This window comes from Streptomyces sp. NPDC051018 (assembly GCF_044456085.1).
In the GTDB taxonomy this organism is placed as follows: Bacteria; Actinomycetota; Actinomycetes; order Streptomycetales; family Streptomycetaceae; genus Streptomyces.
Genome location: NZ_JBITFN010000006.1, coordinates 1 through 230,686, shown reverse-complemented (window position 1 = coordinate 230,686; position 230,686 = coordinate 1). Strand labels below are relative to the sequence as shown.

Sequence of the window (230,686 nt, the reverse complement as noted above, 5' to 3'; positions counted from 1 at the left end):
CGTGGGAGAGGGCGACCTCGTCGTTCCGGACGACCTCGCACTCCGCGCCCAGCTGGTACAGATACTGGACGAGGTTGAAGACGAAGCTGTCGTAGTTGTCGACCACCAGGACGCGGGTGCGCGCACCACTGCGCCCGGGCGTCCCGAAGGCGCCCTCGGTCCCGGTCGTGCCGGTGGATCCGGTCGTGTGCGTGGATCCGGTCGTGCTGCTCGCGCCGCTCATCGGGACGCACCCTCCTCGCCCGTGCCGGCGCCCGCGCCACCGGCGCTCTCGCCGTCGACCGTCACATCGTTGAACGGAAGCAGCGGCTCCGCCCACGGGAAGACGTACTGGAACAGCACATAGACAACCGCGAGGACCAGCACGAGCGAGATGAGCGCCCGCACCCACGCGTTGCCCGGCAGATGCCGCCAGATCCAGCCGTACATGCCGTCCCTTTCCGTTCGGTACCGCTCCAGACTAAGGGGCGGCAGGGGCCCGCGGGTCAGCTGCGCAAAGCTTCCGGTTTGCCCTGCGTCACAGGCTGGGTGGCGTCCAGATGTGCCCAGGCGATCAGCCGGTGGCTGCTGCCCCACTCCGGATCACATGTCGTCAGGGTCAGATATCGGCCCGGTTCTCTGAAAGGTGACTTCTTCGGGACGGGATCGATCACTCCGATGTCGGTCGGGACCGTTCTGTAGGGCTTTTTGTCGATCCGGTAGGTGAACCAGGTCGTGCCGTCCGTCAGCACGACGGCGTCCCCCGGCCGCAGCCGGGGGAAGTCCCTGAACGGATCCCCGTAGGTCCGGCGGTGCCCCGCGACCGAGAAGTTCCCCCGGCCGCCGAGCACGGCCGTGCCCGCGTAGTGGCCGAGGCCCTTCTTGAGGGTGCCGACCCCGGTGCCTTCGAGCACCGGCCAGTCCCAGGTCCGGCCGAAGCGCGGGATGTACATCACGGCGAAGGGCTTGCCGTCGCGGTAGGCGGCGGGCGGTGGCGGGACGCCGTCCGAGCGCCCCGGGCCCGCTTCGCTGCCGGAGCCGGGGCCGGGGCTGTTGCCGGGGCCGGGTCCGTTTCCGGGAGCGGACGCCGGCGGGCCGCCGGGGACCTGGTCCGCTCCGCGGCCGGGAGCGGTGGCGGGCGGTGCGACCGCGCCCCGCGACCACTCGTCCTGGAGGCGGTCGATCTGCCCGTCGGTGGCGCCGGCCGCCTTGACCCCGGTCCAGAAGAGCACGTACACGACGAACAGCACGATGACGGCACCGGCCGTGATGCACAGTTCGCTGAGGCTCCTGACGACCAGCCGAACCGACACCGGACCCCCAGCGCTACTCCACGGGCTTCGCGTAATGGAGATCCACTGTGCCCGAGTACCCCGGAAGAGTCACCGCCTCGCGCTCGTCGACTTTCCAGCCGAGGCCGTACGCCTGCACATACAGCTGGTAGTTCTGGATCGCCGGGGACGCGTCGAGCGCCTTCTGGAGCCGCCCCCGGTCCCCGACCGCGGTGATCTTGTACGGGGGTGAGTACACCCGCCCCTGGAGAATCAGGGTGTTGCCGACGCACCGCACGGCGCTGGTGGAGATCAGACGCTGGTCCATGACCTGGATGCCCTCGGCCCCGCCCTGCCACAGGGCGTTGACGACCGCCTGGAGATCCTGCTGATGGATGACCAGGTCATTGGCGGTCGGCTCGGGGTAGCCCGCGGCGGCCCGGGCGTTCGGCGGAGCGTCGTTGAGCGTGACGGTCAGCGCGTCGCCGGTCACCTTCTCGGTGCCCGCGGCCCGCTTCAGGGCGCCGAACTTCTCGTCCTGCGCCTTGGTCGAGCCGTCGTCGCGCTGGGCGAGGGCGTCGACGTCGTCACGGAGGGCGGCCGTGGACTCGTCGAGTTCGCCGTTCTTGTCGCTGCGCTGCTGGATCAGGTCGGAGAGCTTCAGCAGGGAGTCGTCCGTACGGAGGTTGGTGCCCTTGGCCGTGTTGAAGGAGGTGACGAAGATCAGCCCGGCGAGGGCGAAGACGCCGGCGGTCAGCACCCTGCCCGTCACCCGTCGTCCACCCATCGTCGAAACCGTACCTCTTGCCTCGTGTGCCACTCGGATGCCCTTCGTACCGCTTCCGGCACGCTCACCTCGGACCTGGCCGGAAGTCGGCAGAATTGCTCAGCGTACCCTTATCTCATCAGGCGCCGCGGAAGGACTACGCTAACGGACGCCCGGGGGAGGCAGTGGTCCCCGTCGCTCCGGCCCCCGGCGCCAGCCACAGTTTCCCTGCGCGGTCACGCAGCGCATCGACAGGAGAGTCCCTCGTGCCGAAGTCACGTATCCGCAAGAAGGCCGACTTCACGCCGCCTCCGGCTACGAAGCAGGCGACGAACATCAAACTCACCAGCCGCAGCTGGGTCGCGCCGGTGATGCTCGGGCTGTTCCTGATCGGGCTCGCATGGATCGTCCTCTTCTATGTGACCGAGGGCGAGCTGCCGATCAAGTCCATCACCAACTGGAACATCGTCGCGGGCTTCGGCTTCATCGCGGCGGGCTTCGGCGTCTCCACTCAGTGGAAGTAGGGGAAACCGCGCAGGCGGGGAAGGGTGCGGAGGCGGCAGCCCGAGCACCTGGACGTCAAGCTCTGCCCCCAGGTTATCCACAGCGTTGTCCACAGTGGGGAAAAGGTCAGACGATCTGTGGATAACCTTCAGAACGTTGACGCCGGTGTGACTGCGTCGGCCATCTTGATGATGTGCTCCGCCCCTTGTCCCTGCTGGGTAAACCCGGATCGGCGACAAGGGGCACACATGTCCCCCACAGCATGCACAAGATCCGCCACCCACTGTGGACAACTGTTGGGATGAGTCCCGCTCAGGTGAGCGGTGACCGGTCCCGGACCCATGGTGCCGCGCTCCCGGCCCTCGGTTGCCGGGCCGGTCGGGGCCGCACCGGCTTCAGGCCCCGGCCCCTTCCCGGCTCTCCGCGGCCGGGGCTCTCGGGTCGGCGCCGGGCGGGCTCACCAAGGGCTGTGGACCGGCTCTGACCCGGCTCCGGACCGGCTCCGGGGCCATGGGTTCCGGTGTCCGCCCGGGCCGCTCATCCGGTGAGATCCATGGTTCTGAGGACCATGGTCACGACGATCACCAGCAGAACGGCGGCGAACGTGGCCGCCTGGACGGTTCTCCGGTGCTCACGCGGCCCGTACACCAGCCCCAGAGCCAGCAGCACACCGGTCACCAGACCGCCGACATGCGCCTCCCAGGAGATCGAGTCGGGCCGGGAGAAGGTGATGAGCAGATTCAGCGCGATGATCGCGATGACCGGCCGCATATCGAGGTTCGAGCGCCGGGCCAGTACGGCGAAGGCTCCGACCAGGCCGAAGATGGCTCCCGAGGCACCGATCGTCCCCCGCCCCGGGTACTCCAGCAGATAGACGACGGCGTCACCGCCGAGCCCCGAGACCAGATAGAGGGCGAGAAAGCGGCTGCGGCCGAGCGCGGGCTCGACCATCCTGCCCAGGAACCACAGGGCGAGCATGTTGAACGCGAGGTGCGCCACTTCCTGGTGCACGAACATCGAGGTGAACAGGCGGTACCACTCGCCGTCCGCCAGTCCGACGACCTCGCCCAGCCGCCGGTCGTAGGCGTAGCCGACCAGCTCGGTCTCATTGACGAACCGGGTGCCGAGCGCGCTCACCAGCACGAAGACGGCGAGGTTGATCCCGATGAGGATCTTGGTGACCAGGAAGGAGTCGGCGGCGATCGTGCCGCCCGCGATGGTGCGCGGCTGGTTGGCCGTGGGGCCGTGGCCCGTACCCGAACCGGTACGGACGCATTCCGGGCACTGGAACCCGACGGAGGCGCTGATCATGCACTCCGGACAGATCGGGCGCTCACAGCGGGTACAGGTGATACCCGTCTCGCGATCCGGGTGCCGATAGCAGCTGGGCACGCTCTGCGCGCCCTGCGATTCAGGTGGACTGCCTGGCGCCTGGTCCATGAAATCCCTCAATCAGTATTCCCGACTCAACACACCGCCCCGTCCATCCAGACGGATGGACGGGGCGAATTTGTTCCCCGATCGCATGGCGGGTGTGCGTAAGGGGTGCGTGGAGGTGCGTGAGGGCGTACCCGTCGGTGCGTGCGCGGGCAGCAAAACCCCTCAGGCCCCGAACCGGCCTCGAACGGGCCCGGGCGGGAGCCGACGCCGCGGCGCGGCCGCACACGGGTGCCCCGGGCGGGCGCCGGCCCGGTGGATCCGGCCCTCGCGCCCGGTGGGCTCAGTCCTCGCGCGTCTCGATGACGACGGACTCGATCACGACGTCACTGAGCGGACGGTCGGTGCCCGGGTTGGTCGGCGTGCCCCCGATCTCGTCCACGACCTTCTTGCCGGCGTCGGTGCTGACCTCGCCGAAAATGGTGTGCTTGCGGGTCAGCCACGCGGTGGGGGCCACGGTGATGAAGAACTGCGAGCCGTTGGTGCCCGGCCCCGCGTTGGCCATGGCCAGCAGGTAGGGACGGTCGAAGGCCAGGTCGGGGTGGAACTCGTCGGCGAACTTGTAGCCGGGACCACCGGTGCCGTTGCCGAGGGGGTCGCCGCCCTGGATCATGAAGCCGCTGATCACCCGGTGGAACACCGTGCCGTCGTACAGCCTGTCGCTGGACTTCTCGCCGGTGGCCGGGTGGGTCCACTCCCGCCCGCCCTGCGCGAGCTCGACGAAGTTCTTGACCGTTTTGGGCGCGTGGTTCGGCAGCAGCCGGATCTCGATGTCGCCGTGGTTGGTCTTCAGGGTGGCGTAAAGCTGCTCGGCCACGGTCCTGCCTTCCGTAAGTCGTCTCACTGAACGTCCCCGATCCTCGCACGGAAGGGCGGCCCGGGCGGAAATCCGGCCGGAGTGGGCGCAGTGAAGGCGCGCCCCGGCCGGAATCGTGGCATCGTCGTGCCCAGGTTCCCCGTATGACCCGGATGCCCGCGCCGCTGACCCGGATGCTCGCACCGCATGCCGAGGCGGCGGTGGGCAGGCATGATTTCCCAGCAGACGGATAGGCGAAATGTGCCGAGCTGGGGCGCACCCCAGGACCCCAGAACGCCACCGAGGAGGAGGATCCCCGTGACCCGCATGGACAGCGTGCGCGCCGCAACCGATACGGCGAAGGACAGCGTGCTGCACGCCGCGGAAGTGGTGGCGCCATACGCCGGTACGGCCCGGGACCAGGCCGTGCACTACGCACACGAAGCCCGCGTAAGGCTCGCGCCGAAGGTCTCGAAGGCCGCTCAGCAGGCCCGCGTCCAGTACGACGCCCATGTGGCGCCGCATGTGCCACCGCAGGTGGACGACGCCGCGCACCGGGCGGCGGTTCACGCCCGGAAGGCCGCGCGTCAGGCGGCGGACTACACCAAACCGCGTATCGAGTACGCGGTCGCCGCGGCCGGTCCCGTACGGGACGAGGCCGCTACTCGCTCCGCCGCCGCACTGGCCGCGCTACGCGGTCAGGTGACGCCGAAGGAGATTCAGAAGCTTGTGAGGAAGCACGAGCGGCGGGCGAAGGCCGCGCGGTTCGGCAAGGGTCTCGCGATCGTCGGTGTCGTTGCTGTCGGGGCCTTTGCCGTGTGGAAGTGGTGGGACAAGCAGGCGAACCCCGACTGGCTGGTGGAGCCGCCCGCGGCGACCGAGGTCTCCGGGCGTGATCCGCTGTCGTCCGTCGACGGCAGTCCGGAGGCGCTGGATCCCGAGGTACAGGCCAAGCAGGCCGATGCGGAGGGTTCGGATCGCGACGACCGCCGCTGATCGGACACCGCGTGTGAGGCGGGCAGGCCGGTGGGTGGCGCCGGGAATCGCGGACGCGGATCCCGGCGCTTCACGCCGCGGCGAGGTCCCCGGTACGGGTGTGCGCGGCGGCGCCGGGGTTCCGTACGGGGCGCTGGGCCAGGTGGGTCACAGGGCGCTGGACCTCGGAGCCGTGCGCCCGGTCGTGGTCATGGTCGTGCTCCGGTGTGAGCGTCCGGTCCGGGGCGTCGGGGCCGGTGTCCGACGAGGACACGGCGGCCGCCAGGGGCACCGCGCGCAGGGGAGCGAAGGCGGGCGGCGCGGCGGACGGGCCGCCAGTGCCGGCCGGCTCGTCCGCGCTTGTCCCCGGGCGAGCGGAGCCGGCGGAAGCCGCGAGGGAGACGGGCGCGTCCTGGGCGGGCACGACGAGGCCGGGAGCCTGGACAGGGACACCGTCAGGGACGCTGACGGGGGCACTGCCAGGGACGCTGTGGGCGGGGATCCGGCTCACGGCCGTACAGGGCCCGCCGGGCGTGCTCGTGTCCTCGGGGCCGCGGCCTTCAGGTGCGCCGCTGTTCTCGGAGGTGTCGCGGGAGAGCATCCCGTCCATGGTGGTCCCTGCGTCCCCCGCCGTACGGGAGTCCGGGATGAATGTCCCGGCCGGAACGAGAGCCCGGTCCACGGCCCGTGAACGGTCCCCGCCCAGCGCCCGGTCCGCGACCGCTTCCACGGCCCGGACGGTCAGCGGACCGTCGAGATCGAAGGCGGGCAGCTTACGGACCGAGGGCGACGCCCCGTGGGCCTCGGCACGGATGCGCTGTTTGATGGTGGGCGGCAGCGACCTGACGCGTGCTCCCGCGTTCCAGCGGGTGCTCTGCGCGGGCACCAGTGCCGACAGCGGGGTACGGGCGGCTCGCTCGCGCTCCTGTACCCGCTCGCGCTCCCGGTGCGAAAGCCCCGGCCCGCCGGATCGCGCCGGCTCCCGCGGCGTCACCGACTTCTGCGCCTTCACGGCTTCCTTGGGCTGTGCCGGCTCGTCCGGCGTCCGCACAGCGGCCCGGCGCGCGGCGATGGAGCCGGTCAGCCCCAGCGACGCCAGCAGCGCGACGAGCGCGCCGAGAAACGCGGTCCACAGATTTCTGACCTTGGCACAGGTCATGATCCCTCGCTTTCGGTTTGGGCGATCTACATACCTTTCTCATGATGTGTATGCATCTTGAGTTGCGCGGGACCGACGCTGCCGCTAAGCGGTTCTTCTGATGAACACCACCCGTACGGCCCACACCGGCCCGGTTGCGGCACCTGGAAACTGGTGCTGAGGCGGGGGCGGGGCAGGGTGACACCGGAAGCAAGGGGTTGTCGTGGCGCCGTTACCCGGCCTTTGAGTGGCCTCTGGGCAGCAGCGGACTCAACGCCCTCGTCCGGTGCGCCTGCCTCACCCTGATCGGCTGCTTGTGGGCGCGAGGGCGTTGGGCGGGGCGTTCACCGCGTCAGGGCCGTAAGAGAGCGACCGGGACACTGTGACGTTTCACGTGAAACACCAGGCCCGAACGGGGGCGCCGGAGCTCGGCGCCCCCGGAGGGACTACGAGCGCTTACCCACAGGACGCTGCCCCTTGGCGTCGACCACGGCACGCTCCAGAATGGCGGTGCGGCCGGTGACGGTGCCCGGCTTGACACCGTCGACGCCCTTGAGCTGGACAACACGCTCACCGAGATAGGCGTAGGTCGCCCGGTCGAAGACCCACTCCGAGCGGGAACCGTCCGACTGGTCCTTATGCGCGACGGCGATACCGTCCCGGCCGAATCCGTCCTCCGCCTTGTTCAGGACGACCACCCCCGGGATCTTCGCGGCGGCCTGATAGAGGGCGGCGGACACCTTGGGCGGAGCGAGCTCTTCACGCAGCAGGTCGCCGATCGCGGTGAATGCCCGGGCATGGCGCCCCCGGCTCTTGCCCTGCCCCTCCGAGTCCTTGTAGATCTTCTTGAGCAGAACATCAGGATCGGTCGGCAGCGTCTTGAGGTAGTTGTAACCGCTCATGGGCGGTCCTGTGTAGTCGTCGTCGAGGGATATGCCGTTCTTGAACCTTCCCTCATCGATGAGCCAGCCCTTCTTGTCATCGGGGGATTTCCAGACCTCCCGCAGATACGGCTTGTCTATCTGCACCTTCGCCTTGCCCGAATCGGCGCTGATCTCCTGGGAGAGGAAGGACACCCGGCTCTTGATGTAGATGTACTGGCCCGGCTTCGGCTCGGGAATCGTCTGCTTGGCGGCCGCCTGGGAGATCAGGTTCAGGGTGGTCGCCACATTCCCCGTACTGTCCGTGTCCAGCCTTACGGTCGGCGCCTTGGCCTTGTCGGATCCGATCCCGTCATCGGTGATCACACCCACCACGAGTGCGGTGGTCACGGCGAGCGCGGTGACGGGAACGCCGATGAACAGCGCGCGCCGCACCGGTCGTACCGGCTTGGGTTCCGGGGTCTGCTGGATCTCACGCATCAGATACTCCTCAAGGAGTCGGCGACGGTCGCGTGAAAGATCCGGATCACCGGGCGCGGGCAGCAGCCGGGCCAGTTCCGCATGGTCGAGCGGCTCCTGCTTCCGCCGCCAGGGGGTGCGGGTCATCGGTTCTTCTCCTCATTCGACCGGACCGCATCCGTGCGGCCACCCCGTACTTGTCCGTAGCCGGGGGTGGGTTCCAAAGAACGCCGCGATGTCCTTGGTTCCGGGCCTCCTCGCCCTTCCCGCACGGGGGAATCGCGCAGTTCCTGTTCGGTGAGCGCGCGCAGGCGCGTCCGGGCGCGCGAGAGGCGGGAGCGGACCGTGCCCACCGGTACACCGAGTGCCTCGGCGGCCTCCGAGTACCCCAGTCCGGACCAGACGCAGAGCGTGAAGACCTCTCTGTCACCCCGTCGCAGCTTCTTCAGCGCACGCTGCGCGGCGGCCAACTGGGCGGCGTCGCTGAGCCGTCCGACGAGTTCGTCCGCGAAGTCGGGCACGGTGTCGCGGACCTCCAGCCGGCCCAGTGCCGCACGGTGCCGACGGGCGGTACGCGTGGTGTTGCGCAGGACGTTGACGGTGATGCCCATCAACCACGGCCGGGGGCTCTCCCCCTCGTCTCTCAGCTTGTGCCGCAGCCGCCACGCCTCCAGGAACGTGAGGGAGACAACGTCCTCGGCGAGCGCCCAGTCACCGGTCGTCCTTACGGCATGGCGGTACACCAGGGAGGCATGGGCGTCGAACAGTTCCCTGAACGCCTCCGGGTCACCATCGCGTATCCGACCGTGCATCGCGTAGTCCACGTCATCAGTTGTCCGCTCGGCACCCGGAGTTCCGGTGATCCAGCTCACACAAGCGCTGTCCCGGCATCCGCCGCCATGAGCCCGGCCCTGACCGGGGCAGTCCGCTCACGATGCCATACGGGCTCTCAGCCGCCCCGGGCCGTTCAGTCACCCCGGCCCGTTCAATTCCCCGGGCCGTTCAGTGGACGATGCTGTAACTCCGCCAGGGGGGCGAGTTCGGAGCGATCACATCGGATGTCCCGGTCGCCACATAGACCGAGCTGGAGCCGGAGCAGTCGGTGGTGGGGTACATGATGATGTCGACCAGCGTGCCGTTGGCGACCGAGACGGCGCCTGCCTGCTTGAGCCGATGGCACCCCGTGACCACGGGGCTCTGCACCACGACATGGCCGGCGCCCCGGGTTCCGTACTCGACGGGGCCCACCGCCGTACGCCCCAGACCGGAGCACCCGGCGAGTGAGGCGGTCAGGAACACTGCCCCTGCGGCGCCGGAGAGCCGCCGGTATCGGGTCACGGCCATGGCCAGTCCTTGTCTGCGCGGAAGACCGGGGGAGAGCCCCGTGGGGGAACGTGGAGGGAAGGTGTCCGGGTGGGAGGGTCCTGCTCAAGGCCACCCTGCCGCCTCCCCCGGGGAACGGCATCCCGCGCTGGGCTGCCCGGGGGACGTCGCTCGGAGCTACTGAAGGCATCCGCGGCCGTCCGAAGACCCTGCCCGGCGGCCTCCGAGGACCGGCGGCTTTCGGGGACCGGCGGCTTTGGGACGGAGTCGCGCCGGTCCTCGCCGGTGGTCCTCAGCAGAGCGAGATGAACGCCGGCGCGGCTGTCGCGCATGCCGGCCCGGTCGTTTGCGTTCGGGTGATGCCGCATGCACGACGGACGGAACAACGGCACATGGGAGGGGTGCCGGAAGACTTCACGGCTTTCCGGCGCCCCTCTCATCGTTTGTGCGGAGCCGTCACCCGGCCGGGCAGGGTTCGAAGGCGGTGGTGCGAAGACCTGCCAGGGCGTGCTGTTCGGCCCGGTGGAAGTGGAGACGGCGTGCGATGCGCAGGGCCTCGCGATGGTGCTCCGCGGCCCGGTGGGGCCAGCCGAGCGCCGACATCGCGCGTCCTGCCGCGTTGCGGCACTCCGCCTGGGCCCAGAGGTCGCCGAGCTCCTCCGCCACCTTGATGCCGGCCAGGCACAGGGAGCGTGCGGCCTCGCGGTCGCCCGTCTTCGCCTTCAGGGCACCCAGATAGGACAGGGAGAGTGCTTCGGGGCGCTGGAGCCCTCGGTTGTCCCTGCTGAGCGCGAGGCCGGCTTCGAGGGAGAGCGCGGCGGTGTCCGGGTGGCCGAGGGCCTCGTGGACCAGGCCCAGCTCGACGAGGGTCATCGCCTCGACACCGCGGTGGGACTGTGAGCGGCTCAACCGCAAGCAACGGAAGTAGAGGCGGTAGGCGGCGTCGGGAGCCCCGGAGTCCAGCTCGACCCGGGCGAGTGCGCCGTATGCGAGGGCGGTCCGCAGGTGATCGGGTCCCGCCGAGTAGAGCCGGATGGACTCCGTCAGGTGCCGGCGCGCCTCGTCCAGTGCGCCGGTGTTCCAGCGGGCACGCCCCAGCTGCTCACGGGAGGCGGCCAGCAGATCCGGCCAGTCGTGGAGCTCGCTGAGCCGGAGGGCGCGCTGGACGTACTCCTCAGCGGCCTCGATGAGACCGGCGGTGAGGGAGGCGTCGACGAGGCTGAGGGAGAGCTCGGTCTCTGCGCGTGGATTCGCGCCCCGTTGCGCGGCCCGCAGCCCAGCCCGTGCGACGGCCAGCCACTCGGGAACCCGCGACCGGCGCTTGCAGGTCTCACGCAGCATGCCCGCGAGCGTCCAGGCGGCGACGTACGGGCCGTGCTCGGCGGTGTGCTCCACCGCAGCGGTGAGGTTGCGCAGTTCGGCCTCCGCGTCCTCCGCGGAGATCGGCGCGTGCTCGGTGGCGCGGGACTCCTGTCCCACCACGTGGATCCGGCCGACACGCCCGTCGAGGACGGTCGCGACCTGGGTGTACCAGCCCATGAGGCGGTTCAGCGCGTCCTGCCGGGCCGTGGCCGGCTCCTCGTCCCCGGCCCGGTCCCAGGCGTACTCACGGAGCAGGTCGTGCGGGAAGCGGAAGCGGCCGGGGGCGTGCTGGACCAGGAGGTTCGCGGCGGTGAGAGCGTTGAGGGCGGGGCGGACGGCGGCCTCGTCCGTGCCGATCAGGGCGGCTGTGGCCGCGTAGGTCAGATCGTGGCCCGGGAGAAGGCCGATCAGGCGCAGGGACCGTCGGCCCCGGTCGTCGAGCCGCTGGTAGGACAGGTCGAGCGAAGCACCCACGGACGCCCGCTCGTCGTCCGCCACGGAGGTTCCGGCCAGTGGTCCGGCCGCGGCGAGTTCCCTGGCCACGGACCTGAGGACGAAGTGCGGTGTGACCGCGGATCCGGCCGCCACCACCCGCAGAGCCAGCGGGAGATGGCCGCAGAGCCGGGAGATTTCGGCGACTGCGGGATCCGGCTTCCTCCCCGTGGGCCGGGGGCCGCCCAGCACCCTGTGACCGGGCCGGACCGAGCCCGCCGTGGAGACCGGCCGCTGGTACCGCAACACCCTGAAGGTCATGCGCAGGCCGCTCCTCTACGGCCTTCCCGTACTGATCGCCCTGCTCGCCATGGGCGCGCCCTTCCTCGGCGCACAGTTCGGCCTGCCCGACGAGCGCGTGCTTCCCGCGAGCGCCTCCAGCCGCATCGTGCAGGAGGAGATCCGTACCAGATCATCACCAGCGGCGAGGCGGCGGCGAACGCACCCGGCCCGGACTACGCGGAGCGGCTGTCACAGCTTCCCGGCGTCTTCCAGGTGGACACCGGGAGCGGCACGTACCGCGACGGCGACCGAGTGGGCGCGACGTCCGGCCCCGGCCGCTTCGAGGCCGGTGAGCACACCCGTCTGACGGTCGTCCCCGACCAGGAGGCACTGGCCGGCGACATGGCGCAGTTCGTCGAGCGGGTACGCGCGGTGGACGCCCCCTACACCGAGGTGCGGGTGGGCGGCTTCCCCGCCGCGATGACGGACTTCCGCGGGGAGCTCCTCGACCGCCTGCCGTTCGTCGTCGCCCTGATCCTGCTGGTCACCTTCCTCATCCTCTTCCTGATGACGGGCAGCCTGCTCATTCCGCTGAAGGCCACGATCGCCAACATCCTCAGCCTCAGCGTGATGTTCGGCGTGCTCGTCTGGGGCTTCCAGGACGGCAACCTCTCCGGTCTCCTCGGCTTCACCGCGAGCGGCCGCATGGAGCCGAGCATCCCGATCCTGATGTTCTGCATCGCCTACGGGCTGTCCATGGACTACGAGGTGTTCATCATGGCCAGGATCAAGGAGGCGTACGACCGGACCGGGGACAACACGAGCGCGGTCGCCGAAGGAATCCAGCGCAGCGCCCCGCTCGTCACGTCGGCCGCCGCGATCCTCGCCCTCACCTTCGCGACCTACAGCACCGGCGGCGTGGTCTTCCTGAAGGAGCTGGGCATCGGCATGGCGCTGGCCGTCATGGTGGACGCCCTGCTGATACGTACCCTCCTCGTCCCTGCCTTCATGGGGCTGGCGGGCAAGGCCAACTGGTGGGCACCGGCCCCGCTGCGCCGTCTGCACGCCCGGTACGGAATCAGTGAAGCGCCCGCCGCCGAGGCGCCCCGCCAGGACCCGGTCGAGGCGAAGTAGATGCTGCCACCCCTGGTGAACCTGCTCATCGTCATGGCCTCCGTGCTGATCCACCGCTGGCTGTGGGTCAGGATGGTGCGCGACACCACCCGCCGGGCGGTACCGCCCGGCGGGTGGGCACCGTCGCGATCGTCGCCTCGGCGGCGCTCGCGGCCGCCCCGCGCATCCTCGTCCCGGCGCTCGGCCCGGACACGGGACGGCCGCTGGCCTGGGCGGGGTACGTCTGGCTGGGTGTGCTGCTGTACCTGATGCTGGCTCTGCTGGTGCTGGAGATCCCGCGTGCGGTCCTCGCGATCCGGGCGATCGCACGGCGACGGAACGGCACGGCGCCCACGTCGGCGGTTCCGGAGCTCGCGAGGGTTCCGACGGCAACCGTCCCCCGCGACGCGGAAGAAGCCCTTCCGGGCGCCGGTTCGGCACCCGGAGGGGCGGGCGGCTCCCAGGACACCGGTCCGGCGCGGCCGGACCGGCGTCTCTTCCTGAGCCGCGCGGCCGCACTCACCGCGGGCGGCATCGCCGTCACCACCACCGGGTTCGGCATGCGGACGGCGCTCGGCGACCCGGTGATCAAGCGGGTGCCCATCCGTATCGCCGGGCTGGCCCAGCCGCTCTCCGGGCTGCGGATCGCGGTCGTCAGCGATCTGCACCTGGGTCCGCTGCTGGGACGCGCCCACACCGAGCGCATCGTACGGATGATCAACGGGCTGGAGGCCGACGTCGTGACGGTCGTCGGCGACCTGGCGGACGGAACACCCTCCGAACTGGCTCCTGCCGCCCGCCCGTTGCGTCATCTGGAATCGACACACGGCGCGTTCTTCGTGACGGGCAACCACGAGTACATGTTCGACGGCGCCGAGGCATGGGTCGATGAACTGCACGACCTCGGAGTCACCACGCTCCTCAATGAGCGGAGGGCGATCCGCCACCACGGCGCCGTGCTCGACCTGGCCGGGGTCGAGGACCTGTCCGCCGCCGACCACGGGCGCGGGCCGGACTACGAACGGGCGCTCGGCGGTCGGGACACCAGCCGCCCGGTCATCCTCATGGCACACCAGCCGGTGATGATCGAGGAGGCCGCCCGATACGGGGTCGACCTCCAGCTGTCGGGTCACACCCACGGCGGGCAGATGTTCCCGCTCACGGAACTGACCGAACTCGCCAACCCCGTCGTCTCCGGCCTCGGGAAGATGGACAACACCCAGCTGTACGTCACCAACGGCGCCGGATTCTTCGGCCCGCCGGTACGGGTCGGTGCCGAGCCGGAGATCACGGTGATCGAACTGCGTGCCTGACGGGAGATACGGGGGAGGAGAACCCAGGATCTTCACCTTCCTGACCTGTGAAAACGCCCCAGAACTCGGGCATACACCCCGTTCGGTCCTTCTGGATCCCGCTTGATCCCCTCGATCCGGAACCCGTGTGGAGGACGTGTCCACACGGGTTCCGGAGTCGTTCGCAACCGCCAACGCCATGGCCCAGGGAGGCTTGGGCACGGCCGGATGACGGCTTCCGGAGGTCACCGCGAGGTGCAAAGCAGCAAACCGCCGACCTGTATCAGTCGGGCAGACCCACAAGACGGATCCTCGACTCCGCCGAGCTTCTCGGATGTGACCGAGGTGATCGTCTGGAGCGCCTTCAGCGACAAGCCGACTGCGGCAGTGGTCGCGGTGCCTACGGCGGCTCCGGCGCTGATCTTGAACAGGTCAACGAGAAGAGCGATGGCCTCACCCCAGCGGAAACCGGTCTCCGCCATCACTCCCAGATCCTGGGCCTCGGCGTCCACATCCCCGAGGCACGGCGGCTCCCGGCGGCCGGGATGACCCACGCCCACTCCTCCCGCTCCAGCGGGCAGATCCCGTCTTCGACATCGTCAGTGTCCAGCCGGGGGAGTCTTTTCCTGGCACCCGGTTTGGCGGGTTGGCGGTCCGAAGGGAGGGCACGGCATCGACGGCGGCATGCCTTGTGGTCGTTGAGCCGGTCCCGAACCATCCCCCGGACGATGGAGCCCTCGCCGCCCTCTACGGTGTACGGCTCAAGCCAGGGAGACATGCTGCCGAGGACGAGCTTCCGGTACTTGACCCTGGTGTCACTCCGGACGCCGGTAAGCCGGTCGATATGAGCCAGGACGTACGGCTCGAACATGGTCTCAGGGCGCCGCTGATCGGTGACAAAGCCGCGGCCACGGATCCAGCCCCGCGGCCAGTTTTGACCGTGGACATTCACAAGATCACGGAATCTCCCCCGGCCGACCGCTCATCGCGGAAGTTCTCGGCGCCCTCCTTCGCCCCCCTGCCTCCGCCGGCGCACCATGCAGGGGATCGTTCCATCGCGATTCTCATGATTCTTGATGGATGCCACGAAGAGCACGCCATGCCGGAGGCGTGCGGACGCGATAGGGACGTCATCAACACGGAGAGGTGCTCTGACCTGCATTTCCGCAGGTCAGAGCACCTCTCGGGATGTGGAGCCTAGGGGAGTCGAACCCCTGACATCTGCCATGCAAAGACAGCGCTCTACCAACTGAGCTAAGGCCCCGAGTGGATGGGTGCGGTCCGGTGCACGCGCTTGTCGCCCACCGTCCGCAGCCAGAATACCGGGTGCGTGCGGTGATCCTGCAAAAGGATAGGACTCCCGATAAACAACCACTCTCCGTAAGATGCACGACGTGGTTCGCAGCAGCGAAGCCCGCCTTGGGGAAGCGATGGGGAGACGCACATGGACGCCGCTCAGCAGGAGACGACCGCCAGAGCCAGGGAGCTGCAGCGCAGTTGGTACGGGGAACCGCTGGGGGCGCTCTTCCGCAGGCTCATAGATGACCTCGGGCTGAACCAGGCCCGGCTCGCGGCCGTGCTCGGTCTGTCGGCTCCGATGCTGTCGCAGCTGATGAGCGGTCAGCGCGCCAAGATCGGGAACCCTGCGGTGGTCCAGCGCGTGCAGGCACTCCAGGAGTTGGCGAGCCAGGTGGCGGACGGCAGCGTCAGCGCGGTCGAGGCCACCGGGCGCATGGAGGAGATCAAGAAGTCCCAGGGGGGATCCGTTCTGACCGGAACCAGCCAGACCACCAGCAGCTCTGGCGCCCCGACGGTGCGCCGCGTCGTACGCGAGATCCAGTCACTGCTGCGGTCCGTGGCCGCGGCCGGGGACATCATCGACGCGGCGGACTCCCTCGCCTCCACCCACCCGGAGCTGGCAGAGTTCCTCCGGGTGTACGGAGCGGGGCGGACCGCGGACGCCGTCGCGCACTACGAGTCGCACCAGAGCTGAAACCGCGACAGCAGGGCCGGACAGGGCCGACCGCCGGGCAGCGAGGCGGAACCACCGCCTCACGAGGGAACGGGGAGCGGACGCAGCGCCATGGGTGAGGTCTTCGCGGCTCGGTACGAGCTGATCGACCCGATCGGGCGCGGCGGTGCCGGCGCCGTCTGGCGTGCCTGGGACCACCGCCGCCGCCGCTATGTCGCGGCCAAGGTGCTCCAGCAGAGCGACGCCCACACGCTGCTGCGCTTCGTCCGCGAACAGGCCCTGCGTATCGATCACCCGCATGTCCTCGCCCCGGCCAGTTGGGCCGCGGACGACGACAAGGTGCTGTTCACCATGGATCTGGTGGGCGGCGGGTCGCTGGCGCATGTCATCGGCGACTACGGCCCGCTGCCGCCTCGCTATGTGTGCACCCTGCTCGATCAGTTGCTGTCCGGACTCGCCGCCGTGCACGCGGAGGGCGTGGTGCACCGCGACATCAAACCGGCGAACATCCTGCTGGAGGCCACCGGGACCGGGCGGCCGCATCTGCGGCTGTCCGACTTCGGTATCGCCATGCGCAAGGGCGAACCCCGGCTGACCGAGACCAACTATGTGGTGGGCACGCCCGGTTACTTCGCGCCCGAGCAGATGACCGGCTCGGAGCCGGACTTCCCGGCCGACCTCTTCGCCGTCGGCCTGGTCGGGCTCTATCTGCTCCAGGGCCAGAAGCCGGACGCGGTGGCCCTGGTCGAGCACTTCACCGGCCATGGCACCCCGGGGGCCCCTCTGGGCATCCCTGAGCCCTTGTGGCAGGTCCTCGCCGGGCTGCTCCAGCCCGACCCCGAAGACCGCTTCCGCAGCGCCGCAGGGGCCCGCAAGGCCCTGATGACCGCCGTCGAGGCGCTCCCCGAGAACGCCACCGACGACGAGCCGGTCGAGATCTTCGATCAACTGGAGCCGCTTCCGGCCGGCTTCGGCCCGTCGGGGCCCGAGGGGCCTCCCGCGCCCGGCACCCAGGCCGCACGGGCGGCGGCGGCATCCGGCACCGGACAGACGGCCGCGAAGCCACCCGGGCACCCCGCGCCCCCCGCCGCCCCTCCCGTGCCGGGCACGGGGACCGGTGGCGTCCTGGTGCCACCACCGCCCCAGCAGCCGCCCACACCGCCACCGCACCCGGTCCAGCCGGCCACTCCTCCCCCCACGCCCGCTCCCCTGCCCGCGGCGCCCGGGCAGACACCGCCACCGGCTGCCGCGCCCGCCCCCGATCCCGTACCCGCGCACAGCACCCACCCCCTCCACGCCCGGACACCCGAGCCGCACCTCCTGCGGCCCCGAGCGGCTCCCACGGCACCGGCGCCGTACGAAACCCCTCCTACTCGTACCTACACCGCCCGAGCCCCTCAGGTTCCGCTCTCCCGGGCGGAAATCCGCCGGGCCGCCCGCAGAAACCGGCGCAGGACCCCCACGCCGAAGATCGTGATCCCGGTGCTGGTCCTCGCGCTGATCTGCTTCGGCGTCGGCTTCTGGGCCCTGTCCCAGTCCTGAGCCGCACCCCCGTCACACGAACCACGCGAACCACATCGATCAGGCCGACCAAGCGGACCGGGTCAGCCTCACCCACCACGCAACCCACCCGAAGCACCCCACCCCCACCCAGAAGTTTTGCTTGAGCAAGCAAAGTATTCACTGAAGCAAATCACCGTGGGGGCAGACAGCACTAAGCCCCGGCCGCATTGCGCGACCAGGGCTTCAGTCCAAAAATCTGTGGCGTCTCACACACCCGAACCTGCGGGCACGGAGTCGGTCGCCTCCGTCCACAGATCCTGCTCGGCGCGATCCGCCTGGATCTGGCGGTACACGAGGAGCCCGCCGATGGCGGCCAGTGCGACCAGGAGAAGCTTCTTCACCGCGCGACCTCGTCTTTCCTTGACGTATGAGGACTTCTGGCGCCCGACTATACACACCGACCGATACCGATCGGTGACCTACGTACCTCTTGCCCTTGCGCCAACTACTGTTCCGGACAGCGCGTCGGTCTCGCATAAAGAACCGCCGTACGGGATGGACAGAGCCACACCGGACCGCCGCCAGGAAAGCCTGCGGCGCCACTCCCAGGCCCCACCCGCCGGGGCCGCGGCCGGGACTGACCCCGTCGGCCGTGCGAGAGCCCGTACCAGCGGCATCGGGCGGACTGCGGGCTCATTTCGCCTACCGGGCAAAGGAGTTCAACCCGGTGCTCACCGGGCCGGGCCGCGGCTATGGTCGTGTCATGAGCGACGGCGACGCCATAGTCCTCCGCAGAGGCCGGTACCGCGCCGTGATGCAGTGGGCGCTCCGCGACTACGGCCCCATGGACTGCTCGGCGCAGATCCAGGTGGGCGAACTCACCGGCGGGACGGCCGGCTGGTTCGTGGACCACGCCGGTTTCGGTACCCGCCGCTTCGGCGACAAGCACGCCGCCTGGACCGCGATACAGCGCCTGATGGGCCTCCACAAAGGACGCTGGGAGCAGGTGCCCATCGACCGGCGGCCGTTCTTCGTCGTGCGCCGCAGCGACGGCTCCCGGGTGCTGTACTGCCAGGCGGACGGGGACAGCCTCTTCGGCCACTGGGGCAGGCTGCGGGACCGTTACTGGGACCTGTACGGGAAGGCCCACGAGGCCGGCACCGTACTGCGCAGTACGGAGAGTCATTCAGGCGGGTTCAGCGTCACCGAGTACACGGATCCCCTCGACGGGAGCGTGCGGTACTGGCTCGACATGGTCCGCGGGGACGCCGACTGGCGGGTGGTCGACTATACGGGCCGGGCGCTGGCCGAGAAGCGGTACGAGCAGTGCGTGGAGAACTCCGCGGGCCAGCAGCATCCGTACCTGGGCAGCGACGTCGACGGCGTGCCCGTGAACCGGAAGGCCCCGGAGCACCCCGGCATGCGGCGTCTGCCGGGCGGTGCCTACGTGGCGGAGGCCGACCTCACGGAGTACCGGAAGCTGTACGGCCCCATCCCGCGCGGCCGCCGCGACAGATGAGGCGACGGCCGGACACACGCCCGGGCACCTTCCTGATTCAACGACGCCCGGCCCCAAAAGCACGGCGGCGGGCGCGGGATTTCCGAGTCCTGGGATCGTTTCGGGGTATCAAGATCACAAAGGCGGAAGCCCTGTAGATCCTGGGGACCTACAACCTGAACGACACGACGCGCTCGCTGAAGATCAACAATAACGACTGCGGCTGAACACGGCCGAGGCCCCGGCGACGGGCAGGTCCGGGGGCTTCGGAACGCCCCGAAGACGTGATGACCTGCTAGCTTCCCGGCACCGGGAAGCAGTACGCCCCCTGTCCGGCCCTTCCTTGAATTCCAGCGGTCGTTGCAACACGGGGTCAGTGAGGGGCGGGTGCGAGCAGTTTAGACAGGCGCTCGGCTGGGTTTTCCCAGCCGAGCGTCTTGCGTGGGCGGCTGTTCAGTTCCGCAGCCACAGTGTCGAGCTGCTCGCGGGTGTAGGTGGAGAGGTTGGTGCCTTTGGGGAAGTACTGCCGTAGCAGGCCGTTCGTGTTCTCGTTCGAGCCGCGCTGCCAGGGGCTCCCCGGCTCGCAGAAGTAGACCGGCATGTCGGCCGCGGTGGAGAACACGTGGTGGCGTGCCATCTCGTTGCCCTGGTCCCAGGTCAGGGACCTCTTGAGGTGAGGCGGGAGCGTCTTGACCGTGTCGGCCAGGGCAACGTGGAAGTGCTCGGCCCGCGATCCATTGGGCAGGTGGACCAGCATCACAAAGCGGGTGGAGCGTTCGACAAGTGTGCCGATCGCGGAGCGGTGGCCGGAGCCCACGATGCAGTCGCCCTCCCAGTGGCCCGGGATGGCCCGGTCGGCGGCTTCGGCCGGCCGTTCGCTGATCATCACCATCGGCGCGGAGAAGCGGGGCTGCCGCTTGTTGGACTGACGATGGGGCTTGCGGCGGGCCCGTCCCGAGCGCAGGGCGCGGGCGAGTTCTCTGCGGAGTTCGCCGCGGGACTGGATGTAGAGGGCCTGGTAGATCGTCTCGTGGACCACGTGCATCTCCGGACGGTCGGGGAAGTCCCGGCGGAGCTGGTGAACGATCTGCTCCGGACTCCAGCGCTTTTCCAGGCCGTCCTGGATGTAGTCCCGCAGCTCGGTGTTCTGGGCTATCTTCGCGGGCTTCGGGCGGGGCAGCCGGGACTCGGCGCGGGCCTGTGCGGCGTGGGGCCTGTACTGGCCGTTGGTCGGGTGCTGGTTGCGGCGTATCTCGCGGCTGACGGTCGACGGGCTCCGCTTCAGCTCCGAGGCGATCTTCCGGACCGATGCCCTCTCCCTGACCATGTCGGCGATGTACAGCCTCTCGTCCTGCGTCGGGTAACGAGACGACGAATCGACCCGGCTTGCCCGCGCTCTGTGCGCGGGCAAGCCGGGTCTCTTCTTCGTTGGAGCTGTGCCGTTGCGCCAGCGCTTGCCCGTCCGCCGGTTGATCCCGACGATCTTGCATGCCTGTGCGCTACTGACTCCCTGCCGCATGAGCTGGAAGTATGCCTCCCGCTCGCGGGCCAGGCCTTTGCGTCCCGGCGCCAAGCGGCGGTCGCGGATCTCGAAGTCCATCGCGTTCCCGAAAGTCAGGTGTTGCGACGACCGTTAGAACTCAAGGAGGGGCGGGGGGCGGTGTCTTGCTGCATGCATCTGACCACCGGGACGGGCCGGCGGTGCGAGGTCAGCCCCAGGTGGAGGAGCAGACGACGTCGGTGCCGTTGGGGTAGCCGATACAGGCTCGGACCTGGACGTGACGGGTGGGGTACAGGGAGTAGTACCAGGGGCCCGTTTCTCCTGAGACACCGTCGGTGCAATCCACAGCGGGCTGACGGTAGTGCCAGTGCCCGGAGTTGTTGATCTCGTATCGGATCTGGGTGATGGCGCAGTAGTCGCGACCAGGCCCCGCAGCCGGATCTCGTGGAGGGCGAAGGGGTTGAAGAGGCTGGTGTGCGGCACCGTCTCCAGGAGCTCGACGCATTCCTGCGTCACCCGGTCGAAGAGTTCAGCATGACCGAGCGCGCCTGCCGCCCGTCCGAGGAGCGGCAGGACCGCAGCCCGTGCGTCCGCGGTCGGCGCGATGGCGGCGGCGTGGAGCAGGCGCTCCACGGCAGCTCCGCGCAGACCTGCCTTGCGTAGTTCATTGCCGTGCATGCGCAGGATGTACGACGTGAATCCGGGATCGCCGAAGTAGTCTGCGATCTTGATGCTTCTGGCCGTCCACCGTGCGGCGGTACCGAGTCGTTCCTCTGGAAGGACGTTCCCCAACGCGACGCCGAGGCCGACGCTAGCCTGCGCGAGAAGGCGGAGAACGTCCCGTTCGGTGTGTCCGTCATCGACGCGCGCTTCGAGCCGGGCGGCTAACGGCCACAGTTCCTCCACGGCCTCGGACGCGTGGCCGGACTGGCGGGCGATCTCGGCAAGGCGGATGGTGGACTCACCGAACTGGAGCATCGCCCGGTGGTCGGTGTCGGCGGGGTCGGTGATGCCGAGTACGTGCGGGGGAAGACGGAGCTGTTCGCAGACGCGCCGACGGGATCCGACGTCGTCGAGGCTGCGTTTCCCGGTCTCGACGGCGGAGATGTAGGTCTTGTCGTAGCCGAGCAGCGAGCCGAGCTGCGTCTGGTTCAGCCGGTGAACGGATCGGTAGAAGCGGAGGATCCCGCCCAGGTCGCCGGCCGCCAGGACTGGCTGGGCCTGCGGGGTGGCCCAGTGCCACTGGGCATGTTCCGAGAGCCGGGGAGCATCAGCGAACTGCCGGAACGGCGTTCCGTCTCCGGCCATGGCTACCGCCCGCTGGTCCAGGCCGCGATCGACTGCTTGTACCCGCTGGGCATATTCAGGTGCGGTACCTCGGTGGTGGTGAAGAGCCCGATCTCCTTGTGCTCGTGGCTCAGTACGGGGGGCCGGTCGGGTGTCAGGACGTGACAGCCGTAGGTCACGATCAGTACACGGCGCCCCGGGATCGGCTCGTAGATCCAGACGCCTTCGTCGATGAGGGGGCCGGCCTTGACCTCCCAGCCTGTCTCCTCACGCAGTTCACGTTCCACGGCGCGGGCCGGGCTCTCGTCGGTCGGGACGCCTTCGGACGGATCGCCGATCTCAAGGCGGCCCCCGGGCAGCTCCCATTCCTGCCGCTCGTTCTTCAGCAGGAGTACCCGGTTCTGGGCGTCGAGAGCGACGGCCTTGACGGAGACGGGCCACAAGGGGGGTGTGTATGGCATGAGGTACCTCGTCCTGCGCGGCGGACCCGGACGGTCGGAACGTAGCAGTTCCCCTTCGGCAAGGTGCCCGCACGGCCCGGATTTTCGAGTCGACAATCTGTCGCTTTACGGCTGCTGTCTCCCGCTTCCACTGTGACAACACCGCCCGCCGAACCTGGAGCAGAAGATGCCCGAAGTGATAGAGCAGCACGCGGTCCTGTTCACAGCTCACCGTGTCGACGTCCACGCCCCGGAGGCTGAGCACGAGATCGCCAGGCGGCTGTGCGATCACGGGCTGGTGACCGTGGAAGGGCTGTTCACCCGGCGCAATGTCCTCACCTTCGCCAAGCGCCTCATGGACCTGTCACCTCACCCGAACAGCGATCCCGACGGTCTGACCACCATCCAGCACACACGGCGGCACGCTGACCGCCCGGGGCACGCCGGGCTCGGGCAGGGGGAGCTCGCCGCGCACACCGACCGCTCCCAGGTACCCCGTCCACCCCGGCTGATTCTCCTGGTCTGCGAACAGAAAGCAGAGGCCGGTGGCCACTCCTTGCTGGTCGACGGACAAGAGGTACTCAGCGAACTCCTTGCACGTTGCCCCGAGGCCGTCGAGACGCTGTCGAGGCCGCGGTCCGTGTACTTCGGGACAGGTACCGGACATCCTTCACAGGTCTTCACGCTCCACGCCGGAGGCTGTGCGAGCATCCGGCTCAGGCAGGACGAACTTGCCCGGTGGAGCCCGTTCGCCGAGCCCTACCTGCCTCACCTGAAAGCCGCCTTGCTGGCCCGGCAGCACCGCCTCGACCTCGCCCCCGGGCAGGCGTACCTCCTGGACAACCACCGCTGGCTCCATGCCCGCACCGAGTTCTCCGGCCAACGGAAGTTCCTGCGAGCGCTCGGAGAACCGCGTTTCACCATGCCCACAGGATTCGCCACGGCACCCGGCGGGACTAGCAGCACGGAGGCCGCCTAGTGGAACCCTCTGGAGCAGACGCAGCCGCCACCCGGCCGGCGATGACCCTCCATGTCTACCGAGTCAGCCCCAACAGTGCCCGCCGCCCCGTCTCGTCGCGGATCGTCGTCAGCAGCCAGAACGGACCGGCTCCTCCAGTACAACCAATCCGATCGATGGCCTATCCGCCCTGCACCTGCCCTCGGTGCCGAATCACGGGAAGTCCGGTCCCGTCGGCTGCTCGCTCGTCACCCCGGCCGTTCGAGCCCCCGCGGTCACCGACCCGGCCGGCCCACCGTGCGGGGAGGCGCCCGTGCCACCGGTAGCCGACCTTACGTGGGCGCAGTACCAGTGCCGCTCGTGCTACGCCTGCGGCCGTCTGCTCACCACCGGGGCCGTGCACCAGGGCTGGGCCCGGGGACGGGACGGCGAGCACGTCCTCGACACCGAGGTATGGGCCTGCCCCTGACTTCTGAGGCCGCCCCGGCCTGTCGTTGCCCCCTCTTTTGCGGGCAGGCCGGGGCCTCAGTCCCGGACGAGTTGGGAGAGGGGTACGCCGATGGCGTCGGCGATCAGGATGAGGGAGTCGAGTAGGGCGCTGGCGTGTCCTAGCTCGATGCGTCCGTATGTTGCGCGGTCGATGCCGGTGCGCTCGCTGATGTCCTGCTGGGTGAGGTTCGCGTGGATGCGGGCCGCCCGGATTTGGACACCGATCTGGCGCCGCCGGGTGATGACTCGGGCGGGGGGCGGCGTGGAGCGGGGCATCCCTCATACCGTGGCAACGCCATGATCGTTTGTATGCAGGGCAGACCCATCAATGCGTGATCATGAAGGCTCGGGGGTATCGACTCCGAATCGTGACCTGCGCATTTGGCCGGAACGTGGCAATCCGCACGAAGTCGGCTCCTGCTTGAGCATCCACCGACTCCGCGTCTCTTCGGGGGCGCGGGGGCGCGCGGCCTGCGGCGTGATGGGCGTCCGCTGCGGGCCGCGATACGCCCACGGGATCCGGCCGACCCTGACCGCCCCACCCCTCCCTGGGGGTGGGGCGGTCTACTGTTGCAGCAAGACGCCCCCCTGCGATCGTGGCAGGGGGGCGTCTCTGTCCGGCGGGAAAGCCTCCCGACAATTCACCACCGGGTCTGTCAGGGGTTAGGCGTCAGACGGACGGCTGGGAGCTTCAGTCCGTCTCCCCACCCGTCACTCTACCCAGGGCCACGGGCCGTCTACAGGCAGTAGATGAGATTCCATGAGACGGGCACGCGATTTTCGAGTTACGGGGTAGTAGCGGGGTATCAAGATCGAACAGTGTAGAAGCCCTGTAGATCCCGGGGATCTACAGGGCTTCCGACCTGCTGTTCTCTGCTGTGGGGCTAACAGGATTTGAACCTGTGGCCTCATCCTTATCAGGGATGCGCTCTAACCAACTGAGCTATAGCCCCGCCGCGCTGCGCGCTGACCACTGAAGATTAGCGCACGTCCGGCGCAGCTCCCAAATCCGTTAACGAGAGGCCCCAGCCGGTCGGCCCCGGCCCCCGTGACCAGGGCCGACCGGGTCCGGACGTACGGCTACTCGTCCTCGGCCAGCGTCAGCTCCACGCCGCCCACGAACCCGGCGGAGAGGTTGTAGATAAACGCTCCCAGCGTCGCCAGCGCCGTCGCCAGCACCACGTCGATCACCGCGATCACCGAAGTGAAGATCAGCACGCGCGGAAGGGAGAGAAACGCCTGGAGATCAAAGCCATTGCTCTCGTTCGAGCCGGTGGCCTCGCTGATCGTCCCGCCGACGGTGGAGAAGACGCCCATCGCGTCCATGACCATCCACAGCACCGCCGAGGCGACGACGGTGCAGATGCCCAGGGCGATCGAGAGCAGAAAGCTGACCTTCATCACGGACCACGGATCCGCCTTGGCCACCCGCAGCCGCGCCTTGCGCGTACGAGGTGTCGTACGCGCTCCGGTGCGCGGGAGGCGCACGCCCCCGCCCTGTGTCCCTCCGCCGCCCTGGGGTGACGGATACGCCTGCGGCGGGTGGTACGGCCCCGCCGCCTGCTGCGGCGCGGGCTGCTCGCCGCCGAACATCTCGAAGGGGGGCTGGCCCCCGCGGGTCTCTGTCACGGTAACCCCCTGGGAGTCCGCGGCGGAGCCACGGGCACCGTTCCCTCCACCAGCAGATCCGGCAGCGGCCGGCCCGGCGCCCGTGGCTCCACTCACGCTTTACTCCTCGTGCTCCCCGGCCGAGGGCGCGGTGCCCTCGACTGCCGCCTCGGCCGTACCACCGCCGGCCTCGGTCATCTCTACGCCCTCTTCAGAGGTCTCGGCGACCTCTTCGGTTCCGTCACCGTCGGCGCCGGTCCCGTCGACTTCCTCGGCCTCCCGACCGGCCTCGGCGTTACGAGCGATACCGACCACGGCATCGCGCTTGCCCAGGTTGATCAGTTGGACACCCATGGTGTCACGGCCCGTCTCCCTGACTTCATTGACTCGCGTGCGAATCACACCACCGCCGAGGGTGATGGCGAGAATCTCGTCGGACTCCTCGACCACCAGGGCGCCCACGAGCGAGCCGCGGTCCTCCACGATCTTGGCGGCCTTGATTCCGAGGCCGCCGCGACCCTGGACGCGGTACTCGTCGACGGCGGTCCGCTTCGCGTATCCGCCGTCGGTAGCGGTGAAGACGAACGTACCGGGCCGGACCACATTCATCGACAGAAGTTCGTCTCCTTCGCGGAAACTCATCCCCTTGACACCCGAAGTGGCACGTCCCATCGGGCGAAGCGCCTCGTCCGTCGCGGTGAACCGGATCGACTGGGCCTTCTTGCTGATGAGCAGCAGATCGTCCTCGGCCGACACCAGTTCGGCGCCGATCAGCTCGTCGGCGACGCCGTCGCTGCCGCCGTCCGTCTCCCGGAGGTTGATCGCGATGACACCACCCGATCGGGGCGAGTCGTAGTCCTTCAGCGGTGTCTTCTTGACCAGGCCGCCCTTGGTGGCGAGAACGAGATACGGCGCGGCCTCGTAGTCGCGGATCGCGAGAATCTCGGCGATCTGCTCGTCCGGCTGGAAGGCGAGGAGATTGGCCACATGCTGCCCCCGGGCGTCCCGGCCCGCGTCCGGCAGCTCGTACGCCTTGGCACGGTAGACCCGGCCCTTGTTGGTGAAGAACAGCAGCCAGTGGTGGGTCGTGGAGACGAAGAAGTGGTCGACGATGTCGTCTTCCTTGAGCTTTGTGCCCCGTACGCCCTTGCCGCCGCGCTTCTGCGACCGGTAGTCGTCCGTCTTCGTCCGCTTCACATAGCCGCCACGCGTGATGGTGACGACGATGTCCTCCTCGGCGATCAGGTCCTCCATGGACATGTCGCCGTCGAAGGGCACCAGCATGGAGCGCCGGTCGTCGCCGAACTTCTCGACGATCACGGCCAGCTCTTCGCTGACGATCTGGCGCTGCTTCTCGGGGGAGGCGAGGATCGCGTTGTACTCGTTGATCTTCGCCTGGAGCTCATCGTGCTCCGCGACGATCTTCTGGCGCTCCAGAGCGGCCAGCCGGCGCAGCTGCATCTCCAGGATGGCGTTCGCCTGGATCTCGTCGATCACCAGCAGGTCCATCAGGCCCGCGCGCGCGATCTCGACGGTGTCGCTGCGCCGGATCAGCGCGATGACCTCGTCGATGGCGTCCAGCGCCTTGAGCAGACCGCGCAGGATGTGGGCCCGCTCCTCCGCCTTGCGGAGCCGGAACTTCGTCCGCCGGACGATGACCTCGATCTGGTGGTGCACCCAGTGGCGGATAAAGGCGTCCAGCGACAGCGTGCGCGGCACCCCGTCGACCAGGGCCAGCATGTTCGCGCCGAAGTTCGTCTGGAGGTCGGTGTGCTTGTACAGATTGTTCAGCACGACCTTGGCGACGGCGTCGCGCTTGAGCACGATGACCAGCCGCTGGCCGGTCCGGGACGACGTCTCGTCGCGTACGTCGGCGATCCCGCCGATCTTGCCGTCCTTCACCAGGTCGGCGATCTTCTGCGCGAGGTTGTCCGGGTTGACCTGGTACGGAAGCTCCGTGACCACCAGGCACTGACGGTTCTGGATCTCCTCGACCTCGACGACCGCGCGCATCGTGATGGAGCCGCGGCCGGTGCGGTACGCCTCCTCGATGCCCTTGCGTCCCACGACCAGGGCACCTGTCGGGAAGTCGGGGCCCTTGATCCGCTCGATCAGCGCGTCGAGCAGTTCCTCGTGGGTGGCCTCCGGGTGCTCCAGGGCCCACTGGGCGCCGGCCGCGACCTCGCGCAGATTGTGCGGCGGAATATTGGTCGCCATGCCGACCGCGATGCCCGCCGAGCCGTTGACCAGCAGATTCGGGAAGCGCGCCGGGAGGACCGTCGGCTCCTGGTTACGGCCGTCGTAGTTGTCCTGGAAGTCGACGGTCTCCTCGTCGATGTCCCGGAGCATCTCCATGGACAGCGGCGCCATCTTGCACTCGGTGTAGCGCATGGCGGCGGCCGGGTCATTGCCCGGGGAACCGAAGTTCCCGTTGGAGTCGACCAGCGGCATCCGCATCGACCAGGGCTGGGCGAGGCGCACCAGGGCGTCGTAGATCGAGGTGTCGCCGTGTGGGTGGTAGGTACCCATGACGTCGCCGACGACACGGGCGCACTTGTAGAAGCCCTTCTCGGGGCGGTAGCCGCCGTCGTACATCGCGTAGAGCACGCGCCGGTGGACGGGCTTGAGACCGTCCCGTACATCGGGCAGCGCGCGCGACACGATGACGGACATCGCGTAGTCGAGATAGGAGCGCTGCATCTCCGTTTCGAGCCCCACGGGCTCGATCCGCAGCACGGGCGCTTCTTCGGTCGTGGCAGGGGTGGGTGTCTCGTCGGCCATTGCTGGTCTTCGTTCCTTTCGTACGGTCAGCTGAGACCGACTCAGATGTCGAGGAAGCGGACGTCCTTGGCGTTGCGCTGGATGAACGAGCGCCTGGCTTCGACGTCCTCACCCATCAGCACCGAGAACAGGTCGTCCGCCTGCGCGGCGTCGTCCAGCGTGACCTGGCCGAGCACACGGTGCTCCTGGTCCATGGTGGTGACCCGCAGCTCCTCGGCGTTCATCTCGCCCAGCCCCTTGAAGCGCTGGATCGAGTCCTCCCGGATCCGCTTGCCCTGCTGCTTGCCCAGCTCGACGAGCGCGTCACGCTCACGGTCCGAGTACGCGTACTCGAAGTCGTCCCGGCCCCACTTGATCTTGTACAGCGGCGGGCGCGACAGGAACACATGACCGGCCTCGACCAGCGGCCGCATGAAGCGGAAGAGGAAGGTCAGCAGCAGGGTGTTGATGTGCTGGCCGTCGACATCGGCGTCCGCCATCAGAATGATCTTGTGATAGCGGAGCTTCTCGATGTCGAAGTCCTCGTGGACTCCGGTACCGAAGGCCGAGATCAGTGCCTGGACCTCGGTGTTCTGCAGGATCTTGTCGATCCGTGCCTTCTCGACGTTCAGGATCTTGCCGCGGATCGGCAGGATGGCCTGGTACATCGGGTTACGGCCGGACTTCGCCGAGCCGCCGGCGGAGTCACCCTCGACGATGAAGATCTCGCACTTGGTGGGGTCGTTCGACTGGCAGTCGCTCAGCTTGCCCGGCAGCGACGCTGACTCCAGCAGTCCCTTGCGGCGGGTCAGATCACGGGCCTTGCGGGCGGCGACACGGGCCGTCTGCGCCTGGATCGACTTGCGGACGATGTCCGCGGCCTCATTGGGATTGCGGTCGAACCAGTCGGTCAGGTGCTCGTGCGCGACCTTCTGGACGAAGGTCTTCGCCTCGGTGTTGCCCAGCTTGGTCTTGGTCTGTCCCTCGAACTGCGGCTCGCCCAGCTTGATCGAGATGATCGCCGTCAGACCCTCGCGGATATCCTCGCCCGAGAGATTGTCGTCCTTCTCGCGCAGCAGCTTCTTGTCGCGCGCGTACCGGTTGACGAGGCCCGTGAGCGCGGCGCGGAAGCCCTCCTCATGCGTACCCCCCTCATGCGTGTGGATGGTGTTCGCAAAGGAGTAAACGCCCTCGCTGTACTGAGAGTTCCACTGCATCGCGATCTCGACCGAGAGCATCCGCTCCTTGTCCTCGGCCTCGACGTCGATCACGGTCGGGTGGATCAGCTCACCCTTGCGGGAGTTCAGGTACTTGACGAAGTCGACGATGCCGCCCTCGTAGTAGTACGTGACCGTGCGGACCTGGTCCTCGGCCGGCTCCTCGGCGGTGTCGGCGCCCGCCGTGGCCTTCGCGGACTCCCGCTCGTCGGTCAGCGTCAGGGTCAGGCCCTTGTTGAGAAAGGCCATCTCCTGGAAGCGGCGCGAGAGCGTCTCGAACGAGTACTCGGTCGTCTCGAAGATGTCGCCGTCCGCCCAGAACGTCACCGACGTGCCGCTGTGCTCCGTCGCCTCGTGCTGCGCCAGGGGGGCGGTGGGGACGCCGAGCTTGTAGTCCTGCGTCCAGCGGTGTCCGTCCGTCTTGACCTCGACGGCGACCTTGGTCGAGAGCGCGTTCACGACGGAGACGCCGACCCCGTGCAGACCGCCGGAGACGGCGTAGCCTCCGCCGCCGAACTTGCCGCCGGCGTGCAGCACGGTGAGCACGACCTCGACGGCGGGCTTGTTCTCGGACGGAATGATGCCCACGGGGATGCCACGGCCGTTGTCGACGACCCGGACGCCGCCGTCGGCGAGGATCGTGACGTCGATGGTGTCCGCGTACCCGGCGAGCGCCTCGTCGACGGAGTTGTCGACGACCTCGTACACCAGGTGATGAAGCCCACGCTCACCGGTCGATCCGATGTACATGCCGGGCCGCTTGCGGACCGCGTCCAGCCCCTCGAGGACGGTGATGGCGCTGGCGTCGTACGAGGCGGCGGCCTCGCCGCTGTCGGCGGAGGTGGACGGGTTGTTCTCGTTGGGGTTGCCGGAATCGGCCACGAAGCGCCCTTTCTGGCACAGCACAAGCCGTTCTCCGGGCAAGCGGGAGCGGCTGCGTCGTTCGACATGTTCCGCAAGGTGGCGGGATTGTCCACCAGTCTACCGGTACCGCCGACATGAATGGGGGTTTGGCGGTAGCTGAGTCCGCATGTGCCGCCCTGAACACCGCCTGTCCGACTCCCCATATCCGGGAAGGGGCTCCAGGAGCCCCACACGGGCGTTGAGCGCTTCCGGCCTGTCAACCGTCGGCTACGGTGAGGAAGGCCCCGGGCGAGGGCCGCGCGGGGGTGCCCGCGCCGATGGCGGACGGCTCCGGGCACCCTGCGGCGGCCGGTTCCATCCCTTGCCGCGGCTGGAACCCGCCCCTGACGGACGCCCGGGGCGGCGTGCGTCCCGGCGGTGGTGGGGTGGACCCGTATGCCTCCCGGGCCCGGCCCCGGCGGAACTGGACGGGCGTGTGCCTCAGGGGCCACGAGGCACACGCCGGACCCGGTTCTGTCCGCGTTACGAGGGGCTCCCGACGACCGCGTAGGGGCCGGCGGCGTACGGGACAGCCGGTACCGGGTTCGGCGCGACCGTCCGGCAGCGGCCGGGCAGCCGCCCCAGCGCTCAGGGACGTTCCCGCGGTGGCCCGGTCCGCTACGGCCCGTGCCCGGCCCGCCCGCACACCGGGACCCGGCCCGGCACCGCAACGGGACCTGCCACCGGGCGCCGGGCGGTATTCGTCGTACATACGTCCTGGGGATCCGATGGACGGCGGTGTGTCCCGGCTCCGGGTCACCGGTGGCCGAGGGCCCGTGGCCCGGCGGCCACCCCTCACCGCCCGGCCGCCCCCTCACCACCAGGCCGGAACGCCGCCCGGCCGGGAGTCCGGCCGGCTGCCGGAAGCGGAGCCGCCGCTACCCGTAGGTGTCCCCGGGCCCCGTGCTGCCCGGTGCCCGCAGGGGACCGAAGCCCTTGCGGGGTGCGCTCGGTCCCTGGACCTTGAGGAGGCGGACCGTGCCCTGGCCCAGGTCCTCATTGAGGCGTGCCACCAGCCGGGGGGCCAGCAGCCTCAGCTGGGTGGCCCAGGCCGTGGAGTCGCACTGGACCGTCAGGACCCGCTCGTCCTCGTCGTACCTCTCCGGTACACAGTGATTCGCCAGGCCCTCGCCCACGATCTGCGGCCAGCGGCCCATGACCCCGCCGACCGCGGCCGGCGTCTCCCAGCCGCGCTCGGTGATCAGCCGGTTGATCGCCGCACCCAGCGGGAGCGGATCACGGCCGTCGGCACGGGCTCCGGAACGCAGCCCGCCGCCTCGGCGCGCCTGCCGCTTCTCCTGCGCGGCCGCGCCCCGCGCCCGCGCCTGCTCCTTGGCCGCGCGCAGCGCCACCCGCGCCAGATCGACCCCGGAAGCCTCGGGCACCGCGGGAGGCACAGCTGCCGCCGGAGGAAGGGACGCAGCCGGAGGAAGGGATGGATTCCGGTTCTCGGGCATCGGGAAAGCCTCGCTCATACCCGTGCCACCTCGCCGCCGGCCACGGTGAACCTCGCCCCCACCAGTGCCCCCGGCACATCGTCGTCGACGGCCGCCGTCACCAGGACCTGCTCGCCCGGAGCCACCATGTCCGCCAGCCGTTCCCGGCGCCGGGCGTCCAGCTCGGCGAATACGTCGTCCAGAACGAGGACGGGTTCATTTCCCTCCGCCCTCAGCAGATCGTACGAAGCCAAACGCAGCGCCAGCGCGTACGACCAGGACTCGCCATGGCTGGCGTAGCCCTTCGCGGGCAGCTGCCCCAGCTTGAGCACCAGCTCGTCCCGGTGCGGCCCGACCAGGGTCACGCCCCGCTCGATCTCCTGCTTGCGGGCCTCGCCCAGCGCGGTGAGCAGCCGTTCGTACAGCTCGTCCCGGCCGGGCGGCAGCCCGTGCTCCTCGCCCGCCGCACCGGCGGAGGAACGGTACTCCAGAGCGATCGGCCCGCCGCCCGGCGCCAGTGCCTCGTACGCCTTGTCGGTCAGCGGCTGCAGCACCCCGATCAGCTCGATGCGCTGAGCCAGCAGTTCCGCCCCGGCCCGCGCCAGATGCTGGTCCCACACATCCAGTGTGGAGAGATCCGCGCCCGAGGTCGCCGACGACTTTCCGTGCCGCCGTGCCAGCGCCGCCGACTTCAGCAGCGTGTTGCGCTGCTTGAGGACACGCTCGTAGTCCGAGCGCACGCCCGCCATACGCGGCGCACGCGCCGTGACCAGCTCGTCGAGAAAGCGCCGCCGGTCGCCCGGGTCACCCTTCACCAGCGCCAGGTCCTCGGGCGCGAACAGGACGGTACGGAGGATCCCCAGCACATCCCTCGGCCTGACCTGCGACGATCTGTTGATACGGGCCCGGTTCGCCTTCCCCGGGTTCAGCTCCAGCTCGATGAGCTGGGAGCGCTCGCCCTGGGTGACGGCCGCCCGGATCACCGCCCGGTCGGCTCCGGCCCGTACGAGCGGCGCGTCCGACGAGACCCGGTGGCTGGCGAGCGTCGCCAGATAGCCGACGGCCTCGACCAGATTGGTCTTGCCCTGACCGTTCGGCCCCACGAACGACGTGACGCCCGGATCGAGAGGGACCTCGACCCGGGCGTACGAGCGGAAGTCGGCCAACGACAGATGCGTGACGTGCATGGATCTGGGCCGACCTCCCCCGGCTCGGAGCCGTTACTTCTTGTTCTCCACCGCGTGCCCGCCGAACTGGTTGCGGAGCGCGGCGATCATCTTCATCTGCGGGGAGTCGTCCTGCCGGGAGGCGAACCGGGCGAACAGCGACGCGGTGATCGCGGGCAGCGGTACGGCGTTGTCGATGGCGGCTTCCACAGTCCACCGGCCCTCGCCGCTGTCCTGTGCGTAACCCCGCAGCTTCTCCAGGTGCTCGTCCTCGTCCAGGGCGTTGACCGCCAGGTCGAGCAGCCAGGAACGGATGACCGTGCCTTCCTGCCAGGAGCGGAAGACCTCGCGTACGTCGGTGACGGAGTTGACCTTCTCCAGCAGCTCCCAGCCCTCGGCGTACGCCTGCATCATCGCGTACTCGATGCCGTTGTGGACCATCTTGGCGAAGTGGCCGGCGCCGACCTTGCCCGCGTGCACGGAACCGAAGTCGCCCTCGGGCTTGAGCGCGTCGAAGACCGGCTGCACCTTGGCGACGTTCTCCGCCTCGCCGCCGTACATCAGCGCATAGCCGTTCTCCAGGCCCCAGACACCGCCGGAGACACCGCAGTCGACGAAGCCGATGCCCTTGATGCCCAGCTCGACGGCGTGCTTCTCGTCGTCCGTCCAGCGCGAGTTGCCGCCGTCCACGACGACATCGCCGGGGGAGAGCAGTTCGGCCAGTTCGTCGATGGTGGACTGGGTCGCGGCACCGGCGGGGACCATCACCCACACGACCCGCGGTCCGTGGAGACTGTCCACAAGCTCCTTGAGGCTGTGGACATCGGCCAGGTCAGGGTTGCGGTCGTAGCCGATGACGGTGTGGCCCGCGCGGCGGATGCGCTCGCGCATGTTGCCGCCCATTTTGCCGAGGCCGACGAGGCCGAGCTGCATCTCAGTGTCCTTAAGCTTGTCTGCCGATTCGTACCCGCGTCCGAGCCTACGCCGCGGGACCCGTTACGGCCCGGCGGCCCGCTCCCGCCGAGCGGCCCGCCGGGATCGTGACCACCGGGTCCGGGCGGGCTCAGCCGGAGAGCCGCACGGGCATGATCAGGTACTTGTACGCCTCGTCCGCCTCGGCGTCCACGGCCGGCTTACCGCTCAGCAGGGCCGGCTTGGTGGAGGTGGTGAACGACAGCTGGGCGACCGGGGAGTCGATCGCGCTCAGACCGTCGAGCAGGAACGTGGGGTTGAAGGCGATCGAGATGTCGTCGCCCTCCAGCTGTGCGTCGACGCGCTCCACAGCCTGTGCGTCGTCGCTGGAGCCGGCCTCCAGGATCAGTACGCCCTGCTCGAAGCTGAGCCGGACCGGAGTGTTCCGCTCGGCGACGAGGGCCACGCGCTTGACGGCCTCGACGAACGGCGCGGTCTCGATGACCGCCACCGAGTTGAACTCGGTCGGGAACAGCGTCCGGTACTTCGGCAGATCGCCTTCGAGAAGCCGGGTCGTGGTCCGCCGTCCGGCGCCCTCGAAACCGATGAGCCCCTCCCCGGCGCCTGAGCCGGAGAGCGCCAGTGTGACCGTGTCTCCGCTGGTCAGAGCCTTGGCGGTGTCCAGCAGGGTCTTGGCGGGCACCAGGGCCACGGCGGACGCGTCCGGGTTCTCCGGCTTCCACAGGAACTCACGGACCGCGAAGCGGTACCGGTCGGTGGAGGCCAGGGTGACGGTGTCGCCCTCGATCTCGATGCGCACGCCGGTCAGGACGGGAAGGGTGTCGTCGCGGCCCGCCGCGATGGCGACCTGGGCGGCGGCGGAGGCGAAGATCTCACCGGGCACGGTGCCGGTCGCGGTCGGCATCTGCGGCAGCGCCGGGTACTCCTCCACAGGCAGGGTGTGGAGGGTGAACCGCGAGGAGCCGCAGACCACGGTCGCCCGTACACCGTCTGTGGAAATCTCCACCGGCCGGTTGGGCAGAGCGCGGCAGATGTCGGCGAGCAGACGGCCGGAGACGAGCACGGTGCCGTCCTCGTCGACGTCCGCCTCCACCGAGACCTTCGCGGAGACCTCGTAGTCGAAGCTGGAGAAGCTGAGGGCGCCGTCCTCGGCCTTCAGCAGCAGACCGGCGAGCACGGGCGCCGGGGGACGTGCTGGAAGGCTCCTGGCCACCCAGGCCACCGCCTCCGCGAGTACATCGCGCTCCACCCGGATCTTCACCGGAACCGCCTCCTGCTGTCGCTGGCTCGCCCTGCTGGCCTGTGTCGTCGGCTGTGTCGCCGGGGACCAGTCTGACGTACGGCACCGACAGTAGGTGCGGCTCGGGGTCAAGTCGTGACAACCGGCGTGGCGGGCTCCGGGAGCGAGTTGTGCACAGGGCCCCCTTCGAAACCAATTCCCCGGTAACTCTGAGTGGGAGTAGTAGTAGGGCCTGTGGAAACCGTGGATAACGTCGTCCACGCAGGTCAGACCCACTTTTTTGTCCACCGTGCCTGTGGGCGGAACCGGTGGACAACCGGGTGCTTCTGTGGACACCGGAAAGTTCTGCACAACCGATGCACAGCCGAGGGGCAGTTCTCCCCAGGCCTGTCCCCAGCTTTACCCAGGTTCCCCACAGGCCAATCCGCCTCGTTGGTGTGACCGCTTTCACTCGACCCGGTGAGAGCCGGTGTTTTGTTGCCGAACAGTGGACAGCGGTGTGGAGAAGCTGTGGGAAACCGGGCTCTGCCTGTGGGGCACCGGTGGACAACGCAGGTCAGGGCCTGTGGACGAGTTCTGTGTCCACAGCCTGTGGATGACGGTTGGCCACAAATCCCCAACCGGTTGACCTGCTGTGATCATGTACGGGCGGCCCGGCCTGTGGATGGGATCTGGACAACTTTGCAGTCCCCAGGCTGTGGACGGAAGATTCTCCCCGGATCTGTGGAGAACCACCTCACCCGGGCCCGTAATCGAACACCGCCTCCCGGGCCGGGCTCCGGGCCGGGCGTCCACAGGACGTGGAAACGCCCCGGGGCACGGGGCTTCCGGGGCGTTCGGAGGGGTGCGCGGGACCCATGGAGGGCCGGGGGCAGAGCGGAGGACGGCGCGGTCGGAGCCCGGCGGATGGGACGGGACGGGACGGGCCGGGGCGCGGGCGTGGTGGGGAGAGGACGCGGGTCGGGGTGCGGCGGATCCCGGCGAGGGGCGGGCGGGATACGGCGGATCCCGGAGAGAACGGGTACAGAGAGATACGACAGATCCCCGGGTGCGCGGGCGTAAGGCCCCGCTAGCCGTTCTTGATGCGGTTGGTGAGCTCGGTGACCTGGTTGTAGATCGAGCGCCGCTCGGCCATCAGCGCACGGATCTTCCGGTCGGCGTGCATCACGGTCGTGTGGTCGCGCCCGCCGAACTGCGCACCGATCTTCGGCAGTGAGAGATCCGTCAGCTCCCGGCACAGATACATGGCGATCTGCCGGGCCGTGACGAGCACCCGGCTGCGCGAGGAGCCGCACAGGTCCTCGACCGTCAGCCCGAAGTAGTCCGCGGTCGCCGCCATGATCGCGCCCGCGGTGATCTCGGGGGCCGAGTCCTCGCCGCCGGGGATCAGGTCCTTCAGCACGATCTCGGTGAGCCCGAGATCCACCGGCTGCCGGTTGAGCGAGGCGAACGCCGTCACCCGGATCAGCGCGCCCTCCAGCTCACGGATGTTGCGCGAGATCCGCGAGGCGATGAACTCCAGCACCTCCGGCGGAGCGTTCAGCTGCTCCTGGACCGCCTTCTTGCGGAGGATCGCGATCCGGGTCTCCAGCTCGGGCGGCTGGACATCCGTGGTCAGCCCCCACTCGAACCGGTTGCGCAGCCGGTCCTCCAGCGTCATCAGCTGCTTGGGCGGCCGGTCGGAGGAGAGCACGATCTGCTTGTTGGCGTTGTGCAGCGTATTGAAGGTGTGGAAGAACTCCTCCTGCGTCGACTCCTTGCTCGCCAGGAACTGGATGTCGTCGACCAGCAGGATGTCCACATCGCGGTAGCGCTTGCGGAAGGTGTCGCCCTTGCCGTCCCGGATCGAGTTGATGAACTCGTTGGTGAACTCCTCGGAGCTGACGTACCGCACCCGGGTCCCCGGATACAGGCTGCGCGCGTAGTGCCCGATCGCGTGCAGCAGATGCGTCTTCCCGAGCCCGGACTCCCCGTAGATGAAGAGCGGGTTGTACGCCTTGGCCGGCGCCTCGGCGACCGCCACCGCGGCCGCGTGCGCGAAGCGGTTGGAGGCGCCGATGACGAAGGTGTCGAAGAGGTACTTGGGGTTGAGCCGGGCATGCGGCTCCCCGGGGCCCGGCGCGGGCGAGGGCTGGGCGCCCAGCGGCCCCGGCGCACCCGTGGGGCCACCGCGGTGCGGCGGCTGGGAGTCGGGTCGCTCGTGCCGCTCCGGCCGCTGGGGCTCATAGCCCTGGTGGTCGGGCGGCTGCGGCGAGCGGTAGTCGCGCTGGGGCTGGTGCGGCCGGGTGGTCGCGTACGGATCACGGTCCTGGAAGCCGCCGAGCCTCGGCTGCTGCCAGGACAGGTCCTCCTGGGTGCGCGGCCAGGCGCCCGGCTCGGGCCGCTGCTGCTGATACTCCGGGTACGCGGGACGGATCTCCGGCAGCCCGTCGTCGGCCGGCCGGTGCCCGTATCCGCTGTAGGGGGCGCTCTGCTGGTAGTGGTCCGCCCCCGGCTCGTCGTGTCCTCCGTGCCCCTGATGTCCTTGGTGGCCCTGATAGCGGGGAGGCCCCGGCTGCGGGGACGGCGGCTGCTGAGGGGCCGGGGGCTCTCCGGCCGAGTCGTCGACCGTGATCGCGATGCGGATCAGCCGTCCGCATTCCCGGCTGAGGGTTTCGCTGATCAGCGGGGCGAGCCGGCCTTCGAGGACGCGCTTTCCGTATTCATTGGGGACGGCCAGCAGCGCGGTGTCCGACACCAGCGCGAGCGGCTGGCAGCGCTCGACCCACTGTTTGTCCTTGGACTCGATTCCTTGCTGGCCGTCGGCGAGGAGCTGTTTCAGCACTCGTGGCCACACTGCGGCAAGATCGGCAGGTACGTCAGCCACAAGGCACGCTCTCTCGCAGGTCCCACGAATGTGTGGTTCTCGGGACGGTATGGGAAGGACAGTCAAGGACAGAAAGGAAAAGATTCGGAGTTCAGCCACGGTAGTCAGGGCGACCCGCACGGTTCAAGTTGTTGTCCACAGCCTGTGCACAGTGGCCGGTGCGAGGGGCTTGGTTTGACCGGATGGCGTAGCCGCGCGTACCGTAACCAGGTCGAGTTGTCGATGGCTGCTGCCGCCTGCCTCCGATGGGCAAAGATCACGATCCGTGATCGTGAAGCGGTGCACTCGGGCGAAACGCGAGCTACTCGTGGGCGCACGGTGACAGCCAGGCGATGTCCCGCCACCTACGAATCACTTTCTGGAGCCCCCGAGTGAGCAAGCGCACCTTCCAGCCGAACAACCGTCGTCGTGCGAAGACCCACGGTTTCCGTCTGCGCATGCGTACCCGCGCCGGCCGCGCGATTCTCGCGACGCGCCGGAGCAAGGGTCGCGCTCGCCTGTCCGCCTGATCGCGTACAGGTCATGACGTGCTGCCTACCGAGAATCGGCTGAGGCGGCGCGAGGACTTCGCGACCGCGGTACGACGAGGGCGCCGGGCAGGCCGTCCGACCCTCGTCGTCCATCTGCACAGCGGTTCACCGGACCCGCACGCGCCTGGGGAGAGCGCTCCCCCGACGTGTGCGGGTTTCGTCGTGAGCAAAGCCGTGGGTGGTGCGGTCGTACGCAACCAGGTCAAGCGCAGACTGCGGCACCTCATACGCGATCGGCTCCCCGAGCTGCCCCCCGGTAGCCTGGTTGTCGTACGGGCGCTGCCCGGCGCGGGCGACGCCGACCAAGCACAGCTGGCCCGAGACCTGGACGCCGCCCTCCAGCGGCTTCTGGGAGGGGGCGCGCGATGAAGTACCCGCTGCTGGCTCTGATCAAGCTGTATCAGTGGACGATCAGCCCTCTGCTGGGGCCCGTCTGCCGGTACTACCCGTCGTGTTCCCACTACGGATACACGGCCATCGACCGGCACGGTGCGGTGAAAGGCACAGTGCTCACCGCCTGGCGGATTCTGCGGTGCAACCCGTGGTCCCCGGGCGGAGTGGACCATGTGCCGCCCCGCAAGCGTCCGCGGTGGCACGAGATGCTGCGTGACGCCGTGCGTGGCAAGAAGGGCGGGCACTGCGCAGATGTGCCTTCCCGGGGGCCGGCCTCCGAGCCCCCGAGTCCGGCCGCAGAGACCTCGCCCAATGCTCAAGGAGCCTGATTAGTGGACACGATTGCCAGTCTCTTCAGTTTTATCACCACGCCTGTTTCATGGATCATCGTCCAGTTCCACAAGCTCTACGGGGCGATGTTCGGCCCTGACACGGGCTGGGCCTGGGGACTGTCCATCGTGTCGCTGGTGGTTCTCATCCGTATCTGTCTGATTCCGCTTTTTGTGAAGCAGATCAAGTCGATGCGGAACATGCAGGCGCTCCAGCCGAAGATGAAGGCGATCCAGGAGCGCTACAAGAGCGACAAGCAGCGTCAGTCCGAAGAGATGATGAAGCTGTACAAGGAGACGGGCACCAATCCGCTCTCCTCGTGCCTTCCGATTCTGGCGCAGTCGCCGTTCTTCTTCGCGCTGTACTACGTGCTCTCCAACATCGCCTCGGGCAACACGGTCGGTGTGATCAACGAGCAGCTGCTCGCCAGCGCCCGGCAGGCCCATATCTTCGGTGCGCCGCTCGCGTCGAAGTTCACGGACAGCGCGAGCAAGGTCTCCGCCCTCGACGCCTCGCTGACCGATGTGCGCATCGTCACCGCCATCATGATCATTCTGATGTCGGCGTCGCAGTTCTACACCCAGCGCCAGCTGATGCAGAAGAACGTCGACCTGACGGTGAAGACGCCGTACATGCAGCAGCAGAAGATGCTGATGTACATCTTCCCGGTCATCTTCGCCGTGATGGGCATCAACTTCCCCGTCGGTGTCCTCGTCTACTGGCTGACCACCAACCTGTGGACCATGGGCCAGCAGATGTATGTGATCAACCAGAACCCGACCCCCGGCAGCAAGGCCCAGGACCAGTACCTGAACCGGCTGCTGAAGAGCGCCACCGCCCACGGTGAGGTCCGCTCGCGGCGGAAGCGCAAGATCGTCCAGACCATCGTCGCCAAGGGCCCGGACCGCAACGACAACGAGCGCCGTTTCATCACCGGACTGTCGAAGGCCGGATACGCCGCCCAGGCGGACGGCACCGTGGCCAAGGCCGACACGGCGGTCCTGGAGGCCGAGGGCGGCGCCCCGCAGCGGCGCCAGCAGCCCAAGCGGCAGACCAAGGCGAAGCGGCAGTCCGGCACCACCCACCAGGGCGGGACCAAGGCGGGCGGCTCGGAGGGGTCCGAGACCAAGCCGTCCCTTGAGAAGAACGCCCCTGAGGACGCCAAGCCCAAGCAGGCCGGGAGGGCGTCCTCGGGATCCGCGCGACAGCAGCCCAAGTCCGGACAGCGCAAGGGCCAGCAGCGCCCCAAGCACCCGTCGTCCAAGAAGTAAGCAAGAAGGAGTCCATCCGTGACGGAAGGCACCATCCCCGCTGCCGCCGAGGGAAGCGACACCCTGACCCGCCTTGAGCAGGAGGGGGAGATCGCCGCCGACTACCTTGAGGGTCTGCTCGACATCGCCGATCTCGACGGCGACATCGACATGGACGTCGAGGCCGACCGGGCCGCGGTTTCGATCATCAGCGACGCGAACAGCCGGGATCTCCAGAAGCTCGTCGGGCGTGATGGTGAGGTCCTGGAGGCTCTGCAGGAGCTGACCCGGCTGGCCGTCCACCGGGAGACCGGTGACCGCAGCCGGCTGATGCTGGATATCGCGGGATTCCGGGCCCGCAAGCGCACCGAGCTCGCCGAACTGGGAGCCAAGGCCGCCGACGAGGTGAAGAACAGCGGCGAGCCCGTGAAGCTCAAGCCGATGACGCCCTTCGAGCGCAAGGTCGTGCACGACGCGGTCGCCGCGGCCGGGCTGCGCAGTGAGTCCGAGGGCGAGGAGCCGCAGCGCTTCGTCGTCGTGCTCCCCGCCTGACCCTCATCGTTTTCTCGGCCCCGTCTGTTTCGCAGGCGGGGCCGATCTTTGTCAGCCTGATAGTCAGCCACCACAGTCCGCAGTGCGACAGCGGTACGGAAGGACGGTCCCCGTGACGGAGGCAGCGGAGCTTCCCCAGGCTCCCGAAGCGGCGCAGAGGGTTTTCGGAGAGTTCTTTCCCGAGGCCGTGCGGTATGGGGAGCTGCTCGCCGATGCGGGAGTCAAGCGCGGGCTGATCGGTCCTCGCGAGGTGCCGCGCCTGTGGGAACGCCATCTGCTGAACTGCGCCGTGCTCTCGGAAGTGGTGCCCGAGGGGGTCACGGTCTGCGATGTGGGCTCGGGCGCCGGTCTCCCTGGTATCCCGCTGGCGCTCGTACGCCCGGATCTGAGAATCACGCTTCTGGAACCTCTGCTGCGGCGGACGAACTTTCTCCAGGAGGTCGTCGAGCTTCTCGGCCTGGACCATGTGACCGTCGTCCGGGGCCGCGCCGAGGAGGTCCTCGGCACCCTGCCTCCCGTCCATGTGGTGACGGCGCGTGCCGTGGCTCCGCTGGACCGGCTGGCGGGCTGGGGTGTGCCGCTGCTGCGGCCGTACGGGGAGATGCTGGCGCTCAAAGGCGATACCGCCGAGGAGGAGCTCCGGGGTGCCCGGGCGGCCCTGAGCAAGCTCGGTGTGGTGGGGACCTCGGTCCTGCATGTCGGTGAGGGGCTGGTCGATCCGCTCTCCACAGTGGTACGGGTCGAGGTGGGGGAGAGTCCTGGCGGCGTGCGCTTCGCGGCGAAGCGCGCCAAAGCCGCCCGCACGAGCCGCACCCGCCGGCGTCGCTGACCCGGGGCTGTCGCTCAGGTGCCCGCGGTTGTGCTTGAGCCGGTTTGTGGCTGACGGGTGTGCGCTGACAACGGGGCGCGTTCCCGAGGGCGGTAGCGCAGGACGGGTAACACAGAGTCAGTCGGTCCCGAGTTCCATGGAGATGGCCCGGAACCTCGGGAAGTGGTCTTGGGAAGAAGCTCCCCGCGAGATTCGATACGTACGCATTTCGGAGTGTCGTCCGGATCTCGTTCTGGTGCCCAGGCATCGTGTTTCACGTGAAACGTCGCTCACTGCTGCAAGGGATCATCAGCCGCGGGCGTGCTGCCGCCCCGATTCGGACCCGGAAGCCCCTCCCAGGGGTGACGAAGTTGTTCAGGGAGATGGATTCGTCCACAGAAGCACGGGCCTCGCTGGTTCATGACCCCGAAAGCATGGCAGGCTCTGTTCATCGCGAGCCTGAAGTCGAGGAGAGTGAATCCTTGCGGTCCGACGCCAACATCGCGGGACCGATGACCGATCCGGTCCCCGGTCCCCGTACCGAATCGGCGGGAGAGGATGTTTCACGTGAAACACCGCCCCCGATGGACGACACCCCCATTGGTCGAGCTGCCCAGCTCGCCGTGGAGGCGCTGGGGCGTGCCGGTGAGGGTCTTCCCCGACCTGAACAGACACGCGTCATGGTCATCGCCAACCAGAAGGGCGGTGTAGGGAAGACCACCACCACGGTCAACCTTGCTGCTTCCCTCGCGCTGCATGGCGCGCGGGTACTGGTTGTGGATCTGGATCCACAGGGCAATGCTTCCACGGCACTGGGAATCGACCACCACGCCGAAGTCCCCTCGATCTATGACGTCCTGGTGGAGAGCAAGCCGCTCTCCGAAGTGGTCCAGCCGGTCCCGGACGTCGAAGGACTCTTCTGCGCCCCCGCCACCATCGATCTCGCCGGTGCGGAGATCGAGTTGGTGTCGCTGGTGGCGCGGGAGAGCAGACTTCAGCGGGCGATCCAGGCATATGAGCAGCCCCTGGACTACATCCTGATCGACTGTCCGCCCTCGCTCGGTCTGCTGACCGTCAACGCGCTTGTCGCCGGCGCGGAGGTGCTCATCCCCATTCAGTGTGAGTACTACGCGCTGGAGGGCCTGGGCCAGTTGCTGAGGAATGTGGACCTGGTGAGGGGGCATCTCAACCCGACGCTGCATGTGTCCACGATCCTTCTCACCATGTACGACGGCCGTACCCGGCTTGCTTCCCAGGTCGCCGACGAGGTCCGCAGCCACTTCGGGGAAGAGGTCCTGCGGACGAGTATTCCCCGGTCGGTACGCATCTCGGAGGCTCCGAGCTATGGGCAGACGGTATTGACCTACGACCCCGGTTCCAGTGGGTCCCTGTCGTACCTTGAGGCGGCTCGCGAGATCGCGATGCGCGGGGTCGGCGTCCGCTATGACCCGCAGCACGCCCATCTGGGCGCCCAGAACAACCAGCAGAACATCTCGGAGGGGATCCAGTGAGTGAGCGACGTAGAGGGTTGGGGCGGGGACTCGGTGCCCTGATCCCTGCCGCTCCCCAGGAGAAGCAGGCACCGCCCAGCGGCGCCCCCGGCTCTTCGGGGGTGTTCCCGGTACTGACGGCGGAGCGGGGTGTTGCGGCCGCCAAGGTGGCCACCTTGCCCTCGGCGGCCACGGCCCCCGATATGGCGATGTCCTCGCCGGAGCCGGGGGGCGCACCGCAGCTGGTGGAGCCCTCCGGAGCACATTTCGCCGAAGTGCCGGTGGATGCGATCAAGCCGAACCCACGGCAGCCTCGTGAGGTCTTCGACGAGGACGCGCTGGCCGAGCTGGTCACCTCCATCAAGGAGGTCGGGCTCCTCCAGCCGGTCGTCGTCCGGCAGTCGGGGCCCGAGGGGTATGAGCTCATCATGGGTGAGCGCCGCTGGAGGGCCTGCCGTGAAGCAGGGCTGGAGCGGATTCCCGCGATCGTCCGGCACACGGAGGACGAGAAGCTCCTGCTGGACGCGCTGCTGGAGAACCTCCACCGCGCTCAGCTGAACCCGCTGGAAGAGGCCGCCGCCTACGACCAGTTGCTCCGGGACTTCAACTGCACACATGACCAGCTGGCCGACCGTATCGGACGCTCACGCCCCCAGGTCTCCAATACGCTGCGGTTGCTCCGGCTGTCTCCTTCCGTTCAGCGGAGGGTGGCGGCCGGTGTGCTCTCCGCGGGCCATGCCCGGGCACTGCTCTCGGTGGAGGACCCCGAGGAACAGAACCGCCTTGCGCACAGGATCGTCGCCGAGGGGCTCTCGGTGCGTGCGGTCGAGGAGATCGTCACACTGCTCAACTCCAGCCAGACGAGCACAGCCAAGCCGAAGGGTCCCCGGGCCGGTGCCCGGCTCTCGCCCGCACTCTCCGACCTGGCCACCCGTCTTTCGGACCGCTTTGAGACACGGGTGAAGGTCGACCTCGGGCAGAAGAAGGGCAAGATCGTCGTCGAGTTCGCCTCGATAGAGGATCTGGAGCGCATCCTCGGCACACTCGCGCCGGGCGAGGGCCGAGTCCTGGAGCATGGGCTCACCGACGATGCCCAGCAGGACGACGAAGGCTGAAGACCCTTTCGCCAGTCCACAGGGCGGGCCGTGTCTTGGTGACTCACCGGGACACGGCCCGCCCTGTGTGCTGTGGCGGTACCCGCGTCAACAGCGGGTCGATACGATGCGATCTGGTATGGGCGCATCCACCGTGATCACCTCGGAGGAAGGCGAGAGCCATGCGAACGGTCAGCCGCAGTCGGCTGGTGACAGCGGGACTGGGCCTGGGGGCACTGTCCGGCTTCATCAGCAGTCTGCTCCATGAGCGGAGCGTCCTGGCAGCCGCTCGTAGTGCGGCCGGGAAAGGAAGCGAGGAACAGCCTTCATGGGGCGTCGGCTTGCACCCCTCACGCTGGACAACCTTTCGGACCTTCCCCAGCGCTGCCGTGCGTGTGTCTTCTGGGAACTTGATCCGGTCAGCGGGGAAGCGGCGGTAAAGGCCGCAAGGCCGGAGCTGGAGAAGGAGGCATGGATCTCCGCGGTACTGCTGGAGTGGGGTTCATGCGGCCGGATCGTCTATGTCGATGATGTACCGGTCGGCTTCGTCCTCTACGCGCCTCCGGCGTATGTGCCACGCTCGCTGGCGTTCCCGACCAGCCCTGTCTCGGCGGATGCGGTGCAGCTGATGACCGCCTGGATCGACCCGGAGTATCAGGGGCAAGGGCTCGGCAGAGTCATGGTGCAGACCGTGGCGAAGGATGTACTGCGTCGAGGCTTCCGCGCCATCGAGGCCTTTGGCGACGCACGCTGGAAGGCGCCCGCCTGTGTGTTGCCAGCCGAACATCTGACGGCCGTCGGCTTCAAAACCGTGCGTCCGCACCCGACCCATCCACGGCTGCGACTGGAACTGCGGACCACGCTCTCCTGGAAGGAAGATGTGGAGCTGGCCCTGGACCGGCTTCTGGGGGCTGTGCAGAAGGAGCCGGTTCTCCGTCCGCTCTGACCCTCTCGACAAGGAAGTGGGCTCATCCCCCGGGGAATGAGCCCACATCCATGTTTCACGTGAAACAGCGCTGTTCTACTCGCCGATGAAGTTCTCCAGGTCGCGCACGATGGCGGCCTTGGGCTTGGCTCCGACGATGGTCTTGGCGACCTCGCCGTTCTGGTAGACGTTCAGCGTGGGGATCGACATGACGCCGTACTTGGCTGCGGTGGCGGGGTTCTCGTCGATGTTGAGCTTGACGACCTCGATCTTGTCACCGTGCTCGGCCGCGATGGCTTCCAGGGACGGCGCGATCTGACGGCACGGTCCGCACCAGGCGGCCCAGAAGTCCACCAGTACGGGCTTGTCGCTCTTGAGGACCGCCTCCTCGAAGGTGTCGTCGGTAACGTTCTTCAGCGCGCCGGCCACGGCGGCCTCCTTTTCATCGTGGGTGAAGGGTCGGTGCGGAATCAGACCGCAGGGGCCGGCTCCGCCGGCTGGACCGCGTTCTCGCCGTCCTGGAGGGCGGCGAGGTGGCGCTCGGCATCGAGAGCAGCCGAGCAGCCGGTGCCGGCGGCCGTGATGGCCTGGCGGTAGGTATGATCGACGACATCACCTGCGGCAAAGACCCCGACGAGGTTCGTACGGGTGGAGGGAGCCGCCACCTGGAGGTAGCCCTCGTCGTCCAGATCGAGTTGGCCCTTGAACAACTCGGTCCGGGGGTCGTGACCAACGGCGATGAACAGACCCGTGACCGCGAGGTGAGAGGTCTCACCGGTCTTGGTGTTGCGCAGGGTCAGTCCGGAGAGCTTCTGCTCACCGTGGATCTCGGCGACCTCGCTGTCCCAGGCGAAGGAGATCTTCGGATCGGCGAAGGCGCGATCCTGCATGGCCTTGGAGGCACGCAGGGTGTCACGACGGTGGATGATCGTCACCGAGCGCGCGAACCGGGAGAGGAAGGTCGCTTCCTCCATCGCCGTATCGCCGCCACCGACCACGGCGATGTCCTGGTCCTTGAAGAAGAAGCCGTCACAGGTCGCGCACCAGGACACCCCGCGCCCGGACAGGGCGTCCTCGTTCGGCAGGCCCAGCTTGCGATGCTGGGAGCCGGTGGTCACGATCACGGTCTTGGCCCGGTGCACCGTGCCCGCTGTGTCCGTGACGGTCTTGATGTCACCGCTCAGATCGACGGCCACGACATCGTCCGGGACCAGCTCCGCGCCGAAGCGCTCCGCCTGCGCCCGCATATTGTCCATCAGGTCCGGGCCCATGATCCCGTCCCGGAAGCCGGGGAAGTTCTCCACATCGGTGGTGTTCATGAGCGCGCCACCTGCGGTCACAGCACCCTCGAACACCAGCGGCTTCAGGGCAGCACGTGCCGTGTACAGCGCCGCCGTGTAGCCGGCCGGCCCGGAACCGATGATGATCACGTTACGGACGTCGCTCACGGGTTTCTTCCTCGTCTCTGCAGACTGTCTGCTGACTGCCGGGCCGGTCAATGACTCTCACCCCACCCAACGGATCCTAAGGGGCTCGCATTCCCGAGCCCGCCGCGCAGCGCGGTCGGATATGTCAGCCGAGAGGGAAGGAGTCGGTCAGCAGGACCTTCCCGGGGGACGAGGGCGTTTCGCTTACGCAGGCGGCATCGATGACAAAGGCATGGACGCGCTGGAGATCCGTGAGGTCGGGGAGGACGAGGAGATAGGCGTCGATGCCCTGGTACACGCCCTGCTCCACCGCGATCGGTGCGTCGGTTCGTTCCGTGCCCAGTTGTACACAGGCAGGTACTGAAGGCGACCTTGCGACTCTTGGCTCCGCAGACGCGATGGAGGGTGTCCTCTCCTGGGGGGTCCTTCCCCTGTTGCTCTTGGTCTCCCCCTGGGGTGGCGTGGTGGAGACGAGCGCCTTGACCCGGCTCCTGAGGGTGGACGCGGAGTAGTGGCCCTCGTCCCCTGCTGAGGACGTCGTGGCGACGTCCTGGGCAGACGTCCGGTTGTCTCCGCCGGACTGGGACTGAACCACCAGCACGCTCAATCCGACCGCCGCCACCCCGAAGATCGCCCCCAGCACAGTGGTGCGACGGCGGCGTCCGCGGTGACCGCGACCCGGTCCCGTCGTACCACGGGCATGTCCAGCGGGGCGGTCGCCAGGCTTGGTCTCGCTCTGCTGAGCAGTGGGCGATGTTTCACGTGAAACATGAGCGCTGGGGTCGGGCGCGGCGGAGTCCAGGGGAGCCTCGGTGGCCAAGGCCGCATCGATACGGCTCACGACATCCTCGGGCATCTCCGGGACACCTGGGAGGGCGCCGAGAAGTCCACGGATCTCTTCGAGGGAGGCACGGACATCGGCGCACGGCTCACAGCCGTCCAGATGCTGCCCCACCTCGGCACTCTGGGCGGGGGAGAGAAGCCCTTCCGTGAGGTCGGAGATCTCCGAGACGTCCGGGTGCCGAGTCATGTCGGCCGTGGGTGTCACGTGCGTCCACCTCCGCCCTTCGCAGCAGCAGGATCATGCGGCCCTGCGTCCTCGTGCCTCGACCCCGGTGGGACGGATGTCCCCGGCGTCCGGTTCCTTCCTGTGCCAAGTCCGCCGTCTTCCCCGGCGTCACCGCGCAGATGGGTGAGCAGGGGCAGCAGCCGGGCTCTCCCCCGGGCACAACGGCTCTTGACCGTCCCGGTCGGCACATCGAGCACACTGGCGGCCTCGGCGACCGAGTAGCCCTGCATATCCACCAGGACCAGAGCCGCCCGCTGATCGACGGGGAGCTTGGCCAGTGCTGCCAGTAGTTCCCGGTGCAGATCCCGGCGCTCGGCCGGGGCCTCGGCGGACTCATGGGGTTCGAGGAGCTGCTCCAGACGCTCGGTGTCGTCCACGGGTGATGTCTTGCGCGATGCGGCCTTGCGGGCGCGATCAAGGCAGGCGTTCACCGTGATGCGGTGGAGCCAGGTGGTCACGGCGGACTGGCCACGGAAGGTGTGGGCGGCCCGGAAAGCGGATACCAGAGCATCCTGGACCGCATCGGCGGCCTCTTCGCGGTCCCCCAGGGTGCGCAGTGCGACGGCCCAGAGCCGGTCACGGTGCCGGCGTACGAGTTCTCCGAAGGCATCGGGTTCGCCCGCCACATGGCGGGCCAGAAGTTCCGCGTCACTGGGTGTGTTGGACGCCCCCGTCGTCACGGCCTCCACCCTCTGTTCTGTCCCACCCCGCCCGTGCCCTGCGTTGCCTGCCGCCGGATCCGTCCCGCCGACGGCTCAGTGCGGGGCTTCCGAGCGAATCCTGTCGTCGGTCGATTCGGCTGCGGCTCGGTCTGTCTATCACGATTCATGCCGGCGGGGGCATAGGGATGAAGAATCCCGTGACCGGGGGGCCGTTGACGGGGGGATCGCCGTCCAGGGGCCGCGGAAGGCCGGTGGGGAGCGCCCCACCGGCGCCTTCTCAGCGGCCGAGGAGCTGAATCTCCGAGATACCGCCCCGATAGGTTTTCGAAGAGGATCCCTCCGGCGGCAGTTCGGCGATCCGGATCAGTACGTACCTGGTCCGGGTGGGTTCGTCGAGGGTGGTCTCCAACGTCTCCCCCACGGTCTTGAGGCCGGTGAGGCGCTGGGAGAAGTCCGAGAGCGACGTCGGTTCGGTGGCGTCCTCGCCGGCGGCGAGGACCTCGGCCTTCTGACCGCCGCGGTACATGTCGATCTTCAAGCCGGAAATATCGCGCACTTTGCCGAGATCCACGATGATCCCGCTGCCCTGCTTGCGGTTGTCCAGGTTGCCGAAGTTCGGGTAGCCCCGGTACTGCGGGGTGACCCAGGACGTGTGCGATGCGCCGTCGACGGCGTTCGGCACCTCGTCCTCCTGTATCCCCGAGCCGCTGGGGGCGAACTCCGTCGCGTGCTTGATCGACAGCGGCTTGTCCGGCGCCTTCACCTTCTCGTCGTCGTCACGCTCCTTGGGCGTGGTCTGCGTCGGTGTCGAGTCGTTGTCCCTGGACAGCAGTTTGTCGGCGATCTGCCAGCTGCCCAGGCCCAGCGCGGCGATCAGCAGGGCCGCGACTCCCCATTTGAGGACCTTGCCCGTGCGGCTTTCGAGAGGCGCCAGGGGGACGGCCATCGTCTGGCCGGCGACGGGTCCGGTCCGGGTGGCGGGTCGGCCGTAGGTCCCCTGCTGATAGGTGGTCCGCTGGTACTCCGGCGGGTTGGTGAAGGTGGGCTCCGGACGGCGGATGCGGGGCATCGCCCCGACGGCCTTGGCCAGCTCGTCCGGGGTGGTGCAGGGAGGCTCCTGCCGGGAGGCGGTGGCGCCGTCGTTGACCAGCGCGCGCATGGCCAGCTCGGAGAGTCCTCGGTGGACCCCCGCCCGCACCTGGTCGGGAGGGAGGAGCCCGACGCCCTTCGGCAGCCCGGAGAGACCGTATGCGTCGTTCTCGTACGGCCAGCGCTGAGTGAGGGCGGCGTACAGCAGGGCGCCGATCGCCTCGGTGTCGGTGCGCTGCGGCCGGTCGGCGGTGATCCCGCGCAGTGCGGCGTTCACGGCGAGTCCGCGGATGCGGTACTGCCCGCTGGAGGTCCGCAGCACGGCGCTCGGGGTGAGCTTCAGATGCGCGAGCCCCTCGCGGTGGGCAGCGGTCATGGCCTGGGAGAGCTGGTCCACGAGCTGGTAGGCCTCATGGGGTTCCATGGGGGCCACGGCGAGCAGCGCGGTCAGCTCGGTGGCGTCCGGGAGCCACTCGTGGACCACATAGACGAGGTCGTTCTCCTCGACGGCGTCCAGGACCATGACGAAGCGGGGGTCGCCGAGGAGCGCCGCGGAGCGGGCCGCCGCCAGCACCGAACGGGCCCGGGGGTGGTCGGCCGGCAGCAGATGCACCCCGACGGCGCGGCGCAGCTTCTCGTCGACGGCCCGCCAACTGCTGAAACCGTCCAGACGGGTGATGCACTCTTCGAGGCGGTAGCGTTTGGCGAGCTTATGGCCGCTGTGCAGTTCGGGTGCGGCGGGGGCGGGCTCGTCGCCCTTCGGCTCGCTGTTCGTGTCCGGCGAGGTCTTCTCCGCCGTGTCCTGGGATTCAGCCGCCCCGTCGGTCGTGGCCTTGCCCGCCTGCGCGGTCAGCGGGTCGTCTCCGCTGTTGTCGGCCACGTCGACGGCAGCCGTGCTACGTTCCGCCACCGTCGTTCCTGCCTCCCCATTCCGTTGCGCATAACCAACAGCCATGCCAATTGTGCCCACAGTCCGACGCTATGCACGACACACGGAAGTCGGCGATGGTTGTGCGGGACCGTGCCGTCCCAGGATCTCAGCCGTCGGCCGGAGCGCGAGCCCAGGGCCCGTGATCCGGATCTTGCCGGACCGAGGTGCCGGGGCACCTGCGCATTCTCCGGGCTTTCCGGCCGCGGGCCCGGACGACCGCGGCCGAGGAGGCCGACCGTACTAGCGTCCGAGGCGGCCGCGGACCATACCGACCATGGAGTTCAGCTCCTCGATCCGCATCCGCTTCGCGGCGAGGAAGAAGACGCCCAGGAGTACGATCCCACCGCCGACAAGGGCGGCGAGTGAACCGGCGGCACCGCTGCCGAGGGCCTTGGTGATACCGAAGGCGGCCAGGCCGCCGATGATCGCCGCAGGCAGGGAGGCCATACAGAGACGGGCATAGGTGCGCATGACGTGCGAGCCGTCCAGATCGCCGCCGAGCCGCTTCTTCAGCCTGCGCCAGGCGACGCCCACACCGATCATGTAGGCGAGGCCGTAGGACGCGGCCATCCCGACGACCGCCCAGCGGGCCGGCAACACCACAAAGCTGATCGCGGCGGCCGTCGCGTTGACGAGGGCGACGATCACCGTGTTGTAGAAGGGGGTCCGGGTGTCCTCGTACGCGTAGAAGCCCCGGAGGACGACGTACTGAACGGAGTACGGAATCAGTCCCAGTCCGAAGGCCATAAGAGTGAATCCGATGTTGCGGGCACCCTCGGCGCCCGACCCGGCGTACAGCAGACCCGCCATCGGTACGCCCAGGGCGAGGAACGCGAAGGCCGAGGGCACGATCGCCACGGCGGAGGTGCGCAGCCCGTACGAGATGTCGTCACGCACGGCCGCGGGGTCGCCGTCATGGGCGGAACGGGAGATCCTCGGGAGTACGGCCGTCATCACGGAGACGGTGATGATGGCCTGCGGCAGCTGCCACAGCAGCAGTGCGAAGTTGTACGCGGTGATGCCGGTGCCGGTGAAACCGTGCTTCTCGGCTGCCGCACCCGCCGACGTGGCGAGCTGGGTGACGACGATCATGCCCAGCTGGTTGGCCAGGACGAAGAAGAACGTCCATTTGGCGAGGCCCGCGGCCTTGCCCAGACCATGGCCCCGCCAGTCGAAGCGCAGCTTCATCCTGAAGCCCGCCTCCCGCAGATACGGGAGCATCGCCAGCGCCTGGACGGTCAGTCCCAGCAGGGTGCCGATGCCGAGGAGCCGGACGCCTTCGGGGGTGATGGTCGCGGTGCTGACACCGGACTCGGTGAAGCTCCCGAACGCCCAGATGAAGGCACCGAACGTCGCGATGATCACGATGTTGTTCAGGACGGGGGTCCACATCATCGCGCCGAAGCGCCCGCGTGCGTTGAGGATCTGGCCGAGCACCACGTGGACGCCCATAAAGAACAGGGTGGGCAGACAGAAGCGGGCAAACGCGACGGCCACGTCCATCTTCTGCGGGTCGGCGGCGATGGTCGGCGACATCATGCGGATGAGCAGCGGTGCCGCCAGCACACACACCGTGGTGACGCCCGCGAGCAGGACGACCACCAGGGTCAGCAGCCGGTTGGCGTATGCCTCGCCTCCGTCCTCGTCGTTCTTCATGGCCCGGACGAGCTGGGGGATGAAGACCGCGTTCAGGGCGCCGCCGCCGACCAGGACGTAGATCATCGTCGGCAGGACATTGGCGACCTGGTAGGTGTCGCTGAGGACGCCGACACCGATGGCCGCGGCCATGACGAGGTTCCGCAGGAAGCCGGTGAGGCGGGAGACGATCGTGCCCGCCGCCATGACGGCGCTGGACTTGGCAAGGCTCGCGACCCGCCCGCCCGAGCTCTTGGGGGCGGGCGGGGGCGGAAGAGGTTCCTGCGCGGGTGCCGGGACGGTTTTGGCGGTGCCCTGCTGATCACGGAAGAGATGGGCGAAGGCGTCCGTCTCCGGTTCCTGCTCCCCCGCCCGTGTCACGAGATCGTCGACGCCCGTGTACTGGGTGGTCCGCGCGTCGTCGCCGTAGGGCAGATGGCGGGACGGCCCCGAGGGCTCGGGGGGCGGGGTCTGCGCCCAGACCCGGGGGTCGGGCGCGTACTGGGGAGACGGCGGCTGCTGGTACAGCGGCGGGGGCTCCTCATAGGTGCCCGGGGGCGGCGGGGGATGGGCGGCGCGGTCGTAGAGCGCCTCGGTCACCGGGTCCTGGGCGGACAGATCCTGCGCCCGATAGGGATCCTGGTCGTAGGCGTGCTGGAGATACGGATCCTGCGCGGGGTCGGCGGCGGGCTGCTGCGGTACCTGGCCCGCCGGGTCCACGCCAGCGCCCTGACCGCGGTCACCGTCGTACGGCGCGTTCATTGCTACCCCACCTCATCGTCCCCGGCCGGCCGGCCACGACATCGCTCAACGGTCCACTTTCTCACCCGTGCCCGACGGGTTGCCGCTTTCCGGACGGGTGTCCGGCGTCGGGTCACTCGGCTGCCCGGGATCCGGGCCGGCGATGTCTTCTCCGGGACCGTCCGGATCCTCCGGCGGGCCGTTCTCGGCCACGGGGGGCGGGACGTCCCCGGCGGCGCCGGAGGCCGGTTCTCCGGTGGTCTCCCCGGTGTCGCCGTCGGGGCCTTGCACTGCCTGGTCCTCTTCGGCAGTCCCTTCCTGCTCCGCTGTGTCGTCCTGTTCCGCTGTCCCGTCGTGGACGGAGGCGCGCTTGCGCTGGGTGTACATCCGCACACCGGCGAGAACGAGCAGCAGGACACCGCCCGCGATGACCAGCATCACGGTGGGCGTGAACTCGGAGACCTTCACCGTGAACTGCATCTTCTGGCCGTACGGCTTGCCGTCCTCGGTGTACAGCTGGGCCGTCATCTGTACCTGGCCGTTGACGTTCGACTGGGCGTTGAACTTCACGGACTGGCTGTGACCGCCCTTGACCTTGATCGGCCGCTCGTCGACCCCCTTGTCCCCGTCGAGGCTCAGGCGCGCCGCATTGTCCGAGCTGAGCCGCAGAACGAGATTGTCGACCCCCTGCACCAGCCTGTTCTGCACGGTGACGGGGATGGTCGCGCTCCTCCCCGACAGGGTGATCTGCGACTTCTCGATCAGCTGTACTTCCTCGGAGAGGCCCCGGAGATTGGTGCGGACCTCGACGCGGTACTGCCGGGCGGCCTCGGTCTGACCCCGCCACGCCGTGGACATCTCCCGGTCGATGGCCCGGCTGAAGGGCGTCTCCACCCGGTCCATCGCCGTCAGGATGACCTTGAAGTCGTTGAGTGCGATCTGGGTGGCCCGGATGTCCTGGAACGCCTGGGTCGGCAGCTCCCGCTTACGCAGATGGGCGGGGTAGCGCGAGGCCGGGGGCACCTTGGTCGCGGCGTTGTCCTCGGGCTTGGCCTCCGACGCCGCGACGAGGTCGATCGGCTGGGTCCAGCGCTGGTCGAGGGCCTCCAGAGCCCGGGCCATGGACTGCGCCTGCGCCACGGTCGGCGTCCGCTGGGGCGCGACGACGATGCTCCGCTGGTGGTCCACATCCTGCAGGCTCACCGCGAGGGTCTGGGCGAGGAACCGCTGGACGGCCAGGGTCGAGGTGCCGCTGTTCAGCATGTCGCCCTCGAACGCCTTGGACAGCCTCGTGTCGGCGACCATGGCCGTTGTCCCACCGCCGATCGGGCGGGCCGCGGTGGGCGTGTACGGGAGGTCGTCACGCAGGCTGTCGCCGCGTGCGATGACATTGTGCGCACCGGCCGAGGTCGCGACATCCACGATGGAGGAATCGATCGCCCCTTCGACGGGCCAGGCGAAATCCACGGAGGGCTTCTCGTGGATGATCGTCTCCACGGTCCGCTCCGCGACCTCCGTGGCCTGCTGGAGATGGCTCAGCGCCCCGGAGACGTTCTTTCCACGGTGTGCCAGGGAGGCCAGATCGGGGTCGGCGAACGGCAGCGCGATCACCTTGTCGCCCTGAACCGCACGCTCCACCGAACTGAGCCACTGCTTGGCGACGGCCTGGTTCCTGCCCGGGACGGTGTCGTTTCCGTTCTTGACCTCGTAGTTCCTCGTCATGGCCTCGGCGGTGGCGAGAAGATCGGGATCGATGACCCAGGTGACGGGCAACTCGCTTCCCAGAGCGACGAGTTGTCCGAGCCGGCCGTCGGGTGCGATCTCCCTGGCAAGGGACTCGTCCTCGAAGACCGGCGTCTGCTGGGCGTCCGATCCCGTCTCGGAGGTGAGATGGGTCGACGAGATCAGCGGCCAGAGGTAGGTGAGCTGGGTCTTCTTCTCCAGTGCCTCCGGCTGCCAGGGCAGGAAGGTCCGCTCGATACCCAGCACTTGCTCGAAGGGCTCGTCGGGGGTCTGTCCCGACAGGGTGACGCCGAGCTGGTAGACGCCTTCGTCACCGAGATCGAGCTCCTCGACCGGCACCGACAGCGCGAACTCCCGGCTGACCCCGGACAGCAGCTCGGGCAGCTTCACCGTGTACTTGTCACCGACGGCACCCCCGTCGACGCTCCGGTCGAATCCCGTCCGCTGAGCGGCTCGGTCGATGGCCGTTCTCCCGGTCAGCTTCGCACCCAGCCGCAGATCCACTTCGGCACCGGTGATGGTCTGCTTGCCCTCATTGAGGACCGTGCCCGAGATGGTGAGAGTGTCGTCCTTCCCCGGAGCGCTGGGTGTCAGTGTGTTGATGGACACATCCACCGTGCGCGAACCCGAGGCGGCGTCGGAGGCATGGGCGGTCGGGGTGACGGGCCCTCCGAGCAGCCCTCCGAGAAGGGGGGCGCAGAGCATTACGGTGGCTGCGCGGCGCAGCCACCGGCGGGCAGGAGAGGGATTCATCCTCTGGAAGTCTGCCGCCTCGGCCACGCGCCCGTCCGTCCCTCGTCGTCTGATGCCGTTGGTCGTTGTCGCTCATTGCGTCCACGCATGGTAACGAGATGCGCTGTGCCGAAGTGCCGCGGACCGCCCCACAAGATCGCAAGGGCCTTTCGGGCACACCTCATCCGCGGGTGACACGAGCTGATCCCCGCGATCGGGCGGCGGAGGGGTCCGCCCGGGGAGGGCGCGGGAGAGGCGGCCGTAAATGACGGGACCCCGGGGCCGCCGGGGCACGTACCCTCTTCTGTTGTGCCGAACGCCAATGATGACAACCCCACCGAACTGAGTCAGGTGCAACGCCGCGCAGTGACCGAACTACTGCGTGTAGCACCCGTCGCCGATGACCTCGCCCGCCGTTTCCAGGATGCCGGGTTCAGTCTCGCTCTGGTCGGCGGTTCGGTCCGGGACGCGCTGCTCGGCCGGCTCGGCAATGATCTGGACTTCACGACGGACGCCCGCCCTGATGATGTACTGAAGATCATCCGTCCCTGGGCGGACTCGGTGTGGGATGTGGGGATCGCCTTCGGCACCGTCGGAGCGCAGAAGAGCGGCTATCAGATCGAGGTGACGACCTACCGCTCCGAGGCGTACGACAGGACCTCCCGCAAGCCCGAGGTGTCCTACGGCGACACGATCGGCGAGGATCTCGTCCGCCGCGACTTCACGGTGAACGCGATGGCCGTCGCGCTGCCACAGAAGGAGTTCATCGATCCGCACCATGGGCTGGAGGACCTCGCCGCCCGAGTGCTGCGGACCCCCGGCACACCCGAGGCGTCCTTCTCCGACGACCCGCTCCGGATGCTGAGGGCCGCTCGATTCGCGGCCCAGCTGGACTTCGAGGTGGCACCCGAGGTGGTCGGGGCCATGGAGGAGATGGCCGCGCGTATCGACATCGTCTCCGCCGAGCGGGTGCGCGAGGAGCTGAACAAGCTGATCCTCTCCGCGCACCCTGGCAAGGGGCTCGCCCTCCTCGTGGATTCCGGCCTGGCCGACCATGTGCTCCCGGAGCTGCCCGCACTGCGGCTGGAGAGCGATGAACACCATCGGCACAAGGACGTGTACGAGCACTCCCTGACCGTCCTCCAGCAGGCCATCGATCTGGAGGAGGAGGGCCCCGACCTCGTGCTGCGGCTGGCCGCGCTGCTCCATGACATCGGTAAGCCGCGGACCCGTCGCTTTGAGAAGGACGGCAGAGTCTCCTTCCATCACCACGAGGTGGTGGGGGCAAAGTTGACCAAGAAGCGGATGACCGCCCTCAAATACTCCAATGACCTGGTCAAGGATGTCTCACGCCTGGTGGAGCTGCATCTGCGGTTCCATGGCTACGGTGAGGGCGAGTGGACCGACTCTGCTGTGCGGCGCTATGTGCGTGACGCCGGGCCCTTGCTCACGCGCCTCCACAAGCTCACACGCTCCGACTGCACCACCCGCAACAAGCGCAAAGCGGCTGCCCTCTCCCGTACCTATGACGGGCTTGAGGAGCGGATCGCCCAGTTGAAGGAGCAGGAGGAGCTGGATGCCATCAGGCCCGACCTGAATGGAAACCAGATCCAGGAGATCCTTGGCGTGGGTCCTGGTCCGGTGATCGGCAAGGCGTACGCCTTCCTGCTGGAGCTGAGACTGGAGAACGGCCCCATGGGCCACGATGCTGCGGTCTCGGCGCTCAAGGAGTGGTGGGCGGCCCAGGATCGAGCGTGAAACGGTGCCATGTTTCACGTGAAACATGAGGGTCGGACCGGCCTGGCGCGCATGACGAAGGGGCGATGTTTCACGTGAAACATCGCCCCTTCGCTCTGGTCGGCTATCGCATTACTAGGTGATCTGGTCGAGGCAGAGCACAAAGTCCTTGCTGGAGCTGCTGCGTCCGGAGTTCTGCTCCCAGTAGCCGAGGTCGGATTTGGACTCGCAGACCGAAGCATCCGAGGTGTCCTTGATGACATCAACGACCTTGTACTCGGCTGTTGTGCGATTGCAGTCCACAATCTTCAGTTCCGGCTTGCTCTGGGTCCCCTCATTGAGCATGCAGTCCCCGACCTTCGCGCGATCGGGCTCGTCCTTGCTCGCCGCGAAGCCCACGATGCCGATCACAATCAGCCCGACGACAAGGCCGCCGATCAGAAGGATCTTCTTGAGGGGCGACTTGCGGGGCGCCGGAGGAAGAGGCGCACCCCACTGCGGCTGGGGCTGCTGCGGGTACCCTCCGAACCCGGGCTGGGGCTGCTGCGGATATCCGCCGGCCGGGGGCATGGGCTGCGTGGGCGGCTGCTGGCCGTACGGGCCCGGGTTTCCATAGGGATTCCCGCCCTGTGGCGGCGGATTCTGGCCCTGGGGTGGCGGAAAGGTCATGCGAGGGTCCCCCATAGTAAGTGAATGCTGTATAAGCGCGCATGCTAGCCGGAGCGACTGACACGGCTCCACCGGCTTATGCCCGCAGTGATCGCCGCGTAGATCAGAGCGACGAGGACGACCAACTCGACCGACCGTCCGTCAGGGGGCAGTATCAGCGCGGCGACAGCCGCGGCTCCCACGAACGAGACATTGAACAGGACGTCATAGAGAGAGAAGACCCTGCCACGGTAGATGTCGTCAACCGATGTCTGCACCACGGTATCGGTGGTGATCTTCGTGCCCTGGGTCACGAGCCCCAAGATGAAGGCGGCGACCAGTATCGGCCCCGGCTCGAACGGCAGCCCCAAAGCCGGTTCGAGGACTGCCGCCGTTCCCGAGCAGGCGATCATCCAGCCGTAGCGGCCGAGCCGCTCGATGGCCCAGGGAGTCACCACGGCTGCGACAAAGAAGCCGGCCCCGGAAACCGCCACCGCCACCCCGAGCAGAGCCAGGCCTTCCTGCTCGTTCTCATACCAGGCATAGCGGCACAGCATCAGGACCATCACCAGCAGCGCTCCGTAGCAGAAGCGCATCAGCGTCATCGCGATCAGCACGCGGGTGGCCGACGGGCGCTCGGACAGATGACGGAGCCCTTCGACCAGACCGCGGGCCGTGGAGAAGATCACCGCGGCCAGCCGCGGCTGCTCCTGTCCCTGCTCAGGGCCGAGCAGTTCACGGCTGATCCGCAGGGAGGCGAGAGCCGAACAGAGATAGAGGCCCGCGCCGAGGAGGACGACCGCGGCATCGGAGTCGTCGGCCACCAGGCGGACGGCAAAGGCGAGTCCGCCACCCGCGGTCGCGGCCAGTGTGCCGGCCGTCGGTGAGAGGGCGTTGGCCATGACGAGCCGCTCCTGGTCGACCACCCGGGGCAGGGCGGCCGAGAGCCCGGCGAGGATGAAGCGGTTGACTGCCGTCACGGAGAGGGCGGAGGCATAGAAGAGCCAGTCGGGCACGGAGGCGAGGATGAGGACCGCGGTTCCGCACGCCAGAAGGGCCCGCAGTAGATTCCCGTACAGAAAGACCTGCCGTCGCTGCCATCGGTCCAGCAGCACACCGGCGAAGGGGCCGATCAGGGAGTACGGCAGTAGCAGTACGGCCATGGCGGAGGCGATGGCCGCCGGTGAGGTCTGCTTCTCCGGCGAGAACACCACATAGGTGGCGAGTGCGACCTGATAGACGCCGTCGGCGGACTGGGAGAGCAGCCGCACGGCGAGCAGCCGGCGGAAGTTGGTCAGGCGCAGGAGTACGCGCAGATCACGTACGGCAGACATGTGATCAAGCGTCACACACCCGGGTTCCACAGACGCGGAGGGTCCCCGGGCTGATTGCCCGGGGACCCTCCGCGGTCGTTCGGCTCAGCACGGACGACCGGCCGGCCGTCCCGGATGAGCTGTCTTCGCGGGCGTGTCCGCCCCGAAGGTCTACAGCACTAGCGCTCGACCTCGCCCTTGATGAACTTCTCGACGCTCTCACGGGCCTCGTCGTCGAAGTACTGCACGGGCGGGCTCTTCATGAAGTACGAGGACGCGGAGAGGATCGGGCCTCCGATGCCCCGGTCCTTGGCGATCTTCGCGGCGCGCACGGCGTCGATGATGACACCCGCGGAGTTCGGGGAGTCCCAGACCTCGAGCTTGTACTCCAGGTTCAGCGGAACGTCACCGAAGGCGCGGCCCTCAAGGCGGACGTACGCCCACTTGCGGTCGTCCAGCCAGGCCACATAGTCGGAGGGGCCGATGTGGACGTTCTTCTCGCCCAGCTCCCGGTCGGGGATCTGGGAGGTGACGGCCTGGGTCTTGGAGATCTTCTTGGACTCCAGACGGTCACGCTCCAGCATGTTCTTGAAGTCCATGTTGCCGCCGACGTTCAGCTGCATCGTACGGTCCAGGATGACGCCCCGGTCCTCGAAGAGCTTCGCCATGACACGGTGCGTGATGGTGGCGCCGACCTGCGACTTGATGTCGTCACCGACGATCGGGACGCCCGCCTCGGTGAACTTGTCCGCCCACTCCTTGGTCCCGGCGATGAAGACCGGCAGAGCGTTGACGAAGGCGACCTTGGCGTCGATGGCGCACTGCGCGTAGTACTTCGCGGCGTCCTCGGAGCCCACGGGCAGGTAGCAGACCAGAACGTCGACCTGCTTGTCCTTGAGGACCTGGACGATGTCCGCCGGTGCCTCGGGCGACTCCTCGATCGTCTCGCGGTAGTACTTGCCGAGCCCGTCGAGGGTGTGGCCGCGCTGCACCGTGACACCGGCGCTGGGCACATCGCAGATCTTGATGGTGTTGTTCTCACTGGCGCCGATGGCGTCCGAGAGGTCGAGGCCGACCTTCTTGGCGTCCACGTCGAAGGCGGCCACGAACTCGATGTCACGGACGTGGTAGTCGCCGAACTGGACGTGCATCAGACCCGGCACCTTGCCGGCCGGGTCGGCGTCCTTGTAGTACTCGACGCCCTGCACCAGCGAGGCGGCGCAGTTGCCCACGCCGACGATGGCTACGCGAACCGAACCCATTCCGGTTGCTCCCTGTTGTTCTCGTTGTTCCGGATGAAACCCTGCGAACCGCGGGGTCTCAGTTGACGGTGTCGTCGGACGGATCCGGCGAGGTGGAGGGCCCGGGGGAGGTATCTCCCGGAGGCTCGGTACCCCGTCGGGGCAGGCCGCCCGTCGACCCAGATGTGTGGTGCTGCTGAGCCGCGCCGTCGGGGGAGGAACTTCGCTGATCCCGCCCCGCCCGCTCGCTCTCGATGAGCTCGTTCAGCCAGCGCACTTCGCGCTCCACGGACTCCATGCCGTGCCGCTGAAGCTCAAGGGTGTAGTCGTCGAGTCGCTCGCGGGTACGGGCCAGGGAGGCGCGCATCTTCTCCAGACGCTCCTCCAGCCGGCTCCGGCGGCCCTCCAGCACCCGCATCCGCACCTCGCGCTCCGTCTGTCCGAAGAAGGCGAAGCGAGCCGCGAAGTGCTCGTCCTCCCAGCTGTCGGGACCGGTGTGCGAGAGCAGCTCCTCGAAGTGTTCTTTTCCTTCCGCCGTCAACCGGTAGACGATCTTGGCGCGGCGCCCCGCGAGTGAAGCGGCGAGGGCGTCCTCGGGAGCGCTGCCCGGTTCCTCGATCAACCAGCCGTTGGCGACCAGCGTCTTGAGGCAGGGGTAGAGGGTCCCGTAACTGAAGGCCCGGAAGATTCCCAGCGAGGTATTGAGCCGCTTCCGCAGCTCGTACCCGTGCATCGGGGCCTCACGGAGCAGACCGAGCACGGCGAACTCGAGGATCCCGGAGCGTCTGCTCACCCTCGCCTCCCTCGCCGTCCTCGGTGCTTATCTCGTGCTGATGTATCGAACCGATACATCAGCACGATATGACGGCCTGCTCCCTGCGACAAGAGGGGGCAAGGTGAACGGCGTCACATCGTCAATTCATCACCAGCAACTTGCCTGATTTGGGGTGAACTTCAGGGTCGGGAGGGTTTTGGTCGTGCGTAGTCTGTGCGGATGCAGACCACCGGGAACCATATGGCGCCCGCGGACGTCGTCGCCGTGGATGCACAGCGGATGAGCCCTTTGCGCGGCTGGTCCGTATCCATTTCGGGGGGACCGGAACTCCACTGCCGCTTCCAGGCGACTCGCCTGCCCGAGGAGTAATCGTTCGATGAGCGAGCACCGTCGCAAACCGCCGCAGCCGCAAGGTGGCGGGCGTGCGGCTGCCAGGCGCGCCGCCCAGCAGCCTTCCGGCCGCCGCGCAGCCCCGCCCCGGGGCACCAGTACCGCTTCCGCCTCCGTGTCACACGGCGAGGAGCGCCCCCGCGGCGGACGGGCGGAGGCCCGCCGCGCCGCCCAGCGCGGCGGTGGCCGCCGCCGTATGGACGGCGATACCGGCGCCGGCCGTGGCGGCCGGGGCGGTGGCCGCAGAGGCGGCGGCGCCGGCGGGGCCTCCCAGGACCCGGGCCACGGCGGACGGCGGCCCGGCAAGAAGCGGCTGATCGACTACCCGCGCCGCAACAAGGACGGCTGGCGCCGCTGGGTGCCCTCGTGGAAGCTCGTCACCGGGCTGTCACTCGCCTTCCTCGGAAGTCTGATGGGCGCCGCGACGATCGCGTACGCGATGGTGGAGGTCCCCGACCCCAACAAGACGGCCGAGGCGCAGAACAACGTCTACTACTGGGACGACGGCACCCAGATGGCCGCCACCGGCGGTGAGATCAACCGGCAGAACATCGGGATCGAGAAGATCCCGAAGCATATGCAGAACGCCGTCAAGTCGGCGGAGAACAAGAGCTTCGAGACCGACTCCGGCATCGACCCCATGGGTATCAGCCGCGCCCTGCTGAACATGGCCAAGGGCGGTCAGACCCAGGGCGGCTCCACGATCACCCAGCAGTATGTGAAGAACGCGGTCCTCGGCGACCAGTCGCAGACCCCGAGCCGCAAGCTCAAAGAGCTGTTCATCTCGATAAAGGTCGGCACCGAGGTCGACAAGTCGCAGATCATGGCCGGCTATCTGAACACCTCGTACTACGGACGCGGCGCGTACGGGATCCAGGCAGCGGCCCGGACGTACTTCGGCAAGGACGCCAAGGACCTCGACGTCAGCGAGAGCGCGTTCCTCACCACGCTGCTCAAGGGAGCGACGTACTACGACCCGGCCGGCTCGGTCGCCATCGACCCGGCGGCGACGCCGGAGGCCAATCTGGAGCGGGTGACCAAGCGCTGGTCCTGGGTGCTCGACGAGATGGTCAACGACGGTCACCTGGACAAGGCGGAGCGGGACCGCTTCACAGCGCCCCCCAGGACCGAGCCGGTCGTCAAGGGCGCAAAGCTCGGCGGACAGATCGGGTATCTGGTCGACCTCGCGAAGTCCAGCGTCCTCAGCACCGGGCGGATCACCGCGGACGCTCTGGCACTCGGCGGCTATGAGATCCACACGACCTTCAACAAGAAGAAGGTCGACAAGCTCGAAGCGTCCATCGAGAAGATCTACAAGAAGCACATCGACCCCAAGAAGCGCCCGAAGACGGACACACACGTCCAGTTCGGCGGTGCCTCGGTCGAGCCGGGGACGGGGAAGATCGTCGCCGTCTACGGCGGTACGGACGCCACCAAGCACTTCACCAACAACGCCAACAACACGGGTGCCCAGGTCGGATCGACCTTCAAGCCCTTCGTGCTCGCCGCCGCGATGACCCATGGGGTGCGGGACCCCAAGGGCGGCCCGCAGCAGTCGGACGGTGAGCGCACCAAGGTCGACCCGGACAAGAGCGTCTACAACGGCAAGAACCGTCTCAAGATCAAGAACTATGACGGCTCGGTGTGGCGGGACGAGAACGACCGGGAGTGGCTGCAGGTCAACGACGACGACCAGTCGTACGACAATATGACCCTGCGCGAGGCCATGATCCGCTCGGCGAACTCCCCCTTCGTGCAGCTGGGCATGGACATCGGCATCCCCGAGGTGCGGACCACGGCCATCGAGACGGGTCTGCTGAAGGAGTCGCTCGACAAGTCGGACGTGCCGTCGTTCTCGATCGGTATCTCCACCCCCAGCGCCATCCGGATGGCCGGTTCGTACGGGACCTTCGCGGCCGAGGGCCAGCAGAACGATCCGTACTCGGTCGAGTCGGTCGACAAGGAAGGCCGCCGGATCTACCAGCACAAGCCCGATCCCGTGGCGGTCTTCACTCCGGCCGTGGCGAACAATGTGACCGATGTGCTGAAGGACGTCGTGGAGCACCCCGACGGCACCGGTAACAACGCCCAGATCAAGGGCCGGGATGTCGCGGGCAAGACCGGTACGACCGACGGAAACAAGTCGGCGTGGTTCGTGGGCTACACACCGCAGCTGTCGACCGCGATCGACATGTACCGGCTCGACGACAACGAGAAGAACACCAACCGCACCTTCCTCGAGATGTTCGGAACGGGTGATCAGCCGAAGATCCACGGCTCCTCGTTCCCGTCCGAGATCTGGCAGACGTATATGTCCGACGTGCTCAAGGGCATGCCGGTGAAGAGGTTCCCGAAGCCGCAGCCGATCGGTGAGGCCGTCTGGGGTGGTGGCGCCTCCAGCCCGCCCCCGCCCGCGCCGGAGACGCCGAGGGAGGAGACGCCGGAGGCGCCTCCGGAGGAGGAAGAGGAGTCCACGCCTCCGCCGGTCAGCAACTCGCCCGACCCGGGTGAGTCCTGCGATCCCTGGTTCGACCCGGACTGCGGCAGCAACGGCGGTCAGGGTGGGGCGAACGGCGGCAATGGCGGTCAGGGCGGGGCCAACGGCGGTCCGGGCGGCCCTGGCGGTGGTCCGGGAGGTCCGGGCGGCAGTCCGGGAAATCAGGGCGGTGCCAATGGCAGCCCGGGTAGTTCGGGCGGCAGCGGAGGTGGTTCCGACAACGGAGGCATCCTCGGTGGGCGAGGGGGCTGACGCCCCCGCTCAGGACCCGCACCACACGGGGGCCGGCGCATCCGGCGCGTACAGCCTGTGCACGAAGCACAGCGGCGTACGCGGATGCGCCGGCCCCCGCGGCGTACCCGTCCGGTACGGCAGGATGAGCACCATGCCCAGCGCAGAAGAGATGAGCGTGTACCGGGACGACCGGCCTGATGTACGGCCCACCCGGCGGGACTCCGTCGCCGCGTCCGGCAGCGAGCTGATCGGTGGCCCGGCCGGACGCTGGGCCCTGCGTACGGGCGGCGGCTATCTCACGCCCGTACGCGTTGTCGCACTGGTGGCGATCGGAATGTTTGCGCTGGGCATGGTGCAGAAGATGCCCTGTTACAACTGGGCCTGGTTCCGCGGAGCCACATCGCAGTACACCCACGCCTGCTACTCGGACATTCCGCATCTCTTTCTGGGGCGGGGCTTCTCGGAAGGGAAGATTCCGTACTTCGACCGGCTGTCCGGTGACATGGAGTATCTGGAGTATCCGGTGCTGACAGGCCTGTTCATGCAGGTCGCCTCATGGCTCAATGTGGCCGACGGCTCCATCCAGAACCGGGAGCAGGTCTACTGGATGATCAACGCGGGCATGCTGATGATCTGCGCCGTGATCATCGCGGTCTGTGTGGCACGCACCCACCGCCGCCGCCCCTGGGACGCCCTGCTGGTGGCGCTGGCACCCGCCTTCGTGCTGACGGCCACGATCAACTGGGATCTGCTGGCCGTGGCGCTCACCGCCGCCGCGATGCTGATGTGGTCACGTGGCCGGGCGCTCGCCTTCGGTGTCCTCATCGGACTGGCGACGGCCGCCAAGCTCTATCCCGTCCTGCTGCTCGGGCCGCTCCTCCTGCTGTGCTGGCGGGCGGGGAGGTGGCGGGAGTTCGGGACCGCCGCGACGGCGGCCGCGGGAGCCTGGCTCGTGGTGAATCTCCCGGTGATGCTGTTGGCGCCCGAGGGGTGGAAGAAGTTCTACACCTTCAGCCGGGAGCGGCAGATCGACTTCGGTTCCTTCTGGCTGATCATCACCCAGCGCACCGGCGAACAGATCGACGTCAGCCGGGTGAACACCTACGCCACCCTGCTGATGCTCCTGGCCTGCGCGGGGATCGCGGCCCTGGCACTGGGGGCGCCCCGCCGCCCCCGCTTCGCCCAGCTCGCCTTCCTGGTGGTCGCCGCGTTCATCCTCACCAACAAGGTCTACTCGCCGCAGTACGTACTGTGGCTCGTTCCGCTGGCCGCACTGGCCCGGCCGCGGTGGCGCGACTTCCTGATCTGGCAGGCGTGCGAGGTCGTGTACTTCCTCGGGATCTGGATGTACCTCGCGTACACCACGGGCGCCAAGCACCAGGGGCTGCCGCCCGAGGGTTACCAGGTGGCGATCGCCGCGCATCTGCTGGGGACGCTGTATCTGTGCGCCGTGGTGGTACGCGACATCCTGCTGCCCGAGCGGGACGGCGTACGGCAGGACGGCTCGGACGACCCCTCGGGAGGGGTGCTCGACCGGGCCGCGGACGTCTTCGCCGTGGGGCCGGCCGCCCGCTCGCGGAGGTACGCGGCGCCCGGGCCGGAGGGGCCGAGGGTGGACTGGGGGCGAACGCTCTGAGCCGGGCGCTCCGCGGGGGACGCCCCGGGTCCGGAAGCGCTGAGCCCGGCCGGCGGTCTTCCACCGGGTGGACGCCAGGCCCGCCCCGGGCGGTCCCCGTGCCCGCTCCCGCCGCCTGAGGTGTTCTAGCGGTCCACCAGCCGGTCGAACTGGGTCGTCGTGTGGCGCAGGTGCGCCACCAGTTCGTCGCCGACCCTGGGCTCCTGGGCGTCCGAGGGCACGAACAGGATCGAGACCTGCATATGCGGGGGCTCGGCGAACCAGCGCTGCTTGCCCGCCCAGACGAACGGCGAGAGATTGCGGTTGACCGTCGCCAGCCCGGCGCGGGCGACACCCTTGGCGCGCGGCATCACTCCGTGAAGCGCCTTGGGGGCCTCCAGCCCGACGCCGTGGGAGGTCCCGCCGGCGACGACGACCAGCCAGCCGTCGGACGCGGCCTTCTGCTGGCGGTAGCCGAAGCGGTCGCCCTTGGAGACCCGGGTGACGTCGAGGACGGAGCCGCGGTACTCGGTCGAGTCGTGGTCGCCGAGCCAGAGCCGGGTGCCGATCCGGGCACGGAAGCGGGTCTGCGGGAACTGCTGGCGCAGTCGGCCCAGGTCCTGGGCGCGCAGATGGCTGACGAACATGGTGTGCAGCGGCAGCCGGGCGGCCCGCAGCCGGTCCATCCAGCCGATGACCTCCTCGACGGCGTCGGAGCCGTCGGTACGGTCCAGGGGCAGATGGAGGGCGAAGCCTTCCAGCCGTACATCCTCTATGGCCGAGGTGAGCTGTCCCAGATCCTGCTCGGACACCCCGTGGCGCTTCATGGAGCTCATGCACTCGATGACGACACGGGCGCCCACCAGGGCGTGGACACCGTCGACCGAGGAGACCGAACGGATGACCCGGTCGGGCAGCGGAACCGGCTCCTCCCCCCGGCGGAAGGGCGTGAGGACGAGCAGATCACCGCTGAACCAGTCCTTGATCCGGGCCGCTTCGTAGGTGGTGCCGACGGCCAGGGTGTCGGAGCCGAAGCGGGACGCCTCCTCCGCGAGCCGCTCATGACCGAAGCCGTAGCCGTTTCCCTTGCAGACCGGCACCAGGCCGGGGAACTGGTCGATGACGGACTTCTGGTGCGCGCGCCAGCGAGTGGTGTCGACGTACAGGGAGAGCGCCATGGCCGGCCCGGAACCTTTCTGGTGGCTGCGGTGTATCAGAGGTATGAACGGGATCTACGAGGTTACGGCGTGGGCGTCGGGAGCGTCAGCGGCGCGTCGGCCATCGGCGGCACGGCTGGTGTCAGCGGCGCGACATATAGATGTCGAGGGCCTTGTGCAGCAGTTTGTTGAGCGGGAAGTCCCATTCGCCGACGTACTCGACGGCCTCGCCGCCCGTCCCCACCTTGAACTGGATGAGGCCGAAGAGATGGTCGGTCTCGTCGAGGGAGTCGCTGATTCCCCGCAGGTCGTAGACGGTCGCGCCCATGGCGTACGCATCGCGGAGCATCCGCCACTGCATCGCGTTCGAGGGCCGGACCTCGCGTCCGATGTTGTCGGAGGCTCCGTAGGAGTACCAGACGTGACCGCCGACGACGAGCATCGTCGCGGCGGAGAGGTTCACTCCGTTGTGCCGGGCGAAATACAGCCTCATCCGGTTGCTGTCCTCGGCGTTCAGCACCTGCCACATCCGCTCGAAGTACGAGAGCGGGCGTGGCCGGAAATGGTCGCGCACGGCCGTGATCTCGTAGAGCCGCTGCCATTCCTGGAGGTCCTGGAAGCCGCCCTGGACGACGTCGACGCCCGCCTTCTCTGCCTTCTTGATGTTGCGGCGCCACAGCTGGTTGAAGCCCTTGAGGACATCGTCGAGCGAGCGGTTGGCCAGCGGCACCTGATACACGTACCGCGGCTGGACGTCACCGAAGCCGGCCCCGCCGTCCTCGCCCTGCTGCCACCCCATCTTCCGCAGCCGGTCCGCCACTTCGAAGGCGCGCGGTTCGATGTGCGTGGCCTCGACGTCCCGCAGCCGCTTGACGTCCGGGTCCTGGATACCGGCCTTGATGGCGGGCGCGTCCCAGCGCCGGATGACCACCGGCGGGCCCATCTTCACGGAGAAGGCGCCCTGCTGCTTGAGGTGGTTCAGCATGGGCTGGAGCCAGTCGTCCAGGTTCGGCGCGTACCAGTTGATGACCGGGCCCTCGGGCAGATACGCGAGATACCGCTTGATCTTGGGCAGCTGGCGGTACAGCACCAGACCCACGCCGACGAGTTCGCCGTGCTTGTCGAACCAGCCCAGATTCTCCGAGCGCCATTCGGTCTTCACATCAGCCCACGCCGGGACCTGGCAGTGACTTGCCGACGGCAGAGACCGGATGTATGCCAGATGCTGCTCTCGGCTGATGGTCCTCAGGGTCAGGCTCATGCGGGGCGCTCCTCGGCAGGTGTGTCCCCATGGTCAGGGGCTCCGGCTCTCGCGCCGAAGCCTACTGCGCTGGGGGAGCGCCCCGAATGGTCGCCTTCGAGCCGCCTTGACGGCCGCGTTCGCAACCGGGTCGGAAAGCGGGTCAGCCGATGAGCCCGCCGAACAGACCCCCGAAGGCCATGCCGAGGAAGAATCCGGCGGCGGACAGGCCGAGGCCCAGGACCAGGAGGAACCGCTCACGGGTGGTGGCGGAGATGAACTGCCCGTAGGCCCCGGTGAGGATTCCGACGAGTCCGGTCCACGAGCTGAGCAGATGCAGGTTGTGGAACATCGCCGATACGAAGGAGAGGACACCGAGCACCAGGGTCACCGCGACCAGGGTGTCCTGGAGGGGGTGGGGCTTGCCGTCCGTGGCGAAGAGGGAAACCTGACGTCGCACTGCCTGTGCCATGCGGCACCTCCTGGCGTAGCCGGAGCGCGGCGCATAGTAGTGCCGCGCCCACCCGATGTGTACAGATTGTGCCCGTCCCCCGCCGGATTTCAACCGGACGCACGTCTGCGGGTACTCTGTACGGTCTGCACCGGTGTCTGCCCAGGCCAGAAGCCGATCCCCCGCGATTGTCAGTGGGGCCTGATTTACTCGGACACAGTTGCAGCAACGCATCACGACCCTCCTGCCACGGAACGACCGTGGCCGCTGAGTCCAAAGGAGGTGGGTTCCACATGCGTCACTACGAGGTGATGGTCATCCTCGACCCCGATCTCGAGGAGCGCGCTGTCTCCCCGCTGATCGAGAACTTCCTCTCCGTCGTCCGTGAGGGCAACGGAAAGGTGGAGAAGGTCGACACCTGGGGCCGTCGTCGTCTCGCTTACGAGATCAAGAAGAAGCCCGAGGGCATCTACTCGGTCATCGACCTGCAGGCCGAGCCTGCGGTCGTCAAGGAGCTCGACCGGCAGATGAACCTGAACGAGTCGGTCCTCCGGACCAAGGTCCTCCGTCCCGAGACCCACTGAGCTTCCGGCTCAGCGGTCATCGGGTCCGAGTAGCAATAAGCAGCCAGAAGCAATCCCGCCGAGAGGTTCACCCATGGCAGGCGAGACCGTCATCACGGTCGTCGGCAATCTCGTCGACGACCCCGAGCTGCGCTTCACCCCGTCCGGTGCGGCGGTCGCGAAGTTCCGCGTCGCGTCCACTCCCCGCACCTTCGACCGCCAGACCAATGAGTGGAAGGACGGCGAGAGCCTCTTTCTGACCTGCTCGGTCTGGCGTCAGGCGGCGGAGAATGTCGCCGAGTCCCTTCAGCGCGGCATGCGTGTCGTTGTCCAGGGGCGTCTGAAGCAGCGGTCCTACGAGGACCGCGAGGGCGTCAAGCGCACGGTCTACGAGCTGGATGTCGAGGAAGTCGGCCCCAGTCTCAAGAACGCCACGGCCAAGGTCACCAAGACCACCGGCCGCGGTGGCCAGGGCGGCTACGGCGGCGGTCAGCAGCAGGGCGGCGGCGGAGGCGGCTGGGGCGGCGGTCCCGGCGGTGGCCAGCAGCAGGGCGGCGGCGGTGCACCCGCCGACGACCCCTGGGCCACCAGCGCGCCTTCCGGCGGTCAGCAGCAGGGCGGCGGCGGAGGCGGCTGGGGTGGAAACTCCGGCGGTTCCGGCGGTTCCGGCGGCGGCTACTCGGACGAGCCCCCCTTCTAGGGATCCCTGACAGGGGTCTCCCCGGGGCGTTCGTACCCCCACTTCTTGATCACACAGGAGAATCACATGGCGAAGCCGCCTGTGCGCAAGCCGAAGAAGAAGGTCTGCGCATTCTGCAAGGACAAGACCGTCTACGTGGACTACAAGGACACGAACATGCTGCGGAAGTTCATTTCCGACCGCGGCAAGATCCGTGCCCGCCGCGTGACCGGCAACTGCACGCAGCACCAGCGTGACGTCGCCACGGCCGTGAAGAACAGCCGTGAGATGGCGCTGCTGCCCTACACGTCCACCGCGCGCTAAGGGAAGGGTGACCGAATCATGAAGATCATCCTTACCCAGGAGGTCACTGGCCTCGGTGCCGCCGGCGACGTCGTCGACGTCAAGGACGGATACGCTCGCAACTACCTGGTCCCGCGCGGTTTCGCGATCCGCTGGACCAAGGGTGGCGAGAAGGACGTGGCGCAGATCCGCCGCGCCCGCAAGATCCACGAGATCGCGACCATCGAGCAGGCCAATGAGGTCAAGGCCAAGCTTGAGGCCGTGAAGGTGCGTCTGGCCGTCCGCTCCGGCGACGCTGGCCGCCTCTTCGGCTCCGTCACCCCGGCCGACATCGCCTCGGCGATCAAGACCGCGGGTGGCCCGGAGGTCGACAAGCGTCGTGTCGAGCTCGGTTCGCCGATCAAGACCCTGGGCTCGCACCAGGTGTCCGTGCGTCTGCACCCCGAGGTTGCCGCGAAGCTCGGCGTCGAGGTCATCGCCGCCTGAGTGCTGCGTACAAGAGTGCTGCATCGGGCAGTGCTGTGTACGTCGGAACGGGAGAAGGGCCGCATCCTGAGGGGTGCGGCCCTTCTGTTCTGTGCGGGTGGCTTCCCGTATGCCGATGTTTCACGTGAAACATCGGCATACAGATGTCGGCTCTCCGGTCAGCGTGTCGCCCCGGTGACGATCCAGCGACCGGAGCCGGTCCGTAGCCAGAGGGTCGCCAGGCGGCTGGTCATCATCAGCGCCATGGCCCACCACAGGGCGGTCAGACCGCCGCCGAGCTCAGGGACGAGTAGGGCGACGGGCGCGAAGACCGCCAGGGTCACCAGCATCGCCCTGGCGAGATAGGGGCCGTCCCCCGCCCCCATGAGGACACCGTCGAGCACAAAGACCACTCCGGCGACGGGCTGGATCAGTGCGACCACCAGAAGTGCGGGGAGCAGGGTGTCATGCACCGTCGGGTCACTGCTGAACAGGGGCACAAAGAGCGGGCGGGAGATCACCAGGAGCAGGCCGAGAACGACTCCCGAGGCCATACCCCACTGCACCATGCGCCGACAGGCCACCCGTGCTCCCTCGCCGTCCCCGGCGCCCAGATAGCGGCCGATGATCGCCTGGCCCGCGATGGCTATCGCGTCGAGCGCGAAGGCCATCAGGTTCCAGAGGGAGAGAACGATCTGATGCGCGGCGATCTCGGCGTCGCCGAGGCGAGCGGCAACGGCAGTCGCGATCATCAGCACGGCCCGCAGGGAGAGCGTACGGATCAGCAGGGGAACGCCGGCCTGGGCGCTGGCGCGTATCCCGGCGGCCTCGGGCCGCAGCGATGCCTTGTGGCGACGGGCTCCTCGTACCACCACGACGAGGTAGGCGGCGGCCATGCCGTACTGAGCGATGACGGTGCCCCAGGCGGATCCGGCGATGCCGAACCCGGCGCCGTAGACGAGGCCCGCATTGAGGGCGGCGTTGGCCGTGAAACCGCCGAGGGCGACATACAGCGGGGTGCGGGTGTCGTGGAGACCGCGCAGGACACCGGTGGCGGCGAACACGATCAGCATCGCGGGTATGCCGAGGCTGGAGATCCGGAGATAGGTGATGGCGTATGGGGAGGCTGTGTCAGAGGCCCCGAAGACATCGATGATCCATGGTGCGCCCGGGAGAGTGACGGCGACGACGGCAGTGCCCAGGATCAGGGCCAGCCAGATGCCGTCCAAGCCCTGGCGGATGGCTCCCGCGAGATCGCCCGCGCCGACGCGGCGTGCCGCGGCCGCCGTGGTGGCGTAGGCGAGGAAGACGAAGACACTGACGGCGGTCATCAGCAGCGACGCGGCCACGCCGAGCCCGGCGAGCTGCGGGGTGCCGAGATGGCCGACGATCGCGCTGTCGACGATCACAAAGAGAGGCTCGGCGACGAGGGCGCCGAAGGCGGGGACGGCGAGGGCGACGATCTCTCGGTCATGGCGTCGCCGCAGTGCCTTCGGTGACGCGGGGGCCTGGGTCATTGCCTCAAGGTAATCTTCCACAGGTAAGAGATGCAACTGTCATTGAGTCCTTACTGCGCTCCGGTTCGGCGGCTTCACGGTGGGCCGTTTGTTCTGATCTTGGTCCGGTTGGGAAACTTTTTCTCCCCCACAGCCAGTGGATGGAAAAGTGCCAGGTCAGATGGCATGAAGTGCGGAGATCACGTCGTTGTCCACAGCCCTGTCCCCCGGTCCGTACACAGGTTCCGAGGGGTTCTCCACAGCATCTGATCACTCATCCACATGGCCTGTGGATAACCAGATTGGCTGACGGTGGAGAGCGGCCTACCGTGGACCGTTGTCCGACGCGCCGTAAGCGGAGCGGGGCCGCTCGATTTGTCAGTCCTGTGCCGTAGAAAGAGGGGGCACGGCGAGGTCCGCTGCGCGGACGGGAGGAGGTGGCCCGGGTGAGCATTTCCGAGCCCTTGGACGACCCGTGGGCGGCCGACAGCGGCCCCGGCGACCGTCTGCCCGTCTCCCGCCCGCGCCGCAACGACACCCGCGGCGGCCGTGAGGACCAGCATGAGCGCGGCAGGGACACCGGCGGCTGGGACGGCGGCTCCCCGGGGTTCGAGCGCGTACCACCCCAGGATCTGGACGCCGAGCAGTCGGTCCTCGGCGGCATGCTGCTCTCCAAGGACGCGATCGCAGATGTCGTGGAGATCATCAAGGGCCATGACTTCTACCGGCCCGCGCACGAGACCGTGTACACCGCGATCCTCGACCTCTATGCCAAGGGGGAGCCCGCCGACCCCATCACGGTCGCTGCGGAACTGGTCAAGCGCGGCGAGATCACCCGGGTCGGCGGCGCGCCGTATCTCCACACCCTGGTCCAGTCGGTGCCGACCGCGGCCAACGCCTCGTACTACGCGGAGATCGTCCACGAGCGGGCTGTGCTCCGCCGGCTGGTGGAGGCCGGCACCAAGATCACACAGATGGGATACGCGGCCGACGGCGATGTCGACGAGATCGTCAACTCCGCCCAGGCCGAGATCTACGCCGTCACCGAGCAGCGCACCAGCGAGGACTACCTCCCGCTCGGCGAGATCATGGAGGGCGCGCTCGACGAGATCGAGGCGATCGGCTCGCGCAGCGGCGAGATGACGGGCGTTCCCACCGGCTTCACGGACTTCGACTCCCTGACGAACGGCCTGCATCCCGGCCAGATGATCGTCATCGCCGCCCGTCCCGCGATGGGCAAGTCCACCCTGGCGCTGGACTTCGCCCGCGCGTGCTCGATCAAGAACAATCTGCCGAGCGTGATCTTCTCCCTCGAAATGGGGCGCAACGAGATCGCGATGCGTCTGCTGTCGGCGGAGGCCCGGGTGGCGCTGCACCATATGCGCTCCGGCACGATGACGGACGACGACTGGACCCGGCTGGCGCGCAGGATGCCCGACGTCTCCCAGGCCCCTCTCTACATCGACGATTCCCCGAATCTCTCGATGATGGAGATCCGCGCGAAGTGCCGGCGGTTGAAGCAGCGCAACAATCTGAAGCTCGTCGTCATCGACTACCTCCAGCTGATGCAGTCCGGCGGCTCCAAGCGCGCCGAGAGCCGCCAGCAGGAGGTCTCGGACATGTCCAGGAACCTCAAGCTGCTGGCGAAGGAGCTGGAGGTCCCGGTGATCGCGCTCTCCCAGCTGAACCGTGGCCCCGAGCAGCGTACGGACAAGAAGCCCATGGTCTCCGACCTGCGTGAATCGGGCTCCATCGAGCAGGACGCGGACATGGTGATCCTTCTGCACCGGGAGGACGCGTACGAGAAGGAGTCCCCACGCGCGGGCGAGGCGGACCTGATCGTCGCCAAGCACCGTAACGGCCCGACGGCGACGATCACGGTGGCGTTCCAGGGCCACTACTCCCGTTTTGTGGACATGGCCCAGACCTGATCCGGCTCCTGGTTCTCCGGCTCTCGTGGCACCGGGGCAGTCGTGAGGGCACAGCGGTGTACGTGTGCCGCCGTTGCCGGACTCCGGGCCTCCGGGCTCCGGCGGAGCCTCATGCGATGCCGCCCTCCTGGCGGTCGGCCGGGCCGGTACAGGCAATGGCCCTACCCCGTGATGCCCCGACCTGACTGGAAACTGAGGAATAGTCAGGCGATCCGTGAGCCCGGGGGCGCCCTTGCTGAATTCGTGCCCCCTTGCACCCTAGGGGTCCTAGGATAGAACTAGAGAGCCTAAGTTTCTGGGGAGGGTGCATGGTTCGGGCCGGGCTGACGACGGAGCGGGTGACGATCGCGGGCGCTGAGCTGGCTGACGATGTCGGGCTCGATCGGGTGACCATGTCACAGGTGGCACGGCGGCTGGGCGTGAAGGATGCGAGCCTCTATACGCACGTCCGCAGCCTGGAGGATCTGCGTGGTCGGATCGCGCTGCTGGCGGCGGACGAGAAGACCATCCGTATCGCGGAGGCGACCACCGGGCGAGCCGGCAAGGACGCGCTGGTCGCGTTCGCCAACGCCTGGCGAGAGTACGCCCACCGGCATCCGGGCCGCTATACGGCGACGCAGACCCCGATCCGGATCGACCCCGAACTGGCGGCGAAGGCGCCCGGACCACGGCGTGCGGTCGAACTGACCTACGGCATGCTGCACGGCTACGGATTGGCCGAGCCCGATCTGACCGACGCGGTCCGATTGCTGCGCAGTACGTTCCACGGGTTCGTCGCCCTGGAAGCGGCGGGCGCCTTCGCGCACGAGCGCTCTCCGCAGCAGTCCTGGGTCCGCGCGCTCGACGCCCTGCACGCCCTCCTGGAGCACTGGCCACCTTCCCGAGAAGGAGATTCCGCATGACCGCTCCCACCATCGGCAGCCTGCGTGTCGACGGCGCGACCCTGCACTACGAAGTGCGCGGTCAGGGCCCGCTCCTGCTGTTGATCCCCGGAGGGACGGGTGGCGCGGCCTCCTTCGACGGCATCGCCGACGACCTGGCCGCCGAGTACACGGTCGCGACCTATGACCCGCGCGGTATGTCCCGCAGCACGCTGGACGACCCCGACGCCGAGCAGTACGTGACCGAGCACGCCGATGACGCGTTCCGGATGCTGGAACTGCTGTCGCCCGGTGAGCCCGCCCGAGTTTTCGGCGCCAGTTCGGGCGCGATCGCCGCCCTGCATCTGCTCACCGTCCACCCCGAACGCATCGCTCGCGTGGTGGCGCACGAGCCGCCGGTCGTGGAGGTCCTGCCGGACGCGGCTGAACACCGCGCGCTCATCGCACGCGTGGAGAACACGTTCCGCACCCGGGGGCTCATGCCGGCGACGGCCGTGTTCGCCGCGGGCCTCAAGAAGGGCGGTGACACCACCGGGCCGGAGGCCGAGCTCAGGCTTCCGCCGCAAGCAGCGGCGCGGACCGAGCAGACGATGGCGAACCTGCCGTACTTCGTCGGCCGGATCGTGCCCCGCTTCATGTCCTACGCCCCGGACATCCGTCGGCTGGAGGAGCTGTCGGACCGACTCGTGCTCGTCGGCGGCCAGGGCTCACGCGGTGAGCTGCCCTACCGCTCGGCGGCGTTCCTGGCCGAGCGGCTCGGCACGGAACTCCAGCACTTCCCCGGCGGGCACACCGGCCTCACCACGCACCCCGCCGAGTTCGGCGCATTGCTGCGGAAGGTCCTCCGAGCCTCGATCTGACCCGCGCTCGCCACGGTCGACTCCGCCGAGGGCGGTCCGAGGGAATGACACGATCCTGAGAGTCCACCCGGTCCCTCTGGTCAGCCCCGGGTCCGGCAGGTCATCGCTCACCGGTGTGAGCGATGACGGATCGCGGCGCGGACATCCGGGACCCGTGCGCCGGCGCCTTGGGCGGACCGGCAGTTGCCCGAGGCGGGACGGTCTTCCGACGGGATTCCGGATGCCACTGTGGCCGACGGGCGGAACACGGTCATCATGGTCCGGTGATGAGCTGGATGCGCTGCTACTGGGACGAGGAAGATGTCTGGTTCTACTTCGAGGTCGATGCCGAGGGCTGGGTGACCCGGCAAGTCGAACTCCAAGGCCCTGAGCTGATGCCGATCGCGGCTGCCTCCCTCGAAGAATGGCAGCAGGCCCACGACGCCGGCTGCCTGGGTGAGTACGACAGCAGGTTCGGGATCACAGCCGAGGTGCCCGTCTCGGAATGGGAAGGGCACGACCCTGAGCACTTGACCTCCGAGGAGTTCGAGGAAGTCTGGGGTTCTGCCCGTCGCCGGATCGCATCCCGGCCCCGCTGACCCCTCGGTCACGCGGAGGCTTTCCGGGCATCATCTCGACATGACTCCGCCCCTTCCGGCCACTGAAGCCGGGACGTCGGCTGGGGCGACTGTACGGCGGCGGGGAACGGACCGGTTGAGCGGCTCTGGAGACCTGTTGAACGGCGGTGACCTCCTGGGCGGCGGGCGGTGACCGTTGACCGCTCAGGGCGGGGCTCGCCGGGGGCGGGCGAAAACGAGTGGCAGTCGAATGTATGTCCCACATAACTTCAGCGCTTGTGACTGATGATCCGAAGTGCTCAGAGAGTGACTCGGCGGTGCCTTCCCAGGACCCGGCCGGTGCCGGCCGGGTGGAAGAGGTGGCGGCTGATCCCGCGCCGGGGCGGCCCGAGGTCACCGAGGGGCTGTTCTCCCGTAAGTACGCGGCCGCCACCTCCATTTTCGCCGCGGTGATGTTCCTGACGGGGCTGGCCGCGCTGGCCGTGGTGCCGACCCTCCCGACGGCCGCGCGGGCGCTCGACGGGGTGTCGCTCTACCCGCTCGTCGCGGGCTGCTTCGTGGCCGCGAGTCTGCTGGGCGGGGTCCTGGGCGGCCACTGGGCGGATCGGGCCGGTGCGCACCGGCCGCTGGCGGCGGGCATGGTGCTGGCGGTGGTGACTCTGCTGGTCTCGGGGGCCAGTACCTCCATCTGGCAGCTGGCGGCCGGGCGCTTCCTGGACGGGCTGGCGGCCGGTATGGTCGCGGTCGCGATCAACACCGCCATCGGCCAGACCTATCCCGGCCATGTGCGGCCCCGCGCTCTGGCGCTGATGAGTACCTGCTGGATCATTCCGTCACTGGTCGGCCCGCCCCTGGCGGGTCTGGTGGCCGAGTGGTGGACCTGGCGGGCGGTGTTCTACGGGCTGGCCGCCCTGACCCTGGTGCCCGCGCTGGTGGTCGTGGCTCTGCTGCGGAGCAGTTCCTGGTCCGCCACACCCACGCCGTCCGGGGAAACGGCCTCACGGCCCGCGCTTCTGGTCGCGACCGCCGTGAGCCTGGGCGCGGCCCTGGGGCAGTACGGAGTTTCCGGCTGGGACCCCCGCCATCTGCTGTTCACGGTCGGAGGGCTCGCTCTGCTGGTGGTCTTCGCGCCGAGGCTGCTGCCGCCGGGCACCTGGCGTGCGGTGCGAGGACTGCCCGCCACCGTGCTGCTGTGCGGTCTGGGGTCCGGGGTGTTCTTCACGCTGGAGGCCTTCGTACCCCTGCTGCTGGTCACCGAGCGGGGCGTGCCCCCGGTGGGGATCGGGCTGGCTTTCACCGGTGCCGCCCTGGCCTGGGCGGCCTCCTCCTGGGTGCAGGGCCATCTGCTGAACCACTGGCCGCGCCACCGTCTGGTCGTGACCGGCGCCCTGGTGCTGGCGGGGGCGGTCGCCGTCGCCATTGTGGGGACGGTTCCGGCGATGTCCGCGTTCGTCGCCGCGTCGGCCATGGTCGTCGCGGCCGTCGGGATGGGCCTGTTCGCTCCTTCTCTTACGGTGCTGTCGCTCTCCCACAGCCCAGCGGGCCGTCAGGGATACGCCAGCAGTGCGATGCAGACCAACCAGAACCTGGGCCAGATCTCCGTGCTGGGGGCCGCGTCCGGCGTCTTCAACGCCTTCCTGTCGATCGGATGGGGTGAACCGGCCGGATACGGCGCCGCCTTCGGGCTGCTGCTGGTGCCGTGCGCCGTGGCCGTGCTGTACGCGGTCCGCGTCCGTGCTCCGGAGTGATCGCCAGGTCGGCGCGGGTGAACCGGCCCACGGCCCGCAGCGGCGGAGTCCCTGCTGTCCGGTACGCGACCGGCACCCCTGGCCGGTCCGTGTTCGCGTTGCGGCTGGTCGCCCGAGGAGCGGCGCCGCCAGCCGCTCGGTCGGCAACCGGATCCCGGCGCGCTCGGGCTCGGACCCGGCCTCGGGTTCGGGTTCGGGTTCGAAGAGATTGGCGAGAGTGTCCCGGGCGGCGGTTATGCACTCTTGGCGGGGCGCCTCACTTCCCGGCCGGAGGCATGGCTCCAGGTGCGGAGCGGCCTCACTTCCTGAGCGGCCGAGGGCCCGAGGGCTTCCGCGCGTCGCGTAATGGCGGGCCGTGCGGTCGACTCGGACACCCGGTCGGCGATAGACCTGCGTCATGACCTCATCCCTGTCAGAGCAGCAGCTCCTGCCCGCCACCGAGCGAGCCCTTCTGCATCGCATCGCCGTCGCTCAGTCGGATGGGCGGGCGCCCTCGCTCGTCGCCGGGGTGGCGCGTGAGGGCCGGCTGGTGTGGACCGGGGCCCGGTCCGGTGGCGACGGGACGCCGGCAAACGCCGAGACGCAGTACCGCATCGGCTCCATCACCAAGACCTTCACGGCCGTCCTGGTGATGAGGCTGCGGGACGAGGGGCTGCTCGATCTGAACGACCCCCTGGACAAGCATCTGCCCGGGTCGGGCGTCGGGGACGTGACCATCGCCCAACTGCTCGCCCACAGCGCCGGTCTGAGCGCCGAGTCGCCGGCACCGTGGTGGGAGCGGACTCCCGCTTCGCTGCGGCCCGAGCTGGCCGATGTGCTGGGGGACCGGACGCGGATGCATCCGATCGGCCGTCGCTTCCACTACTCCAACCCCGGCTATACGCTCCTCGGCTCCCTGGTCGAGGCGGTACGCGGCGCGGCCTGGGCGGACGTACTGCGGCGGGAGATCCTGGAACCGCTGGCCCTGGAGCGTACGAGTGTCCAGCCGGGGGCTCCGTACGCCAACGGCTGGGCGGTGCATCCCTGGGCCGATGTGCTGCTGCCGGAACCCCCCGAGGACCTCGGGCTGATGGCCCCGGCCGGACAGCTGTGGTCGACGGTCGCCGACCTCTGCCGGTTCGCCGTCTTCCTCGCCGAAGGCGACGACCGGGTGCTGAGCGCGTCCTCCGTACGGGAGATGCGTGCACCGTCCGTACCCGCCGAGACCGGCGCCCTCGGCAGCGTCTATGGACTGGGAACTCAGATCCTGGGGCAGGACGGCCGCACCCTCGTGGGTCATACCGGCTCGCTACCCGGCTTTGTCGCGGGGCTCTGGGTGAGCGTGGAGGACGCGGTGGCCGCGGTGGTGCTCGCCAACGCGACCTCGGGGCCGCCCGTGGGGGCCGTCACCGCCGACCTCGTCCGGATCGTGGCCGAGGCCGAGCCGCGTATCCCCGAACCCTGGCGGCCCCTGCGGGAGGCCGAACCGGATCTTCTGGTACTGACCGGACCCTGGTACTGGGGTACCCAGTCCTTTGGGCTGCGGCTGCTCCCCGACCGGGTGCTGGAGCTCCAGCCTCTGAGCGGCTCGGGCCGAGGGGCCCGGTTCGTCGCGGAGCGGGACGGGACCTGGACCGGCCAGAACGGCTACTACGCGGGGGAGACGCTCCAGGTGGTCCGCAGGGACGACGGATCCGTACGCCATCTCGATGTCGGGTCCTTCGTCTTCACCCGCGAGCCCTATGAGCAGGACGCCGGAGTGCCCGGCGGAGTCGACAAGGAAGGCTGGCGCGGGCTGCGGCCGTGACGGTGTTTCACGTGAAACACTCCCATCCGGAAGGCTAGTGCTGTGACCGGAAAGGTTCACCGGCCCGCGACGCCCTGCACGGCTCCCCCTGGGCCTGGCGGCCCGGAGGTACCCCCAGCCGCGTTGTCGGACCGCGCGAGTACGGCGAGTACGAGCTGCGGACCTCCGCCTTGCGCTGCACCGCACCGGACGCCGCGGGCCCACGGCAAACCTATCCGGCCACAGCACTAGGCGGGGGGCCGCAGCTCCTCGACCGTCTGGACCAGTGGAGCAAGCGCGGGGTTCTTGGCGGCCTCGTCGAAGGCCTCGCGCAGTGCCGCGTCATTGGTGGGCCGGGCCTCGGCGAGCAGCGCCAGTCCGGCTTCGGTCACATCGGTGTAGATCCCTCGGCGGTCGGTGTCGCACAGATAGCGGGTCAGCAGTCCCCGGTCTTCGAGCCGGGTGACCAGCCGGGTCGTCGCGCTCTGGCTGAGTACGACGGCGTCGGCGACCTGCTTCATCTGAAGGTGGCCGCCGGGGCCGTCGTGCTGGCGGCTGAGGACGTTCAGGAGGGAGTACTCACGCACGCTGAGACCGTGCTTGCCCTCCAGAGCCCGCTCGACCTGGGCCTCGATCTTCCCGTGGAGCAGAGAGAGGGCGCACCAGCTCTGGGAGAGCGCCGTGAGTGCGGGATCCGTGGCGGTCATCACTGTTCCTCCTCCGTGCTGCCCTGTGCTCGATCCGCTGGTTGCCCGACCGTTGCCCGACAACAGGGCGCTGCATCCAGGGTAGACGACAAGCGCAATATTCCGCGCTTGCAAACATCTCGCACCCGCCCGGCCCGGGACCACCGTGCGGCGGGTCCCAGCGCGTCCGCCCCACCCGGGCTGATCGTCCTCGTCCCGACCTCGCCCGATCGGCCCGTACCCGTGCCTGCCCTACCTGTATCCGTCGGCGCTCGTACCCCGATCGTCCCCCGAGGTCACCCGCAGGCGAGTGAGAGCGGGGCGAAGCGCCGGGACCAGTCGCCGGGGAGTTCGTCGACGGCATGGACCATCACCTCGTTGAAGGCGATCGTCTCCATGCCGTGTTCTTTCACCCAGGTCAGCAGCTCCTCATGGCGCCTGTCGAGATCCGTTCGCAGAACACGGTCCGTCCCTGCGGCGAGTGAGGCGATCAGGGCCTTGGCTGTTCTGGTGTCCCCGGCGATCAGCGGGCCCACGACATGCGTATCCATGTTCGGCCAGGCCGCCGCGTACCCCGTGAGGACGCCGTCCTCCTCCGCCACCCTCAGCTGGTCGGCGAAGGCCGGCAGCCGGGCGATCATATGGGTGCGGTCGAGTCCGAAGACCTCGGTGTCCAGACGCACGATCGCCGGAAGATCCTCGGCGGTCGCGGGGCGGGTGGTCGCGTCGGCCGCGGCGGTGAGGGCGGAGTCCCGGAGGCGCCCACGAACCATCTCGGCGCGCCCTACCGACGTGAAGCCCAGCTGTTCGTACAGCGGCTGTCCGGACGGGGTGGCGTACAGGGTGAGCGGGGTGGCCCCGGCTTCGTCCACTACATGCCGCATCATCCGGCGGCCGATGCCCTGACGCGCGTAACGGTGCGCGACGACCATCATGCCGATCGCCGAGAGTTCAGCGCCGTAGGAGGTCACCACACAGCTGGCCACCAGCCCCTTGCCGGAAGGGTCGTCGATTCCGTGCACGGTCCCCGCGGCCAGCAACAGTCCCCACTTGTGCTCCTCGCGAGGCCAGCCACGGTCTTCCGCGAGATCGGCACAGGCAACAAGGTCGTCCATGGTGAGACGGCGAATGGGGAGTTCCGGGAGAGGAGTTGGCATAAGGATCAGACTGTCTGGCCCGGTGATCGCTCGTCCAGTGTTTTCCGGGAAGTGGCCCCCGCGCGCAGACGCCGACCACGACGGGTGAGCCCCCATGGCTTCAGTACGGAGATGACGGTCATCAAGAGATAGGCGCTGAAGGAGACGATCGGGCCCATCACCAGATCGTTCTCACTGGGCAGCGGGGCACCTGAGGCCACGCTCCGGACCGCGTGATCGACGCCCGGTCGCAGGGCGAAGACCGAGGCTGTGACGGTCACCAGAGTGATGCAGAACTTGGTGACGACCCAGCGGTGCCGCAGCAGACCCCAGGGGGTGCCGAGGGCCAGAGTGAGTCCGCTGAGCAGGGTCAGCAGGGCGAGGGGCAGCACCAGCCAGTCGGTGAAGACCTTCATCGAGCGGGCCGCCGCCTCGGTCATGGTGCCGGAGTCCGTGGTGATCGCCGTGGTCGCCAGAGCGAGCAGGCCGAGCGTGAGCCCGAGCCAGCCGGCGGACGCGGAGATATGGATGACAAGGACGGCACGCCGTCGGGGACGCTTCAGTGGTTTCACGTGAAACACCGTGCCGGGCAGAGCTGTCGTCCCGCGTCTGACAGCGGGAGTAAACGGCGGTACTAGCCTCGGCGTACATGCCCCTGCCCCGGTCGCCGCCCAAGACGGGCGACGCCTGGGGCAGGCAATGACTCAGCGCGGCTCTGCGGCCACTCCGGACCTGGGTGACAGCGGTCTGTCCGGTGTCCAGGGACGGTTCCCCGGGAATGGTCAGCCCAGGTCGGGCGCGTGCATCGCCCGTACACCCTCGATATTGCCGTCGAGGTAGTGCCGCAGCGACAGCGGTACGAGATGGACCCCGGCGATCCCCATCCGGCTGAAGGGGACCCGTACGATCTCGTACTCCCCACTGGGTTCGTCGACCTCCGGGCCATGGCGCAGCGCGGGGTCCATGGACTCCAGGCGGCAGACGAAGAAGTGCTGGACCTTGACGCCCGTCACTCCGCCGTCCGCGATGTGCTCGACGGTGTCGACGAAGCAGGGCACGATATCGGTGATTTTGGCGCCCAGTTCCTCGTCCAGCTCGCGGTGGAGGGCGTCGATGACGGTGGCGTCATCGGGCTCGACCCCGCCGCCGGGCGTCAGCCAGTAGGGATCCACACCGGGCTTGGTGCGCTTGATCAGGATCAGATCGTCGCCGTCGAGCAGGATGGCGCGTGCGGTGCGCCTGACCACGGGGCGTTCGGTCATGACTGGAAAATGGCCCGGACGGCCCGTCCTGAAACCCGCTGCCGCCCGCTCACCAGTCGACGGCCGCGCGCAGCAGCCCTTCATGGGCCCGCGCGATATGCGGCAGGGCGAGGGTTCCGGTGCGTACGACGAGGAAATAGGTGCGCAGCGGAGGCACCGGGGGGTCGAGCAGCGCCACCAGCCGCCCGCGTTCCAGCGCGTCCTCGCACAGATAGCGCGGCAGGACGGCGAGCCCCGCGCCGGAGGCGGCGGTCTCCAGAACGGCACGCAGATCGGGGGCGATCACGGTGCCGGCGGCGGCGGGCCGGGATTCGAAGACGGCGGACCAGTAGCGCGAGACCAGCGGCAGGGACTCATGGACCTCCACCACGGGCAACTGCTCCAGTACGACATGGCCTCCGTGCAGCACATCGGGCCCCAGCCGTGCCGCCCAGCGCGGGGAGGCGACCAGGACGTGTTCCTCGTCGCAGAGCGGAGTCGAGGTCAGCAGCCCACCGCGCGGCCGGGCCGTGGTGATGGCCAGATCGTGATGTCCCGCCGCCAGCCCTTCCAGGGTCTCCTCGGAGTTCCCGAAGGAGGCCCGCAGCGCCAGCCCCCGGGAGAGCAGCGGGGTGAGGGCGGGCAGGGCGCGCAGTGAGGTGAACTCGGGAAGTCCCGCGAGATGCAGGGTGCGTACGCCCGCTTCGTCGTCCAGTCCGGCCTCGGCGATCTCCACGAGGGCGTCCAGATGGGGCGCGGCCCGGTGGGCGAGTTCGTCACCGATGGTGGTGGGGGTGACGCCCCGGGCCTGGCGGAGGAACAGCGGACGGCCCAGCTGCCGTTCCAGGGTGCGGATCTGCCCGGTCACGGCGGGCTGGGAGAGCCCGAGCAGTGCGGCGGCACGGGTGAAGGAACCGGCCCGGTGCACCGTGACGAACGTGCGCAGCAGGGCCAGATCCATGCCCATGGCCTCCCGACCGACGATGCCCGCAGACCGTCCAACTATAAATAAGTCGATAGGTCGCTGTCGCTACTGTGATTGGACACTGACGCACAGTCAACTAGCCTTGTTCGCGCGGTTCTTCGGGGGAAGGAACCGGGATGGCCCGAGCCATGAGGGGGGAGGCTCGGGCCATCCTCTCCCCGAGAAAGCCGCCGTCCTCTCCGCGAACGAACCCCTGACCGGCGGTGTTCCGGCGCTCCCGGCCGATCCGCGCGGGCCTACCGCGCCTCGTCGAGCGCCCTCAGCACATCCGCGAGCAGGTCCTCGGGGTCCTCCACGCCCGCCGAGAGGCGGATGAAACCCTCCGGCACCGCGTCACCGCCCCAGCGGCCCCGACGCTCGGCCGAGGAGCGCACCCCGCCGAAGCTCGTCGCGTCGTCGACCAGCCGGAGCGCTCCCAGGAAGCGTTCCGCGTGGCCGCGGTCGGGCAGTACGAAGGAGACCACCGCGCCGTACCGCCTCATCTGGCGGGTGGCGTTCGCGTACGAGGGATCCGACGGCAGCCCCGGATAGCGCAGCCCCGTGATCTCGTCCCGCTCCTGGAGCGCTTCGGCGAGGGCGAGCGCATTGGCGCACTGCCGCTCGATCCGCAGCTGGAGGGTGGCGAGCGAACGGTGGGCCAGCCATGCCTCCATCGGCCCCGGAATCGCCCCGGCGATCTTGCGCCAGCGCCGCACCTGGGCCGCGAGAGCGGTGTCACGGCAGGTCACATGGCCGAGCAGCAGATCGCCATGGCCGGTCATGCCCTTGGTGTCACTGGCCACGGAGAAGTCGGCACCCAGCTCCAGGGGGCGCTGGCCGAGCGGGGTCGCCAGGGTGTTGTCGACGGCGACCAGGGCGCCGGCGGCGTGTGCGGCCCCGGTCAGCCGCCGTACGTCGCACACATCGAGCCCCGGGTTGGAGGGGGTCTCGATCCACAGCAGCCGTGCCCCCTTGAGCTGGGAAAGCTGTGCGTCGCCGCCCGTCGGCGCGGTCCTGACCTCCACTCCGTACGCCGTGAGCTGCTCGCCCACCAGGGGCAGCGCCTGATAGCCGTCGGCGGGCAGCACCACCGCGTCCCCCGCCCGCAGCAGGGAGAACAGCACGGCGGAGATCGCGGCCATCCCGGAGGCGAAGGCGACGGTCTCGACGGGCTCCCCGGGCGCCTCCAGCTCCCCGATCGCCCGCTCCAGAAGAGTCCAGGTCGGATTGGAGTCCCGGCCGTAGGTGTACGGGCCGACCGGCTCGCCCGGGAGATGGAAGTGGGCCGCGAACACCGGGCCCGGCAGGGTCGGCTCGTACTTCACCGGCTCGGGCAGTCCCGCCCGTACCGCCCGCGTACCGTCTCCGGCGCCTGCGCTCATTGCCCTGCCGCTCCTCGTGCCGCGTGTCCGCCTGTCACCCCATCCTGCGGGATCGGGCTCAGTCGCCGTCGGGCAGGGCGACGTTCACGGCCCAGGAGACCACCGAGATGATCAGCGCGCCGAGCACGGCGGTCCAGAAGCCCTCGACCTGGAAACCCAGACCGACCGTGTCGGCCAGCCAGGAGGTCAGCAGCAGCATCAGCGCGTTGATGACCAGGGTGATCAGCCCGAGGGTGAGGATGAACAGCGGCAGCGCCAGCAGCTGCACCAGGGGCTTGACGACTACGTTGACCAGCCCGAAGATCAGGGCGACCAGCACCAGGGCCAGCGTCTTCTTCCCGGTGCTGTCACCGGTGAGCGTGATGTCCGCGACCAGCCATATGGCCACAGCCAGGGCCACCGCGTTCGCGATCGTCTTGACTACGAAATTCTTCATGTGTCTGATCGTGGCAGACATGATCGGAACGAGGGCAGGGGCGGACGCGGGATGAAGGCATACCGGCTGGACGAGCTGGAGGCGGAGCGCGCCGCGAACGACGGCGCGTATCTCCAGTTCCTCCGCGAGCGGAATATGTCGGTCGGTCTCTACGCGCTCGACGCGGGGGCGCTGGATCCGCAGCAGCCCCACGGCCAGGACGAGGTCTACTTCGTCGTCAGCGGCCGGGCCGCGATCACGGTGGGCACGGAGACGAACCAGGTCGCACGCGGCAGTGTGATCTACGTCCCTGCCGGGGCGCCGCACAAGTTCCACCACATCACGGAGGATCTGCGGGTGATGGTGGTCTTCTCTCCCCCCGAGAGCTGATCCCGCGCACCGGGCGCCCTAGGGGGCGGATCAGGGGAGTTCAAGGGCCCGGAGCCCACCGTTCCCGCGCTCCGTCCGCCTAGCATCGAGGGCAGGAACTCAGAAATACGAGGAGGAGCGATGGCCGTGCGAGGGATATTCGCAGGGATGCCGTGGTGGGTGAAGTGGGTCGCGGTGCCCGTCATCGTGCTGGCCGTTTTCGGCGGACTGATCACGAGCGTCGTCGGATTTGTGATCGGTCTGCTCTTCAAGGCCCTCGCCCTGGTCGCGCTCGTGGGTGGACTGGTCTTCGTCGTACGGAAGTTCATGACCTCTTCGAACTCGCGCGGTGACTGGTAACCACTGTCGGTACGGGTGTTAACCCAGCCGGGGGAACACCCCCCAAACCCCAGGTCCAGGGGGTAGGGCGACCATTACAGTGGCAATCCGCTGCCAGGCTTCCGGATTCACCACCCCTAGTGAGCCCTCTTGTGACCTCTTGAGCGCCCCCCTGGGACCGAGGTGGGAATCCTCCGAGGGGCCGCGCGGCGGGCACACGGGGACGGCCCCCGCGGGCGGGCGAGTCGCCCGTCACGATGCCCGGGGGTGACCTTTGGACACATTCACGAACGCCGCCGGCACACATGCCGCCGTTCCCACACTGATCGGCTCGGTACAGCGGGCGCTCAGGCTGCTGGAGGCGGCGGCGTCGCATCCGGACGGGGCGCCGGCGAAGCAGCTCGCCCGGGAGGCGGGCATTCCGCTGCCCACGGCCTACCACCTGCTGCGGACACTGACCCATGAGAACTATCTGCGCCGTGAGAAGGGCGTCTTCGTCATGGGGGACGGTGTGGAGCTGCTGGCCCTTGGCGGGTCTATGCAGAATCGTCGCACCAGGCTGGAGGAGACGCTGGCGCACTGGCGGGACGCCATCGGAGTCCCCGTCTACTTCGCGGTCTACCGCGAGGGCGAGATCGAACTCGTCGCCGTCTCGGACACCCCGTACGCCCCCGCCGTCACCGAGTGGGCGGACTTCCGCGAGACCGGCCATGCCCATGCCGTAGGCCAGTGTCTGCTCAGCCAGCTCGGCGAGGCCGCCCGCCGGGACCATCTGGACCGGCATCCCGTGCGGCCGGTGACGCCCTATTCCGTACGCGACCGGCGCGCGCTGCTGGAGCGGCTCGCGGCCGTCGAACGTATGCAGCCGGTCGTGGAACGGCAGGAATATGCCCTCGGCACGGTCTGCGCGGCGATCCCTATCACAGCCGGATCCACCGCGGCGGCCATGGCGATCTCTCTTCCCCTGCATCAGGAGGAGCGGCTGCTACCCGCGATCGAGCAACTGCGCAAGGGCATAGGCGGGTTGCTGAGCTCCCTCGCGTTCTCTATCAGTATCTGAAAAATCACTCCTTGTAGTTCTCTGGTCGCTTAGAGCACGATTGCACCAAGAGGTTCAGGGGAATCCTTCCTGACCGTTTTCTGCAAGCTTCTTCTAGCAGGCTTCATCCACTGCGGGGTACACGATGCATGAGTCGGTCCAGGCCGAGGTCCTGATGAGCTTTCTTGTGTCCGAGGAGCTCTCGTTCCGGATCCCGGTGGAGCTGCGATACGGGACGGAGGATCCGTACGCCGTGCGGATGACCTTCCATTTGCCCGGGGATGTGCCTGTGACCTGGGCCTTCAGTCGCGATCTGCTGCTCGACGGCATCGTCGGGCCGAGCGGGGACGGCGATGTGCATATCGCTCCCATGGGTCCCGAGGAGCTGTCCGACCTCGGCATCCGCCTCCAGGTGGGCGGGGAGCGGGCGCTGTTCCAGGTGAGCGCCGCGCCGGTCGTCGCCTTCCTCGACCGCACGGACCGACTGGTGCCGCTGGGGCAGGAGCGGGCGTTCGGCGACTTCGAGGACGCCCTGGAGAAGGCGCTGAGGACCATCCTCGCGGAGGAGAACGCGGGCTGAGCCGGAGGCGGACCCTCCGCACCACGGGTCCCGCCCCGGTCCGTATCCCGGATCCCCTGTTCCGCCGTGGTCCGTCGCAGGGTCCAGCCCCGGTCCGTACGCCGGATCCCGCCCGGGCCCGGATCCCGGGCCCGCCACCGTCACGACCCCGGACCGCGCCCCGGTCCGTACGCCCACCCCCGTCCCCGCCCCTGCCCGCGGTCCCGGTCCAGACCGCCGACCCTTGCCCCCGCCAGCTTCCCGGCCCCGGACCGTACGCCCGGCTCGGACGCTCTCTCCCCGCTGCCGCCCGGGCTATTTTCTGCGGCGGCGACCTGTGCCGCCCCGCCCCGGGAGCCCGAGTCCACCGAGCCCGCCCGGCCCCGGCGCACCGCCGCGCGGGGGCGCCACACTCCTCGCCACCGGGTCGTCGGCCCCCGGCCGGTCGGCGGAGACGACCAGCGCCGCGAGCGCGGTGGTCACCGGCACGGACGCGACCAGACCGATCGACCCGACCAGCGTCCGGACGATCTCCTCCGCCACCAGTTCGCTGTTGGCGACCGTGCCCACACTGCTCTGGGCGATGGTGAACAGCAGGAGCAGCGGCAGCGCGGCACCCGCGTAGGCCAGGACGAGCGTATTGACCACGGACGCGATGTGATCCCGCCCGATCCGGATGGCGGCGCGGTACAGCGCCCGGGGCCCCATTCCGGGATCGGCCTGCCGCAGCTCCCACACGGCCGACGTCTGGGTGACCGTCACATCGTCGAGCACACCGAGCGAGCCGATGATCACGCCCGCCAGCAGCAGACCGCTCATGTCGATCCCGGGATACAGACCGTGGATCAGACCCGTGTTGTCGTCGGTGTTGCCGGACAGGTCCGCCCAGTCGATGAACACCGAGCCGAGCAGTCCGATCAGCAGCAGCGAGATCAGCGTGCCGAGCACCGCTACCGACGTCCGCGCGGTCAGCCCGTGGCAGAGGTACAGCGCGATCAGCATGATGGCGCTCGACCCGACGACCGCCACGATCAGCGGATTGGAGCCTTCCAGGATCGCGGGCAGGATGAACAGCGTCAGTACGGCAAAGGAGGCGGCGAGTGCGACCAGCGCCATCACCCCGCGCATCCGCCCCACCAGCACCACCGCCAGCGCGAAGATCCCCGCGAGCACGGCCATCGGGACCTTGCGGTTCACATCGATCACGGAGTACTGGAGATCGCGGGGCGCGTCGGGGGCGAAGGCGACCACCACCCCCTGCCCCTTCTCCAGCTGCCGTGGCGCGTCCGGCTGGATGATCTCGGTGAAGGTGCGGCCCGCGTCCTTGCCGCTGGTGACCTTGACGGTTGCCTTCCCGCACTCGCCCTTCCGCGCGTTGACCGCCTCGCGGCCCTGGGGAGTACTGGTGTCGCCCGTGGGCGGGACCTGCGCGGCGTTCACGTCCTTGCAGTCGACGGCGTCGACCCGGGTCACCGTGCCCTGCTGGGTCTGACGGTCGAAGCCCACCCCGGTGCGCTCATGGCCGGGCGCGGAGCCGGGCCACAGGACCACCAGACCCACGGCGACCGCGGTGGCGAACGGAATCAGCACCGCGGCGATGACCTTGCGCAGATGCCGGGAGACGGGGGCCGCCGGGCCATGATTGTGGGTGTGGCCGTGGGAGTGCGCGGGGGGTTCCGGCGGCTCCGACGGCTCCTGTGGCCGCCGGGGCCCCGGTGGTCCGTGCGGCTGCTGATGGTCGGGCGGTGAAGAGGTCACCGGCCGATCATCGCAAGAACGGGCCGGGGCCCCTGTTCAGCACGCCAGAAATGACGCTAGCGTGGTGGCACCTTTGCACACGCGGGAGCTCGGAGCACCGGGCTGAGAGGGCGCTGATCGCCGTACGACCCGTCTGGCCAACGCCAGTACGCCGTCTGCGGAAACCGCTGCGTCGACCGCCGAACCTGTTACCGGGTAATGCCGGCGTAGGGAGTAGGTCTCATGACCGTTCAGGACGCACGCACGCCTGCCGCCGACCAGAACGCCGCCGACCACAGCGCCGTCCGGGCCGTCGGGGCCGGCGAGCGCAAGCCGGGCTGGCACAAGGGGTACGTCGAGGGTTCGCGCCCCGGCCTCCGGGTGCCGGTCCGTCAGGTGCACCTCACCAATGGCACGGATGTGACGCTGTACGACACATCCGGTCCGTACACCGACCCCACCGTCGAGACCGATGTACGCCGTGGCCTGCCGCCGCTGCGGGAGCACTGGATCACCGCGCGCGGTGACACGGAGGAGTACGAGGGCCGTCCCGTGCGCCCCGAGGACGACGGGATCAAGCACACGTCTCCGCGCGGCGGGCTCAGGAACCTCGACGCGGTCTTCCCCGGCCGTCCGCGCCGGCCCCGCCGGAGCCGTGACGGAGGGCCGGTGACCCAGCTCGCGTACGCCCGACGGGGAGAGATCACCCCGGAGATGGAGTACGTGGCCATCCGGGAGAACGTTTCTCCCGAGGTCGTACGGGAGGAGATCGCCGCGGGCCGCGCGGTGCTCCCGGCCAATGTCAACCACCCGGAGATCGAGCCGATGATCATCGGCAAGAGGTTCCTGGTGAAGGTCAACGCCAATATCGGCAACTCCGCCGTCACCTCCTCCATCGAGGAGGAGGTCGAGAAGATGACCTGGGCGACCCGCTGGGGAGCCGACACGGTGATGGACCTGTCGACCGGCCGCAATATCCACACCACCCGCGAATGGGTACTGCGCAACTCACCCGTGCCGATCGGCACCGTCCCGCTCTACCAGGCCCTGGAGAAGGTCGACGGCAGGGCCGAGGAGCTGAGCTGGGAGATCTACAAGGACACGGTGATCGAACAGGCCGAGCAGGGCGTCGACTACATGACCGTCCACGCCGGAGTGCTGCTGCGCCATGTCCCGCTCACCGCCCGCCGCAAGACGGGGATCGTCTCGCGCGGCGGCTCGATCATGGCGGCCTGGTGCCTCGCGCACCACAGGGAATCGTTCCTCTACGAGAACTTCGAGGAACTGTGCGAGATCCTCGCCGCCTACGACGTGACCTACTCGCTCGGGGACGGGCTGCGGCCCGGCTCGATCGCGGACGCCAACGACGAGGCGCAGTTCGCGGAGTTGCGGACCCTCGGGGAACTCAACCGGATCGCCAGGCGTTTTCAGGTTCAGACGATGATCGAGGGCCCCGGTCATGTCCCGATGCACAAGATCAAGGAGAACATCGACCTCCAGCAGGAGATCTGCGAGGAGGCCCCCTTCTATACGCTCGGCCCGCTCACGACGGATGTGGCTCCCGCGTACGACCACATCACCTCCGGCATCGGAGCGGCGATGATCGCCTGGTGGGGCACGGCCATGCTCTGCTACGTCACCCCCAAGGAACATCTCGGTCTGCCGAACCGGGACGATGTGAAGACCGGTGTCATCACCTACAAGATCGCCGCACACGCGGCCGATCTCGCCAAGGGGCACCCGGGAGCCCAGGAATGGGACGACGCCCTCTCGGACGCCCGTTTCGAGTTCCGGTGGGAGGACCAGTTCAATCTGGCTCTCGACCCGGACACCGCGAGGGAGTTCCACGACGAGACGCTTCCGGCCGAGCCCGCCAAGACCGCGCACTTCTGCTCGATGTGCGGTCCGAAATTCTGCTCCATGAAAATCAGCAGGAGCATCACCGAGCAGTTCGGTGGTGACCAGCCCGCCTCGGCCGCGACGGATGAGGAGATCGCCGAGGGCATGCTCCAGAAGTCCAGGGAATTCGCGGCGAACGGAAACCGGGTCTATCTGCCGCTCGCGGACTGACCCCGGTACGGAGGCCCGTCGGGCGGTGGAAGCCCTGTCCGGATTTCCACCGCCTCAGCCACATTGAGTCCATGGCATCCGCATCTATGAGTAAGGGCGCGAATCTTCCGGTCGCTTCCTCCGCGGTACGGGCGGTACTGACCTGGGTACCCGCGCCGGGGGCACCGGACGCCGACGCTTCGGCGCTGCTGCTCACCGGCGGTGGACGAGCGCGTGGCGACGGCGACTTCGTCTTCTACAACCAGCCGCACCACGCCTCCAGTGCCGTACGCCATCTCGGCAAACAGCAGGGCTCCGGTGCCGTCACGGACACGATCGAGGTGAACCTGGGCGGACTGGAGGCGGACATCGAGCGGGTCGTGCTGGCCGCCTCGGTGGACCGCGGCACCTTCGGCCTGCTGTCCGGGCCGGTGCTCCGGCTGCTGGACGCCGGGACGGGGGACGAGCTGGCGCGATTCGACCTGGAGGCGACGACCGAGACCGCGTTCATCGGCGGAGAGCTGTATCTGCGGAACGGGCAGTGGAAGTTCCGCGCGGTGGGACAGGGGTACGCCTCCGGGCTGGCCGGGCTCGCCACCGACTTCGGCATCGGTGTGGCGGAGGAGGGGGGTCCGGTAGGAACGGACCAGATAACCGGTGTTGCTGTCAGAAGTTTTGACAGCGTGTGATCGGGGCTACGGATCGCGTGGTGATGCGTGTCCCGGGAGCATCCGGCGTCCTAAAGTGGAAGTCGGCCGCCTTGCGTCGGCCCGACTCCGAGTCGCATCGCGCCCACGCCGCGAGCGGCAATGAGGACAAGGGGCACCGCCTCACGCGCTGACATTCGCCTGTCCGTGGCTCCGTGCCCGCGGTGGGGATGCGTGGGGTCTTCGCCGTCACCGGGACTCGGGAGAGACCGTGACCACCGACAAGCAGTTCAAGAAGGACGTCCGCGAACTCGCCGACGCCGAAGGCATCTCGTACACCGCCGCCCGCCGGCGCCTGGCCACCGAAACCGCCGAGGAGCCCCAGGGCCAGGCCACGATGCTGGCCGGACTGGTCGCCCGAAGCCGCGGCAAGTTCACCACCGAGGAGTTCGCCGCCCGGCTGGAGCGCGGCGGCCAGGAGTACGCCGAGTACCTCAGGGACGGCCGGGAAGCCGCGATCGAGTCCCTCGATTACGCCCTGGAGCATGGGGTGGATGCCGTCGATGACGAGCTCGCCGCCGTCGCCGCCAGCAAGGGGACGCCGATTACGACGGATGACCTTGCCGAGGGCCTGCGCCGGGTCCGTGACCACAGCCTGGTCATCGACGGTTCGTCCGTCGCCGAGACCGTCTACTGGGTCGCGGATCGCTACTGGATGCATCGCTGGAACGATGCGCTCGATCGCGCGGCCATCGGGGAGTACGACAGGGTCGTCGGACCGAATGTGTACCGCCGGTTCGCATTGCACGAGTGGATGGCCCCTGGCCACTCCTCCGGCGCCGTGCCCGGACTGTACTGATCATGGCCCGATCGGTGTGAGCGTGCTGACGCGGTTCTCGTACTCGCGGCGGGCCTTGCGCTGGGCGGGGATCGCGCCTGCACCGTCGAGGACCTGGCAGCGGTCGAGGAGTTGGCGGTGGACCGCGGGCACGGCGGTGACACGGAGGGTGTAGCCCGTGCCGCGTCGTACGGGCTGGCCCTGGTCGAGCGCGGCTCGCTCAGTGTCGCCCAGTTCAGCGGCGCGGAGGAAGTCGGCGACCTTGCCCGGCATGTCGAGGACGACGGGCAGCTCCGGAGCCGGGACGTCCTGGTCGACGGCGGTGTGTGCGGGCAGGAGGTCGGCGATCGCGGTACGGATGGCACCGCGGCTGACGTGGTGATCTCGGGCCAGAGCGGCGATGGACTGGCCGCCCAGGTATGCGGCGCGGACGGCGGCGGCCTTCGCTGCGGTGACGACCGGGCGGCGCCCGCCTTTGTTGCCCTTGGCTTCGGCGGCCCGCAGTCCGTCGTATGTCAGCTCACGCTGGAGGTCGCGCTGGAGTTCGCCGGCGGCGGCGAGAGTCTGCACCATGAACTTCACGGTGGACAGCAGTTCCCCGGTGCGCGGGTGGCGTGCGGTGAGGTCCATGCCGGAGAACGCGCCGTCGTGGATGCGCAGGGCGAGACGGTCACGGTGGAGGACGTCGAGCACGTCGAGGATGTGAGTGGTGCCGCGCACCAGGCGGAACATCTCGGAGATGTGCACGGTGTCGCTCGGCCGTGCGTACGTGAGCAGCTCGCCGAACTTCGGCCGTTCCAGCGGGTGGAGGCGGCTGGAGGTGCCGGGTTCCTCCTCGAAGACGACCGGGTCCTCGATCCCGGCCTCGTCCAGGACCAGGTTCTGACGGTCGGTCGACTGCTGGTCGGTCGACACCCTCTTGTAGACCAGGTTGGCCATGCCGCTCCCCGTGTCGGTGGTCGCATCCGACCCTAGCTGTCAGCAAACCCTGTCATCAGCCGCCATCGGATCTCAATGGATCGAGGCCCCGGAAAGTCCGGGTTCATTGGACGCCCGCCGCGCCTGTCTTCATTCGATCGTTTGCCGACACTCCCGAGCCGGTCGACTTAGCTCGGGCAGGTTGCGGCTTCGATGTGGGCCAGTTGGGCGGCGAGGATCTCATCGAACGCGGCGCGGCGATCCACCCCGAGGGGGCGGACGTCGCGGGCGAAGTGGGCCAGGGTGGGGAAGCGTTCGGGGTCGGCGCCGAGTACCGCGACGCGGAACAGCTCCATACCCTGTTCGTACTCTTCCGGGGTGATGGTGCTGACTCCGGCCTCGGAGGCGATCAGCGCGGCGATGAGGACCGCGAGCCGGTGGTAGCGTGCCGGGATCTCCTCGTCGGGCAGTCCCGATGCGCGCAGGGCCTGCAGTATCTCTTCCATGACCAGCCGGGAACCTGCGCCGCCCGACGCGTAGCGTCCCCAGATCGCGGCGAGCTGGGGCTGCTGGCCGAACGCTCCCCTCACGCGCAGGGCCAGGGCGGTGATGCGCTGCTTCCAGTCGCCCTCGGCGCGGTAGCCGTCCATGGAAGCCAGGAGGATCCGGTCGGCGACCGCGCGTAGCAGTTCGGTCTTGCTGCGGAAGTGCCGGTAGAGGCTGGAGGAATCGGTCCCGAGAGTCGCGGCGAGCTTGCGCACGCTGAACGATTCTGTGTCGCTCGTGCGCAGCAGCTCCGCTGCCGCATCCAGGATTTCCTCGGTCGACCAACGCCTTCGACCTGCCATTTCACCCCTCTCGTCGGACTCAGTCTAACTCATGCGCATGGCGTTGCACGCACCGCGTGCATAATGAGGTCATGAGCGTGCCGAGCGACCCGGCAGCAGGCGGGCCGACGTGCCACGCGTGCCCTGTCACCCGGCTCGGGCGACCGATGCGGAGCCCGCCCCGAGCGATGCGAAAGGACGCATGTCGTGAGGAACTCACTGGATCCCGCGGCGCTGGATGCCGCCATTGAAAACGTCCACCACGCCGGGATGCCGGGCCTGTTCGCCGAGGTGCGTGACGGCGAGGAGGTCTGGCGCGGCGCTGCCGGAGTCGCCGATGTTGCCAACGGTCGCCCCGTCGCCGCCGGCATGCGGCACCGGGTCGGCAGCATCACCAAGAGCTTCACCGCCGCAGCGGTTCTGCAGCAGGTCGAGAGTGGTCAGATCGGTCTCGACACGCCGATCGGCCGGTACCTTCCGAAGCTGGTTCCCGGAGAACGCGGTGACGCGATCACGGTCCGGATGCTGATCAACCACACCAGCGGCCTCGCCGAGTACCTCCCTTACGCCTACCCCTCCCTCAAGGCGTTCCCTGCCCTCGCTGACACCGGGCCCCAGAGCCTGGACGACCACCGGTTCACACGGTTCGACCCCACTGAACTGATCGAGATAGGGGTCACCGCACCTGCTGTCGGCGCCCCGGGCGGTGCACCGGGGGTGTACTCCAACACCAACTACCTGCTCCTCGGCGAACTCCTGGAACAGGTGACCGGCACCACGGCCGAGCAGTACATCGCCCGGAACATCATCGAGCGCGCCGGGCTCCGGGACACCGAACTCCCCGCCGGACCGTACGTCGACGGGCCGCACTCGCAGCTCTACGAGGCGTGGTTCGGCATGATCGACCCGCCGCGCGACTACAGCGTCTACGACATGTCATGGGTGGGGCCGGCGGCCTCGCTGATATCGACCGTCGCGGACCTCAACCGCTTCTACGGCCTGCTGCTGGCCGGAGAGATCGTCAGCCCGTCGTCGCTGGCGCAGATGCAACGTTCCGTCCCGGTCATCTCCCAAGAGGGAAAGACGATCGACTACGGCCTCGGCCTGCACCCGATGGAGGGTCCCGGTCAGGGCACCTTCTGGGGTCATGGCGGCACGGTCTGGGGTGGTGGGGCGCTGGCCATGACCCGTGCCGACGGGATGCGGCAGATGGCCGTCGCGGTGAACCTGCAGAGGTGGAACAGTCTCGACTCCTCCGGTAAGCCGCAGCCCCATCCCATCGACGACGCGCTTGCGGCTCTTTACCGCGTGGCGATGTACGGCTGACCGTTCCGGTGTCGCCCCGTACGGGGCGACACCGGAGCCAGCTGCCGTCTACAGCCCGGCTCCCGGCTCGTCCACGTTCACGGTCCGCAGCGGCCGGTGGCCCTTCTCGTCGAGCTGGGCGAGTTCGCGGTCGTAGTCGACGGTGGTCGAGCCGTAGTAGTTGACCGCAGAGCTTCGGGCCGGGGAGATGTGCGCGAGAACCTCGGCGTCGACCTCTCGGCCGCCGACGCGGAGTTCACCGACGGCCAGGTCCATGTACTCGGTGTGCCCCAGATAACACAGCACCACGGCGTTCAGCGCCAGGCCGAGCCCAGATCCCTTGGCGCTCGTCCCATGCCCTGCTCAACGAGCAGCGTCGCCCGTTGGGTTCGACTGCTGTGCGGCATCGGACCATTACCAGGTCCCTCAGGGGCGGGTGGGGTTATCACCGAACCTCGGTGACCTGCTGGTTCTGGCTGCGATCATCGCGCGCGACTGTCGATGACCGAGGGAGCGGGCGTGCCCACCAACTTTCTGAGCGAGGAGCAGCGCAAGCGCTTCGGTCGCTTCACCGAGGAACCCGACGAGGGGCAGCTTGCCGGGTCTTTCCTGATGGATAAGACCGCGCGGCGCCGGGCGATGGCCGCCAAGGGCGCCAGAAACCGGCTCGGCTGGGCGCTCCAGCTCGGCACGGTCCGCTACCTGGGGACCTTCCTCGACAACCCCGAGGAGGTCCCGGCCGTCGTCGTGGACTACGTCGCCGAGCAACTGGGCCTTCAGGTCGGCGACCTCGCCGGGTACGGCGCGATGGAACACCGCTGGGACCATCAGGAACAGATCCGCACCGCGTACGGCTACACGAAGTTCGAGTTCGACCAGTGGTTCACGCTGGCCCGCTGGCTGTACCAGAGGGCCTGGATCGGCTCCGAGCGCCCGACCCTGCTGTTCGACCTGGCTACCAAGCGGCTGGTGGACAAGAAGGTGGTTCTGCCCGGGGTGACCGTGCTGGAGCGGCTGGTCTCCGGCACCCGCGAGCGGGCGGAGAAGCGGCTGTGGGCGACCCTCGCGGACGCCCCCACGCCTGAGCAGGCCGCGCAGCTTCAGCAGTTGGTCGTCGTCCCCGCCGGGAAGCGGATCTCGGAGCTGGACCGGATGCGCCGCTCCCCGCGGGACATCTCCGCGCGCGGGGTGGGCAAGGCCCTTCAGCGCTATGAGTCGCTGAACGCGCTGGGCGGCAGCAGCTGGGATCTGTCCTCGATCCCGCCCGGACGGCTCCAGGCGCTGGTCCGCTTCGCGAAGGCCGCCCGCGCCCAGGCGGTCGCCGACCTCGGCGGCGACCGGCGCCTGGCCACCCTGGTCGCGTTCGCCTCGGTGATGCCGCAGGTCGCCGCCGATGAGGCGATCGAGGTCTTCGACCTGGTGATGGGCGACGTCATCCGCAGCTCCGCCGCCAAGATGACCAAGAAGCGGCTGCGAACTCTCAAGGACCTCGATGCCGCAGCCATCCTGCTGCGCACGGCCTGGCTCACGGTGTCCGGCGTGGCTGCCGACCCGGACGGCGACATCCGCGCGGCCCTCGACGCGGTCGACGTCGCCCCGTTCCATGCCGCGGCCGAGGTCGTCAAGGAGCTCGCCCAGGAGCCCGACGACGGCTCCGAGCAGATGCTGGCGGCCCGCTACAACACCATCGCCCGGTTCCTGCCCGGCCTGCTCACCACGTTCGCCATCGAGGCGAGCGCGGCCGAGACGCCGGCGCCGGACATACTCAGCTTCGAGGCCAGCGCGGCGGGCGAGCCGGTGCTGGACGCGCTCCGCTTCGTGAAGTCCCTCAAGGGGCGCCGCCGCCCGATCCAAGCCTGGGAGGTCCCGGCCAAGGTCCTCAACCCCGCGTGGCGCCGCCTGGTCTTCCCGCCCCCGCCGATGCCGGTGGGCAGCGTCGAGAAGCGGGCGTTCATCGTGGCCAGCACCGAAGCCCTGCGCACCGCGCTGCACCGGCACGAGGTGTACGTTCCCGGCCTGCGCAAGTGGGGCGACCCCAACGCCCGGCTCCTGGACGACGACGCATGGGAGGCGGCCCGCTCACGGGTCTGCGAAGAACTCGACCTCGATGAGAAACCCGACAAGATCCTCAAAGGCTGGACCGACCGGCTCGATAAGGCGCACCGCGACTTCGCCGACGGCCTGGCCGCCAACCCGGCCGTACGGATCGAGCAGCAGGGCGGCCGCGACCGCATCATCCTCACCGGCCTCGACCGCCAGGACGAGCCCGCCTCCCTGGTCGAGCTCCACAAGGAGGTCGAGAAGCGGATGCCCGCCGTCGACCTGCCCGAGATGGTGCTGGAGGTCAACTCCTGGACCCCGTTCCTGACCGACTTCACCCACGTCTCCGAAGCCAGCTCCCGCATGGACGACCTGCCGCTGTCCGTGGCCGCCGTACTCACCGCGGAGGCCACCAACGTCGGCGTGGAGCCGATCGTCCACGACGGCGTCGACGCACTCTCCCGCGACCGGCTGTTCTGGGTCGAGCAGAACTACCTGCGCGCCCAGACCCTCAGCCTCGCCAACGCCCGGCTCGTGGACCACCACATGCGGCTGCCCCTGGTGCAGGCATGGGGCGGCGGTGAACTCGCCTCCGCCGACGGCCTGCGCTTCGTCACGCCGATCCGCACCCTCAACTCCGGACCGAACCCGAAATACTTCGGCACCCGTCGGCGCGGGGTGACGTTCTACAACTTCCTCTCGGACCAGTTCAGCGGCCTGCACGGCATCCTCATCCCCGGCACCCAGCGCGATTCCTTCTACATCCTCGACGGCCTCCTCGAACAGGAGACACCGCTACGGCCCGTCGAAATCACCTCGGACACCCACGGCTCCTCGGAAATCGTGTTCGGCCTGTTCAGGCTCATGGGCTACCAGTTCTCCCCGCGCCTGGCCGACGCCGGCAGCGCCATCCTGTACCGCACGGACCCGGACGCCGACTACGGCCGCCTCAACGACCTCACCCGCGACAAGATCAACCTCAAGCAGATCACCACCTACTGGGACGACATGCTCCGCCTGGCCGGCTCCCTGCACTCCGGCACCATCAAAGCCTCCGAAGCCCTGCGCGTCCTCGCGCCCGGCGGCAAACCCACCCCCACCGGCAAATCCGTCATGGAACTCGGGCGTCTGGACCGCAGCGCCTACCTGTCGTCGTACTTCACCGACGAACTGCTCAGGCGCCGCGTCAACACCCAGCTCAACCGACAGGAGTCCCGCCACCAGCTCGCCCGCCGCATCTTCCACGGCCAGAAGGGCGAGCTCAGGCAGGCATACAGGGAGGGCCAAGAAGATCAGTTGGGGGCACTCGGACTGATGCTCAACATCGTGATCCTGTGGAACACGGTCTACTTGCAGCAGATCATCGCCGAGATGCGCGCCGAAGGAATCCACGTCCGCGACGAGGACGTCGCCCGCCTCTCGCCGCTGATGTTCGCCCACATCAACTTCCACGGCCGCTACAGCTTCGCGCTGCCCGCCGAAGTCCACGGCGGTCAGCTCCGCGCCACCCGCAAGCCCGCCGACACCAGCACCCCGGTCTAGGCCACCCCATCCGGCTCGCCCGCCGCCTGGGCGAGCCGGTAACGGACCTTCTCGTGCGACAGGCCCGTCTGACTGCCGATCTGCCGCAGCCCCCAGCCCTCCGCCTTCGCCGCCGCCATCCCCTCGTCCAACGCCGCGTCCGTCACCTCGTCCAGCGCCTCCCGCAGCTGAACCACCAGCCGGAGCCGGATCGCGGGAGCCAACTCGGCAAGGCCATCGCAGAACCTGGCCACGTCGGCCTTCAGGAAACCGATCCTCGGGTCATCGCTCACCCCCACACCCTGGCGGCCCCGATCACACGCTGTCAAAACTTCTGACAGCAACACCGGTTCTCTGGTCCGTTCCTACCGGCCCCCCAGGAGCCGCCCGCCGCCGCCTCCGCCCCGGCTCCCCCGGCCCCCGCTTCCCCGGCTCCGGCAGCTCGGGCTGCTCGGGCTGCTCCGCTGGCGGCTTCACCGGACCAGGTGCCCGCCGCCCCGGCCGCGCCCGCCCCGAGGCTCGTCAAGGGGGAGGAGCAGCTGCCCACCGAGATGCGCGAGCGGCTGTCCCTGCGCAAGGAGCAGGTGTCCGTCAGCCTGCGCAAACACAGCGCGGCCGGCCTCACCGCACGGGTCGTCCTGGTGCTGGACGCGTCCGGCTCCATGTCCTCCCTGTACTCCACGGGGGTCGTGGCCGATGTGGTGGAACGGATGGCGGCCGTGGCCGCGCAGCTCGACGACGACGGACAGATGCAGGCATGGACCTTCGCGACGAATCCCGCACGGTTGCCGGACGTGAGTCCGGGGGATCTGCCCGAGTGGCTCGCACTCCATGTCCGGATCGGCAAGGCGGGTCCCGGGGAGCTGCCCGAGTGGCTGAAACGCCGTCTCGGGACCGACAAGCAGATCGACGCCCCCCTACGGCCCGGTCAGGTGGACATGCGGACGGTCGGCGTCCAGAACGAGGAACAGAAGGTCATCGCCGAGATCCGGACCTTCGTCCGGGAGAACCCGGTGCCCGCGCCCACCCTGGTGCTGTTCTTCTCCGACGGAGGTGTGTACCGGAACGCCGAGATCGAGCAGGAGCTGAAGGAGGCGTCCGAGGAACCGGTCTTCTGGCAGTTCGTGGGCCTCGGACGAGCGCCGTACGGGGTGCTGGAGCGGTTCGACCGTATGCCGGGCCGCCGTGTCGACAACGCGGGTTTCTTCGCCGTCGACGACATCGCGCTCGTCCCCGACCCGGAACTGTACGACCGGCTGCTCTCCGAGTTCCCCCGCTGGATCACCGCCGCGAGGCAGGCCGGCATCCTGTGAACCCGGGCGGCCGGACCGCCGGCCGTGTGCGGCCCGGACCTGCCCATGTGCACGGCCCGGGGCAGGAACCGTGCCGTCAGCGGGTACGTCGGCCCCGGCCCGTACGGAGGAGGTCACTCCGGCTGGTGCTCGGGCCCGCCGAAGTCCGGGCTGGTGAAGTCGGGACTGGTGAATGTGGGCCGCTGCCCGGAGGTCGAGCCCTCGCTCGGACTGGAGTACTCCGGTCCGCTGTAGCCCACCTTCGGGATACGGCTCACATGGCGCGGCGGCGCGGTGGACGTGGGATCCGCGCTCGGATCCGCCAGCGAGGCCTGGAGGAACGGCAGGATCCCGCGTTCCAGCAGGGCGTGCCGCCAGGCGTCTTTGGCCCGCGCCACCTCGTCGGGCAGCTCACCCGTCAGCTCCTCGGCGGGTACCTGCGTCGCGCCGTTGCGCAGCGCGGTGAGCAGGAGCCCGACCGCGGCGACCAGGATGGCCGCCGCCGTCAGCGCCGCGAAGAACCAGCCCGCGGAGACCAGGGGCGTCGCGAAGGAGGGTGTGGGGTCGAGCATCTTCAGGAGGTAGCCGGCGAGCAGGAATATCACCGCCGCCGTCGCGGCCAGCACGGGCGCGAGGACGGCTATGACGGCCGCGAACCCGGCGCCGTTGCCGTCGGACCACGCGGCGTCCGGGGCGGAACCCTGTCCGCCCGCCGTGACCGCGGGCGCGCGTGCCTCCTCGCGGATCTTCCGGTAGTGCTCGTACTCGGCCGAAGCGGCGGTGCTGATCAGCGCCGTCGCGTTCAGGGCCATGGTGCGCAGTTGAGTGGCGTTCAGTCGCTGGCCGATGGCGGCGAGTTCGGGCCGTTCGTGCGCGTGACGCAGCGCGTCGTCGAGGACGCGCTCGAACTCGGCGCGGTCCTCGGCCAGCAGGTGCGGAGCGCTGTTCATGTGCATCCCCCGATGCTCCGTAGGGCCGGATCATCCGTGCTACGACGGATCGGCCGGCCGCAAACGGAGGAGAGCCTGCTACGGATAAGCCGATGGTAGAGCCGGTACGGCACGGGGTGACAGGGGGTTTCGATAAATCGCTTGCGACGCTTGGCTCAGCCGGGCAGCGGAAGCTGGACGACAAGGAGTTTTCCGGCCATGGTCACACCGCCGTCCATGGCGATGGCCAGCCCGTCCGCGTAGACGTGCGGGCCCTCGACGACCGGGCGCTCCCCGTCCTCGCCGTCCTCCGTGCCGACCTCGCCGAGCAGATACGGAATGGGGCTGTGGCCGTGGACGACCCGGCGGCCGCCATAGGTGGAGAGCAGCTCACGCACGGCCTGGGGGCCCGCCTCGTCGCGGAAGGCGAAGCGTTTGGTCAGTTTGCGGAACAGGTCCCAGCACTCGTCGGCGTCATTGCGGGTCAGGATCTCGTGGACGCTCTCGTTCACGTCCTCGACGGTGGAGCCGTACTCCAGATACGCCGTGGTGTCGGAGTGCATCAGCAGATGCCCGTCCTCCTCGACCATCGCGTCGAGGCGGGACATCCACTGAAGATGAACGTCCTGGAGCCGGTCCATATCGGCCTTCTGACCGCCGTTGAGCAGCCAGGCGGCCTGGAAAGTGGCCGTTCCGGCACCGGAGTTCACCGGTGTGTCGGCGAACCGTTTGGCGCCGAGCAGCAGCAGTTCGTGATTGCCCATCAGGGCCTTGCAGTAGCCGCCGGCCGCGGCGGCCTCCGCGGAGAGCCGCATGACCAGATCGATGACCCCGATGCCGTCGGGGCCCCGGTCGGTGAAGTCGCCGAGGAACCACAGACGGGCATGGCCCGCCGCCCAGCTGCCGGCGGCGTCGATCAGGCCCTGTGCGGTGAGGGCCGCGAGCAGTTCGTCGAGATAGCCGTGGACATCGCCGACCACATAGAGCGGGCCGAGACCCTCGGGAGCCGGTGCCTCGTCGGGGTCGGCCTGGGGCCGGACCGTGTCACCGGAGCCGCCCCTGCGGATCACCGGCAGATCGCGCTCGGTGGGGGTGTAACCCTCGGGCATCTCGTCCGCCGGGACGGCGTTGCCGGGGTGGCCGGAGGGAGCGCTCGGCGGCTGGGGAGGCGGAGGAGGCGCCTGGGTGTCGTGGGGCGCCGGGGGTCGCTGCTCCCCGGGCGCGTCGTTCCCGGGGGAAGGCTTCTGGTGGGGCGGGTGTGCCCGGCGGGGGTCCACCGGGGGCGTCCGGTGCCCGGGTGCCCCCGGTGTCTGCTGAGGGGGCGTCGGCCCGTCGGAACCCCGGGCGGGACCGCCGGATCCCCGGGCTGCCGGGGAGTGCTGGTGATCGTGGGGATCCCGGGCCGTCTCGGATCGCACCGGCATCTGCGCGTACGGCGGAACGCGGAAATCGCGCAATGTCGCCGTCCGCACCACGGGTCCCTGACCGGCCCCCTGAGTCATCGACCCCTCCACCACCGTCGCGCCGCCGTTCACCTCTCGGCCCAGCCTGGTCGGGGTGGTCCGCGGTGTCGTGCGCCCATCATAGGAATGAGGCCCGCGCTCTGTGACGCACCAGGGGTGGTGAATCCATCCGCACCCCTGACACGTCGGTTGATTCGCCCGAATAGGGCCCTATTGAGGGTTTCTAGTCCGGCGACGGAGAGCGCGGTGCGCTCACAGTCGTCCGCGGGGAGCGGCGCTGTGAGGACGTCCGGACGATCAGCTCCGTCGGTATCACCTGCTCGACCGGCCGGTCCTGGTCGATTCCCTCGATCGCGTCGATGAGGAGCTGGACGACCGCCGTGCCGATCCTCCGCGGCTTGAGCGAGAGCGTCGTGATGGGCGGTTCGGTCGTGGCGTAGACGGTCGACTCGCTGCAGCAGACCAGGAGCAGGTCGTCGGGGACGCGCAGCCCGTAGCGGCGGGCGGCGGCGAGGAGGTCGGTGCCGTTGGGGTCGAAGAGACCGTAGACGGCGTCCGGCCGGTCCGGGCGGGCCAGCAGCCGGTCGGCGGCGACGGCGCCCGCGCAGGGGTCGTGGGCGGGGTAGGACTCGTAGACGGGGTCCTGGCCGACGCGCTCGCACCAGCTGAGGTAGGCGGTCGTGGACAGACGCGTATAGGTGTCGGTGGTGGTGCCGGTGAGGAGTCCGATTCTGCGGGCACCGGCGTCGGCGAGATGGTCGAGCAGATCGAGTACGGCGGCTTCGTGGTCGTTGTCGACCCAGGCGGTGACCGGGAGGGTCCCGGCCGGGCGGCCGTCGGAGACGACGGGCAGGCCCTGTCTGACGAGTTCGGTGACGACCGGATCGTGGTCGGAGGGGTCGATGACGACCGTGCCGTCCAGTGCGACGTTCGACCAGACGTCATGGCGTGAGGTCGCGGGGAGGATCACCAGGGCGTACCCGCGGGCGAGCGCCGCGGAGGTCGCGGCTCGCGCCATCTCGGCGAAATAGGCGAACTCCGTGAAGGTGAAAGGTTCATCCCCGTAGGTCGTCACGGTCAGACCGATGAGGCCCGACTTGCCGGTACGGAGGGTTCGGGCCGCGGCGGACGGGCGGTAGCCCAACCGGTCCGCGACCTCGCGGACATGTCTGCGGGTGGCGTCCGGGAGCCGGCCCTTCCCGTTGAGCGCGTCAGAGACAGTCGTGATGGAGACTCCGGCTGCGGCGGCGACGTCTCGGATGCCTGCCCGACCTTGCCGGCTTCCCCGGCGGGATGTGTCCGTCCGGCTCACCTGGTGCTTCCCTGCTGCTGTCATGGCGAGCCGATATTAGGGCGCGCGCGGGTGGTTGGGCCGGTCGCATATTCACTCGTTGACAGGCACGATTCTGCATGATCATAAGGCATGAACTTCCTTGGAAATTAAGGGACTTGACCATGTAACTTGCTGCGCCTGGGGTGTGCGGTCGTATCGACCTGCCGAACGGTCGATGTTTCGAAGAGGTCTCAACTCACCTTCACGGGGGACGCGCGCCACGGAGCGAGCCACCGGCGTGCGCCAGGGCGGCGAGCGCTCCCCCCTGGATCCGGCCCGTCCGGTTGAGGCCCCGGGACCCCTGCGCCGGGGGCCGCGACCTGTCCGGCCCGGGCCCTGTGGGGTGTCCGGGGCGGGTTCCGCGGGCCGTCCGGGGCGGGGTGGCGCACGGTCCGCGCAGGTTCCCCGCCCAGGGGCCATACGCAGAGGGCGGGAATCCTCATAAGGTGAGGAGTATTGGTTTCCGCGGTGTTGGTTCGGAAGGCGCCGGCTCAGGGCATCCCGCCCGGAGCCTCCGCTCCCGGATGTACGGACGGTCGAGGAGGATCTGCGGTGAGTGAGACGAGCCCGAAGCTGCGCGCCGAGCTGGACGGTGTGCCCACCTACAAGCCCGGCAAGGCCGCGGCTGCCGACGGCCCCGTCGCGTACAAACTGTCGTCCAACGAGAACCCCTATCCGCCGCTGCCCGGTGTGATGGAGCGGGTGGTCGCCGCGGCGCAGGCGTTCAACCGCTACCCCGACATGGCCTGCACGGGCCTGATGAACGAGCTGGCGGACCGTTTCGGGGTGCCGGTCACCCATCTGGCGACCGGTACGGGTTCGGTGGGCGTCGCCCAGCAGCTGCTCCAGTCCACCTCGGGCCCGGGGGACGAGGTCGTCTACGCGTGGCGGTCCTTCGAGGCGTACCCGATCATCACCCGGATCAGCGGTGCGACCCCGGTGCAGGTGCCGCTGACCGCCGGTGAGGTGCACGATCTGGACGCGATGGCGGACGCGGTCACCGACAGGACCCGGCTGATCTTCGTCTGCAACCCCAACAATCCGACCGGCACGGTGGTGCGCCGGGCCGAGCTGGAACGATTCCTCGACCGGGTGCCCTCCGATGTCCTGGTGGTGCTGGACGAGGCGTACCGCGAGTTCATCCGGGACCCGGAGGTACCGGACGGCGTGGAGATCTACCGCGAGCGCCCGAACGTGGCCGTGCTGCGGACCTTCTCCAAGGCGTACGGCCTCGCCGGGCTGCGGGTCGGTTTTGCGATCGCGCACGAGCCCGTGGCCGCCGCGCTGCGGAAGACCGCGGTGCCCTTCGGTGTGACACAGCTCGCGCAGGACGCGGCGGTGGCATCCCTGCGCGCCGAGGACGAGCTGCTCGGCCGGGTCGGCGCGCTGGTCGGGGAGCGGGCGCGAGTGTACGAGGGCCTGGTCAAGCAGGGCTGGAGCGTGCCGGAGACCCAGGCGAACTTCGTCTGGCTGCGGCTCGGGGAGCGTACGGCCGATTTCGCGGCGGTCTGTGAGAAGGCGGGTGTCGTGGTGCGGCCGTTCCCGGGCGAGGGGGTGCGGATCACGATCGGTGAGACCGAGGCCAATGATCTGCTTCTGCACACGGCGGACGCGTTCCTCAAGGCGATGTAGCGGCCGCGGGGGAGCGGTGCGGCCGCCCCCGGAGTACGCGGGCCGTATGAGCCCGGTGCCGTCCGGCCCGGATCCCGGTGGGGGTCCGGGCCGGACCCGTTTCCGCCCCCGGGGCGGCGCGCCGCGAAGGCCGGCCGGGAGCGGGTCCGGCGTCCGCACGGCCCCCGGGGGCGACTGGGGTGGGCGAAGGGGGCGAAGGTGCTGACGGGGCCGATGGGACTCCGGTGCTCAGACAACCGCACGGCGTTCCGGCCCGGGCCGCCCGGATGACCCGCCTCCTGTGCTCGGCCGCCCCGGCCCGCCCACCGTCCGGCGGAATCCGCGATCGTCCGGCGGGCTCCTTCGCCGGTACGGCTGCCCGCAGCCTGCCCGGGGCCCCTGAGGAGCCGGTCGGCGGGCGCCCGGTCGGCCCGTGAGCCCGTATCACCGTGGTGGCGCCCGGGTGCCGGACCGGGGTGACCGAGGCGGTCGGCCCTACCCGTATCCGGACGTAGACGTCAAGAGGTACCCCCCGGTCATCAGTGTGGATTTCGTATGAGCCATAATGCTTGTGAATGTGAACGCGTTCACAAGCGTGTCCTTTTGGTTCCGCTGAAGAGCGGACATGTCAGGCAAACTGCCGCACGACCTCGTCGATGTAAGGAGATGACGTGGACTTGGCTCTGGCGCCGGAGACTTTGGCGCGATGGCAGTTCGGCATCACCACCGTCTACCACTTCCTCTTCGTCCCCCTGACGATCTCCCTCGCCGCGCTCACCGCGGGCCTCCAGACCGCCTGGGTCCGGACGGGCAAGGAGAAGTATCTGAAGGCGACGAAGTTCTGGGGCAAGCTGTTCCTGATCAATATCGCCATGGGTGTCGTCACCGGCATCGTGCAGGAGTTCCAGTTCGGCATGAACTGGTCCGACTACTCCCGCTTCGTCGGTGACATCTTCGGCGCTCCGCTCGCCTTCGAAGCGCTGATCGCGTTCTTCTTCGAGTCCACCTTCATCGGTCTGTGGATCTTCGGCTGGGACAAGCTGCCGAAGAAGATCCATCTGGCCTGTATCTGGATGGTCTCGATCGGCACCATCTTCTCCGCGTTCTTCATCCTGGCCGCCAACTCCTGGATGCAGCACCCGGTGGGCTACCGGATCAACGAGGAGCGGGGACGGGCCGAGCTGACCGACTTCTGGCGCGTTCTGACCCAGGACACCGCCCTCGCGCAGTTCTTCCACACCATCACCGCCGCCTTCGTCGTCGGCGGCGCGTTCCTCGTCGGCATCGCCGCGTACCACCTGGCCCGCAAGAAGCACATCCCCGTGATGCGGACCTCGCTGCGGCTCGGACTGGTCACCCTGATCGTCGCCGGAGTGTTCACCGCCATCAGCGGTGATGTCCTCGGAAAGGTCATGTACCGGCAGCAGCCCATGAAGATGGCCGCCGCCGAGGCGCTGTGGGACGGCGAGGCGCCGGCCCCCTTCTCGCTCTTCGCCTACGGGGACGTCGACAAGGGCCACAACAAGGTCGCCGTGGAGATTCCGGGCCTGCTGTCGTTCCTGGCCAAGGGCGACTTCGAGTCGTACGTGCCCGGGATCAACGACGTCAACAAGGCCGAGCAGGAGAAGTTCGGGCCCGGTGACTACCGGCCCAATATCGCCGTCGCCTACTGGGGCTTCCGCTGGATGATCGGCTTCGGTATGGCGTCCGTGGCCGTCGGAGTGATCGGCCTCTGGCTCACCCGCAAGAGGTTCCTGCTGCCACCGGCGCTGCGGACCGGTGAGGACGATGTGCCGAATCTGGTGCTCTTCCGCAAGAAGGCGCTGGGCCCCCGCCTCAGCAGGTGGTACTGGAACATCGCGCTCTGGACCATCACCTTCCCGCTGATCGCCACATCCTGGGGCTGGATCTTCACCGAGATGGGCCGTCAGCCCTGGGTCGTGTACGGAGTGCTCCGCACCGAGGACGCGGTCTCCCCCGGTGTCTCCCAGGGCGCGGTGCTCACCTCGATGATCGCCTTCACCCTGCTCTACGCGGTGCTCGCCGTGATCGAGGTCAAGCTGCTGGTGAAGTACGTCAAGGCAGGGCCCCCGGAGCTCACGGAGGCCGACCTCAATCCGCCCACCAGGATCGGCGGTCATGACGACGACGCCGACCGGCCGATGGCCTTCTCCTACTGAGGCCCCGAGGAGCTGCTGAGGCATGGAACTTCACAACGTCTGGTTTGTACTCATCGCCGTCCTGTGGATCGGCTACTTCTTCCTCGAAGGGTTCGACTTCGGTGTCGGTGTTCTGACCAAACTGCTCGCCCGCGACCGCAAGGAGCGGCGCGTCCTGATCAACACCATCGGGCCCGTCTGGGACGGCAACGAGGTATGGCTGCTGTCCGCGGGCGGTGCGACCTTCGCCGCCTTCCCGGACTGGTACGCGACTCTCTTCTCCGGCTTCTATCTGCCGCTGCTGATCATTCTGTTCTGTCTGATCGTGCGGGGAGTGTCCTTCGAGTACCGGCACAAGCGGGAGGAGGAGCGCTGGCAGACCAACTGGGAGCACGCCATCTTCTGGTCCTCGCTGATCCCGGCCTTCCTGTGGGGTGTGGCCTTCGGCAACATCGTGCGCGGGGTGAAGATCAATGCGGACAAGGAGTACGTCGGCAATGTCTTCGACCTGCTCAACGCGTACTCGCTGCTCGGCGGACTGGTGACCCTGACGCTCTTCACCTTCCACGGCGCGGTGTTCGTCGCGCTGAAGACGCTGGGGGACATCAGGGTCCGCGCCCGCGCGCTCGCCACGAAGCTGGGTCTGCTCACCGCCGTACTCGCCCTCGGCTTCCTGATCTGGACCCAGGTCTCGCGAGGAGACGGCGGCAGCCTGATCGCCATGATCGTGGCGGTGGCGGCGCTGGTGGCCGCGATCGGAACGAACCTGGCGGGACGCGAGGGATGGTCGTTCGGCTTCTCGGGTGTGACGATCGTGGCCGCGGTCGCGATGCTGTTCCTGACGCTGTTCCCGAACGTCATGCCGTCGTCGCTCAATGAGGCGTGGAGCCTCACGGTCACCAATGCCTCCTCCACTCCGTACACCCTGAAGATCATGACCTGGTGCGCCGGTATCGCCACACCGCTGGTGATGCTCTACCAGGGGTGGACGTACTGGGTGTTCCGTAAGCGCATCGGTACGCAGCACATCGCCGATGCGCACTAGGTGTATCGCCCTGTGAGGTTGTCGAGCCCGTCCGGGCCGTTGGCCGAGACCGCCCGGGCCCGGTCGCTGAGACCGGCCGTGGAGATGCCCGGACCCATCAGCCGTCCCATCAGCTACAGGGGATGTTTCACGTGAAACCGATCGACCCGCGTCTGCTCCGGTACGCCCGGACCACCCGCCGCTTCCTGATCGCGGTAGTGCTGCTCGGCCTGGCCGGGGCGGCGCTGGTCGTCGCCCAGGCGATGCTGATCGCCGAAGTGGTGGTGGGAGCCTTCGAGAAGGGCTTCTCCGCGTCGGACCTGGTGACCCCGCTGGTCCTGCTGGCGGCGGTCGCCGCCGGCCGGGCCGTGGTCTCCTGGCTGACCGAACTCGCCGCTCATCGCGCGAGTGCCGCAGTCAAGTCGGAGCTGCGGGGACGGTTGCTGGCTCATGCCGCCGCCCTGGGCCCCGGCTGGCTGAGCGGCCGGCGTACCGGCTCCCTTGTCGCCGGTGCCACCAGGGGAATCGACGCGCTCGACGACTACTTCTCGCGCTATCTGCCCCAGCTCGGTCTCGCGGTGGTCGTGCCGGTGGCGGTACTGGCACGGGTGGTCACCGAGGACTGGGTCTCCGCCGCGATCATCGTGGTGACCCTGCCGCTGATCCCGCTCTTCATGATTCTGATCGGCTGGTACACGCAGACACGGATGGACCGCCAGTGGCGGATGCTGTCCCGGCTGTCGGGTCACTTCCTCGATGTGGTCGCCGGGCTGCCGACCCTGAAGGTCTTCGGCCGGGCCAAGGCCCAGGCCGAGTCGATCCGCACCATCACCTCGGAGTACCGGCGTGCCACCATGCGTACGCTGCGGATCGCCTTTATCTCCTCCTTCGCACTGGAGCTGCTGTCCACGCTGTCCGTCGCGCTGGTGGCCGTCACCATCGGAATGCGGCTGGTCCACGGCGATATGGACCTCTACACCGGTCTGGTCATCCTGATCCTGGCGCCCGAGGCCTATCTGCCGATCCGGATGGTGGGGACGCAGTACCACGCGGCTGCCGAGGGTCTGGCCGCCGCCGAGGAGATCTTCGAGGTCCTGGAGAACGAGCCCCGCACGGGCGGTACGAGGCCGGTGCCCGCCGCCGCCCGCCTGGAGCTGGACGGGGTGACCGTGCGCCACGACGGGCGCGGCGAGCCCTCACTGGACGCCGCCTCGCTCGTCGTCGAACCGGGGGAAACCGTCGCCCTGGTCGGCCCCAGCGGCATCGGGAAATCCACCCTCCTCAATGTGGTGCTCGGCTTCACCGAACCGGCCGAGGGCACGGTGCGCGTCGGCGGAGTCGACCTCGCCGACCTCGATCCGGACCGCTGGAGGGAGCGGATCGCCTGGGTCCCCCAGCGGCCGTACCTCTTCGCCGGAACGGTCGCCGAGAACGTACGGCTGGCACGGCCGGACGCCGACGACCGGGCGGTGGAGGCGGCGCTGCGGGAGGCCGGGGCGTACGACTTCGTGACCGCGCTCCCCCGGGGCACCGACACCGTGCTCGGTGAGGACGGCGCCGGGCTCTCCGCGGGCCAACGCCAGCGGCTCGCGCTCGCACGGGCCTTCCTCGCCGACCGGCCCCTGCTGCTGCTGGACGAGCCGACGGCGGCTCTGGACGGGGAGACGGAGGAAGGGATCGTCGAGGCGGTACGGCGGCTGGCGGCCGGACGGACCGTGCTGCTGGTGGTCCACCGTCCCGCCCTGCTGGCCGTGGCGGACCGGGTGGTCACGCTCACCCGGACCACGCCGCCGGCTCCGGAGCCGGTACGGACCGCCGTCCGCACCCCGGCCGTCCCCTCCACGGTGCAAGGGGAGGCAACGCCGGACAGAACGAACAGAGGGAGCAGGGGGAACAGGGCGGACGGGGAGGCCTGGGAGGACCTCTACCGGGACCTCGACAGGGACAACCGGCTCGACCGGGACGGTCAGAGGAACGGGTACCGGTTCGAGGGCGGGGGCACCGAGGACAGGATCCCGGTGCTCACCCGGGTGCGGAAGGCCGCCGAGAAGCAGCGGGGACGGTTCTGGCTCGCGCTGCTGCTGGGCAGCCTGGCACTGGCGTCCGCCGTGGGACTGATGGCCGTCTCCGGCTGGCTGATCTCCCGCGCCTCCGAGCAGCCGCCCGTGCTCTATCTGATGATGGCCGTGACGGCGACGCGGGCCTTCGGCATCGGCCGTGCCGTGTTCCGTTACGCCGAACGGCTCGTCTCCCACGACGCCGTCCTGCGGATGCTCGCCGAACTGCGGGTCGCCGTCTTCCGCCGTCTGGAGCGCATCGCCCCGGCCGGACTCCGCAAGAGCAGGCGCGGCGATCTCCTCTCCCGTCTGGTCACCGATGTGGACGCCCTCCAGGACTACTGGGTGCGCTGGCTGCTGCCCGCGGGCTCGGCCCTCGTCGTGAGCCTCGCGGCGGTCGGCTTCACCGCCTGGCTGCTGCCCGAGGCCGCTGCCGTACTCGCCGTGGGGCTGCTGGTCGCCGGGCTGGCCGTACCCCTGGTCAGCGGTATGGTCGCGCGCCGCGCCGAACACCGGCTCGCCCCGGCCAGGGGCGCGCTCGCCACCCGTACCGTCGATCTGTTGAGGGGAACGGCCGAACTGACCGTCGCCGGAGCCCTGAAGGACCGGCTCGTGGGCACCCGTGACGCCGACCGGCAGTTGACGCGGATCGCCTCTCGGGGCGCTGCCGCCACCGCCGTCGGCGCCGGCCTCTCGGCTCTCGCCTGTGGACTGACGGTCGTCTTCGCCGCGCTCGCCGGAGTGCAGGCGGTACGCGACGGACGGCTCGACGGGGTGAACCTCGCCGTCGTGGTGCTCACCCCGCTCGCCGCCTTCGAAGCGGTCAACGGACTGCCGCTCGCCGTGCAGTACCGCCAGCGCGTCAGGCGGAGCGCCGAGCGGGTGTACGAGGTGCTGGACGCGCCCGTGCCTGTACACGAGCCGGAGCGGCCCGCCGCCGCGCCCGCTTCGGCCTTTCCCCTGCGCGTCCGGGGGCTGCGGGCCCGGTACGCGGGCCAGGACCGGGACGCCCTCGCCGGGCTGGACCTCACGGTCACCGCGGGCAAGCGCATCGCCGTCGTGGGGACATCGGGGTCGGGCAAGACCACCCTCGCGCAGGTGCTGCTCCGCTTCCTGGACGCCGGGGAGGGGACGTACACGATCGGCGGGGTGCCCGCGGACACACTGGAGGGGGACACGGTCCGGGAGTTCGTCGGGCTGTGCGCCCAGGACGCCCACCTCTTCGACAGCTCCCTGCGGGAGAACCTCAGGCTCGCCCGTACGGAGGCCACCGACGGCGAACTGCACCGGGCGCTCGCGGACGCCCGGCTGCTGGAGTGGGTCGACGCGCTGCCGGAGGGCCTGGACACCCTCGTCGGCGAGCACGGGGCCCAGCTCTCCGGCGGCCAGCGGCAGCGGCTCGCCCTGGCGCGGGCGCTGCTCGCCGACTTCCCGGTCCTGGTGCTCGACGAGCCGGCCGAGCATCTCGATCTGGCGACGGCCGACGCGCTGACGGCGGATCTGCTGGCGGCGACCGAGGGGCGTACCGCCCGGGGAGCGGCCACCGTGCTGATCACCCACCGGCTGCGGGGGCTCGACACCGTGGACGAGGTCGTCGTCCTGGAGGACGGGCGGGCCGTCCAGCGCGGTCCGTACGCCGAACTGGCCGCCGAGGAGGGTCCGCTGCGGCGGATGCTGGAGCGCGAGCGGGCGACGGACCGTGCGGCGGAACTGCTCGGGGCGGGGTTGCCGGAGGCGACTGCGAGGGTCTGAAGCGGTCTGAAGCGGTCTGAAGCGGCCTGAAGCGGTCTGAGGCGTCTGAGGCGGTCTGAGGCGACGAGGCCCTGCCCGTACGGGCAGGGCCTCGTCGACCGTGAGGGGGGCCGGGCGGCGATCCGGGTGGGCCGTGGGACGAGCCCCGGGCCCGGGGGTTCGGGGGATGAGCTTCGGGCCCGGGTGGCCCAGGGGCGCGCCGAGGGCCCGGCTTCCGTACCTCCCCGGGAGCCGACTTTCCTCTCTAAATAGGAATTACTAGGCTCAAGGGCATGACAGCGCCTGAATCGCAGGATCCCCGCGATCCACAGGATCCCTCCGGACCGAAGGATCCGCTCGACGCCGCGACCCGGGCGACCCGGAGCCTCCAGGGCCTGTCCACCGAGCTCACCTCCCGTATCCCCCAGCTGCTGGAGGCCATGCGGTCCGTCGGCACCGGACTGGAACTGCACTCCACCCTCGACCGGATCTGTGAGACGGCCGCCGAACTGGCCGAGGCCCGTTACGCCGCCATCGGCGTCGTCGACGAGGAGGGCAGGGGCCTCTCCGACTTTGTGACGTACGGGGTCGGGGAGGAGGTCGCCCGGCGTATCGGACACCGGCCCGACGGCCACCGGGGACTGCTCGGCGCCCTGATCCACGACCCCGCCCCGGTCCGGCTCGCCGATCTGACGTCCGATCCGCGCTCTGCCGGATTTCCCCCGGGCCATCCGCCGATGCGGACCTTCCTCGGCGTCCCCATCCGCGTCCAGGGCGAGATCTTCGGCAATCTGTATCTGGCGGAGAAGCACGGCGGGGCCGAGTTCAACGACTACGACCTCCATATGGTGCGCGTCCTCGCCACCGAGGCCGGGATCGCCATCGGCAATGCCCGGCTCTACGAGGCCGCGCGGCAGCGCGAGCGCTGGATCGACGGATCCGTGGCCGTCACCACCGCCCTGCTCTCCGGGGGCGACGCCGAGGACGCCCTGACGGTGGTCGCCGAACAGGCGCGAAGACTCGCCGACTCCGCCGCCGGGATCGTTCTGCTGCCCGCCGAGGAGGGTGGCCTGGAGATCGTCGCGGTCGCCTCGGACCATCCCGCGACCTCACTGGGCACGGTCATCCCGCCCGAGAGCCCCGCGATCGCCGGCCTGCTCGCCGGTGAACCCGTGTTCGTCGCGGACTCGGCCACCGATCCACGGCTGATCACCAGGACCGCCGGGCGGTACGGCCCCAGCATGATGCTGCCGCTGCAGAGCGGCGGCCGGGTGCTCGGAGCGCTCGCCACCCCCCGGGCGCGCGGCGCGCGGCAGTTCACCGAGGCCGAGCGGACCCTCGCCACCCAGTTCGCCTCCCAGGCCGCGCTGGCGCTGATCATGGCGGAGGCACAGCGCGACCGGGAACGGCTCGCGGTGTACGAGGACCGTGACCGCATCGCCCGTGATCTGCACGATCTGGTCATCCAGCGGCTGTTCGCCACCGGGATGATGCTGGAGGGCGCACAGCGCCGGTCGGTCGTCCCCGCCGTGCAGGACGGCGTCGGCAAGGCGGTCGACGAACTGGACGTGACCATCCAGGAGATCCGCACGGCCATCTTCGCGCTCCAGCAGGGCCCCGCCGAGGCACCCTCCGGGCTGCGGACCCGCGTACTGCGCGAGATCAATATGGCGGCCGTCCCCCTCGGCTTCAAGCCCGGCCACCGCTTCCTCGGCACCGTGGACACCACCGTGGGCGAGCTCACCGGCAAGAACCTGATCGCGGCACTGCGCGAGGCACTCTCCAACGCCTTCCGGCATGCAGGGGCGTCCCGGATCGAGGTCGTCGTCGACGCCACCGTCAAGCTTCCGGACGGCTCCGACGGCGTCCGGCTCACCGTCGCCGACGACGGGGTCGGAATCCCGGCGGGCGGCCGCCGCAGCGGGCTGCGCAATCTCGCCCGCCGGGCGGAGGCGCTCGGCGGATCGAGCACCTGCGGACCGGGCATCGGGGAGGACGGACAGGGGACGACGGTGTGCTGGGAGGCGCCGCTGTAGCCGTAGCGCGATGGCCGTCCGTACCGCCATGGCCGTCCGGACGGTATGTCCGTGCGGACCGTGGGCTCCGCGCGGACCCCGGAGGCGCGGACTCCGGGCGGACCGCGGGTGTGCGGCGTGCGGGCCGTGCGCGGGATCCGGCCGTATGGGCGCGCGGGCCGGGGTGCGCGGACTCCGGGCGTCGGGGCCGTGGGCGCGCCCACCCCGGGTGTGCGTGGGCGCGCGGACCGCGGCCGTGCGGCGTGTGGGCGTGTGTACTGCGGGCACGCGGGTCTCTTCCTCGGCCAGGTGGCCGTACGACACCGTCCGGGTCCCCGGATTCCCGTCCGTACCGGGCGACGATCCCGGACATGGGCTCACGACACCGCGACCGGCTGCTGCTTCTCGTACCGGTGGTGCTGCTGTGCGTTCTTCTGACGCCCTTCGGGGCGACGGCGTCCGACGGTCCGTCGCACGGGCCGGTTCTGGACCCCGGTACCGAGGTGGCCCGGCTCTACGAGGAAGCGGCCGAGGCGACCGCCGAGTACGAGCGGAACAGGCGTGCGGCCGACACGCAGCTCGCCGGTGCGGACCGGTTGCAGCGCCGGCTCGGGGAGCGGCGGCGTGAGCTGGCCTCGGTCCGTGAGACCGTGGGGGCGGTCGCCCGTGCCCAGTACCGCTCCGGGGGCCGGCTGCTGTTCGCCGCACGGCTGCTGATGTCCAGGAATCCCGACGAGCTGATGCGCGGACGGCGGTTCGCCCGGCAGGCGGAGACGGCCCTGAGCCGGCTGATCAGCCGGTCCAGGGCCGCTGAGCGCCGGCTCGCGGTGGCGGAGGGCCGGGCCAGGGCGGCCTGGCACGACTTCGACACGCGCAAGCAGAGACTGGCCACCGTCAAACAGCGCATCGAGACCCGGCTGGAGGAGGTGAAGTGGGCCCTCCAGGGCCAGGCGGACAGCAGCGTCGCGTCGGGCACCTGCGCCGGGGCGGTGCGGCGCGGCGGGCACGGCCCGGGCGTCCCTCCGGGAACCGCCTGGGTCACGCCGGTCGAGCGGTACGGGCTGTCCGCCGGGTTCGGCAGCGGCGGTGCCCGCTGGGCGCGCCGGCACACCGGGCAGGACTTCGCGGTGGACATCGGCACGCCGGTGCGCTCGGTCGGCGCGGGCCGGGTGCGGTCGGTCTCCTGCCGGGGAGCCTTCGGCATCGAGATCATCGTCGCGCACCCGGGCGGCTACTACACGCAGTACGCCCATCTGGCGTCCGTCGCCGTGGACCAGGGCGAGCGGGTGCGCCCCGGCCAGCGGATCGGACAGGCGGGGACGACGGGCAATTCGACGGGTCCGCATCTGCACTTCGAGGTGCGGCTCACACCGTATCTGGGGTCGGGGGTGGATCCGGCGGAGTGGTTCCGGGAGCGGGGCGTACGCCTGGAACCGGCCCCGGCCGGCTGACACGGGCCGGACCGGACGGTGCGCGGGGGGACGGGAAGGCGCTGCCCGGACCGGACGTTGCCCGGACCGGACGGGAACCTGCGCGGGCCGGGCCGGACAGTGCGCGGGGGGACGGGTAGGCGCGCGGGCCGGGCCGGACAGTTCGCGGACCGGACCGGGTGGTGTCAGGGCAGGTCCCCGAGGATCCGCTCGATGACCATCGCGACACCGTCCTCGTTGTTGGCGGTGGTCCGCCCGGAGGCCGCGGCGATCGCGTCCGGATGGGCGTTGCCCATCGCGTACGAGGTCCCGGCCCAGGTCAGCATGTCCACATCGTTGGGCATATCGCCGAAGGCGACGACCTCGGCGGCGGAGATACCGCGCTCGGCACAGCAGCGCGCGAGGGTGCTGGCCTTGCTCACCCCCGGGCCGCTGATCTCCAGCAGCGCGCTGGGACTGGAGCGGGTGACGGACGCGTGCGCCCCCACGGTCGCGCGGGCCAGTGCGAGGAAGTCGTCGGGCTCCAGCCGGGGGTGCTGGGCGAGCAGCTTGAGCACCGGGGCACCCCGGCCCGCCTCCTCGTGCAGCAGCTTCTCGGCGACGGCGACGATGGTGCCCGGATCGTAGGTGAACTGAGACGTATAGGTCGGTTCATGGTGGAACCCGCCGGTCGTCTCCACCGCGAAGGAGGTGCCGGGCGCGCGCTCGCGCAGGGTGCGTACGACCTCCAGGGCGGTCGCCCGCTCCAGGGAGCGGACCTCCAGCATCGTCCCGCCCGCGTGCAGGTCCACCACGGCGGCGCCGTTGGCGCAGATCGCCAGGCCGTGGCCGTGGACATGGTCGCTGACCACATCCATCCAGCGGGCCGGACGCCCGGTGACGAAGAAGACCTCGATCCCGGCCTCCTCTGCGGCGGCGAGGGCGGCGACCGTACGGTCCGAGACGGACTTGTCGTCACGGAGCAGCGTGCCGTCCAGATCGGTGGCGATCAGCCGGGGCGTGGGGGGCTGGATACGGGAATCCGTTGCGGGGGTCACCCATGCATTCTCCCGTATGTGCCGCACGGGTGTGTGGGTGGGCGCACATATGAGTGGGTGCGCGGGGGCAGGGGAGCGTAACCGGGTGAACGTATGAGACTGAAGGGGCGCAGGGGGCGCGCGCTACCCGCGCTGGGGGCGCAGCGGCTCTGGCTCCCCCGCGGGGACCGCCTCGGTCAGCGCGGGCGGACCGGTGTACCGGGCCGGCTTCAGGCCCGGCGGCCTGGGTCGGGGTAACCGGCTGGGCGGGGACCGGCGGCGCCCGAGGGGCCCTCGCCCGCGGCGGTGGGCCCCCCGGCGGCCGGGACCGGATCGCCCGGCGTCCTGCTGGCCGGGGGCCGAGCGGCCGCCCCCGGAGCGACCTCGTCCAGGCCGGTCAGATCGAGGCCGGCGGGGTCCAGGCCGGTCACCTCCAGGCCGGCCGCCCGCACCCGTTCCGCGAGCCGGCGCAGATCCTCAAGGTCCTTGTCCCGGCCGAGGTGCCGCTTCCAGGCGATCGTGTCGGCGAGGGACAGAAAGTACAGCCCGCCGAACACATCCGCCCGGTCGAACAGCCGGTCCACCTCGCCGAGCAGGCTCACGTACCACTCGTCGGTGATCTCGATCCGCCCGTCGAGCGGGCGGATCGACAGCGAGCCCTCGATCGGCGTCCGGTGCGCCGTACCGAGGGTCAGCGCCCGTTCCCAGGCCCGCCCGCGCGCCACCACGTCGAGATCGGTGATCCGGTCCCGCAGCCCCCGGATGTACAGCGGGGCGCTGCCGCAGATCAGCAGGTCACCGGGGGGCAGACCCAGCTCCCGCAGCCGGCGGAACGGTTCCGTGAACAGCCGCTCGGGCAGGACGGGGAGCCTCGACAGCCCCCCGCCCTCCGCCCGAGCGGCTCCGCTCACCCTGAACACCTCGTACGCGACCGGCTCCACGGCGGCCGGCACCACTGCCGGGCCGAGCGCCACCATCCACACGTTCCCTTGTCCATACCGTCTCCCGGGATCACTTCCGACTGCCGAGCCCTGCTCACGACCGGCCGCGACGCTCGGGCGCGCACGCGCGAACGCGTGCCCCCACGGGCGCCAACGCCTTGGTAGGAAGCGTGGTTGACGACCACGGCCGGTCAGATCACACGGTACGGGCGGGCGCCCGGCCGATCCAGACCCGCAGGGAACGGCCGATGCCGGCAAGAAAGTCGCCCAGATCCCTTACTTTGACAAGGTTCCGCTTCCGGCGGGGGAATTAGGCTGGTCACGCCGTTGCCGGGATCACTTGCCGAGCCCGCTCCGGTCGTTGAGGCAGAAGGAGTTGTGGGGGTGGTAGCCCACAACTCCTGTCTGCTATGTCCAGTTGCTCGTCTGCTGTTGTGCGTACGGTTTCTACGGCCCGTGGCTGGACACCGCTCGCCCACGGCCCTCGTCCACCGCCCTCGGGTTCTCCACGCGAGATCAGTCGTCGGCGATCCGGGTCAGTCCGGGAAGATCCCTGATCACCAGATTCCGGTATCCGGTGTCGATGACCCCCTCCACCCGCAGGGCCCGGAGCGACCTCTCCAGACTCGCCTGGGACGATCCGATCAGGGACGCGAGATCGCTGTGACTGAGCGGGATGCCGATCCGTACGCCGCTCTCCCCGGCCGTGCCATGGGACTTCGCCAGTGACGTCAGCATTTTCGCCAGCCGGACCCGGGGGGTGTACCCGCCGAGTTCGATCCGGGCCTGGTCCGAGGCCCGCAGCCTGTTGGTGACGATCCGCATCAGAGTGAGGGGCAACTGCGGTTCACGCTCGCACAGCAGCCGGAAGCCCTGGCCCGTGATGACGGAGACGACGACCCTGCCCACGGCGATCACGGTGGCCGACCGGGGGCGGCTGTCGAGCGCGCCCAGTTCGCCGACGATGTCCCCGGAGGCGCGGATCGCCAGCAGCGCGGTGTGACCTTCCGCGGTGTGCGAGACGACCTTCACCACACCGTGGCGGATCACCATCACATGGCTGGAGTCCTCACCCTGGAGGATCAGCGACTCCCCGGGGGAGTACATCCGGACGGTGCCCTCCCGGAACAGCTCCCGGCGTGAATTCTCCGACAGCAGCCCGACAAAGGAGTCGACGGGCCAGTGGGCATCGCCGAGTTGTCGGGGCATCGCGTCGTCTCCAGGGCTGGCGGTGCCGTCGGACGTCGGCGCGTCAGCGTTCAACCGGCACCTCCCTGGCGGGGATCTCGCACCCGATCGTTCCAGATGACCCGGCCCACTCGCAGCCTGTCGCCCTACGGGTGCCTCCCGCAAGGCCGCGGAGCGGCTCTCGGGAACGCGGGAGCGGTCGCCGCGCGGGCGGGGGCGGAGGGGCGTACGGGCGGGGTGCGCGGCCGTGGGTGCCCCGCGCGCGTGCCGTAGCGCCGCTGTCACCCGGGAGGTCCGCCCGGCTCCGGGCCCGGATGCCGGGGATCAGGTGCCGGGGGCCATGCGCCGTGGACCGGGTGCCCGGGAACAGGCGTCCGGGATCAGGTGCCCCGGGATCGCGGTCAGCGCAACTGCCCGAGCGCCTCGGTCGCGATCTTCTCGAAGACCGCCTGGTCGGCCGCGAAGTCCGAGTCGGGGATCGGCGCGTGGATCACGATCTCGTCGATCCCGAGCGCGAAGTGCCTGCCCGCGAAGTCCACGAACGCGTCCAGCGACTCCAGCGGCCGCCCCCGGTCCGGGGTGAACCCGGTGAGAAGGACCTTGTCCAGCTCGGCGGCGTCCCGGCCGGTCCCGGCGCACACCGTACCGAGCCTCTCGATCTGCGCGCGGATGGCCTCGCGCGACTGTTCGGGCGTGCCTTCCTCGAAGATCTTGGGATCGCCCGCGGTCACCCACGCCTGTCCGTGCGCCGCGGCCAGGCCCATTCCGCGGGGGCCGGTCGCGGCCACCGCGAAGGGCAGGCGCGGGCGCTGCACACAGCCGGGAATGGTGCGGGCCTCATGGGCGGAGTAGTGGGTGCCCCGGTGGGTGACGTCGGCCTCGGTCAGCAGCCGGTCCAGCAGGGGCACGAACTCGGCGAAACGATCCGCTCGCTCCCGTGGCGTCCATGCCTCCTGACCGAGCGCGGTGGCGTCGAAGCCGCTGCCGCCCGCGCCGATGCCGAGCGTGAACCGGCCCCCGGATATGTCGTCGAGCGACATCAGCTCCTTGGCCAGGGTGACGGGGTGCCGGAAGTTCGGCGAGGTGACGAGCGTGCCCAGCCGCAGCCGCTCCGTGACGGTGGCCGCGGCGGTGAGCGTCGGCAGCGCGCCGAACCAGGGGCCGTCGCGGAAGGTGCGCCAGGACAGATGGTCGTAGGTGTACGCGGTGTGGAAGCCGAGGTCCTCGGCGTGTGTCCACTGTTCCCGCCCTCCGTTGCGCCAGGGGCGGACGGGGAGGATCACGGTGCTCAGTCGCATGCCCCCGACGATACGGGCTTCCCGCTGCCGCACAGGCGCCGGCGGCGGGGACAGGAAAAGCCAGGACGGGTCGCGATGGGTGCCGTACCGTGGCTCTGCTGACACGCTGGGTAACGCCGGACCAGGGGCCGTGCTCCAAAGAGGCGACTGCCGGCGCCTGCGGCGAGGACGAGCAGCCGGCCGGACTGGTCACCATCCTTGAGGAGTATCTGGAGCTGCGCTTCGCCACTGCGGTTCTCGGCGTCGAGGTGACGGTGGACGGCGTCCACCTCACGCCCGGCGGCGGGGTCGTCGCCCTATGCTCGCGTGACCGGGTCCGGCAGTCGACCGGCTTCCCGGAGCTGCCGTTGCGCAGCCCGGCACCCGAAGGGGGCGGAGTGGACCGAGGCGCCCCGTCACCGGGCCGGTTGAGGCCGGACCTCCCGAATTTCTCACGGAGGAACAGAACGTGGCCAAGTCCGTACAGCGCGGCTCCCAGGGTGCCGCCGAGCCGTCACCGACCGATCTCATCGAGCGCTGCGCCGAGCTGAAGGAAGAGCTGGTCACCTTCGCCCAGAGCCCCCGCTTCGACCGGTGGCTGACGCCCCTTCTGCTGGAGGCCGCCGGTCCCGCACGGCAGTTGGACGAGGACCAGGCGATCCGGATCACCGACCACTTCATCCTGCGGTACCGCCTGCCGGACGGGTCGACCGTGGTGGACCGGTTCGTCTCCGGGCGGAAGGACCTGACCGAGGCCGACCGGGAACTGCTGCTCGGCTGGCGTGACCCGGTCGAGGGCATCTTCGAGATCCGGCGCAAGGACGGGGATGCCGTCGTGCTGCTGAACCTGGTCGACGACCTGGAGTACCGCACGTACTCCAATGTCGGGCGGGCGGCGTTCCGTGGAGTGTCCAAGGGGGGATTCCTCCACGTCTGCCTGGTGCCCGTGCACGGGGCCGACGGGACGTGGTTGGTGTCCGGGGCGATGTCGTACTACCCCCGGTCCATCGCCTCCGAGATCGCCCCAGCGGCACTCGAAATGGCCAGCGGCCGCCCCGATCTCGTCTTCCGCAACCCCGAGAAGATCGAGCGGGGGTGGCGGCGGATGCGGGAGGACCGGGCCGCGTTCGTCGAGTTCTGCGGCGGCGATGAACTGGTCCTCCCGCCTGCTGAGGCCGAGGAACTCCTCAACGCCTACTACCGCCACCTCCGGGAGACCGCCGTCGCCGCACGATCCGGCCGGTCCCGACGCAGGCGGCTCTCCGGCCCGGACCTGCCGCTCTTCGAGCTGCCGCGGGACCTGGCGGACTCGGACACCATCGGTGTCATCTATGACGACGTCGACGGGATGAACTTCTACGCGGACTACGGGATGCTGTGGGACCTCTTCGCGGACCCCGCCCTCGCGGGCCGGCGCCAGCACCAGGACCTGCTGCGCACCTATCTGCGCGAGGAGTCGATCACGCCTCTGCCGATCCGCCGCCTGGTCACCGCTCACCCGGAGAACGCCGACGAGGTGTTCCGAAAGCTGCTGCGGAAGCCCTCGTTCACCTGGGGGGAGCACGGCGAGGCGCTGCTGCGCCGACGCAAGCCCTGGTACTACGAGAACGAGCCCCGTCCGGGCGTCTCCGTCATCGGAGACCGCCTGAGTGAGCTGCTCGGCACCGGGCGGCACTGAGCCCCACAACGGAGAGGCGAGGCCGCCTGCGTATCGCGGGCCGCTTGACGGCATGGCTGACGCAACCCTGGCCGCGGCCGTATTGCCCACTGAGCAGGTGGCTGAGCCGAAGAAGCTCACGAACAACGAGTCTCGGGGTTGTGCGGCGGAAGCGGTGACCCGGCCGGATCCGCCACCGGTTGCTCAGCGGGGAGCCGCGCCGCATTCTTTGCACCGCAGTCACACGGCGACAGCCGAACAAGGCTCGACCGGGGTGACGAGCGTGCCCCAGGTATGTCAGGACAGACGGTCGTCGGTGTACGCCGGTGGAAGCCGAGGCTTTCGGCGCCTGGCCATTCCTGCACCCTGGTGCCCAAGGCCGTACAGCGAGAATCACGCTACTCAGTCGCATATGGGTGACCCCACGGCGCTAGCTCCTTGCGCCTTCCCTCCTGATGGCGGGAGGTTTGACGCAAGGCTCACTTCCAAGGATGCTTATTGCGTCTTCTCTCCTGCTTTCGGGAGAGAAGACGCAAGGAGGGTCGATGAAACTGCTCTCAGTGAAGCAAGCTGCTGCGTTGCTCGGCATCGACGACTCTCGCGTCAGGCAGCTCCTCCGAGCAGGGACTTTGGAAGGGCAGCTCGTCGGAGGGCGCTGGCTGGTCGACGGCAGTAGTGCTCAGCAGCGGAAAAAGCGCGGCAGCGTGACGAGCCGCTCCCTCTCCGTACGCAATGCTTGGGGTCTCCTTGCCGCCCTCAGTGGGCAAAGAGCCCTGGATCTGTCCGATGCAGAGCGATCAAGGATCACGAGTCGACTAAGGGACATCGCAGCTCACGACGGACTGCCGGTCGCCCGCCTGGGGCAGCTGGTACGGACCCGAGCCGAGTGCCGACGTTACCGCGTTCACAGTGGACTGCTGCCGACTTTGCTCGCCGATCCCGACGTGGTTCGCGGAGGTGTGAGTGCGGCGGCACGGGTAGGGGCAAGCTATCTGGCTCCGGGTAAGGCTGAGATCTACGTGCACCCGGACAAGGTGGGGAAGCTGGAGGCAGGGTTCGGACTCGACCTCGACTATGCCAAGGGGAACTTGCTGATGCATGTGCCTCCTGGGGAGGCATGGCCCTATCTGCGTTCGAATGCTGCCCATGGTGAGAGCGGCGATGCACCGGCCGCAGTGGTGGCGGTGGACTTGCTCGACCTCCAGGAGGACCGCGGTGACATCGCTGCTGCAGAGCTTCTGCAGCAGCTCATCGACAACTTTCAGAAGCGGGTGGAGGCCGAATGACGGGTGCGACGGCTGTTGTCACGGTCGAGGCCAATCTCATGACCGGGCCACTGGTGGAGCTGTGGAACGTGCTGCTCGACCTATCGGAGAGAGTTCCGCAGGCGTGGTCTCTGATCGGCGGCAAATGGTCCTGCTGCACGGATTGGAACATGGACGGACACCGCCGGCCGCGAGCGCAGACCTGGACGTGCTCGCGGATCTCCAGTCGGACCAACGGAGTCTGAGCCGACTGGTGGCTTGTCTCGGTGCTCTTGGGTTCGTCCCTGCCGGCATGTCTCCTCAAGGCAACCTGCTGCACCGCTACCATCGCGATGCTGCGCCAGGACTGCTGGTGGTGGATGTGCTGGCCCCGGACAATCTGGGATCACGGGTGGACCTGACGACCACTCCGCCAGGGCCGACCCTGGAAGTACCCGGAGGCCGCCAGGCCGTGCAGCGCACCGAGTCTGTCCAAGTGAAGCTCGGAGAACGCCTGGGCATCATCCACCGTCCAAGCCTGTTAGGTGCAGTCATTGCCAAGGCCGCCGCGGTGAGCATCAAAACCGCGTCACCCGACCGGCACTACCGTGATCTGGCGTTCCTGCTGTCCTTGCCGATGAACCCAATCGAGATGCGCGGGCAGTTGGAGAAGTCCGACCGAAAGAAGCTGGCTCTGGCCATGGCGCTGCACGACCCGGAGCACGAGGCCTGGCGCGAACTGCGCGATGACGCCGCAAGAGCCGATGGCCAGGCTGCCTACGCCTTCCTCTCGTCCCCGTGACCACGCTCCGTGCCACATGTTCCTAAAGTTGGCTGCATCACTACTTTGCGCCACCACCAGACGCAGGCGCGCCGCCGATGCCGAAGCTTCCCTTCACTGACGGCCAAGGCGCTTCATCGGGTCAACCTGCGGAGGCAACCGTGGCTTGACCGGGGTGACGAGCGTGCCCAGGCGCAGCCGCTCCGCGATGGCCGCTGCGGCGGTGGGCGTCGGCAGCGTGACCGAGGAGGAACCGGCCTCTGCCCACGCTCGGATCTTCGGTACGGCCGTGTCGCCTGGGTCGGCCGGCGCCATATGAGCCATCGCTTCGAGACCGTCGTACCGGCCGTTCCAAGGGCCCCGCGTCCCGGCGGCGGCAGGCACCCGGTCACCGGGACGGCCCCGCGCCCGGACCGCTGTCCCGCGCCCGGGCGACCGTCCGGCATCGGGACCTCCGGCCGCGCCCGGTTCGGCCCTTAGCCTTCCTGGAAACGCAGAAACTGCGGGGGTACGGCGTCGGCGAGCCATACTCCGTTCGCGCTGACCCGGAAAACATGGCCCGCTCGGTGCATCGCGCCGGAGTCGACGGGGATCACGACCGGGCGGCCCCGGCGGGCGCCGACGCGGGTCGCGGTCTCGCGGTCGGAGGAGAGATGCACATGGTGGCGGGCCATGGGACGCAGGCCGTCGGCGCGGATGGCATCCAGATTCCGGGCGACCGTGCCGTGGTACAGATACGCGGGAGGCTCGACCGGGGGGAGACCGAGGTCGACCTCGACGGTGTGCCCCTGGTTGGCGCGGATACGGGTGCCCTCGATGGTGAACCGCCGTTTGTCGTTGACCGCGACGACATGGTCCAGTTCGGCGCGGGTGAACGGGAAGTTGTGCGCGGCAGCAGCACGCAGCAGCTCCTCGACCTCCACCCAGCCGTTCTCGTCGAGGCTGATGCCGATGCGTTCGGGCTGATGGCGCAGATGCTTCGAGAGGTACTTCGACACTCTCACGGTGCGTCGTTCTTCGGGCGTCATGGCCTCAGGGTCACCCCAGTGGTCTTCTGGCCGCCACTGAAATAACTTCTGGTCGGCAGGTTTGATCCACAGCCAACTAGGGTTATCCACAGGGTTATTGAAAAATCTGTGGACAACTCCGCCTCCTGTCAGCGTTCTTGGCCAAGTTCCCTTCGCTCAGCATCTTGTGAGGTCAGGGCGTCCAAGGTCCTTGTCTGCACCTCCCGTTCGGCTGCGGCAGCGATGAACGCGGCCGTGTTCTCCGGGCCAACCAGAGCCTGAACCGCCTGGATTGTCCTCATGGGCAGGGTGATGGAACGGGCTTCGGAGACGGTGGGAGCGGGATCCTCCCTCGTCAGGTGCTGCTGGAGGCTCCGGGTGGCGAACGTCCGCATCGCCCGCGCCAGTTCGGCGTCGACCGTCTGCTGTGCGAGCGGCCGGAGCCGGCGGACCAGGGAAGCCGCCTCGGCCGCGTTCTCGTCGGTCGGCGGACGGTGCCCCAGATACCGGGCGAAGACATGCTCGGTGGTGAACTCCAGGAAACGGGCCGCGATGTGTTCGACCTGACCGCGAAGTTCCCGCAGATGGACCGCGATTGCCGCCAGGGGAACCCCGGCGGCGTGCAACTCGGCGGCGACCGCCAGTTCTTGAGGGCTGGGGACGAGAAAGGCGTCGTCCCGGTCCGGGAGGGGCTCCAGGACGCCCAGCTCGATCGCGTCCGCCAGGGCCCGCTCGCCGGGAGAGCCGCCGAACGTCTCGTCCAGTTCGGCGCGGGTGATCCGGGTGGCCTCCTCATCGGTCCAGGGGCCCTGCACCTCGGTGACCAGACCGAGCACCCCGCCGAGCCCCCGGCCGGCGTCCCAGGCGTCCAGCAGCTCCTTGATCGAGGCCAGGGTGTACCCCCGGTCGAGCAGACCGGCGATCTGCCGCAGCCGGGCCAGATGGGCGGTGCCGTACACATTGGAACGGCCGCGCCGCTCGGGTCTCGGCAGCAGGCCCCGGTCCTGATAGGCGCGGATGGTCCGGACGGTGGCGCCGCTGTGGTGCGCCAGGTCCTCGATCCGGTATTCGGCGACTGACTGCTCGGACAAGCCCGCTCCCTCGACGACGGACCGCGTACGACAGACGGCGCGGCCGCTCCGCCCGCCCCGCGGTCACCCACCCCGCCGGCCCCGCTCCCCGGGACACAGCCGTCACACCCAAGAGCCGCACGCGGGACCCGCCCCACCGGTGAGCCCTCCCGAGGGGCCCTCCCCACGGGCCTGCCACGACACCGGACGCGTCCGGACCCCCGGCCCCGCGATCGGCTCCCGAACGCCTCTGCGAGGGATGGTACGACCGGCGCCCGCAACGGGATACGGCCGTGCCGGCCTGCACCGGACCGCTGCCGGAATCCGCCCCGCGAGGCCCCTCCCGCGTACCCGGAGCAGGGATGAGACCGCCAGGACGAATCCCCGCGTCCGGAGCCCCGGCCGGCTCCGCGCGGTGGCCTCACCGCCGGTGGGGACGACCAGGCCGCTCGCCGCGACCGCGTGGACCGCCGCCGCGACCGAGCGGTTCCGTCGCCGGGCACGCCGGTCCTCACAGCGGGGGATCCAGCCGGGCGATCGCGCGCAGCACCTTGGGAGATACGCGCGAGAGGAACAGCCCTCCGCGGGCCTCGGGAGTCACCGGGACCACCGCCCGGTTCCGGACGACCGCGCGCAGAACCGCGTCGGCCACCTTCTCCGGCGGGTAGTTCCGCAGCCCGTACAGCCGGGCGGACTTCCGACGGCGGCGCTGCTGCTCGGCCTCGTCCACCCCGGCGAAGCGCGCGGTGGACGTGATGTTCGTATGGATGAACCCCGGGCAGATCGCCGAGACTCCGATGTCCCTGCCCGCCAACTCGGCCCGCAGACACGTGCTCAGCATCAGCACGGCGGCCTTGGAGGTGCTGTACGCGGGGAGAACCCTGGACGGCAGATAGGCCGCGGCGGACGCGATATTGACGATATGGCCGCCCTGCCCCCGCTCGGCCATCTGCCCGCCGAAGAGCCGGCAGCCGTGGATGACACCCCACAGATTGACGTCGAGAACTTCCTTCCAGTCCTCGGTTCCGGTCCTGAGCAGGGGCCCGGCGAGCCCGATGCCCGCGTTGTTGACCAGGACGTCCACCACGCCGTACTCGGCGGCGACCTTCCCGGCGAGCTTCTCCATCGCCTCCTCGTCGCCGACGTCCGCCGTCTCGCCCCAGGCGTCGGGGGCTCCGGCCAGCCGTGCCGTCTCGGCGGTCCCGGCCGCGCCCTCCCCGTCCCGGTCCACGGCCACGATCCGCGCTCCCGCCGCCGCGAACGCGAGGGCCGTGGCCCGGCCGATGCCACTGGCCGCCCCCGTCACCAGCACGAGCCGGCCGCCGAACCGTTCCGCGTACGGCCCCCGGGGCACGGGCACGGGTGCGGGTGCGGGCACGGGCCCGGCCGTGCCCGCCGTCGGGCCCCCGTCATGGGCCCGGACGAAGTCCCCGATCCAGACGGCCAGCTGATCGGGCCGGGTGCGCGGCACCCAGTGCTTGGCGGACAACGTCCGCCGGGTCAACCGCGGAACCCATATGTCCAGTTCGTCATGGAGCCGTTCGGACAGAAACGCGTCACCGGTCGGTGTGATCAGCTGGACGGGCGCGTGGGCATGGGCGTCGGGGCGCGGGCGGCGCAGCCGCGCGGGGACATTGTCCCGGTAGAGCCAGGCACCGCGGGCCGCGTCCTCGGGCAGGGACGGGGTCGGATAGCCGCCCGTCGGCGGCCTCTCCATCCGCCGGAGGATCCGGGGCCACCTCCTGCCCAGCGGCCCCCGCCAGGCCAGCTCCGGCAGCACCGGCGTCAGCAGCGCGTACACATACCAGGACTTGGCGCCCTGGCCGAGGAGCTGGGCGAGGCGGCGGGGGGTGGGCCGGGTCGTCCGCTTCCTCATCCAGTGCCCGAAGTGGTCGAGCGACGGCCCGGCCACCGAGGTGAAGGAGGCGATACGGCCCTCCGTGCGCCGGACGGTGGTGAACTCCCAGCCCTGCACCGACCCCCAGTCGTGGCCCACGAGATGCACCGGCCGGTCCGGGCTGACCGCTTCCGCGACCGCCAGGAAGTCGTCCGTCAGCTTCTCCAGGGTGAAGCCACCGCGCAGGGGACTCGGCGCCGACGAACGGCCGTGCCCCCGCACGTCATAAATCACCACGTGAAAGCGGTGGGCGAGCCGCCCGGCGACCTCGGACCACACCTCCTTGCTGTCCGGATACCCGTGGACGAGTACGACCGTGGGCCGTGCGGGGTCGCCGGACTCCGCGACGCACAGCTCGATTCCGCCCGTACGCACCCGGCGCTCCCGCGAGCCGTCGGGACCCACGCCGACCCCCTCGTTCGTGATGCCCGAGGTCATGCCACTCCCCCTCCCGCGCGCCGGTCGCGCTACGTGTCCGTAAGGTGACACTGATGAATGTGACAATGGCCGACGGCTGCGTCAAGGGGCGTACACGGCCTGTGGATAACTCCCCCGGCCTCCCCCGGCGCGGTCCGGCCCACCGACTTCGGTCGGCTGACCTGTCCACTTTGGTATGGACCCCCTACGGGTCCGTCCCTCTGGAGTCGGACACCGATCCAGCCGCCCAGGCTGACGTCCTGTGTGTCGTACGCCACTAGCGTCGAACCCGTGACTGTGATCGTGACCGAAAGCCTGAGCAAGCGGTTCCCCCGGGTGACCGCGCTTGACCGGCTCACCATGGACATCGGACCGGGTGTGACCGGTCTGGTGGGTGCCAATGGAGCCGGCAAGTCCACGTTGATCAAGATCCTGCTGGGTCTGTCCCCCGCCACGGAAGGCCGGGCCGCGGTGCTCGGGCTCGACGTCGCCACCAGCGGCGGCGCCATCCGGGAACAGGTGGGCTATATGCCCGAGCACGACTGTCTGCCGCCGGACGTCTCGGCCACCGAGTTCGTCGTCCACATGGCGCGCATGTCCGGACTTCCGCCGACCGCGGCCCGTGAGCGCACCGCGGACACCCTGCGGCACGTCGGCCTGTACGAGGAGCGCTACCGTCCCATCGGCGGCTACTCGACCGGTATGAAACAGCGGGTGAAACTCGCCCAGGCCCTTGTCCACGACCCCAAGCTGGTCCTCCTGGACGAGCCGACCAACGGGCTCGACCCCGTCGGCCGGGACGAGATGCTGGGTCTGATCCGCCGGGTCCACACCGACTTCGGGATCTCGGTCCTGGTCACCTCACACCTCCTCGGCGAGCTCGAACGCACCTGTGACCACGTCGTCGTCATCGACGGCGGATCGCTGCTGCGCTCCAGCTCCACCAGCGACTTCACCCAGTCCACCGCGACCCTCGCGGTGGAGGTCACCGACACCGACGAGCACCCCGACGGCACGGCCGTGCTCCGCGAGCGGCTCGCCGCGGCCGGAATCACGCTCCACGCGCGCGTGGAGGACGGTCTGCCCGGAGCGGGCCACATCGTGCTCGTCGAGGCGACCGGGGACGAGACGTACGACATCGTCCGCGACACCGTCGCCGCGCTCGGACTCGGACTCGTACGCATGGAACAGCGGCGTCACCACATCGCCGAGGTCTTCCACACCGCGACCCCGGACCGGGCGGCGGGCCCCGCCCCCGGGCCGTCGGCGGACCAGGAGATGGAGGCGCAGCCCCGATGAGCACCCAGACCCCGGGGGCGGCCCCCGAGACCGCCCGTATCCACAACATCGGCTACCGCAACTACGAGGGCCAGCGGCTCGGCCGCGCCTACGCGCGCCGCTCACTGTTCTCGCAGTCCCTGCGCGGTGCCTACGGACTGGGCCGCTCGGCCAAGTCCAAGGTCCTGCCGATGATCCTCTTCGCGGTGATGTGTCTGCCGGCGGCGATCATCGTCGCGGTGGCCATCGCGACCAAGGCCGACAAGCTCCCGCTGGAGTACACCTCCTACGCGATCATCACCCAGGGCATCATCGGGCTCTATCTGGCCGCGCAGGCGCCGCAGTCCGTCTCCCGCGATCTGCGGTTCAAGACCGTGCCGCTGTACTTCTCCCGCCCGATCGAGCGGATCGACTACGTACTCGCCAAGTTCGGCGCGATGGCCTCGGCCCTGCTGATCCTCACGGCTGCTCCGCTGCTGATCCTCTACATCGGCTCGCTGCTTGCCAAGATGGACTTCGCCGACCAGACGAAGTGGTTCGCCCAGGGCCTGGTCTCGGTGGTGATCCTGTCCGTCCTCTACGGCGGGATCGGCCTGGTGATGGCGGCCCTCACCCCGCGCCGCGGCTTCGGAGTCGCCGCGATCATCGCCACTCTGACCATCACCTACGGCGCCGTCTCGACCGTCCAGGCGATCGCCTCGGAGACGGGTTCGGCCGGCGCGGTCAAGTGGTTCGGCCTCTTCTCCCCGGCCACGCTCGTCGACGGTGTGCAGACCGCCTTCCTCGGTGCCACCTCCAACTTCCCGCAGGAAGCCGGGCCGGGAGCGGGCGTCGGTGTGATCTATCTGCTGGCCGTCCTCGCGCTGATCGCCGGCTCGTACGGGATCCTGATGCGCCGCTACCGAAAGGTCGGGCTGTGACCGCCCATCCGTCGCCCACCGCCACCCCTCTCACGCCCCCTCGAACTCTCAAGACCCCTCAAAAGAATGGGCCGCGCCCATGAGCACTCTTCACATCGAGCACACCTCCCGGTGGTTCGGGAACGTCGTGGCCGTCAACGACGTCACCATGGCCATCGGTCCCGGCGTCACCGGCCTGCTGGGCCCCAACGGTGCCGGAAAGTCCACGCTCATCAATATGATGGGCGGCTTCCTCGCCCCCTCCACCGGAAGCGTCACGCTCGACGGGGAGCCGATCTGGCGCAATGAATCGGTCTACCGCCGGATCGGCGTCGTACCGGAGCGGGAAGCGATGTACGACTTCCTCACCGGCCGTGAATTCGTCGTCGCCAACGCCGAGTTGCACGGCCTGGGGGCCAAGGAGGCCCAGCAGGCGCTGTCCACGGTCGAGATGGAGTACGCGCAGGACCGCAAGATCTCGACGTACAGCAAGGGCATGCGCCAGCGTGTGAAGATGGCGTCCGCGCTGGTCCACGAACCGTCCGTGCTGCTGCTGGACGAGCCCTTCAACGGGATGGACCCGCGCCAGCGGATGCAGCTCATGGAGCTTCTACGGCGTATGGGCGCCACGGGCAGGACGGTGCTCTTCTCCTCTCATATTCTGGAGGAGGTCGAGCAACTCGCCTCGCACATCGAGGTGATCGTCGCCGGACGGCACGCGGCGTCCGGTGATTTCCGCAGGATCCGCAGGCTGATGACGGACCGTCCCCACCGTTATCTCGTGCGCTCCAGCGACGACCGCGCGCTCGCCGCCGCGCTGATCGCCGATCCGTCGACGGCGGGCATCGAGGTGGACCTCGCCGAGGGCGCGCTGCGTATCCAGGCGGTCGACTTCGGTCGGTTCACCGAACTGCTGCCGCGGGTCGCCCGCGACCACTCCATCCGCCTGCTCACGGTCTCGCCCTCGGACGAGTCCCTGGAGTCGGTGTTCTCCTACCTCGTAGCGGCCTGAAAGGAGCTGTGACGTCATGTACAACCCCACAGTCGCCCGGCTCACCTACCGGGCCGTGCTCGGCCGGCGCCGGGCCGCGATCCTGCTGATCCTGCCCGCGCTGCTGATCCTCATCGCGTCGGCGGTCCGAGGTTTCAACGGCGCGGACGACCAGGTCGCCGCCGATGTGCTCGGCGGGTTCGCCATCGCCACGATGGTGCCGCTGATCGGAGTGATCGCGGGCACCGGCTCGATCGGGCCCGAGATCGACGACGGCTCGATCGTCTATCTGCTCGCCAAACCGGTGAAACGGCCGACGATCATCTTCACCAAGCTGATCGTCGCGATCGCGGTGACCATGGCCTTCTCCGCGATCCCCACGCTGATCGCGGGCCTCATCCTCAACGGCAACGGCCAGCAGATCGCGGTGGCGTACACGGTGGCGGCGCTGGTCGCGTCGATCGCCTACAGCGCGATGTTCCTGCTCCTCGGGACGGTCAGCCGGCACGCGGTCGTCATCGGCCTCGTCTACGCCCTGGTGTGGGAGTCACTCTTCGGCAGCCTGGTCGAGGGCGCGCGCATGCTGAGCGTGCAGCAGTGGGCCCTCGCGCTCGCCGAGAAGATCGGCGGCGAGGGGATGATCGGCTCGGACGTGGGGCTGCCGGCGGCGGTGATCCTGCTCGCGGTCGTCACCGTGGCCGCGACCTGGTACGCGGGCCAGAAGCTGCGGGTCCTCAAGCTCGCGGGCGAGGAGTGAGGCTCCGGGAGCGCCGGCGGCCTGACGCGATGGGCCGGCTCCGGCCGGCCTGACCGCGACGGAGCGGCTCCGCCCGGGACTCCCGGGCGGAGCCGGCGCCGCTGCGGCGCGGAGCTGATCCCTGCGGCACGCGGCGGAGTCGGTTGCGTGATGGGGCTGGGCCCGCCGCGGCGCGGGGCGGAGTTCGTTACGGCATGAGGGCTGAGCCGCTCCGGAGCCCGGCCGGTTCTGAGCCCCACCGGACCCGACGTGGCCCGGCGCTGTCGTACGCAGGGTCCCGGCCCAGGCCAGGGGCCTCCCCGGCCGCGCTGTGAACAACGGTGTAGGGCGGAGGTCGTAGGGCTCTGCCCCAACCCTTCTGGTTCCCCTGCCCGATAGCGGGCACCCCGGGCGGAGCCTAGCGTCACGGACATGACGAACATCGGAGTTCTCGGTACGGGAAACGCCGGGCGGGCGCTCGGCACCCATCTCGCGGAGGCGGGCCACGCGGTCGTGTTCGGTTCACGCGATCCGGACGCGAGAAGGGACTTGGGCCTGCCCGCCCTCACGGTCGCCGACGCGATCGCCCACGGCGACATCGTCGTCAACGCCACCCCCGGGACCGCGTCGCTGGCCCTCCTCCGGCCCTTCGCGAGCCGGTTCACCGGCAAGGTGCTCCTGGACATCGCGGTGGGGTTCACCGACACGCTGGAGCTGGCCCATCCCAACTCCAGCATCGGCGAGCAACTCCAGGAAGCCCTTCCCGGCGCCTCGGTCGTCAAGACCTTCTGCACGGTCGACTCGATCGTCATGGTCACGCCCGAGGTGCTCACCGGACCCGGTCATGTCTTCCTCTCCGGGGAGGACGAGGACGCCAAGGCGCGGGTGGCCGCACTGCTGCGGGACCTCGGCTGGAGCGACAGCGCACTGTTCGACCTCGGCGGGATCGCCACGGCGCGCGGGCAGGAGCACATGGCGCTCTTTCTCATCGCCGTGGCGGAATCACTCGGCTCGTACACCTTCGGTCTCCGGGTCGTCCCGAGCGAGGCACGGCCAAAGGCGCGGCAGTAGGCGCTCAGGGGCTGAGCGAGGCCGATGGGGCGGACGCCGAGCAGACGCCGAGCAGAGGCCGAGCAGAGGCCGAGCAGAGGCCGAGCAGAGGCCGAGCAGAGGCCGAGCAGAGGCCGAGCAGAGGCCGAGCAGAGGCCGAGCGGGGGCCGAGCGGCCGGAGGCGCGGCAATATTCGGTGGCGCCGAACCGCCGTACCGGGGAGAGTGGTTGGGCCGGGTGTACATCAGTGCGACCGGTTCACCCGCCGGGAGAGGAGCGCGACGATGACCGAGAGTCCGTCATGCTCCCCGCAGGGCAGCGCCGGGCAGGCCGCGGAGTAGCCACCGACACTCCGCGGAGCCGCGCGAGCAGTTGCCCGAGGAGGCGGCCGCTTCGAGCGCGCGAGAGCGCGGGCCGCCTCCTTCCCGGAGGGGTACGCACCCCTGCCCCCGGAGATTCCCGTCCGTAGAAGTCGGCGCCCGCCCATGCAGACGCCGGTCCCCGCACGGGCGCGGGTTCCGCCCCGCGTGCGCAGGGACGTTACGCCTCAGCCCCGAGCAGGGACTCCAGAGTGACCGCGATGCCGTCCTCGTCGTTCGAGGCGGTCATTTCCGTTGCCACTGCCTTGACCTCCGTGTGCGCGTTGGCCATCGCGACGCTGTGGGCGGCCCAGGCGAACATGGGGATGTCGTTGGGCATGTCACCGAAGGCGATCGTGTCGGCGGCGCGCAGACCGAGACGGCGGGCGGCCAGGGACAGCCCCGTGGCCTTGGAGAGACCGAGCGGCAGGATCTCCACTATTCCGGCACCCGCCATGACCACGTCGACAAGACCGCCGATGGTCTCCTTCGCGACCGCGGTCAGCGCGTCGTCGTCCAGGGACGGGTGCTGTATGTAGATCTTGTTCAGCGGGGCCGCCCACAGATCGGACACATCGGTGAGCGGAAGATACGGAAGCGGCCCCTCCTGGACTGTGTAGTCCGCGCTCATCAGCACCTCGCCGTCGAGACCGTCACGGCTGGCCGCCAGGGCCAGCGGACCGACCTCGCTCTCCAGCTTGGCGAGCGCGATGGCGGCGACCTGGCGGTCCAGGGTCAGCGAGGTCAGCAGCCGGTGCTCGCCCGCGTGATAGACCTGCGCTCCCTGGCCGCAGACCGCGAGACCCCGGTAGCCGAGATCGTCCAGGATGTAACGGGTCCACGGCACACCGCGCCCGGTGACGACGATATGCGCGGCGCCCGCTTCGGTGGCGGCGGCGAGCGCGTCGCGTGTGCGCTGCGAGACGGTCTCGTCGGAACGCAGCAGCGTGCCGTCGAGGTCCGTGGCGATCAGGGTGTACGGGAAGGGCGCGGGGCTCACCGGGCGATCGGCTCCAGGGTCTCCCGGCCGCCGAGGTACGGACGCAGCACCGGGGGCACGTGCACCGAGCCGTCGGCCAGCTGGTGGTTCTCCAGAAGGGCCACGATCGTGCGCGGTACGGCGCAGAGCGTGCCGTTCAGCGTCGACAGCGGCTGGACCTTCTTGCCGTCGCGCATCCGGACGGCGAGCCGGCGGGCCTGGAAGCCGTCGCAGTTGGACGCCGAGGTCAGCTCACGGTACTTGCCCTGGGTGGGGATCCACGCCTCGCAGTCGTACTTGCGCGAGGCCGACGCCCCGAGGTCCCCGGAGGCCACGTCGATGACCTGGAACGGCAGCTCAAGACCGGTCAGCCACTGCTTCTCCCACTCCAGCAGCCGCTGGTGCTCCGCCTCCGCGTCCTCGGGGGCCACGTAGGAGAACATCTCGACCTTGTCGAACTGGTGGACACGGAAGATGCCCCGGGTGTCCTTGCCGTAGGTGCCGGCCTCGCGGCGGAAGCAGGGCGAGAACCCCGCGTACCGCAGCGGCAGCCGGTCCGCGTCGATGATCTCGTCCATGTGGTACGCGGCGAGCGGGACCTCGGAGGTGCCGACCAGGTAGTAGTCGTCCTTCTCCAGGTGGTACACGTTCTCCGACGCCTGGCCGAGGAAGCCGGTGCCCTCCATGGCGCGCGGGCGGACGAGCGCGGGGGTCAGCATCGGGATGAAGCCCGCCTCGGTGGCCTGCGCGATCGCCGCGTTGACCAGGGCCAGCTCCAGCAGGGCGCCGATGCCCGTGAGGTAGTAGAAGCGCGAGCCGGAGACCTTGGCGCCCCGCTCGACGTCGATGGCGCCCAGCGCCTCGCCCAGCTCCAGATGATCCTTGGGCTCGAAGCCCTCCGCGGCGAAGTCGCGGACGGTGCCGTGCGTCTCCAGGACGACGAAGTCCTCCTCGCCGCCGACCGGGACCTCTGCGTGGACGAGGTTCCCGAGCTGGAGGAGGAGGTGCCTGGTCTCCTCGTCGGCCTCGTCCTGCGCCGCGTCGGCCGCCTTGACGTCGTGCTTCAGCTGCTCGGCCTTCGTCAGCAGCTCGGCCCGCTCCTCGGGGGACGCCTTGGGGATGAGCTTGCCGAGGGCCTTCTGCTCGGAACGCAGCTCGTCGAAGCGGACGCCGGAGGACCTGCGACGCTCGTCGGCGGAGAGCAGGGCGTCGACGAGCGCGACGTCCTCTCCACGGGCGCGCTGGGAGGCGCGAACACGGTCGGGGTCCTCACGGAGCAGGCGAAGGTCAATCACCCCACCAGGCTACCGGTGCCCGATCCCCACCCGCTCGTCCATTCCTGCCGGACGGCATTTTGTCCCTATTGCTGGAATTTGGGAAAGTCGGGGCGGGGTGCCGGACCCGCGTCAATGACGAGTGACCCATTCGCCGGAACGGAGTATGGCGCCGGGGCCGGAATTGACCCATATCCCTTGTGGGCTGCGGGACTTGGCCGGGTGTTGTCCACAGGCATGTCGCCGTTCGGAAAGTTATCCACAGGCTGTGTGGGAGAACTGTGGATTGTGGAGCTGATCATTCCCGAAGGTGGGGCGGAACGTACGGATCCCCTTCTCAAACCCGCTCGACACGCTCATTTGGGTGGTAATTACTCGCCCCAAAGAGTTGATCGGTGAAACGGGGGTGACGGGAAGGTGTCAGGGGTGAACTGCGGCCCTGTGGAGGGAAGTGGGGTGAGTCGGCCGATTTGTCGACCGGAGGGGGTTTGGTTGTCGACTTGTCCCCAGGTCGAGATGCGAGCCTGTGGATAACTCTGTGGACAACAAAAATCGGCAGGTAGGACAGTTCTGGTCAGCGCGATGGCCTCTGTCCCCCGGGTCCTTCGGCCGGTGTCCGGCTCCGGACCGGTGGTCCTGGTTCCGGGTGGTCCCGGCCCCGTCCCGGCCAGGTCCCCGGTTCCGGATCTCCGGCCTCCGGTCCGTCTCCCCCGACCGGGCCCCGGCCCGTCTCCTCCGGTCCGTTTCCCCCGCCCAGGCCCCCGACCGGCCTCCGGGACCCGGTTCCGGGCCTCCGGGGCCGGATTCAGGGCCGGCCGTCCTGGCAGCGCGCCAGCCAGTCCGAGGCGTCCGTGAACTCCGCGTCCGACGTTCCCGCCCGTGGCCCCTTCACGTCCGCCGGCGAAACCCCCGCGCGCGGATACGAGCCGAGGAACCGCACCTCCGGACAGATCCGCTTCAGCCCCATCAGCGCCTCGCCCACCCGGCGGTCGGCGATATGGCCCTCGGCATCGACGGCGAAGCAGTAACTACCGATGCCCGCACCCGTCGGGCGGGACTGGAGCAGCATCAGGTTGACCCCCCGTACCGCGAACTCCTGGAGCAGCTCCAGCAGCGCGCCCGGGTGGTCCTCGCGCTGCCAGATCACCACGGACGTCTTGTCCGCGCCCGTCGGCGCGGCCGGCCGCGCCGGACGGCCCACCAGGACGAAACGGGTCTCCGCGTTCTCGGCGTCGTGGATGTCGGTGACGAGCGGCTCCAGGCCGTACGTCGCCGCCGCGAACTCACCCGCGAAGGCGGCGTCGTAACGCCCCTCCTGCACCAGCCGGGCGCCGTCCGCGTTCGAGGCGGCCGACTCCCACAGGGCGTGCGGGAGGTGCGCCCGCAGCCAGTTGCGGACCTGGGGCTGGGCGACCGGATGCCCGGTCACGGTCTTCACGGCGGACAGCTCGGTGCCCGGCCGGGCCAGCAGCGCGAAGGCGATGGGCAGCAGCACCTCGCGGTAGATCATCAGCGGCTCGCCCGACGCCAGCTCGTCCAGGGTCGCGGTGACACCGCCCTCGACGGAGTTCTCGATCGGTACGAGTGCCGCCGCCGCGTCCCCGTTGCGTACGGCGTCGAGCGCGGCCGGGACGGAGACCATCGGGACGAGTTCCCGGGTGGCGGCTTCGGGGAGCGTACGGAGAGCTGCTTCGGTGAACGTGCCCTCGGGGCCGAGGTAGGTGTACCGCGTGGCTGACATACGGTCACCCTAGTGGGCCCGCGACGCCCCCGGCGCCCGGTGCGGGCCGCCCTCCGGCCCGTGGTGGCCCGCCCTCCGGGCGCCTCCGGCAGCGGCTCCCGTCCGCCCCGGTGAGAGGTCCGGGCGCACCCCCGGTAACAGGCACCCGCCAGGGGCCGGGCACCTTGGTATGAGGCACCCGCCAGGGGCTTCGGTAACAGGCACTCGCTATGGACGGCGCCCCTTACAACAGGGCTCCCGGCCGGTCCGCGCGCCCGGCCCGGCTCACCCGCGCACGCCCCCGGAATCTACGGTTCCAGCAGCCGCTGCCCCACGTACTCGCCCTCGGCCGGGCCGCCCGGTACCGCGAAGAGTCCGCTGGCCTCGTGGCGTATGAACGGGGAGAGGGCGTCCCCCCGGTCGAGCTTCCGCTGCACGGGTACGAAGCCGCGCAGGGGATCGGCCTGCCAGCAGATGAAGAGCAGACCCGCGTCCGGCGTCCCGTCGGCGCCGATCCCGTCGTGGAAGGAGAACGGCCGCCGCAGCATCGCGGCACCCCCGTTCTGCTCGGGAGCGGAGATCCGGGCGTGGGCGTTGGGGGCGATGACCGGCTTGCCGTCCGCACCCCTTTCGTCGAGCGCCGGGGCGGTCGTCTCCGTACCGCCCGTCAGCGGGGCGCCGTCCGACTTGCGGCGGCCGATGACCTCCTCCTGCCGTCGCGGAGCGAGCGCCTCCCAGTCGTCGAGAAGCATCCGGATCCGGCGTACGACGGCGTAGGAGCCGCCCGCCAGCCAGGGCTGACCGGTGTCGGCCGGGACGAAGATCCGCCGCTCGAAGTCGGGGTCGGACGGCTTCGGGTTGTTCGTCCCGTCGACCTGGCCCATCAGATTGCGGGCGGTCATCGGCCGCCCGGTGGCCCCGGGGGAGCGGTTGAAGCCGTTCATCTGCCAGCGCACCCGGGCGGCGCCGCCCGCCGCCTTCTGGATCGCGCGCAGCGCGTGAAAGGCGACCAGGGAGTCGTCGGAACCGATCTGCACCCACAGGTCGCCGTTGGAACGCCCTGCGTCCAGCTGGTCGGCGGAGAACGCGGGCAGCGGGTCCAGCCCGGCCGGCCGCCGCGCCACCAGCCCCGTACGGTCGAAGAAGGTACGGCCGAACCCGAAGGTGACGGTCAGCGACGACGGTCCCGCGTCCAGGGCGACCCCCGTGTCGGCACCCGGGGCCGGGCGGCCCGCCATCAGCTCCGCCGCCAGCGACGACCAGCGGCGCATCAGGGCCGCGGCCTCCCCCCGCCCCGCTCCCGGGGCCAGGTCGAACGCGATCAGATGGCCGCGGGCCTGGAGGGGGGTGGTGATGCCCGACTGGTGCCGGCCGTGGAAGGCGACGGTGGTGGAGCCGACAGCCGTCAGGGCCGTGGGGGCGTCACCGGAGGCGGCGGCATGGGCCACGGCCCCGCCCGCCGCGCCGAGCGCGAGCCCCGCCGCTCCGGCGGTGGAGATCAGACGGCGCCGGGAGACACCGCTGCCGCCGGGAGTCGGGGGAGCCGTGTCCTGAGGCCGGGTTGCACCGTCCGGCACCGGCACCGGCACCGGCACCGGGACGGCACGGTCGGCCGGGCGCGGAGGCTGGGTAGAGGGATCCACGGAGGTCAGCCGATCTTCACGTTCTCGTCGATGGTGGTCTGGTCGAATTCCGATGTCCGTACGGTCACCTTGATCTGCCAGTCGCCGGGCATCGGGATCTGCACCCGGCTCGCGCTCCAGTGTCCCGCCGCCATCCGTTCGGGGGTGATGGGGAGGGGGCCGATCTGCTGCGCGCGGAGCGTGAAGGAGACCTTCACCTCGGGGGCGTCCAGCGGCTTGCCGTCCGTTCCGTCGACCCGGACGTGCATCTCGTTGGCTCCGGGAGCGGCCGGGTCCAGGCTGAGCCGGACCGTCCCCTTCCCGTTCGAGCCGCCCGTGTCGAAGGGGATGCTGATCTCCGCGGGGCCCGCGGGCGCGGCATCGGCCGATGCCGAGGAGGCCGGGGCCCGGCCCGCTTCCTCTTCCGTACGGCCCGGTTCGGTCGCCGTCAGCACAGTGGTGACGGCCAGCACGACAACGGCGACTCCCGCCTCGGCCAGTACGGAACGACGCAGTCCGGAGCGTACGGGGTCGGCGTCCCGTGCCTTCTTCGCCCGTGCGGTGGCCATGGCTGCGCGCTGCCGGGCGAGCTGGGCGGCCCGGGCGGAATCCTCACGGGGCTCGGTGGCGACCACCCCGGCGGGGCCTGCGGGGCTTCTGGGGTCAGCGGGTTCGGTGGCGCTTTCCGGGTCGCCCGGTCCTCTCGGCCCTGCCTGTCCCGCCTGTCCTGCCTGTTCGGCCTGTCCTGCCTGTTCGGCCTGTTCGGCCTGTTCGGCTTGTCCGGCTTGTCCGGGCGGGGGGCCGTCGGCCAGCACCGGCGCCCCGGTTCCGAAACGTTCCGCCGCCCCGTCCCGCGCGGCCTCCGCGGATTCTGCGCTGTCTGTTTCCTCGGAGTTCTCCGCGTCCCTGGCGTTCTCCGCGGCTGTGTCCCCCGAGGTCTCCGCGTTCGCTGAGGATTCGCCGTGCTCCGGGACGGGGGCTCCCGCGTCGGCTCCGTCCGTCCCGTCCGCACTCCCCGTGCCTCCGGCGCTCCCGTCGGTCCGTGCCACCGTCAGCCGGGCCGTCCACCCCCGGGAGATCCAGGCGACCCCGATCATCACGGCCACCAGCGCGACCTTGACCAGAAGCAGTTGCCCGTACGCCGTCCCCGTCAGCGCCGACCATGAGCCGACCTGCCGCCAGGACTGGTAGAGGCCGGTCGCCGCGAGGGTGACGACACAGCCGAAGGCCATCGCGGAGAACCGCCGTACCGCCGACGGTTCGATCGAAGGGGCCCGGTAGAGGGCCGTCAGCAGGGCGGCGAGCCCGCCGAGCCAGCCCGCCACGGCCAGCAGATGCAGTACGTCCAGGGGCATCGCGAGCCCCGTCTGGATCCCGGTCGACGCGTGCTCCGACAGCGCCCAGGTGGCGGCGATCCCCGCCGAGACGACCACACCCCCGACGGCCAGCCCGAACATGAGGTCCTTCCGCCGCTCCTCCCCCGCCTCCTCGTCCGCCCGGTCGCTCCCGCGGAGCCGGCCCTGTTGCGCGTACGCCCCGAACAGCACCGCGATGAACAGCGCCGCCGCGCCCAGCAGCAGCAGCCGGGAGACGAGGGCGGCCCCCGTCCTGGTCTCCAGAACGGCCTGGAGACCGCCGAGGTCGAAGGCGTCCGCGAGCTTGCCGGAACCGGTGTACGGGGTGCGGAGCAGCAGCGTCGCCAGGGTGGATGCCGTCAGCGTGACCCAGCCGTACGCGATGAGCCGCTGCACGGGCCGCACCGAGGCCCCCCGGCGCCAGCACACCAGGACGAACGCGGCGCCGCCGGTCATCAGGACGAAGCCCGTGTACGCCCCGTACCGCGCGATGTCGTAGAGGAGGCCGACGAACCCGCCGCCCGCCTCCTGGTCCGGCAGGGCGACCTCGGTCCGTGAGGGTGCGCCGATGGAGAAGGTGAACGCCCCGGAGACGGGGTGGCTGTCGGCCGATACGGCCTGCCAGGCCACGGTGTAGGTGCCGTCGGGCAGTCCGGGCAGCAGATCGACGGCGTACGAGACCCTGCCGTCGGCGGAGAGATCACGGACGGTGGAGCCGTCCGCGCGCTTGCCGCTGGGTTCCAGGACCCGGATGGAGTCCTTGCCCATGGCGATCTGCTCGGAGAAGGTGAGCGTGACCTCCCGGGGAGCGGTGGGGACCACCGCCCCGTCCTTCGGATTGCTCCCGGTCAGGGCGGCATGGGCGGCCGCCGGGCCCGCGCCGGTGAGCAGCGAGCCCAGGACCGTGCCGAACAGCACGGTCGCGGCCAGCAGCAGCCGTACGAGGGGAGGGACCGGCCGATGGGCCGGCCGGACCGGGTTCCGGCCGGGGCGCGGGGCGGTGGCTGTCATGGCGTGGTCGATGCCCTCCTGCTCAGTGGTGCTTCGACGGGCTGTCCGCCGTCCGGCCGCCCGGCTGCTTCGCCGGGTTGTACGTGGGCTCCTTGACCGGGAGTTCGACACTGATCGGGCCGGACCGCTCGAAGTGCAGCTCGACCCTGACCTTCTCGCCCTCCTTCGGCCGCTCCTTGAGCCCGGCGAACATGATGTGGCTGCCCCCGCGTTCCAGGGCGAGCGAGCCGTCGGCGGGGATGTCGAACGCCGTGACCTTCCGCATCGTCCGCTCCTTCGACTCATGGATGGAGACATCGTCGGAGATCGTGCTGGTGACGGAGGTGAGCTTGTCGTCCGCGCCGCCGCCGTTGTGCACGGTCAGAAACCCGGCGGCCGTGTCGCTGACGGGTTGTGGCATGAATTCGCCACTCACTTCCAGCTCCGGGCCGTCCGGCTTACCGTTGGAGGAACAACCCGTCAGCACAAGTCCTGTGCTGAGGGCCGTGACACCGATGAGCCATGCAGTTCTCTGGGCAGGAGCCCCGCTCCGCAGCGCCCACGTCCTTCCTGACCGGGTCCCGCCCGTCCCGTCCGGTACAGGAGGCATCCGACGGCTCTGCACCGTGTCACGGCCCGGGTCCGCACCCGGGCGATGAGCCGCCTCCCGGGCCCGCGGTATCCGGCGGCTCACGGCTTCTCACCGCGGATCAGCCGGGGAAGGTCCTTGGCGTAGTCGTCCGCGGTGGTGCTCTCGCCGTAGAGCACATAGCCCTGGTCGGTCTCGGGCGAGAAGGCCATGACCTGGGCGCCGTGCGTGGAGACGACCGTGCCGTCCTTCTCCTTCTTCGCGGCGTCGACGCCGATCCCCACCTGGCGCGCGGCAGTCTGGATCTTCTTGAAGTCGCCGCTGAGACCGACGAAGGACGGGTCGCCGGCGCTGGGCAGCCATTTGGCCAGCTCGGCGGGGGTGTCCCGCTCGGGGTCGGTGGTGATGAAGACGACCTGGAGCTTGTCCTGGTCGGCCTGGGGGAGCCTCTTCTCGGCGATGGCGATATTGCTCATCGTCAGGGGACAGACGTCCGGGCAGTTGGTGTAGCCGAAGAAGATCAGAGTCGGCTTGCCCTTGGTCTGCGCCCGCAGGTCGTAGGGCTTGCCCTTGGTGTCCGTGAGGACCAGGTCCGGTTTGGCGAACGGCTGGTCCAGCACGGTTCCGGGCTTGTCGTTCGCCTGGGAGGAGGACACATCGGCGATGGAGTCCTCGGCCGAACCGGATTCACCGGAGCAGGCGGACAGGGAGAGCGCGGCGGCCACGGCGAGCGCGGCCGCCACTGCGGTCTTCTTTCGCATGGAGAAACAATCCTGGAGGTGGGGTGCGAGACGATTTGTCAGGAGGTACGGCGGCGGCCGGCCAGGACACCGAAGGCGACGCCTGCGGCACCGACAAGGATGCCGACGATCCCGAGGACGCGTGCGGTGGTGTCCGAGGAGCTGTCCGCCGACGCGTTCTCCGTCTTGTCCTGCTGGTTCTTGTCGCTGCGGTCGTGCTCGCCGCTCTTGGCGTCGGCGTTCGCGGCCGTCGCGCCGTGACCATCCTCCCCGGCGGCCGTCAGCTTCAGCACGGGGGCCGGGGACTCGGGCTCGGGGGAGCCCTCCCGCGCTTCCTCGATCCAGCGCACGACCTCCTTGTTGTCGTACGTCTGGAGCGCCTTGAAGACCATCTGGTCGGCGTTCTCGGGGAGCTGTCCGAGAGAGAGGGGGAACTGCTGGAACTGCCCCGGCCTGATCTTCGAGCCGTCGGCGGACCAGGTGACCTTGGTGACCGCCTCGGTGATCTGCTTGCCGTGGACCTGGAGCGGCTTGGCGAGCTTGGAGGTGGTGACGTCGACCTTCCAGCCGGGCACGGGCTGCGGCATCACGGACGCCAGCGGGTGCTCAGTGGGCAGGCTGACCTCCAGCTTCACGGTCGAGGCACTGTCGCGCTCGTTCGGGACCTTGAAGTTGACGGTGGCGTACCCGCCCTTGGCGGCCTCGCCCTGCGGCTGAACGCTGACATGCGCGAAGGCGGGCCCGGCGAGCAGCAGGGAGGAGACGGCGACACCGGCCACCACGGTGGCGGCACGCGCGGTACGGAACGAAAGGCTCATGACGAAGACACTCCACGGAAGAGGAGAGACGGTGGTGTGCCACGGCGCACGGAGGTACGCGGGCACCACGGCCGCACTCCCGTCGAGTGGGCCGTGTCAGGCTGCGAGCGCGAAGCGGGCGGGCGGCCCGCGCCTGATCACGGTGTGCTGGAGTGCCTCGCCCGCGGCCGGCGGGGAGACCTCGTCCGAGGCCCACCGGGCGGGCGTGCCCGGCGGCGGGGCCGGGAGGAGACCGGCGCCCAGGGCGCGTACGAGAGCGAGAGCGGCGCGCAGCGAGCGCAGCCGGGCCGCCTCGGCCACCCCTTCGTGCATCCCGTGCGCGGAGTCGGTGGAGAGCCGGATCAGCCGCAGCAGGGCGAGATCCCCGCGGCGCAGCAGCCAGCCGGTCGCGAGGGCGGCCAGCAGATGCGCCAGCAGCATGGGGAGGGAGGGCAGCAGATCGGGCTGGACCTCCGGGGCCGCGGTGTGCGCGCCATGGCCGGGCGGAGTGATCCCCGCGGTGGTGACGACCTGGCGGGCGTCGGCGGCGCTGAGCGGTGCCGCGCCCGTGCCGCACATCAGTTTCGCGGCCATCCTGATGAGGACGTCATCGGCCGTCGGCGCGAGCCGCAGCTGATGCTGGCCGAGCCCGAAGAGCGTGTGCAGCGCGAGTTGCCCCACTCCCAGGGCGACCGTGATCACCGACAGGGAGCGCGCACGTCCCGCGAAGGGCACGACCAGCGCGAACACTCCGGCGAAACCGGCCGCGAGCGTCCACCAGGGGACGCTCGCACAGGCGACCACGGCATGTCCCGTCGCGGACAGCGCGACACAGACCGCGGTGAACACCGCGGCCCTCAGCAGCCGGGAGCCCGCTTCGGCGCGCACACCGGGCGGGGACGACGGGGACGACATGGCCGGGTCATCATCCCACCCGGCCTTCCACCCCCGTACGGCAGGTCCGGAAGGTCCTCTTTGAGCCATGATCGCGGACGGGTCCGAGGCACCCCGTGACAGGGGGAGTGAGGCACCCGGTGACCGGGCAGGAGGCCATAGAGGGGGCGCGATCACTCTCCCGGCATACACCGTCCGCCCGGTGGCGCGCTTCCGCCGAATGAGCGCAATCACATCAACTCTGGGCTTACGGGCCATGTCTTGGGGCAATACGTAACGGTATGTCGAGCCGCAGCCAGGAGGCTGGAGCATGAGCATCTGGTGGTCACTCCACTTGCGGCGCGAAGCTGCGAGCGTTCCGCTCGCCCGGCGGCTGCTGGTCGGGACGATGGAGACGGCGGGCGTGGACCCCGACATCTCCTTCGATCTGTCGGTCGCGCTGAGCGAGGCCTGCGCGAACGCGGTGGAGCACGGAGGCAGCGAGCGGCCGGGCGACCCCCGGGGGGCGTATCGCGTCACGGCGTATCTGGACGGCGAGAAGTGCCGAATCGAGGTGGCCGATTCCGGCCCTGGTTTTCCGGCCAGGAATGGTGCCGGGTGCGCTCATACGGGCACCGGTGGCGGTGGTACGGGCGGGCCGCTGGTGGCGCCCGCGCCGGTGAGCGCCGAGAGCGGCCGGGGGCTCTGTCTGATCGAGGAGCTGGCGGACCATGTTCACTTCAGCAACCGGCCCGGGCGGGGTGCCGTGGTCAGCTTCGACAAGGTTCTGAAATGGCGGGAGGACGCGCTCCTCAGGGTCTCGTAGGACCCCGTTCGGCACGTCCTCCGCCAGGGCCGGTGATCGCGGCCGACCCGCCCGGCCCTGTGAGATGCCGGGCGCCCCCCGTTCGGCCCAAGGGCGCTCGGGCCCGCACACCCGGCCCGGGAGCGGCCCAGTGCCGTCCCGGTGAGGCCCGGGAGCAGCGACAGCGGAAGGGTGCCCGGCGCCCGCGTGGGCGCCGGGGCTGATGACATCGGCCGAGCCACCTCGCCGCACCTGGCCCGGGGCCACCGCGCTGGGGCACCTCGGCGGACCGCGCTGATGACAAGCGACAGCGGCAGGGTGCCCGGCGCCCGCGTGGGCGCCGGGGCTGATGACATCGGCCGGATTACCGCATGGCACCTGGCTTGGGTCGCCGGGATGGGTCACCCCGCAGGACCGACCGGGCTGACAAGGGCCGGATTACCGCGTGGCCCCCGGGCCCGGGACGCCGGGCTGAGCCACGCTGTCACACCAAACCCGGGGCGTGGCCCTCCTCCTGCCGGTGCTTCGTGTTCTGACCGGCGATCCGGGCCGAGGGCCGGCCCGGCACCAGCCCGGGCCCCTGAAGCGGCCGGCCGGGGCTCAGCTCCTCAGTGACGCCATCCAGGCCTCGACCTCGTCCGCCTGCCGGGGCAGGGCGGCCGACAGATTCCGGTTGCCGTCCTCGGTCACGAGGATGTCGTCCTCGATCCGTACGCCGATGCCCCGGTACTCCTCCGGCACGGTCAGATCGTCCGCCTGGAAGTAGAGACCGGGCTCGACGGTCAGGCACATACCGGGCTCCAGCGTGCCGTCGACATACGCCTCGGTACGCGCGGCCGCACAGTCGTGGACGTCCAGACCGAGCATGTGACCGGTGCCGTGCAGCGTCCAGCGGCGCTGGAGGCCCAGCTCCAGCACCCGCTCCACCGGTCCCTCGACCAGACCCCACTCCACGAGCCGGTCGGCGAGCACCCGCTGGGCCTCGTCGTGGAAGTCGCGGTACTTCGCACCCGGCTTCACGGCCGCGATACCGGCCTCCTGCGCGTCGTACACCGCGTCGTAGATCTTGCGCTGGAGCGCGTCGAACCGGCCGTTGATCGGCAGGGTGCGGGTGACATCGGCGGTGTAGAGGGCGGTGGTCTCCACCCCGGCGTCCAGGAGCAGCAGCTCGCCGGAGCGGACCGGGCCGTCGTTGCGCACCCAGTGCAGGGTGGTGGCGTGCGGGCCGGCGGCGCAGATCGAGCCGTAGCCGACATCGTTGCCCTCGACACGGGCCCGGAGAAAGAACGTTCCCTCAATGTAGCGCTCGCTGGTCGCCTCGGCCTTGTCGAGGACCTTGACGACATCCTCGAAACCGCGGGCCGTCGCGTCGCACGCCAGCTGGAGCTGGTCGATCTCGAACGCGTCCTTCACCGCGCGGGCCTCGGAGAGATAGACGCGCAGCTCCTCGTCCCGCTCGGCGGTGACCTTGTCGGTGAGCGCGGACTCGATCACGGAGTCGTGACCGCGTACGGCACGGACGGGACCGGTCTGCTCACGCAGCCGGTCCGCCAGCTCGCGTACGTCCTTCGCGGGGATGCCCAGCAGCTGCTCGGCCTCCGTGAGGGAGTGGCGGCGGCCGACCCAGAGCTCGCCCTGGCCGGAGAGCCAGAACTCGCCGTTCTCACGGTTGGAGCGCGGAAGCAGATAGACCGTGGCGCTGTGGCCGTCGGCGGTGGGCTCCAGGACCAGGACACCGTCCTCGGTCTGGTCACCCGTGAGGTAGACGTACTCCGTGGCGGCCCGGAACGGATACTCCGTGTCGTTGGAGCGGGTCTTCAGCCTGCCGGCGGGAATCACCAGCCGCTCGCCCGGGAAGCGCGCGGAGAGAGCGGCACGGCGGGCGGCGGTGTGCGACGCCTGGGCCACGGGCTCCAGGTCACGCAGCTCGGTGTCCGCCCAGCCACTGGCCATGCTCTGGGCGAGTTCCTCGGAAACTTCCAGATAGAGGCCGTTCTTCCGCTGCTTGACCGGCTGCTCTTCCTCTTCCGGGGTACTCGGGGTGAGCTCCTCGGCCACGTCTGCCTCCTCGATACATCATCGGACCGGACTCCATCGTATGTGCGATGTGAAGGCAGCTTTCCGAGGTGTGAGAAGCGAGACAAAGCAGACCTAAAGGGAAGGGTGTTCGAAGGCGGTGCGACCCGGCGGGAGCAGGGGGCGCCCGGGCGAACGAACCGGCGGGAGCAGGTCCCGCGGGGGCCGTGGGCCCGGCGGGCCGCGGAGAGCCAGGAGCCCCGGAGCGCTGTCTCCCCGGGACACCGCCGCCACCCCGGCCACCGAGCCGCAGGGACGCCCCGGTCGAAGCCGCACGCCGGGCAGGCCGAGCCGCCTCGGGCCGCGGGGCCTCAGAGCCGCCCGGAAGTCGAGCTGTCGTACAGCCGAGCCGCCGTGGGCCGCAGCGCGGTCAGAGCCGCCCCGGTCCAAGCCGCCCGCAGAGCCGCCGCGAGCCGCCTCCGTCGTAACGGGCCCGCCGAGCCACCGAACCCCCTACCCGAGGCGGACCCCGAGCCCCGGGCCTTGCTCAGTCGAAGCGGGCCGCCAGCAGGACGACATCGTCCTCGTACCACTCGCCTCCGCCGCCACCCCCGCCTCCTCCGGCACGGCCGCCGGGCAGCATCCTGTTCAGTACGTGGTCGGCGATTGCTCCGGGATCCTCCCGGGCGGCCCTCGGCACACTCGCCGCGGCCGAGTGCAGCCGCGCGAACGCCCGGTCCATGGCGTCCCCGGTACGCCGCAGCAGCCCGTCGGTATAGAGGAGCACCGTTTCTCCCGGCTCGGTGCACAGCTCCACGCTCGGCGCCTCCCAGCAGGCGAGCATCCCCAGCGGCGCGGACAGCGAGGTCTCGACGAACTCCGTGCGCCGTTCACCGATCACCAGCGGCGGGGTGTGTCCGGCCCCGGCGAGCACGATCTTGCCGGCCGCGGGCTCGGCGTAGGCGAAGAGCGCGGTGGCGGTCCGGGCCGGTTCGGTCAGCCGCAGCAGCAGTTCGAGATCGGAGAGTACGGCGACGGGGTCCTCGCCCTCCATCACGGCGTACGCCCGCAGGGATGCCCGCAACCGCCCCATGGCGGCCAGCGCGCTCGGCCCGGAACCGCTGACCGAGCCGACGGCCAGACCCAGCGCGCCCTCCGGCAGCGGCAGCGCGTCGTACCAGTCCCCGCCGCCGCGCGGACCGGTGCGGTGCCGGGCGGCGAGCCGGACTCCGGGGACGCGGGGCAGCCGGCTGGGCAGCAGTTCCTCGGCGACGGTCGTCACGGTCCGCCGGGCCGCCTCCAGCTCCAGCAGCCGGGCCAGATGCTCGGTGGCGTACCGCGTGTACAGGCCGACGAGATGGCGCCGGCGGTCCGCGGGGGCGGCGGGCTCGTCGTAGAACCACACGGCCGCGCCCAGGGTGCCCGCGGCCTCGGAGGCGAGCGGCTGGGTGTAACTGGCGGCGCAGCCGAGACCGGCGGCGACCTCGCGGTGGCGGGGGTCGAGCGACTCGTCGGCCAGCAGATCGGGGTGGGCGACGGGCTGCGGCAGACCGGCGGGCCCCTCGGGCCGCCGTCCGGGCAGGCGCCCGTCCAGAATCCGTCCGTACGCGGTCTTCGTCCGCGGAACGGTCTCGATCTGGCCCAGTTCGGCGTGGGTGAGCCCGAATCCCTTGGTGAGGCCGCGAGGGCGGCCGGCTCCGAAGGCGTCGGCGTACGCGGGCCAGCCGGACCCCTCGGCCCACCCGGAGTGCGGCGGCGCCTCATACGACCCGTCGATCTCATCGGGTTCACAGGCGCCGTTGAACACATCAGACCCGCCGGACCCATCAGATCTGCCGGAACCCCGAGACCCGTGAGTTCGATCCGACATGTCAGGGCCATCTGTCACATCGGATCCATCGGATCCATCGGACATGTCAGGTCCATCAGGCTCATGTGACGGACCGGATCCTTGAATTCCCGGATATCCCTGGGATTTCCGGGACTCAGGAGATCTGTGCAACCCATGTGGTGGATCGGATCGATCCGACGACTCCGGCTGTTCTTGCGGAGGCGGGAGATCCGACCGCTTCCGGTGGGACCGGCGCGGTTCACGGGATCGAGGTTCAGGGGCCCCGTCCCCGTCGGATTCGCCGTACCACGGGGGCTCGTCGGCGCCCAGGCCCCGGGTCGCGCCGGGTGGGGGGTGGCAGACGGCGCCGGGCAGCGGTTCGAGGACGACCATCCCCCGGCGCGCGCCCACCAGAGCGGCGCCGGCGCACAGCAGTTCGTGCAGGGCGTCGTCGAGCGAACCGGTGGCGGCCAGGCGTTCGGTCAGTTCGTGGAGGGTGGTCAGATCGGAGACCCACCCGGCGAGCCGGTCCTGGATGACGGCCCCGGGCGCCGGTTCGGCCGGAACCTCCACGAGGGCGCCCGCGGATACTCCCGAGGACGTCGGGGCGGGGGTGAGGGCGGCCGGAGGTGCGGCAGTGTGCGTGGGGCTGGGAACCGACGAGTTGATTCCAGCCACTTTCGGCACGTGTGGGGCGCTCATGGCAGCGAGCTTTCCGGCTGGTGCGTTTCGCTCAATAGCATCGCAAACCCCCATGTCATTCTGCGCCGCTATCAATGCATCCACATGTACACGCACATGTGAGGGGATGTCCAGCATTGCACCAGTGGGATTGATGGTGTCTACGTGCCCTTGGTGTGCCTTTGGGCTGTTCTTGAACCGGTTTCCGGGCCCTCCCCGAACCGTCCCCGAAGCACCCCTTCCTCCGTATCCTGAACTTGGCCGGAAAATGCATGTGTCGGCCGTCAATTGAGGTCGACTGAGGGCGTTCGGCAGTGATCCCTCAGCGGATCTCTCCGGGGCGGAGGGCCTCGGAGGGGCACCGGAGGGAGCGTCATACCAAACGTGGTGGGTACGTAAACGGTGATGACCGGGGGCAGTTGGGATCCCCGGAACCCGGCGGAGGGCTCGGGCGTCTTAACAGCCGTGGGCCGCGCCGGAAGACACGGCAGATCCCGAGGAAGACCCAAGGCAGATCCCCGAGTGGCGGAAATGCCGGACTGACCCCACACGCGGGAGCGGTCCGGTTATAACGGGAAGCAAGCGCCAGGCGCGCATCCCTCGCCACGCGCTTGATGAGCACAGCCCACGTTCGGCCCCGGGCGGCGATCCTGCCGCAGGCAATGCGGGGGACGCCCATGCCACCGGGCATGGGACGGTGATGTGCCGACCCGTACGTACTGGTACACGTGATACCACGTAGTACGTACACGCACGCAGTACGCACACCAGACGTATTCGTACGCACAGTGAAAAGTTGCACACACGGTGTGATGTGGACCTCGGCGTTCAACGGAAAGGAACGAGCGCTCATGCGCGAGATCCTCGGAAGGCGACGCAGGCTCCGGTTTTGGCGTAAGAAGGGGCCGGTACAGCCTGCACGGCTTGAAGCGGCGCTCACCTGCGCCGCCGCGTGGCGATGGCCCGTACTCCCCGGTGTGGGACTGTCCGGGGCCGGTAGCGGCCGGGGGCGGCGCTGCGCCTGCCCCGACCCGGAGTGCGCCGTACCCGGCGCGCACCCCTTCGACCCCGGTCTCCTCGCCGCGACCACGGACGAGCGGATGGTGCGCTGGTGGTGGGCCAACCGGCCCGCCGCGCCGATCGTCCTGGCCACCGGCGGGCGGGCGCCGTGCGCGGTGAGCCTTCCGGCGCTGGCCGGGGCCCGTGCGCTGGACGCGCTCGACCGGATGGGCGTGCGGCTCGGACCCGTGGTCGCCACACCGACCCGCTGGTCGCTGCTGGTCGCTCCGTACTCCCTGGAGGAACTGGGCGAACTGCTCTTCGTCAAGGACTGCGTACCGAGTTCGCTGCGCTTCCACGGCGAGGGCGGCTATCTGGTGCTGCCCCCCTCGGAGACGGGCACGGGCCAGGTCCGCTGGGAGCGGGCGCCGCTGCCCGGGGCCGCCGCTCCCTGGCTGCCGGATGTGGAGACGGTCGTCGACGCACTGGTCGAGGCCAGCACGAGCGCGCCGGACGGCGGAAGCCGGCTCGCCTACTGACATCCCTGTCGGGCCCGCCCTCCCGGTCGTCACTCGTACGGGTTGGAGCGGGCCCGAGTTGTACGGGAATCGGGCGAGCGGGCCGCCGTACGCGGGATTTCCGTGGATACCTTTCGGTCTGCCGTGCCAGGACGGAGTGTCCGGAGCATCCGGAATTCCCGCGCAGTGGGTAGGTGGCCCATGAATCTCCGTAAGATCGGGATCGTTTCTGCCATGGCGGCCGCCGTCCTGCTGCCTCCGGCCGCGATGGCGGGCACGGCCGAGAGGCTGCCGTGGCCGAAGCGTCCGGCGCCGGTCTCCGAGGCGGGCGGGGACGGCCGGAACGACCGGACCCCCGGCCGGGGGACGGACGACGGCGGGGCTTTCGGGCGGGGAACGGACACCGGCGGGGCCCCGATGACCGGAGCGGGCGGCTCCGGAGAACCGGAGGGCCGGACGGCGCACGGGGGTCCGGATCCGGCTCGGGGCGATCCGTCCGCCGTGACGGCCGACCGGAAGTCAAGGGCACGGCAGACGGCCGAAACACCACCTGAACACCGGGCCTTCGCCGGGTCCCCGGCCACCACCCGCTGCGGGCCGGAGCTCGCCTCCCCCGAAGGGGTCGAGGCCCAGACCTGTGTACTGATCCATGGCCATGACACCTGGGCGCGTACGTATTACCGCAACGCCACGGGCGGCGAATTGAGTTCCGCCCTCGCCCTCATGGGCCCCGGCCGGCGTACCGTACAGATCAACTGCGTGGTCGAGGCAGGCGATGAGCCGGGGGTCTGCGAGACCCCCCGACAGCGCGTCCGGCCTGGTGGGATGTACTGGGCGGTGGCGGAGTTCGCTACCGCGGACGACTCGGGTCACGGACCGTTGCTGCTGAGGTCCGGCAGTAACTCCGCTGATTCCACGAGCCGTTGAGGGGATGCCGGTACGGCGCGGAAGGGCACCCGGCGTCCGGACGCACAAGGGCCCGGTCGCTGGCGACGGGGGATGCACCAGCGACCGGGCTCTTAGAACGGTAACAAGAGATCTGCGGTTCGCAAATTCGATCTCGGGTATTCGGACAGCGACTCCAGCATACTTGGCGAGAGTTGTGACCGGAGTCACCAGACTTTCGCCATCGGGCGGCCGGGGGCCGGGCCTCACTCCTCAACTCCCCCTGAAGCAAGGGCAGTCGGGGCGGTGCTCGGGAAGGGGGCCTTGTTCCGGGGGTCTTGCCCGAGTCCCGGGGCGCCCGGGTACGCCTCGGGCTCCCGTCGGCGTACGGGCCGGGGCGTCCGGCGGCCTACGGTTCCGGGCCCGCGCGCCGTACGGCCACGGGCCCCGGGGATGTACGGCTCCGGGCCCCGGCGGCTACCGCCCCTGCCCGTGCCGGGCGTATCCGCGCCGGACCACGGCGGTGGAGGCGGCCCCGGACGCCGGGGCCGGACGCGCCGGAAGCGGAGGCGGACGGACGGCCACCGCATCGTGAGGGCGGACGCGGATTTGCGATTGCACGCGGTGCGCGATTGCGATCGGGTGGCGGCCGGGGTCGTGTCCGGTCGCGGCCGGTACCGATCGGTGCCGGGTGGGGGCGCGGTCGGGTGGCGGTGGCCGGTGTGCTGCCGGGCCGCCTGCGGGCGGCGGTGGCGGCGCGTCGGCCGGTGTCGCGGGCGGGGTCCGGAGGGTCGGGTTCCGTGTCCCCGGAGGCCTATGGCTCCGGAGACTCGGTGGTACGCCTTCGGGGGCGTGACCGGTGAGACGGCGACGGCCCGCTCCGGGAGCCCGGGGTCGCAGGCCGCGGCACCGGCTCCCCGGGCCGGGGGCATGCTCTCGCATACTCCGCGAGGCGCCGGGCCGAACTCCCGGGGCCGTGGCTCCCCGGCTCCCCGGCTCCCCGGGGCCGCAGGTCCGCACCGGCCCCGGCCCCGGGCCCGCCGGCGTCAGCTCAAGGTGACCTGACGGTTGGTGAGGCCGCCGCGGGCCCGGCGCTCATCACCCGTGAGCGGGGTGTCGGCCGCGAGCGCCTCCGCCAGCCGCCCGGCGAACTCGACCGCGGGCTTCTCGCACTCCTCGGCGCCCATCCCGCTCGGCAGATCCCAGACCGGGACCATCAGTCCGTGCGCGCGGAACGACCCGACGAGCCGGGTCCCCTCACCGAGCGAGCCGGCGCCCGCCGCGTGCAGCCGGGCGAGCGCGTCCAGCAGCTTCTCCTCGGGGTGGGGCATGACCCAGCGCAGGTGGTTCTTCTCCGGGGTCTCGCACCAGTACGCGGCGTCGGTGCCGGAGAGCTTGACGGTCGGGATCGCCGCGGAGTTCGCCCGCTCCAGGGAAGCGGCCACCTCGGGGGTGGCGTTCTCGGCCGACTCGGGGATCCAGAACTCGAAGCCCGTGCGCACCTCAGGCTCAAAGGGCGCCGCGGGGTCCAGCAGATCCTGGAGGCGCGGCCCCACACCCGACGCGGTGCGCCCGGTGCCGACCGGATTGCCCGGCTCCGCCTTCAGCGCGCGGGTCAGCGTGTCCGCCAGATCGCGGCTGAGGTCACCCGACGAGGTGTCGTTCTGGAGACCGAGCAGCACCGAGCCGTCGTCGCGGCGGAGCGCGGGCCAGGCCATCGGCAGGACGGTCGCGAGCGTGACGGACGGTACGCCCTCGGGCAGCCCGTCCTTCAGCGTGAGCCGTGCGGTCGCGGCGGGGACCAGTTCGCGCAGGGCGACCCAGTCGCACTCGCCGGCCAGCCCTTCGAACGGCCGCTGGACCAGCTCGGTCACGGCATGCGTGGCGGTGCGGCCGTGGCACGCCTTGTAGCGGCGGCCCGATCCACAGGGGCAGGGCTCGCGGGCGCCCACCACAGGTACGGGTTCATCGGCACCCGCGGTGCGGCCCCGGCCCGTGGGCTGCGGCCTGGATGCCTTGGTCTGGGGGCGCTTCTTGGCCATGGTGCGGCTTCTCCCGATAGCGGCGGTGCGTAGATGGCGGCACCTGAGGGTGCCCGAGGCCGGCTGCGGCTCTGCTGCCTGGCGGCGAGTGCGTACCGCGGACTCCGTATCGGTGACCGCGTACCGCACTGCCGACTGCCGTGTACTCCTGCTGACTGCTGACTGCTGACTGCTGACTGCTGACTGGGGCTTGTGGCTTGTGGCTGGGGACTGCTGTGTCCCGCGGAATGTCTCTGCTGTGACGGTTGGGATGGATGTGATGGGCGTGTTGTGTTTGGGCAACGAGCCTAGTCGCCCACGGTACGTACGGGGGCGCGGCACCGGCATCGACGCTCTGCCCGGCCGTAAATGGCCGTACTCGGCCCCCAGCGCCGGCTGCGCGAAGGCAGGGAAGAAGGCGCGTACGGCCCGGGGCGCCGCCCGAACGGCCCGTACACCTTCCCCGTAAATCTGCCGCCGCCCCGGACCGCCCGGGTCTCTCGCCGCTCACGGCCGGCCCGGGCGGTTCGGGACACCCCGGACGGTTCGGTTCCGGCTCTCCGGGGCATGGGCCAGGGCTCTTCGGGGTATGGGTCATGCCGGCCGGTGCCCGTGGTCCCGGCCGGTGGGTCCGTCAGTGCGGTCCGCCGCTCGCTCAGTCCTCGTACGACTCCGCGAAATCGAATCCGCCCCCGGGGCCGTGCCCGGTGACGCGCGTAGCGAATTCGTCGCGCCGATTCCCCTCGGTGACGACCACCCATACGGTGATCTCGCCCGCCACACCATCACGGACGCCCCAGTCCTGCGCCAGGGCCGTGATGATGTTGAGCCCCCGGCCGCCGCGGGCGGTGACCGACGGAGTGGACGGCACGGGCCGCGTGGGACCGCCCCCGTCCGTCACCTCGACGGTCAGCCGGCCGGACGGATCCACCCGCCAGGCGGCCCGGATGTCCCCGTCACCCACCTCGGCGTGCCCCAGCGGCCTGCCGTGGCGGCAGGCGTTACTGAGCAGCTCGGAAAGAATCAGAATCGCATCGTCGACGACCGGTTCGGGCAGGCTGCTGCGCCGCAACTGCTCTCTCATCCGGTGTCTTGCCTCGCCCACGCCCGCAGGGCCATGGGGTACGGCCATGCTCGACGACGTGGGCACCTCCTGTGCCACCACCAACGCCACCCCCGAGACCTCCTTTGCCCCACGCCACGGTGTGAATGCCCCGGGGGAACGGGCCGGAAACCGGGCCGGAACAGGTCGATGACGCACTCCTGACTCCTGAGTACGTACCGAATGCGCCGGTGCACTCCCCGTAGTGGGTGTTCATGACACGGAGTGGGTGTCATGGGTGGTCCAAACGTTGGATAGGTGAGCAAACAAGGATTAAATAAGGCCGTACCGAGCCGTATGTGAATGTGGTGTGCGCAGATCGGTGTGGCGCGTGTTACAGCCGTCCGAGTTGCGCGAGAACCTGCCTGGGGCGGTTGGTGATGATCGCTTCCACACCCAGCCGGACGCACAGTTCCACATCCTCCGGTTCGTTGACCGTCCACACGTGGACGCCGTGCCCCGCCCGGTGCAGACGCTCGATGTACCCGGGGTGGTTGCGTACGATCCGGATGCCGGGGCCCGCGATCCGAGTCCCGGCCGGCAGCCGTCCGTCGCGCAGCCGAGGGCTGATGAACTGCATCAGATACACCGTCGGGAGCGTCGGTGCCGCCGCCGCGACCCGGTGCAGCGAACGGGCCGAGAAGCTCATGACGCGTACCGGCGACTCCTCCGCCGACGCGGGCGCGGCCAGCCCGAAGCGGCCGAGGAGCTGGAGCAGCCGCTCCTCCACCTGACCGGCCCAGCGGGTGGGGTGCTTGGTCTCGACGGCCAGCTCGATACGGCGGCCGGAGTCGGCGACCAGTTCGAGCAGCCGCTCCAGGGTCAGTACGGAGGTCAGGGACGGGTCGCCCCAGTCGGGGCTCTCGGCGGAGTCCTCGCGGCCCCTCCAGGTGCCGAAGTCGAGCGCCGCCAGATCCGCCAGCTCCAGCGCGGAGACGGCGCCCCGGCCGTTGGACGTGCGATTGACGCGCCGGTCGTGTACACAGACGAGATGGCCGTCGGCGGTGAGGCGAACATCACATTCGAGGGCGTCCGCGCCGTCGTCGATCGCCTTCATATAGGCGGCGAGAGTGTGCTCGGGGGCGTCCTCCGACGCGCCTCGATGGGCTACGACCTGGATGTTGTGCTGCCGCGCTTGGGTCACCGCGTCATGGTGTCACCGTGACGGGGAAGACGGGTGCAGGAGGCGGGGACGCGGTGTTCATCCGGAATGTGGTGCAAGGTGGAGAGTCGCGCCCGTTTTACGTCATGTGCACCATGTAAAGGAATTCCAGGAGTACACACAGGTCCTGCTTACAGTGGCCTGACGGGCTGTGGGAAATGCTGACCGGGGACAGTTCAAGCGCGGATTCCTGACCGATGCGAACGATGTGGAACCCAGAGGAGAGAGAGCTGTGAGCACTGAGAACGAGGGCAACGAGGGCACTGCGCAGCCGGCAGCGCCACCCGTACCTCCTGTGCCGGCAGTCACTCCCGAGGGACCGCCGGCGGCGGCGCCCGTATCGGACGGCGGGCGAGGTCCGGCCGGAGAGGCCGGCGCCACCGTGTCCGGCGGCGGCGCGGCCCCGGGCTCGGGCGCCGCTCCGGGGTACGCCGGGCCGCCCGCCGGCGCTCCGGCTGGTTCCCCGGCGCCTGGCGGCGCTCCGGCTGGTGCTCATCCGTCCGAGCCGCCGACCGCGCAGCTTCCGGGCCCCGTTCCGGCGGCCCCCACCGGGTCGCAGCAGCCGGGCCCCGGCTGGTCGACCCCGCCGGGTGCCGCCCCCGCCCAGGGCGCTGCCTACGGCGGCGGCTCCCAAGGCGGCGACGGTACGGTGTGGGGCGCTCCGGTCCAGGTCGGCGCCCAGCCCCCGCGCAAGCGGGCCGGCGGGCTGCTCGCGGCGGTCCTGGTGGCCGCGCTCGTGGCGGGCGGGGTCGGCGGCGGCCTCGGCTACTGGGCCGCCGAGCGCAACGACGACAACAACATCGGCTCGACCACCGTCCCCGCGGCGGAGATCCCCAAGGACCTCCGGCGCGATCCGGGCACGGTCGCCTCGGTCGCGGCCAAGGCGCTGCCGAGCGTGGTCACCATCGAGGCGAAGTCGGGCGGCGGGGGCGGCGACATCGGCGGCAGCGGCGAGGCGGAGGGCGGTACCGGCACCGGGTTCGTCTACGACCAGCAGGGCCACATCCTCACCAACAATCACGTGGTCGCCTCGGCGGCCGAGGGCGGCACGCTCTCCGTGACGTTCTCCAACGGCAAGAAGTACGACGCCGAGGTCGTCGGCCGCGCCCAGGGCTACGACGTGGCCGTGCTGAAGCTGAAGGACGCGCCCGCGGGGCTGAGCCCGCTGGCGCTCGGCGACTCCGACAAGGTCGCCGTCGGCGACTCGACCATCGCGATCGGGGCCCCCTTCGGCCTCTCCAACACGGTCACCACGGGCATCATCAGCGCCAAGAACCGCCCGGTCGCCTCCGGTGACGGCTCCAGCAACAAGAACTCGTACATGAGCGCCCTCCAGACGGACGCCTCCATCAACCCGGGCAACTCCGGCGGCCCCCTCCTCGACTCCCGCGGCGCCGTCATCGGCATCAACTCCGCGATCCAGTCCTCCGGCGGCTTCGGCCAGTCCCAGGCCGGCTCCATCGGCCTCGGCTTCGCCATCCCCATCAACCAGGCCAAGAACGTCGCCGAGCAGCTGATCAAGACCGGTAAGCCCGTCTACCCGGTCATCGGCGCCACCGTCGACATGTCGGGCAAGGGCAACGGCGCCAAGATCGCCACCGAGGGCGCGGGCGGCACCCCCGCGGTGAGCCCGAACGGCCCCGCCGCGAAGGCGGGCCTCAAGGCGGGCGACGTCATCACCCAGTTCAACGACAAGCCGATCGACAGCGGCCCCACCCTGATCGGCGAGATCTGGAACCACAAGCCGGGCGACAAGGTGACGCTGACGTACGACCGCGCCGGCAAGGAGAACAAGGTCGACCTCACCCTGGGCCAGCGCACCGGCGACAGCTGACCGAACCGTTTCCTGCCCGCCCCCTCCACCCGCCCCGCGAAACGCTGCTGCACCCCCCTCCACCGGGCCGGTATTCTGTAGGCCGCTCCGCACCAGGTGAGGCGGGGCACGGGTGGGTTGCCCGAGCGGCCTAAGGGAACGGTCTTGAAAACCGTCGTGGCGCGAGTCACCGTGGGTTCAAATCCCACACCCACCGCAGGCAGGTCAGAGAAGTAGCAGGTCAGAGGGCGGGCCCCGAATCCCGGGGCCCGCCCTCTGCGCTCAGCCTGTCTCACCCGGTATCGAGGGTGTCCCACCTTTGACCAGTGTGTGCGGGCAACCTGCGGCCAACTCTGAACGAGCTAGATAGGCTGTGCGACGCCGCTCAGGTGATTTGGCCCCGCGTGTGCGGGGGTGGCCCGGCTTCGACGAATTCCCCCCTCACGTCAGACGACGTGAGGAAAGCGAACGGGGGTAACCCCGACACTTTGGGAGTAGCAGTGTCGAAGCAGAAGGCTGAGCTGTCCAAGGAATTGGGGCTTCGCACCCTGGCCACGTTTGTGGGTCAGGCTCTGTGGCGTCTGGTGAGCTGGGCGGTGAGTAAGAACAGCCTGTAGCTGCACTGGCGGGGGCTCTACTTGGTGGAGCCCCCGTTCTCATGACCACTAGTCCGCGCGGGATCTGTTCGTCTCAGTGGCTTCGTGCTCGGCAAAGCCTTGATCAATCAGTTCGTTCATCCGGCCTTCCTTACCGTCCAGTACCTTCGCGTAGTAGCGCTGGAGCACGGCGACGCTCTGTCCGGCACGGCGAGCCGTCTCGGCGAGGCTTACCCCGGAGCGGAGCCAGAACGAGACGCAGGCGTGCCGCAGGTCGTAGGGGATGGCGGCCAGCGGAGAGGCGACCTGCACCGGGGTGAGGGCCTTCCGGCGAGCAGCCTTCCAGACGGCGCCGTACTCCTGCGACCGGACCGGGCCACCTCGTACCGCGCTGAATAGACGGCCATCGGTGGTGGTCCCGATCACGTCCATGTGGGCGCGCAGTATGCCGACCAGCACGGGCGGAATGGGGACGGGGCGAACAGCTTGACGGGCCCGCTGCTTCAGATGCCGTTCCTCGTACGGCTTGCCGTCATCCGTCCAGGCGGAGCCCACCTGAGGGCTAGCTCGGGAGAGCATGAGCCGCCCCCACCCTTCCTCGGACAGGTGGCATTGGTCGGTGCTCAGCATGGACACCTCTTCGGGCCGCAGTGCGGCGTAGTACATGCAGGCGAAGAACGCGACCAGGTGGGCGCCGCGCGGGCCCTGAGCAACGCACAGCGTCGAGCAGGGCCCGGGCTTGAGCGGGTGTGGCGACGCTGCGTTCGTCCAGTTCCTCCACGGCCTTGGGGGTCTCCCAGTGCACGCGGTGCAGCGGGTTGCCGGGCAGTAGCTCGTGCTCGACCACCAGGCGCAGACAGTTGCTCAGGACGGCGCGGCGGCGCCGGAAGGTGTTCGCTGCGGCGGGCTTCCCATCCTGGCGCTTGGCCAGATGCTCCAGGACCGTGCGCATGCGCTTGGCGCTATCCAGGTCGATCACGGCCGGGGCGTTCCGCTCGACCCACGCCAGTGTCGTTGCTTCCGCCTCGGGCGGTTCCTGGCTGTGGCGCCCGGCGTTGAACCCCCATTGGTAGAGCGCGCGGCGCAAGAGGTCGTCTTCCGGACGCCCCTTCCCTGTGGGGCACAGAGCCATCGTGGCAATGGTCAGACTCTCCGCGATGCTCGCCCGGTGCTTCGCTGCGGCCCTCGGCCACTTCTGCGCGGAGTGCGCGCGAGCGTGGGCGTACCAGTTCGTGCGGTTCCGCTCGCGCACCCCGAGACAGGAATGCCGGTCTCCGTGTCGAACGGCTCCCCCATCCGGGCGCGAGGACCGGTCGGTCATGCCCGCCGCGCCGAGTTCACGGTACCGGTCGGCCCACCGCTGGGCCGTCGTGGGTGAGACCTGGAAGCGTTCGGCGGCCCGCCGCAGCGGCCAGCCGTCCTCGACCACGCAACGGGCCAGGCGCAGGCGTCCCAGTTCGGTCAGGGGTGCATTACGGTGGGGCACGAGGGCCTTTCGTTCGGTGTAGACGTCGCAATCCACACCGAACCCGGAAGGCCCTCACCCGTTCAAGATCCCTCAGCCGAGACCTGCATCACCCGTCCACAACCTCCCAAGGCAATACACCTAGTAGTCGCCGTCCTTGGCGAGCGCCTCCCAGTCGAGGGTGAGGAGGCCGGGGTCGGCGGTGCTGGTGGTCGGGACCTCGGCGGTGGGCTGGAACCAGATGACCGTGAGCATGGAGAGGTCGCAGGCCGGATCGATGGGTCCGGAGGTGAAGAGACCGACGCAGGTCACGGCGGGGAGCAGTTCGACCGGGCCCCTTCGGCCCGCGCTGGTGTCCGGGAGTTCGCGGGGAGGCGTGATCAGGTGGACCGCGTGGTGGGGCCGGCGTTTTTCGGTGGACTCGATCAGCCGTGTGAGCTTGCGGTCGTTGAACTCCTTGTAGGGATAGCCCTCCAGCACTCCGCCGTAGGTCGTCGACAGGTGCAGATCCGAGAGTTCGATGGAGCGCCCGGAGGAGAGGTTGATCTCGGTCAGTCTTATGCTCATGGCTCCGCACCTTATGGCTCGGGGCGCTAGCGCGCACGGGAGTATGGATCCGCCCGGGCCACGCGTACTCTCCCGCTCTTTCCCCAGCTCAGCGGCTCATCAGGTCGGCGGCTCTCAGGTCGGCGGCAGTCAGGTCAGCGGCTCCCGGCTCAGCGGTTTCCAGCTCAGTGGCTACCGGCTTCGCGGTTTCCGGCTCCGCGGTTTCCAGGTCAGCGGCGGCGGCCCGAGGTGAGTCTGGCGGCCGAGGTGATCGTGGCGCGGGCCTCGCGTTCGGTCAGGCCGGCGTGGACGGCGGCTTCGGTGAGGGCGTCCGCGAGGGAGTCGCCGATGCCGTTCTCGTACGCGCGGCAGGCCGCCCAGAAGAGGCGGGTGTTCCGCTGGCCCTCATGGGCGGCGAGGACGAAGTGGACCAGGCCCTGGCCATGGGGCGGTCGGGGACGGGCGTGCGCGGGGCGACGGGGGCGCGCGGGCGGTGTGACAAGGCGCAGGAGTGCGCGGGGGCAGGGGGCGGGGGACAGCTCTGCCGTACCGGGGGCGAGGCGGTACGCGCCATGGGCCGAGACCGAGCCGGGCCCGACGAGGTAGCCGCCGGATCCACGCACGTCGATGCCGGGGGCGAGCCGGCTCGCGGAGTTCGGTACGACGACATCCCGGGGGCCGGTCAGCCACAGATGACGGCCGCCGCTCGGGGTGAGGACCGTGACCGTCTCCGGGATCGTGAACAGATGCCGCAGTGCCAGGTCCCGGAGCGCGGAGAGGGAATCGGCCACGGAACCCGCCGTTCCTGTGTGGCCCGGGGACTCGGTGGTGTCGAGGTCGATACCGATCAGATGGTGCGGTGGCCTGCCGCAGGCGATGCCGTACCCGGTGGCCCAGGGCGCGGCGGCGAAGAGCGCGCGGACGCCCGCCGGGTCGGTGGTGGCGTCGTGGACGCCGTGGCCGGGGAGGCCGCATTCCCCGCGGCACAGGGCCGGCTCGGTCTCGTCCCGGTGCGGTGAGCGCAGGGCCGGGAGCTTCGAGGGCGACAGCGGGATGACAGGGAGCCCGCGCTCCGCGGCGGCCAGGGCATGGGCGAGGGCCAGGGTGGCGGTCCCCCGGTCGATGATGGCCATGGCTCTATGTTCGTACAGATGTTCGAAGAACGGAAGAGGGGAAGGTTGGCCGAAAAAGTGCCGTAACGCTTCACCTCGTACGGGAGCGGGGTTCTGCGCTTGCTGAAGGGGTGTGCACAGCTCTGAGCTGCGGTTCTGCGGGCGTGAAAGGGGTTTATCGGAGTGTCCTCACGCTTGAGGGGGAATCGCTCCGGCTTGGGTGGTTCGCCGGGGATCTGCTGGGCAACTCTGAGGTCGCGACGTCGTGACCACGAACCGGGGCGGTCGGCCGGCCACCCGGGATCAGCCGTACTTCTGCACTTCCCGTTCATGGAGGAAATGACATGGCAAGCATCCGTACCGCCCGCGTCCTCGCCGCTGTCGCCGCCCTGCCTCTCACGGCCGCCCTGTTCTCGGGCGTCGCCGCGGCCGACAACGGCGCCTTCGCGGACGACGGATCGAACGCGACGGTCGCCTCGATCATCGGCAGTGGTGTCGGTGGTGACAACTGGGGTAATTCGACCACCAGTCAGCAGGTGGCCAGCGGCGCCGGGGCGTCCAACCAGAGCAACATCGCGAGCGTGAACGGCTCCGCCTTCACCGCCATCGACCAGGACAACGACTACACGGTCGTGAACTTCACGAACCTGTGGTGACGCCAGGCCCGAGGGGGGCGTCGATCGAGGGGTGAACGACTGCCTGTGCGGCGGTGCTTCGGCGCCGCCGCACAGGCGGTTTCTGTGTTGGGGGTGGTGAAGGGGGTGGCCGGCGGCCGCGTACGTCGGCGGCCGGGCGGGGACGGCCGGGGCTCCTGTGGTTGGCCGGGGTTACCGGGGCTCTTGCGGCCGGGGCTGCTGCGGCCGGGCGGAATGGCTGGAGCCGGGTAGGTCGGCTGCGGCCGGTGGCCTTGACAGGTACGAGTTTTCTGACGGACAGTCAGAAATCCGATCCTGAGATCCCGTACGCCCCGGGAGGCCGCCGCCGTGCACCTCGCCCCGACGGAGCGGCAGCGGCAGCTGCGCGCCGAACTACGTTCGTACTTCCGGACCGTGATGCCGGACGGCCCCCCGGCCGCCACCGACACCGCCGCCCAGCGCTCGCTGCTGCGCCGTATCGGCGCCGACGGCATGCTCGGCCTGGGCTGGCCGGTCGAGTACGGAGGACAGGGCCGCGGGCCCGGCGAACAGTTCGTCTTCTTCGACGAGGCGTACCGCGCGGGCGCGCCCGTCTCCATGGTGACCCTGAACACCGTCGGCCCGACTCTGATGAGGTACGGCACCGAGGAGCAGAAGTCGTTCTTCCTGCCGCGCATCCTCAGTGGTGAGGCCGTGTTCGCGATCGGTTACAGCGAGCCCGAGGCCGGGACCGATCTCGCCGCACTGCGCACCCGGGCCGTACGCGACGGCGAGCACTGGATCCTCGACGGCCAGAAGATCTTCACCAGCAACGCCCAGAACGCCGACTGGATCTGGCTCGCCTGCCGTACCGACCCCGAGGCGCCCAAGCACAAGGGCATCTCGATCATCCTCGTGCCGACCGACGCTCCCGGTTTCTCCTGGACGCCCATCGAGACGGTGGGCGGGCTGACCACGACCTCGACGTACTACGACGGTGTACGGGTGCCCACCGCGAACCTCGTCGGTGAGGAGAACGGCGGCTGGGGGCTGATCATCAACCAGCTCAACCACGAACGTGTGGCGCTGGCCGCGATCGGTATGCAGGCCGAGGACTTCTTCGCGGTGGCGCTCGACCGGGCCCGTACGCCCGATCCGGTGACGGGCAGGCGTCGCATTGACGAACCGTGGATCCAGTTCCGGGCCGCCGAGGCGTATGCGCGGCTTGCGGCGACACGCCTTCTCAACTGGCGTTTGGTGGGGGACGTGGGGGCCGGCCGGCTGGCTCCGGGCGATGCCAGCGGCGTGAAATTCATGGGAACCGAATCCGCGGTCGCGGTGTATCGAATGTGTCAGGAGATCGCGGGGGAGGCCGGGTTGATCCGGGCCGGCTCTCCCGGCGCGTTGCCGGGGACGGGCCGGGCGGACGGTCCGGAGAGATGTCCGGTGAGCGGTCCGGAGGCCGGTGGGGCGGATGGTCGGGCGGTCCTTTCGCCGGACGGCCGGGCGGACGGCGGGGACGGGAGCGAGGTCCCGGCCGGCGGTGCGGCGGGCGGCGCGGGCGAGGGGGAGCTGGAGCGGATGAACAGGGCAGCGCAGATCAACACCTTCGGGGGAGGGGTGAGCGAGGTGCAGCGGGAGATCGTCGCGACGATGCGGCTCGGTATGAAGAGGGGGCGGCGGTGATGGAGTCACCGAGGAGCGGGGAGGCCGCCGGGGGCGGTCAGGAGGAGCTGTACGAACGGCTGAAGGCGTACGAGGGGCGGCCGGCCACCGTCGCGGGCGTCGGCAAGGACCTGGTCAACGAACCGATGATCAGGCACTGGTGCGAGGCGATGGGGGACACGAACCCGGCGTACCGGGGACCGGATGCCATCGCTCCGCCGACGATGCTGCAGGCGTGGACGATGGGCGGTCTCTCCGGGCACACGGACCGGTCGGCCGCCCAGGACGAGTTGTTCGCCCTGCTCGACGGCGCCGGATACACCTCGGTGGTCGCGACCGACTGCGAGCAGGAGTATCTGCGGCCGCTCCGCCCGGGGGACCGGATCACCTTCGACGCGGTGATCGAGTCGGTGTCCGGCCGCAAGACGACAAAGCTGGGGACGGGTCACTTCGTTACGACGCGGATGGACATAGCGGCGAACGGAGAGCCGGCCGGGACACACCGCTTCCGGATTCTGAAGTACGCCCCGCGGGGGACTTCGTCGGAGGGAAGGCTGTCCGGGGGAAGGCCGTCTGAGGAAGGGCCGTCCGGGGGGAAGCCGTCGGCGAAGAAGTCCTCTGCGGCGTCCGGGTCGTTCGGGGCGTCCGGTTCCTCTGGCTCCCCCATGGGCAAGCCGTCCACCGGCCGGTCGGATACGGACAGGCGAGCCGCGGGCCGGTCGCCGACGGATGCGGGGGCGGCGCAGGAGCAGCGTCCGGTAGCTCCGGGGGCGGTGGCCAAGCGGCCGAGACCGGTGATCAACAGGGACAATGCCGGATTCTGGGACGGTGTCGCCGAGCGTCGGCTGCTGATCCAGCGGTGCCAGGACTGCGCCTCCCTCCGCTTCCCCTGGCTGCCGGGATGCCGGACATGCGGCGCGCCCGAGTGGGACACCGTCGAGGCGAGCGGCGCGGGGATCATCTACTCCTTTGTGGTCTCGCACCATCCTCCGTTCCCCGCCTTCGACCCGCCGTATGCGGTGGGGCTGATCGAGTTGGCGGAGGGGGTGCGGATCGTGGCCGGTGTGACGGGTGTGCCGTACGACAAGGTGCGGATCGGCATGCCGGTGGAGCTGGAGTTCCTCCGGGTGGACGAGGACCTGACGGTCCCGGTGTTCCGGGCCACAGGGGTGCCGGGGGCATCGGGGCTGACGGACACCGGCGGCACATCCGCAGGAGCGGGAGCGGGAGCGGGAGCGGATGGGGACACCGCCGGGACGGATACGGATACCGGCGGAGGGGCGCGCGCCGGGATGAGCGCTGGTAAGGGCGGGGGTGAGGGCTGATATGGACTTCACCCCGACGGAGGAGCAGGCCGCCGCCCGGGATCTGGCGGCCCGGGTCTTCGGCGACCTCGCCACCCCGGACCGGCTGTCCTCGCTCGGTACCGGCAGTGACGCCGAGCTGTGGAAGACCCTGTGCGCGACGGGCCTCATGGCGGCGATCGAGGACATCGGACTGCTGGGGCTGGTCCTGCTGCTGGAGGAGCAGGGGCGTACGACCGCGCAGACCCCCTTCGCGGTGAGCGCCGTCCATGGACTGCTGGCGGTGACCGCGCACGGCACGGACGAGCAGCGGGCACGGCTGCTCCCGGGGCTGCGGGACGGGACGGTGGTCGCGACGGGCGCGCTCGGCGGAACCGGCGGCGGACACGGGGCCGTTCGGGCGGTCGTGCCCGGTCGGGAGGCCGCGCCCGGTCGGACGGACGGAGGCGGTACGGCGGCGGGCGTGGCGCGGCCCGCCCCGGTCGCCGGCCCCCCGGGCGGGGCGCGGCCCGCCCGGGGGGCGCTGACCGGCACCGTGGGCTGGGTGCCCTGGCTGCGCGATGCCACCCATGTGCTGGTCGCCGATGCCGAGCGGGCTCTGTGGTGGGTCCGGGTCGCCGACGCGGAGACCGCGCCGGTGGAGACCACGGCGCCCTGGTCGGCGGGTCGCCTGGTCCTGGACGGCACACCCGCCGAGCGGCTCGGGGAACCGGGCCGTGCCCCGGTCCACGCCGTGGCAGACGTCTCCGCCGGAGCGGTCCCGGCCTCGACGGGCAGCCGGACGGGTGCTTCTTCCGGAACATCCGGGAAAGGCGGAACGTCCGGACCGGGCGGCCTCGGTCCGGCCTCGGGCGATGCCTCCGCCGGGAGTCCTTCCGAAGCGCCTCCCGGTGGGGGCAGCGGGCGGCCCGGTGCTTACGAGGAGGTCCTCGCCATGGGCCGTATCGCCTTCGCGGGGCTCCAGGCCGGGGTCTGCGCGGGCTCGCTCGCCCGTGCCGTCCAACACACCTCGACCCGCGAGCAGTTCGGACGTCCGCTCTCCACCAACCAGGGTGTCCTGCTCCGCGCGGCCGACGCGTATATGGACACGGAGGCGATACGGGTCACCGCGTACGAGGCGGCCTGGCGGTACGACGAGGGCCTGCCGTTCGCCACCCATGCGCTGACCGCCGCGTGGTGGGCGTCGGAGGCGGGCACCCGGGTCGTTCACGCGGGCCAGCATCTGCACGGCGGCCTCGGCGCCGATCTGGACCACCCCGTCCATCGCCACTTTCTGTGGGGGCGGCAACTGGACATGTATCTGGGGTGCGGCAGCGAAGTCCTGGCGGAACTTGGAGCACTGCTCGCGAAGGAGGGGACGGTATGAACAGCGGTCAGCCCGACCGGCCGGATCGGCTCGGTCACCTCGATCAGACAGGTGGGCCCCTGGCGTCCGTTGATCGGGGTGGGCGCGCAGACCCGGGCAGGTTCGTCGACTCCGGAGCGCCGAGCGGGTCGGCTCGGTTCGGTGGGCCGGGTGAGCCGGGCAGGGTCGGCGAGAAGGGCGGGTCGGGTGGACCGGGCCGGTTCGGTGGTGCTGGCCGATCCGGCGAGTCCGGCGAGTCAGGCGAGTACGAAGGGGCGGGTCGGGCCGGTGAGCCCGACCGCTGGGACGGGCCGGGCGGGCCTGGCCCACTGCACGGTTCGGGCCGGGAAGGCCCATCGCATGGTTCGGGTGGGCCCGGAGTTTCGGGCGAGCCTGGTGGCGGGCACGGGCACGGGCGCGAGGTGCGGGCCGGTGATGAGCTGCCGCCGCTGGAGATCCCGATCACCCGCACGCTGATCGTCGCGGGGGCGGTGGCGTCCCGTGACTACCAGGATGTTCACCACGACGCGGAGTTGGCCCGGCAGAAGGGCTCCCCCGATGTCTTCATGAACATTCTGACCACCAACGGCCTGGTCGGTCGGTACATCACGGACTGTCTGGGAGAGCGTGCCGTGCTCCGCAAGGTCGCCATACGACTGGGCGCGCCCAACTACCCGGGAGACCTGATGGTGTTGCGCGGCACGGTGACGTCCGTGGAGAACGGCGCCGCGGAGGTTCGGGTCATCGGAACCAACGGTCTCGGCAACCATGTCACCGGGACGGTATCGGTGACCGTTCCCGGGGCCGCCGGCGGGGAGGTCGCCATATGAGTGTGCATGGCAAGGACTCGCTCGGCGGGCGGGCGGCGGTAGCCGGTATCGGGGCGACGGAGTTCTCGAAGGACTCGGGGCGCAGCGAGTTGAAGCTGGCGGTGGAGGCGGTGCGGGCCGCGTTGGACGATGCGGGGCTTTCCCCCGGCGATGTGGACGGGCTCGTCACGTTCACGATGGACACCAGCCCGGAGATCACCGTCGCCCAGGCGGCCGGTATCGGTGAGCTGTCCTTCTTCTCCCGTATTCACTACGGGGGCGGTGCGGCCTGTGCCACCGTGCAGCAGGCGGCGCTGGCCGTGGCGACGGGTGTGGCTGAAGTCGTCGTCTGCTACCGGGCGTTCAACGAGCGGTCGGGGCGGCGCTTCGGTTCCGGGGTACAGCACCGGGAGCCGTCGGCGGAGGGCGCGGCGCTCGGGTGGAATCTGCCGTCCGGTCTGCTCACGCCCGCGTCCTGGGTGGCGATGGCGGCGCAGCGCTATCTGCACACCTATGGTCTGTCGCCCGACGCGTTCGGCCCGGTCGCCGTCACGGACCGCCGGTACGCGGCCCGGAACCCCGCCGCGTACTTCTACGGGAAGCCCATCACCCTCGCCGATCACGCGGCCTCGCGCTGGATCGTCGAGCCGTTGCGGCTGCTGGACTGCTGTCAGGAGACCGACGGCGGTCAGGCGATCGTCGTCACCAGTGTGGAGCGGGCCCGTGAACTGCGGCGGCCCCCCGCGGTGATCGTCGCCGCCGCACAGGGGGCGGGGCGGGCGCAGGAGCAGATGACGAGCTTCTACCGGGACGATCTCACCGGGCTGCCCGAGATGGGAGTGGTCGCCCGGCAGCTCTGGCGGACTTCCGGGCTCGGGCCCGGGGAGATGGACGTCGGGATCATCTATGACCATTTCACGCCGTTTGTGCTGATGCAGTTGGAGGAGTTCGGGTTCTGCGGACCCGGTGAGGCGTCGGACTTCGTGGCGGAGGAAGGGGTACCGCTGAACACCCACGGCGGACAGCTGGGGGAGGCGTATCTCCATGGGATGAACGGCATCGCGGAGGCGGTCCGTCAGATCCGGGGCACATCGGTGAACCAGATACCGGGCGCGGCCCGGGCACTGGTCACCGCCGGCACGGGCGTCCCCACATCGGGCCTGATCCTGGGCACGGACACCTGATCCGGACACCTGATATGGAGGTCTTGTACGGAGGTCTGATACGGCACTTGGTACGGGTATCCAGCCCACGCGGGCGACGTACGCATCCTCGCAAGGGCGACTGTTCCGGGGTCGGGTTTCCGGGGTGCCCGCCCCGCAGCCTCGCTCTGGCGGCCCGCGCCGGCGAGCCGGCGTCTGCCCGATCCGGCGTCTGCCCGAGCCGACGCTTGGCCAAGCCGACGCCCGCCGGGTCTGCTCAGTTCGGTGGTCCGGAGTGCGTGCCCGAGCCTCGCCCAGGCGGCCCGCGCCGCCGCGCCAGCGTCTGCCCGGGTGGGCTCAGCTCGGTCGTCCGGGGTGCTCAGCCGTTCTCGTCTTCCAGTCGTCCACCGTCATCCGCCAGATGACGTCGATCCCCACTTCGCCGGGGGTGACGGGCCCATCGGCGACGGGTATGCGTTCGGTCTCGGTGAATCCCAGGCGGCGGGCGACGGCTCCGCTGGCCGAGTTGGCGGCATCGTGATGGATCTCGATGCGGTCGATGCCCGCCAGAAGGAAGCCCTGGCGGACGAGAGCCCCGGCGGCCATCGTGGCGAGACCCCGTCCGTTCCACCGGGGGTGAAGCCAGTACCCGATGTCGAGGCCGCCCGGACCGATGCGGCGCATCAGGGAGCAGCTGCCGATGACCTCGGTGTCCGACGTGATGGCATAGGCGAAGGACTGACCGGCCTCCCACTCCTCCTCGCTCCGGGCGAGGAAATCAGCGGTGTGCTGCCTGCCAGGGGCGGCTGCCCAGGGCATCCACGGCACCAGATGGTCCAAGGACTCGTGGATCGTCCGGTTCAGGGCATCGAGATCGTCCGTACGCCAGCGGCGCAACTCCACCTGGTCGGAACAGAGACTCTCGGCGGGCTTCTCCATGCACGGGATGCTCTCGCAGCCCGGGCCGGGACCGACAATGCGTTTTATCGGCTGCCCGCGCCCAACCAGGGCACGGCCGGGAGGTATCAGCCGTCAGCTGCCGGCACTGTTCGTGGGCATGCCCCGGGACCGGCCCCTCGCCTCCCCGGCAGATGAGCAACCGATGAACACACCGACCACGAGTTGACGGCGGGTTGAGGACGAGCCGACGGCGGGTTGAGGACGAGCCGACGACAGACCGGTGGGCGACCGACGAAAGAACCGACAAAAGAACTGACCAAAGAACTGACCAAAGAACCCACCAACGAACCGGTGAACGAACCGGTGGGCGAACCCTCGACGGGGGGCGGAAGACGCTCCGCCGAGGCATTGTTTTCGGCCACCCGTCTCCACCTGGAGGTGTACGACCCGTACGACCGGCGTTATCCGGTCACCGGCACGAGTAGGTACCGCCGCCGGGGCCGTGGGCGCACGGCGGGGAGGGGCCTCGGCCCCGGTTCGGGGCCGGGACCCCGGGCATCGGGCGTCCGGCACGCCCCGGGGATCGGGTCGTCCGGCGCCCAGCGCCATGTCATCGCCCCTGAGGGTCTTCTCCACCTCCAGGAGGTGAGGCTGACACCACCCGTACAACCTGAGGCGGACATGCCTTCAGGACCTGTGGCCGATCCGCAGGAGCAGGGCTCGCTCCTAGCGTGGTCCTATGACCACGCCAGTCTGCACAAGCGCCTCGAAGGCCGCCGTGCCGGTGCCTCCGCCGTACGGAGTCGACGCACGGTATGCGACCTACGCCCGCTATTCGTCGTTCTCGTCGTATGTACGGGCGCGGGGGCCCGTGCTGCTGCGAACCGCACGTTCTCTCACCGCCAATCCGAGCGACGCCGAGGATCTGCTCCAGACCGCGCTCACGAAGACGTATGTCGCGTGGGAGCGGATCGAGGACCACCGGGCGCTCGACGGCTATGTCCGCCGGGCCCTGCTCAACACCCGTACCTCGCAGTGGCGCAAGCGCAAGGTGGACGAGTTCGCCTGTGAGGAACTGCCCGAGCCGGAGACGGTACCCGCCCCCGATCCCGCCGAGCAGCAGGTGCTGCACGATGCCATGTGGCGGGCCGTGATGAAGCTGCCGGACCGGCAGCGGGCGATGGTGGTGCTGCGCTACTACGAGGATCTCAGCGAGGCCCAGACGGCGGAGGTGCTCGGGGTGTCCGTGGGGACGGTCAAGAGCGCGGTGTCGCGGGCACTGGGCAAGCTGCGTGAGGATCCTGAACTCGCGCCCGTACGCTGACCGGCGCCCCGACCGCCCCATCCGGCCCACCAGGGCCCCAGCCCCGGACTTCCGTATCCCGGGTGCCTGCCCCAGACCTTCGCGTCTCAGGGTCCGGCTCCGGACTTCCGCACCCCAAGCCCATCCGGCCCCGGCCCCCCGTATCCACGGGTCGTGGGACCTCCTGACACCCCTGCCTCCGGATTCCCCTGGTCCCGGACTTCCACGACCTGCCGACCCGGAATCCCGCACCGCCAGGCCCCCGGGCGCACCGCAGCACCCGGAGCGCACCCGCACCACCCGCGGCCCCCACGCCCCCGCACCCGCACCACCCGCGGCCCCCGTGCCCGCACCCGCGGCACCGGCAGCCCCCACCCGCAGCCCGTCGCAATCGCGGACTCCACGCCCGCGCCCGCCCGGCTCCCACGGTTCAGTGCCGCCCCAACCCGCGACCCCGCCGCCGTTTCCGTACGGCATCGGCTGAAACGCCTCCCGAAGAGGTAGTGACATACCGCGCGCTACGCGCGGAGAATTCGGCACACCCCTTCTCTCACGTAGCGCCAGCGCCCACCGGGAGGACGCCGTGCTGAGCACCATGCAGGACGCACCACTGACCGTGACCCGCATCCTGCAACACGGGATGAGGATCCACGCCACGTCGCGGATCACGACCTGGACGGGAGAACCCGAGCCCCAGCGCCGCAGTTTCCGGGAGGCGGGCGAGCGCGCCAGCCGGCTGGCCCACGCCCTGCGCGACGAGCTGGGCATCGACACCGGCGATCGTGTGGCCACGCTCATGTGGAACAACGCCGAGCATCTTGAGGCGTACTTCGCGATCCCGTCCATGGGCGCCGTACTGCACACCCTCAACCTCCGTCTGCCCCCCGAGCAGCTGGTCTGGATCGTCAATCACGCCGCCGACCGCGCTGTCGTCGTCAACGCCTCCGTGCTCCCCCTCCTCGTACCGCTCCTCCCCCACCTCCCGACGATCGAGCACATCGTCGTATCGGGCCCGGGGGACCGTTCCGCGCTCGCGGGCGCGGACACCGCGGCACGGGTGCACGAGTACGAGGAGCTGATCGCGGGCCGCCCGGCGTCCTACGACTGGCCGGAGCTGGACGAGCGTTCGGCCGCGGCGATGTGCTACACCTCCGGGACCACCGGGGACCCCCGGGGCGTGGTGTACTCCCACCGCTCGATCTACCTCCACTCGATGCAGGTCAACATGAGCGAGTCGATGGGCCTGACGGACAAGGACACCACCCTGGTCGTCGTCCCCCAGTTTCACGTCAACGCCTGGGGCCTGCCGCACGCGACCTTTATGACCGGTATCAACGTCCTCATGCCGGACCGTTTCCTCCAGCCCGCCCCGCTCGCCGAGATGATCGAGCGCGAGAAGCCGACCCACGCGGCCGCCGTCCCCACCATCTGGCAGGGCCTGCTGGCAGAGGTCACAGCGAACCCCCGCGATCTGTCGTCGATGAGGCATGTCACCATCGGCGGCTCGGCCTGTCCGCCCGCGCTGATGAAGGCGTACGACAAGCTGGGCGTACGGGTCTGCCACGCCTGGGGTATGACGGAGACCTCCCCGCTCGGCACGATGGCGCACGCCCCGGCCGGGCTGTCCGCCGATCAGGAGTGGCCGTACCGGGTCACCCAGGGCCGTTTCCCGGCGGGCGTCGAAGGGCGGCTCGTCGGCCCGGAGGGCGAGTTCCTGCCGTGGGACGGCGAATCGGCCGGTGAGCTGGAGGTCCGGGGGCCCTGGATCGCGTCGGCGTACTACGGCGGCGCGGGCGGCGAGCCGATCAGGCCCGCCGACAAGTTCAGCGAGGACGGCTGGCTGAAGACCGGCGATGTCGGCGTCATCAGCCCCGACGGCTTCCTCACCCTCACCGACCGGGCGAAGGACGTCATCAAGTCCGGCGGCGAGTGGATCTCCAGTGTCGAGCTGGAGAACGCGCTGATGGCCCACCCCGAGGTCGCCGAGGCGGCCGTCGTCGCCGTGCCCGACGAACGCTGGGGCGAGCGCCCGCTGGCGACGGTCGTCCTCAAGGAGGGCGCGACCGTGGGCTACGGGACGCTGAAGGAGTTCCTCGGCGGCACGGTCGCGAAGTGGCAGCTCCCGGAGCGGTGGGCGCTGATCCCGGCGGTGCCGAAGACGAGTGTCGGCAAGTTCGACAAGAAGGTGATCCGCAGGCAGTACGCGGACGGAGAGCTGGACGTCACCGAGTTGTAGCGCTCACCGGTACGGGGGCGGGGCCGGGGGCGGCCCGCCCGCCCCCGTGCACCTCCGCCCGCCTCCGTACACCTCTCCGTACATACGCGAGGAGGCCCGAGCACGCCCGCGCGCGTCAACGGGCACCCGTACGCGCGTGCACGGCACAGTTCGTGCGCGTCAACGAGTCACCCGGGCACGCGCGTACGGCTCAGTTCGTGCCGATCTTCGCGAGCAGATCCACGATCCTCGCCTGGACCTCGCCGCTCGTGGAACGCTCGGCGAGGAAGAGCACCGTTTCGCCGGAGGACAGCCGGGGCAGCTCGGCGCGGTTGAGACCGGCGGAGGTGTAGACGACCAGCGGAGTACGGTTCAACTGGCCGTTCGCGCGGAGCCAGTCGATGATCCCGGCCCGGCGGCGGCGGACCTGCATCAGATCCATCACCACCAGGTTCGGCCGCATCTGCGCCGCGAGCGTGACCGCCTCCGTGTCCGTACCGGCGCGCGCGACCTGAAGGCCCCGGCGCTCCAGCGCGTCCGTGAGCGCGAGCGCGATCTCCTCGTGCTCCTCGATCAGCAGCACGCGTGAGGGGTGCTGATCGCTGTCGCGCGGGGCCAGCGCCTTGAGCAGGATCGCGGGATCGGCGCCGTACGCGGCCTCCCGGGTCGCCTGCCCCAGCCCCGCGGTCACCAGTACCGGCACCTCGGCGGCGACCGCGGCCTGGCGCAGGGACTGCAGTGCCGTACGGGTGATCGGCCCGGTCAGCGGGTCCACGAACAGCGCGGCCGGGAACGCCGCGATCTGCGCGTCGACCTCCTCGCGCGAGTGCACGACGACGGGACGGTAACCGCGTTCGCTCAGCGCCTGCTGGGTGGAGACATCGGGCGCGGGCCAGACCAGCAGCCTGCGGGGGTTGTCCAGCGGCTCCGGCGGCAGCTCGTCGTCGACGGGCTGCGGCAGCGGCCGGTTGGCCACCTCGACCGCGCCGCCGGGTCCGTCCAGCGGTTCCGGGCCCTCCGCGCCCTCGTCGGGTGCGCCTATGGCGTACGCACGCCCCTCGGCCTCGCGTTCGACGGGCAGCCGGAGGCCGGACTGGGTCTGGTGCGAGTGCTGGACCCCGGGCGCGTGCGGGGTCTGGATCTGGATCTGGCCCGCGGGCTGGACGTGCGGGGGCTGCTGCGGATGCCCGGTGTGCTGGGCGGGTCGGCCCGGCTGGGGGTGCGGGCGGGCCGGCGATTCGGGCCCCGCGGGCCGCTCGGACCTCTCCGGCGGCTCAGGGCGCTCCGCCCGCTCGGCGTCGGGCGGTGTGGCCAGCTTGCGACGGCGGCCGGAACCGTGGGCGGGCTGGTTCTGCTTCTCGGAGATCTGCTGCGAGAACGGCACGCCCTGCCCCAGCGTCCGTACGCTGAACTCCTTCCCCTGCGACGCGTCGGCCGGCAGCGGCGCCGGTTCGGGCGCCTCGGCCGGGAGCGGCTGGGCCAGGGACGGGGGCCCGTTCGAGGGCAGCGGTACGGGGCCTTCCGGCGCGGGCGACGGAAGGGGCACCGAGCCGGTGCCGTGCTGCCGCGCCCCGGGTACCAGGCCCTGTGCCGCCGGATCCATGCCCGTCGCCGCTGCCGGATCGCTCCCCAGGGCGACCGCCGGATCCATGCCCACGGCGACCGACGGGTCGGTCCTCATGGCGACCGCCGGGTCGCTCCCCATGGCAGCCGCCGGGTCGATTCCGCTGCCCACCGACGGGTCGGGGCCCTGGCCCGCCGGCGCGGGTACGCCGGTGATGCCCACCGCCATACCGGGGACCCCCGGGATCATGCCGTCGACTCCCGTGGCCTCGTCCTCCGTGGCCGTGTGCTGCCCGGTCGAGTCATCCGTACCGCCCGGACCGGTCACCGCTACGCCCCGCGCGCGCCGGCGGCCCGTCGGCGCGGGATGCGGCTGCGGCGGGGTGAAGTGGGGATCGGTGCCGGTCAGGTTCCGCACGGCGTCGTGCCGACCCGGAAGGGAAGCGTCTGCTTCTCCGGCCGTCGGGGGGACGCGGTCGGACTCGGCGGGCGGGAGCGCGAAAGCGGTACGGGCCACCGGTTCGGCGCCACCGTTCCCACCGGCGCCACCGGACGTGGAGGCACCGGCGGACACCGCGCCGGGCCCGGCCCCGGGGATCTCGGCGGGCGCGGGGGCCAGCGCGCGCCGGGCCCGCCGTCCGGCCGGAACCGCCGCTGTACCCGTCGCCGGAGCCGGGGCGGCCCCTGGTGCCAAGCCCGTCGCGGGCACCGGAACGGACGCGGGCGCGAGCGCCGGGGGAAGCTCCGGCACACCGCCGTGCCGGGCGCGCCTCCCCGTACCTCCCGCGTCGGCCGATACCCCCTGGGGCGGTACGGTCTCGCCGAGCGCCGCTCGGCCGGTCGGAGCCGCGCCCTCGGCGGCCGTCACCACGGAACCCTCGCTGGGCAGGGGCGCGCCCGCGGGCACCACCGCCACACCCTCCTCGGCGGGGCTGGGCCGCCCGCGCCTCCGGCCGGTGCCGTGGGGTCCGCCCATGGTGCCGCCGTCCTGGGGGGTGCCGTGAGGCCCACCGCCCTGGACGCCGCCGCCCGTGGTGCCCGAGGCGTCGCCCCCGGCGTCCTGCGCGGGGATCAGCTCATGGGCGGCGCGGCCATCGCGCCCGCCGGGGGGCGCCTGTGCCCCTTGAATCCCCTGCGCGCCCTGGGCTCCCCGTGCCCCGGGGATCGCCTGAGCGCCCCGGATGCCGTGCGCACCCCGGGCCGCCTGTGCTTCCTGCGCCGCCTGGCCCGGATGCGCTCCCCGGAGGGCCGGACCGCCCAGCGCCGGCTGCGCGCCGGTTCCCGCCGGACCGGGGCGGCCCGTGGCCCGGTCCGGCTGACCCGGCCTGGCCGCGGGACCGCCCTGGACGGCCCTCCGCCGACCCGTTCCGCCCTGCCCTGCCGCCGTACCCGTCATACCCGCCGGGCCCGCTCCACCTGGCGTACCCACCGCACCCGGCCCGTTCGCGACACCGGCCGGGTCCGCCGGATGCTCCCCGACCAGCGGGCTCAGCGGGCTCTCCAGGAACGCGTCCGTGGAGGACCTGCGCGCCCGTCGCCTCCCGCCGCCCCCGGAGGTCTCCGGCGACGCCTGCCCCGGCAGGGCGAGCGCGCCCCCCGGGTTCTCACCGGGCGGGGGCACCGAGCCCGCGCCCTCTCCGAGCGGCACCTCCAGTACATACGCGCTGCCGCTCATCCCCGGCACCTCGTGCGTCTGGAGCACTCCGCCGTGGGCCCGGACGATCCCGCGCACGATCGGCTCGTGCACCGGGTCGCCCCCGGCGAACGGCCCCCGTACCTCGATCCGTACGACCTCACCGCGCTGCGCCGCCGCGACCACGATCGTCGAGTCCACATAGGCGCCGCCCGGCGCCGGGCGGGCCTTGCCGGTCGAGTCGACCCCGGCCACGTCCGCGATCAGATGCGCGAGCGCCGTCGCCAGCCGCCCCGCGTCCACCTCGGCCTCGATCGGGGGAGCGTGCACCGCGAACTGCGCCCGCCCCGGCCCGATCAGCTCGACCGCGCCCTCGACACCGGCCCCGACGATCGCGTCGAGGAGCGCGTTGGACTTGTAGAGCTGCTCGGTGCCCGTACCGAGGCGCTGGAAGCCGAGGACGTTGTCGATCAGCGTGGTCATCCGGGCGTAGCCGGCGGCCAGATGGTGCAGGATCTGGTTGGCCTCGGGCCACAGCTGCCCGGCCGGGTCGGCGGCGAGCGTGCCCAGTTCCGTACGGAGCTCCTCCAGCGGCCCGCGCAGTGACTCGCCGAGCACGGCCGTCAGCTGCCGGTGCCGTTCCGCCAGCTCCAGATAGCGCTCGTCACGGCTCTCGATCTCGGCGGTGTAGCGGTCCGCCCGGTCGGCGAACTCGGCGGCGAACCGTTCGGCCGTCTCGTCCAGCTCGGCCCGGTGCCGCTCGGCGACCTTCTCGAACGGACGCCGGTCGGTGAACGTCATCACCGCGCCGACCAGCTGGTCCCCGTCCCGCACCGGAGCCGTCGTCAGATCGACCGGCACCCGCGAGCCGTCCTTCGCCCACAGCACCTGCCCGCGCACCCGGTGCTTGCGCCCGGACCTGAGCGTGTCCGCGAGCGGCGACTCGGGGTACGGGAACGGCTTCCCGTCCTCACGCGAGTGCAGGATCAGCGGGTGCAGCTCCTGGCCGCCGAGGTCACTGGCGCGGAACCCGAGGATCTGCGCCGCGGCCGGGTTGACCAGCACGACCCGCCCCTCGGTGTCCGTACCGACGACTCCCTCCGCCGCGGCCCGCAGGATCATCTCCGTCTGCCGCCGCGAACGCGCCAGCTCGGCCTCGGTGTCCACGGTCCCGGAGAGATCCCGTACGACGAGCATCAGCAGCTCGTCACCGGTGTAGGCGTTGGACGAGTCGTACGCCTCCCGGCCGTCCTCCAGACTGGCGCTCGTCACCTCCACCGGGAACTCGCTGCCGTCCGTACGCCGCGCCACCATCCGCGCGGGCTTGGTACGCCTGTGTTCCTCGGCGGCCTCCTGGCGGCGCATGGACCCCGGGATCAGCCGGGAGTCGAACGCGGGCAGCAGATCGAGCAGTCCGCGTCCGACCAGGGCGGTGCCGGGCGTCTCGAACAGTTCGAGCGCGATGGTGTTGGCGTTGACGACCGTGCCGTTGCAGTTGACGAGCACGAGGCCGTCGGGCAGGGCGTCGAGTATGGCTGCGAGGCGAGCAGCGCCTCGGGATGGCCTGCTGCTCACGACGGCGCTTCCTCCCTGACCAACTACGAAAAACGCTGAAGCCGCTCCCCATCTTGCCCCTAGGGCCCTCAGCCTGTCACTGGAGGGAGTCTAAGGGCAGCGGCTGTGCCGGGGCGTTGGATGGGGGCAGCTCTCATCTGACGTCCGGGGGGTTGTGTGCGTGTGCTGTGTGCCCCGGCGCTATGACCTGGCACTCGGCAGTACGGGATGCAGGGAGTTCCAGCGAGAGATTTCACAACCATTAGTCCGGGTGAACGTGGCGTTAATACGCCGTCCCTGCCATGTGCCCGTGATGCGCGCCTTCGCGGGCCCGCCGGCCTGCTGGGTGCACATCTGGTCCTTGCCGACCGGCTTGAACGGGTTCTTCCCCTGCCGCGCCAGCTGGTCCAGCCGCTCGCACGCGCCCTCGGCGGCCGGGTGGGTCCCCCGCGGCGGGGCGCACTCCAGCTCGTACCGCCCGTCGGTCCGGGTGTTCCCCGTCTCCGAGACGACCACGGTGAGCCGGTCCGGCGCGGGCGACAGCAGCGGCAGCGGTACGGGCAGACCCGACGCCCCCGCGGTGGTCGCGGTGGCTCCGAGCGCGGCGGCCGACAGGGCGGTGACGGTCGCGGTGAGGACGATACGGCGCAGCATGAACGCTCCTGGTGTTCGTACGGAGTGGTCCCCGTGTCCGGTGGGCCGCCCGCCCCTCGGGCGCCGGCGGCCCCCGGGCTCCGGCCAGTGCCGGGTCCGGGGTCCGGGTCCGGGGCCCGGTGCTGGTAGCTCCCGGATCCCCACCGCTTCTAACGCTCCCCGCGCCGGTCCGTTGCGCAACCGGACCCACCCGCCGCTCCGACCGCCGCCGGGGCGGGCCGTCCTCCGGGGTTATCCGCTGTATCCGCTTTGCCCTCCGGCCCGCGTGCCTAGTACCGTGGGCAGCGATTGGTGACACCCCGCGTGACTGTGTCATCATCTGCACACCACTCGCGCCCGCGCGAGCGTGCTGGAGGCGTCGCCTAGTCCGGTCTATGGCGCCGCACTGCTAATGCGGTTTGGGTCTTAAAGCCCATCGAGGGTTCAAATCCCTCCGCCTCCGCCATCCACATCACAGGAACCCCGGCCACTCGTCCGGGGTTCCTGTGTTTCCCCCGCCCCGCGCCCGCCCCCCCCGACGGACCTCGCCCACTCCCCCCGTACCACCGCTGTCCCACCGTGCCGCGACCTGCGGCTTTCTCTACCGACCGGGGCCCCTCAGAAGGACGTTTTCGCAGCTCGGACGGGGTGCGCCTAATGGATTTCACCTGGCGGCGCGGGTCATGTAATGTTGTTCCCGCAACGCCGACCAGGGACAAACACCTGGGAAGCCGAGCACTCGTAGCTTAACGGATAGAGCATCTGACTACGGATCAGAAGGTTGCAGGTTCGAATCCTGCCGAGTGCACATAGGTGAGGCCCCCGGAGAGATCCGGGGGCCTCTCGCGTTGGGCCGTACAGCAGCGAAGTACAGCAACCGTGCCGACCGCCGTCAGCCGGTGGTGCCGCCCATGGCGTCCGACAGCCTGCCGATCGCGAGGCACGTACCTCTCCGGGTTCGAAGAGTGGTCAACACGGGCGGCGCCAGTCGGCGAGGAACCGGTCGGCCTTTGCGGCTGACCAGGGCTTCATCCGGCGGGGGCGCCGCTTGGGCACTTTTACCACGAGGCGACGGTCTTGCCGACCGGCCCGCCCCACGTGCTTCCAGGCTCAGGGGCGGGCCGGTCTCAGTTGTTGACGGGACCGGACTTCCACGGCGTCCGGTCCCTTGTCGAGCGGATGCTTCAGGGCCGCTTTCGCAGCCCCTCAGGCCGTACTACGGCAGACGTTGGCCGGTTCGTCGAGCCAGACGGTTTGCCCTTCCGCAGTGACGGTGAGCCCGAACCGTTCATAGCCGGGGCGGCCCGAGGCGTCCCACCAGCGCCAGGCGGCTTCGACCTCGTCCCACAGCCGTCGTTCACCGGCCTGGTGGACAGTGGCCTCTTTCTCGCCGTCGCGGAACATGACCACGGCCCATGACCTGTCGGTGAGGCTGTAGAACCAGACGGGCCGCGCACCCTCACGCTTCTCGGCGACGGAGCGCACGCAGTCCCGGACCCTCAGCCCGACGGCGAAGTGCGACGCGTCGAACCGTCCGGTACCGAAGTCGTCCTCCGTGATGTCGGTGGACGAGGTGACGGCATCGTCGAATCCGTGCTGCGACATGTAGTCGTCGTGGTCGGGCCAGGTCAGATGGTGTGCACGCAGCTTCATGAACTCCACGGGCCCCAGGAACCGGCCGGAGGCACTGCGTCCGTCGTCGGCCACGGTCAGTCGTACGTTGGCGTCCAGGTGGCTGTAGGGAGTGCCCCACGGCGCGAGGATCAGCCCACCCGCGCAGGACTGCTGGACCCAGGAGTACGGGATCGATCGCATGCCGCAGGTGGCGATGATCCGGTCGTACGGAGCCCCCGCCGCGTGCCCGAGTAGTCCGTCAGCAGTGATCACCTGCACGGGCAGCCCGAAGCGCCGCAGGTAACCCCGAGCCCGAGCAGCGATGGAAGCGTCCACCTCCACGGTGACCACGTTGAACCGGCCCAGACGATGGGCGAGGAGGGCGGCGTTCCACCCCGTTCCCGTGCCGATCTCCAAGACGCGAGAGGCACCCGTCACCTGGAGATCCCGAAGCATGGCGACCACGACGCTCGGCATCGAAGACGAACTGGTCGGTTCGACGACGGGTGCGTGCTCGTCGCTCTCTTGGTCCCATTGGGTCACGATCGGTACGTCGGCGTTCACGTAGCCGTGCCACACATCCGGCTCATCCAGTCGTGACACCCGGACGCTGGCACCTGTGTCCATGTCGTATGGCCAGATCACATCGGGGAGGAAGGCCGAGCGCGGCACCACGGCGAACGTGGGCGCCCAGTCCGACGTCAGGTGCTTTGCCGCGAACAGGGCACGCGCCAGGGCGGACCTTCCCCCGTCGTGGCGGGTCGTGATCACTGCTCGACCGCGCGTGGGCCGCCGTCCGGTGAGGGCGGTACGGGAGGGCCGGGCCATGGCTGGCCGGGCAGCTTGTCCTTCTCCCCGCCCCCGGCACTTCCGTTCCTGCCGCCGCCGTTGAACAACACGTTCATGCTTCTGTCTCCTCTGCTTGTCTCGATCCGCTGTCCGTCCGGAGCCCGTAGCGCGTATCACGGGTACGAGCCCATCCCCAGGCCGGCACCGAGGACGAAGCCGCATGAGCTGCTGATCGAGATGATCAGCAACGGACCGGCGAACCGGCATACGGAGTGCCATAAACACCTCACTGCGCTACCTCCCAGATGTGAACGAAAGCCGCCCCGCACAGCGAGGGCACCGGCAAGGGGGGAACCGCATCCGCGCGGTCCGGAGCGCCGCCGGATCACCTTCACGGACGATCTGCGACGGACCCCACGTCCGCCCCGAGTCACGCGAGACCCGAAGAGTCATCAGGCCGGGCGGTGCTTGCCCTGTGCCGTTGATCTCCGGTCCTTGACGCCCTGCGGCCGGGGCTTCGGGCAGGTGGTGTTGCCTGTGGTGCGTGCCCATCGGTTCCCCTTGATGCGGATGGCTCGGCGGACACTTCGAGGTAACCGCGAGGATCCGGGATCCGGTATGGGGTCAAGGCTTCCGGGTTGGTCAAAGTGATCAAAGATCATCTGAGGCGGAAACTCTTGAAGGTGGTGGAGCGTCAAGTCCATTCAGGGGCCGTGACCTTGCTCGTAACGTGGATGCTGCCGAGGTCCGTGCCCGCCGCGGTCGCGGGTAGGTCAAAGTGGTCAAAGATCGTTCAGCGATCCGGGGGTGCATCATGGCGCGCACGCGAAACGACAGACTCGCCGCGCTTCTGGAGGAAGCAGGCTGGTCACGGGCACAGGCGGCCAGTGCGTACAACCGGGTGGCGCTGGAGAACGACCTCCGTGAACACGCGACCATCGGCCGCTCCCACGTCAGCATGTGGGTCGGCGGCACCCAGCCCTCCGGGCCCGCGCCCGTAATCTTGAGCCAGGCACTGTCCCGTCGTCTCAAGCGTGTCGTCACACTCCAAGAGATCGGATTGGCAGGTCCCACCTCGTCGGCGGAAGAGGCGCTGGAGTGGCGCGTCGATCCGCTGATCGCGCTGACCGACTTGGGGAGGTCCGACTTGGACGCGGACAGACGCGTGCTTCTGTCCCAGGCCGTGTACTCGACCGCTGCCCTGGCACTCCCGAACGAGGAGTGGTGGGGGGCGATGACGCAGAGGCCCGCGGGTCCCGCGACCGGCAGGCAGCGTGTCGGGCGGAGCGACGTCGCGACGGTCCAGGAGCTGACCGTGGCGTTCTCGCGCATGGACCAGAGCCGGGGCGGCGGCCACGGCCGCAAGGCCCTGGTGCAGTATCTGCACTCGGATGTACGAGACTTCCTCCACGGCCTCTTCCCGGACGAGCAGGTCAGACGGGAGATGTTCTCCGCAGCGGCCGAGCTGTCGTACCTGTCCGGCTGGATGGCATTCGACAACGGCGAACAGGCCGTCGCCCAGAAGTACTTCGTCCTGGCAGTGAAGCTCGCTGCCCGAGCCGGTGACGCCCCGCTCTCCGGGCACATTCTCCGCGCCATGGCACACCAGGCGATCGATCTCGGCTTCGCGCGCGAGGGCCTGGCACTCGCCGAGGCTTCGATCCAGGGGGAGCGGTACGCGGCGGCGACCCCCAGAGAACGGGCACTTCTCGGCGTGATCCACGCCCGCGGCCTGGCCGCGAACGGCAGGAAGCAGTCGGCGACCAAGGCGCTGCTACGGGCCGAGGACGACCTTGCGTCGGCCAGCGAAGGGATCCGCGAGCCGAACCGTACGTTCTTCTTCGGCGAAGCATCCCTCGCGCACGAGACCGCCTGCACACTGCGGGACCTCGGCGACCGGCCCCAGGCGATCCGCGAGTTCCGCCACTCGGTCCGTACCCGCGGTGTCGCGTTCCGGCGCACTCACGCGGTGACCCTCGGATATCTGGGTGCGACGCAGATCGCGGGTGGCGGAGTCGAGGAGGCGTGCGCGACCTGGAGCAGCGTTCTGGACGCGATGGAGGACGGCATCTACTCCGGCCGGGCCCGCCAAGCCGTCGTCGACATGCGCCAACTCCTGTCCCCGTACCGGCGACGCGGCATCCCCGCCGTCACGGCCCTGGACACCCGAGCCGCCGCGTATCTGACCCAAGTAGATTGACCGCGTCACGCCAAGGGACGAGGAGAAGCGAATGAGCGGGTCGCTGGAGATCAAGCCCATCGGCATCGTGGTCGGCGGCCGGGCCGAGCCGACAGACGACCACTGGGGCGGCCACGCGATCATCCGCCTCAACTCCGACTACCCGGTCGAGGTGGTCCAGGGCCTGGAGGAGTTCTCGCACCTGCTCGTCGTCTGGCACTTCCACAAGGCGTCACCCGACGACGTCGCCCTCCACGCCCGCAGCCCCCGCAACAACCCCGCTTGGCCCAGCACGGGCACCTTCGTCCACCGCAACCACCGCCGGCCCAACCAGCTCGGCCAGTCCTTCCCGCGCCTGCTCAAGGTCGACGGGCTGGACCTCCACGTCGCGGACCTGGACGCCATCGACGGAACGCCGGTCTATGACGTGGCCCCGTACTTCCAGCAGATGGGGCCACGTGGGGAGGTTCGGCAGCCGACTTGGCCGGGGGAGATGCTGGGGGACTACTGGGCGAAGGACTCGGAGTGAGCCTGTGGAATAGCAGGGTGGCCATTGTCTATTTGCAGCACCTGCGCTTTGCGCCGTTCGATACCGAATGGACCGGTGCGATAAATGTGTGCTCTCCTGAATGACAGAACCACTCGCACTTCAAATTGCTCTTGGTGCGGAGGTTGTCTGGGGAGCGACTTGGATCGTTCAAGCAACGGATGAATCTAGCAGCAATTTCCGGGAATAGCTCTGCAAGCGACTCGCCCGGCGGTGCCATTGAGCGTGCGACATTGTTTTGGTTGACGCCTTGCCGATGGCACGCGTGACAACCGGAACCGCTGACGGCCCTGTTGCGGATCATCGTTTCCCAAATGTTTCCGCATTTGGTGCACTGCCATTGTGCTACGTCGAACGAGGAAGGTGAGCACAGGCTCAGGTCGTACGCTGGACGGGTGAGATTTTCCATGAATTCGATTAGGAGCTCGGGGCTTCGTTCAGCGACGGATTCAAATCTAACCCGTCCCTTAACTGCTGCCCAGGTTTCTGCGGCCTGTCCGAGGGCTATCCTTCGTTGTTCTTTAGTGAGAGGTTCGAATGGCAATCCGCGAGCAATCAATACGGGGCGAAGGGAAGATGCCCAAGTCCACGGATTAATTCCATCCTTGATGCTATCGCTGACCTCTACGTGATCCCCTGGAATAATAGGGAGGCCTCGGGCGCGAACTCGTACGTAGTCCAAACCGCAGAGAAGCGTGCTCTTCCTGGCATCCTTATCTCTGTGTTTGATCGCGCTGTGCGTGTGGAACGGGTCTAGGTCCACGTAGAGCTGAATTTCAGGGATAAATAGATCCACTCGGGGGCGGCGTCCTGACAGGCCGCGTACGTGCTCTACGGCGTAGTCGCATACTACGTCGGTTCCTGTTGCCGCTATGAGTAGAGACTGCACCTCAAGCTCGAAACGGGACCTGCCGGCTGAGGTGCACTTGGGGCACCCGGAGCCGTAGGTGCGGGACAGGACAACAGCTTCCCATTCATGCCCGTGATTGCATCTCCAGAGACATCGGTCATTGCTGCGGATGCGCAGCCGGTCGGGTCCCGCTCCCGGGGTCGTTAGATTCTCGACGAATGACTGACTGATCTGTGGGAAGCGCTCCTTTAATGACTGTCCTTCTTTCGGCATTCTGCGCCTTGCGGAAGTTCGACGGTCATAACATTTACGGCACCCGGATCCGCTTCGGTTCCTGTGAGAGATTACCCGGGAGGCGACAGGGGCTATCCAGGTGTGCCCGCAATCCGAGCATAGCCATGTGCACTTATCGGCAGAGCCTGGTCTCAGCATAGTTAGATCGTGATCGGGAGTTGTCTCATTGCTGACGAACTCCGAGGCGACCTCGCCGAGTGCATCGTGTGCGGTCAGGGAAGTGCCCTTCGGGCTACGTCTCCAACTTCCGCGCCTTGCTGCAAAGCAGGCGGGGCATCCCGTTTTTCCGGACACGCGATTCTGTGGAACCGCTACCCATTCGTTGTTACAGGAGCGGCAGCGCCAGCGACATTTATAGTTGCCATGAGGCTTAAGCTGCGAAGCGGTGAGTTCGTTCTCTAGATTGGCGACGAATTCTAGCGCCAGTTCAGGGTGTAGATCTGCTAGTGACGCGCCCGGACGCGCTATCCTGCGCGCATTGATTGTCCGCAGGCGTCCGCACTTTGGGCACCCACGACCTGCGCCTGTGCGGGTTCGTGCGTTCGGTGTCGTGCTCCACCGGTTGCCGCATTGTCCGCAACGCCATTGGCACATTTTGTTTGAGCTGGCGTGGATGTCAGATGCGGTGTGTCTTGGGTGGCTGTCAATTGCAGTGAGCTCGGCCGCGATCTCTGGGAAGCGGTCTTGTAGTGATGCGCCAGGAGGCGGCGTCTGCCAAGTCGCTTGCGATGCCGCCCGCCGACACCGTGAGCAGCCGCGACCGCCCGCTTTAGTCCGATCGACTACTCGGCCGCGCCATTGATGGCCGCATGTGCTGCAGGCCCAGAGCACTGTCCGGCCGCTGCCGGTAGTGAGGCTATCTCGATCAACCGCTGCTGGCTCCACGGCGCTGATCTCTGCGAAGACAGCAGGGTGCGTATCGCGCAACATGCGGCGTGTGGCCACGTCTTCCCCCCCGGTACAGGACGAGGCTCAGACTACAGAGCTACCGCCTGCTGCACCGGCATGGTTCAGAGGTCGAGGAAGACGTAAGCAGCTTCCCTGTGACCCGGCTGCGTCGGGGCTGTGTCGCGAGTACTGAGAAGAAAAGCAGGATAGAAGGGGGAAGCGGCAATCCAGACGGCAACCCTGACGGCAACGACGGCACACAAAGACCGTTGATCACGACCGTGAGCGATCAGATGGGAGGAAGGCGGCATCCCCGCCCAACAGCCTGCCCAACCCTACGGATCAGAAGGTTGCAGGTTCGAATCCTGCCGAGTGCACAGAGAAATGCCAGGTCAAGGCCCTGATTCCCCCAAGTGGAGGTCAGGGCTTTTGCTTTGGCATCTCACGGAATCTCACGCGTCACCGTAAGTGACTGGTTGATTACAGCTCAGCCGAGCAGCTCCATCAGCTTTTCCGAGCCCGCCTTGAGCGACTGCGGGTCGGGGTGGACGTACGTGCGCTTCGTGAACGACAGGTCGCTGTGCCCGGCCCACGCCGAAACGACAGTGTCTGGCGGCCACCCCCTTGCCCCCACCCCTCACGAACTCGACATGGGCGACCTCGACGGCCTGGACGGCTGGACCCGGCCCCGGGGGAGCTGGCGAGAACGATCCGGAGGCCCGGAGCAGCCCGTCGGCACGTTCTCTTCATCTTGGTCGACGGCCCTTCCATCGCCGGGGCGCCTATCCGCTCGACTTCGAGTCCTGGGGCCACGTCGGTGACGGACCGCTCACGCCGTGCTCTGAAGCAAGCCGCCCTCGATCCTGAGGAGCAGCACCACGCCCGAGGCCTGCCGCTCCTGGCCTCTCCTGGCGGACCCGGCGGCCCGGAGGGGCCCGAGGTGAAGCCGTGTTGGTTCCGGCACGGGCGTGTCAGCCTCAGCGCGAGTTCAACGCTTGCCTTGCCGCATTGATGAGGTTGTGCGCGTCAACGCTGTATACGGCGGATTCCTGGAGCATGTTCCAGACCCGCAGGTATGTAGCCACGCTGTCGGGGTCGTCCAGCCACAGCTCCGCATGCCAGTCCTCGGTGATCACGAGCCTTTCATCCAGGACCCAGAAGCCGTTGGCGGTCGGGATCTTGAGCGAGGCGCCGAGCGGAATGATCCCCAGCTCCATGGTGTCCATGCCGATGACGCCGGCGAGTCGATCGAGCTGGCCGGCGAGGACAGACGGAGGACAAACCAGGGCGCGAAGGGCTGCTTCCCATATCAGGGGGTAGAACTTCCGGCCCGCTTGGTACAGCCACTCCTGGCGCCACATGCGGGCGCGGACCGCAGCGTCTGTGTCGTGGATCGAACCTTGAAGGTCCGCGTACCGCAGGAAGATGTGCCGTGCGTAGTCGGCCGTCTGCAACATGCCAGGGACGACAGACTCCTCCCAGGCGTAGATGGCCTGGGACCGCCCGACCTCAAGGTTCCAACTGTCCTGCACAGGCCGGTGCCCAGCGGCCAACTGCCGGCGCCAGGAGCGGATGCGGGACTCGAAGCCCTTGAGCCGGGCGTCCAGTTCATCGAAGACGTCCGGCCGGCCGACACCTCCGGCCCAGGCCCGCAGGTCTTCGCTCGTGGCTGTCTGCCGGCCGTTCTCCAGCTTGTAGATCTTGGAGTGCGGCCAGCCGAGTCGCTGAGCGAGTTGCGTACCGGTGAGCCGTCCTCCCAGGGCCGACAGCCGGAGTTCCCTCAAGCGCAGTCCGAGGGCCTCCCGGGCCTGCTGGAAGTCTGTGCTCACTGGTTCTGCTCGCTAGGAGTCGGCGCCGAGCTGCGCCGCGAACTCGTCGTACGGCACGGACCCCTGCATCGCGGCGTCGCGGACCTGGCAGTACCGCAAGACCTCGGCAGGCTCCGTGATGACCTCGACGTCGTGGAAGGCGTCCTCGTCGTCGAAGCGCAGCAGGGCCACCAGCCGGCTGTCGAAGATCCAGAGGTCTTCAGAGGGCAGTCGGAGCCGTTCCGCGTTCTCGCGCCACAGGTTCCGCACGTCCTCGCCGGTGGCCGCGTTGCACTTCGCGTAGTCGAGCAGGAACAGCTGTCCCTCGGTCGGAGGGTTGTCGACGACGCGCACCCGCCCCACGTACTTGCCGCCGGCCGTCTGCCGGCGGATGTTCTCGCACCACTCGCTGTCGAGGTCGCACGGGGCCGTACCGGTCGCAAGGAACTCCGCGTACCCGGGATCCTCCCGGTCCGATGCGTAGCCCCGACGGGTCTCCAGGTGCCAAGCCGAGTGCTCGAAGGTCTCGAAGAGCCTGCCGAACTCCTCCAAGCCGATCAGCTCGGGCACGCGGTCGACTTCCTTGGGCCCGTGATTGACGAGGAGTTCACGCGGCACGACCACCGCAGCATCTCCGGGGCCGAAGTGCTGGAGCTGGGCGATGTCCTCGGGGTCGGTGAGCGCCGTTCACGAGGATCTCACCAGAGTCGAGATCCTCGTGAACGGCGGGGCAGCCACCGTTCTTGCTGTCGGTGCCGGTGAAGCGCAGTCGTCGTGCCACGGTCGCCTCCCATGGTGTGGGGCCCTGTCGCCATCAGCATCACCAGGCTGACGCACCCGGACTACAGCGTGCCCCCTTCGCGTGAGACCACACGAGAACATTAGCCAGACTGCGAGAACATTCGAGAACATCGCACTGCGGCTGGCAACTCCCTGCCCCTACCGTCCTGTCCATGGTCACAGCACGCGACGACCGGCCCCGGACGACGTTGAGGGTGTACACCGTCGACCGTGAGGGACGCGTCACGAGCGACTCGGGCACGCAGGGCGTCGAGGGCGGCGAATCCGAGCCGGCGAGAGGTCTTGGGCAGCAGTTCCCTCCCTGTGTGTGCCCGCACCACCGAGTCATGAAGGTGGTGCGATGAGGAGTACCACCGACACCGCCGAACCGTCCCCGGAGTGTGCTGTCGCTCTCCGCCCCGGTTACGAAGACCTGCACGTGGAGTGCCGCCAGACAGAGGACGTGGCTCTGCCCTCTGCCCTCTGCCACCGGGCTCCTGCTCGTGAGCCGCGGTACCTGCCTGTGCCACGGCAACCGCCGGGGCTCCATCCAAGTCGCCCGCTCCGGCCAGGTCACCGAGTAGCCCTCGTGGAACGGGATCCGCACAGCGTCCGTGCCGCGCTGCACCAGGCGGGACGGGCTCGAATCGGCACGGCACGACCTGTCTCCGAAGGAGTCGTCCATGACCGTCACGCTCGATAGCCCCTCCCGCATCCGCACGCGGGACCCGAAGGAACTTCTCAACGCCGTCCAGCCGCACATCAGGCACCTGACCGTCAACGTTCTCGACAGCGGCATGAGCCTGTGGGACCGCGAGGTCGCCCTGTTGCTGCGCGACCACACCATGGTCCGCGACATGGCCGAACGCATCCTCGGAAACGCCGTCATCTACACCATCGCCTGCATGGAACACCCCCGTGCCCATCTCGGGGTCGGCAAGCTCGTCGACGTCGGTGTTCACCAACTCATCCTCGACACACCCGTGTGGTGGGCCCTCTGCGACATGTACAACGAGGGTCGTTACAAGCATCACGCCCCGTTCATCGAGCGCCGCAGCGACGGTCTGTGCCTGCGCACGGCGGACTTCCTGAAGTCCATCGGCTTCGACATCGACGAGGAGCTGTGGGCGATCGACGGCACGGACTGCTCGCCGTGCGACAACAAGGTCCCCGGCAGTCACTGAACGGTCCTACGCCGGCCCCTGTCCTCGCCCCCGGAGGACAGGGGCCAGCCCTTGCGAAGAGGAATCGTCTTGCCCGCACAACACGACATCGCCGCCGAGACGGAACTGTGGGACACCTTCGCAGCCTCGGCCTTCAAGGACGACGCGGAGCCGAGCTTCTGCTGGACCCAGTACGCCGGTCACGGACCCGGCCCAGAACTGCTCGGCAATCCTCGATCTGTGCTGGAGATCGGCTGCGGCACCGGTCGCGCCCTCGCCTGCCTCGCTCAGCACGGCATCGCCGCTCGGGGCGTCGACCTGTCTCCCGTCATGGTCAAGAAGACCACCCCGAAGTGGGCAAGCACCGGAGCGGAGTTCGTGTGCGCCGAGGTCCTGGAGTACCTGAGCCGGCACGAGGACACGTACGACGCCGTCTACTCCATTTTCGGCGCCGTCTGGTTCACCGACCCGGGCCGTCTCCTCCCGCTCGTCCGCCAGAGGCTGAAGCCGGGAGGCGTCTTCGTGTTCTCTCAGCCTCCGGCCATCCCCGGCGCATACGGACCGCAGGGCATGTACAAGGGAGGCTTCGCAGGCAAAACGATGTTCACCTACCGGTACAGCTACCGTCTGGCCGTGTGGGAGCGCCTGCTGACCCGGGCCGGGTTCGCCTCGGCTGACGCTCAGGTCCTCGACGCACCTCACCCTGGCCATATCGGGACGCTCCTGGTCCGCGCGGTCGCTCCGTGACTGAGCGTAGCGGAACCCTCCTGGTGCTCGCGGACGCATCCTGCGAGCACGAGGAAGGCCCCCGATCGCCTCAGTGGCCGAAGGCGGTCGTAGGGGCTACCAGCCCTGCGCGGCCCACCGGGCGGCCGCCGCGCGCAGGCCCCGAGGTGCCCCCGGAGAGATCCGGGGGCACCTCGCGTTGGGCCGTACACCGCGACCGCAGAGTGGGGTGGGTGGGGTCAGCACGCCTTGCGGGCGAGGTCTTCGAAGGACTCTCGTGTCATGGGGCCTTGGCGGGTCAGCACCTCTCCGGGTGCCAGTTCCGCGAGTTGTCGGGCGTCGAATGTCACTGAGGCGCTGTAGGTATAGGAGTCGTCGGGATCGGCGAACGTCAGCTCGTAGGAGTGGCCCGGTTGCAGGGTTTGGGGGCCACGGGTCTCCGCTGCCCAGGGTGAGGGCGGGGCGAACAGCGGAAAGTCCGCGGCCTTGTGGAGCCCGCGGGTCTCCCATCCGATCCAGGGCTCCTCTTCCCGGGACGCCTGCGGTGCGGTGGCCCGCGCTCCGTTTGGCGTGGTCTCTTCCGATGCGGGGACGGCGGTGCCGCGCAGCTCAGGACCGCGCACCCGGCCGTCGTCGTCGCACGATCTCAGCAGCGCGTGTGCGGTGCCCTGCCGGTCCGTGTAGACCGCCGCCAGTGGACGCAGCTCCGGTGAGCAGCCCGTCGCGGCCAGCATGATCGCGCCGCACCATGCCGGAGCAAGGAACGTCCGTACGGTCGTACGCGTCCGGATCCTCACCACCGCGTCCCTCCCCTGCGCATGCGCCCGGCGTGCAGTTTCGCATGCGGCGGATCCCCGGAGACAGAGATCATCGGCGTCCGGTACATGGGTGTGCCGGGGTCCCGAGGGCGGTGCCTCCGCGTGGTGCGTTCCGGGTGGGGCCGGGGGCCGTAGGGTGGGCGGGGCGCGTACGGCAGTGTGGTGGTGTCCCGGGGGCGGGTGTGCCGCTTGGAGTAGTACAAGCGGCCTCGTCGTTTCTCTCGTGTTGCGCTTGGCGTATGTCGGATGCATTCCATGGTGGCGGGCTGCCCGGGACGGGGGTGCAGGTCCGCAAGGGAAAGTGGGGCACGGCCACCGAGTGGTTCTCGGTTGCCCTCGCCTGTGTGGCGGTGGTCATCTCGGTCCTGAGCCTGCGTCAGTCCCACGACGCCGAGCGGAACTCCGCCGCCGCGGCGAGGTGGGAGAAGGCCGCGAAGGTGGGCTTCTACCAGCAGGCCGCGCTCCAGCCGCCCCAGCTGCACATCAGGAACCACAACTCCTTCTCCATCAGGGAGGTGAGCGTCACCTTCGCGGACGGCCGCTATCTGGACGTCGACCTGGTTCCCGCCTGCTCCCTGTGGACCCTGTCCGGGTACTCGTCGCCGGGCGAGGGCGGCGGTACGTACACCCTGCCCTTTCCCGCGAGGCTGGACTTCACCGACGCGGACGATCCGCCCCGGCGGTGGGTCGTACGCGGTGACGCCACGCTGACCGTGCAGAAGTCGGAGCCCAGGCATCTGCCGGAGCACGATCTGACGTCGATCTACGACGACCGTATGTCGGTCGAGTCCCTCGGCTCGTGCTCGTGATCATCATGCGGTGCTGATCTCCCGGGGGCTCCGGGCGCCCGTTGCGCAGGGCCGTCTGTCTCCGGGTACGGCGTCGGCCCGCGTGCCCCGGCTCGTCCGGTCGCGGTGGGGGGTCGGTCACTCGGTCCCGGGGCCCGCGGGGACCCGCTGGTCCGGCTCGTCCGCGTCCGCTCGTGGAGTCGGATCTTCGCCCCGGGTGGGCTCGCCTTCGCCCGGGTGCGGGTGCCGGTCGCTCGGGCCACGTCCCCGAGGGCCGGCGCCCGGGCCGGGTGCCCGAGTCCCCGTGCCCGGTCCTCCTTCTGGGGTCGGCGGGCTCCTGGGCCGTACGCTGTTGAGGTGACACGGCTGATTGTGGCAGCGGGCGGAGGGGGCGACGTGATCGCCGCCTCGATGCTGGACGCTGCTCTCCACGGCCCCGGGGAACCGGCGGTGATCCTGACGTTCGCGTGGGACCGGCTGGCGGCCGATCCGGTGCCGGGGCCTCGGAGCCCGGCCGATTTCACCGGGCTGCGGCCTCTCACCGCGAACGTGTACGCGTTCACCGCGAAGGCGGAGCCGATTCCTCCGGCGGGATCCACGTTCCCCCGGCTGGCGGCCGAGCTCCCCCAGACACTCGCCCTCGTCAACCCCCGGCACGGCGCCCAGGGCATCCGCCATCAGCTGGAGGAGCTGATCCGGTACCTCGCACCGGAGTCCGTCGACATCCTGGACGTCGGCGGTGACATCCTGGCCCGGGGCGACGAGCCGGGCCTCCGTACCCCCCTCGCCGACGCCCTCACGCTCGCCGCGTGCAGCCGGATCGACACCCCGGTACGGCTCCTGGTGGCCGGGCCCGGTCTGGACGGGGAGGTTCCGGCGGGTGAGCTGCGCGGTCTCCTGGGGCGGAACGTGCTCACCCTGGCGCCCGAGCACGTCGAGCCGGTCGCCGCCGTCCTGGAGTGGCACTCCTCGGAGGTGACGGCGATGCTCGCCGCCACCGTCCGGGGGATCCGTGGTCTGTGCGAGGCCCGGGAGGGCGGCCTGCCGATTCCGCTCACCGACGAGGGCCCCACCGTGCACGAGGTCGCGCTCGACCTCGCCCTCGGCCGCAACCGGCTGGCGCGGGCCCTCGTGCCGACCCGCACGCTCGCGGAGGCGGAGCAGCTCAGCCGGGAGATCTGCGGCTTCTCGGAGATCGACGACGAGCGGGACAAGGCGACCTGGTTCGGCACCCAGCCCCGTCAGAAGATCGACCCGGAGACCGCCCTCGGCCAGGTCGCCCGCTTCGAGCGCGAGGCGCGCGGCCGCAACTCCAGCCACACCACGTTCCGCCGGCTCACCGAGGCGCTCGGCCTGCACGGCACCCAGCGCGAGGAACTCAGGGCCCTGTTGGTCCACCACAGCCCCGGGCAGTACGTCGCCCCGCTCTGGCACCTCTCGCCCAGGGCCTGACGGGCCGCCGCCGACCGGCCGGTGCGGGGGTCCGCGCCGGCGCGTCCGGTGTACGGGGCCGTGCCTGGCCCCCTTCTGTGCGCCCGCGCCTGCGCCCAGTGGCTGTCCGCGGGCCCGCCCTCGCGAGCCCGTATCCCGGAGCCGTATCCGGTGGCCCGGCCCCGAGGCTCCCGCCCGGAGACCCGGAGACCCGGACCGCCCCGGCGCCGTACGTCCGAAGGCCGTCCTCCGCCTCCGGTCCGGTGAGCCCGGTGAGCCCGGTGAGCCCGGAAGGGCACGGTCCACGGCGGACCCACGGTGACCGACCGGGATCCGGCCGGGACCGGATGGAGCCGGGAGCGGGTGGATTCGGACACCGGCGCCGCATGCGCGTCTGCGCCCCCTCGTGCGGTTCCCTCCGGCTCCCTGCCCGCCGGGAACGGCCGGATTTCGGCGCCCCGGCACGGGAATGTCAGTTCGCTCCGGTACCCTCCGCGTTTTCGGCCGGACTGGGTGCTCCCGGAGGTACGTATGACATGGCGCTGCTCCGGTCTCGGGTGGCCCCCGGGGGCGCGGATGGCCGTGCTCCGGTGGGAGGGCGGCCGGGTCAGCCCGCTGACCTCCGGCAAGGCGATGGGTTTCCGGGCCGAGGGGCGCCGCCGCTGTGTCGGGGCGCGCGGGAACGACTGCCCGCTCGGCTCCGCCGTCCTGGGCCGTGCGACACAGGCGCGGTGTCCCGAGTGCGCGCGGCTGGAGCGGGCCCACTCGGTCGCCGCCGACACCCTCCCCGATGATCCCCGGACGTACCGCGTGTATCTGGCCTGGTTCGGGCCCGGGATGGTCAAGGTCGGGATCACCGCCGAGGACCGCGGGCCCGCCCGTCTGCTGGAGCAGGGCGCGGTCGTCTTCAGCTGGCTGGGGCGCGGGCCCCTGATGGCAGCACGGCGGACCGAGGAACTGCTGCGGAGCGCCCTCGGGATCCCCGACCGGATTCCGTACGCGGACAAGCGGGCCGTACGGTCCGGGCTGCCGGGGCCGGTCGAGCGGGCGGCCGAGATCGAGGCTCTGCACCGGCGCGCCCTCGCGCTCGGGGCCTTGGCCGAGACGCTGGAGCCGCTGGCGTGTGAACCGGTCGACCATACGGACGTGTTCGGGCTCGGCCGGCTGACGGCCGCCGCCTCGGTCGTACGGGAACTGATCGGCGGCGGCGCCGTCGCGGGCACCCTCGTCGCCGTCGCCGGGCCCGATCTGCATCTGTGGACCGCCGAGGACCGCCTCGTCGTACTCGACACCCGGCTCATGACCGGCTGGTCCCTCGTCGGGGCCGATCCGGGCTCGGGCGTCTCCGTACCCGTCGCCGATGTCAGTGCCAGCAGCGGCGGAACCGTACAGGACGGGCTGTTCTGAACCGGATGCCCCGGTGAGGGTGCAAGAGGCGTGAGGGGTACGGGAGTTCCGGGGCGACGGCCCCGGCAGCCCGTGTTCGTACCTCCGTCGGATCCGCAGGTCCGGACGGGCCCGGCCGTTCGCACAAGGGGCCGCGGCGCGGATGAAGGGTTTTCTCACAGAATTCCCAGAGAGCGGAAAGGTCCTTTTGAGGGGAGCGCCATAGCGTCGCCCGCATGACGACGACCTCGCACCAGACTCGTACCGAGATGCTCCGGCCCGACGGCAGCCCCGTCCGGGTGCTTGTCGTGGACGACGAGACCGCGCTCAGTGAGCTGCTGTCGATGGCTCTGCGGTACGAGGGCTGGGAGGTGCGCAGCGCCGAGAACGGCGCGGGCGCGGTGCGGTCGCTGCAGGACTTCCGCCCCGACGCGGTGGTCCTCGATGTGATGCTGCCCGACATGGACGGGCTCGCGGTCCTGGCGCGGCTGCGGCGGGAACTCCCCGATGTGCCCGTGCTGTTCCTCACCGCGCGGAACCGGGTCGAGGACCGGATCGCCGGGCTGACGGCGGGCGGGGACGACTATGTGGCCAAGCCGTTCTCGCTGGAGGAGGTCGTGGCCCGGCTGCGCGGGCTGATCCGGCGGTCGGGGATCGCGGCCCCGCGCGGCGACTCCCTGCTCTCGGTCGGCGATCTGCTCCTGGACGAGGACAGCCACGAGGTCTGGCGGGGCGGTGACCCGATCCATCTGACGGCGACGGAGTTCGAGCTGCTGCGCTATCTGATGCGCAACCCCCGGCGGGTGCTCAGCAAGGCGCAGATCCTCGACCGGGTGTGGTCGTACGACTTCGGTGGCCAGGCCAATGTCGTCGAGCTGTATGTGTCCTATCTCCGCAAGAAGATCGACGCCGGCCGCTCGCCGATGATCCACACCCGGCGCGGCGCCGGATATCTGATCAAGCCCGGGGAGTGAGCACGGGGAGTGGGCCCGGGGGTGATTCGGGGCTGATTCGGGGCCGGACGTGACCGGTCCGGGGCTGATCCGGGGGGAGCGCGTGCTCGGGGAGGAGTCGCCCTGGATGGAACGCTCGATCTAGTCGATAGAGGTGGTGTCCGGCGGCCGGGGCTCCGATGGCCCCGGCGGTGCGCCGCGACTTTTCACTATACGCCGTACAAAGGTCCCTGTACGGTGTACGAGGCATGGTCTCGTACGCCGTATAAGGGGAGCAGTGATGGCAGCGCCGACCACCGGAACCGAGAGCCCGGGAGCCCCGCCGGGAGCGCATCCGCAGCGCTGGCTGATCCTCGGTGTCATCTGTCTCGCCCAGCTCACCGTGCTGCTCGACAACACCGTCCTCAGTGTCGCGATCCCCTCCCTGACCCGGGAACTCGACGCCTCGACCGCCGACATCCAGTGGATGATCAACGCCTATGCGCTGGTCCAGTCGGGGCTGCTGCTCAGCGCGGGCAACGCCGCCGACCGCTACGGCCGCAAGAAGCTGCTTCTCGCGGGGCTCGCGCTCTTCGGTATCGGATCCCTGGCGGCCGGGCTCGCCCAGTCGTCGGCGCAGCTGATCGCCGCACGGGCCGGCATGGGCGTCGGCGGGGCGCTGCTGATGACCACGACCCTCGCCGTCGTCGTCCAGATCTTCGACGACACCGAACGGGTGAAGGCGATCGGCCTCTGGTCGACCGTCAACTCCCTCGGCTTCGCGAGCGGTCCCCTGCTCGGCGGGTTCATGCTCGACCACTTCTGGTGGGGCGCGATCTTTCTGATCAACATCCCCGTCGCGGCGATCGGGCTGTTCGCGGTGGCCGCGCTGGTGCCGGAGTCCAGGAATCCGCAGGGGACCCGGCCGGATCTGCTCGGCGCCGTGCTCTCCACGATCGGGATGACCGCCGTGGTGTACGCGATCATCTCCGGGCCCGAGCACGGCTGGACCTCCACCGAGGTTCTGGCGTCGGCGGCCGTCGGGGTGCTGGTGCTCGGGTTCTTCGTGCTGTGGGAGCTGAGGATTCCGTACCCCATGCTCGATATGCACTTCTTCCGCGACCAGCGCTTCATCGGGGCGGTCGCGGGGGCGGTCCTCGTCGCGTTCGGGATGGGCGGCTCGCTCTTCCTGCTGACCCAGCATCTCCAGTTCGTGCTCGGGTACGGCCCGCTGGACGCCGGTCTGCGCACGGCACCGCTCGCCCTGACCGTGGTGCTGCTCCATCTGACCGGCGTGGCACCGCGGCTGGTGTCGCGGCTCGGTACGCCGGTGACCATCGCGGCCGGGATGACGATGGTGTCGGCGGGGCTCGCGGCGATCGCTCTTCTGGGTGGTGACGGATACGGCGGGATGTTCCTCGGACTGGTGGTCATGGGCGCGGGGCTCGCGCTCTCGATGCCCGCGATGGCCAACGCGATCATGAGCGCGATTCCGCCGGAGAAGGCGGGTGTGGGAGCCGGGGTGAACGGCACGCTCGCGGAGTTCGGCAACGGGCTCGGGGTCGCCGTGCTCGGCGCTGTGCTGAACTCCCGGTTCGCCGCGCTGGTGCCCTCGGCCGCCGGGGCGGCCTCGCTCCCGGCGGCCCTGGCGGCGGCGGGCGGATCGGATGAGCGGGAGCGGATCTCGGACGCCTTCGCCTCCGGGCTGGAGACCAGTCAGCTCGTGGGCGCGGTGGCGGTCCTGGCGGGCGGGCTGCTCGCCGCGCTGCTGCTGCGGCGCGCGGAGAAGCCGGACGCGCACGGCGGGCGGCCGGACCGAGGGGGCGATGGCGGGTAGACGCGGACCCCATCGCGCGGTGATGTACCGGAGCGCGGCATAGCATCGGGACGGGGTGGTCCGGTGGGTACGGGTCCGAGCGGCTCAGAGGTAACCGAGGAGGGTGGCGCGATGGTGAACGACGTCGATCGTGCGAAGCGTCCTGCGCGGATCAGCGTATGGCTGGCGCCCAGGACCGAACGCGGCCGCAGATCGGCCCAGCCGTCCGGCCTCGACCGTCGGAAGATCATCGACGCGGCGGTACGGCTGCTGGACGCGGAGGGCTCGGCGAAGTTCTCGATGCGGCGGCTCGCCGCGGAGCTGGACGTCACGGCGATGTCCGTCTACTGGTACGTCGACACCAAGGACGAGCTGCTGGAACTGGCACTCGACTCGGTGTACGGGACGATCCGGCTGCCGGATGTGAGCCCGGAGGGCGAGTGGCGGGAGCAGCTGCGTGCCCTGGCGAGGGAGTACCGGACGGTCCTGGTCCGGCACCCCTGGGTCTCCGCACTGATCGGCAACTTCCTGAACATCGGCCCCCATTCGATGGCGTTCTCCTTCGCCGTCCAGCAGGTCATGCGCAATACCGGCCTGCCGCCCGAGGGACAGATGGGCGGCCTCGCCGCGGTCTTCCAGTTCGTGTACGGCTTCGGCACGATCGAGGGCCAGTTCGTGCAGCGGTGCGCCTCGGCGGGGGTGAGCGAGGACGAGTACTACCGGGAGGCTCTGGGCACGATCCAGGGGCAGCTCGACGAGCAGCCGGAGATCCGTCGCACCTTCGAGAGCGCCAGCGAGCTGATGGAGGCGAGGGGCGGCACCACGGTCGCGGACATGCGGGAGCGGGACTTCGTCTTCGCGCTCGATCTGCTGGTGGCGGGCATCGAGGCGATGCGCGCGCGGTAGAGCCCCGGAGGGCGGCTGGTTCCGTGGTCGCCGGGTGCTGCCCGTGGCCCGTACCCGGTGGCCGGGCGCGGTGGTGGGCCACCGGCGGTCGGGACACAGTGGCGGGGCGCGCCGGCGCTCGGGCGCCGGTAGTCGGGGGCGGTAGTCGAGGGGCGGGTTGACCGTAGTTCCGGGAAGCGGGCCGGCTCCGGGCGCAGCAGCCCGCGTCCGCGCCGGCGACGGTGGCGCCCGGTATCGGCCCGGGCGCCGCGCGGCTCTCAGGCGGGCTGGTCCACCTGACTCCGCGCGGGCGCCGGCTTCTGAGCGGACTCGCCCATCAGCGCACGGCTCTTCAGCGCCACTTCCTTGATGAACAGGGTCACCACGAAGGCCAGCAGTGCGAAGGGCGCCGAGTAGAGGAAGACATCGCCGACACCGTGTCCGTACGCGTTCTCCATCACGCTCCGCAGCGGCTCGGGCAGCGCGCTCACATCAGGGATGCCCCCGCCGCCCGCGCCGCCGAGCGCCGCGCCCTGGGGGCCGAGCTTCGCGAGACCGTCCTCGACGTACTGGCTCACCCGGGTGCCGAGCACGGCGCCGAGCGCGGAGACGCCGATCGCGCCGCCGAGGGAACGGAAGAAGGTGACGACGGAGGACGCCGCGCCCAGATCGCCGGAGGACACCTGGTTCTGGGTGCACAGCACGAGGTTCTGCATCATCATGCCGATGCCCAGCCCGAGCAGGGTCATATAGACCGCGGTGTGCCAGTACGCCGTGTCGTGCCGGATCGTGCCCAGCAGCCCGAGCCCGGCCGTCGCCAGCACCGCGCCGACGACCAGCCACGCCTTCCAGCGGCCGGTCCGGGTGATGAGCTGGCCGGAGACGGTGGAGGAGAGGAACAGGCCCGTGATCATCGGGATGGTCATCACCCCGGACATGGTCGGGCTCTCGCCGCGGGCCAGCTGGAAGTACTGGCTGAAGAAGACCGTGCCGGCGAACATCGCGACACCGACGAAGAACGAGGCGACCGAGGCGAGGGCGATCGTACGGTTGCGGAACAGCCGCAGCGGGATGACCGGTTCGCTCGCCCGCGACTCGACGTACAGAAAGCCCGCGCCGAGCAGCAGGGTGCCGCCGACCATGGCGTACGTCTGCCAGGACAGCCACGCGTACTTGTCACCCGCGAACGTCACCCAGATCAGCAGCAGGGACACCGACGCGCTGACGAGGGCGGCCCCCGCCCAGTCGACCTTCACCTGGCGCTTGACGACCGGAAGCCGCAGGGTCTTCTGGAGCACGACCAGCGCGAGCAGGGCGAACGGCACGCCGACGTAGAAGCACCAGCGCCAGCCGAGCCATTCGGTGTCGGTGATGACACCGCCCAGGAGCGGCCCGCCGACCGTTGCGATGGCGAAGTTGGCGCCGAGGTATCCGCTGTAACGGCCGCGCTCCCTCGGGGAGATGAGCGCGGCCATGATGATCTGCGCGAGGGCGCTGAGACCGCCGACGCCGACGCCCTGGACGACCCGGCACGCGATGAGCATGCCGGTGCTCTGCGCGAGCCCGGCCACCACCGAGCCGATGACATAGATCACCAGGGCTATCTGGACCAGCAGCTTCTTGCTGAAGAGATCCGAGAGCTTGCCCCACAGCGGGGTGGTCGCGGTCATCGCCAGCAGGGAGGCGGTCACCACCCAGGTGTAGGAGCTCTGGCCGCCGTCCAGGTCGCTGATGATCTCGGGCAGGGCGTTGGAGACGATCGTGGACGACAGGATGGCGACGAACATGCCGAGGAGCAGTCCGGAGAGCGCCTCCAGGATCTGCCGGTGTGTCATGGGCGCGTCGCCGCCCGCTTCCGCGGGACCGCCGGCCCGCACATCGGCCGGAGTGGTCGAAGCCATGGGAGTCCTTTGCGTGCGTACGTCAGGTCGTGTCGTGCGGGTGCCCGGGGGCGGCGGTGGCCGGGCGGGTCCGGCAGTCGCCGAAGGATTCACGGAGCCGGGCCAGCATCCCGATCAGCTGTCCGATCTCGTCGTCGGACCAGTCCTTGAGGCGGCGGGCGAACATCTCGGTCGACCGCTCGTGCAGTCCGTTGAGCATGTCCACGCCCGACGGGGTGAGCCGCAGAATGCGGGAGCGCCCGTCATGGGGATCGGGCGCCCGCTCGATCCAGCCGCCCTTGACGGCCTGGGCGACATGTCTGCTCGTCACCGACATGTCGATGGCGAGCAGCTCGGCGAGCCGGCTCATCCGCAACTCGCCGTGGCGGTGCAGCAGTGAGAGCACGGCGGCGGAGCCGGACGGGCACTCGGGAGGCAGCAGACGCAGGATGCTGCGTCTGAGGGCGCCGATGGAGTTGAGCTGGCGGGCCAGTTCCGCGTACTGAGTCTGTGCCGCCATGGCTCAGCCCCCCTCGATGTTATTGCTTAGGGCAACCATAGAGATAGTTGGTTGCTCCAGGCAAATGAAAAGGGGGCTTGCAGTAGTAAAGGAAGGTAAAGGCTTCGCATGGCGGAGGTCATGGAGTGGCGGGGGCGGATGGGAGGGGCACCGCGCGCGGGCGGGAGGGATCCGGCGCACTGCCGGGCGCGCGGCCCCTCGCCCGGGTGGTGGGCGAATCCGGGGCGGGCCGCGGTGGAGACCGGTGGTCGGCGGGGTGCCGGGAGCGCTGCCCGGGGGAGCGCCGCTGGTCAGGGGCGTACGACGGGCTCCGCGCCCGGGGGTGGAGCCGGAGAGGCGGCGGGAGGGGCGTCGGCCCGGGGGTTGGGCCGTACCCCTCGGTTCGCTAGGGTCGTGGCCCATGGCACAGAACCCCCATACTCCCCAAGGCCAGGGCCCCGAGGGCAATTACGACCCCGCGGGCAGTACGCAGATGTTCCGCGCCTTTGTCGACGACGGGGTGCCCCAGGGGCGCCGCCAGGCTCCACGGGCCCAGTCGGGGCCCAAAGCGGGGCTGATCGTGGGTGTCGTCGCGGCGATCGTGGTGCTGGGCGCGGTGGCCTGGCTGGCACTCTCCTGAACAAGGGCGCGGTCGGTCGGGCGGTCTCGTGCGGCGGGGTGCCCGGTCCCGCTGGGGCGACTGGTACCGCTGGGCCGCCCGCGGGGCGTCGCTCACTTCCAGGTGGCCGTGACGTCCTGGGTCTCGATGCGCATCCCCAGTGGCACGCGCCAGGCGTCCACGCACACGGTGTACGCCTCCCGGCGCGTCGTTCCCGGTGCGATCGGCGCCGGCAGGTCCTGACTGGACCGGATGGTCGCCCAGTCGACACCGAGGGTGCCGATGATGTGCGTCGCGAAGGTGACGGTGCCCGAAGTCGCGGCCGATCCGCCGGTGTTGCGGAACTCGACGGTCACCTTCTCGCACCACCGTTTGTCCAGCCCGGCGCGGACGGGGGCGCCGACGGACAGTACGGCGGGGCCCGCGGGAGGCTTCGGCGAGGGGGTGTTCACCGGCGGGCGGGTGCCCGGGGTCCCGGGCCCGCCGGGTGCCGTGGAACCACCCGTACCGCCGCTGTTGCCCCCGCCGCCGGCCGTACCGCCGGTGGCCGGCGGGCCTCCGGGGCCGGAGCCCGACGAACCGCCCGGGCCGGAGGCGCCGCCGGGGGCCGGGGTGCCCGAGTCCGGGCCGGTCGTGGAGCCGTCGCTTCCGGCCGGTGAGCCCGTACCGGCGCCGCCCGTAACACTCGTGCCGCCCGTAACACCGGTTCCCGTGCCGGTACCGCCGCCCGTGCCACCTCCGGAGGACCCGGCGGGCGGTGACGGGGACTCCGGCCCGCCGCCGGAACCGTCGAGCGGCACCAACGCGACCTTGCCCCGGGGCGGTACGGCGCCCGACGGGGAGCCGCCGGAATCCGGACCGGCCGCGCCCACCGCCGCATAGCCGTCGTCACCGCCGCCCCCGCACGCGGCGAGCGCCCCGCCCAGACAGAGCACCACCACGGCCGCGAGAACCGATCTCTGGCGTCGTCGTCGCATCGCGACAGTGTGGCTGACACACCGTCAATAAGGAACCCCTGAAAGCCGGCAGCGGAAGTGCCTCGAAACGCCGGACGGGCGGCCGGGACCCCGAACCGCCGGGAACCCTCGGCGTACTCCGACACCTTCGGGCGAGCCCTCAGAGAGCCGCCGCATCCCGGGTTCCGGCCCCGAACTCGCGGGAACCTCCGGCGTATCGGCCAAGGCCCGGCGAACCCGGAACCCCGCCCGAACTCGCGGGAACCTCCGGCGAATCGGCGTATGTCCGGCGAACCCGGGGCCGGCCTCCCTGAAACCGCACCGGAACCCCCAGAACCCCCAGAACCCCCGGGGTCTCCGGCGGACCCTGGGGCGAGCCCGGCCACCCGAACTCCCAGGACCTCCGGCGAACCCTGGCCTGGCCCAGCCACCCACGCCCCCAGGACCTCCGGCGAACCCGGCCACCTCATCCCACCCCGGGATCCGGCCCCGATTCACGGGCGTCCGGGGCTCCCCGGGACCCGGCCTCAACCTCCGGCGTTCCCGGACCGGGCCCCGCTCCACCCTCCCCGAGCCCACCAGCCGCAGCACTATGGCGCACCCGGTCGGCCCCGCCCTACCGCCCCGCGACCCCGAAGGCCGTCGCGACGGCCATCAGGAAGACCAGCGCGACGGCCGCCAGGAAAGCCGCCAGGAAGACCAGCGCGACGGCCCCCAGGAAAAGCCACCAGGAAAGCCGTCGCGCCCGGCGAACCCCCGGCGCCGGCGGCTCAGTCCGCGGTGAGACCGTGCCGCAGCTGCGCGAGCGTACGCGTCAGCAGCCGCGAGACATGCATCTGCGAGATGCCGACCTCCTCGCCGATCTGCGACTGCGTCATGTTCGCGAAGAAACGGAGCATGATGATCTGCCGTTCCCTCGGCGGGAGTTTGGCCAGGAGCGGCTTCAGGGACTCGCGGTACTCCACGCCCTCCAGCGCCGAGTCCTCGTACCCCAGGCGGTCCGCGAGAGAGCCCTCGCCGCCGTCGTCCTCGGGGGAGGGGGAGTCCAGCGAGGACGCGGTGTACGCGTTGCCGACCGCGAGGCCGTCGACGACCTCCTCCTCCGACACCCCGAGCACGGCGGCCAGTTCGGGCACGGTGGGCGAGCGGTCGAGCCGCTGTGCGAGGTCGTCGCTGGCCTTGGTGAGCGCGAGCCGCAGCTCCTGGAGGCGGCGCGGTACCCGTACCGACCACGAGGTGTCGCGGAAGAAGCGCTTGATCTCGCCGACGACGGTGGGCATCGCGAACGTCGGGAACTCCACGCCCCGTTCGCAATCGAATCGGTCGATCGCCTTGATCAGCCCGATCGTGCCGACCTGGACGATGTCCTCCATGGGCTCGTTGCGGCTGCGGAAGCGGGCGGCCGCGTACCGCACGAGCGGGAGGTTCAGCTCGATCAGGGTGTCGCGGACATAGGCCCGCTCGGGACTGTCTCCCGTGCCCTGGGCGTCCAGGGCACGCAGCCGCAGGAACAGGGAACGGGACAGAGTGCGAGTGTCGATGGCCTCCGTGCTGTCAGGCGTGACAGGTGCGGGTGCGCTCTTTGTGAGCGTGAGCACCTTCGAGCTGCCCTGTTCTGCGGACATGCCACCCCCTTGAGGTCGCGGTCGGTCGCGGTGGCCGCGACCAACGGAGGAACGCAGCCTGCCCCTGAGATACCGGCGGCGAGGCTGCGGCAAACGCGTCTCCCGCAGAATGTCACATGTCGGCAACACGCTGAAGTGACATGTCGACAAGTGATGAGCCAATCCGCGCAGGACGCGGGGGGTGTGCGCAGGACGGGCCCGGCGAATGTGCCCGGAAGGGATATACCCGTTCCGGCTATGCCTCGATCCTGTTTGCGGACCGCAATCGAGCGAAGCTCCTGGCGAGTAGCCTTGACACATGCATCTGGGAGACTCCCAGCTCCTGGCTGATCTGCGACTGCGTCAGATTGCTGTAGTAGCGGAGCACCAGGATCCGCTGCTCCCGCTCGGGCAGTTGTACGAGCAGATGCCGTACGAGATCGCGGTGCTCGACGCCGACCAGCGCGGGGTCCTCGTATCCGAGCCGGTCGAGCAGTCCCGGCAGCCCGTCTCCCTCCTGGGCCGCCTCCAGTGAGGTCGCGTGGTACGAACGCCCCGCCTCGATACAGGCGAGCACCTCGTCCTCGCCGATCTTCAGCCGTTCGGCGATCTCCGCGGTGGTGGGGGTGCGGCCGTTCGCCGTGGTCAGGTCCTCGGTGGCGCCGGTGACCTGGACCCAGAGTTCATGGAGCCGCCGGGGTACGTGCACGGTCCTGACGTTGTCCCGGAAGTATCGTTTGATCTCCCCGACGACCGTCGGCATCGCAAAGGTCGGGAACTGCACCCCCCGGTCGGGGTCGAATCGGTCGATCGCGTTGATGAGCCCGATCGTGCCGACCTGGACCACGTCCTCCATGGGCTCGTTGCGGCTGCGGAAGCGGGCCGCCGCGTACCGCACGAGCGGCAGATTTGCCTCGATCAGCGCCCCGCGCACACGGGAGTGCTCCGGGGTGCCCGGCTCCAGTCCCTTGAGTTCGCCGAAGAGCACCTGGGTGAGAGCACGGGTGTCGGCGGCGCGGCTCCGGTGGCGTGCCGGGGTCTCGGCGGCGGTCTCGGTCAGAATCTCGGTGAGGGGCCGGCCGGAGGCGTCCGACTCGGTTCCGGTTCCGGCTCCGGTGCTGGTTCCGGTTCCGGCTTCGGCACCGCCGGACGGGCCGGGAGGGCCTGGGGCGGGAGTGCCCGCGAGTGTTCCGGAGGCGGCGGGTGCCGAGGCGGACGGTACGGCGGCAGTGGTGGTGACCGGGTCGGAGGTGACGGGGGCGGTGCCCGCGGGGACGCGGACCCCGGTGGTGGTCGTATCGGCTTCCGGTGCGGCTCGTGAATCGTCCGGGCGCTCGTTCTTGGGCGGCGCCTGAGGCGCGGTACTGGCCGGCACGATGACGCCACCCCTTTGCGGTCAACTACGGTCAACTCATCCGTCAAAAGCGGTCATAGCATCACAAGACATGTCCACTGTGTGCAAGCACCAGATAAAGCCGTGTTGAGGGCGAAAGTGGATTTAAACCTCAAAAAGCCCCTCGCTGCCAAGGCGAGGGGCCGGGGAACGGAACCGTAGGAAGGTCGCCGGAGCGGTACGCGCGCGGTCCTACGAGTAGACGGCGGCGTATGGATTCATACGGAAATGGTCTTAGAACTCGTAGTCGGCGATCACCCACGTGGCGAATTCCCGCCACTGGGCGGCGGCCGCCTGGTGGGCGGGGTGCTCCAGGTACCGCTTCAGCGCACCGGGGTCGGCGACGGCGGAGTTGATCGCGAAGTCGTACGCGATCGGCCGCTCGGTGATGTTCCAGGCGCACTCCCAGAACTCCAGCTCGGGCACCAGGGCGCCCAGCTCCTCGAACGCCTTCGCGCCGGCGGCCACGCGCGGCTCGTCGCGTGCGACACCCTCATTGAGCTTGAAGAGGACCAGGTGGCGGATCACGGGACACTCCTGATGGGCCTGGGCCTCAGGGGGTACGCGTTCTAGTTGACCAGCTCGGTCATGAACTCGCCGACAGCCTGGGCCGCGCTCGATATGCCCTCGAAGCCTATCTGGACCAGATCCGCGGCCCTCGCCGGGGATGTGATGATCGTGTACAGCACAAATACGACGACGACGTAGAGGGCGATCTTCTTCGCCTGCACCATCAGCCCCTGCCTCCCCGGAGTTCCCCTGTGACCCCTGCCGCTCTCGGAGGGTCCGCAGGCACTCTGGCCTTCACCGGCCTCTGGTGATCGCGCAGTCGCGGAAGTCTAACCGAGCCTTTATGGACCAAGGGCCCTACGATCGGGGCCCTTTGCCGATCACCTTTATGCCGGCGGAGGAGCAGGATGGTGACCGAGCCCGTACGGATCTGGCAGGAATCCGGCGGGATCAGGACCGGCCCTCACTGCGGGGCCACGCGACGCGCGCTTCCCCCGATGCGGCGCGGGCCTGTGGGACCGGTTCTCGCCGGGGGGAGCGGCGTTCCCCCCGTTGCCGCTTCCCCCGACCCGACAGCCCTGGCCGCCCACCGCGGCCGGGGCTCTGTCCGTATCCGGCACTGGCCGGACCGACCGGCACCGGCCGGGTCAGGCCGCTTCCAGCAGCGTCCTGATGTCGTCCGGCGTCCAGAACCCCGCCGCCCCCGGGGCGCCCGCCAGATACCGGGCGATGGCCGCGGTGTCCCAGGTACCGGCCGCGCGCAGGCCCGCGGCGAGATGCCTCAGATAGGCGGCCGAGGGCTTGTTCCCCTCCACATCGGCGCAGCGCCATGGAGCGGTGAAGGTGAGTACGGGGAGGCCGTCCAGGTAGCCGGGGCACACCAGCGTCTCGTACCGTCCGGGCCCCAGCACCTCCCTCCCCTCGGCGAGGACGGTGGTGAGATCGAGGTCCGCTCCGGGGAGCCGGTACATCTCCTGGGCCGCGATGTCGGAGAACTGCTGTGTGCTGATCAGATGGGCACGCGCCCACACCCGGCCCTCGGCGCCGGGGTCGTAGAAGCCCCTGCCTCCCGTCCACGCCGACGACTCGGTGGCGAAGTACAGCACGCCGGGAAGCTCGATCGGCAGCGAGCGCTCGGGTGCGCTCCGGTCCCGGCAGCCGGGGTGCGTCCGCACCGACCCGGGCGGTCGGCCGCCGGCGAGGTAGTAACGGAGTCTGCCGTCGTCCATGTTGGAGCCGTAGGACGCGTACCAGACCCGGCCGGCGGGCGGGGCGGACCCGGACGGCGCGTCCGTGAGGGGACGGACAGGGCCCGGATCGTCGGCGGCCGGGGGTTCTCCGGGCGTCTCGGTGCTCACCCTGCCGCCTCCAGGAGGTTGGCCATGTGACGACGAGTCTGGCAGAGGCCCGGCACCCGGGAGGCGACCGATGCGACCGGACAGGCCGAAGGGCCCCCTTACGTCCCCCGGGCCGGACCTGGCGCCGCGGGCACGGTGACCTCAGCTGTGGCCGTGACCCTGCAACGCACGGCGGCCCGGCTCCCGGGCGTCGCTTCCCATGGAGCGGACGTCACCCTCCGTAGAGGGTGGGCAGATCGACCAGGAGAACGTCGTCGCGCCGGGCGGCGAGTTCGTTCAGGTCGGAATGGAAGCCGTGCAGGGAGTACAGGGCCAGCGTGGCACCGCCGACGTCGTACCCCTGTTCGGCGAGGAGGGTGCGGATGTGTTCCAGGCGCTGGAGGTCGCCGGTTCCGCGGCGGGCCGCGGTCGCCTTGGCCTCACCGAGGAGTGCGATCCTCGCCCGTGACGCCTGCGGACGCTCACCGGCGGCCAGGGCGATGACGTCGACCTCGTGCTTCGTCCGGGCGGCCTGGTCGGCGACCTCGGTCGTACCGACCGGTCCGGGTAGTCCACCGGGCAGCAGGGCGTGGGCGTAACGACGGGTGAAGTCCCGGGCCAGTTCCTCGAAATGCGGGCCGAGGATCTCGGAGTTGAAGGTCGGGGCCGCCTGCTGCCACACCTGCTCGGCGAAGCCCTGCTCCACGGAGGCTGCCTGCGGCAGCGTGATCAGCTGGTTGAAGCGGATGACCGGGTCCGCGAGGGTGGTGATCGGATGCCGGGTGCGGAGGATGTCCTGTTCCCGCTGGATGTACCCGGTGGACTCCAGTACGCCGAGCGGGTGCGCGACCGCGTTGCGCGGGCGTTCCAGAGCCGCGCCGATCTTGCTGGGGGTGGTGGCCCCGTTCGCGATCGCGGTGAGGATGTCGTAGTACAGCGTGTGCTGGGTGATCCTCGGATCCTCGCGCAGCAGGTACTCGGTCTCGGTGCGCGAGTAGACGGCCCGGCCCGGGTCGAGGAGCGTCCGGGCAAGCCAGGTGTCGAACCCGTCATCGGGATGCGGACGAGCCGCTACCGGGCGGTAGCCGGGTGCCCCGCCGAGGACGGCGTGCACTTTCAGCGCGGTGAGCGGGTCTTCGATCTGCCAGAAGGCCCGGCTGTCCCGGTAGTCGAAGGGACCGAGACGCAGATCGACGACGGCCCGGCCGCGCAGCGGTTTCGTCCCCGAGAGCAGCTCGTGCATGACGCTCATCGCGGAGCCGCAGAGGATGAGGCGCGGGCCCGGTCCGGCCCCGGGCCGGGTGCCGCGCTGCCGCTCGTCGTACAGCTGCTGGAGCAGCCCCGGGATCTCGGGTGAGTGCTGGAGCAGATACGGCAACTCGTCGATCACCAGCAGCGGACGTGGTGAACGGGCCGTCACATCGAGGGCGTTGGACAGCACATCGCGCCAGTCCGCCAGACGCAGGCTCCCCGCCCGCAGCCCGGCGTGGGCGGCGACCGCGTCACTGAACCGCTGGATCGAGGGCAGCCGCCCCTCTTCTCGGACCGCCGTCACATACAGACCGCCGACCTGCTCGGACAGGGCCTGAAGCAGATACGACTTCCCGTGCCGCCGCCGCCCGGACACGATGCCGAGCCGCATCGCGGGATCCGGATCGGCAAGGAAATCCGCGAGAAGATCCCACTCCCGGTCCCGGTCCACCACATCGTCCGGCTTGGCCGGCAGGTTGTTTGTCACCAGACCTCCAGCACACTGAGTTCGACGAGTTTCGTACAACTCTACTTCGACGCAATCTGTCGCACTCGGTTTGGTCGACCCGGATTGCTTCGCCGCCGTCAGCGGGCCGGGCAAGGGGCCGCGGGAGGGCCGCAGGGGAGGCGGGACGGCCACCGCGGTGGGCGTTCCCCCACGCACAACACCCCTCTGATCGCGTTTCCGCAGATCAGAGGGGTGTGAGAGCGGTAGCGGAGGGATTTGAACCCTCGGTGACTTGCGCCACACTCGCTTTCGAGGCGAGCTCCTTCGGCCGCTCGGACACGCTACCGGGAGAGAGCTTAGCCCACGGGGGCCGTGTGCCGAAATCCGTATCCCGGTGGGGGTCGGCGGCGGGGGCCGGAGGGTTCAGCGGTTGCGGAAGAAGGTGGTGAGGGCCCCGGCGCAGGCGGCCTCCAGGACACCGTGGATGACCTCGGGGCGGTGGTTGAGGCGGCGGTCGCGGACCACGTCCCAGAGGGAGCCGGCCGCGCCCGCCTTCTCGTCGCGGGCGCCGTAGACCACGCGGTCCACCCGGGACTGGGTGATCGCGCCCGCGCACATCGTGCACGGTTCCAGGGTGACGACCAGGGTGCAGCCGGTCAGCCGCCAGCCGCCGAGGCGCTCGGCGGCCCTGCGGATCGCCAGCACCTCGGCATGGGCGGTCGGGTCGCCCGTCAGCTCACGTTCGTTGTGTCCCGCGGAGAGCACGCCCCCGTCGCCACCGAGCACGACGGCGCCGACCGGCACATCGCCGGACAGCACCGCCCGCTCGGCCTCGGCGAGGGCGAGGCGCATGGGCGCCTCCCAGGGATCGCGTACGGGATCCCCGGATCCGTAGGGCGTTTCCGTCACTATCGGACGGTCTCCAGCACATCGCCCGCGCCCAGCGCTTCCGCGATCTCCAGCAGTGCGTCCGTTTCCAGTGCCAGCAGCTCCTTGTCCGAAAGGCCGAAGTCCAGAAGGATGTCCCGCTCGCCGACCGGTCCCGAGGGAGCCGCGGCGGCCGGGTCGGAGTCGGCGTCGTCGGTGTCACCGGTCTCGTCCGGCTCTCCGTCCTCCGTGCCGTCGAGGTCCAGCGCGTCCAGGTCGTCGGCGGGGTCGTCATCGTCCCTGCCGAGGAGTTCGTTGGTCAGGATCTCCCCGTACGAGGAGCGCGCGGCCGCTGCCGCGTCGGAGACGAAGATACGAGGGTCGTCCTCGCCCTCCACCCGGACGAGGCCGAACCAGGCGTCCTCCTGCTCGATGAAGAGGAGCACCGTGTCCTCGTCCACCGAGGCGTCGCGGGCCAGGTCGGCCAGATCCGACAGGGTCTCCACATCGTCGAGCTCTGTGTCGCTCGCTTCCCACCCGTCTTGAGTGCGCGCGAGCAGTGCGGCGAAGTACACCGTGACTCTCCCACTGATCAGAGGTGTGACGATGGGCGGCGCGGCTGTGCGTGCCCCGCCCACTCGGAATCGTGGCAGAAACCAGGGCTTTGCGAGAGGTCTTCCGTCCTTGCGTCGGCCACCAGTTCTCGACTGGGCCTTTTGCCGAGGGTCCGCTCACACTATTGCGCGTGCCATCGGAGTTACCAGCGGAAGGTCCGCATACGCATCTGCTGGCGCATCCGGGCGGCTCGGGCCCGGCGCGGCTGGACCCGTTCACGCAGGGCTTTCGCCTCGTTCAGTTCGCGGAGGAACTGGGCGCGCCGCCGACGGCGCTCGCCGTCCGATTCACTCTCCGTACCGCTGCGTTCGAGCGTTTCGCCCGTATCGGGTGGTCCGTTCGTATCGCGTGTTCCGTTCGTTTCACGTGATTCGCTTGCCTCGCGTGTTCCGCTGTGCTCCGTCTCATACTGTTCGTGCTCCGGTTCCGGCATGGGCCTCACCTCCTCACGGTTCTCCCATTGCCTCCACCTTCCCTCGCCCCCCTTCACTGATGCGAGCCGGGCTACTGTGGAGGCCATGCGGATCCACGTTGTCGACCACCCGCTGGTGGCGCACAAACTCACGACGCTGCGCGACCGGCGCACCGACTCCCCCACCTTCCGGCGGCTCGCCGATGAACTGGTCACCCTGCTCGCGTACGAGGCGACCCGGGACGTGCGCACGGAGCAGGTCGACATCCACACCCCCGTGACGGGGACCACCGGGGTGAAGCTCTCGCACCCCCGGCCGCTGGTGGTGCCGATCCTGCGGGCGGGGCTCGGGATGCTGGACGGCATGGTCCGGCTGCTGCCCACCGCCGAGGTCGGCTTCGTCGGGATGATCCGCAACGAGGAGACGCTGGAGGCGTCCACCTACGCGACCCGGATGCCCGAGGACCTCTCCGGCCGCCAGGTCTATGTCCTCGACCCGATGCTCGCGACCGGCGGGACGCTCGTCGCGGCGATCCGTGAGCTGATCAAGCGCGGTGCGGACGATGTGACGGCGGTCGTGCTGCTGGCGGCGCCGGAGGGCGTCGAGGTGATGGAGCGCGAACTGGAGGGGACGCCGGTGACGGTGGTCACGGCGGCGGTGGACGAGCGGCTGAACGAGCAGGGCTACATCGTGCCGGGGCTGGGCGACGCGGGCGACCGTATGTACGGTACGGCTGACTAGCAGCAGACCAAGCGGGCCGAAGCAGGCTAGGCAGGTCAAGCGGGTCAAGCAGGCCGAGCGGGTCGGCGCAGGGGCCCTGACTTCGGAAAGGGCCCTGGGAGCCGGGCCCCGGGGGGAAGGCACCCGGGGCCGGGATCCGGAACCGGACCGGCCCGGGTGCCCGGGCCGCCGGTGGGTGTCGCCGTCAGGTCAGCAGGTGGCCGTGGGACGCGGTGCCGGGGCCGACAGCGCCGACAGGGCCTTGTCCGCCGTGGGCTTGGGGGCGAGGGCGGTGAAGGCCGTGCCCAGGATCAGGTCGACATCGGGCGTGGTCCGGGTGTCCGTCCTGGTCGTCGCGGTCGGGAGCTGGGTGCCGAGCACGGGGAAGGGCCCCTTCGCCGCCGTGGGCGCGCCGAGGAGGACTCCCGCGCCGGGGACCTTCTTGTCGTAGGCGGCGGACGCGTTGCCGACCTTGCCGATGGTGAAGCCGCGCTTCTTCAGCTCGTCGGCGGCGGCCTTGGCGAGACCTCCGCGCGGGGTCGCGTTGTAGACGTTGACGGTGACCTGCGCCGGTTTGAGAGCCACCGCGGGCACCGCGGGAGACGCGCCGGGGCCCGGCTTGCAGCCGGCTTTGCGCGCGGCCGCCGTGGTCGTGGTGTCGTCGCCGGTGAAGACGCCGATGAGCTGGATCGTTCCCCAGCCGGCCAGCCCGAGCGCCACCACCGCCGCGACAACCGCCGTGACGATCCTGCGACGGTTGCGGGGGCGTCGCATTCGGGGGTACTTGTCGCCCGTGATGCGGTACTTTCCCCCCATCCCGGGGGGAGTCAGCATGCTCATGGGCGCAGCGTAGTGCGGGCTGGTGTCCAGGGATACAAGATGATCAACTGATTGCGTCCGTACGGTTCCGGAATAGGTCCGAAAGGGTCAGTCGGCCTCCACCAACGGGCGGTCCCGGTCCGCGCTCGGCGGGGTCCCGGCGCCTGCGCGGCCCGGCCGTGGGCCCCGGACCTCCGCCGCCGGACCGTGCGGCCTCCCGGGCCTCCGGCTCCGTTCATGCGCCGGTCCCGAGGTTGGCGGGTGAGAACGGGGGACGAGGGGCCGGTGGGACGAGAGCCCGGATGGTGGCCGCCCGACGGGAGGCCGAGGGCAGCTCGGCGGGGAGCCGAGTGGCCGGTCGAGGTCGTGCGTGTGCTCGGTCGGTCCGGGGCCTCCCGGTCAGCTCAGTTCGAGCACGCGCGCGTGTAGGACCTGCCGCTGCTGGAGCGCCGCGCGGACCGCGCGGTGGAGGCCGTCCTCCAGATAGAGATCGCCCTGCCACTTCACGACATGCGCGAAGAGGTCGCCGTAGAACGTCGAGTCCTCCGCGAGAAGCGTTTCGAGATCGAGCTGCCCCTTGGTGGTCACGAGCTGATCGAGGCGGACCGGGCGCGGTGCGACGTCCGCCCACTGCCGGGTGGATTCCCGGCCATGGTCGGGGTAAGGCCGTCCGTTTCCGATGCGCTTGAAGATCACACGGAAAGCCTACCGGTCAAGCGGCTCCGGGCGCAGCCATGGCGGGCGAGTGCGATCCCGGGCAAAACCTCTGAGACCGGAAATACCGAGGGTCCGGGAGGCCCGGATCATGGCTCGGCCCGTGCGGAGAATCGCGTACGGATACGTCCTCGGCGGAGCCGCCCTCGGCCCGGGCGCCCTTCACCGGGACGGGCTCTGCCTGCCCGGGAGGCCCGGCAGGCGGCACAGGAGGTGCCGGGACGGCGGCCGGAGGCGGGCCGGGGCACCTTGACGCCGTGAAAGAGGGGCCGGAACCGGCCGATCCGAAGGAAGCCGTGGGCGGCGGCCGTCTTCCCGGCAGCGAGGAGCAGGCGGCGCCGGGGACCGGTGGCGGCCCCGGGACTCCCGGACCGCGGGTCCGGGAAGACGCGGGTCCGGGAAGAAGGGCTCAGCAGGGGAAGGGGGAGGGATGTTCCCGTCCGTCGGGCGCTCGGCGAGGAGCCGGCCCGGGTGGGGGACGAGCGGGAGACCACCCGTCCGCCGTTCGGGAACCGTTGGGGAACGTCCGGCGGAGGCGCTTGTTCCACGGGATGCGCCTCCGCCGGACCGCACAAGGGGGGTGTTACTCCGTCACTTCCCCGTGGCCGTCGTGCAGACCGCCGCCGCTGCCCGTGTCCCCGCCCGTGGGCACCGAGGTCACCGGCCTGGTGAGTGAGCCGAGGTCATGGGCGTAGGTGCCCGCCGCGTTGGCGATGATGCCGATGTTCACCGCGTACGCCGTCATATTGATGTTGTTGATGTCGTCGCCCTTGGCGTGGTAGTTCGGGTCGTACGCGAGACCCGCCGTGCCGCCGTACCTGGCCGCCTGGGCCGCCGTCTTCTTGCCCTCGGCGCCGGTGAACGTACCTCCGGAGGGGATGCCGGCCTCGATGAACGGACCGTAGTCCGAGCGGCCGGTGAAGTCGGTGCCCTCGTGCGGGGTGCCCCGCCGGTCGAGGAACTCGTTGATGTCGCGCTCCAGCTGGGCGGAGCCCTGGGGGCCGGGGCCCGCGCCGACGCCGTCGGAGTCGTCGCCGTCGTAGACGAAGAGCGCGTAGTTGGGCGAGGCGATCATGTCGAAGTTCAGATACAGCTTGATCCGCTGCTTCTGCTCCGGGGTCAGCGCGGCGACGTACGCCTCGGAACCGAGCAGGCCGTTCTCCTCGGCCGACCACCAGGCGAAACGGACCTTGTTCGCGGGGCGCTTCTCGGCCTTGGCCAGCTCCTGGGCGACTTCGAGCAGTCCGGCGGAGCCGGAGCCGTTGTCGTTGATGCCGGGGCCCTCGACGACCGAGTCGAGATGCGCGCCGAGCATGACCGTGTCGGCCGCGTTGCCGCCGCGGGTCTCGGCGACGACGTTGTTGGTGGTACGCGTCTGCTGCTGCTGGCGCAGCTCCAGGGAGACGTTCACCGGGCCGCCGGCCAGATCGGCGACGAGCTTCTCGCCGTCCGCCCGGGTGACACCGCCGGTCGGGATCTTCGCGGAGTCGACTCCGCCGAGGGTGCCGCCGAGCGCGCCCTCGGTGTTGTTGTAGACGATCGCGCCCACCGCGCCCGCGCCGGCCGCCGCGGCCTGCTTCTCGGCGAAGGTGCAGCCGCCGCGCTTGATCAGGGCGATCTTTCCGGTGAAGGCTCCGGAGGCGTAGTCGCCGGGCTCGCAGCCGGTGGTGTCGTCGACCGGGACGTCCGCCAGATCGGCCTTGATGCCGCCGACCGGGGTGGACCTCGTGTAGGTCATCGCCCGGACCGAGACGTCGCGCGGGGCGGGGGAGACGACGGACAGCTTCTCGGCGAGCGTCTCGGTGTGGACGAAGTCGAAGCGCTCGTAGCGGACGTCATAGCCGTACTTCTTCAGCTGCTGATACACGTACGCGGCCGAGGCGTCGTGTCCCAGAGTTCCCGCTGCCCGGTGTCCACCCGTGCTGTCTGCTATCTGCTGGAATTTCTCCAGATGCTTCCGCGCGTCCTTTGCGGACGATTTGCGGACGAGTTTCGCCGCGAGTTCTGTGGCGTTCTTCGCCGCCCGGTCGCCGGGGGTCTGGCGTTCGGCGGTTGCGGGGGAGGCGGATGCCAGCAGGAGCGGGGTCGCGATTGCGGCGGCGGCCAGTGCGGCCACGGCTCTGCGACGGGTTTCCTTCACAGAGTTCCTTCCCGATAAGGACTGGGTCGACGGGAAGCTAGCGGGGTCGGCGGGGCCATGGGAATGCATGTGCCCCAACTCACTTCTCATTTCATCTCATTGGCATGAAAGAGCCGGGACAACTCATTCGACACGCCGTATATCGGCCACGCATGGCCGTATTCGTGTCTTTCTCTCACCTCCTGTTTCCTTGTCGATAATTCCGGTGGGATGCCCCGGAAGTCCGCGGCATCCCACCGGTCCGGATCGAAAAGCCGAGCCGGTCGGCTAGGGGGCGACCACGTCGCTGCGGCTGTCACGCTGGGGCGTGACCGGTGCTTGGTTGTCGCCCAGCGGGCGGATGACCGGTGCCTGGTTGTCGCCCTGGGGGCGGACGATCGGGGTGTGGCCGTCGCGCTGGGGTGCGACGGGTGCCTGGTTGTCGTCCAGGGGGGTGACCGGGGTGTGCTTGTCCGCCTGGGGTGCGACGGGTGCCTGGTTGTCGCCCTGGGGGCGGATGACCGGTGCCTGGTTGTCGCCTTGCGGTGTGATGGGGGTGTGGCCGTCGCGCTGGGGTGCGACGGGTGCCTGGTTGTCGCCCAGAGGCGTGACCGGGGTGTGGCCGTCGCCGTTCGGAGCGGTGTTGTCGCCCGCCGTCGGGAGGGGACGGGTCAGGGAACCGAGGTCGTGGGCGTAGGTGCCGACCGCGTTGGCGATGATCGCGATATGCGTGGCGAACGCCGTCATGTTGATGTTGTTGATGTCGTCGCCGCGCTCGTGGTAATTCGGGTCGTACGGGGTATTGGCCGTGCCGCCGTACCTGGCCGCCTGCTCCGCCGTCTTCAGTCCGTCCGACCCGGTGCTGGTGCCACCGGAGGCGATGCCCGCCTCGGCGAATCCGGCGTAATCGGTACGGAGGTTGAAGTCCGAGCTGTCGTGCGGGGTGCCGCGCCGGTCGAGGAATTCACGGATGTCGCGCTCCAACTGGCCCGAGCCCTCGGGGCCGGGGCCCGAACCCGTGCCGTCGGAGTTGTCGCCGTCGAGCACGAAGTTGACGTAGTTGGGCGAGGCGATCATGTCGAAGTTCAGATACAGCTTGTGCTGCTGCTTCTGTGCCGGGGTCAGCGCCCTGGTGTACGCGTAGGAGCCGTGCAGACCGCCCTCCTCGGCGGACCACCAGGCGAAGCGGACCTTGTGCTTGGGCTTCTGTTCGGCCTTGGCCAGCTCCTGGGCGACTTCGAGCAGTCCGGCGGAGCCGGAGCCGTTGTCGTTGATGCCCGCACCCAGGGAGACGCTGTCGAGGTGGGCGCCGAGCGTCACCGACTTGCTGGGGTCGCCCCCCTTGGTCTCGGCGATCACGTTGTTGGTGTTGCGGGTCTCGATGAGATGGTCGAGATCCAGGTTGACCGTGACCGGGCCGTTGGCCAGCTCGGCGGTGAGCCGTTCGCCGTCGCCCCCGGTCAGCCCGGCGGTGGGCACCTTCACATTGTTCTGGTCGACGAGGGTGCTCTTCAGGATGGTGTGGTTGTCGTTGTAGACCAGCACCCCGACCGCGCCCGCCTTGGCGGCTTCGAGCTGCTTCACCCAGTTGAAACAGCCGCCGCGCTTCATCAGCACGATCTTGCCGGTGTAGGACTGGGAGGCGTAGTCGGACGCTTCGCAACCGGTGGTGGCGTCGACCGGGACGGCGGCCAGTTCGGCGGTGATACCGCCGGCGGGAGTCGACTTCGTATAGGTGAACGCGAAGGTCTGGATGTCCCTGGCGGTGGGGGAGACCGCCTTGAGCCGCTCGTGCTTCGTCTCCGTGTAGGTGAAGTCGAAGTTCTCGTACCGGACGTTGTATCCGTATTTTTTGAGTTCGTTGAAGACATAGGCGCCCGAGGCGTCGTGACCCAGGCTGCCGGCCGCCCGATTACCGGCGGTGTCGGATATTCGCTGGAAGCGCTGGAGATGTTTGTACGCGTCTGTCGCGGACGAGTTGGCGACAAGCCGTTCGGCGAGACCGGCGGCCGCCGTGGCGTCCTTGCCGCCCGTGGGGGGCTGTCCCGCGGCGGACGCCGTCCCGGGCGAGAACAGCAGCGGAGTGGCGAGCGCCGCAGCGGCGAAGGCGGCTGCCGCGCCCCGATGTGTTGCCTTCACAGAGATCCTTTCCGGATGCGGACAAGGTCAAGCGAAGGGTCATGATGCACGAACACAATCGGTTCATCATCTGATCACGTAATTCCCAAACTGCCGGGAATTCCAGCGTGTTCAACACTTCTTGAGGATCGCCATACCGAGCGTCTGTCAACTCCGTTTCCATTGCTTCACGTGATGCCTTGTTTCACGTGATATCACCAGGTGAGGGCGGCGGTTTTCAGCCTTCTGTCACCTCCGGCTCATTCCCTTTCCCGCCCCCTTCGCCTCCTTTGCCGCACGCTTCATCTCCTGCTTGTGCGCACGCACCTTGGCGAGCGATTCCGGTCCGGTGATGTCGGCGGCGGACCGGTACGACCCGTCCTGGCCGTACGCGCCCGCCGCCTCGCGCCAGCCCTCGGGCCGTACGCCGTACTGTTTGCCCAGCAGTGCCAGGAAGATCCTGGCCTTCTGATCGCCGAAGCCGGGCAGCGCCTTCAGCCGCGCCAGCAGCTCCGTGCCGGAGGACACCCCGTCCCAGACGGCGCTCGCGTCACCCCCGTACTCGTCCACGAGGTACTGGCAGAGCACTTGCACGCGCTTGGCCATATTTGCCGGGTACCGATGAACGGCGGGTTTCTCCCTCAGCAGCTCCGCGAACGCCTCGGGGTCGTACGCGGCGATCCCGGCCGCGTCCAGATCGTCCCCGCCGAGGCGCCCGGCGATCGTGTACGGACCGGTGAAGGCCCACTCCATGGGGATCTGCTGGTCGAGCAGCATCCCGACGAGGGCGGCGAGCGGGCTGCGGCCGAGCAGTGCGTCGGCCTCGGGCTGCTGGGCGAGATGGATGTCGGGGCTCATGTTCCGATGATCGCCCCGGGCAGGGCGGGCCGCCAGCGAACCACGCCCGTGGGCCCGGAGCCCCCGTGCGCCCGGCCCCGTTGCCCCGCCCGCCTGGCCCGTACCTCTGCCGGGCCCCGCCCCTGCTGCCGCGTCGGCCCTCCGGCGTGCGGAAGGCCCCCTCCGCCGTGCGGAAGGGGCCTGGGGAGAGGGGGCCGGGGGATCAGGCGGGGGGCTGCTGCGGGGTGCCGAAGATGGTCCCGTGTTCCAGCACGTCTTCCATCGGATCGTCGATCTCGCCGATCGAGATCAGCGTCAGCCGGTGGCCCTTGTGGATGTCGTCCGCCGCCGCCGTGGTGGCCGGGAGGGCGGACGCGAGCGCCGTCGCGCCCAGTACGGTCAGGAACAGCTTGGTCTTCATGTCGTATCCGCCTGCCTGTTCGTGGGTGACCAGCCGTCTTCGTGGATGGCCACTCGTCGAGCGTCGACCGGTGCGACCGGTGTATCCCCCAGCCGGGGAGGAAGGTCACGGGCTTAAACCAGTTGGGCACACAATTCACCCGGTCGGCCGAGCGTGAACACTCATACGGGCGCCGGGTGGTAGATGATCACCACCGTCTCGCAGGGGCCGTCCGCGAAGAGTTTCAGCGCCTCCAGCTCGTCCTTGTCCACGGACAGCCCCCAGCGGAGCTTGGTCCCCACCCACTCGGAGATGTAGCGGCACTGGGAGTCGTGCGAGGAGGGGAGCCAGGAGGCGATGTCCTGGTCGGCCTTGTCCCGTTTGGTGCGTGCGGTCACCGCGGTCAGGGTCGCCGCCGCGTTCTGGTCGTTGGCGTACGCCTCACGGCGGGCCGCGGACCAGCCGGACGCCCCCGAGCCCCACGCCTCCACGAGCGGTACGACATGGTCCACCTCCAGCCCGGCCGAGCCGTTCACGGCCTGCTGGTCGTAGTACGAGACCCAGCGCCCGCCCGACAGCGCGCAGCCGGCGCCCGCGGTCGCGGCCTCCACGGCCTCCGCGATCAGCACCTCCTCCCGGGTGGAACAGCCGTCGTCGGGGTCCTTGCCCTTGTTCCAGTGCGGGAAGGAGGTGCTGGTGTATCCCGTACGGTCCTCGTCCCCCGTGAGCATGACCGAGATGGCGTCCTCAAGCTGGGCGATGACCGCCTTGGAGGCGGGCGGGGGCGGTGGGGCAGGTGGGGCCAGCAAGGCAGACGGGGCGGACACGGCAGACGGGGCCAGCAAGACAGACGGGGCGGACACGGCAGGCGGGGCGGACACGGCTGAGGGAGCCGAGGGGGCCGACGGCGCGGCGGCGGCCCGGAGTGAGGGGGCCGCCTGCGCGGTCTGAGCCGGTCCCGCCGGGCCCGTGGTGGCCAGGAGCGGGACGAGAGCGAGGGACAGCGCCACCGCGGCGCGTCCGATATGAGGGTTCATGATCCGTTGATAGCGGGGTGCGGGCCGGTACCGGGCGGGTACGGCCCGCACCCCACTCGTACGGGGGCGGAGATTGGGCCCCGTGCTGACCCGCCGCTACGGCAGACCGGTGTGCAGGGCGTTCATCAGAGTGCCCGTCGGGGTGTCACCCGACATCTCCCAGACCATCGCGCCGAGCAGGCCCTTCGATTTGATCCAGTCGGTCTTCTTCCCGATCGACCAGGTGTCGTCGAAGCTCCACCACTGTCCGCCCGGGCCGGTGTAGCCGTAGGTGGAGACGGACTGTTCGTCGTGGTAGACGGTCATGTTCGGATAGTTGGTCATCAGATTGTGGTAGCCGCGGGTCCCCGCCTCTTCGGGGAACTGCCCCGTGGCGGCGCCGTTCGCGGTCTGCCACTCACCGTTGACACCGGTCGCCCCGCTTGCGACCTCCTTCCAGCCCCGGCCGTAGAACGGGAAGCCGACGGTCAGCTTCCGGGGGCTGACCCCGGCGTCGAGATAGGCCTTGACCGCCGTCTCGATACTGAAGTCGAAGGTGTACGGGTCCTGGGCGTCCCGGAACAGATTGGACTGGTGCCCGGTGCGGTTCGGCTCCCAGGAGTTGTCGCTGCCCGCGCCGTGGAAGTCGTACCCCTGCACATTGGCGAAGTCGAGATAGCTGAAGATCTTCGTCAGATCCCAGCCCGCCGTGATCTTCGCCGGGTCGGCGGGGGTGAAGGCCGTCAGCAGCCGGTGCGGGCCGCCGAGCGCGTCGAGCTGCTTGCGGAACTCGGCGAGCAGGGCGGTGAGGTTGTCCTTGTCGGCCGGCCGGTACACATTGCCCGGGTGGCCCTCCGAGCCCGGCCACTCCCAGTCGATGTCGATGCCGTCGAAGACACCGGCGCCGGTGCCGGGGCCGCCCGCGCCGTTGGCGACGGGCAGATTGCCCTTGATCCACACATCGATGCAGGAGCGGACGAACTTCTCGCGGGAGGCCTGGGTCGCCGCGGCGTCCGAGAAGAACTTGGAGAAGGTCCAGCCGCCGAGCGAGACCACGACCTTGAGGTGCGGGTGCTTGGCCTTGAGCTTCTTGATCTGGTTGAAGTTGCCGCGGAGCTTGCCCCAGCCGTCGTCGGCGACCCCGTCGACGGACTGCGCGGCCGACATGGGCCGTCCGTAGTCCGCCTCGGCGTCACCGGCGCCCGTGCCCTCGTTCGGGTCCTGGGGGTTGCCGGAGACGCCCTTGGTCACACCGGCCTGGCAGGTGAGATTGACCGGGTCGATGTTCTCGAAGGCGTAGTTGATGACATCGAGCTTCGCCGCGGCCCCCGAGGTGTCGAGGTTCTTGACGAAGAACTGGCGGCCGTAGATGCCCCACTGGGTGTAGTAGCCGACCTTGTAGTAGTTCCCCGGCCCGGCCACGTCGTCGGTGGTGACGGGGAGGGCGTTGGAGGCGGGGGAGGAGTTGTCGGCGGTGTCCCGGGCCTTGACGGTGAAGGTGTACGCGGTGGCCGGGGAGAGCCCCTCGATCACGGCGCTCGTGGTGGTCACCGTCTTGACCAGGACGTTGTCCCGGTAGACGTCATAGGCGGCGACGGCCACATTGTCCGTCGACGCGTTCCAGGCGAGGCTCACACTGGAGGCGGTCTTCGCGGTGGAACGCAGAGTGCCCGGCGCGGTCGGCGGTACCGGATCGGTCGCCGGATCCACGGTCCGCACGGTGAACGCGGGACTCGGCGGGCCGAGGTTGCCCCGGGTGTCCTTGGCCCGGACGGTGAAGCCGTAGTTCGTCGCCGGGGTCAGCCCGGTGACCGTCGCGGAGGTGGAGGTGGAGGTCGCGACCGTGGTGGTGCCGCTGAGCACCTCGTACGAGGCCACGGGGTAGTCGCCCGCGGTGGCAGCGTCCCAGGCGAGCGCGACCGTCCGCGCGGTGACCGAGGTCGAACGCGGGGTGCCGGGGGCCGTCGGCGGCTTGTCGGGGGTGCCGTCGCACTTGTCGCCGTTGACCGTGCAGTTGGTGGGGGTGAAGGCCGGGCCGCTGGCGAGGAACCAGTAGCTCCAGGGCTCCGTGGTGCCGTTGGCGGGGACGGTCGCGTTGTAGTACGCGTTCTTGACCGTCACCCGGTTGCCGCTGACGGTCGCGTCACCGTGGTAGTGGCCGCCGATGGTGGTGCCCGGCGGGAGGTCGAAGGTGAGCGTCCAGCCGTTGACGGGGGTGGCCGCGCTGTTGCGGATGACGAAGGAGCCCCGCCACCAGGAACCGTGGTCCTGGGTGGTGAAGGTGGCGGTGAGGGTGCCGACCGCCTGGGCGGGGGAGGCGAGGCCCGTGAGACCGGCGAGGGGGAGGAGCAGGACGGCGAGCAGTGCGGCGAGCCGGTACCTGACCGTTCGAGTCGTTCGCGGGGGTTTTCTGGTGAACATGGCTCTCCCTGGGGGGTAGGGGTGTACGGCCGTGCTCAGTCGGTGTGCGTGTGCGTGTGCGCGTAGTTGTGCCTGTTTGTTTGCTTGTGTGCGTCTGGGGGCGGGGGTGCGGGCTGGGTGCGCGGGCGCGGTGCCGGTGTGGGGGCGGTTTGCGGGGTGCGCGTGTTCGGTCGGGGCGCGGGTCGGGCCGGTGTACGGGTCCGGCCGGTGCGCGGTGCACTCGGTGTACGGGTCCGGCCGGGGCGGGGGCCCTGGTCCGGTCCGCGCGGGCGTGCCCCCGGGCGGGCGTACCTGTCGGGCGTACCTGTCGGGCGTACGGGCCGGGGCGCCCGGACCGGGGTGCCCGGCGCGCCTCGGGCGTACATGACAACCTTTGACGCTACTTGGTCTGGACCAATACTGGGGCGAGTGCGGGAAGTCGGGTTTCCGTCATTGTCGGCATTCCGTCAGCTGCGGCTCCCGGGTGTGGCTCCCCTCGGGTGCAGAGGTCTGTACCTTTCGTGGTGGCCCGACTTACCGGTCGGAACCCCTAACTGGGCTTGCGGGGAGGCGGAATGGCGGGGACGGGTCGCCCTCCGGCGTCGGCGGCCGCGGACGGCCGGTCCGCCGGCGCCCCGGACAAGCGCAGGCTCGCCGCTCTCGGGGTCCCCGCGGACGACGAGTTTCTGTACCGGACGCTCCTCGGCCGCCCCCGGGCGACCGTCGCCGAACTCGCCGCGGTCACCGGCTGGGACACCGCTCGCGTCCGCCGCAGGACCCGCTCCCTGGAGAAGCGCGGGATGCTCACACGGATGCAGAGCCGCCCGGTCCGGTTCAGCCCGGCACCCCCGGATGTGGCGATCGAGGTGCTGGCGCTCCAGCGCCAGGAGGAGATCGAGCGGGCCCGGCTGGTCGCGGCCTCCCTCACCGACGAGTTCCGCTCGGCCCGGCGGCACGTGGAGGGCGGCCCGGCGCTCCAGGTGCTCACCGACCGAGAGTCGATCACCCAGCGCTTCTTCCAGGTCCAGCGGTCCGCCCGGGACGAGATACTGATGCTGGACCGGCCGCCCTACGCCGTACAGCCCGCGCCGCAGCAGACCGCCGTACAGCGGGAACTGCTCAGGCGCGGGGTCCGCCACCGTACGGTCTACGACCACCGCTCCCTGGGGTCGCCCGAACAGCTCGCCCGGTGCCGGGAGCTGTCCCGGCTGGGCGAGGACGGCCGGGTGCTCGCCGATGTCCCGCTCAAACTGGTCGTCGTGGACCGCCGGGTGGCGCTGGTCCCGGTCGCCGAGTCGGCGGAGGGCGAGGTCCGCGAGGTGATGGTGCTGGGCGCCTCGCCCCTGCTGGACGGACTGCTCGTACTGTACGAACTGCTCTGGCAGCGGGCCGTGCCCCTGTGGCCGGGCGCGGGCGGGGCCGAGCGGGAACTGTCGTACGAGGACGAGCGGTTACTGGCCCTGTCGGCCTCCGGGCTGACCGATCAGGCCATCGCGCGCCGGCTCGGGGTCGCCCAGCGCACGGTGGAGCGCCGGATGCGCAGGATCATGAACCTCCTCGGGGCCCGTACCCGCTTCCAGGCCGGACTCCAGGCAGCGAACCGCGGGGTCGTGATGGCGCCCGAGGACCACGGGGTGATGTGACCGGCGGGCGTCACCGCGGGGCGTAGTGCCCGAGGAACATGTCCACACCGCTCACGACGAGCCGGTCGGTGAGGTCGTCGCTCATCGTGGCGCCGTAGTGGCCGAAGATCAGATGCGGATGGACCAGCAGCGCGTGCAGCTGGATCGTCGCCACCTCCGGATCCGGGACGGTGAGCCGGCCCCGCTCGGCCAGGGCGCTCAGCGCGCCCGCGACGGCGGGGTGGTGGCTGGTGGGGCTGCCGTGCTGCCATGCCTCGGCCAGGGCGGGGAAGCGGTGCTGTTCGGCGGCGACCAGGGCGCGCAGGGCGGCGACCTCGTGGTCGTTGCGTACGGCGTGGACCCAGGCGCGGGCGGTCTCGATGAAGGCCGAGCGAAGGTCCTCGGCGTCGGGGAGCCGGGCGAGGGCGACCGCCGAATCGTCGCTCACCGGTTCGTCGAGCGCATGGGCGACCACGGCGGTGAACAGGGCTTCCTTGCTGCCGAAGTGGTTGTAGACCGTGACCTTGGAAACGCCCGCCTCGGCGGCGATGGCGTCCATGCCCACACCGAAGCCGTCCCGCAGGAACAGGGTGCGGGCCGCCGTGACGATGGCCCGGCGCTTGCGCTCGGCGCGGGGGCCGCTGGGGCCGGGGTGCTCACCGGGTCGGTGCCGGGCGGTGTCCACGCTCATGACCATGAGTTTAGTGCATATGTGAACTGTACGGTTGAGTTCATGTGAACTGAACTGTACGGTTCATGTGGTCATCGTCCCTCCCCTCAGGAGCCCTCATGGCCACCACCGGCGAGCACCCCGCCTCCGATTCCGGACCCGACCCGGAGCACCATCCACCCGGGCCCGGCCGCCGTCAGGGGCCGGGGCATCATCGGGGGCCGGGGCACCCGGACGAAGCATCCGGCCGTGCGCACCGCGACCACGGGCTCGGGCACGCAGACCACGGCCACGGGCATTCGGACGGAGCGCCGGGCGGCGCGCATCACGGGCACGGGCAGACAGCCCACGAGCACGGCCACGCGCCCCCGCCACCCGCCGATCCCCGCCGCTGGGCGGCACTCGCGCTCATCTGCGTCGCGCAGTTCATGCTGGTCCTGGATGTGACGGTGGTGAATGTCGCGCTCCCCGACATGGCCGCCGACCTCGGGCTCGGCCGCGCGACCCTGACCTGGGTGGTCACCGCGTACACCCTCTGTTTCGGCGGGCTGATGCTGCTCGGCGGCCGGCTCGCGGACGCGCTCGGTGCCCGCCGTACCCTCCTCGCCGGCCTGGCGGTCTTCACCGCGGCCTCGCTGGCCACGGGTCTCGCCCAGGGTGCCCCGCTGCTCATCGGCGGACGGGTCGCCCAGGGCGTCGGCGCGGCGCTGCTGTCCCCCGCCGCGCTGGCGATCGTGACCACCTCCTTCCACGGCCCCGAGCGCAACAAGGCGCTGGGCGTCTGGGCGGCCATCGGCGGCACCGGATCGGCCGTCGGTGTGCTGCTCGGCGGCGCGCTGACCGACGGCCCCGGCTGGCAGTGGGTCTTCTACGTCAACGTCCCGGTCGGGATCGCCCTGCTCATCGCGATCCCCGCCCTGGTCCCGGCCCGCGCGCCCCGGCCCGCCGGACTCGACGCCCCCGGAGCGCTGCTCGTCACCGCCGCCACCGGCGCCCTGATCTACGGGCTCGTCCGCGCGGGCGACAGCGGCTGGTCCGACGGGATCACCCTGCTCGCCCTGGCCGGGTCGGTCCTGCTCTACGCGGCCTTCGCGGCCGTCGAACGCACCAGCCGGACCCCGCTGATGGATCTGCGGATGTTCATCCGCCGACCGGTGGTCGCGGGCTCGTTCCTGATGCTCGTCGCCACCGCGCTGCTGATCTCGTACTTCTTCCTCAGCTCCGTCTACCTCCAGCACGCCCGCGGCTTCAGCCCGCTGCGGACCGGCCTGGTGTTCCTGCCGGTGGCCGTCGCGGTCGGCCTCGGCGCGCACCTCGCCTCCCGGCTGGTGGGGAAGATCGGCAGCCGTGCCTGCGCGGTGGCCGGACTCGCGGTCGCCGCGGCGGGCGGCGTGCCGTCGGCGCTGCTCTCGGACGGCTCGAACGTCTACGGAACCCTGGTGCCCGGACTCACGGTCGCCTCCTTCGGCGTCGGCGCGGTCTTTGTGACGGCGACGACCACGGCCCTCGCGATGGTCGACCACAAGGAGGCCGGGCTCGCCTCCGGTGTGGTCAACACCTTCCACGAGGTGGGCGGTTCGGTCGGCGTGGCCGTCGTCTCCACCGTCGCGGCGGCGGGCATCGGCGGAGGCATGGCGTCCGGATTCACCGACGCGTACACCGTGCTGGTGGTGACGGCCGCGGTGAGCGCGGTCCTCTCCCTCGCGCTGGTCCCCCGGGGCCGGCCCCGGATGACGGGCGGTCCCCATGTCCACTGATGGGAAGACCGAAGGGAAGGCCGAGCCGATGGCTGAACCGATGACCGCGCCCGGTGGGCCCGGTTGTGCCGGTGGTCCCGGCCGTCCCGGAGGCCCTGGTGCGCCGGTGCGGAGCCGCGGCCCGGGAACCCTGGCCCGTACACTCCTGCTGGCCGCCGTCATCACACTCTTCGCCCCCGATGACGTCCCGCGCAGGAGGCTGGTCGTGACGGGTCTGGGATGCCACTTCGCGGTCGAGCCCGCCGAAGCCGTACGACTGGCCGGGGCGGACCCCGAGGAGGTACTGGCGTACGTCGCCGAGTTCGAGGAGGACCCCCGGACGTGGTACGCCGACGACCCCTGGAAGGTGGACACCGACAAGGCGTGGGACGCCCTCCACCGCTGTCTGACCGACGGCACCCTCACCTTCGGCGGCGGACCGTACCCGCTCTCGTACACGGTTCTGGGCGGGCGGCTGCTGACGGGCGAGGAGGACGACTACATCGTCGTCCTGGCCACCCCGGAGCAGACCCGGGAGGCCGCGGCGGCCCTGGCGGGCATCGACGAGCCCTGGCTGCGCGCGCGGTTCTTCGCCCTGGGGGCCACCGGGGGCGACGACCGCCGGGGCGCCGGCGACGAGCGCGACTTCCAGTACATCTGGGAGAACTTCGTGGCCGTCCGCGCCTTCTACGAGAGGGCGGCCGAGGCGGGCCGCGCGGTGCTGTTCACGGCGGATGCCTGACACTTCCCGTACGCGTGAGCACTCACCCGGCAGCCCGGCGACGACCATGAGGAGGCCGGTCGCCTCGCGGGTTCCCGAACCGCCGACCCGGCCGCCGCTGGTGCTCCCGAGGACGGACGTACGCATCACGGGTCAGTCAGCCCGCCGGGCACGTACAGCGTCGGTGTACAGCTCGCCCGTCAGGTCGTCCGCCGCGATGCCCAGCTCGGTGAGGACGGCACGCACATCATCGAGTGCCCCGGACAGTTCCGATTCCGGGGCAAGGGTTTCCAGCTCCAGGAATGTCCCGTCGATCTCCGGCACGCGGACCAAGGTGGCGAGCATCCTGCGGCCCCGTGCCTCGAAGGCGTAGTTGCGGCACCGCTTCTCGAACGCGATCAGGGGCACGTAGCCAAGGCCACGCAGGAGGGCGTGGACCGCTTCGGCGTCCTCCACCCTGGTCTCGTGCTCCGGTTTGGAGCCGGATTCCTCGTCCACCCGCGCGCCCTTGTAGGTCAGCACGGCACGGGTCTCATCCGTCCCGTGGACCGTCCGCACCCGCAGCTCCTGGTCCCGCGCGTCGAGCGCGCGGTCCGGGGTGTCGTAGTACGTGTCCCGGTACACCTCCGCCCGGCCGGGCGCGCGTTCGTCCAGCCGCCGCAGGACCCCTTCGGGTGTGCGGACGCGGGCCTTCAGCTCAGCTTCAATCATCTGCCGTTCTCCTCCTCAGACCGTGCGCTCCGCGCTGCTGATGATCGCCTCAATCATGCGGTTGAACCCCCGGAACAGGGGACCGTGCGGTGTGGCCATGACTTTGTACGTGGCGGACTCGTGACCCTCCCAACCGGCGTCGAACGCGCCGACGAACATGGTGGAATCGGCTCTGATCACGCGCCACGTGGGCAGCATGCCGTATCGGTAGACCTCGATGGCACAGGCACCGGCCAGTTCTCGCAGGCGGGCTTCCGCCAGGCGCACGCCTCCGGCGAGGGATTCGGCGGACTCGCCGATCTCCGCTGCGCGCAGTGCCAGCGCGGGTGAGTCCGGGTCCAGCAGCAGCACCCGTACCCGCAGGCCGCCTTCGGCCCGAGCGAGGAGGCTGCGGAGCATCGAGTCGTTCAGCCCGATCAGCCCCAGCCCGCGGACAGCGAGGATGTCGAGCTCCTCCGCTGTGCGAGTGTGCTGCTGGATTTCCTCGCGCGCAGCCGCCTGTGCGGAGTACACCCGCACCACCTCAGGGAACGCGGTCAGGTCGAACGCGGCACCGCCGGTCCGCTTCTCCCTGCCGGCCGCCAGGCCGAGCAGGTGCCGCGCGTCATCCGGGAGGCTCAGGCCGTCCGCGATCCGCTCATACACATCCAGCCGGCTGACCTCCCGGCGGCCGTTGACGATCTCGTTGACGCGCCCCTGCGTCATCCCGACAGCGGTCCCGATCCGGGCCTGGCTCACGCCGCTGTATCGCTGCACGTACCGGAAGAGCGCGGCCACGTCCCGTGCGCGGAGGGCCTGTCGGACATCGGCACGCTCCCAGACCGGGTCAGGCAGGTTGATGGGCAGAAGCGATGTGGTCATGCTCATCTCCCCGCTGTCCACGACGGGATGGGAAGCCATCCCACGGTGAGATTACCGCTCGGGTATCGAAACATCACACAGTGTCGCCCCAACCTGGGGGTCATGACCGTGCAGGGCCACGCGGCGACCTTTCTCCGTGCTCGCCGCACCAGCCCTCGATCCAGCCAGGCAGGGACAATCGATGTGACAACCAACAAGGCACGAGCGACGGCCCGGCGACTGCTGTCCGAAGACGCCGAGCCGCCCACCGCAGAAGAACTACAAGATCTGACGATGAGGCTGCGTGGGTACCTGATGATCCTCATCCCGGAGGCCGAACGCGCCACGGCCGGACTGGGATGGGGCGATGTCCCCCGCGCCTGCGCGCTCGCGGGCGTCGGCGAGGCCCGACGCGTCCTCTCGTCCGGCGCTCGGCCTGGATACCCCGCGTCGATCGCCCACGCACAGCGCATCGCCCGCTCCGTCAGCGCCTTGTGCGACCACATTGAGAATCTGATCCCCTCGGTGGCCACGACACCGCGCCCCTCCGGGGCCCCCTACGGCCAGGCCGCGCCCATCTCAGGGGCCGAGGCGGACCTGGAGACCGATCCCTGAGACACAAGCCCGCGGCCCCGCACTCACCGCAGGTCATCCCCGGCCCCGGTCCGCCCGGGGAGGCGGAAACCGGAACATCCGAGAGGCCGTCGACCACTGGTGGACCTGGTTCAACGAGCGGGACCAGCCCGTTCCCGCGGTCCGGCGGGGCTTGCCGAAACAGCCGTCGAGGAGCTGAGACGACCATGGCCGACAGTATCTTCTGCGCCGTGTGGAGCGTGCTCGCGTTGCTGACACCGCGCCGCCACCGGGGTAGGCACACCACCGCCCACCTCACCACTCCGCCGTCACCCGAGAACCCCTTGGCCCGCCCTTGGACCCCGCGCGCCGATGATCACGCCCGTGCCGCCTGCCGTGAGCAGCCCGAGCCCGCTCTCCCGCATCCCGCTCCGCAGCGGCGGCTGCTCATCGAACCGCACGGGCGGCACCTCAGCAGACCCGCAGCGGTGAGAACCACTCGCAACGGGCCCGGGTGGGGGTGGGCGGAGTGACTCGTGAAGGGCTTACCGGGAACCACACCGGTCCCGGTGGCGGGATCTGCGTCATGTGCGGCCGCCACTCGGCTGCCGCGGTCGAGATCGGATTCATTCACCGGTCCAGCGGCCCCGGGATCGTTCAGTACGCCTGTCCTCAGCACGTGGCAGTGAGCCGCCCTGGCCCGACCCCCGGCGAACTGCCCTAAGGCTTGTCCCGTAAATGATCTCTGGTTGGGTGTGGACGTGGTCGGTGGCCCGTCCGGCTGTTCGTCTATCCGGCGAGATTGAGGTTGTGCA

At 69.8% G+C, this 230,686-nt stretch carries 193 protein-coding genes, 6 tRNA genes, 5 pseudogenes and 1 riboswitch (1 of these 205 cut by a window edge); of the genes and pseudogenes, 87 read left to right on the top strand and 117 right to left on the bottom strand.

What is annotated here, in order from left to right:
- The 4 genes in view from ACIBCM_RS13355 to ACIBCM_RS13340 are tightly spaced (at most 56 nt apart) and all read right to left on the bottom strand, a layout consistent with a single transcriptional unit that may run on beyond the window.
- Positions 1 to 223: the beginning of an aminodeoxychorismate/anthranilate synthase component II gene (locus tag ACIBCM_RS13355; protein ID WP_399242481.1), read on the bottom strand. It extends 515 nt beyond the left edge of the window; 223 of the gene's 738 nt are visible here — the first part of the coding sequence; its start codon is at positions 221 to 223; its stop codon lies beyond the left edge, outside the window.
- Positions 220 to 429 (bottom strand): hypothetical protein, encoded by a 210-nt coding sequence (locus tag ACIBCM_RS13350; RefSeq protein WP_399242480.1) that lies wholly within the window; start codon positions 427 to 429, stop codon positions 220 to 222. Before ACIBCM_RS13350 ends, ACIBCM_RS13355 begins: the two co-directional genes overlap by 4 nt.
- A gap of 56 nt (positions 430 to 485) precedes the next feature.
- On the bottom strand, positions 486 to 1,292 hold the full coding sequence (locus ACIBCM_RS13345; protein WP_399242478.1) for a class E sortase: 807 nt from the start codon (positions 1,290 to 1,292) through the stop codon (positions 486 to 488).
- Between the two features lie 13 nt (positions 1,293 to 1,305).
- Positions 1,306 to 2,037 carry a DUF881 domain-containing protein gene (locus tag ACIBCM_RS13340; RefSeq protein WP_399242475.1) on the bottom strand — a complete coding sequence of 244 codons (732 nt, stop codon included), beginning with the start codon at positions 2,035 to 2,037 and terminating at the stop codon, positions 1,306 to 1,308.
- A gap of 245 nt (positions 2,038 to 2,282) precedes the next feature.
- On the opposite strand from ACIBCM_RS13340, the gene crgA reads away from it, so the two are divergent.
- A complete protein-coding gene (crgA, locus tag ACIBCM_RS13335; RefSeq protein ID WP_389266044.1) occupies positions 2,283 to 2,540 on the top strand; it encodes a cell division protein CrgA in 258 nt (85 codons plus the stop codon).
- A gap of 517 nt (positions 2,541 to 3,057) precedes the next feature.
- On the opposite strand, the gene ACIBCM_RS13330 is transcribed toward crgA, so the two are convergent.
- On the bottom strand, positions 3,058 to 3,960 hold the full coding sequence (locus tag ACIBCM_RS13330) for a rhomboid family intramembrane serine protease (RefSeq protein ID WP_399242473.1): 903 nt from the start codon (positions 3,958 to 3,960) through the stop codon (positions 3,058 to 3,060).
- Positions 3,961 to 4,240: 280 nt separating this feature from the next.
- Positions 4,241 to 4,774 (bottom strand): peptidylprolyl isomerase, encoded by a 534-nt coding sequence (locus ACIBCM_RS13325; RefSeq protein ID WP_399242471.1) that lies wholly within the window; start codon positions 4,772 to 4,774, stop codon positions 4,241 to 4,243.
- A gap of 297 nt (positions 4,775 to 5,071) precedes the next feature.
- Here ACIBCM_RS13325 and ACIBCM_RS13320 point away from each other — a divergent pair, with 297 nt between their 5' ends.
- Positions 5,072 to 5,749 (top strand): DUF5324 family protein, encoded by a 678-nt coding sequence (locus ACIBCM_RS13320; RefSeq protein WP_399242469.1) that lies wholly within the window; start codon positions 5,072 to 5,074, stop codon positions 5,747 to 5,749.
- Between the two features lie 70 nt (positions 5,750 to 5,819).
- Here the strand turns inward: ACIBCM_RS13320 and ACIBCM_RS13315 are convergent, their stop codons facing one another.
- The 5 genes from ACIBCM_RS13315 to ACIBCM_RS13295 form a co-directional block, all read right to left on the bottom strand.
- Positions 5,820 to 6,887, bottom strand: a complete 1,068-nt coding sequence (locus tag ACIBCM_RS13315; RefSeq protein ID WP_399242467.1) for a DUF6344 domain-containing protein — start codon at positions 6,885 to 6,887, stop codon at positions 5,820 to 5,822.
- A 425-nt stretch (positions 6,888 to 7,312) separates the two neighbouring features.
- Positions 7,313 to 8,353: a CU044_5270 family protein gene (locus tag ACIBCM_RS13310; protein ID WP_399242465.1), complete on the bottom strand. Its 1,041-nt coding sequence runs from the start codon at positions 8,351 to 8,353 to the stop codon at positions 7,313 to 7,315.
- On the bottom strand, positions 8,350 to 9,018 hold the full coding sequence (locus ACIBCM_RS13305) for an RNA polymerase sigma factor (RefSeq protein WP_399242702.1): 669 nt from the start codon (positions 9,016 to 9,018) through the stop codon (positions 8,350 to 8,352). Before ACIBCM_RS13305 ends, ACIBCM_RS13310 begins: the two co-directional genes overlap by 4 nt.
- Positions 9,019 to 9,208: 190 nt before the next feature.
- Positions 9,209 to 9,550 (bottom strand): hypothetical protein, encoded by a 342-nt coding sequence (locus ACIBCM_RS13300; RefSeq protein ID WP_399242463.1) that lies wholly within the window; start codon positions 9,548 to 9,550, stop codon positions 9,209 to 9,211.
- A gap of 435 nt (positions 9,551 to 9,985) precedes the next feature.
- The gene (locus ACIBCM_RS13295) at positions 9,986 to 11,644 is read right to left on the bottom strand and encodes a tetratricopeptide repeat protein (RefSeq protein WP_399242461.1); all 1,659 of its coding nucleotides are present in this window, start codon (positions 11,642 to 11,644) and stop codon (positions 9,986 to 9,988) included.
- Between the two features lie 234 nt (positions 11,645 to 11,878).
- Here ACIBCM_RS13295 and ACIBCM_RS13290 point away from each other — a divergent pair, with 234 nt between their 5' ends.
- Together ACIBCM_RS13290 and ACIBCM_RS13285 are read left to right on the top strand one after the other, a co-directional pair.
- The gene (locus tag ACIBCM_RS13290) at positions 11,879 to 12,739 is read left to right on the top strand and encodes an MMPL family transporter (RefSeq protein WP_399242460.1); all 861 of its coding nucleotides are present in this window, start codon (positions 11,879 to 11,881) and stop codon (positions 12,737 to 12,739) included.
- 113 nt (positions 12,740 to 12,852) lie between these two features.
- Complete coding sequence (locus ACIBCM_RS13285; protein WP_399242458.1) at positions 12,853 to 14,031, top strand: metallophosphoesterase; 1,179 nt, start codon at positions 12,853 to 12,855, stop codon at positions 14,029 to 14,031.
- A gap of 224 nt (positions 14,032 to 14,255) precedes the next feature.
- Here the strand turns inward: ACIBCM_RS13285 and ACIBCM_RS13280 are convergent, their stop codons facing one another.
- The 3 genes from ACIBCM_RS13280 to ACIBCM_RS13270 all read right to left on the bottom strand — a co-directional run bounded on the left by ACIBCM_RS13280 (position 14,256) and on the right by ACIBCM_RS13270 (position 15,274).
- Positions 14,256 to 14,492, bottom strand: coding sequence for a hypothetical protein (locus tag ACIBCM_RS13280; protein ID WP_399242456.1), 237 nt, complete (start codon positions 14,490 to 14,492; stop codon positions 14,256 to 14,258).
- The gene (locus ACIBCM_RS13275) at positions 14,492 to 14,881 is read right to left on the bottom strand and encodes a hypothetical protein (RefSeq protein ID WP_399242454.1); all 390 of its coding nucleotides are present in this window, start codon (positions 14,879 to 14,881) and stop codon (positions 14,492 to 14,494) included. The genes ACIBCM_RS13280 and ACIBCM_RS13275 overlap by 1 nt, the downstream gene beginning before the upstream one ends.
- A 320-nt stretch (positions 14,882 to 15,201) precedes the next feature.
- Positions 15,202 to 15,274, bottom strand: a tRNA-Ala gene (locus ACIBCM_RS13270).
- Positions 15,275 to 15,454: 180 nt separating this feature from the next.
- Between ACIBCM_RS13270 and ACIBCM_RS13265 the strand changes: the two genes are divergently transcribed.
- Positions 15,455 to 16,003 (top strand): helix-turn-helix domain-containing protein, encoded by a 549-nt coding sequence (locus tag ACIBCM_RS13265; protein WP_389266024.1) that lies wholly within the window; start codon positions 15,455 to 15,457, stop codon positions 16,001 to 16,003.
- 90 nt (positions 16,004 to 16,093) lie between these two features.
- On the top strand, positions 16,094 to 17,524 hold the full coding sequence (locus ACIBCM_RS13260; protein ID WP_399242451.1) for a serine/threonine-protein kinase: 1,431 nt from the start codon (positions 16,094 to 16,096) through the stop codon (positions 17,522 to 17,524).
- Positions 17,525 to 17,751: 227 nt separating this feature from the next.
- On the opposite strand, the gene ACIBCM_RS13255 is transcribed toward ACIBCM_RS13260, so the two are convergent.
- Positions 17,752 to 17,886, bottom strand: a complete 135-nt coding sequence (locus tag ACIBCM_RS13255) for a DLW-39 family protein (RefSeq protein WP_003958712.1) — start codon at positions 17,884 to 17,886, stop codon at positions 17,752 to 17,754.
- Between the two features lie 362 nt (positions 17,887 to 18,248).
- Between ACIBCM_RS13255 and ACIBCM_RS13250 the strand changes: the two genes are divergently transcribed.
- Complete coding sequence (locus ACIBCM_RS13250) at positions 18,249 to 19,004, top strand: hypothetical protein (RefSeq protein ID WP_399242449.1); 756 nt, start codon at positions 18,249 to 18,251, stop codon at positions 19,002 to 19,004.
- 352 nt (positions 19,005 to 19,356) lie between these two features.
- On the opposite strand, the gene ACIBCM_RS13245 is transcribed toward ACIBCM_RS13250, so the two are convergent.
- The 3 genes from ACIBCM_RS13245 to ACIBCM_RS13235 form a co-directional block, all read right to left on the bottom strand.
- On the bottom strand, positions 19,357 to 20,502 hold the full coding sequence (locus tag ACIBCM_RS13245) for an IS30 family transposase (RefSeq protein WP_399242701.1): 1,146 nt from the start codon (positions 20,500 to 20,502) through the stop codon (positions 19,357 to 19,359).
- A 114-nt stretch (positions 20,503 to 20,616) separates the two neighbouring features.
- Positions 20,617 to 21,792, bottom strand: a complete 1,176-nt coding sequence (locus ACIBCM_RS13240) for an XRE family transcriptional regulator (protein ID WP_399242446.1) — start codon at positions 21,790 to 21,792, stop codon at positions 20,617 to 20,619.
- Positions 21,793 to 21,794: 2 nt separating this feature from the next.
- Complete coding sequence (locus ACIBCM_RS13235) at positions 21,795 to 22,232, bottom strand: NUDIX domain-containing protein (RefSeq protein WP_399242444.1); 438 nt, start codon at positions 22,230 to 22,232, stop codon at positions 21,795 to 21,797.
- Between the two features lie 166 nt (positions 22,233 to 22,398).
- Here ACIBCM_RS13235 and ACIBCM_RS13230 point away from each other — a divergent pair, with 166 nt between their 5' ends.
- Positions 22,399 to 23,190, top strand: a complete 792-nt coding sequence (locus tag ACIBCM_RS13230) for a TauD/TfdA family dioxygenase (protein WP_399242442.1) — start codon at positions 22,399 to 22,401, stop codon at positions 23,188 to 23,190.
- A gap of 292 nt (positions 23,191 to 23,482) precedes the next feature.
- Positions 23,483 to 23,638, top strand: coding sequence for a hypothetical protein (locus ACIBCM_RS13225; RefSeq protein WP_399242441.1), 156 nt, complete (start codon positions 23,483 to 23,485; stop codon positions 23,636 to 23,638).
- A 56-nt stretch (positions 23,639 to 23,694) separates the two neighbouring features.
- Here ACIBCM_RS13225 and ACIBCM_RS13220 read toward each other — a convergent pair whose 3' ends face one another.
- From ACIBCM_RS13220 to dnaA, 10 genes are all read right to left on the bottom strand, one after another.
- Positions 23,695 to 23,934, bottom strand: coding sequence for a helix-turn-helix domain-containing protein (locus ACIBCM_RS13220; protein WP_399242438.1), 240 nt, complete (start codon positions 23,932 to 23,934; stop codon positions 23,695 to 23,697).
- Positions 23,935 to 24,537: 603 nt separating this feature from the next.
- Positions 24,538 to 24,611, bottom strand: a tRNA-Ile gene (locus ACIBCM_RS13215).
- Between the two features lie 127 nt (positions 24,612 to 24,738).
- Positions 24,739 to 25,383 (bottom strand): DUF3566 domain-containing protein, encoded by a 645-nt coding sequence (locus tag ACIBCM_RS13210; protein WP_399242436.1) that lies wholly within the window; start codon positions 25,381 to 25,383, stop codon positions 24,739 to 24,741.
- 3 nt (positions 25,384 to 25,386) lie between these two features.
- Complete coding sequence (gene gyrA / locus ACIBCM_RS13205; RefSeq protein ID WP_399242434.1) at positions 25,387 to 28,047, bottom strand: DNA gyrase subunit A; 2,661 nt, start codon at positions 28,045 to 28,047, stop codon at positions 25,387 to 25,389.
- Between the two features lie 41 nt (positions 28,048 to 28,088).
- Complete coding sequence (gene gyrB, locus ACIBCM_RS13200; RefSeq protein WP_399242432.1) at positions 28,089 to 30,149, bottom strand: DNA topoisomerase (ATP-hydrolyzing) subunit B; 2,061 nt, start codon at positions 30,147 to 30,149, stop codon at positions 28,089 to 28,091.
- 875 nt (positions 30,150 to 31,024) lie between these two features.
- The gene (locus tag ACIBCM_RS13195; RefSeq protein ID WP_399242700.1) at positions 31,025 to 31,603 is read right to left on the bottom strand and encodes a DUF721 domain-containing protein; all 579 of its coding nucleotides are present in this window, start codon (positions 31,601 to 31,603) and stop codon (positions 31,025 to 31,027) included.
- 14 nt (positions 31,604 to 31,617) lie between these two features.
- Entirely contained in the window at positions 31,618 to 32,769 is a 1,152-nt protein-coding gene (gene recF, locus ACIBCM_RS13190) for a DNA replication/repair protein RecF (protein ID WP_399242429.1), read from the bottom strand.
- Between the two features lie 33 nt (positions 32,770 to 32,802).
- Positions 32,803 to 33,681 carry a phosphogluconate dehydrogenase (NAD(+)-dependent, decarboxylating) gene (gene gnd / locus ACIBCM_RS13185; protein WP_399242427.1) on the bottom strand — a complete coding sequence of 293 codons (879 nt, stop codon included), beginning with the start codon at positions 33,679 to 33,681 and terminating at the stop codon, positions 32,803 to 32,805.
- A 130-nt stretch (positions 33,682 to 33,811) separates the two neighbouring features.
- Complete coding sequence (gene dnaN, locus ACIBCM_RS13180) at positions 33,812 to 34,942, bottom strand: DNA polymerase III subunit beta (RefSeq protein WP_399242425.1); 1,131 nt, start codon at positions 34,940 to 34,942, stop codon at positions 33,812 to 33,814.
- Positions 34,943 to 35,990: 1,048 nt separating this feature from the next.
- A complete protein-coding gene (gene dnaA, locus ACIBCM_RS13175) occupies positions 35,991 to 37,787 on the bottom strand; it encodes a chromosomal replication initiator protein DnaA (protein WP_399242424.1) in 1,797 nt (598 codons plus the stop codon).
- 371 nt (positions 37,788 to 38,158) lie between these two features.
- Between dnaA and rpmH the strand changes: the two genes are divergently transcribed.
- The 9 genes from rpmH (at position 38,159) to ACIBCM_RS13130 (ending at position 45,180) form a co-directional block, all read left to right on the top strand.
- Entirely contained in the window at positions 38,159 to 38,296 is a 138-nt protein-coding gene (rpmH, locus tag ACIBCM_RS13170) for a 50S ribosomal protein L34 (RefSeq protein ID WP_003975051.1), read from the top strand.
- An 18-nt stretch (positions 38,297 to 38,314) separates the two neighbouring features.
- The gene (gene rnpA / locus ACIBCM_RS13165) at positions 38,315 to 38,686 is read left to right on the top strand and encodes a ribonuclease P protein component (protein WP_399242422.1); all 372 of its coding nucleotides are present in this window, start codon (positions 38,315 to 38,317) and stop codon (positions 38,684 to 38,686) included.
- Positions 38,683 to 39,039 carry a membrane protein insertion efficiency factor YidD gene (yidD, locus tag ACIBCM_RS13160; RefSeq protein ID WP_399242420.1) on the top strand — a complete coding sequence of 119 codons (357 nt, stop codon included), beginning with the start codon at positions 38,683 to 38,685 and terminating at the stop codon, positions 39,037 to 39,039. The genes rnpA and yidD overlap by 4 nt, the downstream gene beginning before the upstream one ends.
- A gap of 3 nt (positions 39,040 to 39,042) precedes the next feature.
- Positions 39,043 to 40,311, top strand: a complete 1,269-nt coding sequence (gene yidC / locus ACIBCM_RS13155; RefSeq protein ID WP_399242418.1) for a membrane protein insertase YidC — start codon at positions 39,043 to 39,045, stop codon at positions 40,309 to 40,311.
- A gap of 18 nt (positions 40,312 to 40,329) precedes the next feature.
- Complete coding sequence (locus tag ACIBCM_RS13150; protein WP_389265999.1) at positions 40,330 to 40,842, top strand: protein jag; 513 nt, start codon at positions 40,330 to 40,332, stop codon at positions 40,840 to 40,842.
- 112 nt (positions 40,843 to 40,954) lie between these two features.
- Positions 40,955 to 41,671: a 16S rRNA (guanine(527)-N(7))-methyltransferase RsmG gene (gene rsmG / locus ACIBCM_RS13145; RefSeq protein WP_399242416.1), complete on the top strand. Its 717-nt coding sequence runs from the start codon at positions 40,955 to 40,957 to the stop codon at positions 41,669 to 41,671.
- Positions 41,672 to 42,084: 413 nt separating this feature from the next.
- On the top strand, positions 42,085 to 43,161 hold the full coding sequence (locus tag ACIBCM_RS13140; RefSeq protein ID WP_399242414.1) for a ParA family protein: 1,077 nt from the start codon (positions 42,085 to 42,087) through the stop codon (positions 43,159 to 43,161).
- Complete coding sequence (locus ACIBCM_RS13135; RefSeq protein ID WP_399242412.1) at positions 43,158 to 44,255, top strand: ParB/RepB/Spo0J family partition protein; 1,098 nt, start codon at positions 43,158 to 43,160, stop codon at positions 44,253 to 44,255. The genes ACIBCM_RS13140 and ACIBCM_RS13135 overlap by 4 nt, the downstream gene beginning before the upstream one ends.
- A gap of 307 nt (positions 44,256 to 44,562) precedes the next feature.
- Complete coding sequence (locus tag ACIBCM_RS13130) at positions 44,563 to 45,180, top strand: GNAT family N-acetyltransferase (protein ID WP_399242410.1); 618 nt, start codon at positions 44,563 to 44,565, stop codon at positions 45,178 to 45,180.
- Between the two features lie 75 nt (positions 45,181 to 45,255).
- Here ACIBCM_RS13130 and trxA read toward each other — a convergent pair whose 3' ends face one another.
- The 7 genes from trxA to ACIBCM_RS13095 form a co-directional block, all read right to left on the bottom strand.
- Positions 45,256 to 45,588 carry a thioredoxin gene (trxA, locus tag ACIBCM_RS13125; RefSeq protein WP_399242408.1) on the bottom strand — a complete coding sequence of 111 codons (333 nt, stop codon included), beginning with the start codon at positions 45,586 to 45,588 and terminating at the stop codon, positions 45,256 to 45,258.
- Between the two features lie 41 nt (positions 45,589 to 45,629).
- Positions 45,630 to 46,607 (bottom strand): thioredoxin-disulfide reductase, encoded by a 978-nt coding sequence (trxB, locus tag ACIBCM_RS13120; RefSeq protein WP_399242405.1) that lies wholly within the window; start codon positions 46,605 to 46,607, stop codon positions 45,630 to 45,632.
- A gap of 124 nt (positions 46,608 to 46,731) precedes the next feature.
- A complete protein-coding gene (locus tag ACIBCM_RS13115; protein ID WP_399242403.1) occupies positions 46,732 to 47,634 on the bottom strand; it encodes an anti-sigma factor family protein in 903 nt (300 codons plus the stop codon).
- Complete coding sequence (sigM, locus tag ACIBCM_RS13110; protein WP_399242401.1) at positions 47,631 to 48,344, bottom strand: RNA polymerase sigma factor SigM; 714 nt, start codon at positions 48,342 to 48,344, stop codon at positions 47,631 to 47,633. The genes ACIBCM_RS13115 and sigM overlap by 4 nt, the downstream gene beginning before the upstream one ends.
- 250 nt (positions 48,345 to 48,594) lie before the next feature.
- Positions 48,595 to 50,316, bottom strand: coding sequence for a serine/threonine protein kinase (locus ACIBCM_RS13105; protein WP_399242399.1), 1,722 nt, complete (start codon positions 50,314 to 50,316; stop codon positions 48,595 to 48,597).
- A 261-nt stretch (positions 50,317 to 50,577) separates the two neighbouring features.
- The gene (gene murJ / locus ACIBCM_RS13100) at positions 50,578 to 52,734 is read right to left on the bottom strand and encodes a murein biosynthesis integral membrane protein MurJ (RefSeq protein ID WP_399242397.1); all 2,157 of its coding nucleotides are present in this window, start codon (positions 52,732 to 52,734) and stop codon (positions 50,578 to 50,580) included.
- A 45-nt stretch (positions 52,735 to 52,779) separates the two neighbouring features.
- Positions 52,780 to 55,236 carry a DUF6049 family protein gene (locus ACIBCM_RS13095; protein ID WP_399242394.1) on the bottom strand — a complete coding sequence of 819 codons (2,457 nt, stop codon included), beginning with the start codon at positions 55,234 to 55,236 and terminating at the stop codon, positions 52,780 to 52,782.
- 261 nt (positions 55,237 to 55,497) lie between these two features.
- Here ACIBCM_RS13095 and ACIBCM_RS13090 point away from each other — a divergent pair, with 261 nt between their 5' ends.
- The gene (locus ACIBCM_RS13090) at positions 55,498 to 56,946 is read left to right on the top strand and encodes a CCA tRNA nucleotidyltransferase (protein WP_399242392.1); all 1,449 of its coding nucleotides are present in this window, start codon (positions 55,498 to 55,500) and stop codon (positions 56,944 to 56,946) included.
- Positions 56,947 to 57,060: 114 nt separating this feature from the next.
- On the opposite strand, the gene ACIBCM_RS13085 is transcribed toward ACIBCM_RS13090, so the two are convergent.
- From ACIBCM_RS13085 to ACIBCM_RS13070, 4 genes are all read right to left on the bottom strand, one after another.
- Complete coding sequence (locus ACIBCM_RS13085) at positions 57,061 to 57,594, bottom strand: hypothetical protein (RefSeq protein ID WP_399242390.1); 534 nt, start codon at positions 57,592 to 57,594, stop codon at positions 57,061 to 57,063.
- 44 nt (positions 57,595 to 57,638) lie between these two features.
- Positions 57,639 to 58,907: an MFS transporter gene (locus ACIBCM_RS13080; protein ID WP_399242388.1), complete on the bottom strand. Its 1,269-nt coding sequence runs from the start codon at positions 58,905 to 58,907 to the stop codon at positions 57,639 to 57,641.
- Between the two features lie 158 nt (positions 58,908 to 59,065).
- A complete protein-coding gene (locus ACIBCM_RS13075; RefSeq protein ID WP_399242385.1) occupies positions 59,066 to 60,148 on the bottom strand; it encodes an inositol-3-phosphate synthase in 1,083 nt (360 codons plus the stop codon).
- Positions 60,149 to 60,206: 58 nt separating this feature from the next.
- Positions 60,207 to 60,920 carry a helix-turn-helix transcriptional regulator gene (locus tag ACIBCM_RS13070; RefSeq protein ID WP_399242383.1) on the bottom strand — a complete coding sequence of 238 codons (714 nt, stop codon included), beginning with the start codon at positions 60,918 to 60,920 and terminating at the stop codon, positions 60,207 to 60,209.
- 201 nt (positions 60,921 to 61,121) lie between these two features.
- Here ACIBCM_RS13070 and ACIBCM_RS13065 point away from each other — a divergent pair, with 201 nt between their 5' ends.
- The 3 genes from ACIBCM_RS13065 to ACIBCM_RS13055 all read left to right on the top strand — a co-directional run bounded on the left by ACIBCM_RS13065 (position 61,122) and on the right by ACIBCM_RS13055 (position 65,659).
- A complete protein-coding gene (locus ACIBCM_RS13065) occupies positions 61,122 to 61,271 on the top strand; it encodes a hypothetical protein (protein WP_399242380.1) in 150 nt (49 codons plus the stop codon).
- Positions 61,272 to 61,278: 7 nt separating this feature from the next.
- On the top strand, positions 61,279 to 64,041 hold the full coding sequence (locus ACIBCM_RS13060; RefSeq protein WP_399242378.1) for a transglycosylase domain-containing protein: 2,763 nt from the start codon (positions 61,279 to 61,281) through the stop codon (positions 64,039 to 64,041).
- A 133-nt stretch (positions 64,042 to 64,174) separates the two neighbouring features.
- Positions 64,175 to 65,659, top strand: a complete 1,485-nt coding sequence (locus ACIBCM_RS13055; RefSeq protein ID WP_399242376.1) for a glycosyltransferase family 87 protein — start codon at positions 64,175 to 64,177, stop codon at positions 65,657 to 65,659.
- Between the two features lie 125 nt (positions 65,660 to 65,784).
- On the opposite strand, the gene ACIBCM_RS13050 is transcribed toward ACIBCM_RS13055, so the two are convergent.
- The 3 genes from ACIBCM_RS13050 to ACIBCM_RS13040 all read right to left on the bottom strand — a co-directional run bounded on the left by ACIBCM_RS13050 (position 65,785) and on the right by ACIBCM_RS13040 (position 68,507).
- Entirely contained in the window at positions 65,785 to 66,816 is a 1,032-nt protein-coding gene (locus ACIBCM_RS13050) for an alanine racemase (RefSeq protein WP_399242374.1), read from the bottom strand.
- Between the two features lie 121 nt (positions 66,817 to 66,937).
- Positions 66,938 to 68,056: a lipid II:glycine glycyltransferase FemX gene (locus tag ACIBCM_RS13045; protein WP_399242371.1), complete on the bottom strand. Its 1,119-nt coding sequence runs from the start codon at positions 68,054 to 68,056 to the stop codon at positions 66,938 to 66,940.
- 142 nt (positions 68,057 to 68,198) lie between these two features.
- The gene (locus tag ACIBCM_RS13040; RefSeq protein WP_399242369.1) at positions 68,199 to 68,507 is read right to left on the bottom strand and encodes a hypothetical protein; all 309 of its coding nucleotides are present in this window, start codon (positions 68,505 to 68,507) and stop codon (positions 68,199 to 68,201) included.
- Positions 68,508 to 68,779: 272 nt separating this feature from the next.
- On the opposite strand from ACIBCM_RS13040, the gene rpsF reads away from it, so the two are divergent.
- From rpsF to rplI, 4 genes are all read left to right on the top strand, one after another.
- Positions 68,780 to 69,070 carry a 30S ribosomal protein S6 gene (gene rpsF, locus ACIBCM_RS13035; RefSeq protein WP_004950685.1) on the top strand — a complete coding sequence of 97 codons (291 nt, stop codon included), beginning with the start codon at positions 68,780 to 68,782 and terminating at the stop codon, positions 69,068 to 69,070.
- A 73-nt stretch (positions 69,071 to 69,143) separates the two neighbouring features.
- Entirely contained in the window at positions 69,144 to 69,749 is a 606-nt protein-coding gene (locus ACIBCM_RS13030; RefSeq protein WP_399242367.1) for a single-stranded DNA-binding protein, read from the top strand.
- A 66-nt stretch (positions 69,750 to 69,815) separates the two neighbouring features.
- Positions 69,816 to 70,052, top strand: a complete 237-nt coding sequence (rpsR, locus tag ACIBCM_RS13025; protein ID WP_003956534.1) for a 30S ribosomal protein S18 — start codon at positions 69,816 to 69,818, stop codon at positions 70,050 to 70,052.
- A gap of 18 nt (positions 70,053 to 70,070) precedes the next feature.
- A complete protein-coding gene (gene rplI / locus ACIBCM_RS13020; RefSeq protein ID WP_399242365.1) occupies positions 70,071 to 70,517 on the top strand; it encodes a 50S ribosomal protein L9 in 447 nt (148 codons plus the stop codon).
- A gap of 158 nt (positions 70,518 to 70,675) precedes the next feature.
- Here the strand turns inward: rplI and ACIBCM_RS13015 are convergent, their stop codons facing one another.
- Complete coding sequence (locus tag ACIBCM_RS13015; protein ID WP_399242363.1) at positions 70,676 to 72,013, bottom strand: MATE family efflux transporter; 1,338 nt, start codon at positions 72,011 to 72,013, stop codon at positions 70,676 to 70,678.
- A 443-nt stretch (positions 72,014 to 72,456) separates the two neighbouring features.
- On the opposite strand from ACIBCM_RS13015, the gene dnaB reads away from it, so the two are divergent.
- The 6 genes from dnaB (at position 72,457) to ACIBCM_RS12985 (ending at position 79,755) form a co-directional block, all read left to right on the top strand.
- Positions 72,457 to 73,923, top strand: coding sequence for a replicative DNA helicase (dnaB, locus tag ACIBCM_RS13010; protein ID WP_399242699.1), 1,467 nt, complete (start codon positions 72,457 to 72,459; stop codon positions 73,921 to 73,923).
- Between the two features lie 308 nt (positions 73,924 to 74,231).
- Complete coding sequence (locus tag ACIBCM_RS13005; RefSeq protein ID WP_399242361.1) at positions 74,232 to 74,825, top strand: TetR/AcrR family transcriptional regulator; 594 nt, start codon at positions 74,232 to 74,234, stop codon at positions 74,823 to 74,825.
- Positions 74,822 to 75,664: an alpha/beta fold hydrolase gene (locus ACIBCM_RS13000; protein WP_399242359.1), complete on the top strand. Its 843-nt coding sequence runs from the start codon at positions 74,822 to 74,824 to the stop codon at positions 75,662 to 75,664. The genes ACIBCM_RS13005 and ACIBCM_RS13000 overlap by 4 nt, the downstream gene beginning before the upstream one ends.
- 263 nt (positions 75,665 to 75,927) lie before the next feature.
- A complete protein-coding gene (locus ACIBCM_RS12995) occupies positions 75,928 to 76,242 on the top strand; it encodes a hypothetical protein (protein ID WP_399242357.1) in 315 nt (104 codons plus the stop codon).
- A gap of 338 nt (positions 76,243 to 76,580) precedes the next feature.
- The gene (locus tag ACIBCM_RS12990) at positions 76,581 to 77,969 is read left to right on the top strand and encodes an MFS transporter (protein ID WP_399242355.1); all 1,389 of its coding nucleotides are present in this window, start codon (positions 76,581 to 76,583) and stop codon (positions 77,967 to 77,969) included.
- Positions 77,970 to 78,366: 397 nt separating this feature from the next.
- The gene (locus ACIBCM_RS12985; protein ID WP_399242353.1) at positions 78,367 to 79,755 is read left to right on the top strand and encodes a serine hydrolase domain-containing protein; all 1,389 of its coding nucleotides are present in this window, start codon (positions 78,367 to 78,369) and stop codon (positions 79,753 to 79,755) included.
- 227 nt (positions 79,756 to 79,982) lie between these two features.
- Here the strand turns inward: ACIBCM_RS12985 and ACIBCM_RS12980 are convergent, their stop codons facing one another.
- The 7 genes from ACIBCM_RS12980 to ACIBCM_RS12950 form a co-directional block, all read right to left on the bottom strand.
- On the bottom strand, positions 79,983 to 80,441 hold the full coding sequence (locus ACIBCM_RS12980; RefSeq protein ID WP_399242351.1) for a MarR family winged helix-turn-helix transcriptional regulator: 459 nt from the start codon (positions 80,439 to 80,441) through the stop codon (positions 79,983 to 79,985).
- A gap of 275 nt (positions 80,442 to 80,716) precedes the next feature.
- The gene (locus ACIBCM_RS12975; RefSeq protein WP_399242348.1) at positions 80,717 to 81,577 is read right to left on the bottom strand and encodes a GNAT family N-acetyltransferase; all 861 of its coding nucleotides are present in this window, start codon (positions 81,575 to 81,577) and stop codon (positions 80,717 to 80,719) included.
- A 5-nt stretch (positions 81,578 to 81,582) separates the two neighbouring features.
- Complete coding sequence (locus ACIBCM_RS12970) at positions 81,583 to 82,128, bottom strand: DUF2269 domain-containing protein (protein ID WP_399242346.1); 546 nt, start codon at positions 82,126 to 82,128, stop codon at positions 81,583 to 81,585.
- Positions 82,129 to 82,338: 210 nt separating this feature from the next.
- Entirely contained in the window at positions 82,339 to 82,818 is a 480-nt protein-coding gene (locus tag ACIBCM_RS12965) for an NUDIX domain-containing protein (RefSeq protein ID WP_399242344.1), read from the bottom strand.
- Positions 82,819 to 82,867: 49 nt separating this feature from the next.
- Positions 82,868 to 83,758 (bottom strand): LysR family transcriptional regulator, encoded by an 891-nt coding sequence (locus tag ACIBCM_RS12960; protein ID WP_399242341.1) that lies wholly within the window; start codon positions 83,756 to 83,758, stop codon positions 82,868 to 82,870.
- A gap of 260 nt (positions 83,759 to 84,018) precedes the next feature.
- On the bottom strand, positions 84,019 to 85,143 hold the full coding sequence (locus ACIBCM_RS12955) for a cystathionine gamma-lyase (protein WP_399242338.1): 1,125 nt from the start codon (positions 85,141 to 85,143) through the stop codon (positions 84,019 to 84,021).
- Positions 85,144 to 85,201: 58 nt separating this feature from the next.
- On the bottom strand, positions 85,202 to 85,579 hold the full coding sequence (locus ACIBCM_RS12950; protein WP_399242337.1) for a phage holin family protein: 378 nt from the start codon (positions 85,577 to 85,579) through the stop codon (positions 85,202 to 85,204).
- Positions 85,580 to 85,630: 51 nt separating this feature from the next.
- Between ACIBCM_RS12950 and ACIBCM_RS12945 the strand changes: the two genes are divergently transcribed.
- The 4 genes from ACIBCM_RS12945 (at position 85,631) to ACIBCM_RS12930 (ending at position 87,885) form a co-directional block, all read left to right on the top strand.
- Entirely contained in the window at positions 85,631 to 85,948 is a 318-nt protein-coding gene (locus ACIBCM_RS12945) for a cupin domain-containing protein (RefSeq protein ID WP_399242335.1), read from the top strand.
- A 126-nt stretch (positions 85,949 to 86,074) separates the two neighbouring features.
- Positions 86,075 to 86,287, top strand: a complete 213-nt coding sequence (locus ACIBCM_RS12940; RefSeq protein WP_399242333.1) for a DUF5326 family protein — start codon at positions 86,075 to 86,077, stop codon at positions 86,285 to 86,287.
- Between the two features lie 301 nt (positions 86,288 to 86,588).
- Positions 86,589 to 87,326, top strand: coding sequence for an IclR family transcriptional regulator (locus ACIBCM_RS12935; RefSeq protein WP_399242697.1), 738 nt, complete (start codon positions 86,589 to 86,591; stop codon positions 87,324 to 87,326).
- Between the two features lie 124 nt (positions 87,327 to 87,450).
- A complete protein-coding gene (locus ACIBCM_RS12930; RefSeq protein WP_399242331.1) occupies positions 87,451 to 87,885 on the top strand; it encodes an SsgA family sporulation/cell division regulator in 435 nt (144 codons plus the stop codon).
- Positions 87,886 to 88,179: 294 nt separating this feature from the next.
- Here the strand turns inward: ACIBCM_RS12930 and ACIBCM_RS12925 are convergent, their stop codons facing one another.
- Positions 88,180 to 89,622, bottom strand: a complete 1,443-nt coding sequence (locus ACIBCM_RS12925) for a YibE/F family protein (RefSeq protein WP_399242329.1) — start codon at positions 89,620 to 89,622, stop codon at positions 88,180 to 88,182.
- Between the two features lie 71 nt (positions 89,623 to 89,693).
- Positions 89,694 to 89,852: riboswitch (TPP riboswitch) on the top strand.
- Between ACIBCM_RS12925 and thiC the strand changes: the two genes are divergently transcribed.
- The 3 genes and pseudogenes from thiC (at position 89,845) to ACIBCM_RS12910 (ending at position 93,156) form a co-directional block, all read left to right on the top strand.
- The gene (thiC, locus tag ACIBCM_RS12920; RefSeq protein WP_399242327.1) at positions 89,845 to 91,671 is read left to right on the top strand and encodes a phosphomethylpyrimidine synthase ThiC; all 1,827 of its coding nucleotides are present in this window, start codon (positions 89,845 to 89,847) and stop codon (positions 91,669 to 91,671) included. Its footprint overlaps the riboswitch before it by 8 nt.
- A gap of 86 nt (positions 91,672 to 91,757) precedes the next feature.
- Positions 91,758 to 92,285: pseudogene (locus ACIBCM_RS12915) on the top strand (TerD family protein); the annotation flags it as partial.
- A gap of 283 nt (positions 92,286 to 92,568) precedes the next feature.
- Positions 92,569 to 93,156 (top strand): hypothetical protein, encoded by a 588-nt coding sequence (locus tag ACIBCM_RS12910; RefSeq protein ID WP_399242326.1) that lies wholly within the window; start codon positions 92,569 to 92,571, stop codon positions 93,154 to 93,156.
- On the opposite strand, the gene ACIBCM_RS12905 is transcribed toward ACIBCM_RS12910, so the two are convergent.
- Together ACIBCM_RS12905 and ACIBCM_RS12900 are read right to left on the bottom strand one after the other, a co-directional pair.
- A complete protein-coding gene (locus tag ACIBCM_RS12905) occupies positions 93,157 to 94,074 on the bottom strand; it encodes a recombinase family protein (protein WP_399242324.1) in 918 nt (305 codons plus the stop codon).
- Positions 94,075 to 94,241: 167 nt separating this feature from the next.
- Complete coding sequence (locus ACIBCM_RS12900) at positions 94,242 to 94,901, bottom strand: TetR/AcrR family transcriptional regulator (RefSeq protein ID WP_399242322.1); 660 nt, start codon at positions 94,899 to 94,901, stop codon at positions 94,242 to 94,244.
- A 186-nt stretch (positions 94,902 to 95,087) separates the two neighbouring features.
- On the opposite strand from ACIBCM_RS12900, the gene ACIBCM_RS12895 reads away from it, so the two are divergent.
- Entirely contained in the window at positions 95,088 to 96,206 is a 1,119-nt protein-coding gene (locus ACIBCM_RS12895) for a serine hydrolase domain-containing protein (protein WP_399242320.1), read from the top strand.
- A 48-nt stretch (positions 96,207 to 96,254) separates the two neighbouring features.
- On the opposite strand, the gene ACIBCM_RS12890 is transcribed toward ACIBCM_RS12895, so the two are convergent.
- Positions 96,255 to 96,494, bottom strand: coding sequence for a hypothetical protein (locus ACIBCM_RS12890; protein WP_399242318.1), 240 nt, complete (start codon positions 96,492 to 96,494; stop codon positions 96,255 to 96,257).
- 210 nt (positions 96,495 to 96,704) lie between these two features.
- Here ACIBCM_RS12890 and ACIBCM_RS12885 point away from each other — a divergent pair, with 210 nt between their 5' ends.
- Entirely contained in the window at positions 96,705 to 99,767 is a 3,063-nt protein-coding gene (locus ACIBCM_RS12885) for a Tn3 family transposase (RefSeq protein ID WP_399242316.1), read from the top strand.
- Here ACIBCM_RS12885 and ACIBCM_RS12880 read toward each other — a convergent pair.
- The gene (locus ACIBCM_RS12880) at positions 99,764 to 100,039 is read right to left on the bottom strand and encodes a hypothetical protein (protein WP_399242314.1); all 276 of its coding nucleotides are present in this window, start codon (positions 100,037 to 100,039) and stop codon (positions 99,764 to 99,766) included. The genes ACIBCM_RS12885 and ACIBCM_RS12880 overlap by 4 nt on opposite strands.
- A gap of 78 nt (positions 100,040 to 100,117) precedes the next feature.
- Between ACIBCM_RS12880 and ACIBCM_RS12875 the strand changes: the two are divergent.
- Positions 100,118 to 101,059: pseudogene (locus tag ACIBCM_RS12875) on the top strand (vWA domain-containing protein); the annotation flags it as partial.
- A gap of 113 nt (positions 101,060 to 101,172) precedes the next feature.
- Here ACIBCM_RS12875 and ACIBCM_RS12870 read toward each other — a convergent pair.
- The 3 genes from ACIBCM_RS12870 to ACIBCM_RS12860 form a co-directional block, all read right to left on the bottom strand.
- Positions 101,173 to 101,994 (bottom strand): hypothetical protein, encoded by an 822-nt coding sequence (locus ACIBCM_RS12870; RefSeq protein ID WP_399242312.1) that lies wholly within the window; start codon positions 101,992 to 101,994, stop codon positions 101,173 to 101,175.
- A 149-nt stretch (positions 101,995 to 102,143) separates the two neighbouring features.
- The gene (locus tag ACIBCM_RS12865) at positions 102,144 to 103,469 is read right to left on the bottom strand and encodes a metallophosphoesterase (protein WP_399242310.1); all 1,326 of its coding nucleotides are present in this window, start codon (positions 103,467 to 103,469) and stop codon (positions 102,144 to 102,146) included.
- A 184-nt stretch (positions 103,470 to 103,653) separates the two neighbouring features.
- A complete protein-coding gene (locus tag ACIBCM_RS12860; RefSeq protein WP_399242309.1) occupies positions 103,654 to 104,766 on the bottom strand; it encodes a LacI family DNA-binding transcriptional regulator in 1,113 nt (370 codons plus the stop codon).
- Positions 104,767 to 105,315: 549 nt separating this feature from the next.
- Here ACIBCM_RS12860 and hisC point away from each other — a divergent pair.
- From hisC to ACIBCM_RS12830, 6 genes are all read left to right on the top strand, one after another.
- A complete protein-coding gene (gene hisC, locus ACIBCM_RS12855) occupies positions 105,316 to 106,395 on the top strand; it encodes a histidinol-phosphate transaminase (protein ID WP_399242307.1) in 1,080 nt (359 codons plus the stop codon).
- 650 nt (positions 106,396 to 107,045) lie between these two features.
- The gene (locus ACIBCM_RS12850) at positions 107,046 to 108,554 is read left to right on the top strand and encodes a cytochrome ubiquinol oxidase subunit I (RefSeq protein ID WP_399242305.1); all 1,509 of its coding nucleotides are present in this window, start codon (positions 107,046 to 107,048) and stop codon (positions 108,552 to 108,554) included.
- A 22-nt stretch (positions 108,555 to 108,576) separates the two neighbouring features.
- A complete protein-coding gene (gene cydB / locus ACIBCM_RS12845; protein WP_399242303.1) occupies positions 108,577 to 109,578 on the top strand; it encodes a cytochrome d ubiquinol oxidase subunit II in 1,002 nt (333 codons plus the stop codon).
- A 122-nt stretch (positions 109,579 to 109,700) separates the two neighbouring features.
- Complete coding sequence (cydD, locus tag ACIBCM_RS12840) at positions 109,701 to 113,366, top strand: thiol reductant ABC exporter subunit CydD (protein ID WP_399242301.1); 3,666 nt, start codon at positions 109,701 to 109,703, stop codon at positions 113,364 to 113,366.
- 272 nt (positions 113,367 to 113,638) lie between these two features.
- Positions 113,639 to 115,381 carry a GAF domain-containing sensor histidine kinase gene (locus tag ACIBCM_RS12835; RefSeq protein WP_399242299.1) on the top strand — a complete coding sequence of 581 codons (1,743 nt, stop codon included), beginning with the start codon at positions 113,639 to 113,641 and terminating at the stop codon, positions 115,379 to 115,381.
- Positions 115,382 to 115,731: 350 nt separating this feature from the next.
- The gene (locus tag ACIBCM_RS12830; protein ID WP_399242297.1) at positions 115,732 to 116,811 is read left to right on the top strand and encodes a M23 family metallopeptidase; all 1,080 of its coding nucleotides are present in this window, start codon (positions 115,732 to 115,734) and stop codon (positions 116,809 to 116,811) included.
- A gap of 164 nt (positions 116,812 to 116,975) precedes the next feature.
- Here the strand turns inward: ACIBCM_RS12830 and ACIBCM_RS12825 are convergent, their stop codons facing one another.
- The 4 genes from ACIBCM_RS12825 to ACIBCM_RS12810 all read right to left on the bottom strand — a co-directional run bounded on the left by ACIBCM_RS12825 (position 116,976) and on the right by ACIBCM_RS12810 (position 121,233).
- A complete protein-coding gene (locus ACIBCM_RS12825; RefSeq protein ID WP_399242295.1) occupies positions 116,976 to 117,827 on the bottom strand; it encodes a Cof-type HAD-IIB family hydrolase in 852 nt (283 codons plus the stop codon).
- A 209-nt stretch (positions 117,828 to 118,036) separates the two neighbouring features.
- Positions 118,037 to 118,783 (bottom strand): hypothetical protein, encoded by a 747-nt coding sequence (locus tag ACIBCM_RS12820; protein WP_399242293.1) that lies wholly within the window; start codon positions 118,781 to 118,783, stop codon positions 118,037 to 118,039.
- 480 nt (positions 118,784 to 119,263) lie between these two features.
- Positions 119,264 to 120,010 (bottom strand): Crp/Fnr family transcriptional regulator, encoded by a 747-nt coding sequence (locus tag ACIBCM_RS12815; protein WP_399242291.1) that lies wholly within the window; start codon positions 120,008 to 120,010, stop codon positions 119,264 to 119,266.
- Between the two features lie 326 nt (positions 120,011 to 120,336).
- Positions 120,337 to 121,233: an LLM class flavin-dependent oxidoreductase gene (locus ACIBCM_RS12810; protein ID WP_399242289.1), complete on the bottom strand. Its 897-nt coding sequence runs from the start codon at positions 121,231 to 121,233 to the stop codon at positions 120,337 to 120,339.
- A gap of 448 nt (positions 121,234 to 121,681) precedes the next feature.
- On the opposite strand from ACIBCM_RS12810, the gene ACIBCM_RS12805 reads away from it, so the two are divergent.
- The 3 genes from ACIBCM_RS12805 (at position 121,682) to ACIBCM_RS12795 (ending at position 124,915) form a co-directional block, all read left to right on the top strand.
- Positions 121,682 to 122,890, top strand: coding sequence for a hypothetical protein (locus ACIBCM_RS12805; protein ID WP_399242287.1), 1,209 nt, complete (start codon positions 121,682 to 121,684; stop codon positions 122,888 to 122,890).
- A 524-nt stretch (positions 122,891 to 123,414) separates the two neighbouring features.
- Complete coding sequence (locus ACIBCM_RS12800) at positions 123,415 to 124,155, top strand: helix-turn-helix domain-containing protein (RefSeq protein WP_399242285.1); 741 nt, start codon at positions 123,415 to 123,417, stop codon at positions 124,153 to 124,155.
- A 124-nt stretch (positions 124,156 to 124,279) separates the two neighbouring features.
- Positions 124,280 to 124,915: a hypothetical protein gene (locus ACIBCM_RS12795; RefSeq protein WP_399242283.1), complete on the top strand. Its 636-nt coding sequence runs from the start codon at positions 124,280 to 124,282 to the stop codon at positions 124,913 to 124,915.
- A gap of 455 nt (positions 124,916 to 125,370) precedes the next feature.
- On the opposite strand, the gene ACIBCM_RS12790 is transcribed toward ACIBCM_RS12795, so the two are convergent.
- The 3 genes from ACIBCM_RS12790 to ACIBCM_RS12780 form a co-directional block, all read right to left on the bottom strand.
- Positions 125,371 to 125,922: an RNA 2'-phosphotransferase gene (locus ACIBCM_RS12790; protein ID WP_399242281.1), complete on the bottom strand. Its 552-nt coding sequence runs from the start codon at positions 125,920 to 125,922 to the stop codon at positions 125,371 to 125,373.
- 128 nt (positions 125,923 to 126,050) lie between these two features.
- Positions 126,051 to 126,992, bottom strand: a complete 942-nt coding sequence (locus ACIBCM_RS12785) for a MerR family transcriptional regulator (RefSeq protein WP_399242279.1) — start codon at positions 126,990 to 126,992, stop codon at positions 126,051 to 126,053.
- Positions 126,993 to 127,482: 490 nt separating this feature from the next.
- Positions 127,483 to 129,306, bottom strand: coding sequence for an SDR family oxidoreductase (locus ACIBCM_RS12780; protein WP_399242277.1), 1,824 nt, complete (start codon positions 129,304 to 129,306; stop codon positions 127,483 to 127,485).
- A 276-nt stretch (positions 129,307 to 129,582) separates the two neighbouring features.
- Between ACIBCM_RS12780 and ACIBCM_RS12775 the strand changes: the two genes are divergently transcribed.
- From ACIBCM_RS12775 to ACIBCM_RS12755, 5 genes are all read left to right on the top strand, one after another.
- Positions 129,583 to 130,584 (top strand): ABC transporter ATP-binding protein, encoded by a 1,002-nt coding sequence (locus ACIBCM_RS12775; protein ID WP_399242695.1) that lies wholly within the window; start codon positions 129,583 to 129,585, stop codon positions 130,582 to 130,584.
- Positions 130,581 to 131,483 (top strand): ABC transporter permease, encoded by a 903-nt coding sequence (locus ACIBCM_RS12770; protein ID WP_399242275.1) that lies wholly within the window; start codon positions 130,581 to 130,583, stop codon positions 131,481 to 131,483. Before ACIBCM_RS12775 ends, ACIBCM_RS12770 begins: the two co-directional genes overlap by 4 nt.
- Positions 131,484 to 131,562: 79 nt before the next feature.
- Positions 131,563 to 132,474 carry an ABC transporter ATP-binding protein gene (locus tag ACIBCM_RS12765; RefSeq protein WP_399242273.1) on the top strand — a complete coding sequence of 304 codons (912 nt, stop codon included), beginning with the start codon at positions 131,563 to 131,565 and terminating at the stop codon, positions 132,472 to 132,474.
- A gap of 16 nt (positions 132,475 to 132,490) precedes the next feature.
- Complete coding sequence (locus ACIBCM_RS12760) at positions 132,491 to 133,210, top strand: ABC transporter permease subunit (RefSeq protein ID WP_399242271.1); 720 nt, start codon at positions 132,491 to 132,493, stop codon at positions 133,208 to 133,210.
- A gap of 411 nt (positions 133,211 to 133,621) precedes the next feature.
- Positions 133,622 to 134,260, top strand: a complete 639-nt coding sequence (locus tag ACIBCM_RS12755; protein WP_399242269.1) for an NADPH-dependent F420 reductase — start codon at positions 133,622 to 133,624, stop codon at positions 134,258 to 134,260.
- A 519-nt stretch (positions 134,261 to 134,779) separates the two neighbouring features.
- On the opposite strand, the gene ACIBCM_RS12750 is transcribed toward ACIBCM_RS12755, so the two are convergent.
- From ACIBCM_RS12750 to ACIBCM_RS12710, 9 genes are all read right to left on the bottom strand, one after another.
- Positions 134,780 to 135,598 (bottom strand): HAD family hydrolase, encoded by an 819-nt coding sequence (locus tag ACIBCM_RS12750; protein ID WP_399242267.1) that lies wholly within the window; start codon positions 135,596 to 135,598, stop codon positions 134,780 to 134,782.
- Positions 135,595 to 136,872, bottom strand: a complete 1,278-nt coding sequence (gene serS, locus ACIBCM_RS12745; RefSeq protein ID WP_399242265.1) for a serine--tRNA ligase — start codon at positions 136,870 to 136,872, stop codon at positions 135,595 to 135,597. The genes ACIBCM_RS12750 and serS overlap by 4 nt, the downstream gene beginning before the upstream one ends.
- 784 nt (positions 136,873 to 137,656) lie before the next feature.
- Positions 137,657 to 138,592, bottom strand: coding sequence for a prephenate dehydratase (gene pheA, locus ACIBCM_RS12740; protein ID WP_399242263.1), 936 nt, complete (start codon positions 138,590 to 138,592; stop codon positions 137,657 to 137,659).
- Between the two features lie 287 nt (positions 138,593 to 138,879).
- The gene (efeB, locus tag ACIBCM_RS12735) at positions 138,880 to 140,148 is read right to left on the bottom strand and encodes an iron uptake transporter deferrochelatase/peroxidase subunit (protein WP_399242261.1); all 1,269 of its coding nucleotides are present in this window, start codon (positions 140,146 to 140,148) and stop codon (positions 138,880 to 138,882) included.
- Positions 140,149 to 140,219: 71 nt separating this feature from the next.
- A complete protein-coding gene (locus ACIBCM_RS12730) occupies positions 140,220 to 142,559 on the bottom strand; it encodes a copper resistance protein CopC (RefSeq protein ID WP_399242258.1) in 2,340 nt (779 codons plus the stop codon).
- A gap of 22 nt (positions 142,560 to 142,581) precedes the next feature.
- Positions 142,582 to 143,148, bottom strand: coding sequence for a copper chaperone PCu(A)C (locus ACIBCM_RS12725; protein WP_399242256.1), 567 nt, complete (start codon positions 143,146 to 143,148; stop codon positions 142,582 to 142,584).
- 80 nt (positions 143,149 to 143,228) lie between these two features.
- Positions 143,229 to 143,888 (bottom strand): SCO family protein, encoded by a 660-nt coding sequence (locus ACIBCM_RS12720; protein ID WP_399242254.1) that lies wholly within the window; start codon positions 143,886 to 143,888, stop codon positions 143,229 to 143,231.
- A gap of 38 nt (positions 143,889 to 143,926) precedes the next feature.
- Entirely contained in the window at positions 143,927 to 144,685 is a 759-nt protein-coding gene (locus tag ACIBCM_RS12715; RefSeq protein WP_399242252.1) for a YcnI family protein, read from the bottom strand.
- 96 nt (positions 144,686 to 144,781) lie between these two features.
- Positions 144,782 to 145,579 (bottom strand): hypothetical protein, encoded by a 798-nt coding sequence (locus ACIBCM_RS12710; RefSeq protein ID WP_399242250.1) that lies wholly within the window; start codon positions 145,577 to 145,579, stop codon positions 144,782 to 144,784.
- Positions 145,580 to 145,868: 289 nt separating this feature from the next.
- Between ACIBCM_RS12710 and ACIBCM_RS12705 the strand changes: the two genes are divergently transcribed.
- Positions 145,869 to 146,363 (top strand): ATP-binding protein, encoded by a 495-nt coding sequence (locus tag ACIBCM_RS12705; protein WP_399242248.1) that lies wholly within the window; start codon positions 145,869 to 145,871, stop codon positions 146,361 to 146,363.
- Positions 146,364 to 146,942: 579 nt separating this feature from the next.
- Here ACIBCM_RS12705 and ACIBCM_RS12700 read toward each other — a convergent pair.
- From ACIBCM_RS12700 to ACIBCM_RS12690, 3 genes and pseudogenes are all read right to left on the bottom strand, one after another.
- Complete coding sequence (locus ACIBCM_RS12700; protein WP_399242245.1) at positions 146,943 to 148,400, bottom strand: aminopeptidase P family protein; 1,458 nt, start codon at positions 148,398 to 148,400, stop codon at positions 146,943 to 146,945.
- Between the two features lie 505 nt (positions 148,401 to 148,905).
- On the bottom strand, positions 148,906 to 150,165 hold the full coding sequence (locus ACIBCM_RS12695; RefSeq protein WP_399242693.1) for a PP2C family protein-serine/threonine phosphatase: 1,260 nt from the start codon (positions 150,163 to 150,165) through the stop codon (positions 148,906 to 148,908).
- Between the two features lie 348 nt (positions 150,166 to 150,513).
- Positions 150,514 to 151,008: pseudogene (locus ACIBCM_RS12690) on the bottom strand (phosphatase); the annotation flags it as partial.
- Positions 151,009 to 151,721: 713 nt separating this feature from the next.
- Here ACIBCM_RS12690 and ACIBCM_RS12685 point away from each other — a divergent pair.
- Positions 151,722 to 152,408, top strand: a complete 687-nt coding sequence (locus ACIBCM_RS12685; RefSeq protein ID WP_399242243.1) for a bifunctional DNA primase/polymerase — start codon at positions 151,722 to 151,724, stop codon at positions 152,406 to 152,408.
- A gap of 180 nt (positions 152,409 to 152,588) precedes the next feature.
- Complete coding sequence (locus tag ACIBCM_RS12680) at positions 152,589 to 153,314, top strand: hypothetical protein (RefSeq protein WP_399242241.1); 726 nt, start codon at positions 152,589 to 152,591, stop codon at positions 153,312 to 153,314.
- Between the two features lie 1,004 nt (positions 153,315 to 154,318).
- On the opposite strand, the gene ACIBCM_RS12675 is transcribed toward ACIBCM_RS12680, so the two are convergent.
- From ACIBCM_RS12675 to ACIBCM_RS12665, 3 genes are all read right to left on the bottom strand, one after another.
- Positions 154,319 to 155,314: a DUF5926 family protein gene (locus ACIBCM_RS12675; RefSeq protein WP_399242239.1), complete on the bottom strand. Its 996-nt coding sequence runs from the start codon at positions 155,312 to 155,314 to the stop codon at positions 154,319 to 154,321.
- Between the two features lie 634 nt (positions 155,315 to 155,948).
- Positions 155,949 to 156,554: an ATP-binding protein gene (locus ACIBCM_RS12670; protein ID WP_399242237.1), complete on the bottom strand. Its 606-nt coding sequence runs from the start codon at positions 156,552 to 156,554 to the stop codon at positions 155,949 to 155,951.
- Positions 156,555 to 156,729: 175 nt separating this feature from the next.
- On the bottom strand, positions 156,730 to 157,539 hold the full coding sequence (locus ACIBCM_RS12665; RefSeq protein ID WP_399242235.1) for a glycerophosphodiester phosphodiesterase: 810 nt from the start codon (positions 157,537 to 157,539) through the stop codon (positions 156,730 to 156,732).
- A 250-nt stretch (positions 157,540 to 157,789) separates the two neighbouring features.
- Here ACIBCM_RS12665 and ACIBCM_RS12660 point away from each other — a divergent pair, with 250 nt between their 5' ends.
- Positions 157,790 to 159,391: a S1C family serine protease gene (locus tag ACIBCM_RS12660; RefSeq protein WP_399242232.1), complete on the top strand. Its 1,602-nt coding sequence runs from the start codon at positions 157,790 to 157,792 to the stop codon at positions 159,389 to 159,391.
- A 111-nt stretch (positions 159,392 to 159,502) separates the two neighbouring features.
- Positions 159,503 to 159,587, top strand: a tRNA-Ser gene (locus ACIBCM_RS12655).
- A gap of 448 nt (positions 159,588 to 160,035) precedes the next feature.
- Here the strand turns inward: ACIBCM_RS12655 and ACIBCM_RS12650 are convergent.
- The 4 genes and pseudogenes from ACIBCM_RS12650 to ACIBCM_RS12635 form a co-directional block, all read right to left on the bottom strand.
- A complete protein-coding gene (locus tag ACIBCM_RS12650; protein WP_399242231.1) occupies positions 160,036 to 160,545 on the bottom strand; it encodes a hypothetical protein in 510 nt (169 codons plus the stop codon).
- Positions 160,546 to 161,263: 718 nt separating this feature from the next.
- Positions 161,264 to 161,452, bottom strand: a pseudogene (locus ACIBCM_RS12645) (helix-turn-helix domain-containing protein); the annotation flags it as partial.
- A 120-nt stretch (positions 161,453 to 161,572) separates the two neighbouring features.
- On the bottom strand, positions 161,573 to 161,998 hold the full coding sequence (locus tag ACIBCM_RS12640) for a hypothetical protein (RefSeq protein ID WP_399242229.1): 426 nt from the start codon (positions 161,996 to 161,998) through the stop codon (positions 161,573 to 161,575).
- A 209-nt stretch (positions 161,999 to 162,207) separates the two neighbouring features.
- Entirely contained in the window at positions 162,208 to 163,110 is a 903-nt protein-coding gene (locus tag ACIBCM_RS12635) for a bifunctional DNA primase/polymerase (protein WP_399242228.1), read from the bottom strand.
- Between the two features lie 323 nt (positions 163,111 to 163,433).
- Between ACIBCM_RS12635 and ACIBCM_RS12630 the strand changes: the two genes are divergently transcribed.
- From ACIBCM_RS12630 to ACIBCM_RS12605, 6 genes are all read left to right on the top strand, one after another.
- Positions 163,434 to 163,745: a hypothetical protein gene (locus ACIBCM_RS12630; protein ID WP_399242226.1), complete on the top strand. Its 312-nt coding sequence runs from the start codon at positions 163,434 to 163,436 to the stop codon at positions 163,743 to 163,745.
- Between the two features lie 327 nt (positions 163,746 to 164,072).
- Positions 164,073 to 165,389, top strand: coding sequence for an acyl-CoA dehydrogenase family protein (locus ACIBCM_RS12625; RefSeq protein ID WP_399242224.1), 1,317 nt, complete (start codon positions 164,073 to 164,075; stop codon positions 165,387 to 165,389).
- Positions 165,389 to 166,693: a bifunctional MaoC family dehydratase N-terminal/OB-fold nucleic acid binding domain-containing protein gene (locus tag ACIBCM_RS12620; RefSeq protein WP_399242221.1), complete on the top strand. Its 1,305-nt coding sequence runs from the start codon at positions 165,389 to 165,391 to the stop codon at positions 166,691 to 166,693. The genes ACIBCM_RS12625 and ACIBCM_RS12620 overlap by 1 nt, the downstream gene beginning before the upstream one ends.
- A 1-nt stretch (position 166,694) precedes the next feature.
- The gene (locus ACIBCM_RS12615; protein ID WP_399242219.1) at positions 166,695 to 168,038 is read left to right on the top strand and encodes an acyl-CoA dehydrogenase family protein; all 1,344 of its coding nucleotides are present in this window, start codon (positions 166,695 to 166,697) and stop codon (positions 168,036 to 168,038) included.
- Between the two features lie 401 nt (positions 168,039 to 168,439).
- A complete protein-coding gene (locus ACIBCM_RS12610) occupies positions 168,440 to 168,847 on the top strand; it encodes a MaoC family dehydratase (RefSeq protein ID WP_399242217.1) in 408 nt (135 codons plus the stop codon).
- A complete protein-coding gene (locus ACIBCM_RS12605) occupies positions 168,844 to 170,010 on the top strand; it encodes a lipid-transfer protein (RefSeq protein WP_399242215.1) in 1,167 nt (388 codons plus the stop codon). The genes ACIBCM_RS12610 and ACIBCM_RS12605 overlap by 4 nt, the downstream gene beginning before the upstream one ends.
- A 315-nt stretch (positions 170,011 to 170,325) precedes the next feature.
- Here ACIBCM_RS12605 and ACIBCM_RS12600 read toward each other — a convergent pair whose 3' ends face one another.
- Positions 170,326 to 170,907, bottom strand: a complete 582-nt coding sequence (locus ACIBCM_RS12600) for a GNAT family N-acetyltransferase (protein WP_399242213.1) — start codon at positions 170,905 to 170,907, stop codon at positions 170,326 to 170,328.
- A gap of 700 nt (positions 170,908 to 171,607) precedes the next feature.
- Here ACIBCM_RS12600 and ACIBCM_RS12595 point away from each other — a divergent pair.
- Both ACIBCM_RS12595 and ACIBCM_RS12590 read left to right on the top strand, forming a co-directional pair.
- Positions 171,608 to 172,192, top strand: a complete 585-nt coding sequence (locus ACIBCM_RS12595; protein ID WP_399242210.1) for a SigE family RNA polymerase sigma factor — start codon at positions 171,608 to 171,610, stop codon at positions 172,190 to 172,192.
- A gap of 562 nt (positions 172,193 to 172,754) precedes the next feature.
- Positions 172,755 to 174,407 carry a long-chain fatty acid--CoA ligase gene (locus ACIBCM_RS12590; protein ID WP_399242208.1) on the top strand — a complete coding sequence of 551 codons (1,653 nt, stop codon included), beginning with the start codon at positions 172,755 to 172,757 and terminating at the stop codon, positions 174,405 to 174,407.
- A gap of 190 nt (positions 174,408 to 174,597) precedes the next feature.
- Here the strand turns inward: ACIBCM_RS12590 and ACIBCM_RS12585 are convergent, their stop codons facing one another.
- A complete protein-coding gene (locus ACIBCM_RS12585; RefSeq protein WP_399242206.1) occupies positions 174,598 to 179,157 on the bottom strand; it encodes a PAS domain-containing protein in 4,560 nt (1,519 codons plus the stop codon).
- 180 nt (positions 179,158 to 179,337) lie between these two features.
- Complete coding sequence (locus ACIBCM_RS12580; protein ID WP_399242204.1) at positions 179,338 to 179,790, bottom strand: SSI family serine proteinase inhibitor; 453 nt, start codon at positions 179,788 to 179,790, stop codon at positions 179,338 to 179,340.
- A gap of 351 nt (positions 179,791 to 180,141) precedes the next feature.
- Between ACIBCM_RS12580 and ACIBCM_RS12575 the strand changes: the two genes are divergently transcribed.
- Both ACIBCM_RS12575 and ACIBCM_RS12570 read left to right on the top strand, forming a co-directional pair.
- A tRNA-Ser gene (locus ACIBCM_RS12575) sits at positions 180,142 to 180,235 on the top strand.
- Between the two features lie 269 nt (positions 180,236 to 180,504).
- Positions 180,505 to 180,577, top strand: a tRNA-Arg gene (locus tag ACIBCM_RS12570).
- Positions 180,578 to 180,975: 398 nt separating this feature from the next.
- On the opposite strand, the gene ACIBCM_RS12565 is transcribed toward ACIBCM_RS12570, so the two are convergent.
- Both ACIBCM_RS12565 and ACIBCM_RS12560 read right to left on the bottom strand, forming a co-directional pair.
- Positions 180,976 to 182,154, bottom strand: coding sequence for a methyltransferase domain-containing protein (locus tag ACIBCM_RS12565; RefSeq protein ID WP_399242202.1), 1,179 nt, complete (start codon positions 182,152 to 182,154; stop codon positions 180,976 to 180,978).
- Positions 182,151 to 182,288 carry a hypothetical protein gene (locus ACIBCM_RS12560; RefSeq protein WP_399242200.1) on the bottom strand — a complete coding sequence of 46 codons (138 nt, stop codon included), beginning with the start codon at positions 182,286 to 182,288 and terminating at the stop codon, positions 182,151 to 182,153. Before ACIBCM_RS12560 ends, ACIBCM_RS12565 begins: the two co-directional genes overlap by 4 nt.
- A 698-nt stretch (positions 182,289 to 182,986) precedes the next feature.
- On the opposite strand from ACIBCM_RS12560, the gene ACIBCM_RS12555 reads away from it, so the two are divergent.
- Entirely contained in the window at positions 182,987 to 184,372 is a 1,386-nt protein-coding gene (locus ACIBCM_RS12555) for a Tat pathway signal protein (RefSeq protein ID WP_399242198.1), read from the top strand.
- Between the two features lie 31 nt (positions 184,373 to 184,403).
- Positions 184,404 to 184,880 carry an SAM-dependent methyltransferase gene (locus ACIBCM_RS12550; protein ID WP_399242196.1) on the top strand — a complete coding sequence of 159 codons (477 nt, stop codon included), beginning with the start codon at positions 184,404 to 184,406 and terminating at the stop codon, positions 184,878 to 184,880.
- Positions 184,881 to 184,908: 28 nt separating this feature from the next.
- Here ACIBCM_RS12550 and ACIBCM_RS12545 read toward each other — a convergent pair whose 3' ends face one another.
- The 3 genes and pseudogenes from ACIBCM_RS12545 to ACIBCM_RS12535 all read right to left on the bottom strand — a co-directional run bounded on the left by ACIBCM_RS12545 (position 184,909) and on the right by ACIBCM_RS12535 (position 189,519).
- Positions 184,909 to 186,972 (bottom strand): zinc-ribbon domain-containing protein, encoded by a 2,064-nt coding sequence (locus tag ACIBCM_RS12545; RefSeq protein WP_399242691.1) that lies wholly within the window; start codon positions 186,970 to 186,972, stop codon positions 184,909 to 184,911.
- Positions 186,973 to 187,907: 935 nt separating this feature from the next.
- On the bottom strand, positions 187,908 to 188,759 hold the full coding sequence (locus tag ACIBCM_RS12540; RefSeq protein WP_399242194.1) for a helix-turn-helix domain-containing protein: 852 nt from the start codon (positions 188,757 to 188,759) through the stop codon (positions 187,908 to 187,910).
- A gap of 12 nt (positions 188,760 to 188,771) precedes the next feature.
- A pseudogene (locus tag ACIBCM_RS12535) lies at positions 188,772 to 189,519 on the bottom strand (DUF6879 family protein).
- 682 nt (positions 189,520 to 190,201) lie between these two features.
- Between ACIBCM_RS12535 and ACIBCM_RS12530 the strand changes: the two are divergent.
- Positions 190,202 to 190,702: a hypothetical protein gene (locus ACIBCM_RS12530; protein ID WP_399242192.1), complete on the top strand. Its 501-nt coding sequence runs from the start codon at positions 190,202 to 190,204 to the stop codon at positions 190,700 to 190,702.
- Between the two features lie 69 nt (positions 190,703 to 190,771).
- Positions 190,772 to 191,428: a class I SAM-dependent methyltransferase gene (locus ACIBCM_RS12525; RefSeq protein ID WP_399242190.1), complete on the top strand. Its 657-nt coding sequence runs from the start codon at positions 190,772 to 190,774 to the stop codon at positions 191,426 to 191,428.
- Positions 191,429 to 191,646: 218 nt separating this feature from the next.
- On the opposite strand, the gene ACIBCM_RS12520 is transcribed toward ACIBCM_RS12525, so the two are convergent.
- Complete coding sequence (locus ACIBCM_RS12520) at positions 191,647 to 192,204, bottom strand: hypothetical protein (protein ID WP_399242188.1); 558 nt, start codon at positions 192,202 to 192,204, stop codon at positions 191,647 to 191,649.
- Between the two features lie 260 nt (positions 192,205 to 192,464).
- On the opposite strand from ACIBCM_RS12520, the gene ACIBCM_RS12515 reads away from it, so the two are divergent.
- From ACIBCM_RS12515 to ACIBCM_RS12490, 6 genes are all read left to right on the top strand, one after another.
- Positions 192,465 to 193,034: a hypothetical protein gene (locus tag ACIBCM_RS12515; protein WP_399242185.1), complete on the top strand. Its 570-nt coding sequence runs from the start codon at positions 192,465 to 192,467 to the stop codon at positions 193,032 to 193,034.
- Between the two features lie 336 nt (positions 193,035 to 193,370).
- Positions 193,371 to 194,465, top strand: coding sequence for a DUF1152 domain-containing protein (locus ACIBCM_RS12510; RefSeq protein WP_399242183.1), 1,095 nt, complete (start codon positions 193,371 to 193,373; stop codon positions 194,463 to 194,465).
- A gap of 510 nt (positions 194,466 to 194,975) precedes the next feature.
- Positions 194,976 to 195,851, top strand: coding sequence for a DUF2797 domain-containing protein (locus tag ACIBCM_RS12505; protein ID WP_399242181.1), 876 nt, complete (start codon positions 194,976 to 194,978; stop codon positions 195,849 to 195,851).
- Between the two features lie 215 nt (positions 195,852 to 196,066).
- Positions 196,067 to 196,804: a response regulator transcription factor gene (locus ACIBCM_RS12500; RefSeq protein WP_399242179.1), complete on the top strand. Its 738-nt coding sequence runs from the start codon at positions 196,067 to 196,069 to the stop codon at positions 196,802 to 196,804.
- A 259-nt stretch (positions 196,805 to 197,063) separates the two neighbouring features.
- The gene (locus tag ACIBCM_RS12495; protein ID WP_399242177.1) at positions 197,064 to 198,599 is read left to right on the top strand and encodes an MFS transporter; all 1,536 of its coding nucleotides are present in this window, start codon (positions 197,064 to 197,066) and stop codon (positions 198,597 to 198,599) included.
- A 111-nt stretch (positions 198,600 to 198,710) separates the two neighbouring features.
- Positions 198,711 to 199,484: a TetR/AcrR family transcriptional regulator gene (locus tag ACIBCM_RS12490; RefSeq protein WP_399242175.1), complete on the top strand. Its 774-nt coding sequence runs from the start codon at positions 198,711 to 198,713 to the stop codon at positions 199,482 to 199,484.
- Positions 199,485 to 199,741: 257 nt separating this feature from the next.
- On the opposite strand, the gene ACIBCM_RS12485 is transcribed toward ACIBCM_RS12490, so the two are convergent.
- A complete protein-coding gene (locus ACIBCM_RS12485; RefSeq protein ID WP_399242173.1) occupies positions 199,742 to 201,364 on the bottom strand; it encodes an MDR family MFS transporter in 1,623 nt (540 codons plus the stop codon).
- Between the two features lie 22 nt (positions 201,365 to 201,386).
- Entirely contained in the window at positions 201,387 to 201,863 is a 477-nt protein-coding gene (locus ACIBCM_RS12480; protein ID WP_399242170.1) for a MarR family winged helix-turn-helix transcriptional regulator, read from the bottom strand.
- Between the two features lie 400 nt (positions 201,864 to 202,263).
- On the opposite strand from ACIBCM_RS12480, the gene ACIBCM_RS12475 reads away from it, so the two are divergent.
- The gene (locus ACIBCM_RS12475; RefSeq protein WP_399242168.1) at positions 202,264 to 202,482 is read left to right on the top strand and encodes a hypothetical protein; all 219 of its coding nucleotides are present in this window, start codon (positions 202,264 to 202,266) and stop codon (positions 202,480 to 202,482) included.
- A gap of 92 nt (positions 202,483 to 202,574) precedes the next feature.
- On the opposite strand, the gene ACIBCM_RS12470 is transcribed toward ACIBCM_RS12475, so the two are convergent.
- From ACIBCM_RS12470 to ACIBCM_RS12420, 11 genes are all read right to left on the bottom strand, one after another.
- A complete protein-coding gene (locus ACIBCM_RS12470; protein WP_399242166.1) occupies positions 202,575 to 203,438 on the bottom strand; it encodes a hypothetical protein in 864 nt (287 codons plus the stop codon).
- Between the two features lie 749 nt (positions 203,439 to 204,187).
- Positions 204,188 to 205,042 (bottom strand): RNA polymerase sigma factor SigF, encoded by an 855-nt coding sequence (locus ACIBCM_RS12465; RefSeq protein ID WP_399242164.1) that lies wholly within the window; start codon positions 205,040 to 205,042, stop codon positions 204,188 to 204,190.
- 235 nt (positions 205,043 to 205,277) lie between these two features.
- On the bottom strand, positions 205,278 to 206,396 hold the full coding sequence (locus tag ACIBCM_RS12460) for an RNA polymerase sigma factor SigF (RefSeq protein ID WP_399242162.1): 1,119 nt from the start codon (positions 206,394 to 206,396) through the stop codon (positions 205,278 to 205,280).
- A gap of 252 nt (positions 206,397 to 206,648) precedes the next feature.
- Positions 206,649 to 206,942, bottom strand: coding sequence for a Dabb family protein (locus tag ACIBCM_RS12455; RefSeq protein WP_399242160.1), 294 nt, complete (start codon positions 206,940 to 206,942; stop codon positions 206,649 to 206,651).
- A gap of 41 nt (positions 206,943 to 206,983) precedes the next feature.
- Entirely contained in the window at positions 206,984 to 207,148 is a 165-nt protein-coding gene (locus ACIBCM_RS12450) for a hypothetical protein (RefSeq protein WP_399242158.1), read from the bottom strand.
- Positions 207,149 to 207,571: 423 nt separating this feature from the next.
- Complete coding sequence (locus tag ACIBCM_RS12445; RefSeq protein WP_399242156.1) at positions 207,572 to 208,282, bottom strand: histone deacetylase; 711 nt, start codon at positions 208,280 to 208,282, stop codon at positions 207,572 to 207,574.
- 211 nt (positions 208,283 to 208,493) lie between these two features.
- Positions 208,494 to 209,999, bottom strand: coding sequence for an ATP-binding protein (locus ACIBCM_RS12440; RefSeq protein ID WP_399242154.1), 1,506 nt, complete (start codon positions 209,997 to 209,999; stop codon positions 208,494 to 208,496).
- 222 nt (positions 210,000 to 210,221) lie between these two features.
- Positions 210,222 to 210,306 (bottom strand) — tRNA-Ser (locus tag ACIBCM_RS12435).
- A 77-nt stretch (positions 210,307 to 210,383) separates the two neighbouring features.
- Positions 210,384 to 210,812: a tRNA adenosine(34) deaminase TadA gene (gene tadA / locus ACIBCM_RS12430; protein ID WP_399242689.1), complete on the bottom strand. Its 429-nt coding sequence runs from the start codon at positions 210,810 to 210,812 to the stop codon at positions 210,384 to 210,386.
- A gap of 56 nt (positions 210,813 to 210,868) precedes the next feature.
- Positions 210,869 to 211,402 (bottom strand): hypothetical protein, encoded by a 534-nt coding sequence (locus ACIBCM_RS12425; protein WP_399242152.1) that lies wholly within the window; start codon positions 211,400 to 211,402, stop codon positions 210,869 to 210,871.
- Positions 211,403 to 211,584: 182 nt separating this feature from the next.
- On the bottom strand, positions 211,585 to 211,875 hold the full coding sequence (locus tag ACIBCM_RS12420; protein WP_399242150.1) for a hypothetical protein: 291 nt from the start codon (positions 211,873 to 211,875) through the stop codon (positions 211,585 to 211,587).
- Positions 211,876 to 211,960: 85 nt separating this feature from the next.
- Between ACIBCM_RS12420 and upp the strand changes: the two genes are divergently transcribed.
- Entirely contained in the window at positions 211,961 to 212,596 is a 636-nt protein-coding gene (upp, locus tag ACIBCM_RS12415; RefSeq protein ID WP_399242148.1) for a uracil phosphoribosyltransferase, read from the top strand.
- 189 nt (positions 212,597 to 212,785) lie between these two features.
- Here upp and ACIBCM_RS12410 read toward each other — a convergent pair whose 3' ends face one another.
- The 8 genes from ACIBCM_RS12410 to ACIBCM_RS12375 all read right to left on the bottom strand — a co-directional run bounded on the left by ACIBCM_RS12410 (position 212,786) and on the right by ACIBCM_RS12375 (position 223,019).
- Positions 212,786 to 213,415 (bottom strand): LytR C-terminal domain-containing protein, encoded by a 630-nt coding sequence (locus tag ACIBCM_RS12410; protein WP_399242146.1) that lies wholly within the window; start codon positions 213,413 to 213,415, stop codon positions 212,786 to 212,788.
- Between the two features lie 378 nt (positions 213,416 to 213,793).
- Positions 213,794 to 214,090, bottom strand: a complete 297-nt coding sequence (locus tag ACIBCM_RS12405) for a type II toxin-antitoxin system VapB family antitoxin (protein WP_323448625.1) — start codon at positions 214,088 to 214,090, stop codon at positions 213,794 to 213,796.
- Positions 214,091 to 214,691: 601 nt separating this feature from the next.
- The gene (locus ACIBCM_RS12400; protein WP_399242143.1) at positions 214,692 to 216,248 is read right to left on the bottom strand and encodes a M28 family metallopeptidase; all 1,557 of its coding nucleotides are present in this window, start codon (positions 216,246 to 216,248) and stop codon (positions 214,692 to 214,694) included.
- Between the two features lie 267 nt (positions 216,249 to 216,515).
- On the bottom strand, positions 216,516 to 218,366 hold the full coding sequence (locus ACIBCM_RS12395; RefSeq protein WP_399242141.1) for a M20/M25/M40 family metallo-hydrolase: 1,851 nt from the start codon (positions 218,364 to 218,366) through the stop codon (positions 216,516 to 216,518).
- A 228-nt stretch (positions 218,367 to 218,594) separates the two neighbouring features.
- Entirely contained in the window at positions 218,595 to 219,203 is a 609-nt protein-coding gene (locus tag ACIBCM_RS12390) for an HhH-GPD-type base excision DNA repair protein (protein WP_399242139.1), read from the bottom strand.
- Between the two features lie 202 nt (positions 219,204 to 219,405).
- Positions 219,406 to 219,603 carry a hypothetical protein gene (locus ACIBCM_RS12385; RefSeq protein ID WP_399242138.1) on the bottom strand — a complete coding sequence of 66 codons (198 nt, stop codon included), beginning with the start codon at positions 219,601 to 219,603 and terminating at the stop codon, positions 219,406 to 219,408.
- 161 nt (positions 219,604 to 219,764) lie between these two features.
- Positions 219,765 to 220,391, bottom strand: coding sequence for a DUF1524 domain-containing protein (locus ACIBCM_RS12380; RefSeq protein ID WP_399242135.1), 627 nt, complete (start codon positions 220,389 to 220,391; stop codon positions 219,765 to 219,767).
- Between the two features lie 324 nt (positions 220,392 to 220,715).
- Positions 220,716 to 223,019 (bottom strand): glycosyl hydrolase family 18 protein, encoded by a 2,304-nt coding sequence (locus ACIBCM_RS12375; RefSeq protein ID WP_399242133.1) that lies wholly within the window; start codon positions 223,017 to 223,019, stop codon positions 220,716 to 220,718.
- Between the two features lie 554 nt (positions 223,020 to 223,573).
- Between ACIBCM_RS12375 and ACIBCM_RS12370 the strand changes: the two genes are divergently transcribed.
- Positions 223,574 to 224,641 carry a helix-turn-helix domain-containing protein gene (locus tag ACIBCM_RS12370; protein ID WP_399242131.1) on the top strand — a complete coding sequence of 356 codons (1,068 nt, stop codon included), beginning with the start codon at positions 223,574 to 223,576 and terminating at the stop codon, positions 224,639 to 224,641.
- A gap of 10 nt (positions 224,642 to 224,651) precedes the next feature.
- Here ACIBCM_RS12370 and ACIBCM_RS12365 read toward each other — a convergent pair whose 3' ends face one another.
- Positions 224,652 to 225,311 (bottom strand): TetR/AcrR family transcriptional regulator, encoded by a 660-nt coding sequence (locus tag ACIBCM_RS12365; RefSeq protein ID WP_399242129.1) that lies wholly within the window; start codon positions 225,309 to 225,311, stop codon positions 224,652 to 224,654.
- A gap of 98 nt (positions 225,312 to 225,409) precedes the next feature.
- On the opposite strand from ACIBCM_RS12365, the gene ACIBCM_RS12360 reads away from it, so the two are divergent.
- Complete coding sequence (locus tag ACIBCM_RS12360) at positions 225,410 to 227,047, top strand: DHA2 family efflux MFS transporter permease subunit (protein ID WP_399242127.1); 1,638 nt, start codon at positions 225,410 to 225,412, stop codon at positions 227,045 to 227,047.
- A 205-nt stretch (positions 227,048 to 227,252) separates the two neighbouring features.
- Positions 227,253 to 227,768, top strand: coding sequence for a YfbM family protein (locus tag ACIBCM_RS12355; RefSeq protein ID WP_399242125.1), 516 nt, complete (start codon positions 227,253 to 227,255; stop codon positions 227,766 to 227,768).
- A 132-nt stretch (positions 227,769 to 227,900) separates the two neighbouring features.
- Here ACIBCM_RS12355 and cyaB read toward each other — a convergent pair whose 3' ends face one another.
- Positions 227,901 to 228,458 carry a class IV adenylate cyclase gene (gene cyaB, locus ACIBCM_RS12350; protein ID WP_399242123.1) on the bottom strand — a complete coding sequence of 186 codons (558 nt, stop codon included), beginning with the start codon at positions 228,456 to 228,458 and terminating at the stop codon, positions 227,901 to 227,903.
- Positions 228,459 to 228,473: 15 nt separating this feature from the next.
- Complete coding sequence (locus ACIBCM_RS12345; protein ID WP_399242121.1) at positions 228,474 to 229,340, bottom strand: helix-turn-helix domain-containing protein; 867 nt, start codon at positions 229,338 to 229,340, stop codon at positions 228,474 to 228,476.
- A 162-nt stretch (positions 229,341 to 229,502) separates the two neighbouring features.
- On the opposite strand from ACIBCM_RS12345, the gene ACIBCM_RS12340 reads away from it, so the two are divergent.
- Positions 229,503 to 229,913, top strand: coding sequence for a DUF6415 family natural product biosynthesis protein (locus ACIBCM_RS12340; protein WP_399242119.1), 411 nt, complete (start codon positions 229,503 to 229,505; stop codon positions 229,911 to 229,913).
- Positions 229,914 to 230,686: the final 773 nt, after the last annotated feature.

Bases quoted from the DNA above. Each gene is read 5' to 3' on its own strand.
- ACIBCM_RS13080 (WP_399242388.1), bottom strand. From the start codon at position 58,907: ATGTCTGCCGTACGTGATCTGCGCGTACTCCTGCGCCTGACCAACTTC.
- thiC (WP_399242327.1), top strand. From the start codon at position 89,845: ATGACCGTTCAGGACGCACGCACGCCTGCCGCCGACCAGAACGCCGCC.
- ACIBCM_RS13075 (WP_399242385.1), bottom strand. From the start codon at position 60,148: ATGGGTTCGGTTCGCGTAGCCATCGTCGGCGTGGGCAACTGCGCCGCC.
- ACIBCM_RS12975 (WP_399242348.1), bottom strand. From the start codon at position 81,577: ATGCCAACTCCTCTCCCGGAACTCCCCATTCGCCGTCTCACCATGGAC.
- cydD (WP_399242301.1), top strand. From the start codon at position 109,701: ATGTTTCACGTGAAACCGATCGACCCGCGTCTGCTCCGGTACGCCCGG.
- ACIBCM_RS12385 (WP_399242138.1), bottom strand. From the start codon at position 219,603: ATGAAGACCAAGCTGTTCCTGACCGTACTGGGCGCGACGGCGCTCGCG.
- ACIBCM_RS12765 (WP_399242273.1), top strand. From the start codon at position 131,563: ATGAGCACTCTTCACATCGAGCACACCTCCCGGTGGTTCGGGAACGTC.
- ACIBCM_RS12555 (WP_399242198.1), top strand. From the start codon at position 182,987: ATGGCGCGCACGCGAAACGACAGACTCGCCGCGCTTCTGGAGGAAGCA.
- ACIBCM_RS12620 (WP_399242221.1), top strand. From the start codon at position 165,389: ATGGAGTCACCGAGGAGCGGGGAGGCCGCCGGGGGCGGTCAGGAGGAG.
- ACIBCM_RS13130 (WP_399242410.1), top strand. From the start codon at position 44,563: ATGGGGCGTCGGCTTGCACCCCTCACGCTGGACAACCTTTCGGACCTT.
- ACIBCM_RS12760 (WP_399242271.1), top strand. From the start codon at position 132,491: ATGTACAACCCCACAGTCGCCCGGCTCACCTACCGGGCCGTGCTCGGC.
- ACIBCM_RS12370 (WP_399242131.1), top strand. From the start codon at position 223,574: ATGGCGGGGACGGGTCGCCCTCCGGCGTCGGCGGCCGCGGACGGCCGG.
- ACIBCM_RS13195 (WP_399242700.1), bottom strand. From the start codon at position 31,603: ATGCCCGAGAACCGGAATCCATCCCTTCCTCCGGCTGCGTCCCTTCCT.
- ACIBCM_RS13315 (WP_399242467.1), bottom strand. From the start codon at position 6,887: ATGACCTGTGCCAAGGTCAGAAATCTGTGGACCGCGTTTCTCGGCGCG.
- ACIBCM_RS12365 (WP_399242129.1), bottom strand. From the start codon at position 225,311: ATGAGCGTGGACACCGCCCGGCACCGACCCGGTGAGCACCCCGGCCCC.
- ACIBCM_RS12630 (WP_399242226.1), top strand. From the start codon at position 163,434: ATGGCAAGCATCCGTACCGCCCGCGTCCTCGCCGCTGTCGCCGCCCTG.
- gyrA (WP_399242434.1), bottom strand. From the start codon at position 28,047: ATGGCCGACGAGACACCCACCCCTGCCACGACCGAAGAAGCGCCCGTG.
- cyaB (WP_399242123.1), bottom strand. From the start codon at position 228,458: ATGATTGAAGCTGAGCTGAAGGCCCGCGTCCGCACACCCGAAGGGGTC.
- ACIBCM_RS13005 (WP_399242361.1), top strand. From the start codon at position 74,232: ATGGTTCGGGCCGGGCTGACGACGGAGCGGGTGACGATCGCGGGCGCT.
- ACIBCM_RS12390 (WP_399242139.1), bottom strand. From the start codon at position 219,203: ATGAGCCCCGACATCCATCTCGCCCAGCAGCCCGAGGCCGACGCACTG.
- ACIBCM_RS12545 (WP_399242691.1), bottom strand. From the start codon at position 186,972: ATGTTGCGCGATACGCACCCTGCTGTCTTCGCAGAGATCAGCGCCGTG.
- ACIBCM_RS13300 (WP_399242463.1), bottom strand. From the start codon at position 9,550: ATGGCCGTGACCCGATACCGGCGGCTCTCCGGCGCCGCAGGGGCAGTG.
- ACIBCM_RS12985 (WP_399242353.1), top strand. From the start codon at position 78,367: ATGACCTCATCCCTGTCAGAGCAGCAGCTCCTGCCCGCCACCGAGCGA.
- ACIBCM_RS12480 (WP_399242170.1), bottom strand. From the start codon at position 201,863: ATGGCGGCACAGACTCAGTACGCGGAACTGGCCCGCCAGCTCAACTCC.
- rplI (WP_399242365.1), top strand. From the start codon at position 70,071: ATGAAGATCATCCTTACCCAGGAGGTCACTGGCCTCGGTGCCGCCGGC.
- ACIBCM_RS12420 (WP_399242150.1), bottom strand. From the start codon at position 211,875: ATGCCGGAACCGGAGCACGAACAGTATGAGACGGAGCACAGCGGAACA.
- ACIBCM_RS13000 (WP_399242359.1), top strand. From the start codon at position 74,822: ATGACCGCTCCCACCATCGGCAGCCTGCGTGTCGACGGCGCGACCCTG.
- ACIBCM_RS12795 (WP_399242283.1), top strand. From the start codon at position 124,280: ATGGTCCTGCTGCACGGATTGGAACATGGACGGACACCGCCGGCCGCG.
- ACIBCM_RS12600 (WP_399242213.1), bottom strand. From the start codon at position 170,907: ATGGAGAAGCCCGCCGAGAGTCTCTGTTCCGACCAGGTGGAGTTGCGC.
- gnd (WP_399242427.1), bottom strand. From the start codon at position 33,681: ATGCAGCTCGGCCTCGTCGGCCTCGGCAAAATGGGCGGCAACATGCGC.
- ACIBCM_RS13265 (WP_389266024.1), top strand. From the start codon at position 15,455: ATGGACGCCGCTCAGCAGGAGACGACCGCCAGAGCCAGGGAGCTGCAG.
- ACIBCM_RS12605 (WP_399242215.1), top strand. From the start codon at position 168,844: ATGAGTGTGCATGGCAAGGACTCGCTCGGCGGGCGGGCGGCGGTAGCC.
- upp (WP_399242148.1), top strand. From the start codon at position 211,961: ATGCGGATCCACGTTGTCGACCACCCGCTGGTGGCGCACAAACTCACG.
- ACIBCM_RS12865 (WP_399242310.1), bottom strand. From the start codon at position 103,469: ATGACTCAGGGGGCCGGTCAGGGACCCGTGGTGCGGACGGCGACATTG.
- ACIBCM_RS13065 (WP_399242380.1), top strand. From the start codon at position 61,122: ATGCAGACCACCGGGAACCATATGGCGCCCGCGGACGTCGTCGCCGTG.
- ACIBCM_RS13030 (WP_399242367.1), top strand. From the start codon at position 69,144: ATGGCAGGCGAGACCGTCATCACGGTCGTCGGCAATCTCGTCGACGAC.
- ACIBCM_RS13045 (WP_399242371.1), bottom strand. From the start codon at position 68,056: ATGAGCCTGACCCTGAGGACCATCAGCCGAGAGCAGCATCTGGCATAC.
- ACIBCM_RS13340 (WP_399242475.1), bottom strand. From the start codon at position 2,037: ATGGGTGGACGACGGGTGACGGGCAGGGTGCTGACCGCCGGCGTCTTC.
- ACIBCM_RS12930 (WP_399242331.1), top strand. From the start codon at position 87,451: ATGCATGAGTCGGTCCAGGCCGAGGTCCTGATGAGCTTTCTTGTGTCC.
- ACIBCM_RS12725 (WP_399242256.1), bottom strand. From the start codon at position 143,148: ATGCCTCCTGTACCGGACGGGACGGGCGGGACCCGGTCAGGAAGGACG.
- ACIBCM_RS12715 (WP_399242252.1), bottom strand. From the start codon at position 144,685: ATGAGCCTTTCGTTCCGTACCGCGCGTGCCGCCACCGTGGTGGCCGGT.
- ACIBCM_RS12360 (WP_399242127.1), top strand. From the start codon at position 225,410: ATGGCCACCACCGGCGAGCACCCCGCCTCCGATTCCGGACCCGACCCG.
- ACIBCM_RS12755 (WP_399242269.1), top strand. From the start codon at position 133,622: ATGACGAACATCGGAGTTCTCGGTACGGGAAACGCCGGGCGGGCGCTC.
- ACIBCM_RS12770 (WP_399242275.1), top strand. From the start codon at position 130,581: ATGAGCACCCAGACCCCGGGGGCGGCCCCCGAGACCGCCCGTATCCAC.
- pheA (WP_399242263.1), bottom strand. From the start codon at position 138,592: ATGTCAGCCACGCGGTACACCTACCTCGGCCCCGAGGGCACGTTCACC.
- ACIBCM_RS13140 (WP_399242414.1), top strand. From the start codon at position 42,085: ATGGCAGGCTCTGTTCATCGCGAGCCTGAAGTCGAGGAGAGTGAATCC.
- ACIBCM_RS13240 (WP_399242446.1), bottom strand. From the start codon at position 21,792: ATGGCCGGAGACGGAACGCCGTTCCGGCAGTTCGCTGATGCTCCCCGG.
- ACIBCM_RS12705 (WP_399242248.1), top strand. From the start codon at position 145,869: ATGAGCATCTGGTGGTCACTCCACTTGCGGCGCGAAGCTGCGAGCGTT.
- ACIBCM_RS12685 (WP_399242243.1), top strand. From the start codon at position 151,722: ATGCGCGAGATCCTCGGAAGGCGACGCAGGCTCCGGTTTTGGCGTAAG.
- ACIBCM_RS12675 (WP_399242239.1), bottom strand. From the start codon at position 155,314: ATGGCCAAGAAGCGCCCCCAGACCAAGGCATCCAGGCCGCAGCCCACG.
- ACIBCM_RS12810 (WP_399242289.1), bottom strand. From the start codon at position 121,233: ATGCGACTGAGCACCGTGATCCTCCCCGTCCGCCCCTGGCGCAACGGA.
- rpsR (WP_003956534.1), top strand. From the start codon at position 69,816: ATGGCGAAGCCGCCTGTGCGCAAGCCGAAGAAGAAGGTCTGCGCATTC.
- ACIBCM_RS12800 (WP_399242285.1), top strand. From the start codon at position 123,415: ATGAAACTGCTCTCAGTGAAGCAAGCTGCTGCGTTGCTCGGCATCGAC.
- ACIBCM_RS12780 (WP_399242277.1), bottom strand. From the start codon at position 129,306: ATGACCTCGGGCATCACGAACGAGGGGGTCGGCGTGGGTCCCGACGGC.
- ACIBCM_RS12710 (WP_399242250.1), bottom strand. From the start codon at position 145,579: ATGTCGTCCCCGTCGTCCCCGCCCGGTGTGCGCGCCGAAGCGGGCTCC.
- ACIBCM_RS13220 (WP_399242438.1), bottom strand. From the start codon at position 23,934: ATGCCCCGCTCCACGCCGCCCCCCGCCCGAGTCATCACCCGGCGGCGC.
- ACIBCM_RS12500 (WP_399242179.1), top strand. From the start codon at position 196,067: ATGACGACGACCTCGCACCAGACTCGTACCGAGATGCTCCGGCCCGAC.
- ACIBCM_RS13305 (WP_399242702.1), bottom strand. From the start codon at position 9,018: ATGCACGGTCGGATACGCGATGGTGACCCGGAGGCGTTCAGGGAACTG.
- ACIBCM_RS12650 (WP_399242231.1), bottom strand. From the start codon at position 160,545: ATGCTCTCCCGAGCTAGCCCTCAGGTGGGCTCCGCCTGGACGGATGAC.
- ACIBCM_RS12835 (WP_399242299.1), top strand. From the start codon at position 113,639: ATGACAGCGCCTGAATCGCAGGATCCCCGCGATCCACAGGATCCCTCC.
- ACIBCM_RS12950 (WP_399242337.1), bottom strand. From the start codon at position 85,579: ATGAAGAATTTCGTAGTCAAGACGATCGCGAACGCGGTGGCCCTGGCT.
- ACIBCM_RS12580 (WP_399242204.1), bottom strand. From the start codon at position 179,790: ATGCTGCGCCGTATCGTCCTCACCGCGACCGTCACCGCCCTGTCGGCC.
- ACIBCM_RS12900 (WP_399242322.1), bottom strand. From the start codon at position 94,901: ATGGCAGGTCGAAGGCGTTGGTCGACCGAGGAAATCCTGGATGCGGCA.
- ACIBCM_RS12475 (WP_399242168.1), top strand. From the start codon at position 202,264: ATGGCACAGAACCCCCATACTCCCCAAGGCCAGGGCCCCGAGGGCAAT.
- ACIBCM_RS13230 (WP_399242442.1), top strand. From the start codon at position 22,399: ATGCCCGAAGTGATAGAGCAGCACGCGGTCCTGTTCACAGCTCACCGT.
- ACIBCM_RS13245 (WP_399242701.1), bottom strand. From the start codon at position 20,502: ATGCGGCAGGGAGTCAGTAGCGCACAGGCATGCAAGATCGTCGGGATC.
- ACIBCM_RS13055 (WP_399242376.1), top strand. From the start codon at position 64,175: ATGCCCAGCGCAGAAGAGATGAGCGTGTACCGGGACGACCGGCCTGAT.
- ACIBCM_RS12485 (WP_399242173.1), bottom strand. From the start codon at position 201,364: ATGGCTTCGACCACTCCGGCCGATGTGCGGGCCGGCGGTCCCGCGGAA.
- ACIBCM_RS12830 (WP_399242297.1), top strand. From the start codon at position 115,732: ATGGGCTCACGACACCGCGACCGGCTGCTGCTTCTCGTACCGGTGGTG.
- cydB (WP_399242303.1), top strand. From the start codon at position 108,577: ATGGAACTTCACAACGTCTGGTTTGTACTCATCGCCGTCCTGTGGATC.
- ACIBCM_RS13350 (WP_399242480.1), bottom strand. From the start codon at position 429: ATGTACGGCTGGATCTGGCGGCATCTGCCGGGCAACGCGTGGGTGCGG.
- ACIBCM_RS12730 (WP_399242258.1), bottom strand. From the start codon at position 142,559: ATGACAGCCACCGCCCCGCGCCCCGGCCGGAACCCGGTCCGGCCGGCC.
- ACIBCM_RS13295 (WP_399242461.1), bottom strand. From the start codon at position 11,644: ATGACCTTCAGGGTGTTGCGGTACCAGCGGCCGGTCTCCACGGCGGGC.
- ACIBCM_RS12960 (WP_399242341.1), bottom strand. From the start codon at position 83,758: ATGGATCTGGCCCTGCTGCGCACGTTCGTCACGGTGCACCGGGCCGGT.
- ACIBCM_RS13015 (WP_399242363.1), bottom strand. From the start codon at position 72,013: ATGACCCAGGCCCCCGCGTCACCGAAGGCACTGCGGCGACGCCATGAC.
- ACIBCM_RS12595 (WP_399242210.1), top strand. From the start codon at position 171,608: ATGACCACGCCAGTCTGCACAAGCGCCTCGAAGGCCGCCGTGCCGGTG.
- ACIBCM_RS13060 (WP_399242378.1), top strand. From the start codon at position 61,279: ATGAGCGAGCACCGTCGCAAACCGCCGCAGCCGCAAGGTGGCGGGCGT.
- ACIBCM_RS12375 (WP_399242133.1), bottom strand. From the start codon at position 223,019: ATGTTCACCAGAAAACCCCCGCGAACGACTCGAACGGTCAGGTACCGG.
- ACIBCM_RS12870 (WP_399242312.1), bottom strand. From the start codon at position 101,994: ATGCACATGAACAGCGCTCCGCACCTGCTGGCCGAGGACCGCGCCGAG.
- ACIBCM_RS12470 (WP_399242166.1), bottom strand. From the start codon at position 203,438: ATGCGACGACGACGCCAGAGATCGGTTCTCGCGGCCGTGGTGGTGCTC.
- ACIBCM_RS12790 (WP_399242281.1), bottom strand. From the start codon at position 125,922: ATGACGCCCGAAGAACGACGCACCGTGAGAGTGTCGAAGTACCTCTCG.
- ACIBCM_RS12615 (WP_399242219.1), top strand. From the start codon at position 166,695: ATGGACTTCACCCCGACGGAGGAGCAGGCCGCCGCCCGGGATCTGGCG.
- ACIBCM_RS12515 (WP_399242185.1), top strand. From the start codon at position 192,465: ATGTCGGATGCATTCCATGGTGGCGGGCTGCCCGGGACGGGGGTGCAG.
- ACIBCM_RS12490 (WP_399242175.1), top strand. From the start codon at position 198,711: ATGGTGAACGACGTCGATCGTGCGAAGCGTCCTGCGCGGATCAGCGTA.
- yidD (WP_399242420.1), top strand. From the start codon at position 38,683: ATGAAGTACCCGCTGCTGGCTCTGATCAAGCTGTATCAGTGGACGATC.
- ACIBCM_RS13310 (WP_399242465.1), bottom strand. From the start codon at position 8,353: ATGACCCGCACCCCCTGGCGGCGGAAGCAGGAGCCGCTCGACCATGCG.
- ACIBCM_RS12410 (WP_399242146.1), bottom strand. From the start codon at position 213,415: ATGAGCATGCTGACTCCCCCCGGGATGGGGGGAAAGTACCGCATCACG.
- ACIBCM_RS12640 (WP_399242229.1), bottom strand. From the start codon at position 161,998: ATGAGCATAAGACTGACCGAGATCAACCTCTCCTCCGGGCGCTCCATC.
- ACIBCM_RS12560 (WP_399242200.1), bottom strand. From the start codon at position 182,288: ATGAACGTGTTGTTCAACGGCGGCGGCAGGAACGGAAGTGCCGGGGGC.
- ACIBCM_RS12465 (WP_399242164.1), bottom strand. From the start codon at position 205,042: ATGTCCGCAGAACAGGGCAGCTCGAAGGTGCTCACGCTCACAAAGAGC.
- ACIBCM_RS12505 (WP_399242181.1), top strand. From the start codon at position 194,976: ATGACATGGCGCTGCTCCGGTCTCGGGTGGCCCCCGGGGGCGCGGATG.
- ACIBCM_RS12965 (WP_399242344.1), bottom strand. From the start codon at position 82,818: ATGACCGAACGCCCCGTGGTCAGGCGCACCGCACGCGCCATCCTGCTC.
- ACIBCM_RS12530 (WP_399242192.1), top strand. From the start codon at position 190,202: ATGACCGTCACGCTCGATAGCCCCTCCCGCATCCGCACGCGGGACCCG.
- ACIBCM_RS12980 (WP_399242351.1), bottom strand. From the start codon at position 80,441: ATGACCGCCACGGATCCCGCACTCACGGCGCTCTCCCAGAGCTGGTGC.
- ACIBCM_RS12955 (WP_399242338.1), bottom strand. From the start codon at position 85,143: ATGAGCGCAGGCGCCGGAGACGGTACGCGGGCGGTACGGGCGGGACTG.
- ACIBCM_RS13085 (WP_399242390.1), bottom strand. From the start codon at position 57,594: ATGACCTTTCCGCCACCCCAGGGCCAGAATCCGCCGCCACAGGGCGGG.
- rpsF (WP_004950685.1), top strand. From the start codon at position 68,780: ATGCGTCACTACGAGGTGATGGTCATCCTCGACCCCGATCTCGAGGAG.
- ACIBCM_RS12905 (WP_399242324.1), bottom strand. From the start codon at position 94,074: ATGGCCAACCTGGTCTACAAGAGGGTGTCGACCGACCAGCAGTCGACC.
- murJ (WP_399242397.1), bottom strand. From the start codon at position 52,734: ATGAACGCGCCGTACGACGGTGACCGCGGTCAGGGCGCTGGCGTGGAC.
- ACIBCM_RS13235 (WP_399242444.1), bottom strand. From the start codon at position 22,232: ATGCCATACACACCCCCCTTGTGGCCCGTCTCCGTCAAGGCCGTCGCT.
- ACIBCM_RS12495 (WP_399242177.1), top strand. From the start codon at position 197,064: ATGGCAGCGCCGACCACCGGAACCGAGAGCCCGGGAGCCCCGCCGGGA.
- ACIBCM_RS12720 (WP_399242254.1), bottom strand. From the start codon at position 143,888: ATGCGAAAGAAGACCGCAGTGGCGGCCGCGCTCGCCGTGGCCGCCGCG.
- ACIBCM_RS12860 (WP_399242309.1), bottom strand. From the start codon at position 104,766: ATGACAGCAGCAGGGAAGCACCAGGTGAGCCGGACGGACACATCCCGC.
- ACIBCM_RS12945 (WP_399242335.1), top strand. From the start codon at position 85,631: ATGAAGGCATACCGGCTGGACGAGCTGGAGGCGGAGCGCGCCGCGAAC.
- recF (WP_399242429.1), bottom strand. From the start codon at position 32,769: ATGCACGTCACGCATCTGTCGTTGGCCGACTTCCGCTCGTACGCCCGG.
- ACIBCM_RS12635 (WP_399242228.1), bottom strand. From the start codon at position 163,110: ATGGCCATCATCGACCGGGGGACCGCCACCCTGGCCCTCGCCCATGCC.
- ACIBCM_RS13260 (WP_399242451.1), top strand. From the start codon at position 16,094: ATGGGTGAGGTCTTCGCGGCTCGGTACGAGCTGATCGACCCGATCGGG.
- ACIBCM_RS13275 (WP_399242454.1), bottom strand. From the start codon at position 14,881: ATGTTCGAGCCGTACGTCCTGGCTCATATCGACCGGCTTACCGGCGTC.
- ACIBCM_RS12550 (WP_399242196.1), top strand. From the start codon at position 184,404: ATGAGCGGGTCGCTGGAGATCAAGCCCATCGGCATCGTGGTCGGCGGC.
- ACIBCM_RS12820 (WP_399242293.1), bottom strand. From the start codon at position 118,783: ATGGTGGCGCTCGGCCCGGCAGTGGTGCCGGCCGCCGTGGAGCCGGTC.
- tadA (WP_399242689.1), bottom strand. From the start codon at position 210,812: ATGCGCCTCGCCCTCGCCGAGGCCGAGCGGGCGGTGCTGTCCGGCGAT.
- ACIBCM_RS13050 (WP_399242374.1), bottom strand. From the start codon at position 66,816: ATGGCGCTCTCCCTGTACGTCGACACCACTCGCTGGCGCGCGCACCAG.
- ACIBCM_RS13330 (WP_399242473.1), bottom strand. From the start codon at position 3,960: ATGGACCAGGCGCCAGGCAGTCCACCTGAATCGCAGGGCGCGCAGAGC.
- ACIBCM_RS13280 (WP_399242456.1), bottom strand. From the start codon at position 14,492: ATGGCGGAGACCGGTTTCCGCTGGGGTGAGGCCATCGCTCTTCTCGTT.
- ACIBCM_RS12450 (WP_399242158.1), bottom strand. From the start codon at position 207,148: ATGGTGCAGGCGAAGAAGATCGCCCTCTACGTCGTCGTCGTATTTGTG.
- ACIBCM_RS12680 (WP_399242241.1), top strand. From the start codon at position 152,589: ATGAATCTCCGTAAGATCGGGATCGTTTCTGCCATGGCGGCCGCCGTC.
- ACIBCM_RS13250 (WP_399242449.1), top strand. From the start codon at position 18,249: ATGAGCGACGGCGACGCCATAGTCCTCCGCAGAGGCCGGTACCGCGCC.
- ACIBCM_RS13040 (WP_399242369.1), bottom strand. From the start codon at position 68,507: ATGGCACAGGCAGTGCGACGTCAGGTTTCCCTCTTCGCCACGGACGGC.